General features: G+C 40.2%; 224 protein-coding genes, 2 pseudogenes, 1 riboswitch and 1 other annotated feature (2 of these 228 cut by a window edge). Of the genes and pseudogenes, 74 read left to right on the top strand and 152 right to left on the bottom strand.

Annotated elements, in window-relative coordinates; all coding sequences use genetic code 11:
- The 5 genes from pepF to spxA form a co-directional block, all read right to left on the bottom strand.
- A protein-coding gene (pepF, locus tag ACZ5B7_RS08485; protein ID WP_464493430.1) for an oligoendopeptidase F crosses the window boundary here: on the bottom strand, positions 1 to 255 show its 5' portion. Its footprint begins 1,569 nt before the window's first position; only the first 255 of its 1,824 coding nucleotides appear in the window; its start codon is at positions 253 to 255; its stop codon lies off the left edge, out of view.
- Positions 256 to 381: 126 nt separating this feature from the next.
- A complete protein-coding gene (locus tag ACZ5B7_RS08480; protein ID WP_464493429.1) occupies positions 382 to 1,563 on the bottom strand; it encodes a competence protein CoiA in 1,182 nt (393 codons plus the stop codon).
- 106 nt (positions 1,564 to 1,669) lie between these two features.
- Positions 1,670 to 3,181, bottom strand: a complete 1,512-nt coding sequence (gene cls, locus ACZ5B7_RS08475; RefSeq protein WP_464494457.1) for a cardiolipin synthase — start codon at positions 3,179 to 3,181, stop codon at positions 1,670 to 1,672.
- 80 nt (positions 3,182 to 3,261) lie between these two features.
- Positions 3,262 to 3,933: an adaptor protein MecA gene (gene mecA / locus ACZ5B7_RS08470; protein WP_423801507.1), complete on the bottom strand. Its 672-nt coding sequence runs from the start codon at positions 3,931 to 3,933 to the stop codon at positions 3,262 to 3,264.
- Positions 3,934 to 4,281: 348 nt separating this feature from the next.
- Entirely contained in the window at positions 4,282 to 4,677 is a 396-nt protein-coding gene (gene spxA, locus ACZ5B7_RS08465; protein ID WP_042455300.1) for a transcriptional regulator SpxA, read from the bottom strand.
- Between the two features lie 566 nt (positions 4,678 to 5,243).
- On the opposite strand from spxA, the gene ACZ5B7_RS08460 reads away from it, so the two are divergent.
- A complete protein-coding gene (locus ACZ5B7_RS08460) occupies positions 5,244 to 5,429 on the top strand; it encodes a hypothetical protein (RefSeq protein ID WP_213140998.1) in 186 nt (61 codons plus the stop codon).
- 47 nt (positions 5,430 to 5,476) lie between these two features.
- On the opposite strand, the gene ACZ5B7_RS08455 is transcribed toward ACZ5B7_RS08460, so the two are convergent.
- The 5 genes from ACZ5B7_RS08455 to ACZ5B7_RS08435 all read right to left on the bottom strand — a co-directional run bounded on the left by ACZ5B7_RS08455 (position 5,477) and on the right by ACZ5B7_RS08435 (position 11,235).
- Positions 5,477 to 6,415, bottom strand: a complete 939-nt coding sequence (locus ACZ5B7_RS08455) for an ABC transporter ATP-binding protein (protein WP_464493428.1) — start codon at positions 6,413 to 6,415, stop codon at positions 5,477 to 5,479.
- Positions 6,416 to 7,459, bottom strand: a complete 1,044-nt coding sequence (locus tag ACZ5B7_RS08450) for an ABC transporter ATP-binding protein (RefSeq protein WP_464493427.1) — start codon at positions 7,457 to 7,459, stop codon at positions 6,416 to 6,418.
- A gap of 17 nt (positions 7,460 to 7,476) precedes the next feature.
- Entirely contained in the window at positions 7,477 to 8,505 is a 1,029-nt protein-coding gene (gene opp3C, locus ACZ5B7_RS08445) for an oligopeptide ABC transporter permease (protein ID WP_464493426.1), read from the bottom strand.
- Positions 8,502 to 9,434 (bottom strand): oligopeptide ABC transporter permease, encoded by a 933-nt coding sequence (opp3b, locus tag ACZ5B7_RS08440; RefSeq protein WP_464493425.1) that lies wholly within the window; start codon positions 9,432 to 9,434, stop codon positions 8,502 to 8,504. The genes opp3C and opp3b overlap by 4 nt, the downstream gene beginning before the upstream one ends.
- Positions 9,435 to 9,543: 109 nt before the next feature.
- On the bottom strand, positions 9,544 to 11,235 hold the full coding sequence (locus ACZ5B7_RS08435) for a peptide ABC transporter substrate-binding protein (RefSeq protein WP_464493424.1): 1,692 nt from the start codon (positions 11,233 to 11,235) through the stop codon (positions 9,544 to 9,546).
- A gap of 624 nt (positions 11,236 to 11,859) precedes the next feature.
- Positions 11,860 to 12,078 (top strand) — a binding site (T-box leader).
- A gap of 48 nt (positions 12,079 to 12,126) precedes the next feature.
- Between ACZ5B7_RS08435 and trpS the strand changes: the two genes are divergently transcribed.
- Positions 12,127 to 13,116, top strand: a complete 990-nt coding sequence (gene trpS, locus ACZ5B7_RS08430) for a tryptophan--tRNA ligase (RefSeq protein WP_213141005.1) — start codon at positions 12,127 to 12,129, stop codon at positions 13,114 to 13,116.
- A gap of 54 nt (positions 13,117 to 13,170) precedes the next feature.
- Here the strand turns inward: trpS and ACZ5B7_RS08425 are convergent, their stop codons facing one another.
- The 9 genes from ACZ5B7_RS08425 to ACZ5B7_RS08385 form a co-directional block, all read right to left on the bottom strand.
- On the bottom strand, positions 13,171 to 13,917 hold the full coding sequence (locus tag ACZ5B7_RS08425) for a YjbA family protein (RefSeq protein WP_213141006.1): 747 nt from the start codon (positions 13,915 to 13,917) through the stop codon (positions 13,171 to 13,173).
- 647 nt (positions 13,918 to 14,564) lie between these two features.
- Positions 14,565 to 15,476, bottom strand: coding sequence for an oligopeptide ABC transporter permease (opp4C, locus tag ACZ5B7_RS08420; protein ID WP_464493423.1), 912 nt, complete (start codon positions 15,474 to 15,476; stop codon positions 14,565 to 14,567).
- 13 nt (positions 15,477 to 15,489) lie between these two features.
- Complete coding sequence (opp4B, locus tag ACZ5B7_RS08415) at positions 15,490 to 16,455, bottom strand: oligopeptide ABC transporter permease (protein ID WP_378580880.1); 966 nt, start codon at positions 16,453 to 16,455, stop codon at positions 15,490 to 15,492.
- A 185-nt stretch (positions 16,456 to 16,640) separates the two neighbouring features.
- Positions 16,641 to 18,356 (bottom strand): oligopeptide ABC transporter substrate-binding protein, encoded by a 1,716-nt coding sequence (gene opp4A, locus ACZ5B7_RS08410; protein ID WP_423801501.1) that lies wholly within the window; start codon positions 18,354 to 18,356, stop codon positions 16,641 to 16,643.
- 162 nt (positions 18,357 to 18,518) lie between these two features.
- Positions 18,519 to 19,529 (bottom strand): ABC transporter ATP-binding protein, encoded by a 1,011-nt coding sequence (locus tag ACZ5B7_RS08405; protein WP_464493422.1) that lies wholly within the window; start codon positions 19,527 to 19,529, stop codon positions 18,519 to 18,521.
- A complete protein-coding gene (locus ACZ5B7_RS08400) occupies positions 19,529 to 20,551 on the bottom strand; it encodes an ABC transporter ATP-binding protein (RefSeq protein WP_464493421.1) in 1,023 nt (340 codons plus the stop codon). Before ACZ5B7_RS08400 ends, ACZ5B7_RS08405 begins: the two co-directional genes overlap by 1 nt.
- A gap of 149 nt (positions 20,552 to 20,700) precedes the next feature.
- Positions 20,701 to 21,495, bottom strand: a complete 795-nt coding sequence (locus ACZ5B7_RS08395) for a DUF2268 domain-containing putative Zn-dependent protease (RefSeq protein ID WP_464493420.1) — start codon at positions 21,493 to 21,495, stop codon at positions 20,701 to 20,703.
- Positions 21,496 to 21,625: 130 nt separating this feature from the next.
- The gene (gene fabF, locus ACZ5B7_RS08390; protein WP_464493419.1) at positions 21,626 to 22,864 is read right to left on the bottom strand and encodes a beta-ketoacyl-ACP synthase II; all 1,239 of its coding nucleotides are present in this window, start codon (positions 22,862 to 22,864) and stop codon (positions 21,626 to 21,628) included.
- Between the two features lie 73 nt (positions 22,865 to 22,937).
- Positions 22,938 to 23,870, bottom strand: a complete 933-nt coding sequence (locus ACZ5B7_RS08385; RefSeq protein ID WP_213141014.1) for a beta-ketoacyl-ACP synthase III — start codon at positions 23,868 to 23,870, stop codon at positions 22,938 to 22,940.
- A 191-nt stretch (positions 23,871 to 24,061) separates the two neighbouring features.
- Here ACZ5B7_RS08385 and ACZ5B7_RS08380 point away from each other — a divergent pair, with 191 nt between their 5' ends.
- On the top strand, positions 24,062 to 24,388 hold the full coding sequence (locus tag ACZ5B7_RS08380; protein ID WP_464493418.1) for a hypothetical protein: 327 nt from the start codon (positions 24,062 to 24,064) through the stop codon (positions 24,386 to 24,388).
- A gap of 33 nt (positions 24,389 to 24,421) precedes the next feature.
- On the opposite strand, the gene ACZ5B7_RS08375 is transcribed toward ACZ5B7_RS08380, so the two are convergent.
- The 3 genes from ACZ5B7_RS08375 to ACZ5B7_RS08365 all read right to left on the bottom strand — a co-directional run bounded on the left by ACZ5B7_RS08375 (position 24,422) and on the right by ACZ5B7_RS08365 (position 27,165).
- Positions 24,422 to 25,366, bottom strand: a complete 945-nt coding sequence (locus ACZ5B7_RS08375) for a BMP family ABC transporter substrate-binding protein (protein WP_464493417.1) — start codon at positions 25,364 to 25,366, stop codon at positions 24,422 to 24,424.
- Between the two features lie 141 nt (positions 25,367 to 25,507).
- Positions 25,508 to 26,365, bottom strand: coding sequence for a Rossmann-fold NAD(P)-binding domain-containing protein (locus ACZ5B7_RS08370; RefSeq protein WP_464493416.1), 858 nt, complete (start codon positions 26,363 to 26,365; stop codon positions 25,508 to 25,510).
- Positions 26,366 to 26,442: 77 nt separating this feature from the next.
- On the bottom strand, positions 26,443 to 27,165 hold the full coding sequence (locus tag ACZ5B7_RS08365; RefSeq protein WP_464493415.1) for a serine aminopeptidase domain-containing protein: 723 nt from the start codon (positions 27,163 to 27,165) through the stop codon (positions 26,443 to 26,445).
- A gap of 161 nt (positions 27,166 to 27,326) precedes the next feature.
- Here ACZ5B7_RS08365 and ACZ5B7_RS08360 point away from each other — a divergent pair, with 161 nt between their 5' ends.
- Entirely contained in the window at positions 27,327 to 27,509 is a 183-nt protein-coding gene (locus ACZ5B7_RS08360; protein WP_213141324.1) for a YjzD family protein, read from the top strand.
- A gap of 56 nt (positions 27,510 to 27,565) precedes the next feature.
- On the opposite strand, the gene clpB is transcribed toward ACZ5B7_RS08360, so the two are convergent.
- Together clpB and ACZ5B7_RS08350 are read right to left on the bottom strand one after the other, a co-directional pair.
- Complete coding sequence (gene clpB, locus ACZ5B7_RS08355) at positions 27,566 to 30,163, bottom strand: ATP-dependent chaperone ClpB (protein WP_464493414.1); 2,598 nt, start codon at positions 30,161 to 30,163, stop codon at positions 27,566 to 27,568.
- Positions 30,164 to 30,286: 123 nt separating this feature from the next.
- On the bottom strand, positions 30,287 to 30,466 hold the full coding sequence (locus ACZ5B7_RS08350) for a YjzC family protein (protein ID WP_213116628.1): 180 nt from the start codon (positions 30,464 to 30,466) through the stop codon (positions 30,287 to 30,289).
- Positions 30,467 to 30,725: 259 nt separating this feature from the next.
- On the opposite strand from ACZ5B7_RS08350, the gene ACZ5B7_RS08345 reads away from it, so the two are divergent.
- Entirely contained in the window at positions 30,726 to 31,418 is a 693-nt protein-coding gene (locus ACZ5B7_RS08345) for a Crp/Fnr family transcriptional regulator (RefSeq protein ID WP_464493413.1), read from the top strand.
- A gap of 19 nt (positions 31,419 to 31,437) precedes the next feature.
- On the opposite strand, the gene mobB is transcribed toward ACZ5B7_RS08345, so the two are convergent.
- Positions 31,438 to 31,992 carry a molybdopterin-guanine dinucleotide biosynthesis protein B gene (gene mobB, locus ACZ5B7_RS08340; RefSeq protein WP_464493412.1) on the bottom strand — a complete coding sequence of 185 codons (555 nt, stop codon included), beginning with the start codon at positions 31,990 to 31,992 and terminating at the stop codon, positions 31,438 to 31,440.
- A complete protein-coding gene (locus tag ACZ5B7_RS08335) occupies positions 31,980 to 33,245 on the bottom strand; it encodes a molybdopterin molybdotransferase MoeA (protein ID WP_464493411.1) in 1,266 nt (421 codons plus the stop codon). The genes mobB and ACZ5B7_RS08335 overlap by 13 nt, the downstream gene beginning before the upstream one ends.
- Before the next feature lie 224 nt (positions 33,246 to 33,469).
- On the opposite strand from ACZ5B7_RS08335, the gene ric reads away from it, so the two are divergent.
- Entirely contained in the window at positions 33,470 to 34,165 is a 696-nt protein-coding gene (gene ric, locus ACZ5B7_RS08330) for an iron-sulfur cluster repair di-iron protein (RefSeq protein WP_464494456.1), read from the top strand.
- A 603-nt stretch (positions 34,166 to 34,768) separates the two neighbouring features.
- On the opposite strand, the gene moaA is transcribed toward ric, so the two are convergent.
- Positions 34,769 to 35,785: a GTP 3',8-cyclase MoaA gene (moaA, locus tag ACZ5B7_RS08325; RefSeq protein ID WP_213141022.1), complete on the bottom strand. Its 1,017-nt coding sequence runs from the start codon at positions 35,783 to 35,785 to the stop codon at positions 34,769 to 34,771.
- A 223-nt stretch (positions 35,786 to 36,008) separates the two neighbouring features.
- On the opposite strand from moaA, the gene ACZ5B7_RS08320 reads away from it, so the two are divergent.
- Positions 36,009 to 36,707 (top strand): Crp/Fnr family transcriptional regulator, encoded by a 699-nt coding sequence (locus tag ACZ5B7_RS08320; RefSeq protein ID WP_213141023.1) that lies wholly within the window; start codon positions 36,009 to 36,011, stop codon positions 36,705 to 36,707.
- A gap of 41 nt (positions 36,708 to 36,748) precedes the next feature.
- Here ACZ5B7_RS08320 and ACZ5B7_RS08315 read toward each other — a convergent pair whose 3' ends face one another.
- The 3 genes from ACZ5B7_RS08315 to ACZ5B7_RS08305 form a co-directional block, all read right to left on the bottom strand.
- A complete protein-coding gene (locus tag ACZ5B7_RS08315; RefSeq protein ID WP_464493410.1) occupies positions 36,749 to 37,873 on the bottom strand; it encodes a TIGR04053 family radical SAM/SPASM domain-containing protein in 1,125 nt (374 codons plus the stop codon).
- Positions 37,874 to 38,038: 165 nt separating this feature from the next.
- Positions 38,039 to 38,377, bottom strand: a complete 339-nt coding sequence (locus ACZ5B7_RS08310) for a DsrE family protein (RefSeq protein ID WP_213141025.1) — start codon at positions 38,375 to 38,377, stop codon at positions 38,039 to 38,041.
- A gap of 15 nt (positions 38,378 to 38,392) precedes the next feature.
- Positions 38,393 to 38,701, bottom strand: coding sequence for a metal-sulfur cluster assembly factor (locus tag ACZ5B7_RS08305; RefSeq protein ID WP_213141026.1), 309 nt, complete (start codon positions 38,699 to 38,701; stop codon positions 38,393 to 38,395).
- Between the two features lie 167 nt (positions 38,702 to 38,868).
- Here ACZ5B7_RS08305 and ACZ5B7_RS08300 point away from each other — a divergent pair, with 167 nt between their 5' ends.
- The 3 genes from ACZ5B7_RS08300 (at position 38,869) to ACZ5B7_RS08290 (ending at position 40,135) form a co-directional block, all read left to right on the top strand.
- Positions 38,869 to 39,681 (top strand): Cof-type HAD-IIB family hydrolase, encoded by an 813-nt coding sequence (locus ACZ5B7_RS08300; protein ID WP_464493409.1) that lies wholly within the window; start codon positions 38,869 to 38,871, stop codon positions 39,679 to 39,681.
- A 113-nt stretch (positions 39,682 to 39,794) separates the two neighbouring features.
- Positions 39,795 to 39,947 carry a hypothetical protein gene (locus tag ACZ5B7_RS08295; RefSeq protein WP_213116639.1) on the top strand — a complete coding sequence of 51 codons (153 nt, stop codon included), beginning with the start codon at positions 39,795 to 39,797 and terminating at the stop codon, positions 39,945 to 39,947.
- Between the two features lie 2 nt (positions 39,948 to 39,949).
- On the top strand, positions 39,950 to 40,135 hold the full coding sequence (locus tag ACZ5B7_RS08290; protein WP_464493408.1) for a DUF3813 domain-containing protein: 186 nt from the start codon (positions 39,950 to 39,952) through the stop codon (positions 40,133 to 40,135).
- Between the two features lie 173 nt (positions 40,136 to 40,308).
- Here the strand turns inward: ACZ5B7_RS08290 and ACZ5B7_RS08285 are convergent, their stop codons facing one another.
- The gene (locus ACZ5B7_RS08285; protein WP_464493407.1) at positions 40,309 to 41,073 is read right to left on the bottom strand and encodes a BsuPI-related putative proteinase inhibitor; all 765 of its coding nucleotides are present in this window, start codon (positions 41,071 to 41,073) and stop codon (positions 40,309 to 40,311) included.
- A gap of 18 nt (positions 41,074 to 41,091) precedes the next feature.
- Positions 41,092 to 41,934, bottom strand: a complete 843-nt coding sequence (locus tag ACZ5B7_RS08280) for a YitT family protein (RefSeq protein WP_464493406.1) — start codon at positions 41,932 to 41,934, stop codon at positions 41,092 to 41,094.
- A gap of 111 nt (positions 41,935 to 42,045) precedes the next feature.
- On the opposite strand from ACZ5B7_RS08280, the gene ACZ5B7_RS08275 reads away from it, so the two are divergent.
- On the top strand, positions 42,046 to 42,906 hold the full coding sequence (locus ACZ5B7_RS08275) for a DegV family protein (RefSeq protein ID WP_464493405.1): 861 nt from the start codon (positions 42,046 to 42,048) through the stop codon (positions 42,904 to 42,906).
- An 88-nt stretch (positions 42,907 to 42,994) separates the two neighbouring features.
- Here ACZ5B7_RS08275 and ACZ5B7_RS08270 read toward each other — a convergent pair whose 3' ends face one another.
- Together ACZ5B7_RS08270 and ACZ5B7_RS08265 are read right to left on the bottom strand one after the other, a co-directional pair.
- Positions 42,995 to 43,126 (bottom strand): DUF3941 domain-containing protein, encoded by a 132-nt coding sequence (locus ACZ5B7_RS08270; protein ID WP_213116644.1) that lies wholly within the window; start codon positions 43,124 to 43,126, stop codon positions 42,995 to 42,997.
- Between the two features lie 72 nt (positions 43,127 to 43,198).
- Positions 43,199 to 44,062 carry a CvfB family protein gene (locus tag ACZ5B7_RS08265; protein WP_464493404.1) on the bottom strand — a complete coding sequence of 288 codons (864 nt, stop codon included), beginning with the start codon at positions 44,060 to 44,062 and terminating at the stop codon, positions 43,199 to 43,201.
- 113 nt (positions 44,063 to 44,175) lie between these two features.
- On the opposite strand from ACZ5B7_RS08265, the gene ACZ5B7_RS08260 reads away from it, so the two are divergent.
- On the top strand, positions 44,176 to 44,667 hold the full coding sequence (locus ACZ5B7_RS08260; RefSeq protein ID WP_464493403.1) for a YajQ family cyclic di-GMP-binding protein: 492 nt from the start codon (positions 44,176 to 44,178) through the stop codon (positions 44,665 to 44,667).
- A gap of 39 nt (positions 44,668 to 44,706) precedes the next feature.
- Here ACZ5B7_RS08260 and ACZ5B7_RS08255 read toward each other — a convergent pair whose 3' ends face one another.
- The gene (locus tag ACZ5B7_RS08255; protein WP_464493402.1) at positions 44,707 to 46,080 is read right to left on the bottom strand and encodes an alpha-amylase family glycosyl hydrolase; all 1,374 of its coding nucleotides are present in this window, start codon (positions 46,078 to 46,080) and stop codon (positions 44,707 to 44,709) included.
- Positions 46,081 to 46,161: 81 nt separating this feature from the next.
- Entirely contained in the window at positions 46,162 to 48,009 is a 1,848-nt protein-coding gene (gene asnB / locus ACZ5B7_RS08250; RefSeq protein WP_464493401.1) for an asparagine synthase (glutamine-hydrolyzing), read from the bottom strand.
- Positions 48,010 to 48,232: 223 nt separating this feature from the next.
- On the opposite strand from asnB, the gene ACZ5B7_RS08245 reads away from it, so the two are divergent.
- Positions 48,233 to 48,796, top strand: a complete 564-nt coding sequence (locus tag ACZ5B7_RS08245; RefSeq protein ID WP_423801479.1) for a DUF2777 domain-containing protein — start codon at positions 48,233 to 48,235, stop codon at positions 48,794 to 48,796.
- 31 nt (positions 48,797 to 48,827) lie between these two features.
- On the opposite strand, the gene ACZ5B7_RS08240 is transcribed toward ACZ5B7_RS08245, so the two are convergent.
- The gene (locus tag ACZ5B7_RS08240) at positions 48,828 to 49,856 is read right to left on the bottom strand and encodes a ThiF family adenylyltransferase (protein WP_464493400.1); all 1,029 of its coding nucleotides are present in this window, start codon (positions 49,854 to 49,856) and stop codon (positions 48,828 to 48,830) included.
- A 220-nt stretch (positions 49,857 to 50,076) separates the two neighbouring features.
- On the opposite strand from ACZ5B7_RS08240, the gene ACZ5B7_RS08235 reads away from it, so the two are divergent.
- Positions 50,077 to 51,906: an aldehyde ferredoxin oxidoreductase family protein gene (locus ACZ5B7_RS08235; RefSeq protein WP_464493399.1), complete on the top strand. Its 1,830-nt coding sequence runs from the start codon at positions 50,077 to 50,079 to the stop codon at positions 51,904 to 51,906.
- 47 nt (positions 51,907 to 51,953) lie between these two features.
- Here the strand turns inward: ACZ5B7_RS08235 and ACZ5B7_RS08230 are convergent, their stop codons facing one another.
- The 3 genes from ACZ5B7_RS08230 to ACZ5B7_RS08220 all read right to left on the bottom strand — a co-directional run bounded on the left by ACZ5B7_RS08230 (position 51,954) and on the right by ACZ5B7_RS08220 (position 52,963).
- Complete coding sequence (locus ACZ5B7_RS08230) at positions 51,954 to 52,226, bottom strand: MoaD-like domain-containing protein (protein WP_464493398.1); 273 nt, start codon at positions 52,224 to 52,226, stop codon at positions 51,954 to 51,956.
- A 1-nt stretch (position 52,227) separates the two neighbouring features.
- Positions 52,228 to 52,500, bottom strand: a complete 273-nt coding sequence (locus ACZ5B7_RS08225) for a ubiquitin-like small modifier protein 1 (protein ID WP_213141040.1) — start codon at positions 52,498 to 52,500, stop codon at positions 52,228 to 52,230.
- Between the two features lie 103 nt (positions 52,501 to 52,603).
- Positions 52,604 to 52,963: a YisL family protein gene (locus tag ACZ5B7_RS08220; protein WP_464493397.1), complete on the bottom strand. Its 360-nt coding sequence runs from the start codon at positions 52,961 to 52,963 to the stop codon at positions 52,604 to 52,606.
- 193 nt (positions 52,964 to 53,156) lie between these two features.
- Between ACZ5B7_RS08220 and ACZ5B7_RS08215 the strand changes: the two genes are divergently transcribed.
- From ACZ5B7_RS08215 to ACZ5B7_RS08185, 7 genes are all read left to right on the top strand, one after another.
- Positions 53,157 to 53,378 carry a spore germination protein gene (locus ACZ5B7_RS08215; protein WP_213116655.1) on the top strand — a complete coding sequence of 74 codons (222 nt, stop codon included), beginning with the start codon at positions 53,157 to 53,159 and terminating at the stop codon, positions 53,376 to 53,378.
- Between the two features lie 17 nt (positions 53,379 to 53,395).
- A complete protein-coding gene (locus ACZ5B7_RS08210) occupies positions 53,396 to 53,635 on the top strand; it encodes a spore germination protein GerPB (RefSeq protein WP_423801474.1) in 240 nt (79 codons plus the stop codon).
- Positions 53,636 to 53,754: 119 nt separating this feature from the next.
- Positions 53,755 to 54,366 (top strand): spore germination protein GerPC, encoded by a 612-nt coding sequence (gene gerPC, locus ACZ5B7_RS08205; protein ID WP_464493396.1) that lies wholly within the window; start codon positions 53,755 to 53,757, stop codon positions 54,364 to 54,366.
- Positions 54,363 to 54,557, top strand: coding sequence for a spore gernimation protein GerPD (locus ACZ5B7_RS08200; RefSeq protein ID WP_213116658.1), 195 nt, complete (start codon positions 54,363 to 54,365; stop codon positions 54,555 to 54,557). The genes gerPC and ACZ5B7_RS08200 overlap by 4 nt, the downstream gene beginning before the upstream one ends.
- Positions 54,550 to 54,939: a spore germination protein GerPE gene (locus ACZ5B7_RS08195; protein ID WP_423801472.1), complete on the top strand. Its 390-nt coding sequence runs from the start codon at positions 54,550 to 54,552 to the stop codon at positions 54,937 to 54,939. Before ACZ5B7_RS08200 ends, ACZ5B7_RS08195 begins: the two co-directional genes overlap by 8 nt.
- A 42-nt stretch (positions 54,940 to 54,981) precedes the next feature.
- Positions 54,982 to 55,200, top strand: coding sequence for a spore germination protein (locus ACZ5B7_RS08190; RefSeq protein WP_213141046.1), 219 nt, complete (start codon positions 54,982 to 54,984; stop codon positions 55,198 to 55,200).
- Between the two features lie 73 nt (positions 55,201 to 55,273).
- Positions 55,274 to 55,492, top strand: coding sequence for a spore germination protein (locus tag ACZ5B7_RS08185; protein WP_213141047.1), 219 nt, complete (start codon positions 55,274 to 55,276; stop codon positions 55,490 to 55,492).
- A 47-nt stretch (positions 55,493 to 55,539) separates the two neighbouring features.
- Here ACZ5B7_RS08185 and addA read toward each other — a convergent pair whose 3' ends face one another.
- The gene (gene addA / locus ACZ5B7_RS08180) at positions 55,540 to 59,316 is read right to left on the bottom strand and encodes a helicase-exonuclease AddAB subunit AddA (protein ID WP_464493395.1); all 3,777 of its coding nucleotides are present in this window, start codon (positions 59,314 to 59,316) and stop codon (positions 55,540 to 55,542) included.
- Complete coding sequence (gene addB / locus ACZ5B7_RS08175; RefSeq protein ID WP_464493394.1) at positions 59,309 to 62,806, bottom strand: helicase-exonuclease AddAB subunit AddB; 3,498 nt, start codon at positions 62,804 to 62,806, stop codon at positions 59,309 to 59,311. Before addB ends, addA begins: the two co-directional genes overlap by 8 nt.
- A 419-nt stretch (positions 62,807 to 63,225) precedes the next feature.
- Between addB and ACZ5B7_RS08170 the strand changes: the two genes are divergently transcribed.
- Positions 63,226 to 63,372, top strand: coding sequence for a hypothetical protein (locus tag ACZ5B7_RS08170; protein WP_464493393.1), 147 nt, complete (start codon positions 63,226 to 63,228; stop codon positions 63,370 to 63,372).
- Between the two features lie 272 nt (positions 63,373 to 63,644).
- On the opposite strand, the gene lepB is transcribed toward ACZ5B7_RS08170, so the two are convergent.
- The 3 genes from lepB to ACZ5B7_RS08155 are packed head-to-tail and all read right to left on the bottom strand — an operon-like array spanning position 63,645 to position 65,845.
- Positions 63,645 to 64,199, bottom strand: a complete 555-nt coding sequence (gene lepB, locus ACZ5B7_RS08165) for a signal peptidase I (protein ID WP_378580852.1) — start codon at positions 64,197 to 64,199, stop codon at positions 63,645 to 63,647.
- Position 64,200: 1 nt separating this feature from the next.
- Positions 64,201 to 64,854: a TVP38/TMEM64 family protein gene (locus ACZ5B7_RS08160; protein WP_464493392.1), complete on the bottom strand. Its 654-nt coding sequence runs from the start codon at positions 64,852 to 64,854 to the stop codon at positions 64,201 to 64,203.
- A 49-nt stretch (positions 64,855 to 64,903) separates the two neighbouring features.
- Positions 64,904 to 65,845: an LCP family protein gene (locus ACZ5B7_RS08155; protein WP_464493391.1), complete on the bottom strand. Its 942-nt coding sequence runs from the start codon at positions 65,843 to 65,845 to the stop codon at positions 64,904 to 64,906.
- A 267-nt stretch (positions 65,846 to 66,112) separates the two neighbouring features.
- On the opposite strand from ACZ5B7_RS08155, the gene ACZ5B7_RS08150 reads away from it, so the two are divergent.
- Positions 66,113 to 66,478 carry a hypothetical protein gene (locus ACZ5B7_RS08150; RefSeq protein WP_464493390.1) on the top strand — a complete coding sequence of 122 codons (366 nt, stop codon included), beginning with the start codon at positions 66,113 to 66,115 and terminating at the stop codon, positions 66,476 to 66,478.
- An 18-nt stretch (positions 66,479 to 66,496) separates the two neighbouring features.
- Here ACZ5B7_RS08150 and ACZ5B7_RS08145 read toward each other — a convergent pair whose 3' ends face one another.
- Positions 66,497 to 67,039: a competence protein ComK gene (locus tag ACZ5B7_RS08145; RefSeq protein WP_464493389.1), complete on the bottom strand. Its 543-nt coding sequence runs from the start codon at positions 67,037 to 67,039 to the stop codon at positions 66,497 to 66,499.
- Positions 67,040 to 67,231: 192 nt separating this feature from the next.
- Here ACZ5B7_RS08145 and ACZ5B7_RS08140 point away from each other — a divergent pair, with 192 nt between their 5' ends.
- A complete protein-coding gene (locus tag ACZ5B7_RS08140; protein WP_378580850.1) occupies positions 67,232 to 67,468 on the top strand; it encodes an IDEAL domain-containing protein in 237 nt (78 codons plus the stop codon).
- Between the two features lie 93 nt (positions 67,469 to 67,561).
- On the opposite strand, the gene ACZ5B7_RS08135 is transcribed toward ACZ5B7_RS08140, so the two are convergent.
- From ACZ5B7_RS08135 to hemE, 9 genes are all read right to left on the bottom strand, one after another.
- Positions 67,562 to 68,833 (bottom strand): M48 family metallopeptidase, encoded by a 1,272-nt coding sequence (locus tag ACZ5B7_RS08135; protein ID WP_423801467.1) that lies wholly within the window; start codon positions 68,831 to 68,833, stop codon positions 67,562 to 67,564.
- 137 nt (positions 68,834 to 68,970) lie between these two features.
- The gene (locus ACZ5B7_RS08130) at positions 68,971 to 69,747 is read right to left on the bottom strand and encodes an enoyl-CoA hydratase-related protein (RefSeq protein WP_464493388.1); all 777 of its coding nucleotides are present in this window, start codon (positions 69,745 to 69,747) and stop codon (positions 68,971 to 68,973) included.
- Between the two features lie 74 nt (positions 69,748 to 69,821).
- Positions 69,822 to 71,384 (bottom strand): fatty acid--CoA ligase family protein, encoded by a 1,563-nt coding sequence (locus tag ACZ5B7_RS08125; RefSeq protein WP_464493387.1) that lies wholly within the window; start codon positions 71,382 to 71,384, stop codon positions 69,822 to 69,824.
- 166 nt (positions 71,385 to 71,550) lie between these two features.
- A complete protein-coding gene (locus ACZ5B7_RS08120; RefSeq protein ID WP_464494455.1) occupies positions 71,551 to 72,540 on the bottom strand; it encodes a lipoate--protein ligase in 990 nt (329 codons plus the stop codon).
- 17 nt (positions 72,541 to 72,557) lie between these two features.
- Positions 72,558 to 73,292, bottom strand: a complete 735-nt coding sequence (locus tag ACZ5B7_RS08115; RefSeq protein ID WP_464493386.1) for an MBL fold metallo-hydrolase — start codon at positions 73,290 to 73,292, stop codon at positions 72,558 to 72,560.
- Between the two features lie 116 nt (positions 73,293 to 73,408).
- The gene (locus tag ACZ5B7_RS08110; protein ID WP_464493385.1) at positions 73,409 to 75,643 is read right to left on the bottom strand and encodes a YhgE/Pip family protein; all 2,235 of its coding nucleotides are present in this window, start codon (positions 75,641 to 75,643) and stop codon (positions 73,409 to 73,411) included.
- A gap of 199 nt (positions 75,644 to 75,842) precedes the next feature.
- Positions 75,843 to 77,270 carry a protoporphyrinogen oxidase gene (gene hemY, locus ACZ5B7_RS08105; RefSeq protein ID WP_464493384.1) on the bottom strand — a complete coding sequence of 476 codons (1,428 nt, stop codon included), beginning with the start codon at positions 77,268 to 77,270 and terminating at the stop codon, positions 75,843 to 75,845.
- A gap of 36 nt (positions 77,271 to 77,306) precedes the next feature.
- Complete coding sequence (gene hemH, locus ACZ5B7_RS08100) at positions 77,307 to 78,239, bottom strand: ferrochelatase (RefSeq protein ID WP_464493383.1); 933 nt, start codon at positions 78,237 to 78,239, stop codon at positions 77,307 to 77,309.
- 161 nt (positions 78,240 to 78,400) lie between these two features.
- On the bottom strand, positions 78,401 to 79,447 hold the full coding sequence (hemE, locus tag ACZ5B7_RS08095; RefSeq protein WP_464493382.1) for a uroporphyrinogen decarboxylase: 1,047 nt from the start codon (positions 79,445 to 79,447) through the stop codon (positions 78,401 to 78,403).
- 237 nt (positions 79,448 to 79,684) lie between these two features.
- On the opposite strand from hemE, the gene ACZ5B7_RS08090 reads away from it, so the two are divergent.
- Positions 79,685 to 80,179, top strand: coding sequence for an antibiotic biosynthesis monooxygenase family protein (locus ACZ5B7_RS08090; RefSeq protein ID WP_464493381.1), 495 nt, complete (start codon positions 79,685 to 79,687; stop codon positions 80,177 to 80,179).
- Positions 80,180 to 80,348: 169 nt separating this feature from the next.
- Positions 80,349 to 80,705 (top strand): annotated as a pseudogene (locus ACZ5B7_RS08085) (hypothetical protein); the annotation flags it as partial.
- A 123-nt stretch (positions 80,706 to 80,828) separates the two neighbouring features.
- On the opposite strand, the gene ACZ5B7_RS08080 reads toward ACZ5B7_RS08085, so the two are convergent.
- The 8 genes from ACZ5B7_RS08080 to ACZ5B7_RS08045 form a co-directional block, all read right to left on the bottom strand.
- Positions 80,829 to 82,538, bottom strand: coding sequence for a P-loop NTPase fold protein (locus tag ACZ5B7_RS08080; RefSeq protein ID WP_464493380.1), 1,710 nt, complete (start codon positions 82,536 to 82,538; stop codon positions 80,829 to 80,831).
- A 235-nt stretch (positions 82,539 to 82,773) separates the two neighbouring features.
- A complete protein-coding gene (locus ACZ5B7_RS08075) occupies positions 82,774 to 83,028 on the bottom strand; it encodes a hypothetical protein (RefSeq protein WP_464493379.1) in 255 nt (84 codons plus the stop codon).
- Positions 83,025 to 83,297, bottom strand: a complete 273-nt coding sequence (locus ACZ5B7_RS08070) for a hypothetical protein (RefSeq protein ID WP_464493378.1) — start codon at positions 83,295 to 83,297, stop codon at positions 83,025 to 83,027. Before ACZ5B7_RS08070 ends, ACZ5B7_RS08075 begins: the two co-directional genes overlap by 4 nt.
- Before the next feature lie 3 nt (positions 83,298 to 83,300).
- The gene (locus ACZ5B7_RS08065) at positions 83,301 to 83,549 is read right to left on the bottom strand and encodes a hypothetical protein (protein ID WP_464493377.1); all 249 of its coding nucleotides are present in this window, start codon (positions 83,547 to 83,549) and stop codon (positions 83,301 to 83,303) included.
- A 49-nt stretch (positions 83,550 to 83,598) separates the two neighbouring features.
- A complete protein-coding gene (locus ACZ5B7_RS08060) occupies positions 83,599 to 84,246 on the bottom strand; it encodes a hypothetical protein (RefSeq protein ID WP_464493376.1) in 648 nt (215 codons plus the stop codon).
- Positions 84,247 to 84,248: 2 nt separating this feature from the next.
- A complete protein-coding gene (locus ACZ5B7_RS08055) occupies positions 84,249 to 84,446 on the bottom strand; it encodes a hypothetical protein (protein ID WP_464493375.1) in 198 nt (65 codons plus the stop codon).
- A gap of 710 nt (positions 84,447 to 85,156) precedes the next feature.
- The gene (locus ACZ5B7_RS08050) at positions 85,157 to 85,429 is read right to left on the bottom strand and encodes a helix-turn-helix domain-containing protein (protein ID WP_464493374.1); all 273 of its coding nucleotides are present in this window, start codon (positions 85,427 to 85,429) and stop codon (positions 85,157 to 85,159) included.
- A gap of 16 nt (positions 85,430 to 85,445) precedes the next feature.
- Positions 85,446 to 85,904 carry a replication initiator protein A gene (locus ACZ5B7_RS08045; RefSeq protein WP_464493373.1) on the bottom strand — a complete coding sequence of 153 codons (459 nt, stop codon included), beginning with the start codon at positions 85,902 to 85,904 and terminating at the stop codon, positions 85,446 to 85,448.
- 732 nt (positions 85,905 to 86,636) lie between these two features.
- On the opposite strand from ACZ5B7_RS08045, the gene ACZ5B7_RS08040 reads away from it, so the two are divergent.
- Positions 86,637 to 87,371: a phospholipase D-like domain-containing protein gene (locus tag ACZ5B7_RS08040; RefSeq protein ID WP_464493372.1), complete on the top strand. Its 735-nt coding sequence runs from the start codon at positions 86,637 to 86,639 to the stop codon at positions 87,369 to 87,371.
- Positions 87,372 to 87,439: 68 nt separating this feature from the next.
- Positions 87,440 to 87,841: a hypothetical protein gene (locus ACZ5B7_RS08035; protein WP_464493371.1), complete on the top strand. Its 402-nt coding sequence runs from the start codon at positions 87,440 to 87,442 to the stop codon at positions 87,839 to 87,841.
- Positions 87,842 to 89,111: 1,270 nt separating this feature from the next.
- Here the strand turns inward: ACZ5B7_RS08035 and ACZ5B7_RS08030 are convergent.
- Both ACZ5B7_RS08030 and ACZ5B7_RS08025 read right to left on the bottom strand, forming a co-directional pair.
- Positions 89,112 to 89,333 (bottom strand): hypothetical protein, encoded by a 222-nt coding sequence (locus ACZ5B7_RS08030; protein WP_464493370.1) that lies wholly within the window; start codon positions 89,331 to 89,333, stop codon positions 89,112 to 89,114.
- Positions 89,334 to 89,450: 117 nt separating this feature from the next.
- A complete protein-coding gene (locus ACZ5B7_RS08025; protein ID WP_464493369.1) occupies positions 89,451 to 90,938 on the bottom strand; it encodes a recombinase family protein in 1,488 nt (495 codons plus the stop codon).
- An 85-nt stretch (positions 90,939 to 91,023) separates the two neighbouring features.
- On the opposite strand from ACZ5B7_RS08025, the pseudogene ACZ5B7_RS08020 reads away from it, so the two are divergent.
- Positions 91,024 to 92,064 (top strand): annotated as a pseudogene (locus ACZ5B7_RS08020) (hypothetical protein); the annotation flags it as partial.
- Between the two features lie 197 nt (positions 92,065 to 92,261).
- Positions 92,262 to 93,440 (top strand): amidohydrolase, encoded by a 1,179-nt coding sequence (locus tag ACZ5B7_RS08015; RefSeq protein ID WP_464493368.1) that lies wholly within the window; start codon positions 92,262 to 92,264, stop codon positions 93,438 to 93,440.
- Between the two features lie 18 nt (positions 93,441 to 93,458).
- Here the strand turns inward: ACZ5B7_RS08015 and ACZ5B7_RS08010 are convergent, their stop codons facing one another.
- From ACZ5B7_RS08010 to ACZ5B7_RS08000, 3 genes are all read right to left on the bottom strand, one after another.
- Complete coding sequence (locus ACZ5B7_RS08010; RefSeq protein ID WP_464493367.1) at positions 93,459 to 94,181, bottom strand: EcsC family protein; 723 nt, start codon at positions 94,179 to 94,181, stop codon at positions 93,459 to 93,461.
- A gap of 86 nt (positions 94,182 to 94,267) precedes the next feature.
- Positions 94,268 to 95,494 (bottom strand): ABC transporter permease, encoded by a 1,227-nt coding sequence (locus ACZ5B7_RS08005; RefSeq protein WP_464493366.1) that lies wholly within the window; start codon positions 95,492 to 95,494, stop codon positions 94,268 to 94,270.
- Positions 95,487 to 96,227: an ABC transporter ATP-binding protein gene (locus ACZ5B7_RS08000; RefSeq protein WP_464493365.1), complete on the bottom strand. Its 741-nt coding sequence runs from the start codon at positions 96,225 to 96,227 to the stop codon at positions 95,487 to 95,489. The genes ACZ5B7_RS08005 and ACZ5B7_RS08000 overlap by 8 nt, the downstream gene beginning before the upstream one ends.
- Positions 96,228 to 96,803: 576 nt before the next feature.
- Here ACZ5B7_RS08000 and ACZ5B7_RS07995 point away from each other — a divergent pair.
- Both ACZ5B7_RS07995 and ACZ5B7_RS07990 read left to right on the top strand, forming a co-directional pair.
- Positions 96,804 to 97,223, top strand: coding sequence for an HIT family protein (locus ACZ5B7_RS07995; protein WP_213141068.1), 420 nt, complete (start codon positions 96,804 to 96,806; stop codon positions 97,221 to 97,223).
- A gap of 141 nt (positions 97,224 to 97,364) precedes the next feature.
- Positions 97,365 to 97,892, top strand: a complete 528-nt coding sequence (locus ACZ5B7_RS07990) for a tryptophan transporter (RefSeq protein ID WP_464493364.1) — start codon at positions 97,365 to 97,367, stop codon at positions 97,890 to 97,892.
- A 52-nt stretch (positions 97,893 to 97,944) separates the two neighbouring features.
- On the opposite strand, the gene ACZ5B7_RS07985 is transcribed toward ACZ5B7_RS07990, so the two are convergent.
- Positions 97,945 to 98,136, bottom strand: coding sequence for a hypothetical protein (locus ACZ5B7_RS07985; protein WP_423801453.1), 192 nt, complete (start codon positions 98,134 to 98,136; stop codon positions 97,945 to 97,947).
- A 304-nt stretch (positions 98,137 to 98,440) separates the two neighbouring features.
- On the opposite strand from ACZ5B7_RS07985, the gene ACZ5B7_RS07980 reads away from it, so the two are divergent.
- Entirely contained in the window at positions 98,441 to 99,016 is a 576-nt protein-coding gene (locus tag ACZ5B7_RS07980) for an HTH-type transcriptional regulator Hpr (RefSeq protein WP_213116686.1), read from the top strand.
- A gap of 5 nt (positions 99,017 to 99,021) precedes the next feature.
- Here ACZ5B7_RS07980 and ACZ5B7_RS07975 read toward each other — a convergent pair whose 3' ends face one another.
- Positions 99,022 to 99,360 (bottom strand): DUF1878 family protein, encoded by a 339-nt coding sequence (locus ACZ5B7_RS07975; protein WP_464493363.1) that lies wholly within the window; start codon positions 99,358 to 99,360, stop codon positions 99,022 to 99,024.
- 172 nt (positions 99,361 to 99,532) lie between these two features.
- Between ACZ5B7_RS07975 and ACZ5B7_RS07970 the strand changes: the two genes are divergently transcribed.
- Complete coding sequence (locus ACZ5B7_RS07970) at positions 99,533 to 99,712, top strand: hypothetical protein (RefSeq protein ID WP_213116688.1); 180 nt, start codon at positions 99,533 to 99,535, stop codon at positions 99,710 to 99,712.
- Between the two features lie 58 nt (positions 99,713 to 99,770).
- Here the strand turns inward: ACZ5B7_RS07970 and ACZ5B7_RS07965 are convergent, their stop codons facing one another.
- A complete protein-coding gene (locus ACZ5B7_RS07965; protein WP_423801450.1) occupies positions 99,771 to 99,863 on the bottom strand; it encodes a YjcZ family sporulation protein in 93 nt (30 codons plus the stop codon).
- 213 nt (positions 99,864 to 100,076) lie between these two features.
- On the opposite strand from ACZ5B7_RS07965, the gene ACZ5B7_RS07960 reads away from it, so the two are divergent.
- Positions 100,077 to 100,937 carry a peptidylprolyl isomerase gene (locus ACZ5B7_RS07960; protein WP_464493362.1) on the top strand — a complete coding sequence of 287 codons (861 nt, stop codon included), beginning with the start codon at positions 100,077 to 100,079 and terminating at the stop codon, positions 100,935 to 100,937.
- A gap of 43 nt (positions 100,938 to 100,980) precedes the next feature.
- Here the strand turns inward: ACZ5B7_RS07960 and ACZ5B7_RS07955 are convergent, their stop codons facing one another.
- From ACZ5B7_RS07955 to ACZ5B7_RS07930, 6 genes are all read right to left on the bottom strand, one after another.
- Complete coding sequence (locus tag ACZ5B7_RS07955) at positions 100,981 to 101,175, bottom strand: sporulation YhaL family protein (RefSeq protein WP_378580821.1); 195 nt, start codon at positions 101,173 to 101,175, stop codon at positions 100,981 to 100,983.
- A gap of 102 nt (positions 101,176 to 101,277) precedes the next feature.
- Positions 101,278 to 102,222, bottom strand: a complete 945-nt coding sequence (gene yhaM, locus ACZ5B7_RS07950; RefSeq protein WP_213141073.1) for a 3'-5' exoribonuclease YhaM — start codon at positions 102,220 to 102,222, stop codon at positions 101,278 to 101,280.
- A gap of 52 nt (positions 102,223 to 102,274) precedes the next feature.
- Complete coding sequence (locus ACZ5B7_RS07945) at positions 102,275 to 105,262, bottom strand: ATP-binding protein (RefSeq protein WP_464493361.1); 2,988 nt, start codon at positions 105,260 to 105,262, stop codon at positions 102,275 to 102,277.
- Positions 105,263 to 105,279: 17 nt separating this feature from the next.
- Positions 105,280 to 106,497: a metallophosphoesterase family protein gene (locus ACZ5B7_RS07940; protein ID WP_464493360.1), complete on the bottom strand. Its 1,218-nt coding sequence runs from the start codon at positions 106,495 to 106,497 to the stop codon at positions 105,280 to 105,282.
- A 411-nt stretch (positions 106,498 to 106,908) separates the two neighbouring features.
- Complete coding sequence (locus ACZ5B7_RS07935; RefSeq protein ID WP_464493359.1) at positions 106,909 to 108,162, bottom strand: ABC transporter permease; 1,254 nt, start codon at positions 108,160 to 108,162, stop codon at positions 106,909 to 106,911.
- Complete coding sequence (locus tag ACZ5B7_RS07930; RefSeq protein ID WP_464493358.1) at positions 108,155 to 109,054, bottom strand: ABC transporter ATP-binding protein; 900 nt, start codon at positions 109,052 to 109,054, stop codon at positions 108,155 to 108,157. Before ACZ5B7_RS07930 ends, ACZ5B7_RS07935 begins: the two co-directional genes overlap by 8 nt.
- A gap of 124 nt (positions 109,055 to 109,178) precedes the next feature.
- On the opposite strand from ACZ5B7_RS07930, the gene ACZ5B7_RS07925 reads away from it, so the two are divergent.
- Complete coding sequence (locus ACZ5B7_RS07925; RefSeq protein WP_213141078.1) at positions 109,179 to 109,364, top strand: YhzD family protein; 186 nt, start codon at positions 109,179 to 109,181, stop codon at positions 109,362 to 109,364.
- A gap of 40 nt (positions 109,365 to 109,404) precedes the next feature.
- On the opposite strand, the gene ACZ5B7_RS07920 is transcribed toward ACZ5B7_RS07925, so the two are convergent.
- The 5 genes from ACZ5B7_RS07920 to ACZ5B7_RS07900 all read right to left on the bottom strand — a co-directional run bounded on the left by ACZ5B7_RS07920 (position 109,405) and on the right by ACZ5B7_RS07900 (position 115,561).
- A complete protein-coding gene (locus ACZ5B7_RS07920; RefSeq protein WP_464493357.1) occupies positions 109,405 to 110,196 on the bottom strand; it encodes an enoyl-CoA hydratase in 792 nt (263 codons plus the stop codon).
- Between the two features lie 133 nt (positions 110,197 to 110,329).
- Positions 110,330 to 111,949, bottom strand: a complete 1,620-nt coding sequence (locus tag ACZ5B7_RS07915) for a long-chain fatty acid--CoA ligase (RefSeq protein ID WP_464493356.1) — start codon at positions 111,947 to 111,949, stop codon at positions 110,330 to 110,332.
- A gap of 645 nt (positions 111,950 to 112,594) precedes the next feature.
- Entirely contained in the window at positions 112,595 to 114,106 is a 1,512-nt protein-coding gene (locus ACZ5B7_RS07910) for a coproporphyrinogen III oxidase (protein WP_464493355.1), read from the bottom strand.
- Between the two features lie 127 nt (positions 114,107 to 114,233).
- Positions 114,234 to 115,103 carry a Cof-type HAD-IIB family hydrolase gene (locus ACZ5B7_RS07905; protein WP_213141082.1) on the bottom strand — a complete coding sequence of 290 codons (870 nt, stop codon included), beginning with the start codon at positions 115,101 to 115,103 and terminating at the stop codon, positions 114,234 to 114,236.
- Positions 115,104 to 115,213: 110 nt separating this feature from the next.
- Positions 115,214 to 115,561 (bottom strand): YlbF/YmcA family competence regulator, encoded by a 348-nt coding sequence (locus tag ACZ5B7_RS07900; protein ID WP_213141083.1) that lies wholly within the window; start codon positions 115,559 to 115,561, stop codon positions 115,214 to 115,216.
- Positions 115,562 to 115,712: 151 nt separating this feature from the next.
- Between ACZ5B7_RS07900 and ACZ5B7_RS07895 the strand changes: the two genes are divergently transcribed.
- The 8 genes from ACZ5B7_RS07895 to ACZ5B7_RS07860 all read left to right on the top strand — a co-directional run bounded on the left by ACZ5B7_RS07895 (position 115,713) and on the right by ACZ5B7_RS07860 (position 123,357).
- The gene (locus ACZ5B7_RS07895) at positions 115,713 to 117,086 is read left to right on the top strand and encodes a YheC/YheD family endospore coat-associated protein (RefSeq protein ID WP_464493354.1); all 1,374 of its coding nucleotides are present in this window, start codon (positions 115,713 to 115,715) and stop codon (positions 117,084 to 117,086) included.
- A gap of 5 nt (positions 117,087 to 117,091) precedes the next feature.
- Entirely contained in the window at positions 117,092 to 118,195 is a 1,104-nt protein-coding gene (locus tag ACZ5B7_RS07890) for a YheC/YheD family endospore coat-associated protein (RefSeq protein ID WP_464493353.1), read from the top strand.
- On the top strand, positions 118,173 to 119,537 hold the full coding sequence (locus tag ACZ5B7_RS07885) for a YheC/YheD family endospore coat-associated protein (RefSeq protein ID WP_464493352.1): 1,365 nt from the start codon (positions 118,173 to 118,175) through the stop codon (positions 119,535 to 119,537). Before ACZ5B7_RS07890 ends, ACZ5B7_RS07885 begins: the two co-directional genes overlap by 23 nt.
- Positions 119,534 to 120,580: a YheC/YheD family endospore coat-associated protein gene (locus tag ACZ5B7_RS07880; protein WP_464493351.1), complete on the top strand. Its 1,047-nt coding sequence runs from the start codon at positions 119,534 to 119,536 to the stop codon at positions 120,578 to 120,580. The genes ACZ5B7_RS07885 and ACZ5B7_RS07880 overlap by 4 nt, the downstream gene beginning before the upstream one ends.
- 73 nt (positions 120,581 to 120,653) lie before the next feature.
- Entirely contained in the window at positions 120,654 to 120,863 is a 210-nt protein-coding gene (locus ACZ5B7_RS07875) for a YheE family protein (protein WP_464493350.1), read from the top strand.
- A gap of 75 nt (positions 120,864 to 120,938) precedes the next feature.
- Positions 120,939 to 121,130: a hypothetical protein gene (locus ACZ5B7_RS07870; protein ID WP_464493349.1), complete on the top strand. Its 192-nt coding sequence runs from the start codon at positions 120,939 to 120,941 to the stop codon at positions 121,128 to 121,130.
- Positions 121,131 to 121,231: 101 nt separating this feature from the next.
- The gene (locus ACZ5B7_RS07865; protein ID WP_464493348.1) at positions 121,232 to 122,134 is read left to right on the top strand and encodes a PucR family transcriptional regulator; all 903 of its coding nucleotides are present in this window, start codon (positions 121,232 to 121,234) and stop codon (positions 122,132 to 122,134) included.
- Between the two features lie 110 nt (positions 122,135 to 122,244).
- Positions 122,245 to 123,357, top strand: coding sequence for an ABC transporter ATP-binding protein (locus ACZ5B7_RS07860; RefSeq protein ID WP_213141090.1), 1,113 nt, complete (start codon positions 122,245 to 122,247; stop codon positions 123,355 to 123,357).
- Positions 123,358 to 123,420: 63 nt separating this feature from the next.
- Here the strand turns inward: ACZ5B7_RS07860 and ACZ5B7_RS07855 are convergent, their stop codons facing one another.
- Positions 123,421 to 123,594: a hypothetical protein gene (locus ACZ5B7_RS07855; protein WP_464493347.1), complete on the bottom strand. Its 174-nt coding sequence runs from the start codon at positions 123,592 to 123,594 to the stop codon at positions 123,421 to 123,423.
- Between the two features lie 386 nt (positions 123,595 to 123,980).
- Between ACZ5B7_RS07855 and ACZ5B7_RS07850 the strand changes: the two genes are divergently transcribed.
- Complete coding sequence (locus ACZ5B7_RS07850) at positions 123,981 to 124,184, top strand: alpha/beta-type small acid-soluble spore protein (protein ID WP_213116711.1); 204 nt, start codon at positions 123,981 to 123,983, stop codon at positions 124,182 to 124,184.
- A gap of 73 nt (positions 124,185 to 124,257) precedes the next feature.
- Here the strand turns inward: ACZ5B7_RS07850 and fumC are convergent, their stop codons facing one another.
- The 3 genes from fumC to ACZ5B7_RS07835 form a co-directional block, all read right to left on the bottom strand.
- Positions 124,258 to 125,637, bottom strand: coding sequence for a class II fumarate hydratase (gene fumC, locus ACZ5B7_RS07845; RefSeq protein WP_464494454.1), 1,380 nt, complete (start codon positions 125,635 to 125,637; stop codon positions 124,258 to 124,260).
- 302 nt (positions 125,638 to 125,939) lie between these two features.
- On the bottom strand, positions 125,940 to 127,958 hold the full coding sequence (locus tag ACZ5B7_RS07840; RefSeq protein ID WP_464493346.1) for an ABC transporter ATP-binding protein: 2,019 nt from the start codon (positions 127,956 to 127,958) through the stop codon (positions 125,940 to 125,942).
- Positions 127,955 to 129,712 (bottom strand): ABC transporter ATP-binding protein, encoded by a 1,758-nt coding sequence (locus ACZ5B7_RS07835; RefSeq protein WP_464493345.1) that lies wholly within the window; start codon positions 129,710 to 129,712, stop codon positions 127,955 to 127,957. Before ACZ5B7_RS07835 ends, ACZ5B7_RS07840 begins: the two co-directional genes overlap by 4 nt.
- Positions 129,713 to 130,214: 502 nt before the next feature.
- Between ACZ5B7_RS07835 and ACZ5B7_RS07830 the strand changes: the two genes are divergently transcribed.
- Positions 130,215 to 131,129, top strand: a complete 915-nt coding sequence (locus ACZ5B7_RS07830; RefSeq protein WP_464493344.1) for a nuclease-related domain-containing protein — start codon at positions 130,215 to 130,217, stop codon at positions 131,127 to 131,129.
- A 771-nt stretch (positions 131,130 to 131,900) separates the two neighbouring features.
- On the opposite strand, the gene ACZ5B7_RS07825 is transcribed toward ACZ5B7_RS07830, so the two are convergent.
- The 5 genes from ACZ5B7_RS07825 to thiT form a co-directional block, all read right to left on the bottom strand.
- Positions 131,901 to 132,359, bottom strand: coding sequence for a helix-turn-helix transcriptional regulator (locus tag ACZ5B7_RS07825; protein WP_464493343.1), 459 nt, complete (start codon positions 132,357 to 132,359; stop codon positions 131,901 to 131,903).
- Between the two features lie 118 nt (positions 132,360 to 132,477).
- On the bottom strand, positions 132,478 to 132,636 hold the full coding sequence (locus tag ACZ5B7_RS07820) for a FeoB-associated Cys-rich membrane protein (protein ID WP_213141096.1): 159 nt from the start codon (positions 132,634 to 132,636) through the stop codon (positions 132,478 to 132,480).
- Positions 132,637 to 132,655: 19 nt separating this feature from the next.
- A complete protein-coding gene (feoB, locus tag ACZ5B7_RS07815) occupies positions 132,656 to 134,659 on the bottom strand; it encodes a ferrous iron transport protein B (RefSeq protein ID WP_464493342.1) in 2,004 nt (667 codons plus the stop codon).
- The gene (locus tag ACZ5B7_RS07810) at positions 134,660 to 134,884 is read right to left on the bottom strand and encodes a FeoA family protein (RefSeq protein WP_213116719.1); all 225 of its coding nucleotides are present in this window, start codon (positions 134,882 to 134,884) and stop codon (positions 134,660 to 134,662) included.
- 140 nt (positions 134,885 to 135,024) lie between these two features.
- Positions 135,025 to 135,612 (bottom strand): energy-coupled thiamine transporter ThiT, encoded by a 588-nt coding sequence (thiT, locus tag ACZ5B7_RS07805; protein WP_464493341.1) that lies wholly within the window; start codon positions 135,610 to 135,612, stop codon positions 135,025 to 135,027.
- A 72-nt stretch (positions 135,613 to 135,684) separates the two neighbouring features.
- Positions 135,685 to 135,792, bottom strand: a riboswitch (TPP riboswitch).
- Positions 135,793 to 135,958: 166 nt separating this feature from the next.
- On the opposite strand from thiT, the gene ACZ5B7_RS07800 reads away from it, so the two are divergent.
- The 5 genes from ACZ5B7_RS07800 to ACZ5B7_RS07780 all read left to right on the top strand — a co-directional run bounded on the left by ACZ5B7_RS07800 (position 135,959) and on the right by ACZ5B7_RS07780 (position 140,296).
- Positions 135,959 to 136,513, top strand: coding sequence for a GNAT family N-acetyltransferase (locus ACZ5B7_RS07800; RefSeq protein WP_378585566.1), 555 nt, complete (start codon positions 135,959 to 135,961; stop codon positions 136,511 to 136,513).
- Between the two features lie 171 nt (positions 136,514 to 136,684).
- Positions 136,685 to 137,992 carry a hemolysin family protein gene (locus ACZ5B7_RS07795; RefSeq protein ID WP_464493340.1) on the top strand — a complete coding sequence of 436 codons (1,308 nt, stop codon included), beginning with the start codon at positions 136,685 to 136,687 and terminating at the stop codon, positions 137,990 to 137,992.
- 147 nt (positions 137,993 to 138,139) lie between these two features.
- Positions 138,140 to 138,577 carry a MerR family transcriptional regulator gene (locus tag ACZ5B7_RS07790; protein ID WP_464493339.1) on the top strand — a complete coding sequence of 146 codons (438 nt, stop codon included), beginning with the start codon at positions 138,140 to 138,142 and terminating at the stop codon, positions 138,575 to 138,577.
- Between the two features lie 62 nt (positions 138,578 to 138,639).
- On the top strand, positions 138,640 to 139,995 hold the full coding sequence (locus tag ACZ5B7_RS07785; RefSeq protein WP_464493338.1) for a hemolysin family protein: 1,356 nt from the start codon (positions 138,640 to 138,642) through the stop codon (positions 139,993 to 139,995).
- 115 nt (positions 139,996 to 140,110) lie between these two features.
- Positions 140,111 to 140,296, top strand: coding sequence for a hypothetical protein (locus ACZ5B7_RS07780; protein ID WP_213116725.1), 186 nt, complete (start codon positions 140,111 to 140,113; stop codon positions 140,294 to 140,296).
- Between the two features lie 49 nt (positions 140,297 to 140,345).
- On the opposite strand, the gene ACZ5B7_RS07775 is transcribed toward ACZ5B7_RS07780, so the two are convergent.
- Positions 140,346 to 140,642 (bottom strand): hypothetical protein, encoded by a 297-nt coding sequence (locus tag ACZ5B7_RS07775; protein WP_464493337.1) that lies wholly within the window; start codon positions 140,640 to 140,642, stop codon positions 140,346 to 140,348.
- A gap of 233 nt (positions 140,643 to 140,875) precedes the next feature.
- Here ACZ5B7_RS07775 and ACZ5B7_RS07770 point away from each other — a divergent pair, with 233 nt between their 5' ends.
- The 4 genes from ACZ5B7_RS07770 (at position 140,876) to ACZ5B7_RS07755 (ending at position 143,782) form a co-directional block, all read left to right on the top strand.
- Positions 140,876 to 141,172, top strand: a complete 297-nt coding sequence (locus ACZ5B7_RS07770) for a HesB/YadR/YfhF family protein (protein ID WP_464493336.1) — start codon at positions 140,876 to 140,878, stop codon at positions 141,170 to 141,172.
- Positions 141,173 to 141,320: 148 nt separating this feature from the next.
- On the top strand, positions 141,321 to 141,881 hold the full coding sequence (locus tag ACZ5B7_RS07765; protein ID WP_464493335.1) for a DUF3939 domain-containing protein: 561 nt from the start codon (positions 141,321 to 141,323) through the stop codon (positions 141,879 to 141,881).
- Positions 141,882 to 142,008: 127 nt separating this feature from the next.
- A complete protein-coding gene (locus tag ACZ5B7_RS07760; protein ID WP_464493334.1) occupies positions 142,009 to 143,265 on the top strand; it encodes a DUF445 domain-containing protein in 1,257 nt (418 codons plus the stop codon).
- Positions 143,266 to 143,413: 148 nt separating this feature from the next.
- Positions 143,414 to 143,782 carry a cytochrome-c oxidase gene (locus ACZ5B7_RS07755; protein ID WP_213116729.1) on the top strand — a complete coding sequence of 123 codons (369 nt, stop codon included), beginning with the start codon at positions 143,414 to 143,416 and terminating at the stop codon, positions 143,780 to 143,782.
- Between the two features lie 109 nt (positions 143,783 to 143,891).
- Here the strand turns inward: ACZ5B7_RS07755 and ACZ5B7_RS07750 are convergent, their stop codons facing one another.
- Complete coding sequence (locus ACZ5B7_RS07750) at positions 143,892 to 144,695, bottom strand: 5'-nucleotidase, lipoprotein e(P4) family (RefSeq protein ID WP_464494453.1); 804 nt, start codon at positions 144,693 to 144,695, stop codon at positions 143,892 to 143,894.
- A gap of 215 nt (positions 144,696 to 144,910) precedes the next feature.
- On the opposite strand from ACZ5B7_RS07750, the gene ACZ5B7_RS07745 reads away from it, so the two are divergent.
- Complete coding sequence (locus tag ACZ5B7_RS07745) at positions 144,911 to 146,086, top strand: PucR family transcriptional regulator (protein WP_464494452.1); 1,176 nt, start codon at positions 144,911 to 144,913, stop codon at positions 146,084 to 146,086.
- 131 nt (positions 146,087 to 146,217) lie between these two features.
- Positions 146,218 to 147,351, top strand: coding sequence for an alanine dehydrogenase (ald, locus tag ACZ5B7_RS07740; protein ID WP_464493333.1), 1,134 nt, complete (start codon positions 146,218 to 146,220; stop codon positions 147,349 to 147,351).
- Between the two features lie 33 nt (positions 147,352 to 147,384).
- Here ald and ACZ5B7_RS07735 read toward each other — a convergent pair whose 3' ends face one another.
- The 12 genes from ACZ5B7_RS07735 to ACZ5B7_RS07680 form a co-directional block, all read right to left on the bottom strand.
- On the bottom strand, positions 147,385 to 148,725 hold the full coding sequence (locus ACZ5B7_RS07735; protein WP_464493332.1) for a UDP-glucose dehydrogenase family protein: 1,341 nt from the start codon (positions 148,723 to 148,725) through the stop codon (positions 147,385 to 147,387).
- A 26-nt stretch (positions 148,726 to 148,751) separates the two neighbouring features.
- Positions 148,752 to 150,221, bottom strand: coding sequence for a hypothetical protein (locus ACZ5B7_RS07730; RefSeq protein WP_464493331.1), 1,470 nt, complete (start codon positions 150,219 to 150,221; stop codon positions 148,752 to 148,754).
- 68 nt (positions 150,222 to 150,289) lie between these two features.
- A complete protein-coding gene (locus ACZ5B7_RS07725; protein ID WP_464493330.1) occupies positions 150,290 to 151,213 on the bottom strand; it encodes an FTR1 family iron permease in 924 nt (307 codons plus the stop codon).
- A gap of 39 nt (positions 151,214 to 151,252) precedes the next feature.
- A complete protein-coding gene (locus ACZ5B7_RS07720; RefSeq protein WP_464493329.1) occupies positions 151,253 to 152,008 on the bottom strand; it encodes a hypothetical protein in 756 nt (251 codons plus the stop codon).
- 100 nt (positions 152,009 to 152,108) lie between these two features.
- Positions 152,109 to 152,870, bottom strand: a complete 762-nt coding sequence (locus tag ACZ5B7_RS07715; RefSeq protein ID WP_464493328.1) for a glycosyltransferase family 2 protein — start codon at positions 152,868 to 152,870, stop codon at positions 152,109 to 152,111.
- Positions 152,830 to 154,323: an alkaline phosphatase family protein gene (locus ACZ5B7_RS07710; protein ID WP_464493327.1), complete on the bottom strand. Its 1,494-nt coding sequence runs from the start codon at positions 154,321 to 154,323 to the stop codon at positions 152,830 to 152,832. Before ACZ5B7_RS07710 ends, ACZ5B7_RS07715 begins: the two co-directional genes overlap by 41 nt.
- A gap of 2 nt (positions 154,324 to 154,325) precedes the next feature.
- Entirely contained in the window at positions 154,326 to 155,258 is a 933-nt protein-coding gene (locus ACZ5B7_RS07705) for a lysylphosphatidylglycerol synthase transmembrane domain-containing protein (RefSeq protein ID WP_464493326.1), read from the bottom strand.
- Entirely contained in the window at positions 155,242 to 156,195 is a 954-nt protein-coding gene (locus tag ACZ5B7_RS07700; protein ID WP_464493325.1) for an NAD-dependent epimerase/dehydratase family protein, read from the bottom strand. The genes ACZ5B7_RS07705 and ACZ5B7_RS07700 overlap by 17 nt, the downstream gene beginning before the upstream one ends.
- Positions 156,196 to 156,293: 98 nt before the next feature.
- Complete coding sequence (locus ACZ5B7_RS07695) at positions 156,294 to 157,469, bottom strand: hypothetical protein (RefSeq protein WP_464493324.1); 1,176 nt, start codon at positions 157,467 to 157,469, stop codon at positions 156,294 to 156,296.
- A gap of 190 nt (positions 157,470 to 157,659) precedes the next feature.
- Positions 157,660 to 158,754: a bifunctional diaminohydroxyphosphoribosylaminopyrimidine deaminase/5-amino-6-(5-phosphoribosylamino)uracil reductase RibD gene (gene ribD / locus ACZ5B7_RS07690; protein WP_464493323.1), complete on the bottom strand. Its 1,095-nt coding sequence runs from the start codon at positions 158,752 to 158,754 to the stop codon at positions 157,660 to 157,662.
- Positions 158,747 to 159,502: a GTP cyclohydrolase II gene (locus tag ACZ5B7_RS07685; protein ID WP_213141118.1), complete on the bottom strand. Its 756-nt coding sequence runs from the start codon at positions 159,500 to 159,502 to the stop codon at positions 158,747 to 158,749. Before ACZ5B7_RS07685 ends, ribD begins: the two co-directional genes overlap by 8 nt.
- Positions 159,503 to 159,625: 123 nt before the next feature.
- A complete protein-coding gene (locus ACZ5B7_RS07680; protein ID WP_464493322.1) occupies positions 159,626 to 161,035 on the bottom strand; it encodes a SpoVR family protein in 1,410 nt (469 codons plus the stop codon).
- 198 nt (positions 161,036 to 161,233) lie between these two features.
- Here ACZ5B7_RS07680 and ACZ5B7_RS07675 point away from each other — a divergent pair, with 198 nt between their 5' ends.
- Entirely contained in the window at positions 161,234 to 161,488 is a 255-nt protein-coding gene (locus tag ACZ5B7_RS07675) for a YhdB family protein (RefSeq protein WP_213141120.1), read from the top strand.
- 112 nt (positions 161,489 to 161,600) lie between these two features.
- Here the strand turns inward: ACZ5B7_RS07675 and ACZ5B7_RS07670 are convergent, their stop codons facing one another.
- The gene (locus tag ACZ5B7_RS07670) at positions 161,601 to 163,343 is read right to left on the bottom strand and encodes a phospho-sugar mutase (RefSeq protein ID WP_464493321.1); all 1,743 of its coding nucleotides are present in this window, start codon (positions 163,341 to 163,343) and stop codon (positions 161,601 to 161,603) included.
- 198 nt (positions 163,344 to 163,541) lie between these two features.
- Positions 163,542 to 163,940, bottom strand: coding sequence for a YhcU family protein (locus ACZ5B7_RS07665; protein WP_423801408.1), 399 nt, complete (start codon positions 163,938 to 163,940; stop codon positions 163,542 to 163,544).
- A gap of 127 nt (positions 163,941 to 164,067) precedes the next feature.
- Between ACZ5B7_RS07665 and ACZ5B7_RS07660 the strand changes: the two genes are divergently transcribed.
- Entirely contained in the window at positions 164,068 to 164,991 is a 924-nt protein-coding gene (locus ACZ5B7_RS07660) for an RluA family pseudouridine synthase (protein WP_464493320.1), read from the top strand.
- 37 nt (positions 164,992 to 165,028) lie between these two features.
- Here ACZ5B7_RS07660 and ACZ5B7_RS07655 read toward each other — a convergent pair whose 3' ends face one another.
- The gene (locus ACZ5B7_RS07655) at positions 165,029 to 165,283 is read right to left on the bottom strand and encodes a GlsB/YeaQ/YmgE family stress response membrane protein (RefSeq protein WP_213141333.1); all 255 of its coding nucleotides are present in this window, start codon (positions 165,281 to 165,283) and stop codon (positions 165,029 to 165,031) included.
- 309 nt (positions 165,284 to 165,592) lie between these two features.
- Here ACZ5B7_RS07655 and ACZ5B7_RS07650 point away from each other — a divergent pair, with 309 nt between their 5' ends.
- Together ACZ5B7_RS07650 and ACZ5B7_RS07645 are read left to right on the top strand one after the other, a co-directional pair.
- On the top strand, positions 165,593 to 166,210 hold the full coding sequence (locus tag ACZ5B7_RS07650) for a DUF47 domain-containing protein (RefSeq protein ID WP_213116750.1): 618 nt from the start codon (positions 165,593 to 165,595) through the stop codon (positions 166,208 to 166,210).
- A gap of 11 nt (positions 166,211 to 166,221) precedes the next feature.
- Positions 166,222 to 167,223 carry an anion permease gene (locus tag ACZ5B7_RS07645; protein WP_464493319.1) on the top strand — a complete coding sequence of 334 codons (1,002 nt, stop codon included), beginning with the start codon at positions 166,222 to 166,224 and terminating at the stop codon, positions 167,221 to 167,223.
- 52 nt (positions 167,224 to 167,275) lie between these two features.
- On the opposite strand, the gene deoC is transcribed toward ACZ5B7_RS07645, so the two are convergent.
- The gene (gene deoC, locus ACZ5B7_RS07640) at positions 167,276 to 167,950 is read right to left on the bottom strand and encodes a deoxyribose-phosphate aldolase (RefSeq protein ID WP_464493318.1); all 675 of its coding nucleotides are present in this window, start codon (positions 167,948 to 167,950) and stop codon (positions 167,276 to 167,278) included.
- A 221-nt stretch (positions 167,951 to 168,171) separates the two neighbouring features.
- Between deoC and ACZ5B7_RS07635 the strand changes: the two genes are divergently transcribed.
- Complete coding sequence (locus ACZ5B7_RS07635) at positions 168,172 to 170,346, top strand: MMPL family transporter (RefSeq protein WP_464493317.1); 2,175 nt, start codon at positions 168,172 to 168,174, stop codon at positions 170,344 to 170,346.
- Between the two features lie 18 nt (positions 170,347 to 170,364).
- On the opposite strand, the gene ACZ5B7_RS07630 is transcribed toward ACZ5B7_RS07635, so the two are convergent.
- The gene (locus tag ACZ5B7_RS07630; RefSeq protein WP_213141127.1) at positions 170,365 to 170,706 is read right to left on the bottom strand and encodes a cupin domain-containing protein; all 342 of its coding nucleotides are present in this window, start codon (positions 170,704 to 170,706) and stop codon (positions 170,365 to 170,367) included.
- Between the two features lie 273 nt (positions 170,707 to 170,979).
- On the opposite strand from ACZ5B7_RS07630, the gene ACZ5B7_RS07625 reads away from it, so the two are divergent.
- The 3 genes from ACZ5B7_RS07625 to ACZ5B7_RS07615 are packed head-to-tail and all read left to right on the top strand — an operon-like array spanning position 170,980 to position 173,072.
- Positions 170,980 to 171,861 (top strand): nuclease-related domain-containing protein, encoded by an 882-nt coding sequence (locus tag ACZ5B7_RS07625; RefSeq protein WP_464493316.1) that lies wholly within the window; start codon positions 170,980 to 170,982, stop codon positions 171,859 to 171,861.
- A 30-nt stretch (positions 171,862 to 171,891) separates the two neighbouring features.
- Positions 171,892 to 172,185: a transposase gene (locus ACZ5B7_RS07620; RefSeq protein ID WP_213140605.1), complete on the top strand. Its 294-nt coding sequence runs from the start codon at positions 171,892 to 171,894 to the stop codon at positions 172,183 to 172,185.
- Positions 172,122 to 173,072: an IS3 family transposase gene (locus ACZ5B7_RS07615; RefSeq protein ID WP_464494429.1), complete on the top strand. Its 951-nt coding sequence runs from the start codon at positions 172,122 to 172,124 to the stop codon at positions 173,070 to 173,072. The genes ACZ5B7_RS07620 and ACZ5B7_RS07615 overlap by 64 nt, the downstream gene beginning before the upstream one ends.
- A gap of 987 nt (positions 173,073 to 174,059) precedes the next feature.
- On the opposite strand, the gene ACZ5B7_RS07610 is transcribed toward ACZ5B7_RS07615, so the two are convergent.
- The 6 genes from ACZ5B7_RS07610 to ACZ5B7_RS07585 form a co-directional block, all read right to left on the bottom strand.
- Positions 174,060 to 174,611, bottom strand: coding sequence for a 2-oxoacid:acceptor oxidoreductase family protein (locus tag ACZ5B7_RS07610; protein ID WP_213141129.1), 552 nt, complete (start codon positions 174,609 to 174,611; stop codon positions 174,060 to 174,062).
- Between the two features lie 21 nt (positions 174,612 to 174,632).
- The gene (locus ACZ5B7_RS07605) at positions 174,633 to 175,391 is read right to left on the bottom strand and encodes a thiamine pyrophosphate-dependent enzyme (protein ID WP_464493315.1); all 759 of its coding nucleotides are present in this window, start codon (positions 175,389 to 175,391) and stop codon (positions 174,633 to 174,635) included.
- Positions 175,388 to 176,452: a 3-methyl-2-oxobutanoate dehydrogenase subunit VorB gene (locus ACZ5B7_RS07600; RefSeq protein WP_464493314.1), complete on the bottom strand. Its 1,065-nt coding sequence runs from the start codon at positions 176,450 to 176,452 to the stop codon at positions 175,388 to 175,390. Before ACZ5B7_RS07600 ends, ACZ5B7_RS07605 begins: the two co-directional genes overlap by 4 nt.
- 17 nt (positions 176,453 to 176,469) lie before the next feature.
- Entirely contained in the window at positions 176,470 to 176,700 is a 231-nt protein-coding gene (locus tag ACZ5B7_RS07595; RefSeq protein WP_213141131.1) for a 4Fe-4S binding protein, read from the bottom strand.
- A gap of 5 nt (positions 176,701 to 176,705) precedes the next feature.
- On the bottom strand, positions 176,706 to 177,383 hold the full coding sequence (locus tag ACZ5B7_RS07590) for a hypothetical protein (RefSeq protein WP_464493313.1): 678 nt from the start codon (positions 177,381 to 177,383) through the stop codon (positions 176,706 to 176,708).
- 167 nt (positions 177,384 to 177,550) lie between these two features.
- A complete protein-coding gene (locus ACZ5B7_RS07585; RefSeq protein ID WP_213141133.1) occupies positions 177,551 to 177,871 on the bottom strand; it encodes a hypothetical protein in 321 nt (106 codons plus the stop codon).
- A 212-nt stretch (positions 177,872 to 178,083) separates the two neighbouring features.
- On the opposite strand from ACZ5B7_RS07585, the gene ACZ5B7_RS07580 reads away from it, so the two are divergent.
- The 4 genes from ACZ5B7_RS07580 to ACZ5B7_RS07565 all read left to right on the top strand — a co-directional run bounded on the left by ACZ5B7_RS07580 (position 178,084) and on the right by ACZ5B7_RS07565 (position 183,290).
- Complete coding sequence (locus tag ACZ5B7_RS07580; protein ID WP_464493312.1) at positions 178,084 to 180,219, top strand: YhgE/Pip family protein; 2,136 nt, start codon at positions 178,084 to 178,086, stop codon at positions 180,217 to 180,219.
- 93 nt (positions 180,220 to 180,312) lie between these two features.
- The gene (locus tag ACZ5B7_RS07575) at positions 180,313 to 181,428 is read left to right on the top strand and encodes a metallophosphoesterase (protein WP_464493311.1); all 1,116 of its coding nucleotides are present in this window, start codon (positions 180,313 to 180,315) and stop codon (positions 181,426 to 181,428) included.
- 291 nt (positions 181,429 to 181,719) lie between these two features.
- Positions 181,720 to 183,000 (top strand): ArsB/NhaD family transporter, encoded by a 1,281-nt coding sequence (locus ACZ5B7_RS07570; protein WP_464493310.1) that lies wholly within the window; start codon positions 181,720 to 181,722, stop codon positions 182,998 to 183,000.
- A gap of 11 nt (positions 183,001 to 183,011) precedes the next feature.
- Positions 183,012 to 183,290 carry a hypothetical protein gene (locus tag ACZ5B7_RS07565; protein WP_423801395.1) on the top strand — a complete coding sequence of 93 codons (279 nt, stop codon included), beginning with the start codon at positions 183,012 to 183,014 and terminating at the stop codon, positions 183,288 to 183,290.
- Positions 183,291 to 183,393: 103 nt separating this feature from the next.
- On the opposite strand, the gene ACZ5B7_RS07560 is transcribed toward ACZ5B7_RS07565, so the two are convergent.
- The 10 genes from ACZ5B7_RS07560 to ACZ5B7_RS07515 all read right to left on the bottom strand — a co-directional run bounded on the left by ACZ5B7_RS07560 (position 183,394) and on the right by ACZ5B7_RS07515 (position 196,852).
- Positions 183,394 to 185,592 (bottom strand): glycoside hydrolase family 3 protein, encoded by a 2,199-nt coding sequence (locus tag ACZ5B7_RS07560; RefSeq protein WP_464493309.1) that lies wholly within the window; start codon positions 185,590 to 185,592, stop codon positions 183,394 to 183,396.
- Positions 185,593 to 185,783: 191 nt separating this feature from the next.
- A complete protein-coding gene (locus ACZ5B7_RS07555) occupies positions 185,784 to 186,524 on the bottom strand; it encodes a response regulator transcription factor (protein WP_464493308.1) in 741 nt (246 codons plus the stop codon).
- A gap of 125 nt (positions 186,525 to 186,649) precedes the next feature.
- Positions 186,650 to 187,450 carry an ATP-dependent sacrificial sulfur transferase LarE gene (larE, locus tag ACZ5B7_RS07550; protein WP_464493307.1) on the bottom strand — a complete coding sequence of 267 codons (801 nt, stop codon included), beginning with the start codon at positions 187,448 to 187,450 and terminating at the stop codon, positions 186,650 to 186,652.
- Positions 187,451 to 187,529: 79 nt separating this feature from the next.
- The gene (locus ACZ5B7_RS07545; protein WP_423801391.1) at positions 187,530 to 188,300 is read right to left on the bottom strand and encodes an SDR family oxidoreductase; all 771 of its coding nucleotides are present in this window, start codon (positions 188,298 to 188,300) and stop codon (positions 187,530 to 187,532) included.
- A gap of 20 nt (positions 188,301 to 188,320) precedes the next feature.
- Entirely contained in the window at positions 188,321 to 189,589 is a 1,269-nt protein-coding gene (locus tag ACZ5B7_RS07540; RefSeq protein WP_464493306.1) for a nickel pincer cofactor-dependent isomerase, group 22, read from the bottom strand.
- 556 nt (positions 189,590 to 190,145) lie between these two features.
- The gene (locus ACZ5B7_RS07535; RefSeq protein ID WP_464493305.1) at positions 190,146 to 191,744 is read right to left on the bottom strand and encodes a response regulator transcription factor; all 1,599 of its coding nucleotides are present in this window, start codon (positions 191,742 to 191,744) and stop codon (positions 190,146 to 190,148) included.
- A 5-nt stretch (positions 191,745 to 191,749) separates the two neighbouring features.
- Positions 191,750 to 193,546, bottom strand: coding sequence for a sensor histidine kinase (locus ACZ5B7_RS07530; RefSeq protein ID WP_464493304.1), 1,797 nt, complete (start codon positions 193,544 to 193,546; stop codon positions 191,750 to 191,752).
- Between the two features lie 87 nt (positions 193,547 to 193,633).
- A complete protein-coding gene (locus ACZ5B7_RS07525) occupies positions 193,634 to 194,962 on the bottom strand; it encodes an ABC transporter substrate-binding protein (RefSeq protein WP_464493303.1) in 1,329 nt (442 codons plus the stop codon).
- Positions 194,963 to 195,030: 68 nt separating this feature from the next.
- Positions 195,031 to 195,864: a carbohydrate ABC transporter permease gene (locus ACZ5B7_RS07520; RefSeq protein WP_423801386.1), complete on the bottom strand. Its 834-nt coding sequence runs from the start codon at positions 195,862 to 195,864 to the stop codon at positions 195,031 to 195,033.
- A gap of 19 nt (positions 195,865 to 195,883) precedes the next feature.
- On the bottom strand, positions 195,884 to 196,852 hold the full coding sequence (locus ACZ5B7_RS07515; protein ID WP_464493302.1) for a carbohydrate ABC transporter permease: 969 nt from the start codon (positions 196,850 to 196,852) through the stop codon (positions 195,884 to 195,886).
- Between the two features lie 274 nt (positions 196,853 to 197,126).
- Between ACZ5B7_RS07515 and ACZ5B7_RS07510 the strand changes: the two genes are divergently transcribed.
- Positions 197,127 to 197,762 carry a YesL family protein gene (locus ACZ5B7_RS07510; RefSeq protein WP_464493301.1) on the top strand — a complete coding sequence of 212 codons (636 nt, stop codon included), beginning with the start codon at positions 197,127 to 197,129 and terminating at the stop codon, positions 197,760 to 197,762.
- A gap of 82 nt (positions 197,763 to 197,844) precedes the next feature.
- Here ACZ5B7_RS07510 and ACZ5B7_RS07505 read toward each other — a convergent pair whose 3' ends face one another.
- From ACZ5B7_RS07505 to uxaC (ACZ5B7_RS07475), 7 genes are all read right to left on the bottom strand, one after another.
- A complete protein-coding gene (locus ACZ5B7_RS07505) occupies positions 197,845 to 198,705 on the bottom strand; it encodes a sugar phosphate isomerase/epimerase family protein (protein WP_464493300.1) in 861 nt (286 codons plus the stop codon).
- Between the two features lie 3 nt (positions 198,706 to 198,708).
- The gene (locus ACZ5B7_RS07500) at positions 198,709 to 199,713 is read right to left on the bottom strand and encodes a Gfo/Idh/MocA family protein (protein WP_464493299.1); all 1,005 of its coding nucleotides are present in this window, start codon (positions 199,711 to 199,713) and stop codon (positions 198,709 to 198,711) included.
- 62 nt (positions 199,714 to 199,775) lie between these two features.
- The gene (locus ACZ5B7_RS07495) at positions 199,776 to 200,936 is read right to left on the bottom strand and encodes a Gfo/Idh/MocA family protein (protein WP_464493298.1); all 1,161 of its coding nucleotides are present in this window, start codon (positions 200,934 to 200,936) and stop codon (positions 199,776 to 199,778) included.
- Between the two features lie 2 nt (positions 200,937 to 200,938).
- On the bottom strand, positions 200,939 to 201,826 hold the full coding sequence (locus ACZ5B7_RS07490) for a sugar phosphate isomerase/epimerase family protein (protein WP_464493297.1): 888 nt from the start codon (positions 201,824 to 201,826) through the stop codon (positions 200,939 to 200,941).
- 16 nt (positions 201,827 to 201,842) lie between these two features.
- Positions 201,843 to 202,760, bottom strand: a complete 918-nt coding sequence (locus ACZ5B7_RS07485; protein WP_464493296.1) for an AraC family transcriptional regulator — start codon at positions 202,758 to 202,760, stop codon at positions 201,843 to 201,845.
- 207 nt (positions 202,761 to 202,967) lie between these two features.
- The gene (gene gndA, locus ACZ5B7_RS07480) at positions 202,968 to 204,380 is read right to left on the bottom strand and encodes an NADP-dependent phosphogluconate dehydrogenase (RefSeq protein ID WP_464493295.1); all 1,413 of its coding nucleotides are present in this window, start codon (positions 204,378 to 204,380) and stop codon (positions 202,968 to 202,970) included.
- 103 nt (positions 204,381 to 204,483) lie between these two features.
- Entirely contained in the window at positions 204,484 to 205,887 is a 1,404-nt protein-coding gene (uxaC, locus tag ACZ5B7_RS07475) for a glucuronate isomerase (RefSeq protein ID WP_464493294.1), read from the bottom strand.
- A gap of 235 nt (positions 205,888 to 206,122) precedes the next feature.
- Here uxaC (ACZ5B7_RS07475) and ACZ5B7_RS07470 point away from each other — a divergent pair, with 235 nt between their 5' ends.
- Positions 206,123 to 207,289 (top strand): ROK family protein, encoded by a 1,167-nt coding sequence (locus ACZ5B7_RS07470; protein ID WP_464493293.1) that lies wholly within the window; start codon positions 206,123 to 206,125, stop codon positions 207,287 to 207,289.
- Between the two features lie 99 nt (positions 207,290 to 207,388).
- On the opposite strand, the gene ACZ5B7_RS07465 is transcribed toward ACZ5B7_RS07470, so the two are convergent.
- Complete coding sequence (locus ACZ5B7_RS07465; protein WP_464493292.1) at positions 207,389 to 208,798, bottom strand: MFS transporter; 1,410 nt, start codon at positions 208,796 to 208,798, stop codon at positions 207,389 to 207,391.
- Between the two features lie 326 nt (positions 208,799 to 209,124).
- On the opposite strand from ACZ5B7_RS07465, the gene ACZ5B7_RS07460 reads away from it, so the two are divergent.
- Entirely contained in the window at positions 209,125 to 209,790 is a 666-nt protein-coding gene (locus tag ACZ5B7_RS07460) for an FMN-dependent NADH-azoreductase (protein WP_464493291.1), read from the top strand.
- 177 nt (positions 209,791 to 209,967) lie between these two features.
- Positions 209,968 to 211,119, top strand: coding sequence for a diguanylate cyclase domain-containing protein (locus tag ACZ5B7_RS07455; protein ID WP_464493290.1), 1,152 nt, complete (start codon positions 209,968 to 209,970; stop codon positions 211,117 to 211,119).
- A gap of 41 nt (positions 211,120 to 211,160) precedes the next feature.
- On the opposite strand, the gene ACZ5B7_RS07450 is transcribed toward ACZ5B7_RS07455, so the two are convergent.
- The 13 genes from ACZ5B7_RS07450 to ACZ5B7_RS07390 all read right to left on the bottom strand — a co-directional run bounded on the left by ACZ5B7_RS07450 (position 211,161) and on the right by ACZ5B7_RS07390 (position 225,141).
- Entirely contained in the window at positions 211,161 to 211,454 is a 294-nt protein-coding gene (locus ACZ5B7_RS07450) for a cupin domain-containing protein (RefSeq protein ID WP_464493289.1), read from the bottom strand.
- 54 nt (positions 211,455 to 211,508) lie between these two features.
- Positions 211,509 to 212,492: a sugar kinase gene (locus tag ACZ5B7_RS07445; RefSeq protein ID WP_464493288.1), complete on the bottom strand. Its 984-nt coding sequence runs from the start codon at positions 212,490 to 212,492 to the stop codon at positions 211,509 to 211,511.
- A complete protein-coding gene (locus ACZ5B7_RS07440; RefSeq protein ID WP_464493287.1) occupies positions 212,479 to 213,132 on the bottom strand; it encodes a bifunctional 4-hydroxy-2-oxoglutarate aldolase/2-dehydro-3-deoxy-phosphogluconate aldolase in 654 nt (217 codons plus the stop codon). The genes ACZ5B7_RS07445 and ACZ5B7_RS07440 overlap by 14 nt, the downstream gene beginning before the upstream one ends.
- Positions 213,133 to 213,181: 49 nt before the next feature.
- A complete protein-coding gene (locus ACZ5B7_RS07435) occupies positions 213,182 to 214,669 on the bottom strand; it encodes a UxaA family hydrolase (RefSeq protein ID WP_464493286.1) in 1,488 nt (495 codons plus the stop codon).
- 14 nt (positions 214,670 to 214,683) lie between these two features.
- Positions 214,684 to 216,153, bottom strand: a complete 1,470-nt coding sequence (locus ACZ5B7_RS07430) for a tagaturonate reductase (RefSeq protein ID WP_464493285.1) — start codon at positions 216,151 to 216,153, stop codon at positions 214,684 to 214,686.
- Between the two features lie 86 nt (positions 216,154 to 216,239).
- Positions 216,240 to 217,238, bottom strand: coding sequence for a LacI family DNA-binding transcriptional regulator (locus tag ACZ5B7_RS07425; protein ID WP_464493284.1), 999 nt, complete (start codon positions 217,236 to 217,238; stop codon positions 216,240 to 216,242).
- Positions 217,239 to 217,341: 103 nt separating this feature from the next.
- The gene (gene uxaC / locus ACZ5B7_RS07420; RefSeq protein ID WP_464493283.1) at positions 217,342 to 218,748 is read right to left on the bottom strand and encodes a glucuronate isomerase; all 1,407 of its coding nucleotides are present in this window, start codon (positions 218,746 to 218,748) and stop codon (positions 217,342 to 217,344) included.
- 227 nt (positions 218,749 to 218,975) lie between these two features.
- Complete coding sequence (locus ACZ5B7_RS07415) at positions 218,976 to 219,722, bottom strand: response regulator transcription factor (RefSeq protein WP_464493282.1); 747 nt, start codon at positions 219,720 to 219,722, stop codon at positions 218,976 to 218,978.
- A 60-nt stretch (positions 219,723 to 219,782) separates the two neighbouring features.
- Positions 219,783 to 221,618 (bottom strand): sensor histidine kinase, encoded by a 1,836-nt coding sequence (locus ACZ5B7_RS07410; RefSeq protein ID WP_464493281.1) that lies wholly within the window; start codon positions 221,616 to 221,618, stop codon positions 219,783 to 219,785.
- A gap of 101 nt (positions 221,619 to 221,719) precedes the next feature.
- Positions 221,720 to 222,757, bottom strand: a complete 1,038-nt coding sequence (locus tag ACZ5B7_RS07405) for a TRAP transporter substrate-binding protein (protein ID WP_464493280.1) — start codon at positions 222,755 to 222,757, stop codon at positions 221,720 to 221,722.
- Positions 222,758 to 222,820: 63 nt separating this feature from the next.
- Complete coding sequence (locus tag ACZ5B7_RS07400; protein ID WP_464493279.1) at positions 222,821 to 224,116, bottom strand: TRAP transporter large permease; 1,296 nt, start codon at positions 224,114 to 224,116, stop codon at positions 222,821 to 222,823.
- A gap of 1 nt (position 224,117) precedes the next feature.
- Positions 224,118 to 224,615 carry a TRAP transporter small permease gene (locus ACZ5B7_RS07395; RefSeq protein ID WP_464493278.1) on the bottom strand — a complete coding sequence of 166 codons (498 nt, stop codon included), beginning with the start codon at positions 224,613 to 224,615 and terminating at the stop codon, positions 224,118 to 224,120.
- A gap of 238 nt (positions 224,616 to 224,853) precedes the next feature.
- Positions 224,854 to 225,141, bottom strand: coding sequence for a hypothetical protein (locus ACZ5B7_RS07390; protein ID WP_464493277.1), 288 nt, complete (start codon positions 225,139 to 225,141; stop codon positions 224,854 to 224,856).
- 128 nt (positions 225,142 to 225,269) lie between these two features.
- Between ACZ5B7_RS07390 and ACZ5B7_RS07385 the strand changes: the two genes are divergently transcribed.
- Entirely contained in the window at positions 225,270 to 226,532 is a 1,263-nt protein-coding gene (locus ACZ5B7_RS07385; RefSeq protein ID WP_464493276.1) for an ATP-binding protein, read from the top strand.
- 45 nt (positions 226,533 to 226,577) lie between these two features.
- On the opposite strand, the gene ACZ5B7_RS07380 is transcribed toward ACZ5B7_RS07385, so the two are convergent.
- The 5 genes from ACZ5B7_RS07380 to nagA all read right to left on the bottom strand — a co-directional run.
- Positions 226,578 to 227,594 (bottom strand): CAP domain-containing protein, encoded by a 1,017-nt coding sequence (locus ACZ5B7_RS07380; RefSeq protein WP_464493275.1) that lies wholly within the window; start codon positions 227,592 to 227,594, stop codon positions 226,578 to 226,580.
- Between the two features lie 139 nt (positions 227,595 to 227,733).
- The gene (locus ACZ5B7_RS07375; RefSeq protein ID WP_464493274.1) at positions 227,734 to 228,471 is read right to left on the bottom strand and encodes an SIS domain-containing protein; all 738 of its coding nucleotides are present in this window, start codon (positions 228,469 to 228,471) and stop codon (positions 227,734 to 227,736) included.
- A gap of 19 nt (positions 228,472 to 228,490) precedes the next feature.
- Complete coding sequence (locus ACZ5B7_RS07370) at positions 228,491 to 229,213, bottom strand: GntR family transcriptional regulator (RefSeq protein WP_464493273.1); 723 nt, start codon at positions 229,211 to 229,213, stop codon at positions 228,491 to 228,493.
- A gap of 59 nt (positions 229,214 to 229,272) precedes the next feature.
- Positions 229,273 to 230,010: a glucosamine-6-phosphate deaminase gene (nagB, locus tag ACZ5B7_RS07365; protein ID WP_213141167.1), complete on the bottom strand. Its 738-nt coding sequence runs from the start codon at positions 230,008 to 230,010 to the stop codon at positions 229,273 to 229,275.
- Positions 230,007 to 230,686, bottom strand: the 3' portion of a protein-coding gene (nagA, locus tag ACZ5B7_RS07360; RefSeq protein ID WP_464493272.1) for an N-acetylglucosamine-6-phosphate deacetylase. 520 nt of this gene lie beyond the right edge of the window; the window shows 680 of its 1,200 coding nt (coding positions 521-1,200); the start codon falls outside the window, past its right edge; the stop codon is at positions 230,007 to 230,009. Before nagA ends, nagB begins: the two co-directional genes overlap by 4 nt.

Below are 230,686 nucleotides of genomic sequence, written 5' to 3'. Positions count from 1 at the left end.
CATATGTGAATATGTATAGAGCTTGCCGATTCTTTCAAAAAGCTGGTCCTGAAATTGAAGGGCTTTATAAAGCGTCTCTGGACTTTCTCCCAATTTTCCTTCGAACTGCTTAATTCCCGGAATTTGTGCCTTCACCTCTTGGAATTCTTTTTCCCATTCCTCATCGCTTGCAAAAATATCCTCCAGCTTCCAAGTATCTTCAACTGGAATTTCACTTCTTGCTGGGAGTGACTTTACAGCCGTTTCATTTGTCATGATTGATCCTCCATTTCCATTTGATAATCCAATATCACTTTATTATATTCCATTTTTTCTTTATTTTTCCTCCTTTACGCTTATATGCAGTAAAGCCTCTCCTATATTATGCCCTGTCATCTATTTTCATTTATTATTTTGATAAAATATTGACTTTGCCTCATCCTTTTCTCGGTTTGATTGAGGAATCTTGATGTTTCTGTTTATTTCGCATATCCAATCCCCTTTTCGAATTAAAACGCCCAATTCAATCAGCTTCCGGAAATATTCTATGACCGGTATCATCGGATTAATAGTTTCTAGTAAAGGTAAAGTTCGGATCGTAATATCTTTTTTGGAGATTCTTTTCTGCACCTGGTAATGTATATCCTGATACGAGATCAATGCTCCGGGATTTTTATCAGCTAGACAATCAAGGAATAAGTAGGTTTGCCATACAACTGGAGGGGTTTGAATGTAAACTGCATGAGGAACTGGCAGGCCTATTTCTGCTGGCAATAAAAAGAGATTTAAATTTCGCTGATAAATTTCATGAAGAAAAGGATTTTTCACGGCACCTGCATGAAGAACCCAACTAATTTGATAATTTTCTGCGGCTTCCTTCCACTTTAATAGATTAATCTTCCATTTATCGGGCTTAGGATTGAGCAAATCCTCAAGTCGCAAACGGTCAAGGGAATTGAATGTTTGCTTCGCAAAAGCATTTTTAATGGAATACGGAGTAATAGAACTAATTAATTGGAAGGCTTTCTTTTCAGGAGAATAGCAGGGTATATACAACTGACCTCTGATGCCCGTTCGTAAAAATAAGTAATGAAAATTTGAAAAAGGAATGATGTGGCGGCTTTTTTGATGAATGTGATGGCTGGAGATGATCCATAGAGGTGTATAGTGATGTTCAAGGTAGTTTTTTGTTCTCTTCCAAAATATTTCTTCTGATAGTGTGGAGCACTGAAACTCTAGGGCAAATCTCTGACCATTATGTTCAAACATGATATCGGGACGCTGTTGCATTTTCCGATCATAATATTCGAGGATACAAGGAATTTTTTGCATGCTTAGCCAATGATATAACTGAAGCTTTCCTTCAATATGATTGACGGACTCTGCTTCGTATAGTTCGCAGCAGGTGCTTCCTTTTTTATGGGCAAAATGGAATATTCGCTGCTCACCAAGCTTTAATGAAACATTTTCCCCACAGACAGGACATATGAACTCCTCGGTTTTTCTAAGGCTTAAAAGTGCTTCTTTCGAGTAACCGTTTCCAAGCGAAATTTGTTTACCTGTTTTCGTCTGGGCTGTTAACAATCGGAATCCTCCCCCTTCTTTTCTTCTCCAATTCGACTAAACGTGCCAAAATCCCTTTACAAAAAAAATAAAAACCCGCCGGTATCGACGAGTTTTAACAAAATTTTCACAATAACGGTGAGAGCAGTCTTGCAGTAGATTCTAGCAACCGATACCCCAAATGCCGCTGTTGGAATGTTTTTAAATCTAATTGTATTGCAAATTCCAAATCGTTTAGGTATTCTGCAACAAGCTTTTGGGTACTTTCCGTACGGAAAAGGAACGCATTTACCTCAAAATTCAAATGAAAGCTTCGCATATCCATGTTAGAGGTTCCTATTGAGGCCAATTCCCCATCAACAATGACAATTTTGCTGTGCATAAACCCTCTTTCGTATTCAAACACCTTTACTCCTGCCTCTAAAAGCTCAGGAAAATAGGATCTTGAAGCATGAAAGACAATCCGCTTATCCGGGCGGTTTGGAACTAGAAGCCGTACATCAATTCCACTTAAGGCGGCTACTTTAATGGCGGAGAAAATATCCTCATCTGGTATAAAGTATGGAGAAGCAATCCAGACTGATTTTCTTGCCGATCCAATCATGGAGAAAAATATATTCTTGATAACACTCCATTCGTTATCCGGACCTCCTGCGATTAACTGAACACCACCGTGGCTTTTGTGGTCAATTTGTGGAGATAAGTATTCTGCCGTCAGAAAACTATGATTCGTCATATAATACCAATCCTGGAGAAAAATCAGCTGCAGCGTCCGCACTGCTTCGCCCCGAAGCATCAAATGGGTATCCCGCCAGAATCCGATATCCTTATTTCGTCCCAGATATTCATCGCCAATATTTAATCCACCGACAAACCCAATATTCCCGTCTATGACAATTATTTTTCGGTGGTTGCGGAAATTAAACTTATTATTTAAAAAAGGCAATTTTACCGGCCCAAATGGAACAGTTTCTATTCCGGCATTCTTTAAATCATTGATATAAGTTTTTGAAAGCTGCCAGGACCCAACGGCATCAAACATAAAACGAACCTTTACACCTTGATTCGCTTTTTCAATTAAAATATTCTTTATTTCTTGGCCAATCTGATCATGCCTAATAATATAATATTCTAGATGAATATGGTGCCTCGCCCTTTTTAGCTCTTTCATTATGTGACAAAAGGTTTCCTCACCGTTTGTTAAAACCTTGGTTGCTGTATCAAAGGATATTGGACTATTCCCCAGTTTTTGAGCAAGCATAAATAATTTGCCTTGATGCTCCCCCATTAACTGCAGCTTTTCTTCACTCCTTGGGTCATTTTCGCCCTCAACGGTTAAGAATGCCTGTTTATCAAGAAAATACTTTTTTCTAAACATCCGTTCCTTTCGATAATTCCTGCCAAATAGAAGATAAAAAATAAACCCCACCAGCGGAAAGCTACCAAGAACAACCAACCATGTTATGGTTTGTGTAGGATGTCGGTTTTCCAAAAATATTACAAACCCGATAAAAATGACGGAAAGCGAAATCATTACACTTAGGAACCCTAAAATGCCACTCTCCAACTGATTTTTGAAAGCAAAAAGAAGAATTGAAAGAACCAACAAAAATATAACAACCCGAACCGTATTCTTCAGTGTCCTCACCTGCTTTGAAACACCCATTTTTAAAGTCATATAAAATAATACCGATTTCAACTGTGAAATCGGTACTTTTTTTAGCTAAAATGGTTTCGAATAACTTCAAAAACATTCTCAGCAATTATTTCTTTACCGTACTCCTGAATTCGGTGAATCGTTAACTGTGTTTCATACCCATATTCCAGCAATACGCTTAAAACATCATCAATCTCATCTTCCCCGAAAACATCTTCAGGAAATTCAGTATATAAGTAATACTTACCTTCAAAGTGATATAGCGTTGTGACTAAGTTATCAAGACCCGGTCTTTTTGCCAAACTGATCACATCTTCAAAATCTTTAAAAGCAAGAATAAACTCCAAACTATCTTCTTCAAGAAGGACTTCTTCTTCATCTGAATAATTTGGATTAAAATGCTGATCTAAAAGTTCTTCAATCTTATCATCAACAGGCAAATCCTTAATTTTATCATTAGGAATAGGAAGTTCAAATTTCTGGCCATCTTTGGAAAGCTGCGCTTTGGTCACAAGTACCTCTAACCCTTTATCCAAGGCTTGAACCTGAATCCATAACGGACCTTCAACCACAAACTCTTCCTCTCCATGGACTTCATCCATCATTTCCCAAAAGAGTTCTTCACTTCGTTCACGATTGTACCATATCTCTTCCCGATCAAAGCCTCTTTCTTCTATATCACCATAGGAAATATAAAATTTAACCGTATTTTCGTTAATACGTTCAATCTCCATTTTAACCTCTCCCTTCCATTGTTCATATTGAAGGGACTAAATACCCCCAAGCAGATAACTCCCTTAGCATTCACTCTTAAAAAAAGTTTATTCAATGAAACTTTAAATAAAAAAGCAAATACTCTTGTACTTTCATTTTATGATAAAAGAACAAATAAGGGAAATAAAAAAGCGCAATTTCACAAAATCCATAAATCCGCCTAATATCCAATACGAACAGTAGTCCAATCAACATTCAGAGGGAAAATTTCCAATATAGATATTCCTTTAATAATAACAAAATTCAATAAAAATTTCAAACAATAAAAACGAAAAAAAGACCTTCATAAAAAAGGTCTTTACTCTCAATTAATTTACCATCCGCTGTGCTTCTCGCAATTGATACGTTCTGACCTTTCTAGGCAGAAATCTGCGGATTTCATCTTCATTATATCCAACTTGCAAACGTTTTTCATCAATGATGATTGGGCGGCGAAGCAACCCAGGGTTTTCTTTAATTAATTTGAATAAATCCTGAAGAGGCATTGTATCCAAATTCACATCTAACTTTTGAAAGGTTTTAGATCTCGTTGAAATAATTTCATCCGTTCCATCTTCAGTCATACGTAGAATTTCTTTGATTTCTTCCATAGATAAAGGTTCTGAGAAAATATTTCTTTCCTTATATGGAATCTCATGCTCTTCTAACCATGACTTTGCTTTCCGACATGATGTACAGCTCGGTGAGGTGTATAGTGTTACCATCTGTGTTTCACACTCCTCTAATTATTTGCAAATCTATCATATATCAATCCGGAATTAGGGAAATTAACACAATTCCAATGTATTAACAGTTTATAAAATTAAAATTATTATAAATAAGGAATTTATATCACTCATTATACACTACAATATCGAAAAAAGGTATCCCTTTTTCAAAAATAATCCCTATCAGAATACCCCCTAAATTTAAGATTCCTTATTATATTAGACGAATGATTTCTGAAAAAGTTTCAAAAATTTTTTTATTTTTTTATTTTTTATTACGTTTCATTGTTAATCATACTAAAATGTTCGTATCTTTAATTATGCTTTATGAGGGTAATGCATTGTGAATTAAATCTAGTTTTTAATAACAAATAACCTGCTAGGTTTTTTTCTAAAAAATCCATTCTCAATTAAAATCACAAAATGAAAACGATATCAGTATTTAAATATAGCTTTTCATTAGTTTTTTATTTTTCTCTTTTCTTAAAGGCAAAGTTCACTTACAATAAGTGTAGTGAATAAAATAAAATCAATTCTTTGATTCATCAAATGGAGGGACAATCATGGCTGGATACATAACTGATTTAACAGTTGTTGCACTGTTAGTGATCGGGATTACAGCTTTTATGGGAGTCATCACAAACGGTATTGGTGAAAAGGTATTTGGCGGAAAACGCCGCAGCGAATTTGTCGACCAAAGTGCCAGATTTCAAACTGGCTGGAAAACCGTTGGCGGAAAAAGAAAGTAAAATAATAAAAAAAACGATCTCGATATCTGAGATCGTTTTTTTTATTATTATTTAGATTGTGCTTGATATTGTTTAAATTCTTTTTCCGAACAAAGGACAAAGTGTCCCGGCGTAACTTCACGGAACTCAACCTGCTCATTGTCCTGATAATTATGGCTTGCTGGATCATATGTTTTACGTTTGCGAGCCCGCTCACTGATCGGATCTGGAGCAGGAATCGCTGATAATAGTGATTGCGTATATGGATGAAGTGGATTTCGGTAAAGTTCATCTGACGGTGCAAGCTCAACCATTTTACCAAAATACATAACACCAATACGGTCACTGATGTATTTAACCATTGACAAGTCATGTGCAATGAACAGATATGTTAACCCTTTTTCATGCTGAAGCTTTTTCATTAGATTTACGACCTGCGCTTGAATCGATACGTCTAATGCTGAAATAGGCTCATCCGCAATAATGAACTCCGGTTGAACTGCCAGTGCACGGGCAATCCCAATTCGCTGCCGCTGACCGCCGGAAAATTCATGAGGATAACGATTGGCATGTTCCTTGTTCAATCCAACAGTTTCGAGCAATTCATATACCTTTTCCATTCGCTCCTGTTTTGATTTTGCCAACCCATGAATATCGATTCCCTCGGCAATAACGTCTGCTATTTTTAAGCGGGGATTTAATGATGCATATGGATCTTGGAAAATCATTTGCATCTTACGGTTGAATTGTTTAAGTTCTTTCTTGGATTTTTTCCCATGAACATTAACACCATCATAAAGGACTTCTCCACCTGTGGCATCGTATAGACGGATAATTGTCCGGCCTGTTGTAGATTTACCGCAGCCTGATTCACCCACAAGCCCCATTACTTCTCCTTGATAAATACTAAAGGAGACATTATCAACTGCTTTTACCTCATTAGGTTTGCCTTCATTAAAATATTGTTTTAAATTCTTTATTTCTAATAATTTTTTTCTTTCACTCATTTATTTTCCCACCTTTATACCAGGGAATTGACCTTGACGCCTTTTTACAGCCTCAGGCGGTTCCACCTTAGGAGCATCCGGATGCAATAGCCAAGTGGCTGCATAATGAGTATCAGACACCTTGAAAAATGGCGGCTCCTGTTCTAGGTCGATTTTCATCACATAAGGGTTACGGGGTGCAAATGCATCACCCTTTGGCGGATCTAATAAATCAGGTGGTGTTCCCGGGATTGAGTATAATTCCTCATCATCTGTTTCCATATCCGGCATGGAGCTGATCAATCCCCATGTATATGGGTGCTGCGGATTATAGAAAATTTCATCAGCGGTTCCAACTTCAACGATTTTGCCACCGTACATTACCGCAACACGGTCAGCAACATTCGCCACAACACCGAGGTCATGAGTGATGAAAATAATCGACGTATCGATTTTCTTTTGTAAGTCCTTCATTAACTCAAGAATTTGGGCTTGGATTGTTACATCTAATGCTGTAGTCGGTTCATCGGCAATCAAAACCTTAGGATTACAAGCCAAAGCTATGGCAATAACGACCCTTTGTCTCATGCCGCCAGAAAATTGATGCGGATACTGTTCCACACGAAGTTCAGGCTTAGGAATTCCGACAAGTCTTAACAGTTCAACAGCTCTTTCTTTAGCCGCACTTCTGCTCATATTTTGATGTTTAATAAGCGGCTCCATGATTTGGCTGCCAATTTTCATGGTTGGATTTAAAGAAGTCATTGGATCCTGGAAAATCATTGATATATCTTTTCCCCGAATTTTTTGCATTTCCTTATCCTTTAACTTGGCCAAATCCTTCCCATCGAAAAGAATTTGACCGCCTTTAATTTCTGAGTTGTGCTCAGGAAGTAAGCGCATAATTGATTTGGTTGTTACAGATTTTCCAGATCCTGATTCACCAACAATTGCTAATGTTTCACCTTTATATAAATCAAAGCTTACACCACGAATCGCCTTAACTTCGCCAGAAAATGTATGAAACGAAATATTTAAATCTTTAACTTCTAAAATTTTCTCCATTTACATCCACCTGCCTTCTAATCACGCATTTTTGGATCAAATGCATCACGTAATCCGTCTGCAACAAGGTTGAAGCATACCATGATTAACGCAATCAAAATGGAAGGAATAATCATTTGATACGGAAAAGCGATCATCGATTTAAAACCTGTATTAACCAATGTTCCTAAAGATGCATGAGGTTCTTGTAATCCTAACCCAATAAAGCTTAAAAAAGCTTCAAAGAAAATAGCATTCGGGATGGAAAACATCGTATTAATAATAATAACTCCAAACATATTCGGAATCATATGCTTAAAGATAATAGAAGCATCTGAAGCTCCTAGTGTTTTTGCAGCTAAAACGAATTCTTGACCTTTAAATTTTAATACCTGTGCACGTACAACACGCGCCATACTCGTCCACCCAGTAATGGTCAAGGCAATAATAATTGGGATAATCCCGGGCTTTAATACTAGAATCATTAAGACGACGATAATTAAGTTTGGTATTCCGACTATTACCTCGATGATTCTCTGCATAACGCTGTCAATCCGTCCGCCTAAATAACCGGATATGGCTCCATACGCTACGCCTATAACCATATCAATTAAGGCAGCCATAAAGGCAATAAATAATGATACTTGAGTACCCTTCCAAGCCCGTGCAAATTGGTCACGTCCTAGATTATCTGTACCAAACCAATAATAGGCATCAACCTTTCGCACCTCATATGCGTTGTACTCAGTTCCATCTCTCCTTGTCAAAGTTCCATCAAACGGAAGCCAATGAATATTTTCTAGCCCTTGAATACGCGGTGGCAGGTTATTATGTTTTGTGTTTTGCGTATCGTAAGCATATGGTGTAATCATTGGGCCAACAAAAGCCATTATGATTAAAATAAAAAGAATCACTATACTTACAACAGCACCTTTATTCTTACGGACCCTTAACCACGAATCCTGCCAGAAATTCAGGCTTACTTTGACAATCTTTTCACTTTTTGCTGGGTCAATATAAGCAGGAGCGAACATATCTTTTGAAACGGTTACGTTTTTGTTACTCATTTAGACTTCCCCCCCGATACACGAATACGCGGGTCGATAATTCCATATAGAATATCAACAATTAAGATAACGACAACAAACAGAACAGCAAATAAAATGTTCGTTCCCATAATAACTGGATAATCGTTCATATTTATGGATTTTACAAACTGCTCACCAATTCCTGGTATACCAAATATTTGCTCAATAACAAGCGAACCAGTCATTAAACTAACTGCTAATGGGCCTAAAACTGTAACAACTGGAATTAATGCATTTCTTAAGGCATGCTTAAAGCTAATCTGCCAGCGGCTAGCCCCTTTAGCTCTTGCCAAAGTAATATAATCAGACCCTAACACCTCAACCATTTCGGTACGCATAAAGCGTGCTGCTATCGAAATAGGAAACATTGCTAATGCAATAGTGGGAAGGATTGTATATTCAGGTCCTTTCCATAACATTACTGGAAGCCAGCCTAATTTAACTGAAATATAATACTGAAGCAATCCAGCAAAAATAAATGAAGGTATAGATTTACCCACAACTGCTACAAAAGTTGATGTATAGTCTATCCATGTATTTTGCTTTAGAGCAGCAAGTACTCCTAATAAAATACCAAAAATTGAACCAACTATCATAGCTTGCAAACCTAACTGAGCAGATGGTCCAAGACGATTTGCAATAAGTTCTGTTACAGGGGTATTATCAAATTGGAAGGAAACTCCTAAATCACCTTTCACCAAATTAATCATATAGTTAAAATATTGGACAGGCACGGGATCGTTTAAGCCATATTTATCCAGAAGGATATTACGCTGAACTTCAGTAAGCTTCTCGAAGTTATTAAAAGGACTTCCAGGAATTAGCTTCATGAGGAAAAAAGTAAGCGATGTTACGATAAATAGGGTAATTATCATATAGCCAACACGTTTTAATATATATTTAGCCATGCCTACACCTCCTAATTAGTTGAATTTTCGACATTTTACGACAATTAACATACAGGTAAAAAGAGAGTATATTGAAAAATATACTCTCTTTTTATTTGATTTGTTATAGTTACTTATCTAAGATTTTAATCCACTGGTAACTATAGTCAGGACCAAATGCATGGTGTGCGAAACCTTTAACTTTTGGATTGATCAAGATGTTTACAGAACGTTGATAAAGTGGTGCAATAGCTGCATCGTCCTCTAACAAGATCTTTTCAGCAGATTGAAGTGCTTTCCAACGCTCTTGTGGTTTAGCAACAAGGTCTTCGTTAGCTGCTTTGATTAGCTTATCAAATTCAGGATTACTATAACTCATATGGTTTTGTCCGCCGCCAGTTACCCAAAGATCCATGTATGTCATTGGGTCAGCATAGTCAGGTCCCCAACCGCCCATTAACAAATCATAATCTTCGGCATCTTCACGAGCAATTCGAATTTTAAATGGAACTGATTCAATTGTAATCTTTAATCCAGGTAGATTTTTCTCCAATTGGTCCTTAATGAAAGCATCAGTAACTTTTGATGATTCAGTATCTTGGCCAACATAAGTAAAGCTTACATCTTTAAGACCAGTTTCTGCAAGTCCTTTTTCCCAAAGCTTTTTAGCTTCTGCTTTATTAGATTTTAGGTAGGTTCCAGCAGTTTCGCGGAAATCTTTCCCATCTAAAAATGAGAAGCCTTTTGGTACAAGGTAATCAGCTGCAACTGAGCCGTTTGCTAATACATCTTCAACTAAAGCTTTTTTGTCTACAGATAGAGCAATTGCTTTACGGATATTAACATTTTTCAAAGCTGGGTTCTTTTCATTCATTTTCAACCACCAGATGGATGGCTCTTGGTAACGAAGTAAATCTTTTGCTCCTTCAAATTGTGAAAGGATTGCTGCTTGTGCAAGTTTTGGTGTAATATCAGCTTCGCCAGCAGTGTATGCATTTGCAGAAGCCTGTGGATCTTTAGATACGTTGAAATTAATCTTTTCTAACGTAACTTCTTTTGCATTCCAATAGTCTGCATTTTTTTCTAATACCCATTCAGTTCCTGTTGGGCCAGCCCACTTAGTCAATTTAAATGGACCATTGAAAAGTAAATGCGCAGCATCTTTTGCATAATCAGCACCTTGTTCTGTAACAAACTTTTCGTTTTGTGGGCTGAAAAGCGGGAATGTTAAGTATGATTCAATATATGGAAGAGCTCTTACTAGAGTAATTTCTAGAGTATTGTCGTCTAATGCTTTGATACCTAAATCTTCAAGCTTAGCTTTTCCCGCAACAATTTCAGAGGCATTTTTGATTTTACCTTCCATGAAATATGGACCATATGGAGAAGCTTGTTCTGGATTGATTGCACGTCTCCATGCAAATACAAAGTCATTTGCGGTAACAGGGTCACCGTTTGACCATTTTACATCTTTTTTCAATTTGATAGTGAGAACAGTTTTGTCATCATTATAAGTTGGCATGCCATCAGCGACACCAGGAATAACTTTTTGATCTGGATCTAAACGATATAGGCCTTCGTTTGTAGCATTAAGTGTTGTAAAAGCCAATACGTCTTGTGCCATAACGCTGTCCATTGTTGGAATTTCAGCAGATTCAAGAACGTTTAGTTCTTGTTTATCAGCTAATTTCTCAGTACCAGCATTATTTTTGCCTTCATTTTTACCAGTTTCTTTCTTATCACCGCCGCCGGAACATGCTGCTAAAAACATGCTAAGCACTAGCGATAACACTAAAAGTAGTGAAAGTTTTGATTTCTTCACTATGTAGACCTCCCTTTTCTATTATTCTGAAAAATTACTACATTCTCTATTATACATATTTTCATTCTCTTGTACATTACTTTTTGAAAATTAATTTACATTTTCAAGACAATCTTACGTATGAATTACAATTTACTATGTTATAATTTATATTTATAAAGGTTTTTTCGGGTTATAAAACCTTACATTACAACGTTTCGGAGGAATAAAAGTGAAATTTTCCCCTAATAAAAGTGTAATATTGGTAGCGTTTACACAGCTTTCCATTTTCATTTTATCCTTTATTTTTTACGGCGAAATTTCTATTGTTAGCTATATCAATATATCTTTTTATATCTCATTTGCTCTTCTCCTTTCTTTTTTTCTCATTTTTACCATTCAAAGTGGTTTTTATGATGCGATTTTCAAGTCCTTCAACTTTGTACTATCGTTTAGGACTAATAAACGGAGATTCGAGGATGTTCCCGGTTTATCAGAACTTGTCACGATTAATAAAAATCCCTTCCTTTTTTATGCAATTATAAATGGCCTTTTTATGGTCATTGCCCTTGTTGTTTATTATGTTTTACTGACTTGAAATGAAATATGTAAATCATTTATAATGGGAAATAATTAAATAACAGTAAAAAAGCATTGAAAAAGAGTAGTACGTATCGTCCTTTGTTTTAGAGAGTTTGTGGGTGGTGGAAACAAACACAAAGAAATACGGAATGGACTTTGGAGCTTCTTTCTGAGCCTTTATAAGAGGAAAAGTAAGAGTAGACGTTCCCCGCGTTAAAGGGTTTTAAAGTGACTCATTTTTTTGAGTAATTAGGGTGGTACCGCGAGCCATTCGTCCCTATCTTTGGGGATGAATGGCTTTTTTTATCTATTTGTTTAGGAGGATTATTTATGAAAACAATATTTTCGGGAATTCAGCCAAGTGGAACAATTACACTTGGTAACTATATTGGTGCACTTAAGCAATTCGTGGAGCTGCAGAATGAATATAATTGCTACTTCTGCATCGTTGACCAGCATGCAATAACTGTCCCGCAAGATCCCGCAACTTTGAGAAAGAACATCCGCAGCTTGGCTGCCTTGTATATTGCAGTAGGAATCGATCCGGAAAAAGCGACATTATTTATCCAATCAGAAGTTCCCGCTCATGCTCAAGCCGGATGGTTAATGCAATGCGTGTCCTATATCGGGGAATTGGAGCGTATGACCCAATTTAAGGATAAATCAGCAGGAAAAGAGGCTGTATCTGCAAGTTTATTAACCTACCCTCCATTAATGGCCGCAGATATTTTATTGTATAATGCTGACCTTGTTCCAGTAGGAGAAGACCAAAAACAACATTTAGAGCTTACACGTGACCTTGCCGAAAGATTCAATAAAAAATATAGAGAAATACTCACGATACCAGAAGTGCGCATTCCGGAGGTCGGTGCCCGTATTATGTCCTTGCAGGACCCGACTAAGAAAATGAGCAAATCCGATCCGAACCAAAAAGCATTCCTTGCATTGCTTGATGACCCAAAACAAATTGAAAAGAAAATTAAAAGTGCTGTGACCGATTCAGAAGGAATTGTTAAGTATGACAAAGAAAATAAACCAGGTATTTCAAACCTTTTATCCATATACACTATCTTAGGAAATAAGACTATTGCTGAACTTGAAGAGATGTACCATGGAAAAGGGTATGGGGACTTTAAGGGTGATTTGGCCAATGTTGTTATTAATGCATTTAAACCAATCCAAGATAAATACTATGAATTAATGGAATCAAATGAATTAGATGAAATATTAGACCTTGGTGCAGAGAAAGCAAATAAAATTGCAAGCCTTACCTTAAAGAAAATGGAAAATGCAATGGGTCTTGGAAGAAAGCGCAAATAGTAAAAAAGCCTGAACCGCAAAAGGAATGAATTATATTCCTTTTGGGCCAGGCTTTTAGTTTACCTTTGGACCGTGTTCCATTTCCCAAAGCTTCTCAAAAAATGGCTGTCCCTTTATTAAATTTTCACAAAAGATTTCGTGTTTTTTAGACCAGCCAAATTTGATTTCTTCATAAAGTTGTTCCCAGGCATCAGCAAAATTCAGTTCTTGGATTGTTTGGTAGCGTTCTGGGCACCACTCAGTAAACCAATAACGAATCTCCGCTTCATTATTCGATGAAAACAACTGATCTAAAGCCATAAACAGAAGCTGCTTTATCTGCCGTTCTTTTCTTGTCAAGCCCAGCATTAACGTAGGCTCTGGAGAAAGAATATGGAAGTCCTTTTTGCTCGACTGATTATAAAATACAAATTCTTTTGGTTCATGATTGCTGATCATTTCGTACACGAGCTGTTCCTGTCTTGGTATTAACCGGCTTTTTCGAATCGGAATATTATAGCCAATCGTATCAACAGCAAGAATTCCTACCCCATCGGTTACCACAAAGCAGTAATCCAATTGGATCCGTTCATGGTTTTTTCTTAAATACGCTTTTTGAAAAATATCATCTAGAAGCTGTTGTGGCAATTCAGATAAATCATTTTCAATATAGTTAAAAAGAATTGGCTCCACTTTTAGCAGCGGTACTTGGTCAAGTAGTTCAACTCCGTCATCCTTGCGCCATTCGTGGAAGTGGCAGACATTATAACCGTTTTCTTCTCCTTCAAACCAATTCACCCATACATCATGAAGATATAACATTGTATAATCCCTCACTTCAAGAAACTGTTTGTCAATCAGTATGGGCAGGCTACAGTTAAATTATTCCTTTATATACATTTTGCTCCTTTGCATTTATATTAATAGTAATTTTGACCTAAAAAATTTTGTTATCACTTTATTGTTTAGAGCAATATATATTAAAAGATATACATATGCTATCAGTCCTGTTGATTTCCGCTCCGGGCACTCGCTTTCCGCGGGGAGGTCCTGGAGCCTCCTCGGCGCTATTGCGCCTGCGGGGTCTCCAGTGACCTCTATATCCCGCAGGAGTCGAGTGCCCTCCGCTCCAATCAACAGGGAGCCAAGTTAACTATCACATTCACTCTTGCTAGACTCTTTTAGCATAAATTTTGATTTCACCGCTTATTTTTATTATTTAATTGTAAGTTGAAGTTCTTGGTTGAATACACTCGTTGATTGGAGCGGAAGGCGCGAAGACTCCTGCGGGAGTACGGGGCAGGGGAGACCCCGCAGGAGCTTTAGCGACGAGGAGGCTCCCCGGCACGCCCGCGGAAAGCGAAGCGCCTGGAGCGCAAATCAACGAACCTGTTGAAAAGCCTACTTATTAATATATCGAAAGTTCTTCGAATGCATAAAAAAATCTACCATGTCTTAATGGTAGATTTTTATCTTCTTGATTTAGGGTTGAAAGCGTCTTTTAGGCCTTCTCCGATAAAGTTGATGGACAGGATGGTCATGGTGATGATGAGTGCTGGTGGCATCCATATCCAGAGCTTAAATTGAAGCACATCAGGTTCATTTGCTGAATTCAGCATATTTCCCCAACTCGGCGTTTCTTGCGGAACACCAAATCCAAGGTAACTCAATGCTGATTCAATAACAATCATTGAGGCAAATGTGATGGTCGCCTGAACAATGATTGTTGACAAAACGTTAGGCAACAGATGTTTAACAATTACCTTTGCCGGTGAGCAGCCGATGGAAACTGCTGCAATGATATATTCGTTTTCTTTTTCGGCAAGAATCTTACTGCGGACAATCCGGGCAATACCTCCCCAATACAGAAGACTGATAACCGCAATTAACACCCATAGTCCACTTACTTTACCAAAGAAAATAGCATTAATAACAATAACAAAAACCAAGAACGGAAAGTTTAAGATAAAATCAGTAAATCTCATTAACAGATTATCAACTGCTCCGCCAAAATAACCTGCCACAGAGCCGACCAATGTCCCAATAAAAATAACAAAAAGCGTACAGCTTAATCCAACCAATAGCGAAATCCTTCCGCCATAAAGCAGTCTTGTAAACACATCCCGGCCTGATTTATCTGTTCCAAGCCAGTGTTTACTTGAAGGCTCTAACGACATTTCTCCAATATTTACCCTCGTTATATCCGCCGTCGTGATATAAGGGGCCAAAAAGGAGATAATCGCAACAATAACTAAAAAAATGAAACTAATCATTGCAAGTTTATTCTGAACGAACTTTTTTCTGGCGATTGCCCAAGGAGATATGCTCTTATTCGGGGGTGGTGCCGATATATTGGTATCCTTTTGTGTAACAATTTGCATCTTTTCTCCCCCTTTAATCTAACCTGATTCTCGGGTCTACAACACCATATAAAACATCAGCAACCAGGTTTCCGATTAGTGTTAAGAATGAGAACAACATGGTCAATGTCATTAAAACTGGATAATCCCTTGTTCCAACTGATTGCAGGAATAGCTGTCCAAGACCCGGATATGTAAATATTGTTTCCGTAATGATGGCACCGCTAATAATCGCAACAAGGTCAAATCCCAAAAAGGTAATCAAAGGAATAATCGAATTCCTTAAAATGTGAACATTATAAATTTTTCTTTCAGGCGTCCCTTTAGCGCGTGCCGTACGAACAAAATCCTTACGACTGTTTTCGATAATATCGTTACGTAAAAATTGTGTATAACTTGCTGTACTTAATAAACCTAGTACAATGGCTGGCAACAATACATGATGGAGGCGGCTTAACCAATATTCCAATGTCCCATCAGTAACCCCGATATCAACTGATCCATTGGAAGGAAACCATCCTAAAGTAAAGGAAAATAAGTATATCGCAAATACACCGGCGATAAACGATGGAATGGATAAACCTAAATAGTTTAATCCTCCTATAAAGTTATCACCAAATGTATACGGTTTTCGACCTGCATATGATCCCATAAAGAAAGCGAGAATATAAGTTATAAGTATGGATGTAATACCTAGCATAAGGGTATTAGGAAGGCGTTCGGATATAACATCTGCCACAGGAATTTTAAAGCGGGTTGACTTGCCAAAATCCCCCTGGACAAAATTTTCGATCCAGCGTAAATATTGCTGAGGCATCGGATCATTATAGCCCAATTTTTCCCTCATCTCAGCGATATATTGAGGATCAGTATTCCGTGGGTCGATTTCTCCACTGATGCCGTCACCCGGCATTAATTTTGCTAAAGTAAAAACGACGATGGAGATGAGGAATAACATTGGAATCATGCCCAAAATTCTTCGAAATGAGTACTTCAGCATGTGCATTCTCCTTGTCTATAACTATGTTAAATACATTGTTGCAATTACCTTTCTATTAACTGGGAAAGTCATCGGACGATTCTCTGGCCGTCTTCTGATGACTCATCCCAGTAGAAATCAAAAGGCTTTCGTTTTTCAAAAGGTTAAGGCATTTAGCATAGTTTAATGCTGTTAATCTGCTGCTATTATTGCTTAATCCACCATTCATTTGGACGGTTCATACCAGATACATCGAATTTAACGCCATTTACACGCTTGCTGACTGCCATTGTTTCTTCAAGTTCAGCAATCGGTAAAACTGGAAGGTCCTTCATGAATAGCTTTTGCCATTGGACATATAGATCTTTACGTTTGTTGTTATCAGTACCAACAACATTAATGTCAAGAGCTTCATCTAATAGCTTATCGCTTTCTGGATTTACCCAGCGAGGATAGTTCCAAAGAGCCTTAGATCCCCAAAGTGGAGTTGGGTCTGGATCGGCACCAGTTGACCAGCCGCCGAAGAATACTTCCATGGACTTATCCGCTTTTTCAAGCTGATCGTAGTAAAGGTTGAAGTCAACCATAGAAACCTTTGTCTTTAAGCCAACTGCTTCCCAATATTGTGCCATTGCTTTCGCACGTGCTTCAAATGTTGGGTTTTGTGTTGCATAGTGAGAGAAGTTCACAACAAATTCCTTACCATTTGGATCTTCACGGAAGCCATCGCCGTTTACATCCTTATATCCTGCTTCATCTAACAATGATTTTGCTTTCTTCGGATCATATTTGTATTGCTCTAATTGATCATTCGGTGCTGCAATCCAGTGGTTAGTTGGAATTGGCCGGTTAACTGGCTTACCTACGCCGAAGAAGAACGCTTTAACCCACTCTTCACGGTTAATTGCGTAGTACATCGCTTCACGAAGCTTCTTTTCTTGGTATTTCGGTTCGTTCATGACGTTCTTTTCGCCATCCCAAGTACCTAAGCGGAAACCAACATAGTAGAAGCTTACACCTGGGTAAGTGATGGTATTTACATTATCAAGCGCTTTTACTTGATCGATAATGCTTGGGTGGAATGAAGTCATGTCAAGTGTACCGTTTTTAAGTTCGCCGACAGATAGAGATGGGTCAATTACTTTTACAACTAACTTTTCAATATGCGGTTTGCCGCCAAAGTAATCATCGAAGCGTTCCATTTCAACGGACTCACCTGGAACGATTTTTGTTACTTTAAATGGTCCAAGACCTACTGGCTTAGTGCGGACTGTTTCAGCGCTCATCATATCTTTAACAGCTACACCTTTAAAAGCAGTACGGTTCATTGGGTATGTCCAAAGATTATCCAGGTTGTTTACGCGTGCTTTGTCAAAAGTGATTTGGATATGATAATCGTCAGTAACTTTAATACCTTCGATTTTGTCAGTTTTTCCATCATGGAAATCCTGGGCGCCTACGATGTTTCTTACGTTATCGAAACGAGGGCCTTCATAATCTTTGTCAGCGATCGTGTATAGTGCGAATTCCCAGTCCTTCACTGAAAGTTCGTCACCATTATGCCATTTAACACCTTTTTTGATTTCAAAATCAAATACTTTGTTATCGGAAGTTTTCCAGGAAGCAATATGGGGCTGTGCTTTTAATTGCGCATCATAGTCAATTAAATTTTCGTCAAAAAGATCGATTACTTGAGCATCAACTGCATCGCCATAGAAGGAATAGTTAAATACTCCTTTTGGAGAAGAATCAAGCGCATATACTAATGTACCGCCATCTTGAGGTTTATCTGCAGTTTCACCAGATTTCCCTCCGTTTTCTTCTTTCTTAGTACCGGCTTTTTCGCCGCCGGAGCATGCTGCTAAAAATGCTGATAATACGAGCATTAAAGCTGCAAGCCAGAGCATACTTCTCTTCTTCATTTGTTTCCCCCCTAAATAAGTTTTACTGCTTTGGTAGATGTCCAGCTTCAGCGCCTAGGGGCTCGGGGTCATAAGCCAATCCATCAAGAATGCTAAAAAGCAGCATTCTCGCCGGCTCGTCTTATGCCTGTCGCCCCTGGTCAAGGCGCTTCCGCTTTTCTACTAATAAAGGTGGCAAGCTACTCGGTGAGAAGGCTTCACCTCCTTTAAAACAGGTTTGCTTTTAGAACATTCCTCCATTGCCATTGGGCAGCGAGGATGGAATGGACAGCCTGCAGGAGGATTGATTGGGCTTGGCACATCTCCGGTTAAAATGATCCGCTCCTTCTTATGCCGTGGATCCGGATTTGGTATCGCGGAAATTAATGCCTGGGTATAAGGGTGCAAGGGTTCGGCATAAAGGCTATTTTTATCGGAAATTTCTACCATATTCCCTAAATACATAACCCCAATGCGATCACTCATATGTTTGACAACACTTAAATCGTGAGCAATAAAAAGAAAAGTCAGGTCAAATTCTTCCTGTAAATCCTTTAATAGATTTAATACTTGAGATTGCACGGATACGTCTAAAGCAGACACCGGTTCATCCGCTATTATCAATTTCGGGCGCAGCGCAAGGGCTCGGGCAATTCCAATCCGCTGGCGCTGCCCGCCAGAAAATTCATGCGCATATTTATAATAGGCATCTGGCGGCAAGCCTACCTTTTCTAAGAAATCCATTACTTCATTTTTTAATTCAGATTTGCTTTTTTTGTGAAAGTTATAGATTGGTTCGGCAATAATATCCCCAACCATTTGCATCGGGTTCAAAGAAGCATAGGGATCCTGGAATACCATCTGCATATCTTGACGGATTTCCCGTAAATGTTTTCCGGAAATTTTCGTAATGTCTTTTCCGTCAAACAGAATACTGCCTTCCGTTGGTTTTAGCAGTCTTAAAATGGTCCTGCCCGCCGTGGATTTTCCGCAGCCGGATTCCCCTACAAGCCCTAGCGTTTCCCCCTTTTTAATCTCAAAGGATATATTATCAACCGCTTTGACATGGCCGACAGTCCGCTTAAAAAAGCCACCTTTAACAGGATAATAGGTTTTTAGATTTTGAATTTGTAATAGTGTTTCAGATTGAGAGGAAATTGCTTCTTGGTTGTTATGTACAGAAGTAGTTCTCATTACCTCACCCCTTCTCTGGGTTTACTTGTTTCATAGAGCAGGCAGGCAACTTCGTGGCCAAAATAGGTTTCAGCGAGAATTGGGGTTGTTTTCAGACATTCTGGCATCGCCTTTGGACAGCGGTTCGCAAACCGGCAGCCGACCTTAGGCATATTCGTTAAAGAAGGTACGATTCCTTGAATGGAGCTAAGTCTTTCTTCCTCTTGTTCCATTTTTGGAACCGCTCCCAAAAGTAAAGTCGTATAAGGATGCTTCGGATGATAGAACAATGTTTCAACATCAGTTCGTTCAACGATTTTGCCGGCATACATAACGATGACTTCGTCACACATCTCGGCAACCACACCCAAATCGTGGGTAATTAAAATGACGGACATATCATTTACTTCCTGAATGCTTTTCAATAATTCGAGAATTTGTGCCTGAACCGTCACATCAAGGGCTGTAGTCGGCTCATCAGCAATTAACAATTTTGGCTGACAAGCAATCGCGATTGCAATCATAACCCGTTGTCTCATACCGCCTGAAAGCTGATGCGGATACTCATCAACGATTTTTTCTGGGCGGGAGATTCCTACGCTTTTCAACAGAGCAATAGATTTCTGCCTAGCTTCTTTTTTTGATATTTTCGTATGGTTAAAAAGAACCTCTTCAAGCTGATATCCTATTGTAAAAACAGGGTTTAGAGAGGTCATTGGTTCTTGGAAGATCATTGAAATATCTTTTCCGCGAATTTTATTGATTTGTGCTTCAGTCATTTTTTCAAGATTTATGCCATCAAAAACGATTTCACCGGCATTGATTTTCCCTATCCCTTTAGGAAGCAGCTGCATGACCGACAAACTCATGACAGATTTACCGCAGCCTGATTCACCGACAACTCCGACAATTTGCCTCGGTTTAACCTTAAATGAAACATTATCGACAGCATTATAGAAAGTCCCGTCAATATCAAAGGCTGTTTCTAAATTTTTTACTTCTAGCAATGGTGCCTCTTTGAGTAATGATTTATTTGCGCTCATGCTACACCTTCTTACTTTTTTGTATTATTCTGTTAATTAGTTATATTTAAATAGAATTTTATTACAGAATTATTGCAATTGCAAGACTTTTTTGTTTAATTGGTCAATTCTGAATTAACTGAAATAGAAAGAGCCTGAAAAATCAGGCTCTACCTGGAAAAATCAATGTTTTCTTTTAAATATTTTGAAGCAGGCTGCGTAAAACTTAGTTTTGTAGAATAATTTTGTTTCTCGTAGAATTTTCGGATAATATTATATCCTGCAGCATATCCGAGCAGCAGCGGAAATCTTCCCCCGCCATATAGAAGTTCATCATGAAGTTTTTGATTTTTACTAATATCTAGCTGTTTTTTTATATAACGATCCCAAAAATAAGAGATTTCCCTATCTGTATACATACGGCACCAGTTTGCTAAATATTCCTTGCCACAATGTTTATAGACAGCATATTCCGCAAGGCCCTCTATGATAAGGGAGTCCAAAAGGGTGTATTCTTTAAAATCTTTATTAAGTGCACGAAGCCTGCAGACATGATGATATTCATGTACAAATAAAGCTTCTACTTCTTTTAAATCTTCGTAGCCGGAAAGAAACAGGAACATCTTATCAGGGAAAGATACCCCTGCCTTCCGCCTCTCATCTCTCCTAATAAATAACCCTCCTCTCTCATTTAACGGGAAAAGGAAAATGGGTATATTCGGTCCTGACCATTTCTTTACATAGATATTGAACAATTCTTCCACCCTGTCCCAGGCGTTGTATTCCTTCATTTCACTTAAATTATTTCGGGATTTCCAGGATGGCCGGTACATTCCAAAGTTTTGCAGCTGGTTATATATTTCATTGGCTTTTTGCCCCTTAAAATATGGGAGCAGCCGTTCACAGATTTTTATTGGACGATCAAAATCTTTTTCAAGCCATTGATCGGTTCTGATGATCCCCATTATTGCACCCCATTTAAGTGTTCATTCTAATTTATAGTTTATGATGGCTTTTTAGGGGTGGTTCTCGGTTGTCAAGGCGCTGTAACATAAAAAGAAAAGAGACCAAGATATTCTCGGTCCCCATTTCGTATTATTGATATTTTTTAAAGACAATGGTTGCGTTGTGACCGCCAAATCCTAATGAGTTGCTCATGGCAGCGTTGATTTCTTTTGGTCGTGCTGCATTGACAACATAATCCAAGTCACATTCCGGATCTGGTGTCTCATAATTCATTGTTGGCGGAAGAATGCTCTCCTGAATAGCCCTAACGGTAATAATGGCTTCTACCGCCCCTGCAGCGCCAAGTAAATGTCCCGTCATCGATTTTGTTGAACTCATGGCTACCTTATAGGCATGTTCTCCAAAAACATCTTTAACAGCCATTGTTTCAAATTTATCGTTATATTCAGTACTTGTTCCGTGAGCGTTGATATAGTCGATATCCTCCGGTCTCAACCCGGCATCTTCGATTGCCATTTTCATTGCCCGGGCACCGCCTTCTCCTCCTGGCGCCGGTGCAGTGATATGATAGGCATCTCCGGTTGCTCCGTAACCGACAATCTCTGCATATATTTTTGCTCCGCGGGAGAGCGCATGCTCTAACTCTTCCAGAATAACGATTCCGGCACCCTCACCAATAACGAAGCCATCACGGTTTTTATCAAATGGACGGCTGGCCGTTTTTGGATCCGGGTTTGTCGATAAAGCTGTATTCGCACAGAAGCCTGCTACCGCCATTCTCGTAATCGGAGCCTCTGCACCGCCTGTTACCATGACATCGGCATCCCCGCGTTGAATGACTTTAAATGCATCCCCAATGGAATTTGTCCCTGTCGCACAAGCGGTAACGGTACACGAATTAAAACCTCTGGCGCCAAGTGTGATGGAGACCTGGCCTGTGGCCATGTCAGGAATCATCATCGGCACAAAGAACGGGCTGACCCGCTTGTAGCCTCTTTTTTGGAACATCTCAAATTGATTTTCAAAAGTTTCCATGCCGCCGATACCGGAACCAATCCAGACGCCGACACGGTGAGAGTTTTCTTCATTTATTGTTAAGTTTGCATCCTTTACAGCCATTAATGCACTGGCTACTGCATAATGCGTAAAACGATCCATTTTTCTTGCATCTTTTTTGTCAATAAAAGTTTCCGCATTAAAATCCTTGACCTCTGCCGCTACCTTTGCCGGATATTCATCAGCATTTAAGCGGGTCAGCGGCCCGACCCCTGATTTGCCTTCAATTATGCCTTTCCAAGTTGTTTCAGCATCATTCCCGAGTGGTGTTACCGCTCCAATGCCTGTCACAACTACCCTGCGTCTATTCATTTTTACAGCTCCTTTTTTAGGATTTCATTTTCCCTATAAATAAACCTTCTTCTATTATTAGCTAAACTTACGATTATTTGCCCCAGCGGATGGCAATGGCTCCCCATGTTAGGCCGCCGCCAAATCCAACCATCACGATTAGATCATCGTCTTTTAATTTTCCTGCTTCCAACTCTTCAACTATCGAAATTGGAATCGAAGCCGCTGAAGTATTACCGTATTTATGAACCGTTTTGGACATTTTTTCAACAGGCAGCTCCAATCTTTGTCTTGAGGCCTCCATAATCCTGATGTTCGCTTGGTGTGGAATCAGAAAATCTACGTCTTCTTTGCTTAAACCTGCTTTTTCAAGGACATTTATACAGCTTTCTCCCATTTGCCTTACCGCAAATTTAAATACTTCACGGCCATTCATAATGATATATTCGTCCTGGTACAAGTGCTTCGCTCCTGTACCATCTGCTCCAAGCTCAAAAGAAAGGATTCCCCTGTTTTCTGATACTGGTCCAATGATTGCAGCACCGGCCCCATCTCCAAAAAGAACTGCCGTATTACGGTCATTCCAGTCGGTAATTTTTGAAAGCTTTTCGACTCCTACAACAAGGACATTTTTATAAACTTCAGACTCAATAAATTGTTTGGCTGTCACAATTCCATACATAAAACCTGCACATGCAGCGCTGACATCCATTGCAGCGGCTTTATGAGCACCTAATCTTTCTTGGATTTTACATGCGACTGACGGGAAAGGTGTATCCGGAGTTACTGTTGCTACTAAAATTAAATCTAGATCCTCCGCACGTATTCCTGCATCACTAATTGCTTTTTCAGCTGCAAAAAAGGCCATATCAGACGTATTTACATCATCTGCTGCGATTCTCCGCTCTTCAATACCTGTTCTTGTGCGAATCCATTCATCAGAGGTATCCATCATTTTCTCTAAATCAAAGTTGGTAACCACTTTTTCCGGTAAATATCTTCCAATACCAACAATGCCTGCTCGCATAATTCCATCTCCTTTGGATTATCCAAATACATTTAATATCAATTATTATGACTTGGTACTAATTTTATCAAATTAGAGCTTTGTTTAGCAATAGTTTCTTCCGGGATCTCTCCGCTAATGTACATTCCATTTATTGGCTTATTCATAAGGTAATACTAAACGAATTATTTTTGAAGGGAGTCAAATATGCTGTGGACGATCGGGAACTTAATGAACTGAGGGATTTTGGTAATGAAGAGGCGGAAGACTTTGACGGTTTAGCCAACCATGATGGAACAGAGGAGAAGTGGGAGGAGGATCCATTCACGGCATTAATGTTCGGACATGGACGGGGGCGTCAGGGCCAGGGGACGGTCCAACATGATCCTCTTTTCCAGCACCAGCAATATCAGCCGCCGAATATTGATTACACGGAGATTATGGGGCATGTTGATACTTTAATGGAATCTGCCCGGGGATTAAAGCCCCTGTTTCAGAAAATTTATCCGTTTGTCGAACAGCTTTGGAAAAAAAAATAAAGCTGCCTTCCAAAAGGGCAGCTTTATCCATAATTAAGGCAGATTGCCGGAATTTTTATAGGTCTCGATATAACTATCCATTTTATGGATAAAGCCCTTGTCTACTAAAGGACTGTATTTGCCTAGTGAAATGACATCATCTTGAAAATCAAAGGAAAGATTCCCCGACTTTAGTTTCTGGTTATTAAACTGGTCGGCCACCTTAACGTACAATTTATCGACCTGTTGAATCGTGCTGGTTAAGACCGTTGATTCTCCAAAATCCGATTGTTCAGAAACATAACCAATCACATATTGCCCTCGGTCTTTTACTCTTTCTATCACGGGTACGTTAAATCCATCCCCGGCAGGATAAACGACATCCACACCGGTATCAAGCATTCGATCAACTAATTGGATGGCTTTATTATCATCATCCCAATTGCCGACATACTCAATACTTACATGGGTATTTTTATCCTCCGCCATAGCTCCTTGGTAAAACCCTTCGATTTCCGGCTGCCATTCATAGGCGGCCAGGACACCTACTTTATGCTGCTTTGACATATGGGCTGCAACCATCCCCCCAAAAAAGCCCATCGCATGCCCCTTGAAGTTCAGGCTGGTGGAGTTGGGTGTTTTGGCATCACCATTAAAACTGACAAAGTGAATATTAGGATAATCCTTTGAAATTTCATTAAAATATTGAGCGTATTCCGACCCGTGCCCGAAAATAAGATTGACACCTTTTTGATCAAACTCTTTTACGGCCTTTTCCACTTTGTCCTCAGAATTCATGCCCTCTTTATAAAATACATCGATATTAAATTTGGATTGAATTTTTAACAGTCCATTAAATCCTTTCGTGGCCCACACTTGATCATTTACGGTATCGGGCACTAATAAGCCAGCCTTTTGCAGGTGGCCTTGTGCTTTTGTTTCCCCGCAAGCACTTAGTAAAAAAAGGCATAAAAAAATGATGCCGAAGCGGCTAAGCATTGAATGCAACTCCTTCATACGGCGGCCTAGCTCTCAAACCTAAACTAAACTAACCTTTTAGTAAATCTTGTTAATTATTATTCTACCTGTTCAATAAATAATTGAAAAGTAAATTTCTTCTCTTCCCCCGTACAAAGGAGCCTATCGGCCATCATTTTCAAAATAATCGAGATACAGCATCCGAGTATGCTGCTTTTGTCTGTTCAGTGATTCAGTTAAATCAGTTATCTTTTTAACCGGCACTCTTACCGCATTATGGTCAGAGAGATGCGGCACTATCCGACTTTTGAGCTGTTCCCACTGTTCCGTAATATTTAAATATGTGACACATTTATCCCAATAATTCTCCTGACCGCTTTCCACAATAAATGACCCTGATTCCTCTCCTTCAATCAGTTCAAGTATAGATTCAGCAGCATCTTCAACATATACTGCATCTTCAGTCCATTCCCTATCATTAATTGAAATGGCTATATCTGTAATGGCCGCAACAATGGCTTGTTGTATAAAAAAAGCGTTTGGCTGCCAAGGTCCGTAAGCGGAAGGCAGGTATATAATTTTGAAGTCTTCCACCAGGTTTTTTATCTGCCTTTGAAAATCTAAAACAGCAGTTTCCTCGTTCGTTTCCAACATTTGCATAGGCAAAATAAAAAGTACCTCTATATTCCCATTATATTTTTTAAGATAATCCAATATTGTTTCTCTAACTTGCACATTTAATAAGAGATGTTCTTGACGGAGCATGTAAAGATCATAAATAGAAAAAATAAACAGTTGGTTTTCAGCTGATCGGTTCTGTATTTTTTTTCTCCATTGTGAGAAGGAGTACTCGGCAAAATTAGCATTTCTTCCCACTTCAAGCCTTTTTTCATCTAAATAAGGGATTTTGCTTGTATCCTCTAAATGGATACCGTCAACCTCAATGCCTTTATTTAATAACGTTTTACAGACGTGAAAATTGACAAAGTCCAAAACGCCCCAAATGACAGCCTTGTCCATTTCATCACCCTCCCCAAACTACCCTTACTGAATCCTATGCTCTTCAATAAGGAATTATTTCACTTGAGGAGGGATGGTCACAAGACCGATTCGTGGCTGCTTAGAAATTTAACACATATTTTACCTAGCTGTTGCTTTTTTTCAAGAAGAATAAACATTGGATTTATATTTGAGGGTCCGAGGATCTGTTGATATTGTTTCGATTGGTTATAGGATCTGCCGCCTGCCAAAATGTGGATGATTTGAATAGGGCAGTCGTAATTAAGATTTACCGTATCGTCCATTTTAGAAATGGCGCTTTCAAGTTCCTGCTGATTTGTTTGATAGGCTGCAACTAATTCCCTGATTAACTTTTTATAAAAAAATTTATGTTCCTTTTCTTGCTGGAGATGATGTTTTAACGAAAGCACAGGATTTAGGAGGATAACCGATCTGATGTTGTCTTTCATTTTCTCCATTAATTTTAGAGCAACTAGCGCGCCCATGCCCTCTGCCAAAATATGAATTTTTTGATTAAGAATTTCACTTCGAATGACATGCTGATACAAGCTTTGCGCAAGCTCAACCGCATGATCACTGCCCCAGTTCCGCCCATAAAGATTCGAGGAAAAAATGGTGTACCCTTTTTCTTTTAAATCGTTGATTATGATTTGCTTTCCTTCATTTTGAGTCCAAAAGCTTTTACTCTCGTCCACAAAATGCCGTTCATCTCCGATTACTAAGACCCCAAACCCGGTTGGCTTTTCAGGATAATAAATAATATTCCATTGGGAATCCATTTGAAAACACCGACATTCCATAGATAAAACTCCTTTTTCCATATTTCCTCATGATAATGTATGTCATTTCACAAAAGATGAATGGGGCATTGCCTATTTTTTATTTGTAAAAGAAACCCTTTCATTAATTTCATATCATGTGGTAATATAAGATAGGATGTAAAATAGGCAGGTGAAAAAATATGCGTTTCTTTTGGACTTTTTTCTGGGCTTTTCTTTTAACAGAAATGCTTACATATGTAGTCAGCTCGATGTCCGGTGCGGCATTTGATTTCAAGCTTGGTGCCATTTTATCTGTAGGAATTACCATTTTAATTTTCGTTATTTCGACAGTTATTCCAAATGAGCCTGTTGAAAAACACTAAGACTTTTTAAAAAAGGTCCTCCCCCAATTGGAGGACCTTTTTTAATTCGATGGCTTTTATGAAAATATTTTTAAATCCACTGCCCCGTCTTCAACTGTAATCTCGACGTTTGTCCCATCATGAATTTTTCCTGCAATAATGTCACGAGCAAGCTTTGTTTCAAGATTTCGCTGAATATAACGTTTCAGCGGTCTTGCCCCGTATACAGGATCAAAGCCATGTGCGGCGATGAATTCCTTCGCTTGTTCATCAATCGTAATATCGATTTGTTTCTCTTTTAACCTTGCCTTAAGCTCTTTTAAAAGCTTGACGACAATATTCTTAATATCGGCCATAGACAACGGCTTAAAGAGAATCGTTTCGTCTATACGATTTAAAAATTCCGGCCGGAAGTGTGCTCTCAGAAGATTCAACACTTTTTCTCTCGTTCCTTCTGAGATTTCTTGTTCATTTTCATTTCGTTCGAGTAAAATGTGTGACCCTATATTAGATGTCATAATAATGACTGTATTTTTAAAGTCAACAACCCGGCCTTGGGAATCTGTAATTCGTCCATCATCAAGTGCCTGCAGGAGGATATTGAATACTTCAGGATGCGCCTTTTCAATTTCATCCATCAATATTACCGAATACGGTTTTCGACGGACTGCTTCCGTTAATTGGCCGCCTTCCTCGTAACCTACGTAGCCGGGAGGTGCACCAATAAGACGTGAAACAGCATGCTTCTCCATATACTCCGACATATCAATCCGGATCATATGCTCTTCACTGTCGAATAAGCTTTCTGCCAGCGCCTTCGCAAGTTCTGTTTTACCAACTCCTGTCGGGCCTAAAAACAAAAATGAACCAATTGGTCTGTTCGGGTCTTTAATCCCCGCGCGTGCCCTTAAAACAGCGTCAGCAGTTAAACCTACTGCTTCATCCTGTCCGATGACCCTTTCGTGCAGGATTGATTCCAGTCTTAAAAGCTTTTCCCGCTCACCTTCGACAAGCTTGGAAAGCGGAATCCCTGTCCATCTTGAAACAATATTGGAAATCTCTTCTGCAGTTACTTCTTCACGTAGAAGCCGGTCGTCACTTTCAGCTTTTTCTTCAAGTGCCAATAGCTCTTTCTCCGCAGCTGGGATGAGACCGTGACGAAGCTCTGCTGCCTTGTTTAAATCATATTTATCTTCTGCCTGCTCCAGTTCGCGGCGAAGTTTTTCAATTTGCTCCCGTTTTTCCTGTAATTTATTAATGGTTTGTTTTTCCTCAAGCCACTTCGCCTTCATAGCATTTGTCTGTTCCTTCAAATCTGCCAACTCTTTTTGCAAGGCGCGGAGTCTTTGTTTACTAACCTCATCCTGCTCTTTTGTTAACGCCGCTTCTTCTATTTCCAATTGCATTACCCGGCGGGTCACTTCATCCAGCTCAGTTGGCATGGAGTCAATTTCGGTCCGAATCATAGCACACGCTTCATCGACAAGGTCGATTGCTTTATCCGGCAAAAAGCGATCCGTAATATAGCGGTCAGAAAGGACAGTAGCAGCGACCAAGGCCTGGTCGTGAATTTTGACCCCATGATGGACTTCAAACCGTTCCTTTAATCCCCGTAAGATAGAGATTGTGTCTTCGACATCCGGTTCTTGAACAAGGACCTGCTGAAATCTCCGTTCAAGTGCAGGGTCTTTTTCAATATATTTACGGTGCTCATCAAGTGTGGTTGCCCCGATACAATGCAGCTCACCCCGGGCCAGCATTGGTTTTAACATATTTCCGGCATCCATCGCTCCATCAGTTCTTCCCGCACCTACAATCGTGTGGATTTCATCGATAAATAGCAATATTTGCCCTTCACTTTTTTTAATTTCATTCAAAACTGCCTTTAATCTTTCTTCAAATTCACCTCTAAATTTCGCACCAGCAATCAGTGAACTCATATCCAAGGCAAAAATAGTCTTATCCTTCAAGCCTTCTGGTACATCTTTTCTAACAATCCTTTGGGCCAATCCTTCAACAATGGCGGTTTTCCCTACACCAGGCTCACCAATTAGAACGGGATTATTTTTGGTTTTCCTTGAAAGAATGCGGATAACATTTCTTATTTCTGTATCTCTGCCAATGACAGGGTCCATTTTCCCAGCTCTTACTTCTGTTACAAGATCCCGCCCGTATTTTTTTAAAGCATCATATCCCGCTTCAGGATGTTGTGTTGTCACCCTTTGATTCCCCCTTATTTCTTTTATAACCTTTAAAAGATCTTCCGAGGTGCGGCCAAATGAATGAATAATTGTTTTCAATTCCGTATCGTTCGCGTTTGCTGCAGCAAGCAGAATATGCTCGATGGATAGATATTCATCAGCGAATTTTGCCGCGTATTCTTCAGCACTTACCAATAATTTTTGCAGTTTGGCTGTGATATAAAGCTTTCCCTGTTCAATTCCACTTCCGGTTACCTGCGGTTTCTTGGCAAGAGCCTTAATCAAACTGTCTTCAGTTTTTTTAGCGGAAATCCCGGCCCTTTCCAAAACGGATGCAGCAAGACTGTCATCTTGGTTTAAAAGCGCTAATAACAAATGGGGCTCTTCTATTTCTTGGTGGCTATATTTAATGGCGATACTTTGAGCATCCATTAAACCATTCTGCATCCGCTCCGTCATTCGGTTTAAATCCATGAGTTTTCACACCCTTTGACCTTTTTTGACCTATTACTTATATTATAATTCATCCTTCATTTAAAAGTAAAATTTGAAAGAGCCATCCGGTTCCGGACAGCTCTTTCAACAAATTTATATTAATCATGGCTTTCTCTGGTAAGTCCATACACGGTCATCATTTGAGTTCTCCGGAAATCTGTCGCCGGCTTTTAACTTTATTTTTTTCGGATTGACTACGTTATCGCCTGTATCCCCAACTTCAATATAAACACCATTATTCGGTGCTTTTTTTCCCGGCCCGAATTGACGGCTTTGTCCCATGTTTTTCCCTCCTTATCTATTTCGATTTTATTATTCCCTTTAAGCCTTGGTTCATTAAAGGAAGTTCCTTCAATTTTACAAGGTTCGACAATATTTCCTAAGAAATATTGCTTTGTACCCAAATTTTGACGATTATATGAACTTATCCATCCATTTATTGCGATTGATTCATTATAAACAATATAATTACAGTAATATCTAGTAAATTTTTACTGAGCGATTCATCGCTTTTAAGTTCCCATTAAAAGGGGGTATCGGCATGCAGTCCATTAAAGAAATGCCTGTCACATTGTCGCGTCTTTTCGAAACAGTACAACATACAAAGAAAATGGAGAAAGGCTCCTTTCTGTTTCAAGAGGGAATGCCAGCAAATGAGCTATATATTGTTAAAAGCGGGATTCTTCATGTTAGTAAAATTATTCCTGATGGTAGAGAGCTTACCTTAAGGATGTGTTCAAGCGGAGATTTTGTGGGGGAATTACATTTATTCTCCCCTCAGCCAAAATATCTGTTAAGCGGACGAATTATTGAAAGCGGTGAAGCGGCGGTAATAAAGAGAGAGTTTCTGGAGGAAAAATTATCGCAAAATCTTCCTCTTTCATTTGAATTCATTCAATGGATGAGCCTTCAATACCGAAAAACTCAAACAAAATTTCGCGACTTGGTTTTACACGGAAAAAAAGGCGCCTTATATTCAACCTTAATTCGAATCAGCAATAGTTTTGGTGTCAAAACGAACAAGGGCATCCTGATTGAATTGCCTTTAACCAATCAGGAACTGGCTAATTTCTGTGGAACCTCCAGGGAGGTTGTCAATCGACTATTGGCTGACTTAAGGAAGACAGGGGTTATTTCCATAAATAAAGGCACAATCACCATTCATGACATTGATTATTTAAAAAATGAAATTGATTGCGAAGATTGCCCTGAGGATATTTGCAGGGTAGATTGAAATCAAATTAGCGGCTGACTCAGTTTTTCGAGTCAGCCGTTTCCTTATCATGCATCTGTTTTAATAATCGAACAATCTGTTGCTCAGCTTTTGCATCACCAATATGAAAGCATGGAACTTCCAAAACCTCACTTATTGCCCCCTCCAGCTCTTCCTCCCAATAAACAACCGCTGCAATATTTTTTAGCTTTCTTATTAGCGAAAGGTCACGCTTATCCCGCAGGAGGATCATCTTTGGAAAACTTTCTTGTTTATGGCCTTCAACCAAGATAATATCCAAATTAAATAAACCAAGCAGGTTTATTTGTTTATCCAATTTGAACTCTAACTGTTCGGTTTGCAGGAGTAGCCTTCCCTCTCCTTCGACAATCGAAGCAATCGCACCCGCTGCAAGATGTCTGGTTGAGTCCTTTTTAGGCAAAACATCTGGTTTACCGCCATGACCATGGTGTTTAATAACAGCCGTCATTAATCCCTCTGCCTTCAATCCATGAAGAAGCTTTTCAATAAATGTTGTTTTCCCGCTATCCTGGTAACCGGTAACTTGAAATATGACCGGTCTTACCAAGGCCATTCACTGCCAAACTGATCTTCAAGCAAAAGAACATCTACCTCAGTTCCGGCAGCGAACCCACGTGTGCCACCCGGGAGGATGGTTAATGAGTTTGCACCGGCAAGACTCATGATAATGTTGGATTTATCCAGACCGCTTGGCGTCACCTTTAACCGGCCGTTCTCGATAAAAACAGAGCTGCGCACAAATCTTGTAAATGGATTAGCTTTTAGAAAATCCACCTCAAGGATTGCTTGCTCCTTCCTTAAATGAGGTTTTTCAGAAAAAAGCATTCTGCGTAAAATTGGCCTTGCAAACAATTCAAATCCAACATAGCAAGCAGACGGATTACCGGATAAACCAAAAAGGAGCTTTCCGTTATGGCTGGCCACTGTTGTAACACTTCCAGGCCGCATTGCCACTTTATTAAATAAAACCTCGGCACCAAGCTTTTCGTAAATCTCTGGCAGGTAATCAAAATCACCAACTGAAACCCCGCCAGTCGTAATCAACAAATCAACCTTGTTTACGGCATTTTTCACAGCCTCGAAGCAGGTATCAAATTCATCTGGAAGCTTTCCAAAATAGTGAACGATACCACCAACCCTCTCAATCTGGGCGGCAATCATATGAGAATTGCTATTGCGGATTTTGCCAGGAACTAAAGGGTCGCCAACATCCAATAATTCCGTACCAGTTGCAAACAGGCCAACAATCGGTTTTTTGGCTGCGGGAACATCCTTATAGCCAAAAGTGGCAAGCATGGCTTGAATTCCAGGGTTAATTAGTGTACCTTTTTTAACTAATACCTCGCCCTCTTTCGCATCCTCCCCACGAAAGGAAACGTTATCCCCCTTTTTAAAACTGCGCTTAATGGCCATAAACGGCTTCCCATCTTTTTCGTAGGTTTTCGCTACTTCGAACATAACAACAGCATCAGTTCCTTCAGGCATAATCGCACCAGTCATAATTCTGACTGCCTGATTTTCTGTTACGGTCATGTTGGAAACCATCCCCGCACCAATATGGTCAATTACCTCAAATTCCACCGGATTAGCTTGGGATGCATCTTGTGTATCTATTGCTTTAACAGCAAAACCATCATAGGGTGCCCTGTCAAAGTGAGGGACATCGCAGGTGGCAACTAAATCCTTAGATAAAAATCGGCCAAAGCTTTCTTCAATGTTGATATATTCCGTCTCACCGGACAATTGGTATTGCATTATTTTTTGAACTGCTTCTCCGATTGGAATGGGTTGTCGTCTTTCAAACAAAATTCATCGGCTCCTATCATTTTTGAACGTTATGTATTTTAACTGTATCCATTATAAGCTTACAAAAAACTAATAGACATATCAAAAGTCACAAATTCGAAACTTTCTCACGGAAGAATATAAAAATTCACGCTTGCAGTGTGATTTTAGTCACCTAGTTAAATTTGATTTTCCATTATGCTTAGTTTAGAAACCAAACCTTTTATCAAGGAGGAAGATTCATGTTGACATTCTCATTTTCCGCAAATTCTTTAGTTAAAGATATTGTAAATGAATTACCAAAAACAAGTGATGTATTTAAATCTTATCGAATCGATTTCTGCTGCGGCGGTAACATCCCGCTTTCCGAAGCTGCAACCCAAGGCAATCTTAATATCGATGCTATTTTAGAGGATTTAAAAGCGGTTTATGAAAAAAATGAGTCCAAAGAGACCGATTTAGAAGTTTGGACTAACTCTGATTCCAACACCATCATTGACCATGTGATCGCTAACTATCACCGGGCAACGGAAGAAGAATTTAAAATGCTTAGTCCTTATGTGACAAAGGTGTCCCGCGTCCATGGGGATAATCATCCGGAATTGCTAAAGGTTTATGAGCTTTACCATGAATTTAAAAAGGAATTGTTAGAACATATGGCAAAGGAAGAAGAAATTGTCTTCCCAATCATTAGAAAACTAGCGGACGGGACAATTGAAAACCGCGACGAAGCGATTAACATGATTGTGGAACTCGAAAAAGAACATGACCATGCCGGTGCCATATTGAAAGAGCTTCGGGAGATTACCGGCGACTTTACACCGCCGCTTGATGCCTGCGGTACGTACCGGCTAGTCTATAGCCGTTTAGAAGAACTCGAAGGACTAACCTTTATGCATGTTCATTTGGAAAATAACATTCTATTCCCTAGATATATCTAAGAAGAACAAAACAGCCTTCACTGCAGGCTGTTAGGCTGTCGGAATAACTTTCGATAGCCTTTTATTTTTCTTAAAGCTTTCAACAGGTCTGTTGATTAGCGCTCCAGGTGCTTCGCTTTCCGCGGGCGTGCCGGGAAGCCTCCTCGTCGCTAAAGCTCCTGTGGGGTCTCCCCTGCCCCGTACTCCCGCAGGAGTCTTCGCACCTTCCGCGCCAATCAACAGGTGTAGCCAAATAGAAACCTCAACTTACAAGATGAAGGATAAAATCGATGGAATCCAGGCGTGAAATGTCCCTCATAAAAGCAATTGAAATTAAAATTTTCAAAATATCGAAAAATAAACACGCTTTAGCAAGCGTTAGAATAAGTGTGTTGCAATATATGAGGTTGATTTGTCTCCCTGTTGATTGGAGCGGAGGGCACTCGACTCCTGCGGGATATAGAGGTCACTGGAGACCCCGCAGGCGCTTTCGGCGCCGAGGAGGCTCCAGGACCTCCCCGCGGAAAGCGAGTACCCGGAGCGGAAATCAACAGGCCCGTTAGCAGGGATAATCATAAGAAAACAGCCTACAATGCAGGCTGTTTTCTTTCGTTTGCGGTTTGTTTACCCGCCGATATAAGACATTTCGATTTTTTTACGATTTTTGTTTGTTTCGGCCGTTCTTTCATCCGAATATCTATCATTACGACCGTTCCAAATCTCCGCAATTCTTCCAAAAAGTTGTTCATCAGATGCGCCGTTTCTCATGAAATTACGAAGATCATGGCCATTACCGTTAAATAAGCAAGTAAAAATCTGGCCATTCGCTGAAAGACGGGCCCGGGTACAGCTGGAACAGAACGATTCCGAGACGGAGGTAATAAAACCAACATTGACATCGGTACCTTTATAGCGATAATGCTTAGCAACCTCACCAAAGTAAGCAGGGTCAACTGGTTCCAATTCAAATTCCGCCTTGAGCATTTCGTAAATTTCCTTTTTCGTCACAACATCATCCATTTTCCAGCCATTGGTGGAGCCAACATCCATATATTCAATATACCGGAGCTCCAGCCCTTTTTCTTTACAGAATTTAGCCATTGGAATAATGTCTTGGTCGTTTAAACCCTTTTTGACAACCATATTTAATTTAACGCCTAATCCTGCATCTTTAGCGGCTTGAATACCTTCTAGAACAGGACCGGTCCCAATTCCCCTGCCATTGATTTTGCCAAATAATTCATCATCTAGACTATCCAGACTGATATTCACTCGCTTCAAGCCTGCTTCCTTCAATTTCGCAGCCAATTTAGGAAGAAGAACGCCATTTGTTGTTAAGCCAATATCACTAAGGCCTTCAATGGCGGCTAGCTTTTCAATGAGAATCGGTAAATCCCTTCTTAACAGCGGCTCACCGCCTGTCAAGCGGATTTTTTTCACGCCTAACTGCACGAAGATTTTTCCTAACCGTTCAATTTCCTCATAGGTCAGGAGGGCACTCCTTGGCAGAAATTCAAAATCCGGCCCAAATTGATCTGCTGGCATACAGTATTGACAACGAAAATTACATCTATCAATAACGGAAATTCTTAAATCCCTTAATGGTCTATTAAATTTATCTGTAATGATTGTTTTTTCCATTTAATCAACTCCAATAAATAAAGAAGCTCATTTTATACCATTGTAACAGATGAATTTAAAAAATACTGTTACTTTCTTCACTATCCATATTTCCCTAAAAAAAATTGTCCAGTTTTCACTATATTGTCATTGTTTACTACTTCTACGTGGCTAATCTTGATATAAAATGTTACTAACGAATCCAAGTTATTTATATAGAAATATAGTACAGGGGTGGAGAAAAATGATTACGACGATGAAACCAACTCATTCAATTGAAATAAAAGAACTGCTTAAATTTGCTGATCGGAAGTTTAAAAGCGAACGGGGAAGATTTCTATTTCAGGAAGGGATGCTCGCTGATGAATTATATGTCATTATTTCCGGTAAAATTCAAATCAGCAAAATTACAGCAGACGGGCGGGAGCTGTCACTAAGAATTTGCGGAGAAAACGATATTTGCGGAGAATTAACCCTTTTCACTGATAGTCCAAAATATTTATTAAGTGCCAAGGTTCTTGAAGAAGGTGAAATCGCGGCAATAAAAAAAGAAGTACTTGAAAGTGAAATTTTCCAAAACAGTAAGCTAGCCTTTGAATTTATGAAGTGGATGAGCGATCACTTCCGCAAAACGCAGACAAAATTCCGCGACCTTGTCCTAAACGGAAAGCGCGGCGCCTTATTTTCAACTTTAATCCGGATGACCAATAGCTATGGAGTACCAAAAAGTGATGGAATATTAATCGACCTGCCGTTGACCAATCAAGAGCTGGCAAATTTCTGCGGCACTTCACGGGAAAGTACAAACCGTATCTTAAGTGAACTGAAGCGTGATAACATCATTTCCATTAAACGAGGTAAAATTACCGTCCTGGATTTGCAATACTTAAAAGATGAAATTGGCTGTGAAAATTGTTCCACTGTTTATTGCAGCATTGAATAGTTATTGAGAGAGGCAATCGAAAATCGATTGCCTCTATAAATTTATTGTGTCTGTTTTTCTCTTAAAGCCTTAGGAATATAAACGCAGAATGGTTCACTTTCTAAATAATCCCCAGTCATGGCGTATGCCCTTGATCTTGAGCCGCCGCAAACATGTCGGAATTCGCAGACACCGCATTTCCCTTTAAATCCATCTGGGTTTCTAAGTGCCTTAAAGATTGGCGACTCGCGGTAAATTTCCGCCAGAGGGGTTTCCCTAATATTTCCGGCCTTAACCGGAAGCAGGCCGCTCGGATAGACATCCCCAATATGGGATATAAACACAAATCCATTGCCGTCATTTACACCCTTTGGTGCACGGCCCAGACCATCAATTGAGCCCGTTAAGCCTTTTTCTGTCAACGCAGATAAATAGCTGATTTCCTCTGTCTTTTCTTTGGCTTCACGCATTTTTTGCTGGATTACCACACGGCGGTAATGCATCGCCTCCGTGGTTTTAATATCAAAAGGAACCCGCTTGCTTAGATCATAGAGCCATCTTAGCACCTTTTCATGCTCCACAGGCGATATCATATCAGATACCTGTCCCCTTCCGGTCGGAACAAGGAAAAAGACACTCCACAGAACACATTTTAATTCCTCAACCAATTTCGCCATTTCATCAAGATGTTCGTAATTATATCTGGATACTACGGTATTAATCTGAATCGGCATTTCCAGTTCATGTAAATATTTAATTCGTTCCATTGTTAAGTCAAAAGAGCCCGCTGTCCCGCGAAAATGGTCATGAATCTCAGCAGTAGGACCATCAAGGCTGAACGCCCAACGCGAAAGTCCGACTTCTTTAGCCTTACGCATCGCATCAATTGTTACGTTAGGAGTAGCGCTTGGTGTCATCGAAACACGTACCCCTTTTGAGACTGCGTATTTGGTAATTTCAAAAATATCCTCTCTCATAAGCGGATCTCCGCCGGTAAATACAAGAAGCGGATTATTCATTTCATATATCTGATCAATCAAATGCTTGCCTTCTTCAAGCGTAAGTTCTCGAGGGTCCCTCGTATACTGGGCATCTGCGCGGCAGTGCAAACATTTTAATTGACAAGCTCGAGTTAGTTCCCATATCACAATAAACGGATCTTTATTAAAGTCTCGGCTAAAATCCATCTTGAAACGCCTCCTATAAAACGGCTAGTTCAAACTAAATAGCCCTATTACTTCGTATTATAAAGATGTTTATGTTTGAAAAAAGTGAACTTCCTCACAATCCTTTTTCATTATATGGACGATTTGTGAATGAAAAAAAACAGTAGAGCGAAAAGCTCTGCTGTTTTATGAGATCGTTAAAACTTCGTATTTGGAGGCAAGCTCAACAAAGTCAGCCATTCCGCTTATTTTGCCAACTGTCAATTTTTCACTAACACCATAGTGGTCGGCACAGGTTTTACACGCAAAAATGTTAACACCCTTATCCTCCAACTCTTTTAAATGAACGGATACAAAGGAATCCTCAGTCAACGTGAATACCCCACTGTTCATGCAAAAAACAGCTGCTGGGAGTTCCTCTCTTTGTTTTAAAACAGTAAAGAAAGTCTCTAAAACATTCTCTCCTAAAACCTGGTCGCCTTTGCCCAACTGATTTGAACTAACTAAAATGACTTTATTTTTCATGCTGCGGATGGTCCCTTAACGAATTCCCAGTGCAATTTTTGCATAACGGGACATCATGTCCTTATTCCAAGGAGGATTCCAGACGATATTGACATCGACATCCTTGACTTCCGGAATATCAGACAATGCTCTTTTCACCTGATCAACAATTGTTCCGGCAAGTGGGCAACCCATTGCTGTTAATGTCATTGTAACCGTCAGTTTTCCCTCGTCGTCCATTTCAGTATTATATATTAAACCTAAATTGACGATATCGACGCCAAGCTCAGGGTCAATAACAAGCTCAAGGGCACCCATTATATTTTCTTTTAAATCTTCATTCATTTTATCTTCACTCCTGTTCAGTTTTATTGTAACCATTATAACAAAAGGTATTTCGAAAACCAGTATAGCGCGTTTCAGAAACATTTGAAGTGAATTTTTTTACAGTTTAAATATAAATTGATAACATATTGATAATAGAAACAAATACTTCCAAAGAGAGGTTTCAAATGACAGAAAGACATTTAATCGCATTGGACTTAGACGGAACTTTATTAAAAGATGATAAAACGATTTCGGAAAAAACGAAGAAAGTTTTAAAAAAAGCAAGAGAAGCTGGCCATATCGTGATGATCGCCACTGGGAGGCCATATCGTTCCAGCGAAATGTATTATCGAGAGTTGGATTTAGATACCCCGATCGTTAATTTCAATGGGGCTTTCATGCATCATCCCCGGAACCCGAAATGGGGCTTTTTCCATGAGCCGCTTGATATCCATGTTGCAAAAGATATTGTCGAGGCCTGCCGCAGCTTTCATTTTCATAATATCATCGCTGAAGTAATGGATGATGTCTATTTTCATTATCATGACCAAAAGCTGATTGAGATTTTTAATTTTGGCCATCCCAATATTACTACGGGCGATTTAAGTAATTATTTGAAGGATTCACCAACTAGCCTGCTCATCCATACAGAGGAAGACCAATTAAAGAAGATCCGCGACCATCTATCTGATGCACATGCCGAAGTCATCGATCACCGCAGCTGGGCTGCCCCATGGCATGTTATCGAAATCATTAAGTCCGGCTTAAATAAGGCAGTAGGGTTAAAGAAAGCGGCGGATTATTATGGTATCTCCAAGCAAAGAGTGATTGCCTTTGGCGATGAAGATAATGACTTGGAAATGCTTGAATACGCCGGTTATGGAATTGCGATGGGAAATGGCATTGACCAAGTAAAAAATATTGCCAATGATGTTACTCTTACCAATGAAGAAGATGGAGTCGCAGAATATTTGACGGATTTGTTACGGTTAAAATAATTACACCTATTCACCATTGTTTACCTATATGAACCCCTCAATGTTGGAGCATACTATGGATGAAGCAGCTAAGCTGTTTCAATCCGAGCTTTTAGCATATTGGAGGGATTCGAATGGGTAGATCAAACAAATCAAAACGCTTTGTCCAGCAAGGAAAGGATTCGGTCAACAAGCATTCAGAACGGATTCCTTATCACATGACCTACGCTGAAGCAGAAGCTCAGAAAATGGCCAATGTGCAAGAATCCTCGCTTGGAGGAATTTAACGATGGGTAACCGTTTATTCCAGGAAGCACGTAGATTTGTTGAATCGGCAAAAACTGCCGGCCCAGGTGAACGCGACACGGCAGTGGCCAAAGCCAAGAATGCCTTAAGTTCTGCTTATGCCAACTCGACGGTCGCTGAGCAAAGACAGCTCCAAGAAATGCAACAAGAGCTTGACCAGATCCAATGATAAGAAAAGCGGAAGTGCCTTGAACAGGGGCGACAGGCATAAGACGAGCCGGCTAGAAGGCTGCCTTTTAGCCTTCTTGACGGATTGGCTGTAGACCTGCGAGCCCCTAGGCGCTGAAGCTGGACAGTAAATGAGGAAAGCGGAAGTACCTTGGGAGGCGACTTCCGCTTTTTTCATTCAAATCTTTCTAATAATGCAGGGTAAGGATTACTCCTCCCGCCCTCAGCATTTTTTTCGTAAAAATTCAGAAAGACACCGCCATGGTTTGGAAGCTTTTCAGCTGGAATCTGAATATCTACTTTAAAAGGTCTCCACTGGTCACCTTTTCCAGTAACATCAAGCTTTTGCTCCCTCAGGAATTCTCTATGCCCATCCTCCACCGAATAATAAACCACCCTGCTTGGTGACTTTACTTCTCCGCTGACTCGGTAGTTTCCTTTTGCTCCTGATACCCTTATATTTCGGAAAACAGCATTTTCCTCAGGTACATATATTTTATGCGTTATGGTCAGTTTCGAGCGGTCAGTTATCGGTTTGCCGTTTAAGCTTGCTGCCCTTAAAACGGCTTGGATAGTATATTCCCCCGCTGGAACTCTTTCTCCCATAAAATGATAGTCCCACGTCTCAAGCCACTTCTTGCTGCCATGGGCTTTAAGATTGATGGTTTGAAACGCCTGAAGGAAAAACCGTCCTTTTGAGTAGTCATATACTTCACGGGCTGCAGTATCGAAAATTTTAATTTCATAAAATTGTGAAGTGGGAAATTCAAAATGGAGCGGGAAATCCTCCTCATTTTTTAAAAACATTTCGATCGTTAATTGCTCAGGCATGCTTGTTGGGATTACATAAAATTTGTATGCCAATTGGTCCACCCCATTTGCATCTGCTTTTATTACCATCGGAAAGAAAAGTAACATGATACAACATAATATACGCATATTGAGCTCCTTTTTCCTTTAGTCTCTGCGAAAAAAACCGTAAACTCCGGTTGTTTGAATTATATTTGTAAACGCATGGGGGTCCACTTCTTTAATTACTCTCTCTAAATCAAATAATTCATAGCGCGTAATGACGATCATTAACATTTCTTTTGTTTCGTTAGAAAAAGCACCTTTCGCCGGAAGCATGGTGATTCCTCTGACCAGTTTCTTATGAATCGCTTTCTTAAGCTCATCCGCATTTTTCGTAATAATAAACGCGGTAAGCTTAGCGTGCCTCGTATGAATCGCATCGATCACCCTTGTTGAAGTGTATAAAAAAACAAGCGTGTACAAAGCTTTTTCCCAGCCATACAGGAAACCTGCTGTAATAATAATAATGCCATTTAAGAGAAGCATATATGGACCAATCGGTTTATCCTTCATTCTTGAAAGCACCATCGCAATAATATCAAGCCCTCCGGTAGAGGCGCCCCATTTTAAGGTGATCCCGACGCCCGCCGCAATAATGACGCCGCCAAAGACAGCATTAAGCAAAATATCATGAGACATCCGATGGATTGGAATAAGCTCCAGAAATAATGATGAAAGAACAACACTAAGAAAACTATAAATGGTAAAGGACTTCCCTACCTTCTTCCATCCCAGAAACGCAACTGGAATATTTAATAACAACAGCAAGACCCCCATTGAAATATTCAACGGAGTATATTCGGTCAATACTTTAGAAAGCAACTGAGCAATTCCTGTAAAACCGCTTGAATAGACATTTGCGGGAATAAGAAATAAATTCATTCCAAGAGCAGTCAAAAAAGCACCCACAATGACGATGACGATTTTTTTTGTTTCCTGCCAAACCATTGATAAATCCCCCTTTATTTTTACTTCAACCTTAACAATTTAATTGTTTTTTCCATATGAAACCTATACACTTAAAACGAGTATGATATGATTTTGAATGAGGTGAGCTTCATGCAGGTAAAAATACTAGCTGACAGCGCATGCGATTTACCTAAAAGTTTTTATGAAGAAAACAACGTCACATTACTTCCCTTAAAGGTCCTCATTAACGGTGAAGAATATGAAGATGTCAAAAGCATTGACCCGAAAGCGGTTTATAATTCTATCCGGAATGGATCAGTACCGAAAACTTCTCAGGTTTCACCACTTCTGTTTGAGGAAGTATTCACAAAAATGGCGGAAAATAATGAAGACGGAATATACATAGCCTTTTCATCCGAACTATCCGGAACATATTCAACCGCTGTTATGATTCTTGACCAAGTCAAGGAAAAATATCCAAATTTCAATTTAACCATTGTCGATACCAAATGTGCCTCTCTCGGCCAAGGCATAATTGTGATGGAAGCAGCGAAACTTGCAGCACAAAATGCAGCAAAGGATGAAATCTTAAGGGATGTTCAGTATAGAGCAAACCATATGGAGCATCTTTTTACGGTTGAAGATTTGGATTATTTAGCTAAAGGCGGCCGTGTCTCAAAAGCTTCGGCATTTCTTGGGGGCTTATTAAATATTAAGCCGGTTTTAAATGTGGAAGACGGCAAACTGGTTCCAATTGAAAAGATTCGCGGTAAGAAAAAGGTGCTCCGGCGCCTAATTGAACTGGCATATGAACGTGGCGAGAACCTGTCAAACCAGATTATTGGCATCAGCCATGCGGATAATGAAGAGACGGCACTAGAAGTAAAAGCAATGCTTGAGGAGGAATTCCAGCCAAAAGAAGTTTATATTTCCTCCATCGGCTCAGCAATTGGGGCCCATACTGGAGCAGGGACCATCTCCATTTTCTTCTTAAATAAAATTCCTTCATAAATAAAAAACAGAGCTCTGGGCTCTGTTTTTTATTTTGCTAATTGCATAAATTCAACTACGCCTCATGAACCGTCCTATCGGCAAGTTTTCATTTATGATCTGTTTTCTTCGAGTACTGATTTTTGCCTGCTTGACGATTTTTTTCTCGCATCATATTTTTTTCATGGTGCAGTGCATTATTGTCTTGTGCCTTTTTATCATTATCGGATGTGTGTGGCATGTCCTTACCCCTTTCCATCTGCTTTCGCTTAATAGTGTCTGTCAATTTGGAAAAGAGTATGTACGCCAAAATCTACTCCTTCTTGACGTAGGTCCAAAAGTCTTCCTGGTATACCTTTCCTTCTTTGATGAGCTTACCCAGAGCTCGTTTAAAGGCGGCTTTGCTTAAGCCAAAACGCTCTTGAATGTCTTCTGGCATGCTTTTGTCACTGTACGGCATGGCACCATTTCTGCTTATCAGATATTCATATAGTTTGGCTGCATCAGAATCCTGGGACTCCTGTTTTCTTGCAAGTAAGGAAACGTTTATCGTTCCGTCCTCCTTAATATCAATGACTCGCCCCTCAACCTTCTCACCCAGGCGCGGCTCAATCCGACGCTGCGACTCATGAATGAACCCTTTGAAGCCTTCAATAGTGTAAAGCCAACTGCCGACTTTGGCCGTTCGGTAAATATACCCTTGCACATTTTTATTAAATTCTTGTCTCGATGCTTTCACCGCAATAGATTGGATAACCTGGTCACTGGCAAGCTTGGCGTATAAAAGATTATTCCGGTTGACCCTTAGGGTTATATAAACCATATCCCCTTCCTTGGGCCAAACCGATTTATGCACTGGTAAATCTTCGGCACCAAGGAGAATGTCTTTCTTTAACCCGATATTTAAAAAGACACCGATCTCCTCTTTTACATCTATCACCTTTATCCAGGCGTAGCGGCCGACGGCCACTTCAGGTATCGTCGTGGAGGCCGCAGGACGTCCCTGAGAATCCACATAGATAAACACTTTTATCTCGTCGCCTTCCGCAACCTCTCGATTCACTTCATTATTATGAAGCAATACATCTTCTTCGCCATCTGTTAAAAAATAGCCGAATTCAGCTTGACGGGCTACCGTTAAAGTTGTTGTTTGTCCTATAAGTTCTTTTATTGCCATTATCTTATACTCCCCTTTTCCATCTTGGAGTTTTCCTTTAGGTTGTTTGAACTGCTATATTTTACTATAATGTAGACATAAAGGGAAACTTTAGCAAATTCGGAGGTTTTGTCATGTCAAAAGATAGCTCATTTGATATTGTATCCAAAGTTGAATTTACAGAAGTCACTAATGCCATAACACAAACGATGAAGGAAATTAGTACACGCTACGATTTTAAAGGAAGTAAAAGTGAAGTTTCATTAGATAAAGAAGAATTGGTACTTATTTCTGACGATGAATATAAAATGGACCAGCTTAAAGATGTTTTGCTCAGCAAATTAATTAAACGGGGCGTCCCGATTAAAAATCTTGATTATAGTAAAATCGAAAAGGCCTCAGGCGGTACGGTCCGTCAAAGAGCCAAACTTGTTCAGGGCATTGATAAGGAAAATGCAAAAAAAATTAACACTATTATTAAAAATAGCGGGCTGAAGGTCAAAAGCCAAGTCCAGGATGACCAAGTCCGGGTCAGTGGCAAAAATCGAGATGATTTGCAAAAAATCATTTCCCTTGTTCGTGAAGCAGATCTCACCATTGATGTTCAATTTATTAATTATCGGTAATGTTAAAAGAGGCTGCCTTTGGGCCGCCTCTTTATCTCTTTATTCTACTGTTTTCGTTTTGCTCCGTCTAAAAATTAACAGAAGAAACCATATCGCTAGAATTATCGGTACTATTGCCGCGGCGATAAATTTTAGGTTTAGGCCTGTTTTTTCTGCAAGGACATATATTTCAGAATTGTCCCTGTCAACGATCAGAATATATTGATTATCACTGCTGCGGACAAGGTCACCGCCAAGGAGGCCGCGGAGCTCTTTACCTCCTTCTATTTGGTCGCCCTTTAAGGTAACTTTTTGCGATTTGTTTGTATTATTGACTGCAACAATCGCTGTTTCCCCTTTATAAACACGCTTATAAACAGCCATCCCGGATTTTTCATAGAGCGTTTCCATTGTTCCTCTGGTTAAGGAAGGCAGCTGATTTCTCAATTCACCGAGCTTTGTCATATAGTCGATTAGATCTTTTTCTGCCCGGAAATTCATCAATCTTCGATTATCCGGGATATCTCCGCCCGTCAAGGCAATTTCCGTCCCATAATAGACAACGGGAATCCCTGGTGTCGTATAAAGATAGGTCAAGGCAGTCTTCCATCTGGCTCCAGGGAATTGTCTTTCATCCACTATATCTCTGGTAAATCTTTTGGTATATTCATTATCAAAAAAATGAGCATCTAAATTTTGTTTGTCCGCTGCTGGATGAATTAATTGAAAGGAGCGGTCTGTAGTGGCAAACACCTGTCGCATTTGTTCACTCTCGTTATAATCAAATAAGCTATCAATTCCTGCTTCCCGATAAACTCCCACGTCATCAGCTGTGTTTCCGTTTGTGACTCCCATCAATAAAAAGTCTTTTTTCTCCTTTTTTACAGCAACTGAAAACTCGCGCCAAAAGCTGATTGGAACTTTATCGATTTCCGGGAGGCTGTAACCATCAATCTTCGTTTTCTTGATCCACCATGTAGCGGCATCAATTAAATTTTCGCCCTTTACCTCTGTATTTGCAGGAAAATCAATTATTACCCGCAATTTCCTTTTATGTGCTTCGTTGACAAGCTTCTCGAAATCTTTCATTGTTCCAAAATGCTCGTCCACTTTATAGTAATCCTTCACCCAATAACCGTGATAACCATTTTCCCTGTTATCAAAAATTGGAGTCAAGCGAATTGCCGTGAATTCCATGTCTTTTATGTAATCAAGCTTATCAATAATTCCTTGAAAATCCCCGCCATTGTACTTTTCGAGATTCTTTGTATCCACATCAAAATCATTTTGGGTATTCCCGTTATTAAACCGGTCAATCATGATAGAATAAATAGTTTCATCCTGCCACTGTCGATTTTCTTTTGTTACATTTGCATAGGCCGGTGACGAAACCCCAAGTATAATGGCGATTAAAATGAGTATAATCCTTTTCATCTAGCTTCCTCCTCATAAAAAGAGAAGAGGATTCCCTCTTCCCTACATCCATTTTAATCTAATTAAGTTTTTATTCCAAATTTAATTTACGATATTGATATTGTAATCCTTGAACCATGTATGAAGCTGAACAAAGTAGGCTAATAACTGCGGTCCTGTCATCAACTGGCCAAACCAAGGCTCTTTGAACGAGTTTCCTCCAGATTGAGTCAGTTTTTCCAATTGCTCTTTGTCAAAAAATTCATGAATAGCTGAAGACTTATCTTGTAAAATAGCCAGCATCTGATTTTGAACGGCCTTCGTATATTCAGGATTATGTGTTTTTGGATAAGGGCTTTTTTTACGGTACAATACTTCCTCAGGCAAAATGCCTTCGAAGGCCTTCCGCAGAAGCCCTTTTTCCCTGCCGCGGTACATTTTCATCTCCCACGGGATATTCCAAACGTATTCTACTACACGGTGGTCTGCAAATGGGACTCTGACCTCGAGGCTTGCCCCCATGCTCATTCGGTCTTTCCGATCCAACAAAGTGGTCATAAACCATATCATATTGATATAGAATAACTCTCTTCGCTTTGATTCCTCCAAGCTTTCTCCTTCTAATTTAGGCGTTTCGGAAATGGCCTGACGGTATTGTTCCAAGCTATATTCACGTAAATTTAACCGGTCCTTCCAAAACGGCTTTAATAAATTTTCCCTTGACTCAACTGAACGCATCCACGGAAAGCCTGGGCGCTCTAAATCTTCCTTGCGATGAAACCATGGGTAGCCGCCAAAAATTTCATCCGCACATTCACCTGACAGACTAACAACAAAATCCTTTTTTATTTGTCTACAAAACCATAGTAAGGAAGAGTCTATATCGGCCATACCTGGTAAATCCCGAACGTGAACGGCTTCCACTAATGCATCAACTAATTGCTGCTGTGAAATAATTTCACTATGGTGTTTCGTTTGAAACGTATCTGTCATGAGATTAATATATTTTTCGTCGGAATCCGGCTGAAATTCATTCGCAGTAAAGTATTGCTGATTTCCCTCATAATCAATCGAATACGTTTGAAGCTGCCCTTTCCCTTGCTCTTCTAAGCCTTTCGCGGCAATGGCTGTAATGATACTCGAATCCAGACCTCCTGACAATAAGGTACATAAGGGTACATCCGAAACAAGCTGTCTTGTGATGGCATCGCTGACTAAGAAACGTACTTTTTCCGCTGTTTCCTCCACATTATCCTTATGCTCCTCGCTTTTTACATTCCAATAACGCCAAATTTTCAAGCCGTTTTTGGAAAAGGTGAGGGCATGTGCCGGCCTTAATTCGTTAATCCCTTTAAAAACACCAGATCCTGGCGACCTCGATGGCCCAACACCCAAAACCTCTGCCAGACCCTCATGAGTAATCTCTGTTTTCACCTCTGGGTGGGCAAGGATAGCTTTTAACTCTGATGCAAACAATACCCCATCCTGATGTTCTTTGTAAAATAACGGTTTTACCCCCAATCGGTCGCGTCCGATAAAGAGCTGCTCTTTTTTGCTATCCCAAACCGCAAAGGCATAGATCCCATTTAAATAGTTCACACACTCTTCCGCCCATTCTATATAGGCAGTTAACAGTACTTCTGTATCAGAATGACCATTAAAAGAATATCCTTTAGTAAGGAGAATTTTGCGCAAATCTTCGGTGTTGTATAATTCTCCATTGTAGCAAATTGTATATGTTGAGCCATCCTTTTGTTTGGACATGGGCTGACGTCCCCCAGCAGGGTCAACGACGATCAGCCGCTTATGACCGAAACCTACATGTGTATCTGTCCATAGATTTGTTTCATCAGGACCTCTTTTTGCCAATGTTTGCGTCATCTTTTCAATTGCATGTTGTTCTTTCCCAACCCATTTTTTAAAATCAATCCATCCTGATATACCACACATGTAATTTTGTACTCCTCTCTGTTATTGCAGTTAATTCACTGCTTAGATGGTGATTATTCTATTCAGCCCAAATGAATTGGTTAATTGTCCATAACAGAAATGGTATCGATCAGTTTGTCTATATACTTACGTTAAATAGATTTTTTTTAAAATAGTTGAGGTTATAAAATCCCTTTAAGATGTCAAAAAAGGAAAATGAAAGCATCTGGCATGGAGGTTAACAATGAATCGACAACAACGAATCCATCTATACGATATTCAGGAGCGGTCTTATACAGAAGGGACCGTTGAACAAATAAATGGTCAATGGATATTTTTTGATGAGGAAACAGAGGAAGCTTCTATGTTGGAGGAATTTCTTCACCAGGAAATCGAAATTCTTCGGATGAACCGCTGGAAAAAGGGAATATTGTATGAACCAGGCAACATCCGAATTGGTAACGAAGTAACGATGCTGCGGGATCATGATACTGTAAGAATTAGGAAGCATTTAATCTACTCTCTCGAACGACTTTTAGATGGAATTAATGATGATGCCTTTTTCCAATTTGTAACGACCTTGAATTCTTTAGATTTTTCCATTTATGACTGTATTTACTGTTATAATCATTTGTCCTTTCTTTCGGATGAGAATCGTAAAGATGGGGTCAATTTTATGGTTTTTGATAATCAAGAGCTCATTTGCAATGTGCAGCATCATTTTTGTTATTATGAAAAGGTCAACGACCGGTTTGAGTTTACAATTAACACTGGCAAGCGATTAATCATTGAAAAAATGATTTCATAAAATAAAAGAGGCTAAAGTGAGCCTCTTTTATTTATTCTCCAATGTATTTTGCATAAAGTGATTTTGCTTTGACAATGTCATTGGTTCCATGGATCAGGACCCTGGCATCTTTGAATATGACAATGGAGATCCCTTCTTCGGGAGAAAACCGGACGAGAAAGTCATTTCCCGCTGCTTGAGTGCTGTTTACAAGCCTTGCACGAACTTTATTTAAATCTAGCTCCCGTTTCCTTCTGGGATTGACCTGCACTGTGTTCCGCCCGCATAGGGATGTATAGGATGCCTGATGCTCCGAGGAGCGGTCCAGAAAGTCAAATCTCCTTTCCACGCAGGCCGAACAATTAGGATTTCGCCCCTGTGAAATATCCATTTGCATCGTCGTCATATCCCAGATATCGATTTGTTCAAGATTAGGAGTCGTCTTTGCATCAACTAGATATTTGATGGTTTCCATTGCCTGAAAGGAACCGATAATATCTGTTAAAGGAGAAAGAACGCCAACTGTATCACAGGTTTCCCCCAATCCTTCCGGAACATCTGGAAATAGACAGCGGTAGCATGGAGTAATCCCTGGTTTGATGACGGCAAACATTCCTCTTGAACTGACAGCGGCCCCATGAACCCAAGGAATGCCATACTTAATGGCCACATCATTGATCAAGAAACGGGTCATAAAATTGTCCGTTCCATCCACAATTATATCCATCCCACTTATCAGCTCTTCAGCATTATCCAAATTAACATCGGCAATAACCGCATCAACCTTGACGGATGAATTAATTTTATTCAGCCTTTTTTGCGCGGCAATCGATTTTGGAAGATTTAATTCCGCATCCTCTTCATCAAATAGCGTCTGCCGCTGGAGATTGGACAGCTCCACCACATCCCGGTCAATCAGCCTAAGATAACCGACACCTGAGCGGACTAGATGATTCGCAATAACCGTCCCAAGCGCACCTGCTCCGATCACAACCACTCGGGCTTCCAGCAATTTCTTTTGTCCCTCTTCCCCAATGGCCCGAAACAGAATTTGTCTCGAATACCGCTCCAAGTTACTCATCCAACCGCCCCATTTCTACAAATTAATGAATCGCAATTATTTCTATTTTATCAAATTAATAATCTCCTACTATCCCATTAATTTTAATTTTAAAAACATTGTAAAAATGATACAATAAATATTGGATTTAAAGATAATTTTTGGGAGAAATCTCTTATTAAAAAAATATATAAAAATAAGAGATGTTGCTATACATTTTAATAGGAAGAGGGGAATTAGCTTGAATTTAGGTGGTTTTAAAAACAAAGAAGTAGTCGTCGATTTATCATCTCGTACCATTGATTACAGAACTATCAACGAAGCAGATGCAAAAAAGTATATTGGCGGACGGGGGCTTGGCGTCAAATATGTTTTAGATAACGGCCCCGATGTGGAACCGCTCTCATCTGAGAACCTGCTTTGCATCATGACTGGTCCTGTTACAGGTTCACGCTCCTCGATGAGCGGACGCCTTTGTGTTGTCACAAAATCCCCGCTTACAGGAACCGTAACAGATTCTCACATGGGGGGATGGACAGCAGCACGCCTTAAATGGGCAGGTGTCGATAATATTCTCATCAAAGGGAAAAGTGACCAGCCTGTTTACCTCTACATCGAAGAAGGCAAAGCCGAGCTTCGCGACGCCTCAAGCCTGTGGGGAACAAGCGCCAGAGAATTTGTTAAAGCGATGAAGGACCAATATGGGGAGAAGGACCTGAGTGTCATGACCATTGGCCAGGCCGGTGAAAATACCGTCCGCTTCTCATGCTTCATCAACGAGCATGACCGGGCTGCAGGACGCGGCGGAACAGGAGCGGTTGCTGGTTATAAAAAATTAAAAGCGATTGTCATTAAAGCTGTCCAAAAAGGCAATATGCCGGCGCCAAAGCTTGAAAACGAATATAAAGAAGCCAACAAAAAGGCGGTTAAAGCGATCTTAGATGGCGGGTTGACCGCTCCAAATAAAGGCGGTTTATCCGTATACGGAACGAACGTATTAACCAATATCATCAATGAGGTTGGCGCGCTTCCAACAAAGAACTCCCAATTCACTCACTGGGAGGAAGCCGAAAAGCATAGCGGTGAGTATGTAAACACACACCTTCGTGTTGCCAACAACACCTGCCACGCCTGCCCAGTCGGTTGTAAAATTGAAGTCGAAGTAAAGGATGGCAAGTATAAGACGCGGGTCGAAAGCATCGAGTTTGAATCTGCTTGGTCACTTGGCTCCAACTGTTTGTTAAGTGATGCAGAAGCTATTTCCTATATGATTGACCAATGCAATGAATACGGTCTGGATACCATTGAGCTTGGCCATGCGTTTTCAGTGACTATGGAGGCATACGAGAAAGGGATTATTAGTGAAAAGCTTAACTGGGGCGATGCAGACGCGATGATTGAGTTGACTAGAAAGATTGCTCTGCGTGAAGGTTTAGGAGGCATTCTTGCCGAAGGACCTGCCCGCGCTGCTGCCCATTTTGGAGCACCTGAATTATCCATGTCCGTTAAAGGACAGTCCATCCCTGCCTATGACCCTCGCGGTATTCAAGGTATTGGTCTTGGATATGCAACAAGTAATCGCGGTGCCTGCCACCTGCGCGGTTATACCGTGGCAAGTGAAATTGCCGGAATTCCGGAACCAACCGACCGCTTAAAGCCAGAAGGCAAGGGCGAATTATTAAAGGTATTCCAGGATATGCTAGCCTTCGGTGATTCAATGAATATTTGTAAGTTCTCCTCCTTCTCTGAAAATGCTGAGCATTATGCCGAGCAATATAGTGCGATGACTGGTATTTCGCTAACAGCTGAAGATGTCATGAAGGCAGGAGAAAGAATTTACAATCTTGAACGCTATTATAATAACCTTGCCGGTTTTAACAAGCGAGAAGACGATTTCCTTCCAAAACGCTTTACGGAGGAACCAGCATCAGGTAATAGTGCCGGGTTTGTCAGCCGCATGGATATTATGCTTGAAGAATACTACCAAGTACGTGGATGGAAAGACGGAGTTGTAACCGAAGAAAAACTTCGTGAATTAGGGATTATTGACCATCAAGGACAATTAGTTTAATAGTTAATTTGAAAGAGGCTGACTCCTAGATGAGACAGCCTCTTTTCTTAGCCTCCAACCCTGGAGGTTTTATATCGATATTTTTTTATTAGTTCTTCAAGGTCGCTCTCACTTTCTGCACAAAAACGAACAAAGACAGCATTCACCTTAAAAGTTGATGTAATAGTTATGATTTCCTCTGATAGGATCTGACCTGACCAGTATTCTGCCGAATATGTATATGGGAAGGAATCCGTCACCTTTTCTGCGCCAAGTTCCTCGAAATACATTCCAAGATGTTCTTTACGGATGCCGCGAAACTCTAACTCTTTTACCAGCATATTATCCACCAGCAACGGGCGGAAATAAGGCGAACTGGTCGGTATCCACTACTTTTGTCTCCAGGTCGTCAAGATGGATGATATTTCTGCCGTTGATGAACACATGGACAAATTGCCGCAATTTTTTTTCCTCTGTAAAAATTTCCTCCCTTAGTGCAGGAAACATTTCCACCAATTTATCAAGAACGTCAATAACCCGATCTCCCTCAGGCAATACATTTACAGATACACCCCCGCAAATTTCTCTTAGGTTAGCAAATACCTTCACAATCACCGGCGCCACTCCTCTCTATTTATTAAAATATTAAAAGAAAAACACCTGGTTGTCATCCTATTATCTAAAAAAGCCATCGGAACGATCCGACAGCTTAAAAATTTTAAGGGTTTAGAATGGACATTGGCAGTTTGACAAAGCCCAAATATAAAACAAGGGCCCATGCAATCACAAACTGAATCCAAAATACTGAAGTTTTTCGCTTAGCTGCTGCGCGGCTGAGAATCATTTCAAAAAGGCCGATAATCCAAAGTCCGACAACTGCTTTTAAAATATACAACACGCTGATATTTGACAGCATGAATAGTAGACCAACACCAGTTGCGATGATAACAAGATAAAGCACCCTTAAAATCATTTGCACAATTTTTGCCCCTTTTGCCTTCCCGCTCGAATGCAAGGAAAGGGCCACAAAAAACAAAATGAGAGCTAACGCCCAAGCGGTAACGTGACCGTGAATCATATAATAACTGCCTCCTATGTATTGTTATCTTGTCTATCATACCATAGGGAAATGAAAAAAACGAAGAAAAGGAATGGTAAGAGCCTTATTTGAATAAAAATCACGATAATAAGATTATTTGGGCTTTTTTATCACATTATATGAGCCCAAACATAAAATGGTAAAGACCAAATAAAACATAAGGGTGTTGTTTATGCCAGCCATCGTTGGAGTTGCGCAAGTCATTACACTGGGTAACAGCTCTGTTTTTCACATTGGCGATGTTTATAAGATTATGCCATTCGCAGCTGCGAAAACATTCTCTGGGGCTGGATCCTTTAATACCGGTGAAAGATTGGATGTTAATAACAGAATGAGTTCCACAAATACGTACGATCCAGAGCTGATTGATCAAGCAAATGCCTTTAATATGTAATGAATGGGTGGGGTATAATGAATTTTTTTATTCAACAATCCATTCACATCAATTTTATCAAAATTGGCGGAATCACCAATTCCTCAATCCTGCAAATTGGCAGTGCCGGAATCATTAAATCAGCAGCCTATTTAAGCAATACCGGCGGATTTACGCAGCCGGCGCCAACCGCGATTAAACCAGGTGAAGTCGTGAGCCCGACTATATCCCCACTATCACTGGCCCCTGCTGTTCCGCTGCAAGCTCCAGTCCAGTAGCAGAAAATGACTGAAATTCTTTAAAGATAAGCATTCTTGTAAAATAACAACCAGATTAGCATTGCTGCTGCATATATTTACTTAACAGGGAAAAGTAATTTTCTAGTGAGGTGAGATATATGTATCAGGATATGAACCAATATATTCAATGGCTGGTTCGGAGTGTTCAGGAGCAGGAAAATCGAATTGCTTCATTAGAAAGGGCTATTCAACAAATGAAGGATGAAATCAAAAAGTTAAATGAAAAGCCGCCTATCAATGTGGAGAGAATTGAATACAAATTTGACCAGTTAAAGGTGGAAACACTTGAAGGAACATTGACGATAGGGTTAAATCCAAATGATCTTTCCGGGATTGAGGATTTTGCGGTTCAAAATCAATCTCCTAAGGCTCCAATTACGCCCCAGGATCTCATGCAAAGAACGATGAAAATAGAAGAGGCTATTTATCAATATTTAGAAACAGATTTGCCGCAAATTATTGAAAATGCCCAAAATCAGCTGGCTATCCCGCTGAATGAATCCTATCTTAGCTTCATTCGGGATGATATTATAAAACAGCTTCCGAACAGGATTGATTTTCATTTTAAGGCATTTAGCCAAGACCGGACAATTGATGTAAATACAATTGAGGAACAAATTATAGAACTTATAAAAAAGGAAATTCAAAATGGCGTATTCGTTTTTCTGCAAAATATACCTGAGAATATGAAAGGGATGAACAAGGAATGATTTTTGAAGTCTATAACCGGGATATTTGTGTAGGGAATATTAAAATCACCGGGGTTGCAAGCTCTTCATTGGTCATGGTGGGCGATACTCAAACCATCCAGCTGGCAAGTGCTTTTGATACTCCTCCGGAATCCTTAATCATCGGACCCTTCGTTCCGCTGGCACCGGATGTGACTCCAGGTTATGCTTGAACGAATATCTAAAGTCGATTTTTTAGGTGCAAAGGTTGTCTCTTTCTCCTCCATTATTCAGGTGGGTGATTCCTGCATTTTAGATGCATTCTCTCGGGCTCTTGCCGTTCAAAGAGAAGCGGAAATCTTTTATGGCCAAGAAGGGAATACTCCTTCATTTCCGGTAACGACAAAACCGATTCCGTTTCTGCCGATTAATGAAAACATATCCATCAGGTCGCATCATTCCAATCCTGTTATAAAGGTTCAGAAAATAGATATCATAGGAATTTCCAATGCCTCCGTACTGAATGTCGGTAATACGAGGAATGTTTCAATGGAAGCACGCGTAAAACATATCCGGCAGCTCCTTCCGCATGGACATGAAGAGGAACTGCCGTAAGAGATACGCGCTCAACAAGTTTTATTGCAAAGGATGTTATAAATGCCTGCAATTATAGGACCAGTTCAGATTGTTAATGTTTCCGGCGGTATCGTGCAATTTGGAGATACCGTATATATTTCGCCAAAATCCGGCTCGAAAACTGCTGCAGGTTCTGGCGGGTTTAATACTGGTGGAGTTGTGATTGCCAATAATGGCCTTAGCGGGACCAATGTGGTTGACACAAAGCTGCTTGACCAGCCAATTGTTGGGAACAATTAAAAATGACAGATTTGCGTTAAAACCTTATGCTGACTTTAAGTCAATTTAGTCAATTTACAAAGGATGTTTTAAGATGCCGGCAATTATAGGACCAGTTAGTATTATAAATGTTAGCGACGGAATCGTGCAATTTGGAGATACCGTATATATTTCGCCAAAAGCTGTCTCAAAAACAGCCGCGGGTTCTGGCGGGTTTAATACTGGTGGAATTGTGATAGCCAATAATGGCCTTAGCGGGACCAATGTGGTTGATACAAAGCTGCTTGACCAGCCGATTGTCGGGAACAACTAAAAATGACATAAACCTTCAAATTAGGTTTATGTCATTTTTTATTTTTATTAAAGCCTTAAAATATGGGCACCATCAAAGAAAAATAAATATCTCTCGCTTACATTTCTTTTCCAAATTTGTTCGATTGCTTTTGTATATAAATTAATTTGCACTTTGTATCTTTCTTCAAGAATTGGTTTTGCCTGTTCAAACCCGCCTTTAAACCTATCGGTAATTCCATCTGATTTATAATCGATTAGCACAAGACCCCTTTCATCCTCGAGAATGCAGTCGATGATTCCTTGGACAAAGACGGATTCTTCTTCATTCTTCCAATCAGGGTAAACCTCCCCTGCCGGCAAGGCAAGCGTAAAGGGAACTTCTCGATGGATCGCAGCTGCTTGAAAATATCTTCTTCCCAATTCCGTTTGAAAGAATTGAACAATTAACTCAACTGGAATTACTTCTGCCTGTTCAAGTGTTAATAATTCATTATTAACCATCCAGTAAATCTTTTCAGTAATGTTTTCCGCTTGAACAGGTTTAGTCAAATCAAGATGCTGCATGACCATGTGCATGGCTGTCCCGCGTTCCGCAGGTGTAATCGATTTTTCCTGCATAAACCTCGGCCGCTTCAGAATCGGTTTCTTCATTCGGCGGACAAGGTCTGTACCGCTTTGCTCATCCTTTAGTTCCGAGAAGCGTTTAATCTCCGAAACCGATTGCTTTGAGCGATGAACAGAAGCTTCTGGATACGGATATACCCATGAAAGTCTGGCTGCTATCTCATCAGAGAGTGCAGAGGACTGGGGAACTTTTTTTCCTGACATGACTAAATCTAAATAGTGGTTTTCTTCTTTCTCCTGAGCGATTACTTGGTTTTGAATTTCATCTGCATGCACAATGGCTATTTTCCAGGAGGAAGGATGCTGGGTAATTTCCTCAGGAACCAGGTCATTTGCCGCACCTACAGCCTTTAATACTCCACTGTCCTGGTGACGGACTATAGCCGGCCCGATCCAGTCTATATAGCTTGAGGCAGAAGCCCGTTCAAAGTCCTTCAGCAGCCAATCCAGATGATTAACGGAGTCGTTCCACTGATCGATTTTCTTGCTGGCATCTTTTAGTGTGGCTGTCAAATACAGCTTTTCCTTTGCCCTTGTCATGGCCACATATAATACACGCATTTCTTCAGCCAGCATCTCCATTTTCTTTTTACGCTTAAAGGCAATTTGCGGCAGAGACGGATAGGAGATTCGCTTTTCCGGATTAACATATTTAGATGCAAACCCATATTCTTTATCAAGTAAATATGGATTGCGTATATCCGCCATGTTAAAGCTTCGGGCCATTCCCGCCATGAAAACTACTGGAAATTCCAGCCCTTTACTGCTGTGGATGGTCATGACCCTGACAACATCCTCCTGCTCCCCAAGTGCTCTTGCAGCCCCAAGATCATCGCCTCGCTCCATCATGCGCTCAATAAAGCGTAAAAAGCGGAATAGACCGCGAAAGGATGTTTTTTCATAGGCCCGCGCCCTGTCATATAAAGCTCTAAGGTTAGCCTGACGCTGCTTTCCTCCCGGCAGGCCGCCGACAAAGTCATAAAAATGGGTATCGCGGTATAGCTGCCAAATAAGCTCTGAAAGCGAGCCCTGCCGCGCCACAGGGCGCCATTCCTTCAATAAATCATAGAAGTGCCGAACTTTTTCATAAAAGGATTCAGAGTGTTCAGCGGGTTTACTCATACAAAAAGAATGAACAGCCTCCCAAAATGATCCGGTTTTCCTGCATAATCGGATTTGCGCCAGCTCTTCCTCGTTCAAGCCCACAATCGGCGACCGCAACACTGACGCTAATGGAATATCTTGAAACGGGTTATCAATGATTCGCAGCAGTGACATCATAATGGCCACTTCTGAAGCCTCGAAATAACCAGTTGACAGGTTAGCATAAATTGGTATCCCTTGTTGCTTGAATTCCTCCATTATCTGTGGAGCCCATGTCATGGAACGAAGAAGAATGACGATATCCCGATACATAACCGGCCGGCCTGACTTCGTTTTTGGATTATACACTTGAGCCCTATTTTCCACTAATTCCTTTATTTTGGCCGCGATCGTCCGGGCTTCCAGCTGTGATTGTTCAAGATCGCTCTGATCGAATTCAGCAGGTTGAGCATCATCATCAATCCCCCCTGCCGATTCTGGTCCATCAGTTTCGCGATTTTGGTCAATCAGAATCAGCTCAGCAGGAAATGGCTCTGCCTCAGGATAGGGAGCTCCTTTTTTCAATTCAGCAGCTTCATCGTATTCAATTTCCCCAACTTTTACACCCATGATTTGTTTGAAAATATAGTTTGTCGCATCAAGGACTTCCTTACGGCTGCGGAAATTGCGGGCTAAATCAATTCTTAATCCCGAAGCTTCCCCATCGAGCCGAAATCGATTATATTTTGAAAGAAACAGGTTGGGTTCTGCTAACCGAAAGCGATAGATGGATTGCTTTACATCCCCGACCATAAATAAATTGCCTTCGGCCTCGTCCTCTTTAGCGATAAGCTTTAAAATCGTTTCTTGAACCATGTTGGTGTCTTGATACTCATCCACATACACCTCTTTAAAATGACGCCGGCAGGCAAGTCCTGCCTCTGAAGGATGAAAAACCCCTTCTACTGTAATTTCACCTGTCAATATATCAAGGCAATAGTGCTCCAAATCCGCATAATCAACAAGCCCTTTATCCTTTTTTACACTTTCAAAGCGAACAGAAAATTCTTTTACAAGACTGACGATCGTTTGTATAAGCGGCTTCATTTCATCCATATCCCGTAAAAAGCTATCAGGCTTTCGCGAAAAAAGTTCATCCTTCAAATCTTGAAGCTTTTTCTTCGCTTTATCCCGAAGCTTTTGAGCCTTTTCCGTCAATTCTTTATCAAAAGAGTCCCCTTTGACTTGTTTCGCTCTTGAAAATGACCATGCTTGCATAGCGTCATAGAGAACAGTCCAGGATTCCTGTTTTGCCAGCATCAAAGAGTCAATTAGCTGCAGGTCCTCGAGAAAATTTTCCGCTCTGGGAGCCGGACCACCCGGCAGCTTGGCAATCTCTAAAGCTTTTAAAATCATATCCCTGGCAGCCTCTAATTGAAGCTCAATATCAAAGAGAAGTAACTCCACGAAGGGCAGCTCCTCGATATTTTTTACAGCAGAAACGTCATACATATCCACAAGCGACTGCAAATAACCTTGCGGTGAAGGATTTGCCCGGGCAAAATCGTAAATGGACAGCACAATTTCCATTAAGGCGGCATCACTACGGTCGCTCGTAAAGGAGTCTACTAATCTAAAAAATGCCTCATTATTCTCTTTCCCATATTCCTCTTCAAACAATTCATCCAACACTTCATCCCGGAGCAGCTGAGCTTCTGTGACATCCGCAATTCGGAAACCAGGGTCGACATCGATCAGATAATAATATTTGCGGATGACCTCCATACAAAAAGAATGCAGTGTTGATATGGATGCTTTATTCAACAGACTGAGCTGCTTTCTTAAATGCCTTGAAGCCGGGTCATTGTCAATTGCTTTTTCCAATGCCTCTCCGATTCGATGACGCATTTCCGCCGCGGAGGCATTCGTAAATGTAACCACGAGTAATTCATCAACATTGATGGGGGCTTCTTCAGCTAGGATTTTTTGGATCATTCTTTCAACCAGCACTGCCGTCTTACCCGAACCCGCTGCAGCCGCAACAAGAATGTCCTTATCACGCGCCTGAATGGCTTTCCATTGGTCATCCGTCCAGGTTACGCCTTCAGGCTTTTTAGGAATAACGATTTTACTCATTCTCATGCAGCTCCTTCCTGATTAACTCGAGTACCTCATCCTTGGCACGCGGGAAAAGAATACGATAATGATTATTTTCAATCGATTCATCAAAATGACAGACAGATTTAAAGGCGCAGAAAGTACATGGTGTTTTGTCCTTTAACTTATATGGCGCAATATCGGTACGGCCTTCCATTATGTCATTTCCTGTTTTCTGATATAAATTGCGAACATAAACCTTTAGATCCTCAAAATCTTGTAAACTTGCAACCTTTGATTTTTTTGATAATTGTCCATCCTTCTTGATTCCGGCAGCGATAATCTGCGAGTCACCTGATTCAAGCGTTTGATCCATGAGCTGGATGACCTGCTGATCGCCAAGCATTAATCCATTCATTTTAAACTTTTTCATGATTTCCTTTTCAATCTCGTCAATGGTCAGCATTTTCGTCGACTGGACAAACGGGTTATGCACGTGGAAATAGAGCACACCTGCTGGGCTTGCCTTCATCTCGACTAATTCATTTGAATGGGTCATAACAATATCAAGATAGGTTAGCATCTGAAGGGCAAGTCCATAATAGACTTCAGTTAAATTGACATCCTTTTCGCTCGACTTATAATCAATGACCCGCAAAAAGATGCTGTTGTCTTCGGCTTTAGCCTGATCAACCCGATCAATTCTTCCTGCAAGCTCCATCCGTTTGCCATTTTTTAATGTGAACGATAAAGGAGGAAGCTTCTCATTCCGGCCAAAGCCGAGTTCCAAGCCAATTGGCGAAAAGCCGCTTACCTTCGCATGCTCGCTCAAAACCACGGAAGCCCGGGTAATAATCTGCTCCAGCTTTCGTTTAATATAATGATGGCGCTCCGAGCTTAATAAGATTTGGTTTTGCAGCTTAGGTGCCAGGCTTTTAACCGCATCTTTCGAAAGCTCCTCACATTGTTTTCTCGATAAGCTTGCCCATGATAAATTTTGTTCAGTAACTGTGTCTGCAATTTGCTTTAAGGCCGCATGAAACAGCTCCCCAATATCCGGGGCTTCAAGGCGGAAAATTTGCCGTTCCTTTAGCTTCAGCCCATGTTGAGCAAAATGGGAAAAGGCGCACGAGTTGTAAAGCTCCATTCTTGAAACGCTGGCCTGAATCGTTTCCCCATACAGGTTATCAGCTGTTTCACTAGCTAATTTTACAGTTTGATTGGCATAAAAAAGACTGGAAAATACCTTTTGCGCCCTGTCTTTCCACTGGCCATCCATATAAAAGTTGTAAACATCCCACCAAAGGTCGGGAATCCCATAATGCCGCTTTTTCAATTGAAGCTGGGCATTAAGGTATGAAAGAGTAGCACCAGTATTAGACACAAAGTTCAGCTGCTCTTCTTCTGAAACCTGTGAAGGGTCAACAAGCAGCAGCCGTTCAATAACCTCCGGAAACATATCTTTTATTCTCTTAATATACGAAGAAGGAATTAGCGCTTTTCCTTCATCATTTGCAAGCGGATAACTGATATAAAGCATATCTGTTGGGGCGGTAAAGGCTTTATAGGCAATAAAGTTTTCATCCAGCAAGCGTATTCTGCTGCTTGGCGCAACTGTTATGCCGCCGGCTGCAAGCAGCTCCCGATCCTCGTCTGAAAGAATCCCCTCGTCAGCGATTTTCGCCGGCAGAACACCTTCATTCACGCCAACAACAAAGACAATTTTGACATCATTCAGCCGCGATTTCTCCAAATCACCGACTAAAACCTGGTCAAGGGCCGGCGGAATTAGGGAGAAATGCATGGATTCAAAACCTGCCTCCAAAATAGCTGCAAATGATTTTAAGGAAACAGGCTCCTCACCCAAAATTTCCACATACTGGTCAATGAGATCGATGACGGCATTCCAAACCTGCTCATGCTCCCGTGCCTTTACCAGATTCCCCTTTTCTTCCGCAGCTATCTTCCATTTCTCAAGCTTAGCCGGAACATCTAATTCTTCTAAAAACAAATAAATAGCCTCACAAAACTTTTTGCCTGAATCTGACTTTTTCAATCTTCTCGACAGTCTAAGAATAGGAGCTGTTATCATAAGCTTCAGCTCATTCAGTTCTTGTTCCATCTTTCTTTCAGCATCTGTTTGAACATTTCGCTCTACATCTAGTCCTTGGTAACGTCGATAAGTCCAGCGATTCTTTTTCGTCCAGCTGCTTCCATTTATTCCGTAAGCTAAACAATAGTTTTCCAGCCGATCCATTCGTTCACGCATTTTCACGGGGTTTTCCTGAAGCGGATAGATTAGCTCTGTTTTTATTACCCTAAAGACCGGATCATAGCGCCAATAAGAATTGATGACTTCAAGCGTAGAACGAATCAATTCAACAAGCGGATGGCTTTGCATCGTCCGTTTTTGATCAATAAAAAAGGGAATTTGATGGTCGATAAACACGGGTTCCACTAGTTCATGATATTCCCCGCCGTTTCGAACCAATAGAGCAATATCACGCCAGCGATATCCTTTTAATCGGACTAAATCACGAATCTCACGGGCAATTCCTTCAATTTCAGCCCTTCTGTTAGCCGCTTGGAATAGGTTTAAATTTGCTTTTTCATGATATGGCTCAGCAGGCCTGGCATCGAAATGTTCCTCCAGGTAACTTAAGACGCTCCCAGACCATTTTTTTGATCCTTTAAGAATAACAGGCTGCTCGATTGTTATCCCTTCGATTTTTGCTATCTCATTGATTGTAAAACAAGCCGCGCTCGAAGCACGAAACAGGTCTAGTTCATCCGGTCCGGAATCAACCTTAATGGAATCAGTTGTCAATGCAACCGAAACTCTCCTGCATCGCTTCATTAACTCCGCTATCACTTGATATTCCTGGGGAGAAAAGCTGTAAAAACCATCAATATAAATTTCCGCATCTCTTAAATAGTGGGAGGAGGAAATTTTCTCGGAAAGCAGCCGAAAATAATCCTCAGAATCCAAATATTTACCGAAGATTTCATCCTCAACCCTTTGATAAATCAGTTCCACATCACTCAATTTATCCTGCAGGGATTTTGAAGCCGAAGAACCTTCCGCTTCCATCCGGAATGAACTTAGGGCAAGGTCCTGAGGGCTGACACAATACCGCCTAAGCTCCGTAATCATTTGCTCTACCTGCTGAATAAAACCGTTTTTATCTGCTGCCCGATTGAACAGTTTCAGCTGTTCCTTCTTTTCATCGATGATTTTACGGATTAGCATACTCATGCCGACAGTGCTTAAATGCATCCGGCTGATTCCGCCTGTTTCCTGCAGGATTCTCCATGCCAAGCGCGGAAAACTATATACCTGGGCCCGAATCATCCCGCCAATATTAGAGTCTGTTGCTAAACGGTATTCAGACATGAAGGTCATTTGCTCAGGAACAATATATATAATCGGCTTTCCTTCAGGGTTCTCCGAAAGGCTGTTGGTAATTTCATTAAAAAACATGGCCGTTTTGCCGGTTCCTGACCGCCCGATTACCATTCTTAATGACATGTACTCCCCTCCATCCTCTCCAACTTTACGTATCCTCCATTTTATCATAAAAGAAGCACAAACGTTTGCAATAGCCAGTGATAGATTAAAGCCAAAAATGGTAAAACTAAGCTTTAAAAGGCAAAAAATACGATAGTTTACTAGTGTTAGGCTGTCGAAGGGGTCTGTTGATTGGCGCTCCACAAGGAAAGCTTCGGAAGCATAGGCATCGCACGACTGAAATGTTAGCTTTTAGGAGGAGGCACTTCGCTTTCCGCGGGCGTGCCGGGGAGCCTCCTCAGCGCCTCTGGCGCCTGCGGGGTCTCCCCTGCCCCGTACTCCCGCAGGAGTCTTCGTGCCTTCCGCACCAATCAACAGGTGTATTAAATTAAAACTTCAACTTTACAAGATGAAACAAGTATTTTCTTGCCAGAAGACCAATGAAGGACAAAATTGATGGAATCTACGAGGAAATGTCCTTCATAAAGTCGATGAAGGACAAAAGCGATGGAATCATTGAGGAAAATGTCCTCATAAAGTTGATGAAGGACAAAAGCGAAGGAATCCAAGAGAAACGTCTTTCATAAAGGGGAAACACTTTGCAAGGTTCGACAAAGTGTGTGCAATACTTTAGTTGATTTGCCTCCCTGTTGATTGGAGCGGAGGGCACTCGACTCCTGCGGGATATAGAATAGAGGTCACTGGAGACCCCGCAGGCGCTTTTAGCGCCGAGGAGGCTCCAGGACCTCCCCGCGGAAAGCGAGTGCCCGGAGCGGAAATCAACAGGCCCATTAGCATAGATAAGAAAATTGCCGAGAAAATACCCTTTCTCGACAATCTGACTAGAAGTTTATTATTTTTAAAAATGAACGCCCACTTCATCCAACGGCCAGTACCGCAGGTCAACTTTACCAACCACTTGGCTTTCTGAAATGAATCCAAAGTGTCTGCTGTCCCAGCTTCCCAAACGATTATCGCCAAGGACAAATAATTTCCCCTCAGGGACCTTATCTTCACCGGTAATCTCTTTTAAACTGAAATCACCAGTCAATTTCATACCAAGTGCTTCTTGTTTATACTTCTTTAAAAAAGGTTCTTCATATTTATGGCCATTAATAAATAATTGGTCATCCCGATATTCAATTTTGTCCCCGGGAAGGCCGATAATCCGTTTGACAAAATCCTCTTTTTCATTAGCATGAAAAACAATAACATCGAATCTTTCCAGTTCGCCTGTTTGAAAGCCCAGCTTGTTAACAACAAGTTTATTCCCATCCTGGAGCGTGGGCATCATCGATTCACCTTCAACTACGTAATTCGAGAAAAAAAATGTTCGAATAAAAACGAAAATAATAATACCGATTGCAAATGCCTTAACCCATTCGATTCCTTCCTGTCTCCATTCACTCCTCACTTTATCCCCTCCGTTTTTTTAGTCCCTTCCCCTGATGCTTCTCCTCCACATGTCCATTTTTTTCATGTTTGTTTAGTCTTGCTTCAATTCTTCTTCCAGCGAACCAAAGAATAAAAATGATAATAAAAACAATAATCGTCCGAAACGGCTGAGTAACCAAGGAGCGAATATCATATCCAATGAAACTAATGGTAAAAATCATCACCATTTTTCCAATGCATACCGCAAGCATATACTGGGCAAAGCTTAGCTTCGAAAGCCCAGCCACAATATTAACCACTGCAGATGGTGTAAAGGGAAAACAAAGCAGCAAAAACAACGGGCCAAACCCATGCCGTTCCACCCAGTCCATCAGCTTTCGGACTTTCTGGTGCCTCGGCAAAAAGGCAAGCAATCGTTTTTGCCCATATTTTCTGATGAACGAAAAGACTAGCAGCGCTCCAATGCAGGCACCCAGCCAGGAATACAGAAATCCCAGCCAGAGCCCAAAAGCACTAGCATTGGCCATCACAAATAAAAATAATGGGAGAAACGGCAGGAAGGCTTCAAGTATCGTCAACAAAATTCCAGGCAAAGGCCCAAGGGCTTTATAGTCCTGAATAAGGTTCATGATATTTTCGAGTGTAAACCAAGCTTTAAATGTTTCAAAATCCATCCGTGTTCTCCTACCCGCTTCTAATTCTATTTTATATCCTAGACAAGTATTATTTTGTAATAAATTGGTGAAGCGCCTCTTTATTTTTTGCAAGATTTATATCCAGAATGGCGCCCTCCCCTTTAACCCGCGTCTCTTCAAAACTGTTATCAACAGGGATCCGTAATGTTTCGACACTTCCCCTTTTATCGGCGAAGAAGTCTTTCCCCATAAAGAGGATATCCGATGTTTTCATATTTGTATTAACGTAAGGAGCCACCACACCTATTAGCTTTGGCAGCTTTGGAAGGGTTTGAATCGCACTTAATTGGTCACCAATGGCCTGTACTGCCTTCTGCTGCCGCTCGACCCGCCCAAAATCACCAATGGCATCATGACGGAAGCGGACATAACTTAACATCTGCTGGCCATTCAACTTTTGCAGCCCGGGCTGCAGCGGTGGATCAACATATGCCGACATTTTCTTCTCCACATCGATTTCTATCCCATGTGGAAACGCTTCATCAATCAGTTGGACAAACCCTTGGAAATCAACAATCGCATAATACTGCAAATCAATATCAAAATTCTGCTTAATCGTTTGCCTTATTAACTCCGGACCGCCAATGGCGAAAGCAGAATTTATTTTATGCTTGCCATGCCCAGGGATGGCCACATAGCTGTCGCGCATAATCGAGGTAAGTTTAAAAGTCCCTTTGTCCTCGTTGTAATGGGCAATCATGATGGTATCTGAGCGAGCTTTTTCTTCCCCGCGCGAATCGCTTCCGAGCATCAGAACATTTGTGTCGCCATACTGATCCTTCTGTCCATCAAATTTATACACTACCTTTTGCTCTTTCGTTTCATTATCAATTTTTTTTAATGATTGATTGACACCCTGTTTATATTGAAAATAGGAGTAAGCCGCTCCGGCCCCAATTAAAAGTAATAACACCAATAATACGGATTTCCATCTTCTCCTTTTCTTATTTCGATGTTTATCAGCTCGCATGTTTATCACCTTAATCTATGTATTTTTGGGTTCACCACTATATATGACTGTTTTTTTCTATCCTTCGTTTCTTCTTTAATTCATTTTCCCCTATCAGATATCCTTCTATTAATAAAAACTTTCTCATGAATTTGTCGAATATTTCAATTAAAAAGCTCACCTAAAGCAAAGCTAGAAGCGTGGCAGCAGTATTGCATTTCTGTTTTCTTTTTTGTAAAATAAAAACAAGAACGTAGGTTCGTATAAAATGAAGGGTGAGATCTTATTATGACGCGAATTCCGGAGAATGACCGTGATATTATGGAAAAAGCCATTTATTTACCAATGGTTTTAACGATCTTAAATAGGGATTTGAATGTGGTGGAGAAGAGTCCATTTAAATTGAAAAAGCCATATTTGGAGTTAATCGAAGTAACGATGAAGACTATTCAGGGGGAATTAGCCGAGGTAAAGCAATATATGAAAAAGAATAAGCTTCAGGTTAGTGAAACCAAACGGGACGATGCCTTTACCATGTACATGTTTATCTATAAAGGTTATGAAGAGCATCATAATTATTTTAATCCGCGCATCCGCAATAAGGTCCAAGAATTAATGGAAACCTACTTATTAAAAAAACACCTGTCCCGTTAATCTGCCACAAAGTCATTTTTATTTATAATCATGTGAATGTTCAGAGGCTTTAATAGGCTTTGGAGCATTAAATAGGTAAGTCATTTTTTTATTACCTTCGATTCTTTGAAGGAGCTTTGTTTTTAATAAGGCCGTTCTTAACATTTGCCCTTCAATAGTCCCAAATGAAACTGAAAAAAGATGCGTTTGTTTGTTTTGGAAAGTAACTTGAGTTTGATGAGGCCCTAGACGACGGTAATTCTCAACGTGCTCATGTGAAATCCAAATACATTCGGGGCGGCTCGGTGATGTGGTTGGAAAAAAGAATATATGGTTTGCAGGCTCAATGGCAATAGGAATCTTGCGGGAATATCCAATTAGTTGTCTAGTCCCCTTCTTTCTGCTTTCATAATCGACGCCAAAATAGTCGCAGCTTTTTTTGATGATGTCTAATGGTTTAAAAGGTGAAATAAATTCATCATCCAACTCAATAATCTTTGTGTATACTTTACTTCCGTATTCCATTGGTGCCAAAAACATGGTACATGAATTAATCTCATACTCTTCTATTTGTTTTTTCAAACTCGTCAACTCCTATTCATATGACTTCCACCATATCTTAACACTTTTATTTCCCAAAGCATTTACTTTTCTGAATTGTTACTAAATTATTCACAAATCCTGTCAAGGAAAAAGTTTTACGAAAATTATAAATACTATTGATAATATTCTAAAAACTCCATATAATAAAAAAAAGCATCAGAGGTGATTTTCTTGAATGAAAAATCCTACACGGACTTAATGAAAGTTGCTGCCATGAAACGGAACCAAAGGAAAGAGAATTTCGTCCAGGACCTCTACATCGACATGCTTTTATCGGAAATCCAGCTTACGGTTGAAAAGGAAAAATTGCTGCGGAAAATTGACTCGGCTATTGATCGGCGGGACAAAAAGTTGTTCATCCAGTTATCGGGCCAGCTTAGGGAAATCAATAAGAAGTTTGGAACTTGAATATTTTCGCATTAAACCGTCATTGACGGTTTTTCTTTTTGGCAAGCGAAAAAAGCTGAAGATCAATGATCCTCAGCTTTTTTTAATAAAATTTTATTCTGTTCGATGCTTGACCTCATATTCTTCCAGTTTGGAAATTCGGTCCAGCATTGGCGGGTGGGTGTAGCGGAAAATTTTCACCAGCATTGGCGGATTGACTTGACTTAAGCCGTTGCGTGTCAACTCTTGAAATGATGTGATGGCGGCATCCGGATTTTTCGTCATCTCAATTGCATAGGTGTCAGCCCTTGTTTCCTGATAGCGGGAGACGAGATTTGACAGCGGGCTTGACGCAAATAGCAGCATTGAGATAATCATGTAAAATAACGGGAGCGACCGTATATCCTTTGTGTCGGAAATTTTTAGTTCTTTTCCAAAGCGGGCAACCGCCCAATTCATCATCCGGTAGGTTACATACAACCCGAGAAGCGATAGCAGCAGGTAGCCAGCAATTCCCCAATATATATGCTTCTCCACATAATGCCCCATCTCGTGAGCCATGATAAATAAAATTTGCTCATCTGAGAGTTTATTTAAGGTAGTATCCCAGAGGACAATTCGGGCATTGGAGCCAATCCCAGCGACGTAGGCATTCATGGCATTTGTTTTTTCCGCCATATTCACCTCAAAGACATGCTCCGCAGGGATATGGGCCTTATCAGCCAATGTCAGGATTTTGGTTTCTAATGCTTTGTCTTTTAAAGGGTAAAAGTCATTATATAACGGATCGATAATGACAGGCTGAATAAACATCATAAATAGAGTGAACGGAACCGATAACAGCCAGCCGTAAAGCCACCATCGTTTTTGGCTTTTTCTCATAAGCCAGTATAAAACAGGAACAATAATGAGCCATGTTGCATAATTAAGCCAAAAATCAATCAGTTCGTCCTTCATCCAAGAAGGAAAGGATTGCGTTGAAATATGATACGTTTTTGATAAGGAAAAGCTGATATAGCTTAATGGCAGTACCGCAATAAAGGCAAACAAGGATAACCAGAATAGGTAGACTGGGGTGTGCAGGAGTTTATGTTTCACCGAGTCCTCAGCCCAGCGTTTGAATGCCTTCGACAAGCCAAATAATAAAATCAGAAAGTAAATCAGCCATTCCAGCGGAGTAGATAGGAAAAACAGTAGATTTCTAATTTTCGAATATTCCTCACTCAAGCTAAGTTCTCTTCCATTTAAAAAAGTAGCCGGATCCGCCTTTGTTCCTTCATATTCAAACGGAAGCTTCGGGTCGGCAAACTGGAATAAGTACCAGTAAAAAAATAAGCCATATAAAACAAAGGCCAAAACTGCATAGACCCCCATTTTTCTCGCCATGATTTGTCCCCCTTTGTGTACAACCCTCTATATTTAGTTTAGTTTAAAATGCGGGAAATAGAACTTCGTGTTTTTTTTCTTCTAAAATAGTTTCGGTCACGCAGAAACATCTACGTGACCGAATTTGAAAAACTAGCTTATTTCCCCTTAAAAATCGGTTTTCTTTTCTCTCCAAATGCCTGAAGTGCCTCAATTCTGTCTTCTGTCGGGAGTGTCACCTCATATGCCTTGCGCTCAATTTGCAGCCCGGTGTTCAAATCAGTATTCATCCCTTGTTTAATCGCAAATTTCGCCTGCTGTAAGGCCACTGGACCATTAGCAAGGATTTGTGAGCAGAATGCACGACTTTCATCCAATAGCCCATTACCTTCTACCACTCTTGTTAAAATGCCATAGCTAAAGGCTTCATCTGCTGTTAGCCTTCTAGCAGTTAAAATAAGCTCCAATGCCTTCGCCTGCCCAATCAAGCGCGGCAGCCGCTGTGTTCCCCCTGCCCCCGGAATGATGGCAAGACTAGTTTCTGTCAGCCCCATCAAGGCACCGCTTGCGGCAAACCGAAAATCGCAAGCCAAAGCAAGCTCCATCCCTCCGCCAAAGGCAAATCCATTGATCGCTGCAATCGTCGGCTGCGGCAGCTGGTCAATCGCATTAAAACATTCGTTGATTTTAAACAGATTACGCTTCACCTGTTCATCCGTCAGGCTTTTGCGCTCTTTTAAATCGGCACCGACACTGAATGCCTTCTCCCCTGCACCAGTAAAAATAACAGCCCGTATATCCGGATTGACGCGTATTTCCTCAACCGTATTCTGCAATTCCATTAAAGTTTCATGGTTAAAGGCATTCAGCGCATCAGTGCGATTGATCGTAACAACCGCTATGTGGCTGGCAACCTCAAGTAAAATGGCCTTCATTTATCCTGCACCCCTTTCGCCTTTATAAATTCGAAAAAGGCAAGCTAAAAGCCTGCCTTTTTCATTAAAAAATTTTAGTTCCCAACAGTCTGCGCTACCTGTGTCTTTAAAGCGCGTCTTAAGATTTTACCAGTCGTATTCTTTGGAAGTTCCTCTAGAAAGACAACTGAAGAAGGAACTTTATACTTGGCAAGATGCTCCTTGCAGTAGCTAATCATCTCTTCTTCCGTAAGATCTGCCCTTTTACTTACGACATATGCCTGTACCGCTTCTCCTTGGTTCAGGTCTGGAACACCAAGCACCGCAACTTCAACAACATCAGAATGATTATAGATGACTTCTTCTACCTCACGTGGGTATACATTGTAGCCGCCAACGATAATCATATCCTTTTTGCGGTCAACAATATAAAAATAGCCCTCTTCATCCATTCTTGCCATATCTCCCGTATGAAGCCAGTCGTCCTTAATACTCGCTGCCGTTTCCTCCGGCATTTTATAATAGCCCTTCATTACGTTTGGACCACGGACAATCAGTTCGCCAACCTCGCCGACAGGAACCTCTTCGTCAAGTTCATTCACGACTTTGTTTTCCACATTAACGATGGAAGGTCCGATCGAACCTGCCTTGCGTGGACGATCAAGCGGATTAAAGCAGGTAACCGGAGAGGCCTCCGAAAGACCATAGCCTTCAGAAATGAGCACATCAAATTTCTTTTCGAAGTTTTCTAATAGGGCAACAGGCATCGCGGCACCGCCGGAAATGCAAAGACGTAATGAACTTAAGTCCTCAGGGCTTCCTTCCGGATATTGAAATAGAAAATTATACATGGTTGGTACACCTGCAAAAACCGTCGCCTGATATTCTTTCGCAAGATGAAAAATATCCTTCGGGCTAAATTTCGGGGCAATCAATAGAGTTGCTCCTTTTAACAGCGGTGCATTCAAAGCAACCGTTAAGCAAAAGACGTGGAACATTGGCAAGGTTGTAATCACACGGTCGGCATCATTCATTTTCAAATAGGTGCCGACATCACTGGCATTGCTATACAGATTTTTATGTGTCAGCATCGCGCCTTTTGGCTTACCCGTTGTACCTGAAGTATAAAGGATAATGGCGGTATCATCGTCATGAAGTTCAGGACCCTGGAAACTTAATTCACCGGATGCCACCACACCTGTAAACGATTTCATTTTAGGATACACGGAAAATCCCTCAACACCAGGCTGTGCCAATCCCTTTTGCTCTGTTTCGCAAATAATATAGTGGCTCACTTTCGGAAGCATGGTATGAACTTTTTCTGCTAATGGAATCATCAGATCAAGGCCGACAACCACTTTTACATCGCCATTATTCAGGATATAACCGATTTCATCAGCGGTATAAATCGGATTGACCGGTATAACTGTTGCTCCTAGGCGGAGTGCCCCATACAACCCAATGACAAAATGCGGGGAATTCCCCAGCAATAGTGCTATATGGTCCCCTTGTTTTACCCCCAATTTTTCAAGGCCTGAAGCAAACTTGGTAATCGCCCCATCCAGTTCGGCATATGTACTGGATTTGCCCATAAAGTGGTAAGCAATTTTCGTGGCTGAAGCCTTGGCAGTTTCATGAAGCTGTGTCGATAGATTCATATTCTCTCTCCCCTCAAATGAATGAATGCTCATTCATAAATTCGTAACAATTTTCTAAATATATTATATTGCTAGAAATTTATCTATACAAGTATAATACTTAAAAATTTCAGAAAAAAATAAAAATAGGAAGCGTTTTAATTCGAACGCTTCCTACATCTAAAAATTAGTATATTAAGTTAATAAAATCTTCTTTGGAAACATTTCCAAAATAATACGTTGTATCCACATCTTCCAGCGCACTTTCCATTTCGCTTTTTTCATAACGAATCCCACTAAGCCGCTGTTCTATTTCACTGACATCGCCTACACCAAAAAAGTCACCATAAATTTTGCAATTCTCGATGATTCCTTTATTCACTTCAAGCCGGACATCAATGGAACCAACCGGGAACCTGTGCGAGTGCTGTAAATTGAATTTTGGAGACTTTCCGTAATTCCAATCCCAGTTTTGATATCTTTCTTTGGAAAGCTGATTGATGTTTTGCCAATCTTCTTCCGTTAACACGTACTCAGGAACATCTTCCTGTCCTTCAAAAATATATTTAAGGAGCAGGGAGCGGAATTCCTCAATGCTTATTTTTTTCGATAAAAATTCAGAAATGTTAGCAACCCGGCCGCGGACCGATTTGATTCCCTTTGATTCAATCTTATCTTTCTTCACCTTTAAGGCAGACGCAACGTTTTCCATTTCCGAATTCAAAAGCAGCGTTCCATGGCTGAACATTCTCCCCTTAGTGGAAAATTGTGCATTCCCAGAGATCTTCCGTCCTTCTACTTCAATATCATTACGGCCGCTTAGCTCGGCATTTACTCCTAACTTTCTTAAGGCCTCAATCACCGGTTCAGTAAATTTACGGAAATTATGAAAACTTTCACCGTCATCCTTCGTGATGAAACTAAAGTTTAAATTCCCCAAATCATGATAAACCGCCCCGCCGCCTGATAATCGGCGGACCACATGGATGCCGTTCTTCTCCACATATTCAGTATTAATTTCTTCAATCGTATTTTGATTTTTTCCAATGATGATGGATGGCTCATTTATGTAAAATAATAAATACGTCTCATTAATATCAAGATTCTTTAATGCATACTCTTCAATCGCCAGGTTAATGCGCGGATCAGTAATCCCTTTATTATCAATAAACAGCATACTCACCAAATCCCCCTTTAAAGTTGAATAGTCTGAAATTCTTCTGCAAGTTTTATTATACCAGTAAATTCACCTGATGCCTCATGAACTAAATCACTTACATTCCCGTAATGCGGCAGGTGAGTGAGAATTAATTGCTTTACGCCTGCCTCACGGGCAAACCGGCCAGCCTCTACACTGTTCATATGTCCCGCTGATTTGCCGTTTTGATGCCCGTAAAAGTTGCACTCGCATAACAACAAATCTGCATTGCTGCTAAACTGAATAAACTCCTCTTTAAACGCGCTATCCCCTGTATAAACCAATGACATGCCGCCCGCCTCAAACCTCATCGCATAGCAAGGCACAGGATGGTCTGTTTTTAAAAAGCTTACTTGAAACGGCCCGATAGACAGGGGCTGATTTGGTTCATAGGCAATCCCTTTCGTAATCGTTTTATAGTTTAATTTAGCAAATTCATGCTGATTAAAATGGTGCCCATAAATCAGCAGGGTCGGAAATTGTTTTCCCAAAAAGCCTTGGATTAGACGTGCATGCTGCAGGACACCGATATCGGCAATATGATCAGGATGGTAATGGGAAAGAATAACCGCATCAAGCTCCTCAGGCTCAACGATATTTGGCAGTTTCGCAAGAACTCCGCTGCCGCAATCGACTAGCAGCCGAAACCCATCATGTTCAAGTAAATAGCCTGAGCTTGCTGCATCCTTTTTCGGATAGCCGCCCCAAAACCCGATGACCGTCAATTTCATGATAAATCCCTCCAAAATTCCAGTTCATTTTTAATATGTACATTATCAGCAGCTCTTTACTATATTCATACACGAAAAGACCAGCCGTATCAATGTTGAAGGCTGGTCTTTCAAGTTTATTCATGTGCTGCTTTAAATTGATGCTTCATCCTCATCGCATAGTTGGCAATTGACAATACGCTGAAGCCAACAATAAAGCCAAATAAAATGAGGGCATTTTCCCACATAAAGCTGAAATCACCGCTTGAAATAACCGCTTTAAAGCCCTGCACCGAATAGGTCATCGGCAGGAAGGCATTAAAATGCTGCAAGAAATTAGGAATCAATTCAAGCGGGAATGTTCCTGCACTTGTTGTTAATTGGAAAATCAAAATGATAATCGCAATAAACCGCCCGGCATCTGCAAGTACTGATACAAGCAATTGGATTAACGCAATAAAAGTTAAGCTTGTAATTATGGAAAACAAAATAAACTTTGGCATGCTTTGAACTTCAAGGTTTAATCCAAACAGAAGGATTGCATCAGCAATCAATGCCTGGATTATTCCGATGCCTGCCATAATGGCAAATTTGCTGGCAAACCAATTAAAACCGTTTGCCGGTCGGATGGCAGCATCTCTAATCGGGAAGACAATCGATAATAATAGGGCACCAACAAATAATCCTAATGATAGGAAGTATGGCGCAAACCCTGTTCCATAGTTTGGTACAGTGTTTAAACTTTCCTTATCCAGTTTGACCGGTTTTGCCATCATATCATAGGTTTTGTTGTCTGTGTGAACCTTTGCCGCCTCATCGGAACCCTCTTTCAATTTATCCGCCAATTCTTTGGCACCATCAGAAAGTTTTCCTGCTCCATCTTTTAATTGCTCCGAGCCATCTGCCAGCTGTCCGGCACCAATAGTGATGGCATCGGCACCTGCGGTTAATTGCTTCATCCCAGTTGAGAGACTGCCCGCACCGCCGTTTAATTCATTAGAGCCTAAATATAATTGATGGACCCCTGCCTGTAAGGCCTGCTGCCCTTGGTTAATCGTTCCGATACCTGATAACAATTGATCAAAGTATGGGTTTGTCTGGCTGGCGATTTTTTCTTCAAGGCCTGACGTTGCTCCTGAAAGCTTACCAGTCAACTCTGTTTTAAACGTATCAAACCCTGTACCCAAATTGGAGGTCAGCTTGGCAGATACAATCGGCTTTACTATAGCCTTGATTTGTTCCTTTGATTCCGCTTGAATAATCTGCTGTGCATACTGTTCTGGGATACCGCTGGCAACAAGCGCCTTTGTTTGATTTTCAATGATTGGCCCCATCATGCTTTGCACTTCAGCCGGAGTAAATTTCCCACTTGAGAGTAGGCTTTGAGCTATTTGATTCATGGCTTGCTTTTGTTGATAAATTTGTCCAGCAGTCTGGTCAGCCATTTGTTCAATTAATGACGTGGATAACTGGAATTCAAAATTGTTTATCCCATTATTTAATTCCACAACACTGCCGCTCAATTGGTTATTGATTTCTTTCGCAATTCCAGCAGGGAGCTCCTGTTTCAATTGCGCAGCACCCGCATAGGCCTCCTTTGTTCCGGCAACAAGCTTTGGAAGATTGGAATCCACCTCAGACAAACCGGCGCTAAGCTTAGATGAGCCATCTGCAAGCTTATCCGATCCTGCATCTGCCGTTTTCATACCGTTATCAAATTCAATCGATTTTTCAGCAAGCGTTGCCAGCCCAGCGTAAAGGTCTTTCGAGCCTTGAGTTAATTCTTCAGAACCGTCACTCAACTGGCCCGCACCATTACTTGCTTTTTCAACTCCATCAGCAAGATCGGTTATTTTAGAAAAAATAGTCTCAGCATACGTTTCTGTTACCTTTTCAGAAACTGCGGTTTTTATTTTTTCCGCGGCCGTTCCGCCAATTTGGGCTGATAAGAAGTTATAGCCTTCGTTTGGGACATAGGTTAATGTTAGTTTTTTCGGTTGGTCGTCCATTAATGTGGTCGCATTTTCCGAAAAATCGTTCGGAATTTCAATCAGCATATAATATTTTTGTTCCTTGAGCTTTTTATAACCCTCACTTTTGCCAACCGATTCAAAGCCAAACTCCTTGCTTTTCTCTAGTTTTCGCACTAGGTCATTGCCAAGCTTCAGCTTTTCTCCGTCAAGTGTTGCCCCTTTATCTTCATTAACTATGGCAACAGGCAAATGGTCCAGTTTGGCGTATGGATCCCAAAATGCCCAAAGGAACATGCCAGCATATAACACCGGGACCAGCATGACCGCAATGATCGGGATTAAGATTTTTCTATTTTTTAGAATAGTTGATAGTTCAGCCTTTAATAGGTTTGGTTTCAACCTTATCCTCCTCTCTATTATTGACTAATTTGTTCATTTGGTCATTTACATCCTAAAAAGAAGGACTATCCAGCAGACAATCCTAAATAAATCACTCATAAAATGACCATATGAACATTTCAGTCATTAATTACTTAATGAGTATACTCCCATTTTAATATGTTGACAAGAAAAATTAAAAAAGAAGCTGGTTTTAAGTTCAGCTTCCTTTGTTGTTTAAATATTCTAGTACATTTTTAACGGCTGCTTCTCCTTGGTCGATACAATCCGGGACGCCGACACCACCGTAGGATGCTCCAGCTAAAAATACGCCCGGCAGTTCTTGTTTCATAGCCTCCAGAATGGAAGTGAGCCGCTGTTTATGCCCGACCGTATATTGAGGCATCGAGTTTTTCCAGCGGGAAATGACGGCAAAATCAGGACTCATATTAATTTGCATGATTTTGTTTAAGTCATCAAGTACGATTTTAACAATTTGGTCATCGGATAAGTCAACGACCGTTTCATCACCGGCCCTGCCTACATAACAGCGGAGCAAAACTTTTCCCTCCGGCGTAGAATGCTCCCATTTTTTATGTGTCCAGGTACAGGCCGTTATGGTATAATCACTGTTTCTAGAAACGACAAAACCAGTCCCATCTATGTCCTCATTTATGGCCTCTTCCGGGAAGGCCAAGGCAACCGTGGCAACGGAAGTCGAGGGAACATATTTCAAAGGTTCAATAAAACGATAATCCGAAAACATCGCCTGCGTTATTTTGTGAGGGGTAGCAGCAATAATACTATCGGCTGTCAGGCATTCCCCATTGTTCAGATAAACCTCATATTTATTATTTACCCGAGCGATGTTCTCCACCCGATGCCCTTTTAAAACCGAGCTGGCATCTAATTTTGCTTCAATCGCTTCAGCAAACGATTGCAAGCCTGTTCTAAAGGTGAGGAATCCGCCTTTTTTTGATTTCCCTTTATCACCCTGCTGTTTTGGCTGTGCCGGAGTTGATTTTTTCATCCCCAATATCAGGCTGCGGTGCTTCTGTTCCACCTCAAAAAATTGCGGAAAGGTGGCCATCAAACTCATTTGATCGATATCGCCTGCGTAAATTCCTGAAAGCAGCGGTTCAATTAAGTTCTCGACCACTTCATCGCCCAACCGCCTTCTAAAAAAATGACCTAATGCTTGGTCTTTTCCACTTTCAGAGCGGGGCAATATTAAATCGGCCGCTGCTCTCAGCTTCCCTGGAATGGAAAATAAGCCCGTTGTCATAAATGGCCCCACTTCGGTCGGGATTCCCATGATCGATCCGCCCGGCATGGAATGGAGCTTTTCATTCACCAAAACATAGGATTTCCCCGTTGAGTTTGGTACTAATTGATCGTCCATCCCAACTTCCTTCGCCAGCCGGATGATACTCGTTTTTCTGGCCAAGAAGGAATCCGGACCTCTTTCAATGGTGAAACCGTCTCTTACAACAGTCTGCATTTTTCCGCCGAGTCGGTGCGAGGCTTCAATAAGTTGGATCTCGAGCGGGAGATTGTTCTCCTTTACTTCTTTTTGAAGATAATAGGCTGCGGTCAAACCGGCAGCTCCCCCACCAATAATAATTACCTTCTGTTTTTCTTCTGCCACCTGACGTCACCTTCTTCAAATTGAATTTTCAAGTTCCTAATCCGCTAACTTCTTTAAGATGACGGATGACAATGTATCAATGAATTCTTCCTTTGCATTAGGCATTTCCGGTCGATAGTAGCTCACGCCCAATTCACGGGTAACAGCCTTACATTCATAATCATTATCATATAGAACCTCAAGATGGTCCGAAACAAATCCAACTGGTGCATAGACGAATGCCTTATAGTGATGGTTATGATATAAATCTCTCGTTAAATCTTGAACATCAGGTCCTAACCATGGCTCCGGCGTATTTCCTGCACTTTGCCAGCCAATCACATAATTCTTTACTCCCGCTTCAGCAGCAATTAAATCCGCAGTTTCTTGCAGCTGTTTTGGATATGGATCCCCAAACTGAAGAATTTTTTCCGGCAGACTGTGAGCCGAAACGATCAGCACCGCATGATCCTTTTCTTCTTCAGGCATTTGTTCAAAAGTTTGTTTGAGCTTATCCGCCCAGTAAGAAATAAACTTTGGTTCCTGATACCAGCTTTCAATTGTTTTTATCGTAAGTCCGCCTAATTTTTCTGCCTCTTCAACCGCTCTGCCATTATAGGATTTTACGCTGAAAGTTGAAAAATGCGGGGCAAGGACGATACTTACTGCCTCTTTTATGCCGTCCTCATGCATCTGTTTAACGGCATCTTCAATAAACGGCTCAATATGCTTTAAGCCAAGATACATTTTAAATTCGACTTCATCTTGAATTTTATTTAAATATGCTTCTAGCTTTTCACCTTGTTCAAGGGTGATTTTTGCCAAAGGAGAAATCCCGCCAATCGCTTCATAGCGATTACGTAGGTCCTCAATCATTTCCGGAGTTGGTTTTCTCCCATGCCGGATATGGGTATAGTATCTTTCCAGGTCGTCTGCATTGTAGGGGGTACCGTATGCCATCACCAGCAAGCCCATTTTCTTTTTCGTCATCGTTTGCACCTCTTATGTAATTTTCCGTATTCCTTTAATTAGGGATAGGGCCACAAGGCTTGTGCGGTCTCAACCTGACATCCCTTATGGCCCTTTTTAATAGCTCTTTTATTTTGCCAAAAATCTGCTCTTAATACCAATAAAAAGCTTAATTCAACAGGTTATCTGCCGTTGTTCGCTGCTGAATATTCATGAATAAAAGCCGTAAGTTTTTTTAGGTTTTCCGGATTAACAGACGGAAATACCCCATGGCCTAAATTAAAGATATATCCGCCTTGCTCCATTCCCTGATCTAAAATGGCTTTTGCCCTCTCTTCAATTACTTCCCATGGAGCCAAAAGGATTGCTGGGTCAAGATTTCCCTGGACTGTTTTCTGAATCCCCATTTCCCGTGCTTGGCGGATTGGCAGACGCCAATCAAGACCGACAACATCCAGCGGCAGGTCATTCCATTCCAATGCCAGGTGGCTTGCGCCGACACCGAACATGATTAATGGAACATTCTCTTCTCTTAATGAAGAAAAAATCCGGTTCATGACTGGTTTAATAAAATAACGGTAATCCTCCACATTTACAGCGCCAACCCATGAATCAAAAATTTGAATCGCGCGTGCTCCGGCTTTGATTTGCGCTTTTACGTATGTAATGACCATATCGCCTAGTTTATCCATCAACGCGAACCAAGCCTTCGGCTCAGCGTACATAAACGCTTTTGTCTTATTATAATTTTTCGAAGGGCCGCCCTCAATCATATAACTGGCCAGCGTAAATGGGGCACCGGAAAATCCGATTAACGGCACGGATAATTGTTCCTCTGTCAATAATTTAATCGTATCGATGACATAAGGAATATCTTCTTCAGGATTCAATTCCCCTAGTTTTTCCACATCCGCAAGCGAACGAATTGGATTGTCAATGACCGGACCGATGCCGCCTTTGATTTCCACATTCATCCCGATGGCCGGAAGTGGTGTCATGATATCCTTGTACAAAATCGCGGCATCAACATTATATTGGTCAACAGGCAGACGGGTGACATATGCACACAATTCCGGCTGATGAGTGATTTCAAATAGAGAGTATTTTTCTTTAATTTCCCGGTATTCCGGTTGTGAACGTCCTGCCTGGCGCATGTACCAAACTGGAACATAATCCGTCTTCTCTCCCCGAGCTGCTTTTAAAAATGTTTCATTAATAGGCTTTGCCATAAAAATAAGTCCACCTTTCAAGACATTCTGTTTACCATTTTAATATATAGAACAAGATTTTAAAAACTTTCTTTCATACACAGTTGTCTTCACTATATCGATAATTTCCTCCTCTGCATAGCAAACGATTACTTTTGTCAAAAAAAAGTCGATTTTTACGTTTGAAAATGAGTTTAAATAAGAAAATAGTTTTTGCATAAGCTATTACTTAAGATTAGCTTAAGGGGGATTTGAAAAATGACCGTATATATTACCAGCGGAACGCTCGATTTTTTAAAAACGATTAAAGCGAAATATCCCGCTGAAAAAATTATGATGATGAGCAGTGCAAATGGAGCATTATTATTCCATGAAACTGCCGGAAAAACCATTTTTAATGAACCAAGGAAATATGAAGTCTTTGAATCAATCGGGGAAATGAATGGCGAAGGGTTTGTTGTGATGAAAAATATTCCCGTTACACCTGAAGGACACCCCATATTTGAACATCACCTAAAAAATCAGAGCAGGAAACTGGAAGGCACACCTGGTTTTATCGCCCTTCGCGGGCTCCGCCCCTTGGCTTCAAATACATATATAATTATGATTGTGTGGACCGATGAAAAATCTTTTGAAGATTGGCATGTCACGAATTCATTTCTTGAAGGGGATAAAAACAATCCTGAGAATGACGATCTTCCAAACATATTCGAAAGTGCACCCTATATCAGCAGCTACACAATTGAAGATTAATTTTTCAAAAGGAATGGAGAATCTAGCCATTCCTTTTTCCTTTCCAGGGTTAAAAATTTTGTTTTTCCTCCCGCTCACCTCTTTTAAGCAAATTCATATTCTGTATTACATCCAGCCGGGCAGATACCTAATACAAAAGTCCATGGATGAAAGAAAGGAGGTTAATTTTATGCTCGTGGAGCTTACTGCTCTTCATTGGATATATGTCGTCTTTATTGCACTGATTATTGGTTTTATGGTCATGAGACGAGACACGACAATTGTCTGCATTGCCGGTATTTTCTTAATTGGTCTTATCGCCACAGGCAGTTTAAGCCATGCGATAAGCAGCATTTTTAATAGTTTTGCATATGCGATAACAGAATTATTGTCCACGATCCTTGTCATCTCCATCATTGTGGCGATGAGCCATACGTTAACCACAACAGGGATCAATGATGTGATGATTTCGCCTTTCCGGAAGCTGATTCGCAACCCGGCATTAGCATACTGGACAATCGGAATTTTAATGATGGTCATCTCCTGGATTAAATGCATTTACATACACCAATACAAAAAAGCCTTGGGAATACTGCCCTTGGCTTCTCCTTGGTAATTTATTCTATTCCGAAGAAATATCAACTTTCCCCATAACCTTTCTATCCTACCTTTATTTTTTCTCGAAAAGATGTCTTAATCTATGTTGAAGTATTTTGTCTTGTTTAGTAATTTCTAAGCCATCAAGATATGACTTAAAATCTTCATAATAATTTTCTATTCCCCAATGTTCTTCAATATCTTTTATCAATACATTAATTCTACGACACCAGTACCATTGTTCTTCGGTAATACTCCCTGAAGGGATAGGAAAAAAGAAATGGTTATCACTCATGCTTTTTACTACAAAATCTCTAATCGGGGTATCTTTGATTGAAATTATTGAGTCTTGGAGTTGTCTTAAATATAAATATTCGTTGTATGATTGTTGAATAAAACAATCTCTTATTTGTTTTACCAATAGATTATAATATTCAACCTTTAAAGCTTCGTTAATAGACTTGACTACTTTTCTTGCTTCCTCACTTTCAATATGATAATCCCATAAATCAATACCATTTTGATAACTACTCTTTGTTAAGTCGATTTTATTAGGTATATTTCTTTCTACCAATCCTACTATTTCTTCTATGCTAATTCCAAAGTCAACGGATAACACTTCACACCATGAAAATGCAGTGTTTAATCTGGATATAATATCATCCAGTGGTTCGGACCCGTTTAAATTTCTCAAATATTCTCTAGTATTTTCTATAATTCGAAGTATGTCCTCTTCAGATGAATAAAAGCTTTTTGGCTTCTCTTCATAGCTATTGATTGATTCAATTAAATTAACTATCATTTCTTTAGAATACGAACCCGTTTCATACCATTTTCTTATATGGTGAAAAACACTCTTACACATAACATTATCCAAGGAGTTCTTTAGAATGTAATTATATAAATATTCGATTACCCCACTTTTATCGTTTAAATAAAAAGCGTTCCTTATCTCACTATTAGGTTGTTCAGTATCTAATAATATCATCTTGTCTTTATGTTCAATTTTAAAGAAAACAGTTGCAAAACACATTCGGTAAACATCATCTCTTGTAAATCTATCAGTAAAAATTTCTTCTCCAAGAATATCTATAACCTCTTTAATAAAGAGACTTGTTTTTTCAAATGTTCTCAAGTTATTAAATTCAAATTCTTCAGCGATAATACCTATGACTTTCCATATCTCTTCACCCAGGATTTTTAAGGGTGCTTCATCTGCGTATTCCTCGATTGTATAAGTCCTATCAATGGCTTTTTCCTTATAATTATTAAAGGTTTCTTCCGCTTCTCCAAGCTGGTCAGTAGCTGCTATTAGAACCGTTTTAATATTGTCTATTTTAGCAAGACTGTCAATTAACCCTAATATTTCCTTTATATCAAGGTCATGATGTTTTCTTTCTAAATCATCAAATATAATTATATATGTACCTTTCTTATCCAACTCTTTATACAAGGTTGAATGTAATTTTTCTATAAGTGGAACTGAAATAGTCAAGCCATGAAATTCAATGTTGACATTATTAAATATTTCTCTTACCTTCCTAGAGTATTTTTTAAATTTACCGTTAGGTACACTATCAATAATCTGAAAATATATTTCTTGAATTATACTTTCGGTATCTTTTTTACCAAATAAGGAGACATAACATGCATCAGAATGTGCCTTCTTAAAATCTAAAACATATTTTGTCTTCCCAATTCCCCAAGTACCGTCTATAAATACCCTTTGATAACTTGAATCTTTAAAATGATTTAATACTGAAACTATTTCATTTGCTTTCATAAACAGCCTCCAAATTAAAAGTCACTATGGACACTAATAAAACCACTAAATATGGAAAGTAATTCCACCCTTAATGATATCATAATTTTTGTGTGTCTGTAGGGATGAACTTTACCCTTAGATACTATTCCCACTTCCTATAATAGAGATTTTTAGGTTGGATCGACTTCGTCGATTCGACTGCTATAAGTTTATAACAAAAAAGGAGAATCCCCGTTAAGGAATCCTCCCTATATTAATCTTCCCCCACTGGATAGAATAAGTACGGATATACTTCCCCTTCTGGGTTCTCCAAATAGACTTTTATACAGTCATTGTCCGTTAAAATGTTAGTACCGATTCCAGTGTAATGATTCACCTTGTACGGTATGCCCTCTATAACCATTTCAGGCTTTGTACCCAGTTTCTTAAAAACTGCTTTAATTCTATCCTTGGGTACTTTAGAAAAAGAATAATCCCCATCAGGGAAAACGGTAAACACTTCAATCATTCTGCTTCCCCCTCTGTAAGATATGAAATCTCCGCTTCAATTATCTTCCGCTTCCTGCCCTCTTCCAGTTCTTCTCCACCGATAACAAAGACGGTTTTATTTTGGTCAATCGTATGTCTGATATTAAAGTCACCGTCAATCTTACTCATTAACTCAATGGCTTTAATTTTGTCACTAGCATTAACTGGGGCTTTAATGATTTCACCAGTCTTAAAGTTTGGATAGTAATTGTAGTCTTCACCCTTGGCTATGTTAGTTAGAAGTTCCATTTTCTAAGTGGTCTGAATAACTAACGGTTTAATGTGTATATCCTGAATCTGCTGTATCTTGGCTTGCACCAGTGGATTGTTTAAATACTTGTATCCAGTGGTTCTACTCTTAATACCCACCTCTTCCAGTGCCTTCTGTAAGTTCTGACCATGTGCTATATATGCATAACAAAATGCTTCCTGCTGTTCTGATAGATAATCAGGTTTACTTTTACCGTTTCGTGTATCATGTTTCCTTAGCTGCTTTTCCATTTAACCAAAACCTTTCCTATTATGATTAGAAAAAAAAGAAGCAGGGATGTTATTCCCCACTTCCTCCAACCTCTGAATCTATTTCCTTAATCTTCCCTTGAAGTTCACTGATACGGTTTTGTCTTTCGATTCGACCCTCTACCGAATTATCTTGACGGTATGCCTTGAGTTCCTTTGTTAGCCCTTGCTTATAGTCCTCAAATGAATCATAAGCGGAGGATACTTCTAAGTTCTGATGATACTCAAACTCATTAGATACCGTTGGACGGTTAAGATATAATTCCAGTTCCTTGTAGTCGGTGTTATTGGCTACTACTGCACCCTCAAAGAACTCCTTTGATAAGTCCTGTTTGAATGAACCGTATTCAATTGCCATGTACTCAGCAGGATATTTTTCCTTAAACCTCATTTGGTCTAACTTATCCATTGATTGGAAAGTATCCATTGTTAGCGGTTTTAAGTCTTTAACCGTTCCAGTATCACCTACCGAATAAAAGCTTAGTACACCTTCCATCTTGATAAAACGAGTTTCCCCTCTATTTTGTGCTATTTTTGTTCTTGTTCCACCTTTGGCTAGTAACTGGCTTAACTCTTCTTGGTAACCCTGTCTTTCTGTCTTGCGTTCTGCTACATGCTTTTCTGCCATTGCCTTCATTTGTCTTCCTACTGCTGTATTTAAGAATGCTTGAATATCCATGTTTAAATTCTCCCCTTGTCATATCGTTGTATTATTCCGGTTAACCGTTTGTACTCTGTTTCCAATTTCTCATTCTCTTCCAGTGCTTCTTTTAGCTGTTTGTTTAACTCATTATCCTTAGTAGCAAAGAAGTATTTTCTCTTTAGCTTCTCATTCTCCTTAGATAAGACGGTTATTGTATCTTCTTGTAACTGGTTCATATCACTTCCTAACCTCCTAATAGTGTTGTCGATTATAAAAACATTTCCCCCACCCTCATAAGAGAATAGGGGTTAGCCATTACAATCATGTTGTAACGGGTAAAGTGCAATAGAGGGAATGTCTGTGTCTCGGTTTCTTGTTCCCTCTACTTTTTGGTATGAGTTTTACGTCAGTTCCCTACCTCTAAAGAAAAGACAACTCAAGATAAATTGTACTGACCTCAACCCTTCCACAAGAAAAGGAACAGTAGCAGAAAGAAAAAACATTGACTCGATAAGTAGTCACTTTAGAAATGGCGGGATACTTTCAAGGCTTTTTCTTCTTAACCATCAGGCTAGTATTTCTTCCCCTGATTTTTCCCTGTTATTATTCGTGGAGATGGGATCTCCACAAAAAGGTTGGTAAAGACTACCCTACACACAAGATAGCCCTCACCTGGTTAATAAAGAGATTCGTAAAATCCACTAAACGAATATGTCAACGTTTTACAGATAGGCTGACAACCTACCCAACCTGATACGGAACAGAATATTAAGCTGTCTAGCTGGCTTGCTTATAGTCATTTTATTTGCTGATACATAGCTTATTGAATCTACTAAAGGTGGAGGTAAGATACCTTTAATAGACCCTAAAACTAAATATCGAAAGAGGTGAAGCAGGGCTATCATCTTTAAGCTTTTATTAAAAGCCGACAGTCCAAGAAACTAAACTATTCTTTAAAGCTATCTTCCCAAGCCATTCTTAGCTTTTCGGATAAGGTATAGGCATTTGGTGCATTCCTACCGTTATCTAGCTTCATTTGGTACTTAATCAGGACACCTTTTTCTACAAGGTCACTAACCTGCTTCCTAACGTTCCTGACGTTATATCCAGTGATTACGGATAACTCTTTATAAGAAGGACACACATTTCCCTGACGTTGCAAAGCCATAATAGTTGAAAGTGTTTTAGCTTGTCCTTTACTGATGTTAATAACGTTCATACCGTATCAACTCCTATTAAAATATTTCTGTATAATCTATTTCTTTACCGTTAACGGTGACCATATCAGTCTTGTCTACTGGCTTCGGTTCATTTCTAGGCTTGACATTATATCTAAGCTTTTTCTTAGGTTCTTGGCTGTGTATCAGTTCCCTAATGAAAATTATGGTAGGCTTATTAGCCCCTTGGTGAATCATTTCCCATAGTCCATATTTTTCTAGTTCTTTTCGTAGTCTGATAGCCTTAGGTTTACTACAGTTCATATCTTCCATGATTTTTTCAATCGAATAGAGAATGTAGTATTCTTGTTTTTCATGGTCGAACCAGTCATTTTGTTTCGATATTTGCAGAGTATCCAGTCCGTATGAATAAAGAATGATACTGGAATCACTTAACCCCTTATAGACGGTATGACCCTTGAATATTTTAGGCAGTTTTACAAACTGTTGTTGCGAGATGGATAGCTTATTATCCATTTGACACACATCCTTTTCTAAGTTGAGTTATAAGGATTGATTAAATCCTCATATTTATATAACAAGTGATACAGTCAGATATGTACCCATTGTTAGTGAAGTTTTTAGGTCTTTTTAAACCCTCTACTTATATAACGAGGTGAATAACAAGATATGCACCCCTATCAGGTTAATTTTATTTAGGGTTTTTTAAATCCTTATACTTATAAATAAAGTGAAGTAGTCAGATATGCACCCCTCTAACTAAAAGTTTTTTAGAAAATTTCTCAATGAAAAAAGCCCCTACCGCAATGGCAAGGACTTCCCTTTAATACTAATATTCTTTTATAGTTGATTACCGTTCCCTATCTCTTCATTTACAATATAACGGTGTATTCTTTATAAGTGATTATCCATTAATAAGTAACATAGTCCGTTAGGACAGTCTTTTAATATATTAAGTATTATTCTATTAAGTCTTATTATATTAAGTCTTATTCGGGTAACAAAATGATACTACAAGGGTAACAAAATATTACCCTAAGGGTAACAAAACGTTACTGTAGATTAGGGAGATTATCGCCCACAAATAGGGATACACTTTCCCCTTTGAATCGTTATATAAGTAAGAGGAATAAACGGTTAGCCTTTATATTTTCTGTACACTTTTTGTCCACCGACTACACCGCTGCTTTATACATATTTGTGGTATATTATGGTTATCAATATTGGAAGGTTTAGGGGGATATATAAATGAACGAAGAACAATTTTTGAGAACAATGGTCGAAACGGTAAAGTGGGGAAAGTATGCAAACAAAAATCAATTACTTACTCTTTTAAGAAATTCAGAAATTGACTTTGATAAAACTGGAGTTTTCGCAAATAAACCTTACCATAATCAGGAATTTATTGATTTAAGAGTTCCAGTGCCTATGATGGAAGAGGCCGAATTTTTAAGAGATGATTTAGAAAAATTGGCATCATTAGTATACAGGTCACCAGGAAAATATGAATACTGGGGATTAAATATCAAGCCCAAACCAGTAGAACTTGATAACATTCCTCCACAAGTCGAACATAATGTTGTTTTTGATGATATAAAAGAAGAAATAATTCAAGGTATTCGAGGTGCTAAATATACTATATGGGTAGCGGTAGCTTGGTTTACCGATATAGACATATATAGAGAATTGATACTAAGAAAAATTGACGGTTTAAATGTCCGAATAATCACCTCAGATGAACCAACAAATCAAACTTTATTAGCAGATTTTGAACGTAATTTTGAAGTTGTAAAAATACCTAAAAAAGGGTATAACAGACTTCACAATAAATTCTGCATAATAGATTTAGAGTATGTAATGCATGGTTCTTATAATTGGAGTAAAACTGCACCAAACAATAATGAGACTTGGGCAACTGCACTTGACCGAGATTTTGTTAGGAAGTTTGCAGATGAATTTATGGAGTTATTCGTTAATAATTAAAATACTTATCCTATATGTATAATTGTGGTAGAATAATAGAAAAATGTGGTAATAAGGAGAGTTGAAGTATGACAGAAAATCCAAATCCAAAATTCCCAACCGTTACTCGCCCTAGATGGGAACCAAATCAGGATGTAAACAATATTCAAGGGTTGATTGATTTTGTAAGGGATGAATACGGTAATTATTACACACCCTACGAAAGAACTAACAGAGGTAACAAATTAGAAAAGGTTACTTTAGTGCATGTATTGTATGATGAAGCATTTAGTACAATATTCATGGATGAAACTCAACAAGAATATAAATACAGTCATCTAGGGGAACTATTATTAGACCGAATGAACGGTCATATTAAAGAGTTAGAAATTGAAGGTAGAAAAATATTTACCGTTCAAGATTTAATTAACAATGGTACAGAGGTTAAATTCTGGGATATAACTCAATATAAGACTCAGAATAAAAGATAAATATAAACACCAAGGATTCTAGCCTAAACGGTTAGGGTCTTTTTTGTCCACTTCTTGTCCACTCTTTACACTAGTACTTTTTATCTTTTGATTCCACAAATCTTTTTGTATTAAGGTTTATCACAAGGAAGAGGGTTAAATTATGTCCAACCTAATGAACATTCCGCTAGAGGTATGTCAATAGTAATTACTGGTAAAAACACTGGATGTCATAATCTTAATTTATTACCTATTAAAACCAATAAATAAACGGTGGAAATAATCCCCTTTCTGTTAAGTCAATTGGTAATACACACCACCCTTACCATATTATGATTGTCTCTATAAGTGCATTTAATGTAGCAAATGAATAATGAATAACACTGTATTGTATATACGTTGCATACTTTATAGCGAATAATTATTATATCACTGTTTATCATACGTTTTTATACAAGTTTATGTATACTTATACTAATATCCTTCCATCTATAACCATACACATAGAGATACTATTGTACTATTCATGTCAATGTTAATGATTGCCAATAGAGATAAAGCGGTAAAATGTAACGATACTGGAAAATGGTGGTAGGGGTGCTTTAAGTAATGGAAATATTTGGGGTGGGCATTAGTATCTAATACATTTTGAAAATTAACTTGGGGCATCTATTTTTATTTTTTTCAAAAACAAATTTGGGTGGACTGTCCGTATTGAACAATCGCACCCGTTAGCTTAATAACTCGAACTAGTTATTATTACTTTTTGTTCTTTAAAATCAACATTTCAAAGACGAAAGCAATTAGGCATAATCCCATTACTGAATCAATTATATTTTGAACCAACATTGAATCAATTTTAAAAATACGAGTGATAATTTCAGTAAATAGAATAAGAAAGAAAAACAACCGCAATATTTTTTGGTTTTTTGAAAGATTAGAAACAGGTTCAAAAAAAGTATTTATTAACTTCATAAAAATTCTCCAATTTACCGTTTATTTATTAATTTCATTATAACTAAATTATGGTGATAATCTGTCTCTATATTTGACCAATTATTGGTATTTTTTCTTCAACTATCCTGCCCCGTTAGCAGAATAAGAAAAGCCATTGCAATCCATATTCTTTTATAACCCCTTTTTAGGTTGGATCGACTTCGTCGATTCGACTGATAATTAATTTTAAAGGAATAATCCCATTAAAAAAAACCGCCTTTAGACGGTCCTTATTGAAAGTAAAGCCTTCTTTAATTTCATAAGAAATTACTTCTTAGCTGCGGACCAAAAATGTTTATTCTGCTTCAAATTCAATGTCTAAATCTGGTCTTTTAAGTTTTAATTTAAACTTTCTATCTTTTAACAAATAAAGTCCCCCTAAAACCCCTCCTATACCTAAAGCTTTTACAGGATGTTCCCTTATCGCATCCCCCATCGCTTTACCTACTTCAACTAAGGCTTCCCCTACTTCTTTCGCCGTACCAGCATTAGGAATAAGATTGTTTTTTTCTAACATGTTATATCACCCCTCCTTAATAATATAGATATATCTAATATATCTAATATATCATTTTAAAGAGTTTTAATAGTAAATAATTTACTTTCTTACCTCCAAAAAAACCCTTAAGTATAATTACTTAGGGGCAATGGTTAATTTTATAACTTCTTCTTCATTTCCAAAGGCATCCGCTTCAATCCCTCTGAAATAATAAATCTTATCTATCAGTAATTTTAACAGACGGTTAGCTTCTTCCTTGTTGGTACATTCTTCAATCTTGGTATAGTTAAGCTGTCCTTTACCCTCAGGTAAATTTAATTCCTGCTTAATCATTCCGATAAGCTTTAATTTCTCCTGATAGCCTTGTGATAACTTGGCGGTGTCCAGTGATGATAATTCCTCATTTAGTTCAGCTATCTTACTGGAAAGGGCAATAAGTTCATTCTCTGATTCTGATTTGATTTCTTCAAATTCTTGTTTACTTAGTTCACCATCTAAACGCATTTCTCTAGCATTCTTTAACCGTTTATTAAGCTTCTCTTGCTTCTTTGTTAGTTCGGTAAGCTGTCCTTCAATGATTCCCTTTTTGTCCTCTAACGGTGTATCCAGTGCCTTCTGCCATTGTTCTCTGAAATGTAATTCAACCCAATAGAACTGTGCGTAAAACTCAGCTAACAATGTTTCCTCTTTAGTCCCTGACATTCCACATTCACACTTTTTAGTAACCATTGCATCTTCATAGACTTCCCTTCTCTTTAACTGGAAGCTAATCTTTCTACCGCAATTATCACAGTAAACTAAATCCTTTAGAATGGTTCTCACCTTACCTTTTGTTCTTACTCTTTGTTCCCTATCTCCTGCAAATCTTTCCCTCATGGCATTGTTAGCCTTCTTAAAAGTATCTTTATCCACGATTGCAGGAAAGGCATCTTCTACCCTTATATCTTTGTAAATCATTGTTCCAGTATAGGCTTCATTGCGTATAATATTTTGAACTGATTTATAAGCCTTACCAGTCATATCAGAAATTGTTTTTCCGCCGTAACCATTTATAGCAAGGTTAAATATCTTCCTGACGGTTTCTGCTTCTTCATTCTGTATAAAGGTACGCTTTTTATCCTTGGTAAGAATAGAATCATAACCGTATGGAGGTCTGCTTGCTACGATTTCACCTCTAAGGGCTTTATCTCGCTTGCCTTGTAGCATCCTCTTTCTAATTTGCTTATACTCCCCATGTGCCAAGGTTGATTCAATAGCGTATAAGGTAAAGTCTTGTTCGGTGTAAATCCTTTCAGGTGTAATAACTGGAATCCCTGCTTTTTCTAATCGCTTAAATATGTGGATACTGTATTCTAAATCACGACTTAAACGGTCAATAGCTGTAACCACAACCGCATCATATTTCTCTAAATCATCCAGTAAACTATTAAGGGCTTCCCTTGCTTCCATTCTAGCCTGACCTGAAACGATTTCCTCATATATGCTGTAAGTGTATCCCCTATCCTCACATAGCCTTACAAGACGTTCTCTGTGGTTCTGTAGGGTGTCCACGTTCTCCCCTTTATCCCTTGAAATACGAAGGTACACTGCTACGTTCTTTATGATGTTGTTGTTTGTTACCACTTCGGTGTCAACTCCTTGATGTTAGTATTATTCCCTAAAACCAATGATACCAACATTTTAAAGTGGTGTCTATAAGTGCTTTTAATGGTTCTTTTGGCCTTCACCCGCGGTAGCTTTGCTCGGTGCCGTCCTTCTTCCTGTTGCCATTAGGGCTGGGCTCCCTGCTTTGGGCGTTGCCATGGCCATGAACCTATTCGGGCACGGAATTGCTTTATCGGGTGATTTTGTCATTCAGGCTGCACCGAAACTGACATCTGATGCCGCCGGGATACCCATCCAAGATGTCATTGATGCCAGCATTCCTTTAGTATTTATCATGGGTATTGTGACAACGATTGCGGCCTTTTACTTCCTGCGCCGTGACATGAAGCGGGGAATTCTGAAGGCCGATACATCGATTATCTCCGCTTCTGAAGCTGAAACCACACAGCAGGGGCTGCTTTCTCTCTCCCAGAAACGATTCTTTGCCATAATAGTTCCTTTATTATTTGCCGCTGACGTTGCTGCAATGACAATCCTTGATTTAACCGGTGGAGATGCAACAGCCTTGATTGGCGGAACCTCGATTTTAATTCTTCTGTTAATCTCATTGACAAGTTTCAAAAATGAAGGTCTTGAAAAAACAACAAGTTACTTGATTGAAGGCTTCCAATTTGGATTTAAAGTCTTTGGTCCAGTCATTCCAATTGCCGCTTTCTTCTACTTGGGAGATGCCGGCTTTACGAAAATCATCGGAGAATATCTGCCGAAAGCATCTCAAGGAATTGTCAACGACCTAGGTCTGGCACTTGCTAACATCGTTCCGTTAAGCAAGGCGGTTGGAGCCGTTACTCTGACTGCTGTTGGTGCCATTACTGGACTTGACGGCTCAGGATTTTCCGGTATCTCACTGGCAGGTTCAGTGGCTGCTCTTTTTGCCGTCGCGATTGGAAAAGGGGCGGCTACCCTGACAGCGCTAGGTCAAATCGCCGCCATCTGGGTTGGCGGTGGAACCCTTGTCCCTTGGGCCCTCATCCCGGCGGCAGCAATTTGTAATGTTGACCCCTTCGAACTTGCACGGCGAAATCTCGTTCCGGTCGTGATCGGCCTTGTGGTGACCACGATAGCGGCAATGTTTCTAATCTAACTATCTAAATGGGGCTGAAAATCTTCAGCCTCTTCTATTTGTTCCATATCTTATATAAATGTTAAAATAGTATGAAAAAGAGGCTATTTATTTCTAAAGAAAACTCGCCGATTGGCGAGCCCTAAGGGCGGTTCATGAGGCGTAGTTGCACTTATGCTTTCTGATTAGCTAGTAAAGACTAAGAGGGGGATTTACATATGTTAGATGAATTGTTTGCTAAATTAGAAAATTCCTATGAGGAAATGGTCTCCATCCGCCGACATCTTCACCAGCATCCGGAACTATCCTATCAAGAATACGAAACGGCCAAATTTATTGTTTCCTTTTATGAAAAACTTGGAATTGAAGTGAACAGCAATGTCGGCGGGAACGGTGTAATGGCAAAGGTTTATGGTAAAAAGCCGGGTAAAACCGTGGCATTACGAGCCGATTTTGATGCCCTGCCGATTCAGGATGAAAAGAATGATGTCCCATATAAATCAACAGTGCCAGGAGTTATGCACGCTTGCGGACATGACGGGCACACCGCCACCCTCCTGCTCCTTGCCAAAGCATTGAATGAACTTAAGGACAATCTCGAAGGAACCTATGTGTTTATTCACCAGCATGCCGAAGAATATGCCCCAGGTGGTGCCATTTCGATGATTGAGGATGGCTGCTTAGAAGGTGTGGATGTGATCTTTGGCACCCACTTATGGGCAAGCGTGCCAACTGGTACGATTCAATATCGAACTGGCCCTTTCATGGCGGCGCCAGACCGATTTGAAATCAAAATCCAAGGAAAAGGCGGTCATGGCGCACAGCCGCATACAACAAAAGATGCAATCGTGATAGCCTCACAGTTGGTTTTAAATCTGCAGCAAATCGTCAGTCGCAAGGTCAATCCGATTGATTCGGCCGTTGTTACCATCGGTTCCTTTACCGCGCAAAATGCCTTTAACGTCATTGCCGATAAAGCACATCTAGTCGGAACGGTCCGTACTTTCAAAGAAGAGCTTAGAAGCTTTATTGAGGAAGAAATTGAACGAATCATTCACGGCACATGCTATATGTCAGGCAGCACTTACGACTATAAATATTATCGAGGTTATCCTCCAGTAGTGAATCATGAAAAGGAAACCGCGTTTTTGGCTGAATGTGCCAAGGATGTTGCCGAGGTAAAATTCATTGAAGAGACCGAACCGGATATGGGAGGAGAAGATTTTGCCTATTATTTGCAAAAGGTTCCTGGGACCTTCTTCTTTACTGGTGCGAAACCGGAAAGCGATGACGATGCCTACCCGCATCACCATCCACGATTTGATATCGATGAAAAAGCAATGCTGATTGCTGCCAAGACATTGGGAACAGCAGCAATCACCGTTCACAGAGACTAAAGCGAAACCCCTGAACTTTTAAAGCTCAGGGGCTTTTTGCAAAATTCTTAACCGATAAGCGTTCATCGCCGTTTCGCCTAATGTTTTCATTAGGTTGTTATTGGCGTATGCCCCAATAAAGGCGCCGATCCCCGGAACAAGCTGAAGCATTTTGACAAAATCAATATAATCCCGGTATTCCTGCTGGAACTTCCGCCAGTCCATTTCCACAAGTACCTGCTTTCGCTCCTCCCAGTTTTCAATTTCAGATAACGTGTTTCTGCGGATTTCATCGCTTGAAAAAGCAAGCTGAAAGACATGAAGAATAAATAACCTTTCCTCATATTCCTTCGTATTGAAGCCGTAAACGGAGGCTGCATCAAATAAGAACTTCATCTTGATGGTTAACAGCAAAGGGAAGTCTGCCAGCCCCAGCAAAATCCCACCCGCACCAGTGCCGGCCCCTTCCACCATCGCCGTTTTTTGGTAGGTGGAAATTTTTTTGCGGACTAATTCATCTCTTTCTTCAAGAGTTAACCCTTCTGCAGCATTTCTGTTGGTGGTCATTTGCGAACCAAATAAAGTAGCCTTTACCATTGTTTTAATGCTGTCCGTCATGACTTCATGAACTTTTTCGGGGATGATTTCATTGATTTTCCCTTGCGCCTTTTTCGAGATCCTATTCATCATTCCCGACCGTCTTATCAATTTTCGTTTCCAGTCTTGAACTTCATCATATACCTTTAATTCATAATCGTTCATCAAACCTCACCTCGCCATACTAATTTTATGCGTAAATACGTAAGAATCAGCCGTTTGGTTTCAAAAAAAACCCCCTTTGCCTAAACTCAAAGGGGGGTCATTTTATCCTTCATTCTATTTTTACTGTAAAAATAAACAAATAAGAAGTTAAACAATAGGCCTGCGGCAAGTTCCAATAATGCCAGGGATATTTCTCCCTTCAGAAAAATAAACAGGGCAAAAACAATGTTTTCGATTGTTAAAATGACCATCAGCAATAAATGAAAATCATCATGCTTGTGTTTTTCAGCAACCGGATAAAGGTCAACCCACAGCTTGTTTTGGTGGTGATGGATAAGCGGAAGCAGTTGAAATCCAGTTAAATATAAAAACAAAATACTGATGAGAATTTGTCCCAATCCAAACGAAATAAAATAAATCCCTAGTATACCAATAACCGTTAAGCGGACAAACAGTCCGAGATAATCCGATGACCGCAAAAAAGTCCGTGCATACAAATAGAGATACGTTTTTTCTTGTAAAAAGCGAATCCCCCCCAAGAGGAAATCCAGCCATTTTCTTCTTTTTACCGTATCCTTTAGTTTCGGCACATCTGTAAACATATTTGCAAGCCGATAAAAGGAAGCCATTCTTTTTTCTTCCTCGTCAATTAATAAATCCCATTTTAACCCTAGGGCTTTTGTTCTGTTATGGAAAAAGAAATAATACAAGACCATTATCAAAGCAATGACCAAAAGGACTACAAAATTTGCCTGTTTAAACAGCAAATAGGTTAGCGAGAGATTAATGAAATATCTGACGGTCAGATCCCATCTATGTACTGATGTCTGAACAAAATAAGAAATCCGCCAGCTGACTAATAGATTCCATCCCTTGATGACAAAAAGAACAATGAGAAACGGGAAAAATAAGCGAAAGCCAGTGCTGCTTATATGGGCATACATTGGCATAAGAACAGCAAAAATGAGTAAGAGTATGTAACCTTGAAAAATAAAGCTTACGAATCCGGAACGAAGAAAATACCCCTTTAATTTATCTTCTAACGGAAGCAAAAATACCTTATCCGCTTCCAATAAAAAATTATAAACTGGGCTGTATGTTAAGAGAAAACTGATAAACAGGGCTAGAATAATTTCCGCCGGAAAATCAGTTGATAAAGTTTTAATCCACTCCTGATAATAATAAGCACCGCTGCCAATCAGAAACAATAAAACAATGACAAGATGGCCATTGAAAATATAGCGAAGATACGTGCTCAAATCCTTAACACGCCGGCCTGCCCGTTCCTTCCAAAGTTTCACCGCATTAAACATAATTTTCTTCCTTTGTTAACTGAATATAGATGTCATCTAATGACCCGGCCGGCATCGAAAATTGCTCCCTAAGCTCTGTAAGTGTCCCTTTTGCCCGAATTTTCCCTTCATGCAAAATAACAAACCGGTCGCAATATTTTTCCGCAGTAGCTAGAATATGGGTCGACATTAAGATTCCCGCCCCATTTTCTTTCATTTTCTTCATTAAATCGAGCAATGATTGGATACCGAGCGGGTCGAGGCCGACAAACGGCTCGTCTACGATGTAGAGAGATGGCTGCACAAGGAATGCGCACATGATCATCACCTTTTGCTTCATCCCTTTAGAAAAATGAGCTGGAAACCACTTTAGGCGCTTCTCCATCCGAAATTCAGTGAGCAATGGAGAAACGCGGGCTTTATAGTCCGTTTCAGAAAGTCCATAAGCCATCGCCGTTAAGCGTAAATGTTCCTCCAATGTTAATTCTTCATATAAAATTGGTGTTTCCGGAACAAACGTAAACATTTTACGATATGCCTCTTTATGATCTGTGATGGTTTGTCCATTTATTTTTATGACACCTTGATGTGGTTCCATTAATCCAATGATATGCTTAATGGTTGTGCTCTTTCCTGCGCCATTCAAGCCAATTAGGCCAACCATTTCTTTTTCGTTCACCTCAAAAGAAACGTCTTTTAAGACCGGATTTCTTGTGTAACCGCCAACTAGATTTTCAATCGTTAATAAAGACATTTTTTTAAGTCCTTCCCTTAATGATTTCCTTTATTTTATCAAATCGTTTTCAATAAAAATAGAAATTCAATTTTATTTGTATATTTCCTTTTTAATCGGACATCATAATATTCGAAGGGGAGTTCAATTGATGAAGTGATTCATCAACCACTTGAAATGAGGTGTCTACAAAAGACAATATCCGTTTCAAACCCAGAAGCTTCTAAAAACGTTTCAAAACAAGGGGATGGTTGTATTGTACAATGTGCATGGTAACCATTTTGAGTTCAAATAACACCAGGTTTTTGGATAAAAAACTGAAAATGAGGTGTTTGTCGCAGACATCGTCCGTTTTTAAAGGTAAGAAAAACCGATAAAAACAAATAGGGGATGGTCAGCTTGAACAATGATGTTTCTTTATAACAACACTCTACTGTAAAATGAGGTGTTTATCAAAGAACACTCCTATTGAACGTCAAATTTGAAGCAATTTCCCCTTCGAGAGGGCGGGATTCTAAGCGAATCCTGCTCTTTTCTTTTTTGCGAAAGAATTCTATGGTAAAATATACAAAATATAATGAAAGGCTGGTCCCAAAAATGAACGATTGTATTTTCTGTAAAATTGTTAATGGTGAAATTCCTTCCGCAAAAGTATTTGAAAACGAACATGTCCTAGCCTTTATGGACATCAGTCAGGTGACAAAAGGGCATACACTGGTCATCCCAAAGATACATAAAGAAAATGTCTTTGAACTGACGCCCGAAATCGCCAGAAACCTATTCGAAGTGGTCCCTGCCATTGCCAACGCTTTAAAACAGGAATTTGAACCGGCCGGTTTAAATACCATTAACAATAATGGCGAGTTAGCTGGACAAACTGTTTTCCATTACCACATGCATTTAATTCCTCGTTATGGCAAAGGCGATGGCCTTGGTGTAGTCTGGAAAAATAATCAAAGTGACTATACACCACAACTGCTCCAGGAAATGGCAGCCAATATTGCCAAGAAATTATAAGCTCGCACAGTAAGTTATCTGAAAATTATTTCTTTATTATTATTATCGTAATATGCTATAATGTGTATAAATTCTTCGCTGCAGGCAATGAGTGCACTGCAGGAGGAAAAAAGCTTTAGAAGAGCAGAGGAGAGATGAGAAATGAAAACAAAAAACCTTGTCATTTTAGCACTTTTAGCGGCGATTGGATTTGTGCTGCACGCGGTAATGCCGGCATTCCTGACGATTAAACCAGATATGATGCTGGCGATGATGTTCTTAGGAATTATTCTTATTCCGGAAATCAAAAGCGTTATGCTTTTGGCGATTGTAACAGGAGTATTATCTGCGATCACCACTCAGTTCCCTGGGGGGCAGTTTCCAAATATCATTGATAAACCCGTCACTGCATTAGTTTTCTTCGGATTATTTTTAGCATTAAAAAAATACCGCAGCTCTATTGTAAGTGTTGGTGTTTTGACAGCGATAGGGACAATCGTGTCCGGAACAGTCTTTTTAACATCTGCCTATTTCTTGGTTGGTCTGCCTGGCCCATTTGCTGCACTGTTTGGCGTAGCTGTTTTACCTGCTGCTGCCATCAATACTGTCACAATGGTTGTCTTGTACCCAATCGCGCAATCGATTGCTAAAAGAACTAAATCATCAACTGTTTCCGTCATTGAAAAGTAATGACAGGTACGTTAAGAAAAGAACCCTTAAGGGTTCTTTTCTTAAATTCACTTTAGAAAAAATAGGTAAACAATAAGGCTAACAATAAAAAGATTCCCCCGCCGCTAGCGCAGACAGCTGCCCTTTTCTTTATTATTTGTTTAGGCGGATATACACCTGGTCTCGTTAAATCAATGACAAACTTACCAGTACCCATGAAAAAAATGGCACTTAGAACAAAAAACATGATAGCTGCACTTTTCATAGCAAGATCCCCCTGCAGGATTCCAATTTTCAATTGATGTTGTAACTATTTATATGTTTTTCTGTCCATACCTATGAAAAATTTAGTAACACTATATAAGTAAATTAAATTTTTAACAAAAATATTCAAAAAGTTTCCATTTTTCTTATAAATCAATTATAATAAAATAGAAATCTTTTAAACAATTTTAATTTCAATATAAAATTATCGTAATTTCTAAAAATTTTGTGAATTTTTTCTTTATTAATTTTTATTTTATTGGCATAATGAAAATAGAGTAATAATAAAGTAGGTGAAAATGGAGATGACGGAGAAACAATATTCGGCCAAGGAAGCAATGATTTTTAGTCAAAGAATTGCGCAATTAAGCAAGGCGTTATGGAAATCGATTGAAAAAGACTGGCAGCAATGGATAAAACCGTATGATTTAAATATCAATGAACACCACATTCTTTGGATTGCCTACCATTTGAACGGTGCATCTATTTCCGATGTAGCCAAATTTGGTGTCATGCATGTCTCAACAGCTTTTAACTTTTCAAAAAAATTAGAAGAACGAGGCTTGCTGAAATTTTCTAAAAAGGAAAATGACAAACGGAATACGTATATTCAATTGACACCAGAGGGTGAAAACATTCTCCTGCAGTTAATGGAAACCTATGATCCAAATGCCTACTCAGCATTTACCGGCGCACTGCCTTTAAGGGAATTATACGGGAAATTTCCGGACATCATTGAAATGATGGCGATTATCCGGAATATTTATGGACAGGACTTCATGGAGATTTTTGAACGTTCCTTCCATAATCTTGAAAGTAAGTTTGTGGAAGAAGACGGAAAGCTAAAAAAATCAGAGGAAAAAGAACAAGAACTTGCCTAACCAGGCTAAATAAATTTTTCAAATTCCTGAAAAAGTGATTTGTATAGATTCTGTGATAGACATGCTTTGATGGTTTGTCTGATATCCAGTTTGTCGGGCATTGAGATGGAAAGCTCATCAAAAAGCGGATGAAAGTATACGTACCCTTCCGCTTTTTGTTCTTCCAATTTTTTGCTCAGTTTATCACATATGGAATAAAAATGATTCACTTCTGATTCCGTAAGACCGGATTGAATGATCAGTCGAGTGAACTTCTTGGACGGATGATCCACTACCTCTAACAATAGCCTTTGATGAAATTCAAGCATATTTATTTTTTCTGCAAGCATTTCATATTTATCCATGAAAAGCCCCCCTTTTCCATATTATTCACCTTTTTGGGACTTGGATAAACGTATTTCAGTATTTACTTATTTGGCATGAAAAATCTGAAAACCTTCCATTCTTTTTGACTATCTTTTTAATAAATTATTTGGTAAGGTAAAATGGAACAGTATCTGGGGGGAGGGATTTCTTATGATCTCCATTTTTATCGTATTTGCCATTTTTATTTTGTTTTATGTAAATAAAATGACCAGTTCATTATGTATTCAAAAAGAAATTCCGGAAGAACGTCAGCACAAGGTGTTTCGTACGATTAATGTTCTTGTTACCATTTTATTAATTTCTTCCTATTTGGAAATTTTGTATACATAGTGTATAAGTAAAAAAACAAGCGATGAGGTGTCTCTCATCGCTTTTTACTTATGCTGCATTACCAAACCCAAGCAGCACCAACGATAATCAATAAAATGAAAAGAACAACGATTAACGCAAAGCCTGCACCGTAACCTGCTCCACCAGACATATTTTTGCCTCCTTTCCGTTTCTACGATATACTATTCAACCTCCCTCCAATTCGACTAGGCTCTTATCTTATTTTTGTGGAAAAGACATGAATGGGCTTGTAAATTTTTGAAATGATAATCCTTTTAATTTTTTGCAGGAGTTGCCATTTATGTTATAGTTAAGGATGTGGACAAAAACCCATAAGAATTTAACTATTTAGGAGAGATTCATCATGAAAAAATGGATAATGGCCCTAACGCTTGCAAGCTCAATCCTTGCCTTAAGTGCATGTAATCAAAATGGTTCGGAAACGGTTGCAGAAAGCAAAGCTGGGGATGTAACACAAGAGGATCTTTACAAGGCAATGAAGGATAAATTCGGCAATCAGGCATTACAGCAGCTTGTCTATGAAAAGGTTCTTTCTAAAAAGTACAAAGTAACCGACAAAGAATTAGATGACAAAATTAAACAAATCAAAGAGGACCTTGGCTCAAACTTTGAAATGACCTTAGCCCAATATGGCTATAAAAGTGAAGCCGACCTAAAGAAAACAATGAAGCTTGGTATGCTGCAGGAAAAAGCGGCTATGAAAGATATAAAAGTAACCGATAAAGAATTAAAGGATTACTATGATAATTATCAGCCTGAAATTAAAGCACGTCATATTCTCGTTGCCGATGAAGCAACTGCTAACACTGTAAAACAAAAGCTTGATGGCGGAGCAAAATTCGAAGATGTGGCAAAAGAATACTCAACAGATAAAGCTTCTGCCCAAAATGGCGGCGACTTAGGCTGGTTTGGTACTGGAAAGATGGACCCTGATTTTGAAAAGGCTGCCTATGCCCTAAAGGTTAATGAAATCAGCGCTCCAGTAAAAACACAATTCGGTTACCATATTATTCAGGTTACTGATAAAAAAGAGAAAAAATCCTATGATGAAATGAAAAAAGATATTGAATATCAAGTAAAATCTCAAAAGTTAACTACTGATGTGATTAATAAAGCCATGGATCGTGAATTAAAAGACGCTAATGTAAAGATTAATGACAAAGACTTAAAAGACGCCCTAACACCACAGACTGCAGCCCAATAAAAATCGAAAAAACGGAAGCGCCTCATTTTGCGCTTCCGTTTTTTTATTCGCTTGTGGCATGTTCACCTTTTCGGGCTTCCTTTTCTTTTTCAAGGCGCATCATATAGATTTCGCCCTCACGTTCTATATCCTCTTGTTCAAGCTGGCGCTCTTCCCGCCCTGTTTTAATTGCCATTAACGCGCTAATGATAATCCCAACCACAACAGCATAAACCCAAATAGGTATAGTCAACTTCACTTGCCCCCTTCAAAATGGTTGTCCAATTTTCTAATAAATAATATTCATGGATTAAAAAATTATGCATAAAAAAAAGATAACCTCCTAGAGAGGCTACCCTTCCTATTTATGAAATGCAGGCTTGTAAAATGATCGATTATCCAGCGCAAAAACCCGTTCAGTAAACTCCCCTGGCTTAACTCTTTCCAAAGCCCGGTCAAGCATGTTCATTTTTGCATCGAGATTATCAATGTAATGAAGGATTTCTGCTTCTTTCACTAACGGAGGTTTTGGGCTTCCCCACTCCGCTTTTCCGTGATGGCTTAGAACGAGGTGCTGGAGGATTAACACTTCCTCCCCGTTAATACCAAGTTCTTCAGCTGCTTTGCCAATTTCATTGATCATAATCGTAATATGCCCAAGTAGGTTTCCTTCGAGCGTATAAACAGTTGAAATTGGCCCGGATAATTCCATGACTTTGCCCATATCATGCAGGATGATGCCTGCATACAGCAGGTCCCTGTCAAGACTTGGGTATAGGCCGGAGATTGCTTTGGCGAGGTCAAGCATGCTGACCACATGATAGGCAAGCCCGGAAACAAATTCATGATGATTTTTTGTCGCCGCCGGATACTCCAAAAATGCCTTCTGGTGCTTCTTTATTAAATGGCGGGTAATCCTCTGGATATTTGGGTTTTTCATATCAAAAATATACTGGGTCAGTTTACTCACCATTTCATCCTGACTTAACGGTGCGGTTTCAAGGAAGTCTTCCAATTTCACCGCATCCGCTGGTCCGGTTCTTCGAATCTGGCGGATTTTCAACTGGCTTTTGCCCCGGTAATTTTGCACGTCCCCATGAATTTTGACAATCGTTTGGGCGGCATACATTTTTTCATCCTCTTCATTGGCATCCCAAAGCTTGGCTTCAATATCGCCGCTTTGGTCTTGCAGGATTAACGTTAAAAACGGCTTTCCGTTGCTCGCAATTCCTTTTGTGGACGTTTTAATTAATAAATATAACTCAATCTGTTCCCCAACATCATAATGTAAAATACCTTTCGCCAACATAGACACGCTCCCTTCCGATAGTAAAAGTATAACATATCCTTCTTTCACTCTATGAAATTATCTGAACAGCACCTTTTTCCAAGAAAAGAACATTTTCCTTTGGAAAGAACTGCAGTAAATGCTGATGACAAGTAAAAAATAAGATTTGATTTTGTTCCAACGTTTTTAAAAGCGCGATGACCCTTTCCGTTCTGCCGATATCAAAGTTTACGAAGCTGTCATCAATGATAATCGGGAACCGGTATTTTTCATAAAGGGTTGTAGCCAGTGCCAGTCTGATTGAAACATATAGCTGTTCTGTGGTGGCTTGGCTTAATTCGTTTGCTTCAAATAGGGTCCGGTCCTCCCGTTCTACTAGGAAACCAGTCCCCAATGGGTGCAGGTGTATTCGGTGGTATCTGCCATTTGTAAGAAAAGACAGAAACTCCTCCGCCCTTTCCAGCATTCTGGGCAAATGTTCATTTTTGTATTTCTCGATTGTTGCCGTCAAAATATTTTGTGCAAGAGAATATACAGCCCACTCTTTTGCTGTCTCCTCGAGTTCAGATTTTTTCTGCTTATAATGATGGAGAATATCAGAATAAACGCCGCCTTCTTCGAGAACCTGTAATTCGTACTTGACCTTGGCTTGCTCCTCCTGCAGTTCTTTTAATCTAGCATGCAATCGCTTAGATTCATCAAGGCCGGCAGTTATTAATTCATCCCAATTAAGGATGGTTAGGAAGCTTTCCCTCTCTTCCTCAGACAGGCTTGAATAGTTAAGCTGACTGCGGATATTGTCCAAAGCAGCCAGCAGTTCGGATCTTTTTTCCGCCTTTTTTCCAAGTTCATAGAATTGCTGTTCCGTATCCGTATTAGCAGACTGAAGCAGCAAAGCATACTCCGCTTCAAGCTGCTCTAGTTCATGTGATTTGCCTTGCCAATCTGCTTCCATGCCAGCAAGCTTATTTTTTCTTTCCTGGTTTTTGATACTCTTTTCAAGCTCTTCCTTAAGTTTTGTCCTCAATAAAAATGCGGTCTTATGTAAATCGAGATCCTTTTCCGGCAAAAAGCGTTTGCCATATTCCAGAATTCCTTCGGCGATCTGGCTTTGCTGCTGATTAGCTTTGTCCACTTTTGCAATTAGCTTATCCCGTTCCCATAAAATCTCTTTAAATTTTTCTATTTGTTTAAATGCTTCCTCCAAAAAGGCGGCGGCAAGATTATCAGGTATTTTTAATTCCCTGCTAATTGTAAGCAGCGTCTTCTTATGCTGACTAGAGGCAATCTCCCATTCCTCAAATTTCGAAATCACTTTTTCAAATTGGCTCTGCTGCTGCTTAAGCCTTAATTTTAACAGCTGCAGTTGTTCACGCCGCTGATTGTCTATCTTCAACTCTTCAGCAGCCTTGCTCAGATCCAGGTATTCGGCAGATTGCAGCTTTTCACTTACCTGTTTTTCTTTTTCCCGCAGCTCGCCAAGCTGTTGAACAAGCTGCTTTTCTTTAGCCTGCTTTAAGGATTGCAGCATGTATACGGCAAAAGCCAAACTGCCCCCTAACCCCAAGATCATCAGTACCCATTGTTTTGTCAGAAGTCCATAAAGGATTAGTCCGAGGAGGATCAGCTCTATCGTGATAAATTGAAGCTTAAGCCTTGATTTAGCGGCCTGCTCCTGGTCAAGCGATCTTTGCTGGAAATGGATTTTTTCCTCGATTCCCTTTAATTCCTCTTCTAAGCCCCTTTTATCATTTCCGTGAACCTGTTTTTCAAGGAGCAGTCTGTCTTGGTCCGGTAAACATAAGCCCTCGGTCAAGAGAACCTCCTTTTCAATCATCTCTAAGGCATTTTTTTCTTCCTCATACCGTACATCCAGTTCCTCTTTTGCTATCATCAGTTTTCTGCTTTGTTTTGCGGTTGTTTCAACCTGGTTTTTCATATACATATTTGTATTTATGGCTTGAAAATCTTGATCCTGCAATGGCAGATGGAGCTTCGCTTTTATAATGGAAAGTTCTGCCTCACAGTCAGCCAGCCTCTGTTCATATTGGCCCAGTTCCAATTTGAACTGATCAAAAATGGGCATCTGATCTAGTAACATTAATATCGCCGGCTCGTTCTCGAGGAGCTCTTCATTTGGCTCCAAATCCGCGATTTCCAGCTTTACCTTTTCAATTCGTTCCGCAAGACTGTTCAGCTCTGCTTTGTAGGGAAGAATAAGTTGGTTTAATTTTTCGAGTCTTTCCATTCCTCGTACAGGGAACTGTACTTCTTCAAGTTCAGCAAGCTCGTTCTCAATCCACTTTTCTTGTTTAACAGAAGATTCTATCCTTTTCCACTCCGAAAGCTTTGCTGTATTTACCTGAAGGGTGGTAAGCTGTTCATTAAGATTAGCCATTTCCTGCAGCAGGCTTTCTTTTTTCGCTGCCAAGGTCTCATATTCCTTATTTTTCGCAGCGGCTTTTTTTAGCTCTTGATTGACCTCATGAAGTTCCTGAAGTTTTTCATTTAGCTCAGGCTTTTTTCCCCCTGGCTTAAAGCGGGTATCCAGCTCCTTTTGGAGGGCAGCCTCTGCCTTTGCCAATTGTTCTGTGCCTAGTGTTCCTGCGGAAAATAGGTATTTACCCAGCTCTTCACCCTTCATCTGGTGGATGTTTTGCAGCCCGTGTATATTGAAAGAAAAAATGGCCTGAAATAGATTTTTATCAAAGCTTTCTAGTAATTCCTTTAAAAGTTCCTCACCGCCAATGATTCCGTTATCCATGACTACCTTGACATCACCGGCGGCTTTTCCTTTTACCCGTTCAATTACTGCAAAGCCTTGCCCTTCAAGATAAATTCGGATATTCCCGCCGTACTTTGTACCATGTTTCGGTTCGTAGCGCAGCTCTGAATGCTGCTTAGTTGGAAAACCAAATAAAATACTATGTATAAAGGCCATAATCGTAGATTTTCCAGCCTCATTTTCCCCAAAGAAAACCTGAAATTCATTCAAATTTTCGATGATGACATTTTCCAGTTGCCCAAAACCGTAAATATTCATTGCCGTGATTTTCAATTTGGATTCACTCCTTTCTATTTATAAAGTAATTCAATTAGCAGTTTCTCCGCCCTATTAATTAGTTCATGCTGCTCACCTGATGATAGGGGCGACAAATATTTTTTACCCAAGCGGTGCTCGTACAAAACGGCCAAGGCTTCATCTACATGATCGAATTGTTCAATTGCAGCAAAAAGCTCACCATAAAAATTGGCTTCTTTTTTTAATTGTTCCTTGTTCACCTGCTGCCTTTCGGACAAAGATAGCTCCACAATCCAAACAAATGCTTCCTCCTCCTGTTCATCTTCTAACAAAAGATCAAGCAGATCCGTTTGCAAACTTCTTCTTTCCATGTCGTCTTCCAGGAGAATGTTTTTGATGGCTAGGGACAAGAATGTGCCTTTTTTATCCTTTCTCCAGGTATTTAGGCTTGACTGACATAATTGAAGAATATCATGAAAATTCTTCGCTGATGCTGCATCAATTTCAGCCTCTTCCCAGACAATATCTGCTGCTTCTACAAAGTCCAGTCTTGCCTTAAGTTCCGTAAGCGTGATATGATAAAATCCTTTTGCGTCTTTTTCCTTCTTATTTCTCCCCTGAATATTACCGGGATAGATAATCGGAGGATTTTCAGACAATACAGCACGTTTATGGATATGGCCCAATGCCCAATAATCAAAGTCTTTATCAAGTAAATCCTTAACAGTAAACGGGGCATAGTTATCATGGTCGGCGGAAGAGCTTTCATTTCCATGAAGGATGCCAATGTGGAAATCTGAACCCACTGACTTTACATACTCATCTATTTTTCTCTCAAACACATGCCGGGTTGGATAGCTGAATCCATAGAAGGATACTGTTTCACCTGACTTTGTCTGCAGTTCCATCCGTTCGACCTTGCTGCCAAACACATGGACATTGTCCGGCATGTCAAGGTGAACCCAGGAACCATTTAAATGGTCATGATTGCCGTGGATCACATAGACAGGAATTTCATGTTCTGCAAGCCTCTGCATTTCCGCTCTGAATCGAGATTGGGCCCGGAGACTGCGGTCCTCTCCGTCAAATAAATCACCTGCTATGATGACAAAATCAACCTGTCTATCAATTGCTGTTTCAGTTAGAATTTTTAAGGATGTAAAGGTGCTCTCTTTAACTCTTGAAAAAATAGCAGCGGGCAAATGCTTCAAACCGACCATTGGGCTGTCCATATGTAAATCGGCAGCATGAAGAAATGATAATTTTTTCATAAAATTTCCTCTCAAACGTTCTTTTCTTTTATTTTATCACGGCTAATATACGAATGCACGTTCTGTGTCATGATTAATAAAAAGCTTTACCATAAATGGTAAAGCTCAGACTGTCAAAAAACTATCGATAGATTTTTATCTTATTCACGATCTTTCACAACTTGTTAATTATTTAAATATTAAAATATATAGATCTTTCAACAAGTCTGTTGATTGGCGCTCCAGGCACTTCGCTTTCCGCGGGCGTGCCGGGAAGCCTCCCCGCGGAAAGCGAGTGCCCGGAGCGGAAATCAACAGGACCATTAGCAGGGACATTCAAAAATTATCGGTGTTAGAACATAAAAAATTGCCGAGAAAAATACCCTTTCTCAACAGTCTGAGCTTTACCTTAAATGGTAAAGTGCAGACTGACTATTCGTTTTTTGTTAATTGCAGAGCTTTTTTAATATCTTTAAAGGAATTGGATTTGCCATACATCAAAACACCGCCGCGATAGACTCGTGCGCCAAAAATAGCTAATACGGCAATCGTTGCCACAAGGATGGCAATCCCCAAAACAGCCTCCCAAACCGGAATGGTCAGCATTCCAACACGGAGGAACATAATCATTGGCGTAAAGAACGGGATATAGGACGTGATGGTAATAAACGCAGCATCCGGCTTGCCAAGGCCAAACATGGCAATCATAAAACCGCCAACAACCAATAACGTCATCGGGGTAATCATCTGCTGGACATCCTCAATCCTGCTGACCAGTGAGCCTAAAAAGGCTGCCAGAGTGGCATAAAGAAAATAGCCAAGGATAAAGAAAATCACTGCATAGACGATGGTTGCCGCCGGGATATCGCCAAACCCATACACTCCGAAGAATCCGTCTTTGAGGGACTCCATATTTTTTGTAAGAGAAAAATATCCGACAATCAAAAATACCGCCAATTGTGTCAGGCTCAACAGTCCAATCCCAAGAATCTTGGCAAACATCTGCTTGATTGGCGAAACACTTGAAATCAGGATTTCCATTACCCTGGATGATTTTTCCGTTGCCACCTCCATGGCAATCATATTGGCATACATGATGACAGCAAAATAGATGATAAATAAGAGGACATAGACAAGTCCGCGTGCTTGATTGAGTTCCTCTTCTGTTTTCGCATTTTTCTCAAGCGCTGTTTTTTCAAACGAAACCGGCTCATAAAGCTTTTGCAGCTGATCAGGTGCCAAATTAATTTTCGAAGCGGCGAGCATCGTTTTAACCTGCTGCAAGCCTGTCTGAAGATCCGTATACAACGCAGAATCAGCAATGCTCATTGCCTTAAAGCCCGCTTCCGGAAGCCCTTCTTTGTTAAAATGCAATTCAAGCAATCCAGTAAACTTACCATTTTCGACTGCTTTTTCCGCTTCTTTTTCAGTGCCTTTATAGGATGTTAAGTTTATATCCTTATTGATTGTTTTCAATTGCTGCTTGAAAGGCTTGTAAAGCTTGCCTGTCTCATCCAGGACAGCAACATTCTCTTTACCGCCGTTTTTATCAAAAATCTCGATGATATTTTGAAAGTTTGTTAACCCCAGGACAATTACGATTGTCAAAAAGGTTGTGACAATAAAGGATTTGCTTTTTAATTTATTCAGGTAGGTATGTACTAAAATAATCCAAAAATTATTCATAAGCATTACCTACTTTCTCGATAAAAATATCATTCAATGACGGCTCTTCAAGGGCAAATTTTCGCAGCAAGCCTTTCCCGGCAATTTCCTTGAGGATTCCTTCCGCGACCTGTTCCCCTTCAATCTGTAGTTCCAGCCCCTCCATTGTCGGTTTCGTCTTTACCACACCAGGAAAGTCTTTGATCGACTCCAAGGAAAAATCCGCATGGATAATGAGGTTCTTTTTCCCATAGGCGCGCTTGATTTCCTTTAAGGAACCATGAACCACTGGACTTCCTTTTTGCAGAATACAGAGATGCTCGCACATTTCCTCGACATGATGCATTTGATGGCTGGAAAAGACAATGGTTGTTCCGTTTTCCTTTAGCCCTAAAACTGCCTCTTTTAATTGCTCGACATTGACAGGGTCCAGTCCGCTAAACGGTTCATCCAATATTAACAGCCTTGGTTTATGAATCACAGCAGCAATGAATTGAATTTTCTGCTGATTTCCCTTGGATAGCTCATCGACCCTTTTATTTTCATATTCGGGTATTTTAAATTTCTCGAGCCAGCTTCTTAGCTCCCTTAAAGCCTCATTTTTAGGCATTCCTCTTAATCTAGCTAAATAAACAATCTGGTCCCGGACCTTTAGTTTTGGATACAGCCCTCTCTCTTCAGGGAGATAGCCCACCAAATGGCTGGTAGAATAATTGAGTGGTTGATCGTCCCAGGTTATTTTACCGGAACTTGCATCGAGTAAACCTAAAATCATTCGAAACGTTGTTGTTTTCCCAGCGCCATTTGCCCCCAAAAAACCAAACATTTCTTTTTCCGGAATCATCAGAGATAAATCGCTGACAGCAGTAAATTCTCCGAAACGTTTGGTAACCCGTTCCAGTTTAAGTACCATTTTACCTACTCCTTTCCTCTTACAATACAAATATACCATATTGTGGGTTTAATTTTCTCTTTGCACAATTTATAGAATTATGCAAAAATAATAGTAAGAACTTTTTTAAAAAGGGGTATGTGGAATGAAAACTTATAAATTAACGGCGTTTGAGGCAAATGGAGAAAAGATTTTAGACGAAGCCTTCCAAGCAGAAAACGATGATGCTGCAAAAGCGCAGGGGGAAAAACTATTATCAGAGAAAAATTTACTAGATAAAACGCACCGCTGCACATCTCCTGCAGGCAAACTGCTACTTTTCCATGCTTAAAAATCAGCAATAAGAGGCTGTCTTATGACAGCCTCTTGTTTTATTTTCCGATAAAATTTGGCTTTCTTTTTTCAATAAACGCCTTGATTCCCTCTTTATGGTCTTCGGTTTCGCGCATTTTCTGCTGGCCGTATTTCTCTAGCTCCAGTATTTTTAAGAGCTGCGGGCGATTCTTTTCAGCCAATATCTTTTTCGTTTTGATCATCGCTTGAACAGGTCTTTGCAGCCAATCTGCCACTCTAGTATGTACAGCATCCTGCAGATCGCCTTCAGCTACTTCCTGAATAAGACCGATTGAATGCGCTTCCTCCGCACTCATCATTTTACCCTCCCAGATAACATGCTTGGCCTTGGTTTCTCCTAATCTTTTTTCCATGAAGAAATGGGCACCACCATCTGGGATCAGCCCTATGCCGATAAAATTCATTGCCAGTTTGCTAGATTTTTCAGCGATTATATGATCGGTTGCTAACGCTAAACTAAACCCTAAGCCCGCTGCCGCACCGGTAATCGCGCTGATTGTTAATTTTGGCATGCTATATAAGGTGACCACCAGCTCACTGATACAGTCCATGAGCGGAAAAAATCCATTCTCGTCCATATCAGATAGCATTGTTTTTATATCTCCCCCGGCTGAAAACGCTTTTCCTTTTCCAGTTAAAATCAGGATATCCACATCATCCGATTCGCTGATTTCTTTCAGTTTGCTGACAAGGCCTTTTATCATATCCACGTCCATTGCGTTAAGCGCTTCCGGCCGATTCATTTCCAATGTGGCTACCCGGCCCTCTACTTGTAAGTTCACCTTTTCTGTGACAAAATTTAAAGCCATTTCCAATCCCCCCAATAAACTTGTTCATCTTCATTATATAGAGAAATGAACAGAATAAAAACAAACTTTCGTAATAGATTGAATTTTCCACGGGCAAAAAGGACAAAGGGCTGGCCCCCCTTGCCCTCGTCTATTAACCTTTTTGACTTACTTCCTTTTGCACCTGGTCACGAAGAGCCATTTTCAAAAATTTCCCTACAGAGGTTTTTGGAACTTCTTCGATGAATAAAATATCGTCCGGAATCCACCATTTTGCAAATTGAGGCTGAAGAAATTCAAAGAGCTCTTCTTTAGTTGTTTTTCCTTTATAGGCATCCTTCAGCACAACGCATGCGATTGGGCGTTCCTGCCACCTTTCATGGGGAACCGCCACAACGGCCGCTTCAAACACTGCTTCATGGGCCATTAAGGCATTTTCCAAATCAACAGATGAGATCCATTCCCCGCCGCTCTTGATCAGGTCCTTCGTTCTGTCGACTATTTTAACAAACCCTTCTTCGTCAATAGTAGCGACGTCCCCGGTGTGCAGCCAGCCATCGTGGAAAGCATCCTTCGTCCGTTCATCCTGATAATATTCGGAAGCAATCCATGGTCCTCTTAAGCATAATTCGCCCATTTCCGTGCCGTTCCATGCGACTTCACCGTTCTGGCCCAGTATTTTCATCTCGAGTCCAGGGACAAGAACTCCTTGTTTAGCTCTTAATTCCAATCTTTCCTCGTAATCGAGGTCCTGTTGATAGCTTTTGAATGAGGAGAATACAGCAAGCGGGCTTGTTTCAGTCATCCCATAGCCGTGCATAAAGGGAATATTGTATTTTTGTTCAAATGTTTTAATCATTCCTTTAGGCGCTGCAGAACCGCCGCACAGGATTCCTCTTAGGCTGCTTAGATCATAGCTGCCTTCTTCAAGTTCTTTCAGCAGTCCCATCCAAATCGTTGGAACCCCTGCCGTGATGGTCACTTTTTCCTGCTGAATGAATTCAGCTAACAGCTTAGGTGTAAAATTTGGTCCCGGCAGGACCAACGTTGTGCCAAACCAAACGCCGGCAAATGGCATTCCCCAAGCATTTGCATGGAACATTGGGACAACTGCAAGGGCAACATCCTTTTCACTAAGTGCTAAAGTGTCAGCTAACCCGATCGCCATGCTATGCAGAAAAATCCCCCGGTGAGAGTAGACTACTCCTTTTGGATTTCCAGTAGTCGCGGATGTATAGCACATGCCGGCTGGGTCATTTTCGTCAATTGGAGTGGTATATTGAAATTCCGGGTTTGCTTCAGCTAATAGCTTTTCGTAATGATAGACAGGCGCGAGTGATGTTTGCGGGAGTTCTTTTTCGTCGGTCATGATAATATAAGCTTTGACAGTTTTAAGATCATTTGAGCATTTTTCAAGAAGTGGAAGGATGTCTGCATCAACAAGGAGGATTTTGTCTTCGGCGTGATTAATGATATAGCTGATGTGCTGTGGTGAAAGACGGATGTTGATGGTGTGAGCTACTGCACCAATGCAAGGAATGCCGAAGTATGCTTCGAGATGGCGGTGATGGTTCCAGGCCAATGTCCCCACCTTGTCGCCTTTTTCAACGCCAAGCTTGGTCAAGGCATCGGAAAGCTTTCTGGTTCTTTGGCCAATTTCTTTGTAAGTTAGCCTTTGAATGCCGCTGGCGGTTCTTGAGACAACCTGCTTCTTTGGAAAATACTTTTCCGCCCTTTCGAGCATTTGCGTCATTGTTAAAGGTGTCTGCATCATAGCTTATTCCCCCTATTAGTAAATGCGTTTTAACCCCATAGTATCCTATGTGGCGGTTCCTCTTAAATATTCGACATTGGGGAAAATAATCCTTTATTAAGAACAAATTCGATTGGATATCAGGAGTAATTTCTGTTTGCTGGACCTCTTTTTTTACTAGTTGCCCCTTCTCCTACCCTTTACTGGTAAAATAGATGGCCTATTTTTACCGATTGACCCTTCTACTCAGTCTAACGGGTAAAATACAGGCTCTATTTTTACCGCTTCACCCCTCACTGATGCTTTACGGGCAAAATAGAGGGGCCTATTTTTACCGATTGACCCTTCTACTCAGTTTAACGGGTAAAATACAGGCTCTATTTTTACCGTTTGACCACTTACCTACCCTTTACGGGCAAAATAGAGGGGCCTATTTTTACCGAGTGATGCTTCTACTCAGTCTAACGGGTAAAATACAGGCTCTATTTTTACCGCTTCACCCCTCACCTACCCTTTACGGGCAAAATAGAGGGCTTATTTTTACCGATCGGCCCTTTGATACTGGGTATCGTGTAAAATACAAGCTCTATTTTTACCGTTTGACCACTTTACCGATCCATTACGGTAAGTACCCGCCACCAAAAATAAAAAATCCCCCGCTTAAAATCAGGCAGGAGATCCTTTTTCCGAAAATAACTCATCTAATATTTTTATCTTCTCTTCGGTATAGGCTTCAAATCCATCATTATAGGATTTCGGGTCTTTCGGATTAGCAAAGTGCGTGATTTTTCCAGTAAGCGGGTCAATGAATTTGCTCGATGCTCCGCAGCCAAGTCCGATAATGGTCTGCTGCTCTTCCATAATCATGATATTATAGATACTTTCTTGATTTGGCAGGGAGTAGCCGACATTTTCCAGGTTGCCCAGGATGTTTTTCTGGCGGTATAAATAGTAAGGGACATAGCCATGGTCAGCGGTCCAGTCCTCGGCCAGATTCATCATTTTTTCAACCTCAGTCCGGTCTGCCACCTTATATTTTTCCTTATTCTTCGTCATTTCAGACGCGCGCTTGAAGGATAAAGTATGAACCGTCAGTGATTCTGGCATCAGTTTTTCGGTTTCCGCCAAGGAATGGGTAAATTCTGTCAGACCCTCACCGGGAAGGCCGATGATAAGGTCCATATTGATATTATTCATCCCCATTTCCCGCGCCAAGTGATATTTTTCAATCGTTTCCGTTACCGTATGATGACGTCCAATTGCCTTCAATGTTTCCTGCGTATACGATTGTGGATTGATGCTGATCCGGTCAATCTTCCACTTTTTCAAAACGTCAAGCTTCTCCGGGGTAATCGTATCTGGACGTCCCGCCTCCACAGTAATTTCCCGAATTTTAGTGACATCAGGAAACGAGTTGTACATCTCCTCGTAGAGCATGTCCATCTCTTCAGCGGTAATGCTTGTTGGTGTGCCGCCGCCATAGTAAACGGTTGTAATCCGCACCCCTTTTTCCTTCAGCCACTCGCCGATTTTCCTCATTTCATAATGAAGGCCGCCTAAGAAGGAATCAACAGATCCCTGCCGCCCGTTAATAGCATAAGCCGGGAACGTGCAATAGGCGCATTTGGTCGGGCAGAACGGAATGCCAATATAAATGCTCACTTCCCGCTCGAGCGAGTAAAGGTCTGGAACAACCGTCAACTGCCGGTCGACGATGTGCTGCATCAGTGCAATTTTTTCATCAGTAATTAAATACTCATCCTTTAATTGCCGATGGGCCACTTCAGGTGGAATGCCTTCCTGCAGTTTTTTGTGAAGCAGCTTAGTCGGTCTCACACCCGTTAAAATTCCCCATTTTTGCGTAATGCCGGTCAAGTCTTGGAGAACCGTTAAGTAAACGTGGGAAACGGCATTTTTAATCTGCTTAAACCGTTCTTTTTCAGAATCGGCTTCCTTAAAATCCCGCTGATATTTAGCAGATAGGACTTTTCCGTTCCCATCCGTTAATTCAGCAGAAACAACGATTTTCTCCTCAACCTGTAAATGAAATAAAATCTGTATATCAGCATCATCCGTCTGAGATGTCAAAATCTGTGACTCTTCAAAAAATAAATTCGCAATAAGCGTCAATGGCCGATTGAATCTTTCATCCTCTAAGCCTAGTATCGAAATTCGCAAGCTTTATCACCTTTCAAAAATAAACTTCTTTAAGTGTACAAAATCACAAAAATAAGGTCAATATAGTGGAAATCATTGGAGCATATAAAAAGATATCAGAGACCGGCCCTGATATCTTTTTTCAAGATTAATTTTTGATAATCTTCATTTTCCTTAAAAATTCGATTGGCTGCTGCTTTCTGAAGTGTTCCTTCACCATATAAGCAACGCCATGTTCGTTTTCCGACCTTGTTACCCAGTCCGATGCTTTCTTCACCTCAAAAGGAGCATTCCACATCGAAACACCTAGACCAGCCGCTTCAATTAACGGGATGTCATCAAGGCTGTCACCGATATAGACCATCTCTTTTAACTGGAAACCGAGCTGGCTGCCAAGAAACGCTAACCCATTAAGTTTGGAAACTCCTGCCGGAACAAGATCCAGCCGCAATGAATCAAGTTTAATCGGAGTGATTTCCGTAAACATTTTTTCAATGGCGGTTTTGGCATCCTCTAAATCGCGTTTATTTTCGAAATAGACTTCAATCTTCGTAGGAGTTGCCGGCTGATCATGCAAATATTCGCTGAGGGATTCGACAAATTGCTGTGAATAAACAAAAGGGTCGCCTGTGGTGAAAACCGTTTTTGCTAATAATTGCTGATGCAGTTTATATTTATTGGCAATCGAGAAATTCTCGTGAACCAAACGGATTTGACACGGCAGCGCCTCGAGCAGACGAATAGTATCATAGGTAATTTCCTCATTAATCCGCTTCACGTATACCGGCTTATTTTCCTCCCGCGCAATGAATGCCCCCTGATGGGTGACGAGCGGTGACGATATCTTTAAGGCTTTCGCTGCCTTCTTGGCTGAGTGAAAGCTCCGTGATGTAACGAGTGTGACATAAATCCCCTTTTGCTGAACATATTCTACGGCTTCCTTTGTCGATTTATGGATTTTTCCATTGCTTTGTAAGAGTGTGCCATCAATATTTAACGCAAGTAAGCGATAAATCATTATGCTGCCCCCTGTTCTTGGTGAAATTCCCTTTATATCACTTTTATGATTTTTCACCAATTTATAGAACAGTGCTTGTAAAAGTGTAGGCTAGGCAGCTTCTTAAAAAATTAAATTTGTCCGTATAAATCAGCCAATGGCTTTAGGACGATCTGGTTTAACTCCCCGATTACATTATTCATTCGCTGTTCCACCTGCATAAGATGGGCGATTTTCGGATTTTGCTGAACAACTCCGACAGTTGCTTGGGCCTGCTGAATTTCCTGCTCGGAAATGTTTTGTCCCATCATTTGTTTTTGCTGCAAATTCATTTGGATGTGGCGAAATTGATCAAACAGCTGCTTCGCTGCCGGGTCGGCATTTACCTCTTGATACGCTTGCTGTAGTTGTTTAAATTCATCACTTTGACGGATCGCATTTTCTAAAGCATAGGCGGAATCATATAAATTTACTGCCATTTGCGGGCTCACTCCTTTTTGGTTAACAATACTTCCCAACTATATCAAACTATTCAAGGGAATGCGAGAATGTTCAAATCACCATCCCTATTGGTTTTACATAGGATACTACATCAGCGGATGCCTATTTAATAAAGAATGAGGAGTGATTATGTCCCGTTCATTAACGAGCGTAACAATTTTACCAGAGAAATCCGAAGCAACGAATTCTCATTTGATTAAAATGTCCCGCAGGCTGTATCACTACCTGCAAATGGAGAAACACCGCGAATTACAAATCATGGTCGGCACAAAAACAATTCGTGCCAATATCCAAATCATCGATACCCTTCCCCGGGAACTGCATGTGCCGGAGGAAGTCTTTACCTATTTTTGCTTGCCTGTCCGAAAGGTTAACCTACAAGCAAAATATTTTTCTGAGACCAACACTCTTAAGCTTGGTCCGGTCATCGGATTGCTGACAGATTTTTCACCGAAGGATGGTGAAGAACCTAATTTCCGTTCCATTCATAAGTTTTGTGAGGACCTCCATCAGGTGGTGTCAGAAAATGGCGGTTTTCTTTATGTGTTTTCTTTTAAACATTTTTTACAGCACGGCTATTATTTTGAAAACGGAAGCTGGTTAGGAACAAGCCCACCTGCCCCTGATGTTATTTACAATCGGATCCATTCTCGAAAACTGGAAAACAAACAAGAATTTGTTGAATTTCGAAAGATTCTTGAACAACTTGCCATTCCCATCTTCAATGATCGCTTTCTGTCAAAATGGGAAGTATACGACCAGTTGAAAAATGAACATCATTTGTCATCCTATATTCCCGAGACAGCCTTGCTCTCAAGGGATACTTTACATTCCTTCCTGCAAACCTATGAAACCATTTTTATAAAACCGATTCATGGCAGCCAGGGAAAAAATATTATTAAACTGGAAAAAATTGCGGAAGACCAATTTACCCTCCAAACTTCAGGCCAATCCCAAGCAGATGCTTTACAAGCCCTAGCAGCACATGAAATCTATCAAGAAATAAAATTACTGCTGCAAAACCAAATTTGTATTGTTCAGGAGGGTATTTCTTTTATTGACTATCAATCATCTGCCATGGACTTCAGGGTATTGGTCCATCGAAATTATGAAAAAAAGTGGGAAATTACTTCGGTTGTGGCAAGAATCGGGGCTGAACAGGAAATTGTCTCCAATGTTGCCAGGGGCGGCCATACGATAAAACCGGTAACTGCCTTACGCTCCAAAATGTCCCCAAAAACCGCTATACAAACATTGAAGCTAATAAAAGAGCTATCGTTGGAAACCGCCGAAAAGGTCAGTGCGCTGTCTGCCGGAATTACCGGCGAACTGGGGATTGATGTCGGCGTTGATGAAAAGGGGAAACCCTGGCTGATTGAAGTAAACTCAAAACCCTCGAAAGTATTTGAAGATGATTCAGGGAAAATCAGACCGTCTGCAAAGGCAATCATTCGCTTTTGCACAAGCCTGGCCTTTGAAACCCTGAATGAAAAGGAGGTTTAATTCACTTGATTACATTTGGCATTATGTCCTTAAACCTAGAAACAGAGGCCCCCTATATAACGGAAATGGCCGAACATGCAAAAGACTTAGGTATCGAAGCTTTTCGCTTCGTTCCAACCAATATCAATCCAAATACACTTCAGGTTCAAGGGAAAAAATTTGACGCTGAAAAAAAGGATTGGGTCAATGCCGAATTCCCAATCCCCCGCATCCTCTATGACCGTTGCTTCTATGGGGAGGATGAACAATCGAAACAATGCCTTCCGATTGTATCGTGGCTAAAAAGCAGGAAGGATATTACCTTTTTAGGATATGGTCTGCCTAATAAACTAGACCTCTATCAGGCGCTGAAAGACACGAAGCTATCTGCCTATCTGCCGCCGACAAAGCAGGTAATCGATACGGCTGGAATTTTAAAAGAATTAAACAGCGAAAAAAAGATTGTCATAAAACCCATTAACGGTTCACAGGGTTATGGCATTTATTCCTTAAAGAAAAATGACAAATCGATTCATGTTAAAACGGAAAAACAAAAACAGATTATATCAAGGATTTTTCCAAACGAAGGAAAATTTTCGCAGTGGTTTAGAAGCTTGCTCGCGCGGCATCAATATCTTATGCAGCCTTATCTTGAATTAACCAACAGTGAATTGCAACCCTTTGACATCCGGATTCTCCTGCAAAAAAATGAGCATGGCAATTGGGGAGAAATTGGGCGCGGAGTGCGAATCGGTACCAGCGGCGGGATTTTATCGAATTTAAGTGCAGGCGGGATGGCAACAGCCTTCTCAGAATGGTCAGCTTCCCTGCCTGCACCGAGAAGGGAATTTATTCAGCAGGAATTAACCAGCATTCTTACAGAATTACCACACCTTCTTGAAAGAAGCTTCCTGCCGCTCTTTGAAATCGGTGTCGATATTGGTATCGCCAAAAACGGCTCGATCTGGATTTTAGATATGAATTCAAAGCCCGGAAGGAAGGTTATTTTGCAAACCCGCCCCAATCTTAAGGAAAAGCTGTACTGTGCACCGCTGCTTTACGCAAAATACCTGTCGGAATCGAAAGACCAGGAAAGGAAGAACATCTATGAGAAAACGTTATCTCATTGAGGTCGTCCAAAATGATCAATTGATTGTTTTTTGCCCTCCTTCCCTCCTTCAAGAAAATGGGCCTAAGCGAATTGCTTTTGGTTCAAATTCAATGGCAGTGGAATTTCTGCCCCATCCTGACCGAAAAGATCGGATTGTGATGAGCAGGGTGATACAAAAAGAACTCCAATTTCCGGAATTTAAGCTGCCGCTCCATGTCTTTTTAGATAATCAAACTCTGTACATCGGTCCTCTTGTTGGCATTTTTACGGCTGGATTTACACTGCTTCCTGATCAGCTCCTAGGCGAGAGAACACAGTTTTTTTCAAAGCTTTTATCCGTAAATAAAAACGTCGGAGCCCTCGCTTTTGTGTTCGGAGAGCAGCATATTGATTGGGAACAGGGCACGATTGAGGGTTATTTTTTCCACGATGGAGATTGGGAACAGCGGGAGATCCCTTTCCCTAACGTCATTTATGATCGTCTGCCAAACCGAAGGAGTGAAGGAATTCCCAAATTAGTTAAAGTAAAAAAACGGCTTCAACAGGAATATTTAATCCCTTGGTATAATCCCGGCTTTTTCAACAAGTTAGATATTTACGAACGGCTTCTCCAAGATCATTCGGTTGATAAATACCTTCCTGAGACCCATCCATTTACCTCTTTTTCCTTAATCGAGAGGATGCTTTCAAAATACGGGCATGTGTATATAAAGCCGAAAAATGGCAGTCTTGGCTTTGGCATTCATCAAATTATTTTTGATAAAAACACAAACGACTATTACTGCCGTTATCAAGATGACGACGGGGCAAACAGGTTACAAAAATTCCACAGCCTGGAGAAATTGTTTGAGCGGGTATTCGCGAAGCAATCGCTGGAAAAAATGGTTGTCCAACAGGGGATTCATTTAGTTCGCAACGAGCAGCGGCCCGTTGATTTTCGCATCCATACGAACAAGGACGAAACAGGCAGCTGGCATGTTTCCGCGCTTGCAGCAAAAATAGCCGGGCCGGGAAGCCCGACCACTCATAAGAGAAGCGGCGGAGAAATTAAAACGATCAGCGAAATCTTTCCTGCTGAAGATGCCGGCATGTTCGAAGAGAAGCTTTCCAATGCTGCCCTTTCCTTAAGTCATGCATTAGACCGAAATGTCGAAGGAATTATCGGCGAAATTGGCTTTGATTTGGGCATTGACCGGAACGGCGATGTCTGGCTGTTCGAGGCAAATTCCAAACCCGGCCGTTCGATTTTCAGCCATCCGGAATTAAAAGAATTTGATTTATTGACACGCAAATTGTCCCTCGCCTTCGCCGTTTTTCTAACCGAGCAAGCCTTACTGCATCCCGAGGAACTTTATCAATGATCGACAAACAAGCAGGGCCGGTGATTGGCATCATGACCGCGCTTAAATCCGATGGAACAGTTGCTGGAAACGGGGAACTTTTTATCAAACTGCAAAAAAAGCTTATTTCACTTAATGGAATAAGCTTTATTTTTACCCTTGAAGGGGCCGGAGCGGAATATATTGAAGGATTCAGCTATTCACCCGATGAAAATCGCTGGATAAAGAACTCTTTCCCCTACCCAGATTTGGTGTATAACCGAATTCCCTTCAGAAAAACAGAACAGACCGAAGAATGTAAAAGCTTCTTTCAGCATTTAAAGGATAAAGGAATTCCCTATTTCAACCCAGGTTTTATAGATAAATACGAGCTTTATCAACTAATGGAAAACCATCCTGTCCTCCAAGATTACGTACCGAAGACGATCCTCCTTCAAGAAAAAAAAGACCTTGGATTATTATTGAAAGCAAATTCTAGTGTTTATCTAAAGCCAGCAGCCTCATCAAAGGGAAAGGGCGTTTTTCGCGTCAGGCATTTATCCTCGCCATACATCCAATTTGAGTCAAGAAAAAGAAGCATTTGCTACCCAACTTTCGAAGATTTTTGGCAGGATTGGAGCGAATTGCTCTTATCGAAAACCTATTTGGCACAAATTGATATCAATTCTGCTGAATATGAAGGGTTTCGCTATGATTTTCGGATTATTGCCCACGCCGAAAAAGGGGATTATTCACTAACCGGCGTCGGCATCCGGCAATCCCAGGAACAAGGAGTCACCACCCATATTCCATCGGGGGGAAGACTTCTTCCCTACTCTTTATTACAAACGAACGAACATGATCAATTTTTTCAAATGATTATCCCGCACATTGGGAAAGCTTTATCGGAACAGCTTGGCTTTTTCGGTGAATTTTCCATTGATGCCGGAATGAGCAAAAGTGGAAAATATTATATTTACGAGGTGAATTCAAAACCAATGCGGTTTGATGAATCTCAAATTGAAGAGAAAAAAATTGACCAGCTATGCCGTATTTTCCTCCACTTAACAAACTCTTGCACATAAAAAATTTTATTTGCATAATATTCAAAACAAGGTAAGCTATAAGTAATACTAGGTGTTAGAGGAGGACAATAAGGTGATCATGCATTTTCAATATAAGCCGCTTTTTGAAAATACCAATATTCCCGGGTGGAATATTTCCTTCTATTTTAAAAAACAGAGATATACAGGAGTTTATCACCAAACAGGAAACCTTGAATGGACCTCAATTCCTCCTGCCGAAGAAGATTTGAAGGCATTGACGAGCCAGATTCACGAGCTAATGCTTTACCATGTATATGAATAATCGACTATTCCCTGCATGAAACTCCATCCTTTCTGTACAAACTAAAAACGAATTAGAAGGAAAGGATGGTTGAACGTGACTAAAAAAAATGAACTGCCTATCACTGAAGGGTCTGCATATGAGGGCAGAGACATGGCTTACATGGATATTGACAGAATGATTAATGAAGGAATGTCCGGAGGGTCTGTCCACGCCCGTTATGATTCAACAAATATTGAAGAAGCGCGCGATCTAATAGAAGAATCACCGCCAAATGAAAATACATGATAACATTTGCCGAGCCAGTTTAGAGGGTTCGGCAATTTTTCTGTGGAAACAAATTGAAACTGGTATAATAGGCTCTAAGAAATCTAATGGGGAAATGAACGATGCTTAGAAAATTACTTACTGTATATGAAAATTCACTGCTGTTTTCCGAAAGGCCAGATGTGCCATCTGAACAGCTTTATCTTTTTTACGACCAGTCCACCGATGAATGGCTGGGTATTCCCAAAAAGGAAATTAGTGATAAAGAGCTCCACCTTCTAAAGACTTTGTATGAACTGGTGGAATGGCAGTCTTCAGCCGTGACGTCCAGAGTAAACACCTGGTATGAGTTTTTATTTTTAAATGGGGTTCTCCCTTCAGAAAAGCAGGACACGTCATTTCGCTTTATCCATTTTCATTTAAATGGCGATGATACAGATCAAAAGGAAATGGAAACTGCGTTAAAAGGCTTCTTTTCGGATGAAGCTGTGTTTCTTTGGGAAAGTCACTCCAAAGGTGTGGTTATAGAGGAACAAAAACAAATTTCTCTTTCCGAAGAAGAATTGCTGGCCATTTCAGAAACATTGGAAAGCGATTTTTATGAAAGTGTCACTTTTTTCATCGGAAAAGTTCATCCTTTTTCTGATAAGTTAAAGGACTTCTTCCAAGAGGAAAGAGAATTATTCCAGTTTGCTCTAGTGAAAGTGCACAATTCAAAGATTTTTTCTTTTGAAAGAATTTTTCCGGCTTACCTTTCTGCCCGCTTGCCTGCTGAAATAAAAAATATGGTTCCCGAAGCGGTTTTTGCGCTTTTTGGTGATGATCCGGAAATGTTTGCAACGATAAAAGTATTTCTTGAAACCAATTTAAATGCCAGTCTTACAGCTAAAAAGTTATATATTCACCGAAACACACTGCAATATCGGATTGATAAATTCGTGGATAAAACAGGAATAGTATTAAAGGATTTTAACGGTGCGTTTATCGTGTTTTTAGCATGCCTGCTATTTGAACAAGAGGGATAATGTCAATCTGCCCAAAAAAGCGTTTTCAATATTTGTGCAGCCTGACCATATCGATTAAAGCGCTTTCCTTGTAAACTTAAAGTACAAACAACCACAAGGAGGCTGTGAACATGGCTGAATTAAAATTAGACCATATTTATAAAATTTACGACAACAAGGTAACGGCAGTTAAAGATTTCAATTTACACATTGATGATAAGGAATTTATCGTATTTGTCGGCCCATCCGGATGCGGAAAATCAACAACACTTAGAATGATTGCCGGTCTTGAAGAAATCTCAAAAGGGGATTTTCTCATTGATGGCAAACGCGTAAACGACGTAGCACCAAAAGACCGCGATATTGCAATGGTATTCCAAAACTATGCGCTTTATCCGCATATGACCGTTTATGATAATATGGCATTTGGTTTAAAGCTTCGTAAGTTTCCTAAGGATGAAATCGACCGCCGCGTGAAAGAAGCTGCTAAAATCCTTGGCCTTGAAGCTTATTTAACACGTAAGCCGAAGGCGTTATCAGGCGGTCAGCGCCAGCGTGTTGCATTAGGCCGTGCGATCGTTCGTGATGCAAAGGTATTCCTAATGGACGAGCCATTATCAAACCTTGATGCCAAGCTTCGTGTGCAAATGCGCGCTGAAATTGCCAAGCTTCACCGCCGCTTAAATACAACAACTATTTATGTAACGCACGACCAAACTGAGGCCATGACAATGGCAACCCGATTAGTCGTTATGAAGGATGGCATCATCCAGCAGGTTGGTTCACCAAAAGAAGTTTATGAAAAGCCTGAAAATGTCTTTGTTGGCGGCTTTATCGGATCACCAGCGATGAACTTCTTCAACGGAAAATTAGAAGACGGCAAATTTATCATTGGTAAAACCTCCATTGCTGTTCCGGAAGGAAAAATGAAATTCCTTCGCGAACAAGGCTATGTTGGCAAATCGCTAATCCTTGGTGTCCGCCCTGAAGATATTCATGATGAGCCATTGTTTATTGAAGCTTCCACAGGTACAAAGATTGCTGCCCATATTGATGTTGCCGAATTAACTGGTGCAGAATTAATGATTTACTCCAGCATCGAAGGCCAAGATTATGTGGCCCGCCTTGATTCTCGCAGCGATGTAAGACCTGGCGATAAATTAGAATTGGCATTTGATTTAAACAAGGCCCACTTCTTCGATACGGAAACAGAGCTACGTATCCGCCCACAAAGCGAAAAATAAAATATGATTCTTTAGGGTCCTGACTACTCTGCAATACCGCAGAATGAGGTCAGGACCTTTTGATTATTCTTTAATAAAAATAACATCATCTTTATGGCAGGCAGGGCAGCGATACAGATGCGGGCATTTATGCTCAGAATGGGTATCCGCAAATCCATCCTCCATTTTCATTAAATCAATTTCCATATAGGGACTGTAATCGTCGTAGTAATCTTGAAGTCTGCCGCTTTCTAACATTGGCTCCCCACAATCCCTACATAATAAATATACTTCTCTCAAGCCATTACATACTGGGCACACGGTCATCTCATTCACCCTTTAATTTGTTTTCTTTAGTTTGCGTTACTTTGTAACCTCTATAATAGGGAATAAATTTCCACTTAAAATTTTCGAATAAGCTTTTTAGATTTAGTCATAATAAGATTACAAGCAGCACCCCACCAAGAAAAACAAATATCACTTACAACGATGGATGAAGCCAGACAGGGTTACAACCGGTGCAACTCCGGTTCATCCAACCAAAACAATTATCATGGGTTAGGCCTAGGAGGCTATGGTAATAATCCCATTATGGTTCAACTCCATACTAACCCCAAAACTAAAAAGAGGAGTGTTAACTAACTATGGCTAACAACAACAACTCTAACCAACTTTTAGTACCAGGAGTACAACAAGCACTTGATTCAATGAAGTATGAAATTGCTCAAGAATTTGGCGTAAATCTTGGAGCAGACACAACTTCTCGCGCTAACGGATCTGTTGGAGGAGAAATCACTAAGCGTCTTGTCGCTATGGCTGAATCTCAACTTGGCGGTTTCCAACGCTAATTAAGTAAACCTTATTGATAAAAGTTCATAATATGGCTAAGAGCCCCCTCCTTTGGAGGGGGCTTTCCTTTGTTTACACCATTTTTTCTGGCTTAATCCACTCATCGAATTGCTCAGCGGTTAGATACCCCGTTTTGATTGCCGCTTCCTTCAGGGTGCTATTTTCTTTAAAGGCAAGTTTGGCGATTGCAGCTGCTTTTTCATAGCCGATATAAGGGTTTAAGGCGGTAACCAGCATTAACGAACGTCCCACATGCTCTTTAATAGCTTCTTCATTTGCTTCAATGCCAACTGCACAGTTGACATTAAAGGAACGAATGCTGTCGGTTAAAAGCCTGATTGATTGGATTAAATTATAAATAATCACCGGTTTAAATACATTTAATTCGAAATTGCCCTGGCTTGCGGCAAAGCCAATGCATGCATCATTCCCAAAGATTTGGCAGGCAACCATCGTCAATGCTTCACTTTGTGTTGGATTCACTTTCCCTGGCATAATTGAGCTGCCAGGCTCATTGGCCGGTATCGTCAGTTCGCCGATGCCGCTGCGCGGGCCGCTTGCAAGCCATCTGACATCATTGGCAATTTTCATTAAATCGGCCGCCAATGCTTTTAAAGCCCCATGGACATAAACGATTTCATCATGGCTTGTCAGAGCGTGAAATTTATTTTCTGATGTTTGAAACGGGAAACCAGTCAGCTTGTGGAGCTCTTCAGCGACTTTTGCGCCAAACTCTGGACTAGCGTTGATTCCCGTACCGACTGCAGTTCCGCCAATCGCTAATTGAAGCAGGTGCTGGCATGCCTCTGTAATCATTCGCTCATTATTCTCGAGCATATACCTCCAGCCGCTGATTTCCTGCCCCAAAGTAAGCGGTGTTGCATCCTGCAGATGGGTTCTGCCGATTTTTACGATATTTACGAAGGCTTTTTCCTTTTCTATCAGGGTATTTTTTAATTCCTGTATTGCCGGAATAAGATTTTCGGCAATTTTTATAAAGGCAGCAATATGCATTGCCGTCGGAAAAGTATCGTTTGAGCTTTGCGACATATTAACATCATCATTTGGATGAATCTTTTCGGTGCTATTTTGACTTTTTAACCATTCATTTGCGCGATTGGCAATGACTTCATTGACGTTCATATTGGACTGTGTACCGCTTCCTGTTTGCCAAACAGCCAATGGAAAATGTTCATCATGTTGTCCGGCTAAAATGTCTTCAGACACCTTTTTGATGGCGTTCATTTTATCCTCACTCAATTTACCGAGCTGATGATTAACAATAGCAGCCGCCTGCTTAATGTAAACCAAACCATAAACGAGCTCGAGCGGCATTTTTTCCATCCCGATTTTAAAATTTTCTTTACTCCGCTGCGTCTGTGCTCCCCAAAATTTATCCTCAGGAACACGGACTTCACCCAGGGTATCGTGTTCAATTCTGAATCTTTCCATCATTTTTCCACCTCACTATTTATCATCCTTTCATATGTATTCCCAAACTAATTTGTTTTATAAATAAAAAAAACTGCGGAACATTGTCCGCAGCCTTAATGTCTGCTAATAAGAGTATAGCCAATGTAATACGTAAGAACTAAAAAACTGCCAATGGTTAGAACAACTGTGTAGTCTGACATTGATTTGCCACCCCATTTTTAATTTGAATTAAAACTACAATATCATGGGGTGAAAGGAAGACAAGTGATTAAAATTACACTTTCTTGGCGAAGGTGTGAATTTTTTATGAACTTTTTCATTTAACCTGCCATATCTTTGCTTCCAAGCTGAAGCTCATACATTTGATAATATTTTCCCTTAAGCGCCATTAATTCATCATGGGTCCCGCGTTCAACGATGGTGCCGCGGTCTAGGACGAGAATTTGATCCGCATTTCGAATTGTCGACAGGCGGTGGGCGATGATAAAGGTTGTTCTCCCTTTTTTCAAGACATCCATCGCCTCTTGAATCAGCGCTTCGGTTTCCGTATCAATGCTGGAGGTGGCTTCATCCAAAATGAGAATAGCCGGATTAAAAGCAAGGGCGCGGGCAAAGGAAATTAACTGACGCTGTCCGCTTGATAATGTGCTGCCTTTTTCAATAACCGATTCATCATAACCGTTTTCAAGGTTTTTAAATACTTTCTCCGCACCAACATCTCGTAATGCTTTTTCGACTTTTTCGCTTGTAATGGACGGATCATTTAGACTCACATTGGAGGAGATTGTTCCTGTAAATAAATACGGGTCCTGCAGAACAATCCCCATATGCTGACGGATCGTTTGCCGCGGGAGGCATTCGATATCTTTTCCGTCAATCAAGATTTGTCCTCTCTGGCAGTCGTAATATCGGAAAAGCAGATTCATGATGGAGCTTTTCCCTGAACCGGTATGGCCAACGAGGGCTACCGTTTCCCCAGGCTTTGCCTCAAATTGAATATTCTTTAAAACATATTCACCGTCTTTGTAACCAAAAGAAACATTTTCGAATGTGACATTGCCTTTTATCCGTGAAATTCGTTCCTGACTGACATTTTCCCCCGGCTCATCCATCAGCGTAAATACCCTCTCCCCAGCGACAAGCGCTGTCTCCAGATTGGCCAATTGGTTGACAATGCCTTGGACGGGCTGAAACAGCCGATTGATGTAATCCACAAAAGCGTACAGCATTCCTAAAGAAATGACAGCTGAAGGTGCAAGCGCCTGACCGCCAAAATACCAAATAAATGCCACAAACACGAGATTTCTTAGGATCCCAACCAGATTGTGACCAGTTAAGGCATTAAGGTTTAACAGTTTATTTTGGTAGGTAAAATGGCCATGATTCAGATTGTCAAAATCCTTCATAGTTTCCTTTTCCCTGTTGAAGGCCTGGATTATGTTCATCCCCTGAATCGACTCATTAACCATCGCATTGATTTCACTGTTCCGCGAACGAATTACCCGATTATATTTGGAAGCATACTTCCGGTAAATCAAAATCCAAATATACAAAATGGGCAAGAGCAGCAAACAAATTGCCGCGAGCTTTGCATTTAAAATAAACAAAGCTGAGTAAATGCCTGTAATATAAATAGCGCTTGTAAAAAAGGCTGCCAAGACAGTTACATAAAGCTCGCGAATCGCCTCGGTGTCATTTGTGATTCTGGCAACGACCTTGCCTGCCGGAAGGTTGTCAAAATAGCGGACTGGAAGTCTTTGAATATGATGAAACACATCCTCACGCATTTTTTGAATAATCCGGTTGGCTGATTTTTTCAAAAGGAAGTGCTCACCATATTGAAATACTGCAGATACCACCAAGAGTCCAAAATAAACTGCCAGCAGTTTTAAAATCCCCGGTATTTCTGGCTGATAAAACGCTAAAAGTTCTGGCCCTTTGATAATTTTTGCAGGATATTCTGCTTGCTTTTTCCCTTTTGTGACCATTAGTTTGCTGCCTTTGAGACTTCTCTTCCCATCAAATTCAAGGTCATTTTCGATAAACACAAACTTTGTTCCTACCTGAAGGATCCGGACTTTTTCTCCCTTTTCCTCGCCGTTTGTAAAATACTTTTCCCGTTTATAAAACGTTCCGTTATAGCTAACGGCTTTATCACCTTTTGCTCCTGTTTCATACCAAACCGACTCAATCCCTAAAATATGCTGATCGATGATGTTCTTCGCGATAAATGGTCCGGCCAAATCCGTAACGACCGAGATGGTCAGCATGAACAAGGCCGCGATAATGATTTTTTTATAAATTAAAGCGTAATTAATTAAGCGTCTGCCAACCTTCATGCTGACTCCTCCTCTTCGATTTTGGCTTCCACCTGCTGGCGCAAGAATTGCTCTTTATACCAGCCGTCCCGCTCCAGCAGCTGTTCATGAGTTCCTTCCTCAATAATGGCCCCTTCATCAAGGACAATGATATGGTCGGCATGCTGGACTGCAGACATTCTGTGCGTAGTGATAATCGTTGTTTTCCCGTTTCTTACTTTACGGATATTGTCGATGATTTTCTTCTCTGTTTTCGCATCTACCGCAGATAAGGAATCGTCGAGAATTAGTATTTCAGGATTTTTAATGAGTGCACGGGCAATCGAAATCCGCTGCTTTTGCCCTCCTGATAACGCTACTCCCTTTTCCCCAACTAATGTCTCGAGACCTTCCGGTAACATTTGCAAATCCTTGCGAAAAGCCGCGAGATCTATAGCCGTCTGCAGGTCGTCCTCAGATGCAACCTTACAGCCGAACAAAATATTTTCCTTTACGCTTCTCGAAAAAAGAACATGATCCTGCGGAACGTAGCCAATCCATTGGCGCACTTGTTCTAGTGTTTGGTCCTCAATGGAGGCCCCGCCGATTGAAAGCCCGCCTACTCCAAGTGGATATTGCCTCAACAATTGCTTGATAAAAGTGGTTTTTCCGCTCCCCGTCTTGCCGACAACCCCAAGGGTCTGGCCTTGAAGCAGTTTGACAGTGACATTTTGCAGATTATCCGTTTTCGAAGATGGATAACGGAACGTTACTTTTTCGAAAAGGATTGGGTTGGGGCTTGCTACCTTTATTGGCTGGGATGGGTTTTGAACCTCTTCCCGATAGCTGATTGTTTCATGGACCCGGTCGAGCGAGGCATTCCCCCGCTGCATCACGTTAATCAGTTCGCCGACCGCAAACATCGGCCAAATCATCATCCCCAGGTACACATTAAAGGAAACGAGGTCTCCCAAGGTGATAGCCTGATGAAAAACGAGCGTAGCGCCGTAACCAATCCCAATTAAATAGCTGAGGCCGACCAGTATTTTTATGGTCGGATCAAATAACGAATCGATTCTGGCGACGTTTATATTTTTCTGATAAACATCTTCGGTCAATTCGTGAAACCGTTCGCGGTCCGCATTTTCCTGGACATAGGCACGGATGACTCTTACTCCTGCGATCGATTCAAGAACGCGGTCATTTAATTCGCCGAAGGCATCCTGTGCTTCGGTAAAGCGAGTGTGGATCTTTTTGCCGTACATTTGCATCAGGATGGCCATGATTGGCAGCGGCAGAATCGCCGCCAAGGTCAGCTTCCAGCTGATGAAAACGCCCATTGTAAACAGAATCGTCAGCATCCAGACACTCGAATCGACAAGCGTTAAAATCCCGAATCCGGCTGTAATGGAAATAGCTTTTAAATCGTTTGTGGCCCGAGCCATTAAATCCCCGGTACGATTCTTTTCAAAAAAGGCCGGCGTCATTTTTAAAAGATGGCCCATAAATCTTGAGCGCAGCTTTCTTTCGATTAAAAAAGCACCGCCGAACAATTGATATTGCCATATATAAGTGATGGCGTAGGATGAAACCATAATGATGGTGAGATAGACAAGATACATGAAGATATTCTGATTTGTCATCGCCCCAGAATGAATATCGTCAATCGCCAAACCGATTAATTTGGGCGGTATGACATCCAACAAACCAACGAATATAAGTAAAGTGACCGCTACTAGGTAGCGCTTCCAATTTTCTTTAAAAAACCAGCTTAATTTATTCAATACGGAAAACATGCTGTTTTTCCCCCTATTTCTGTTTTAATCTATCCGCTTTCTAGATCTCCTATTTTGTGTGCGAGCCTTACATTGAGTCTTTTCAGCATGCTAATTCCTCCTTTTTTTATAAAAAAAGAGACATACTGCCGCAACTGTGCAGTATGCCTCTTATTTAAAAATAAAAAACACACGCCGCGCATCACAAAGTAACGCAGCCTGTGTTTGAAAATACATAAGTGAAGTGTAGATTACAAGGAAATCCCTTTAGGGGTGGCTGCGTTAACATATTCAGTTGATTGATTAGTTAAGTGGTTTAAAATAATCATTTTGCAGCCCTCCATTTCCTTTTTTTTCTTACTTTGTAAGATTAACACCATATTTTTTAATTGTCAATTCCCATTTTTCGGAATTATCTTATCGGCTGCTGTTAACAAAAGATTCATACATTTTGAAACTGCCTGTCTGTAAATTGGAGTAAAATGGGGGATGGATATTTAATAAATTTGAAAGGATATGGACTATGCCTACACCAAAAAAATCACGCCATGAACCAAAGGAGTTACTTGAATTACGGGCCTTAAACCCGCGGATGAACCTTTCTGACAAAGACGGTAGAAAGTACTACGCTCTTGAAAAAGGCTATCAAGGAGAAGTGATGTTTGATGCAATTACCCAAGAATTGAAGAATAACTGCATTGTATTAAATGGCTTACTCTTTAAATTGAAAGAAAAGCATTTTCAAATCGATACGGTGATTATTTTTCAAAAAACGATTTACCTGATTGACGTTAAAAATTTTGAAGGAGACTATATTTATAAGTCTGATCCTGACCGTTTTTGTAAAAATGATACCGAAATTGACGACCCTATCCTTCAATTGTTGAAGGCCGAGTCCAAGCTGCGGCAGCTTCTCGAAGAGTACAGATTTAATCTGCCGGTTGAATCCTACGTGGTTCATATTAGCCCCACATTTACCCTATACAATGCTCCTCAAAATATTCATGTTATTCTCCCAACACAAATCAATCGCTTCATAAGAAAATTAGAAAATATCCCATCAAACCTGAATGGCGGCCATGAGAGGCTTGCAGACCTATTAATTTCTCTGGATCAAGGTGATTATCCAAATCCTCCAAAGCCCGCTTATAGTTATGAGGAACTGAGAAAGGGTCCTTATTGTTCGAAGTGCAACTCATTTTCGGTGTCTGTTGAGGAGAGGAAAATGGTTTGTAATACTTGTGGGTGTGAGGAACGGATGGAGTCTGCGGTGCTGCGGTGTGTGAGGGAGTTGGTATTGCTTTTTCCGGAGATGCGGATTACGGTGAATTTGGTTTATGAGTGGTGTGGGGATAGAGTGTCGAAAAAGCTGATTCATCGAGTTCTTGTTGAGAATTATAAAGCTTGTGGAAAGAAAAAGTATACCTATTATGTTTGAAGTGTTTTTATCGGAGTAGTTCCAATGTGGTTTCGGTGTTAGCCACTCACGCTTGGGCGATATAAAGCTTTCATAACTACCGAAGTACCTTTTCCATTCTCGCCCGGGCGTTATAAAGACTTCATAACTACCGAAGCTTTCCTTTCCATCCTCGCCCGGGCGTTATAAAGGCTTTCATAACTACCAAAGTACCCTTTCCCTTCCTCGCTCGGGCGTTATAAAGCTTTCATAACTACCGTACTTCCCTTTTCCTTCCTCGCCCGGGCGTTATAAAGGCTTTCATAACTACCAAAGTACCCTTTCCCTTCCTCGCCCGGGCGTTTTAAAGGCTCCATAACTACCGAACTACCCTTTTCCTTCCTCGCCCGGGCGTTATAAAGCTTTCATAACTACCGTACTTCCCTTTTCCTTCCTCGTCCAGGTGTTATAAAGCTTTCATAACTACCGTACTTCCCTTTTCCTTCCCCGCCCGGGCGTTATAAAGCTTTCATAACTACCGAACTACCCTTTTCCTTCCTCGCCCGGGCGTTATAAAGCTTTCATAACTACCGTACTTCCCTTTTCCTTCCTCGCCCGGGCGTTATAAAGCTTTCATAACTACCGTACTTCCCTTTTCCATTCTCGCCCAGGCGTTATAAAACTTTCATAACTACCGAACTAATTCTTTTCCCTCACGTCCGGCGTTATGAAGCCTTTCATAACCACCAAAGCAACCATTCCATAAAAAGAAAAAAGACAGCCCCCACCCACGGCCATCCCATCTTCATGTATCTAGTCTTCACTTTTAGACAATTCCCTGAACCGCTGCTTAGAAAGCTTTTCGTCAAAGCTGCTGAAAATACGGTAATTTCCCCCATCCAAGATCCGAAAATGCTTGCTTAGAATATTCTGCTGGAGGACGAATCCGTTCTTCTTTACAACGACCCGCCACCAGACCCGGCCGCCAAGTGTTTTGGCTTTCCGGTAATCAATGCCTTCTCTTGCTACCGTTTCAAGTACTTCAAGGGGCTCGTTTCCAAATAAAAATTGGACCGTTTCTGTTTCACGAAATAAGGCACAAACAGAAACTACCGTTGACCAGTTGGCAAGAACTCTTCCTTTTTCAATCTGTACAAGGGTTTTCTTAGAAACACCAATAATATCTGCCATTTTATCCTGAGTGTAGCCTGCTTCAGTCCGGATTAGCCGCAATTTCTCTGAAACAATCTGAATAATTTCATCTCTGGTCATACAAAGCCCTTCCTTCAATAACTTCTAGTGTAATTTTACACAAGTTTTCCTGATTTTAAAAGTAATAAGGGTATTCACATAAAAAAAACTGCTATCCCATAAGATAGCAGTTCATTCATTACTTACTGATTTCTGGCGGTACACTACATCCGCCTGAGCAAGATTTGTTCAATTCGCATGCAGCACATTTTCCTTGTTTCGAGCGATTAATAAATCGTACAAGTGCCCAAGCGGCATATCCAAAAATAGCAACTCCAATAACAATGCTAGCAATCATAGAATTTCACTCCTTTTGTTTATACCAGACCAAACAGCTTGCCGCCCTGATAAATAATCAGCGATAAAACATAGGCAATGACTAATGCATAGCCGATCGCGAAGGCTGTCCATTTTTTTGAGCCAGTTTCTTTATAAATGGTTGCGGTAGTGGCCAAGCATGGAATGTACAATAAAATAAACACCATAAAGCTGTACGCAGCAAGCGGTGTATAGTAATTGGCCAGCAGCCCCTGCAGACTCGAATCATTCGGCACAAAATAAATAATGTTCATCGTCGAAATGATTGCTTCTTTGGCAAGGAAGCCGGTAATTAAGGATGCTGCTGCCTGCCATGTGCCAAAGCCAATTGGGGCAAAAATCGGGGCAATGACACCACCGATTGCCGCAAGGAAACTGTCATCCATTTCCACCTTCAAGCCGCCCGGCCCTGCATAGGATAAAATCCAAATAAAAACGGAACCGGCAAATATAAACGTACCTGCTTTCCGTACAAATCCCTTGCCTTTATCCCAGGTGCTTCTCCATAAGGATTGAAACTGCGGCAGCCGATATGGCGGCAATTCAATGACAAATAAGGAAGTCTGCGATTTTAACATGGTCGATGAAAAGATTTTTGCTAAGATTAACGCGATTACAATCCCTAATACATATAAGCTTAAGACAATAAAAGCTTTATGGGCTGCAAAAAATGCCCCGACAAATAAGGCATACACAGGCAGACGTGCTGAGCAAGACATTAACGGAGTCAGCAAGATTGTTAACAGCCGTTCGCGCGGTGTTTCGATCGTTCTTGCCGCCATGATGCCCGGAACATTACAGCCAAACCCAATCATCATTGGGATAAACGCTTTCCCGTTCAACCCAACCGATTCCATAATTCTGTCCATAACCAACGCAACACGGGCCATATAGCCGGAATCCTCTAATAACGATATGAAAAAGAACAAAATAAAAATCTGCGGTACAAAAACAAGAACACCGCCAACCCCGGCAACTAATCCTTCAATAATCAGCGCATGAATAAAGGCAGACGCATGAACAGCCGTCAGGGCTTTTTCAATACCAGCCGCGACCGGTCCAGTCAATAACCCATCAAGTGCATCCGACATCGGCGTCCCCAGCCAATCAAATGTCAGCATAAACATTAAATACATAAGCAATAAGAAGATTGGCATACCAAGATATTTATTGGTGACAATACTGTCAATTTTTTCAGATAATGGCACGACACCATCACGTTTACTCGTTGTTTCAGCAATAATTTTTTCAATCGCTGCTTTTCTTTTCATATAAATAAAGTTTGGTAATGTTTTAACGTCATACGATTTCTTGATGGACTCTTCCAATTTAGCTGAAAGAGCTTCAAGTTTTTCGCCATCCACAATTCGCGTTACGTAATTTTTTACGTATTCATTTCCTTCAAAATACTGAATCGCCAAAAAGCGTTTTGAATTCTCCGTTTTCCCAGCCAGCTCCTGAGATAGGTCGGCTATTGCTTTTTCCACTTCCACACCATAGTTTACAAGGTTCTTTTTCACCGGCGTAAACGATTTTGTGGAAATAGTATCAACTAATTGATCACAGCCCTTACCGCTTCTGGCGACGACGGGTACAACCGGGACACCCAGTTTTTCCGAAAGTTTCTTGGCATCAATCATAATCCCGCGCTGACTAGCGACATCAATCATATTTAAACCAATTAAAAGCGGCTTTTCAAACTCCAGCAGCTGCATGGTTAAATGTAGATTCCGTTCTAATTGAGATGCATCCAATATATTCAATAGCCGATCGACGGAATCGTTTAGAAAAAAGGAAGTGACGACTCCCTCATCTCTTGAAAGCGGGTTTAGTGTGTAGACACCCGGCAAATCTATTAATCTGCCAATATTATTTTTGAAAACGCCAACTTTCTTTTCAACCGTTACTCCGCTCCAGTTGCCCACATACTCATAGGAACCTGTGAGGTTATTAAACAATGATGTTTTTCCAGTATTCGGGTTTCCAATAAGAGCAATTTCCATTTATATTCTCTCCACTTCAATCTGGACGGCTTCCTTGCGGCGAATTCCGACGCATTGGCCGCAGGACTCAATCATAATCGGGCCGCCAAAAGGCATAACGCATTTCACACATATTTCCGATCCTTCGGTAATTCCTAAATCAAGCAGACGTCTTTTCACAAGGTTACCGACATGGGAAATATCAACAATTTTCCCCTTTTCCCCTGCTTTCAAAGATGTAAACATATATTATCACCCAATCCGTTGTAATTGAGAATGATTATCTTTCTATATTGTCATTTTACACCTAAATTTTTAAAAAAAATATAAAAATTTGTGACAAAAAAAGAAAAAAAGAAAAGCACCTGGCTTTTCTTCATTAAATGTTATTGATATTTAACAACCATTCTTTTCGGCATAGCCGCAAGGACTAAAACAACGATTATGGCACTGATGATAAAGTTTGGCAGCATATAGGTCCCATTATAAATCAAGGAATAAACGGCTACCGGCTGGCCTTTAGGAGCATACTCCCCAAAGAAAGCAATTCCGGAATAAACATGACAGATATACCGAAGCAGGCTTCCCAGGAACGTTCCTATCACGGAATAAACCATCCAGCTTCCTTTATTCCCCTCTTCAAGAGCGTTCTTAACCTGGCGTGCAAAAATTCCGGCAAAACCGAGAACCGTAAACGCAATAAAATAATCGATAATTCCCTGAATAATCGTGTAGATTTGCGCAAAACCAAGAATGAATTGCAATAATCCCAACAAGAAGCCAGTTAATAAGCCGCCCTTAATTCCCCAGCGATACGCCATAATAAAAACCGGAACCATCGCAATGGAGATTGATCCTCCTTGCGGCCAAATTTTTAAGGACAAAATACTTGCAGCTAAGTCTAATAAATAAGCAAGTGCCGAAAAGACGGCAACCTCTGCGATAAAACGTGTACTGCTTCCTTTTTGATTCACACCATTTTCCCCCTTATTTATAAAAAATAAAAAAGCAATGCAAGACGTAAGGATTGTCTGCATTGCTTTCTAATATCGGCAAAACCACATCCCTACGCTAGCGTTAACTAACAGGTTCATAGGGTCAGAACTCGAACGTTCACTCTCAGCCGCTTATGCGCAGCTCCCCCTGTGGACTATTTACTTGTTTACATAACGAATGATACTACTGTTTAAAAGGTTTGACAAGGAAAATATTACAAACGTGTTGCAAATCCGGACCTGTTTTTTCCCCAAAAAAAACAGCATCACAGCCCAAACCCAATTTGCATAGTATATAGTAAAAAAATTCCAGGAGTTATGACCTATGTTTACTTTAAAGGCTGACCATGAAATTGAGCTTCTTGTCTTTCAACGCCAGCATGCCTTACAGCTTTATCAGCTTGTCGAGGATAACCGTGACCACTTGCGAACATGGCTTCCCTGGGTCGATAGCATGACCACTCCCTATCAATTCGAAACTGTGATCCCCCATTGGCTGAATCAATTGGCCGAGGGCACCGCCTGCAACCTTGGCATCCTCTACAAAGGAAGGCTTGTTGGATCAATCGGACTTCATCAAATTGACTGGTACAATAAAATGGCCAGCATCGGTTATTATTTAGCAAAGGATGCAGAAGGTCATGGGATTATGATCCGCTCTGTTCATGCCGTGCTTAATTATGCATTTTTAGATTTAGGCCTAAACCGGATTGAAATCCGCTGTGGAGTAAAGAACATCAGAAGCCGAGCTATTCCCGAAAAACTAAGATTTCGAAAAGAAGGTTTATTAAGGGACGGAGAACATTTAAATGGTTATTTCCATGATATTATCGTGTACAGTATGCTCGCCCGCGAATGGCAGCAGCCCCTCTCATATTAAACCCCTTTCACCAGCTGCCAGATGGCAGCTTTTTTATTGGTTTGTTCATTAATTTGCTCAAGAAGCATTTTTTTGAAATAATAAAACTATACTCAAATACGGCAAGGCCGTAAGAAAAATAAGATTATTTTGTAAGTGAGGTGGCATACCTTACGAATCGTAAGGTCCCCAATGATTTGGATAAATATCTTGATAATAGCTCTGCTCATACTGTTTACTGCATTTTTTGTCGCATCAGAATTTGCGATCGTTAGAGTACGGACAACCAGAATCGACCAATTGGTTGCCGAGGGCAATAAAAAAGCCGAAGCCGCCAAGAAAGTCATTTCCAATTTGGATGGATATTTATCGGCTACTCAGGTCGGAATTACGATTATTTCCTTAATCTTGGGGTGGCTTGGCGAACCAACAATTCGAATGCTGTTAAAACCTATCTTGGATTGGCTGCAAATTCCGGCTTCACTAGGGCACATAATTTCCGTTATTTTTTCGTTTATTGTCATTACCTTTGTCCATGTGGTCATTGGTGAATTATCGCCAAAAACGTTTGCAATACAAAAATCGGAGGAAATTATCCTGCATGTTGCCAAGCCGATGATTTTGTTCTATAAGCTGATGTACCCGTTCATATGGGCGTTAAACCACTCAGCCCGTTTTGTTACGGGCCTGTTTGGAATTAGGCCTGCCTCGGAAAATGATATCGTCCTTTCCGAAGAAGAATTACGGCTAATTTTATCACAGAGCTATAAGAGCGGTGAAATTAACCAGTCGGAATATAGCTACATGAATCGAATCTTTGAATTTGATGATCGCATCGCCAAGGAAATTATGGTGCCTCGGACAGAGGTCATCACCTTTTCCAAAGATGCCTCTCTTAATGAAATTATTGAAACTGTCCAGGAAGAAGGATACACCCGTTATCCCGTCATTGATGGGGATAAGGATAACATTTTAGGTGTCGTCAATATCAAGGAGGTGCTGACCGACTGCATCCAGCAGAAATGCAGCGGCGAAGAACCGCTTACTACTTACATAAAGCCTGTTATACATGTAATTGAAACTATCCCGATTCAGGAGCTTTTAGTAAAACTGCAAAAAAACCGCTCTCATATGGCGGTTCTATCCGATGAATATGGCGGTACAGCCGGGGTTGTCACGGTCGAGGATATCTTAGAGGAAATCGTCGGGGAAATCAGGGATGAATTTGATTTGGATGAAGTACCCCTTATTCAGAAAAAGGGGGAGAATCATTTTATTTTGGATGGTAAAGTCCTCATCAGTGAGGTCAACGATATTTTAGGCACGACCCTTGAGGACGATGATGTTGATACCATCGGCGGATGGTTTTTGACCCAAAAATTTGATGTCCAAAAAGATGATACACTCGAAAGAGATGGTTTCACCTTTCAAATCAAAGAAATCGACGGCCACCATATCGGCTATATAGAAGTAAAAAAATCACCTGCGTCTCCTGAATAAGGGGACGTTTTTTTATTTTTTAAATATTTTGACATTAATATTCATATTACCTATAATTCTCCATAAAATATAGTTAACAATGCCTATAATAACCGAAACGTTTGACTGTACGGTTTAAATTCTCTATAATATTGTTAATTTATATATATGTCGAGGTGGTATGATGGGGCTGTTTATCGAATTGGCGAATTAGCGGAAAGAGCAATGGTTTCCAAGAGAACAATTGATTACTATACGTCTATTGGATTGCTCAAAGCAGATCGATCTGAGTCCAATTACCGCATCTATACGGACGAATCATTACATGATTTAAAATTTATTGAAGAATGCAAAAGTCTGCATTATCCATTAGACGAGATTAAGAGAAAACTAGAAATGCGCAAAGCAGCAGGCAGCATTCAGGCTTCAGAAGTGGAGAAACATGTGTGTACGCTGACCCAGCAAATGCTCAAGCTTCACAATGATTTATTTGACATCATCCCCTTTCTTGAAGAATTGGATGCGAAGCAAAAAGAGAAGCTTTCCAATAACCTGAGTCTGCTTAGAACTGCATTATTGAAATCGCTTTTAAAGGTTTCAAGTTAATCTTTGAAAATACCAGGAGGTGACTACCTTACTCGTCTAAACAACGAGTTAAGGGAACTTATTTGGACATATTTAATTTGGTTTTAATAGCCATTTTAATAGCATTAACTGCTTTTTTTGTAACTTCAGAGTTTGCGATTGTGAAGATTAGAAGTTCAAGAATCGATCAGTTAATCGAAGAAGGAAGTTCGAAGGCCGTTTCAGCCAAAAGAGTGATTTCAAATTTAGATGAATATCTTTCTGCCTGTCAGCTTGGAATTACCATCACGGCTCTTGGGTTAGGTTGGATTGGGGAATCAACGATTGAACATTTGCTTGGTCCTCTCTTCATTTCATTGAATCTTCCCGACAATGCTGTAAAAATATTATCCATTTCGATTGCATTTGGAACAATTACCTTTTTGCACGTCGTAGTCGGAGAACTTGCGCCTAAAACATTGGCCATTCAAAAAGCAGAATGGATAACACTTAAGGTAGCTCGCCCGCTCATTCTCTTCTATAAAATAATGTACCCGTTTATTTGGGTATTGAACGGATCCGCTCGAATTATTTCGAGAATCTTTGGGCTTAAACCTGTTTCCGAAAATGAAATCGCTCATACGGAGGAAGAGCTTCGAATTATCTTATCGGAAAGCTATAAAAGTGGCGAAATTAACCAATCAGAGTTCAAGTATGTAAATAAAATATTTGATTTTGATAATCGAATCGCTAAAGAAATTATGGTACCGCGGACCGAAATCGTCTCATTGTCTAAGGACGACTCTCTCGATGCCTTTTTATCAACGATCCGGGAAGAAAAATTCACCAGATATCCTGTAATCGATGGGGATAAGGACCATATCGTTGGGATTGTCAATGCCAAGGAAGTCATGACTGATTTTATCGGAAACGAACAGCTTTCGGCACAAACTCTCGAAGGGTATATCCGTCCAATCATCCGTGTAATTGAAACGATTCCTATTCATGATTTGCTTGTAAAAATGCAAAAAGAGCGAATGCATATGGCGGTTTTAATGGATGAATACGGCGGAACTTCAGGTTTGGTAACGGTAGAAGATATTCTTGAAGAAATTGTCGGGGAAATTCGCGATGAATTTGATATGGATGAGATTCCTGAAATTCGCAAGATCAAGGAAAATCATTATATTATTGATTCAAAGGTTTTAGTGAGCGAAGTCAATGATTTATTGGGCGTCGAAATTAATGACGAAGATGTTGATACCATCGGCGGCTGGATTTTAACCGAGAATTACGATGCCAAAGAAGGCGACATTATTGCACATGAACCGTACACCTTTAAAATTATTGAAATGGAAGACCATCATATTAAATATATAGAAGTCATGAAAAGTATAAGCAACGGAGAACCAACAAACGTCAAGCAGGTGTCTTTATCCAATTCGGAGGTTCTTTACTAACATAATTTAAACAAACCTGTAAAAGGTTTGTTTTTTTTGTCCTTTAAATCAGGACAATTGACTCATTCCAACATTTGTCTTGCCTGCATATCCTGCTATCAAGGAGGGGATGAAATTGAACCAAACTGCTATTCTTTTCTTGGCCTGTATTTTGGCTGGCTTCGCCTTAGTTAAAATGCCGACCATTTCATTTTTAGCTAGCCTGTCATCATTATTTCATGTTATCGGTGCACTTGCCATTCTCATTTTCGCACTTGCAACACTTTACCTTGGTGCTAAAGCTTTCTTCAAAAAGCTGTAAGCGCATTCGCCTCTGGATAGAAAAAGACCAGTGTTGAACTGGTCTTTTTTTATTTTGACTTTAAAATCAAAGTTTCTTCTTCTACTTTTGCAATTTTAATAAGGTGGGAATCAAGGCGGCGATTGATATGCTGGATATCATGGTTTTGCGTTTCCTCGATCCGTTCTAACACTTCTTTAATATCGGATAAGTCGATTTGATTAACAGCGACGCGATGTTCTATACTATCCATTTTCTCTAATCTTGAAAGTCTTTGTTCAATGTTCTCTAAAGTTTTGTTAAATGTATTTATTAGTGACTTCATGTCGTTTACGTTCTCATTTAATTTCTCAAACTGCTTTTCCATCAACAACATCCCCTTTCATGTGGCTATCATATCACCATTTTCACCATAAAGATGTTACAAAAACAGTAACTCTATAATCAAATTGTTAAAAATGAACTTTTTATTACAATTAACCCCAAAAATAGCTTCATGTGAATATTATCATAGGCAATTTCCAAGAAAAAACGTAATCTTTTAGTAATAAGGATAATTCTTTAGAATTGTCACCTCATAGAAAAGGTTGGTGTTTGAATATGTTAATTTCTATTGATGAAAAAGCAGTAACATGGTTTGCAGGAGAATTCGAATACACAAGGCCCTTTAGCGTTCGTCTGTTCCCGCAATATGCCGGCTTTGGCGAAAAGCACAAAGGCTATAGTCTTGCATTTTCAATTGAAACACCATCAAACTCTGGGTTCTCGAAAGAAGTAAATGGAATGAATTTCTATATAGAAGAAAATGATTTATGGTTTTTTGAGGATACAGAAACCCATTTATCAGTTGATGATTTCCTTAAAGAGTTACAGGTGACATACAAGGATGTAAATTAATCTTCGAGAAGCATATTAAAAGGTATCCAGCCAGATGGATACCTTTTTGTTTTATCCAAAAACCCTCGACATTATCTCCAAGAAATGGCAGAATTTTATGAGATGGATATAATAATTTTATAATACAACCATATAAAATAAGGGGGGCATGAACATTTTAATTTGGACTATCTTAGGGATTGTAATAGGCGGAGCTGCCATTTATTTATTCTTAAAACTTACTGGCCACAAAAAGGAACATAAGGTTCCAGTCAAAGGTACAACGGAGGAAATACAACATCCGATTATTGATGCAACGTTAGAAGAAATAAAAAATACCGTTCGTGATTTTTCAAACAGATTACCTAAAGGGGTTTACAGAACCATACTTGTCAAGGAGGATCACTCCATCGATTTTAAACAGCTTGCCCATCTTCTTGGCGGGATACCTGAAAGAAAATACTATATGTCGAAGGAAACCTATGACATATTTGAAGAACACGAAAAGCATATTCCGGGGGAAATGGACCTTGTCCAAAAAGCAGTCGACCTATATGTCAAGGAGCACAATGAATATCCGATGCTGCCGTTTGACCCGGAGCGCAGAGTAAATTATTATCAGCTAATCCAGGACAAATATTTAAAATCAGCTCCAGAAATACAATTCTATATTACTGATTTAGACGGGCTGATTACCCACAAAAAGCCCGCGAAAAAAACCTCCTCTTAACCCAACGAGAAGGTTTTTTTCTTTCTCAACAAGAATAGGATTTTTTAGATAGGTTTTTTTTTGCTTTTTTTTCTACAATATTGAGATAATAGCAATATGACTTTATGAAAAAATGAGGGGTACAATAATGGTTAATAAGAAAACAAATACACGACATCTGGCTACTATTTCCTTAATTATTATGGCAGCCGGATTTCTTGCTACAATTCCCATGCCGCCATCCATTTGGAGAATAGTTCTCCAAGGCGGTTTTGAAGCAGGGCTGGTAGGTGGCCTTGCCGACTGGTTTGCCGTGACGGCCCTTTTTCGGCATCCGCTAGGGCTGCCAATCCCGCATACTGCGCTTTTGCCGAAAAATCGCAGTAAAATTATCGCAAAAATCATCTCGATGCTGGAAAATGATTGGCTGACGAAAGAAAGTATCCAGCAGAAAATAAACAATTTCCAGTTCACGGAGAAAATTTTTTCACTCATCAATGAGGAAATACACGGAGACAATCTAAAAAAGAATAGCATAAAGGTTATTAAACATTTAATTAAGATGGTAAACCTGCAAAAAATTGCCCCGGTCATTGAAAAGGAGCTTAAATCTCAGCTGAATAGCTTAGATACAAAGCATTATCTCCCTCTCCTGATTGACCAGGTTACAGTCAGAAAATATGATGAAAAAGCACTTGATTTGGTACTGAAGGAAATTGATGTTTGGGCCAAAAAGGATAGCACTAAATATCGTCTCGGCGGAATTGCTGTGGAGATGATTGAAAATATTCCAGCCGACGGGATTATGCAGTTTGCAATCCGATCATTTAGCAATCTCGTGAATGAGGAAAAGTTGGGTAATATCATCCAGAATCTAATCATTAAGGGTGTCGATAGCTTCCGTGACCCCTTTAACCAAAACAGGCAAACCCTATTGGTTCACATTCACCAGAAACTTGAGAGCCTGAAAAGTGACGAAAAAATGTATGAAGAATTGGAACGCTTTAAATCCCAATTGATAGCAAAATGGGAACCTGAAGAAAAAATCAACGAATTCCTGGCGAATGCTCAAGCTAAAGCACTGGATTTTGTGGAAGACCCTATTTTCTACGATGAATATCTTCTTCCTTTCATAAAGGACGGACTAAGTGAATTCGGTTCAAATCAGGAAAAGATGGGACAGCTTGAAGCTTGGATTAAAATGCAAATTGCCGGGTTTGTTGATAAAAACCATTCCAAAGTCGGCAAACTGGTCGAAGAAAATCTTGAAAAGCTGGATAATAAAACGCTCATCCACATGATTGAAACCAATGTAGGAAAAGACCTGCAATGGATTCGGGTCAATGGAGCATTGTGTGGTTTTCTCATCGGGCTGGCACTAGTTGGAATAAAAGCATTGTTTTAAATATAAAGCACCTTTCGAGGTGCTTTATTTTTATTACTTTAGTATCAGAGTAAATCCGTTCTCGTCCTCGAAAATGATAGTTCTACAATGAAATAGTCCTACATATTTACTACTATAGTCATTATTTTTAAGGGAGGTAGGTAGGAAAATGGGTGTTAAGTTTATTAAAGTTTCTGTTTGCTACTTTGTCATTGGAGTATGCCTCGGAATGTACATGTCGATGACGGAAAACTTTAATTTTACTCCAGTTCATGTCCATATTAATTTATTAGGATGGACAGCGATGACGCTTGCCGGTCTTATTTATGTTGCCTTTCCTCAAGCCGCAGAAACCACATTGGCAAAAGTTCACTTCTGGCTTCATAATATTGCCCTTCCTGTCATGATGATTTCACTGGCACTGCTAGTTTCAGGGAATGAGTCTGCCGGTCCAGGTGTTGCTACTGGCGGAACATTAATGGTCCTCGGTATCATCCTTTTTGCCATCAATATCCTTAAGAATGTAAAAGCAAATTAATATTTTGGCTAAACATAATAAATTTCCTGCATTTATTCTGATAGTCCTTCTAAAATTTCAATAAAGAGCGCTGCGGGCTTTTTTTTCCGCAGCGCTTTTTAAATGAAAATTATGGTTCAAAGCTTTGAAGGTTGTCTTTTCTTATTTTCATATAGTCTGCAGGAGCCTTCTTCAAATCATAATTGTAAATGGCCCCTTCCCAATCCCCATACATTGGATTTGGAAAGACGATAAACTTACTGCCGAACTCAGCATTTATTCTGTCAACTGACTTCATCCTATCTGCAGCGGATAATTGATCAAATCCTTTAAAATCCCCGAGATTATCCCCAAATAGCAGGACAATATCGTAATCTTTTGCCACCTGTTCCCGCCGTATTTCCTTGCCGATTTCTTTTTCCTGCTGTAATAAAACATGCTCCTTATCCGCTTTCGGAGCGCCAACCATTTGTAAATTTTTGATGGTCGCTTCCTTGTGTGCTTCCTTGCGGTTAGAAATATAGAAGATCTCCACTCCCCTTGATTCGGCATACTTCAGGAAATCCAGCGCACCTGGCAGCGGCTTTGCTTCCGCCCTGTTAAACCAATCACTCCAATCAATGGGGTCTCCTTTTCCGGTTTGAACCATCCAGGCATGATATGGACTGTTATCCAGTACCGTTTCGTCAATATCAAGCACGATCGCTGGTTTTAACCCGTTCCTTTTAGGATTTTTGGAAAGAATTTCATCCAGTCTTAGTTTGCCAAGGTAGTACCCTTGATAATATAATGCCCTTGCCTCACCAGACTTTTGAAACCATAAGACTGACATGGTATTCTGCTCATACAGGCTTTCAAGCGGAATTTTTTCAGTCTGTGCTAAGCCAAGTGAATTTGGGAAAATCAATAAATACAAAGCAGCAGCAAATAACATGGTCAGTTTCCTCAATGTACATACCTCCTTTACACATATAATTTTAGTATGCGAAAAAATTAAGCATTCAACCTTATCTTGTAATTTTGTAAAATAAAACAAAGAGCATTATATAACAGAAAAGTTTTCCTACATAAATGGAGGTCAACAAATTGGAAGGTAATCGATATGACCCTTTTAAGACTGCTTTTGATAGTTTAGATGAATTTGCCGACATGATCAGCCAGGTGCTTAAATGCCCGATTACGATTGAAGATGCGAACCATCGTCTGCTTGCCTATAGCACCCATGACGAGCGAACGGATCCGGCTCGAATTTCCACCATTATTGGCCGCCGAGTACCTGAAAAGGTTATTAATCAATTATGGAAAGAAGGAACCATTCCTGCCCTGCTTAAAACCAATGAACCACTTCGGGTAAAAAACATGGAGGATATCGGTCTTGGTCATCGGGTCGCGATTTCAATCTGGAAGCAGGATGAGGTATTAGGATTCATTTGGGCCCTTGAAATCGATCGGTCATTAACAAACGAGGATTTTACCTTATTAAAAAATGCTGCGGACGCAGTCAAAAACAAACTACTGCAGCTTCAGACAAGAAAAAATAAAAAGGAAGAACGTACCCAGGAATTCTTTTGGAAACTGTTAACCCGGCATTTGAACTCATCTAGGGAAATTATGGAGCACTTCCATTCTCTACAAATAACTCCCGCTAAATTCTTTGCCGTGCAGGTTTACAAACTGCCGCACAACATTACAACCAAAGAAGAACAGGCTATTTCCTATTTATTAAAGACAACTCAGCGGGTCAAAATTTTGCTTTATGCCATTGATTGCAACCAGCTTATCTTACTGGCCGCAGCTGATTATTTTGAAAACCCGATCCCAGAACTAGATCAATTTGCTAAAATGTTTGCCGCCAAATTGGATGACCGATTCGGAATTAAAGAGATTACCCCCGCCTGCAGCGGCATTTATGAGGATTATTCAAAAATCAGTAAAGCTTACGACGAGGCAAATGCTGTATTAACGGTAAAAGACAAATTCCCTAAGGAAACAAAAAACATCATTAACTATCAAAAGCTGGGCATTTATCAGTTATTTGATTTGCTTTTAGAAAAAAGAAGAAATGAAGAATACGAGAACTATTCCTTAAAAAAGCTTCACGAATATGATCAAAAACATAACAGCAATCTTCTTGAAACATTGGAGAGTTTCTTAAACTTTGATGACAATATAAACGATGCAGCGAAGGATTTGAATGTCCATGCCAACACTTTGGCCTATCGCCTAAAGCGAATCTCCGAAATTGGCGACATTAATTTTAAAGACCCTAATCAAAAAATGATGCTCTACCTTGATTTAAAGCTTAATAAATACAAGGGGATTTAAACAAAACTTTTTGTGAAAATCCCCAAAAAGTTAAAACATTATTTTTCTTTCCTGACAAAGAAATTCTTCCCTAAACCTTTTATACTTTATCCATAGGATTTTTGATTGAAGATTAGGGAGGAATTAACAAGATGATTATCGGGGTACCTAAAGAAATAAAGAATAATGAGAATCGAGTAGCACTTACTCCAGCAGGTGTTATTTCATTTATTAATGCGGGCCACACGGTTTTAATCGAAAAGGACGCCGGAATTGGAAGCGGTTTCAATAATGAATCGTACGAAAAAGCCGGGGCCGAAATTATTAATAGCGCCGAACAGGTCTGGACAAAAGCGGATATGGTTATGAAAGTCAAAGAGCCGCTCGCTAGTGAATATCAATACTTCAGGCAAGGGCTGATTTTATTTACCTATCTACACCTTGCTGCTGAGCCTGCTTTGGCACAGGCACTTAAAGATAAGGGCGTCAGTGCGATTGCCTATGAAACCGTATCGGTAAACAATACACTTCCATTGCTAACGCCGATGAGTGAAGTGGCTGGCCGAATGGCTGCCCAAATCGGAGCCGCATTCCTGCAAAAAAATAACGGCGGCCAAGGGATTCTGCTTGCCGGTGTACCAGGAGTAAACCGCGGAAAAGTAACCATCATTGGCGGCGGTGTTGTCGGAACAAATGCAGCTAAAATGGCCATCGGCTTAGGTGCTGACGTAACGATTATTGACCTAAGTGCGGACCGCCTGCGCCAGCTTGATGATATTTTCGGAAATCAAATTAAAACATTAATGTCCAATCCATATAATATTGGGGAAGCGGTTGCGGAAGCTGATCTGTTAATTGGGGCAGTGTTAATTCCAGGTGCAAAAGCGCCTAGGCTTGTCAAAGAAGAAATGGTGAAAGCAATGAAGCCGGGGTCAGTTATTGTTGATGTGGCAATTGACCAAGGCGGCATCGTCGAAACAATTGATCATGTGACCACCCATGATAACCCAACCTATGAGAAGCATGGAGTTATACACTACTCTGTTGCCAATATGCCAGGTGCGGTTCCTAGGACCTCTACTATTGCCTTAACGAATGTTACGGTTCCTTATGCCCTTCAAATTGCGGGTAAAGGTGTTTGTAAAGCGATTTCGGAGAACCCAGCATTGAAACTTGGCGTAAACGTGGCAAACGGAGAAATCACTTACGAGGCAGTTGCCCACGATTTGGGATATGCTTATGTACCTGTTGAAATCGCATTGGAAAAGGAACTTACCTCAAAATAATCATACGCCTGCTTACAAAAAGGAAATCCCCTTTTAACTTACGGGATTTCCTTTTTTCATTTTTCCATATACACTGGGTCTGCCAATGGAGTGATATTCGATTGGATATTTTTCAACGATTTCAAGCCGAAAACAATTTCTTCCATCAAAAACAACCGGCTGTTTCATGAGTTCAGAAAAGGTGTTTAGGTCAATCGTCTTAATTTCCTCCCAATCCGTCACGATCATCGCCAAATCAGCCCCCTTAAGTGCCTCAGGTAGTGAATTTGTATAGGAGATGAGCTCCCCTAATTCCAATTTGGCATTCTCTATTGACACAGGATCAAAGCCAATGATCGAGGCCTCCTCCTTCACCAGCTGCATTGCCAGCTTGATTGCAGCACTCTCACGGACATCATCTGTATCAGGTTTATAGGCAAGTCCCAATATCGCTACTCTCTTCCCTTTTATATTAGAAAATCTGGTTTGTGCCTTTTGAAATAGTCGTAATTCCTGCCTTCGATTAATCTGTAATGCTTCCTCCAGCAGTTTGTTTGGCTCTCCTGCCTTTTGTGCCATATTAACAAGTGCCTCGGTATCTTTCGGAAGACATGAGCCGCCAAAACCTATGCCGGCATTTAAGAACGACAGCCCAATCCGATTGTCCATCCCCATTCCCATTGCTACATCTTCAATATTTCCTCCGATTTGTTCGCAGTAATTGGACAGGGCGTTCACATAACTAATTTTCAAGGCCAAAAATGCATTTGCAGCAACCTTAATTAGTTCTGCACTGCTTGTATCTGTTTTCATAATTGGTATGCCAAATGGCTTATATAAATCCTCTAAGCAATTTAAGGCATACTCACTCTCCGAACCGATAATAATCCTGTCCCCATGAAACATATCATGAATAGCTGAACCTTGACGAAGAAACTCCGGATTTGCCGCAATGTGGAAATTGAGCTTTTGGGGACTATTTAACTTAATCCATTCCTTAATCTTTTCACTAGTTCCGGCTGGTACGGTACTTTTCGTTACAATAATGACATCTGGACGAACAATGGATTGGCCGATTTCGATTGAGACTTGGTTAATATAGTGCAAATCTAACAATCCATCTTTTGTTTTTGGAGTTCCCACAGTAATGATGATGATTTCCGCATCTTTATAGCCCTCAGAAGAACTAGCTGTAAATGAAATCCTGCCCGCCTCTAAATTTCTCTTTAGCATCTCTTCCAAGCCAGGTTCATAAATCGTTGATTTTCCTTTTTTGAGGATTTCAACTTTAGTCGATTCTTTATCAACACAAATGACCGAATGACCAATCTCCGCTAAACAAACCCCTGTGACTAGTCCAGCATATCCTGTTCCCGCGATCGCAATTTTTTTCAATGCCTAAGTCCTTTCTATTACAATCATTAATGGTCGATCCATTTATATAAGGTTATTTCATTATAAACTGGGTCATAAAGCTCTCGTGACTTGAAGCTCTTCAGCTTTTTTATCTTCCCCTTAACGGCCCCCCCCTGTGAAACAAACCCTTTTACTACTTTGTCCGTCAGCAGCACCGTTCTTCCTTGATAATATTTTGCTTCCATTTGAAATAATTGGTACGTGTTAATCCTTTTGTGGGTGTACGGTGCATGTAAATATTGCAATACCCGTGTTTCCTCCCATGTGTAAAGAATAACCGGTTCATTCATTTTTTCAATATACGCATTCATTTGATAAACGGCAGGCTGTTCAGCCGCTTCCGCTTTTAGTAACTCCACACTTTTTACAGTTTGAAATCCAAGCAAAATAACGGCCATGACGGTGATGAACCAGGGAATCCTTTTTGCGAAAAGCTGAAAACAAAGATAGAAAATAAGCAGAACCGCAAGCGGGAGGATATGCCTTGGTTTCTCAATATTTTGTGCCAGCAGAGCCCATAAAAAATAACTGAAAAACAACAGATAAATTAAATTCACAAAAGGCTTTCTTGCTTCATACTCTATTTTGGGTCTCCTGCTAACTACTATCCTTATAAACAAGCAAAGATAAATAACAGCAATTATGTACTCTTTTGCGGCAATACCTGTCCAAAGAATATTATCCCATAAAAATATCGAACATCTCTTCAAAAAACTAATCTCAGATGTTTCGACTGCTCCGCCCCAATCTGTGAAATGGCCACTTGTAAAGGCTAAAGAAAGCTTAATAAAACCTGTCAGACTTCCTTCAGAGATGATCAGAGCGACAACCCAGCAGGCCTGAAAGACAAACCCAAAGAGAGCATAATAACCGGCCTCTTTTAATGTTAGAAGCCCATTTTTCCATTTCCAATAAAACAAAAACAAGATGCCCAATGCAAACGGCAGATAGGAAAGACGGATACCTAGCATGATACTTAAAATGCCTAATGGCAATAAAATAAAGGAGGAATTGTGTCTTTCCATAGCTAATGCAAGACTCCAAACATACCACCAAAGGACTGCGAGCGCCGCCCCTTCTGACATCGGCTGATTGACCATGATCACAATATAGGTTTGCGAAAAAATGATGGCCGTTGCCAGCCATGAAAAGTGGACAGGCAGTAATTTTCGAAAGAGCCGATAAATCGGAAATAGCGAGCTTGCATAAGCCAGAATATTAAACATGGTCAGGGCCTCTGCTGGATTTTCTAAAAAAGGATAAAGGATTTTTCCACCCAATATAAAGAAGGGATATCCAGGAAAATGGGGCTGCATAGCCATTAAATCAAAACGAATCACCGCCAGGGAAAAATCCACCTGATCCCATGTTGAGGCGAATGGATTTAAAAAATAAAGCTGGGAGGCACTCACAGTTATGATTGTTACCATGCTTAATGCCATTAGAAGTCCACGCTTGAATCCTGCTAATTTCATATAATCACCTGCTTTTGGTAAGAGAAAAAGTACAAGGCGTCCGCCTTGTACTTTTAAGTTTCGTTGAACTATTTTGCCTGTGGTTTAAGCAGTTTGGCTGATTGGGCCGCTTCTTCCTTTTTTGCTTTTACCGGAGCATTTTTTGAGGAAGTAAGCAATAAAATAACGACAAAATAACCAATATAGGCAAGTACCTCTTCAATCGAAGGCATCGATGAATAGCCAAATAAGGCCTTTAAAAAGATACCAATATCCCCTGAAATGAGCGGCGCAGTACCATGATCACGAAGATAATGGCTATAGTCAATCGGATGCTCAGGTAAAAACCAGGTAAGGTCATATACATGTGGAATGACACTACCGATAATGTTTAAATCCTGCATCATCGAAATCGCCTGTACCAATAACCCTGCGGAAATTAAAATAATAAAAGCACCAGTCAGTTTAAAGAAAGTGCTTAATGGAATTCTCATTGTTCCTTTAAAGAAGAAATACGAGACGACAGCGGCGACGATCACCCCGGTTATTGCACCCCAGCCCTGCATTGCAGCGCCAATGTTACCGCCGGTAATTGCAGCAAAGAAAAATACCGTTTCAATTCCTTCTCGAAGCACGACCAGAAAGGAATGAATGACCATGCCAACAACGTTGCCGGTCGTAATAAACTTACTCATTTTCCCTTCCATGTTTCCTTTTAAATCGCGGGCATGACTGGCCATCCAAAACACCATTTGCGTGAGGAGGACGGTTGAAACAAGCATAATCCCTATTTTCAGATACATCTCGCTTCCCATTGCCGCAAATCCAGTAAACACGACCTGGAATAACAGGGCCGCCCCAAAGCTCGCCAGGACGGCAAGGCCTGCACCCAACCAGACATATTTCGTGTATTGCTTTTGGTTCACTCTTTTTAAATAGGTCGTAATAATCCCGACAATGAGCAATGCCTCTAAAACTTCCCGAAATGTTATCAGCAGCGCTTGAATTTCCACAGCCGCCTCTCCTCTCTCCAAAGGTGTCTTTTCGTTTTATTATTTCCTTCTTCTTCGTACAACAAATATGACAACTGCAATAATCACGGCAGCAATTAAGATCAGCGGAATCCAATTTCTAATATTCGAAACATCTGTCCAATCCTTTTTTCCGCCGGCATTAGATTCTGTCGCACTCTCAGAAAAATGTCCTACATCAAGGCTTTTTATTTTAAATTCTGATTTTAAAGTATCCAAAATCTCATCTTTATTTTGCTTAAAAGAATCTAGACTAGCTTCCTTTTTCCCTACGCCAAACAAACCTGGGTTCCCCAATGCTTGAAGTGCCTCATCAAAATCCGCTCTGATTTTCTTATCGTTTTCCGGATGCTCCGCTTCAACCTTTGGTGACAATGCTTCATATGTAGCAAATCCTTTAGCAAGGAGTCTTTTCGTAGTCTCATATTCTGAAAAATTATTTTCAATACTATCAAGGCGTCTCGCGATATTTAAGACAAGAAGCTTTTCCATATTATCGGTTAGCGCCTGTTTATCTTCATCAGCCAAGTTTTTCAGAATAAGCTTTGAGGGCTCAGGCCCCATGTGCATATCAATTTCTTCTTGAACAGATTCATAAGACTTTTTTGCAGCTGTATAATTTGGAGGATTCTCATCAAGCTTTACGAGCATTTCTTTGTAAACTTCAGCAACCTTCTCTTCGTTGGGGTCACCATAGGAATAGGCCTCTACCCCGTGAATGGAAAGGGCATTTATGATTAAAAAAGTAATGAAAAACAATACTGAAAATTTCTTCATTAAAAAATTTCCTCCTCCACTGATAATGATAATGATTATCATCTTCGCTGTCAATCCACCAAATTAGAAATTCACATAAATAACATATTTATAATACTTATTAATCCTTCTTATTATTCATTAACGGAAAAACGCTGCCTTGTTCAAGATAAACCCTTCTTTTTCTAACTGGCCTTGTCATTTCTTTGATAATGGCCGGCAGGACTGAGGTCATATAGGCCCTAAACTTAATAAATGATTCTCCAGATTTTCGGACCTGATAATGAATAGGGATTTCTTTCATTCGGAACCCTTTTCTTATTAGATTTAATGTAAGCACTTGGGCATAGTTATAATCATGAATGATTTCTGCCTCCATCATTGCCTGTCTAGAAAAAGCCCGCATGCCGGATTGGCCATCATAGATCCATTTCCGCAGTAAGAGTGCTTGAAGCAGCGTAAAACAATAATTTCCGAGTCTCCGGTTCCACTTCATCCCTTTAATTGTTCCCATAAACCGTGACCCCATAACATAGTCACTGGTTCCAGTTAGAATGGGTTCAATTAATTCAGGAATCTGCTCAGCAGGATACTCATTATCCGCATCAATCATGACACCAATATCAGCCTTTTTCTCTACACAAAGCTCCAATCCTTTTCGAACAGCTGCCCCTAATCCTTGATTCTTTTCAAATGTATAGATATGATCCGCTCCAGCCATTAGGGATTGTTCAACCGTTCGATCACTGGAGCCGTCATTGACAACTAAAACTTCTACTTGCACACGTGGATTAAAATCTCTAGGTATCTTTTTAATAACCTCCGCGATTGACTCTTCCTCATTATGAGCTGGAAGAAATACGATCACCTTTTGCTGCATCATTTATTAATACTTCCTTCCTAATTGCTTCGTTTAATACTGGCCCACGGGCTTTATCTGGAAACGGCGCCCCTAATAAATAGGAAATGGTTGAAGCAAGGGAAACCAGGCTATGCTTTTCTTCGACCACTTTGCCGCTCTCTATGGCAGTTCCGTACATGAAAAATGGTACGAACCGTTCACCTTCATCAAGGTGACCGTGACCGCCAATGCCATCCGCCTGGCCATGGTCCGCACAGACGATGAACGTGTAATTTTCCAGCATTCCTTTTTCCTTCAGCCAATCATAATACTCCTTGACTAGCGTATCGGCTTCCTCAATCTTTTGAATATATTCGTCATATAAGACTCCTCTGCTGTGGCCGGTTTGATCGGTACTGATCAACTGGACGATTTGCAAATCGGGATTTTTTTCGTCCATAATCAACTTTGCCCTCTCAATAATTTTTCGATCGACAACATCGTTATGCATGACCGCCGTGAACGTATCAACATCACTGCCAAACGAATCCACCAGATGGGCCACTGCCAAAAGCGACCCCTTTTTACTAACCTTTCTTAAACTATCAAAGACGCTTTCGACCTTAATTCCCAGCTTCCACACCATATTGGATTTAATCCCATGTTCAAATGGATAGGTTCCGGTAAACATAGACGAAAAACAAACAACAGTCCGAGCAGGGTAGACCGTTTCCATCCGGGCATACTCAGTACCATTTTTTCTTAAGAAATCAAGAAACGGCGTATTCGCTTCCTCAAACCTTTCCTTTCTCATCCCGTCAATGACCATCACAATCACTTTTTGATTGATTTCCCTTGAGGTTGCCACAACATTAGAGGTGTAGGTTGGAATAACCTTTGGCTTCCAATCGAAGAGATTTTTGTGAAGAATCCATGAAAATAGAAAGACTCCTACATAAAACAGGATAAGCTGTCCGATTTCAGCCCCTGACCATGTATGTTCTGAAAGCGAAAAATTCCATAGTGATAATAATAAAAGAAACTTTGGCAGCTGTTCCTGGGCATTACCACTGGTCGAATCGCTGTTTTTCAAGACAAGCTTCCAAAAACGGGTAAAATTAAGCCATGAGGTACCAATTCGTAAATGATAATAAAAGGTGCCCCAAAAAAAGACGGTAAAAAAGAAATATAATCCTACTGCCGTAAACAGTAATCCTAGATTCACGTTGTTCCAAATAATAAGATAGGCAACTAGCGGAATCCATAAATAATTTCTTAAAAATAACGGGAAATCAAATACGTAATAGATCACAAGCAATGGCAAAATGGCTAACAAGCCTAGCAAAAAATCGGCTAGGAAGCCGGACTTTCCGAAGTTTGCAACCGAGTAAATCACCATTGTCCCAACTGTAAAAATTGGTGTAAAGGGCTTCCCTTCATTCAAAAGATTCCAGCATCTTGCTGCTGCTTTTTCAAAAGATGATGCTTTTTTCATTCTTATAATCCTCTCCTTACTAGGATTTCTTTAATTTGTTTGATTTTCAAGACAGGGGAATGGAGGAGCAGCAACATTCCAGCCAAATAAGAAAAGACAAATTTATAGCTGTGACTGACAATGGCCGCCATATAGCCGTCTTTGATAGAAAAATGAAAAGTCGTTAATGCAGCCGTCATGACAGATTCATATGTAGAGATGCCACCAGGTGTAATTTGAAAAATTTGTCCGCCAACGGTAATCGAGTTAACCCAAATAGCCTTATATATCGAAAGGCCACTGCCCATGGAAGCAGTAACGCCCCATATTACCGCGCCTTCTAATGCCCAGCTTACGGCAATCATAAGAAAAATAAGCAAAGCTTTCCTTCCTGATAGGTTGGTTTTAACTAATTGGATTTGCCTGTGAACAAACCTGGGAAGAAACCTCCACAACATGATGCCTCCTACTAGACAAGCAATGGCTAAAATAACAATGAACAGGATTGAATACCGGAAAACAAACGCCTTTGCAAAAACAATCAAGCCAATAAAAGAAAATAACAAGAGCATAGCCATATCGATAGAGCGAAGAACAACCACGGATTGGAGGGATTCCCCCGGGCTCACTTGTTTTTCTCTTAAAGAGAAAACGCCTATCCTGACAGCATCGCCAAGCTTGATTGGAGTAATATGGTTTATGAATAGGCTTAAGAGCACCCCCTCCAGGCAGCTATAAAATCTGACTCTATCCCCAAAATACAACTTCCAAGCTTCGGCCCTGAGTATAAACGATAAACTATAGCAAATCGTCACCCCAGCAATCAGATAGGGGCTCTCCCAAAAGAACCGTTTCGTTTCTTCTAAAAATTCTCCAACATGAAAATACCGTATGGACAAATAAATAAAGATTCCAAAAAGAATGACCCCTGCTATGTATTTAAATCTCTTTTGCATGCGCCTTTGCCCATTCAATTGTTCTGCTCAGTCCATCAGTAAATGACATAGACGGGTGAAAGCCAAGCTCGCCCTTAGCCTTCGAAATATCTGCCCATGTTGATTGGACATCGCCCTGACGAAAGTCATCATGTTTGACCCTCATTCCGGGAAAAAAAACACGCAGCTGCTCGATTAACTCTTCAATCAGGATTGGACTGCCTGAACCGATATTAAAAATTGCGTATTGATCCTTTTGCTGAAACGCACTAATGATTCCTGAAACGCAATCATCAATATATGTATAGTCCCTGGCTGTTCTGCTGCCAAATATGACGATTTCCTGGTCAGCCATCAACTGTTTAATAAATTTCGTGATCGCCATATCCGGACGTCCCCATGGGCCATAAACCGTAAAAAAGCGGAGAATCGATACCTGATAATCATAAATGGTCGAGTAGGCATGACAAAACGCTTCTGCGCCATACTTAGCCGCCGCATACGGGGAAACGACCGTTCCACTAGCCATGCCTTCTTTTAACGGGATGTTTTGCTGGTCACCGTAGACGGACGATGACGAAGCGAAAATAAACTGCCTGGCACCTGCTTCACCAGCCAATCTTAATGCGTTAATAGTTGCCTTGATGTCATAATCCACATACTCATTCGGAACCAAAATCGAGTTGGGGACTCCTGGAATGGCAGCTAGATGAATGACCGTATCAGGCTTAAATAAATGAAAAAGGTCTCTTACTTCTTCTTCATGATGAATCAGGCTCTTCTGATAAAAGGAAAATTCCCCGGCATGTTTGATCATTTCAAGCTGCCGCTTTTTCCTTTCAACGGAGTAATACGGATGTAATTCATCAATAATGAGCACTTGGTGCCCTTCTTTTATCAACCTGCTTGATAGGTGAGAACCAATAAACCCTGCTCCACCAGTGACGATTATTTTCAAGTAAAAACACCTCTACAACAGAGTAATATTCCCATTTTCTCATAACCGGAAACAAAAGGAAAAACCTTGCGTCTTTAACCAAGGTTTCTCCTTCAAGATTATTTCGCTTTGTCTATAATGCTGTTAAGAGAAGCAATAAGTTCGTCAACCTGTGTTTCCCCGGCAGCTTTATCTTTCGCTTTTGCCGTTTCCACATATTTTTGCGCTTTTTCCGTTAAAGACTTATACTCAGCTTCGCCAATTAGACCTTTGATATCATCACCGATGACATCTATAAATAGAGCTCCCTCTAAGCCAGTGATAACTCCTTTATCTTCACCAATCGCTTCTTTACTTTCTTTGTATTCATCAATGGCAATTTTCGCAAAGCCACGAACAAATGCTTTATTAACAGCGGCTGGATCAATTGTTTTGGCATCTGTTTCAAGATTAAATTGCTTTTCAATTAATAAAGTTTCATCAGCAGCATGCTTGTTTAAGTAAGTATAAATGGATTGGAAGAAAGCCCATCCTTCAGCCTGTTCAACCTTTGCAAGAGCAGCATCCTTCTGTGCTTCAGCTGCTGCTTTTGTTGCGTAGCCGTTTGGAAGCGCACCGGTTGCAAGATAGAAGGTCTTCATTAACGTCTTATCAATTACTTGCTTACCTAAGTTTACTGCCAGTTGGTCATTATTCTTAATACCATTTTCTACTTCGCTAAAACCGCCCTCAATGGCGCTTACCATGTTTGTTCCATAGGCAGCATCACGCTTTTCAACAGTCGATTTGATAATGGCATAGAATTCTTTTGCTTCTTCAACCTCTTTATTCACTTCTTCTGTTTTACCCCAGTTTTCACCAATTTCCGTGAATTCATGTTTGATTGTGGTATAGAATACCTTTTGCATTAATTTATCAAAAATTTGCCTTACTACCACTTTGTCCATGGATCCGTCTTTACCTGCTGCTAAAGAGGCTGTAATTTTTTCATCCAGAGTATCTTGGAATTCCGCATCACGCTGTTTAACTAATTCTTGTAAATTAGCTTTATACAATTCTGTTACTTTATTAAAATCGACTTCTTTGCCTTCTTTGGCTTTATCAAGCTCAGCAATAGCCTCTTTGTAGGCATCTGCATAGTTTGCTTCTTCTTTTTCTGCAGCTTCTTTCTTTTCAGCCTGCTTTTCTGTATTTTCAACCTTTGGCTTGTTTTCTGTCTCTTCCGCTTTTCCACATGCACCAAGAATAAGTGAGATGGCTGCAAGTGATGTAATAAGTTTCAATTTTAGTGACATGTTGTAACTCCCCCGATTAATTTGATTATGTAAACCATTTATTTGATAATGATTATCATTCACACTTTTGATTATAGAGAGAATGATTCTCAATGTCAACGTTCATTTTTTAGTTTTCACAAAATATACACTTTTTATTAGGTTTATAAAAAAGACTGCCCTAATCTAACTATTAAGGCAGTCAACTTTTTTAAAAGTTATATTTTGGATAACCAATGAACTTAAAATCTTTTCCGATTGGTGTAAAGGAACAGTCTGTTAATTCAACTGCATCACGCATTTTCTCAATGCCTGTTCCCTCAAGAAATGTCGGGGCATTATGGCCTCCGATTAACTTCGGAGCAAAATACAATACCACTTTATCAATCAGTTTTTTTTCAAGGAAAGAAGCATGAACCGCCCCTCCCCCTTCAATAAACACCGAGGAAATGAGATTTTCTCCCAAAATACGTACAACTTCTTCTGGACAGACACGGTTTGACCCATTTATTTGAAAAACTTTGATTCCCAAGTCCTCTAATTTTTCGCGCTTCTCCTGATCAAATTGTTCACTGGTAAAAATCCAGGTTGGTGCAAGGTTGTCCGTAACCACTTTAGCATCCAGCGGAATTTTTAAGGTGGAGTCTAAAATAACCCGGAGCGGATTCCGTCCATTCGGAATGCGTGCCGTTAATTCCGGATCATCTTTTATGACAGTATTGATTCCCACAAGAATCGCCATATGTTCATTTCGCAGTTGATGGACATCGAGTCTTGCTTCCTCGGAGGTAATCCACTTGCTGTCAGAGGTGTGTGTGGCAATTTTCCCGTCCAGGGTGGATCCAGCCTTCATTGTCACAAACGGCGTTTTTTGAACGATAAACTTATTAAAAACCTCATTCATTCGGTTCGATTCCGCTTCCCGAACGCCGATTATAACCTCAATTCCGGCATCTTTAAGAATTTTAACGCCATTGCCCGCTACCACCGGGTTCGGGTCGAGGGTTGCGATGACCACCTTTTTAATCCCTGCTTCCACTAATGCAACAGCACAAGGGCCTGTCCTTCCGTAGTGGGAACATGGTTCAAGGGTTACATAAATGGTCCCGCCTTTTGCTTTCTCACCGGCCATCCTTAAGGCATGGATCTCGGCATGCGGTTCACCGGCCTTTAAGTGGGCGCCGATTCCGACCACCCGGTTATCATTAACAATCACCGCTCCCACTAATGGATTGGGGTCTGTCTGTCCCTTCATGGCCCCAGCATTTTTTAATGCTAAATCCATATAAAACTCGTGATTAGTCATTTGGACAAGTCCCCTCGTCCTTTAAATGACCGGAACGGTTTATCTTTGTTTGCAGGTATTTTTCGTTATACTCGGATACATCTCCCCATAACGGCTTCCTTCCGGAAACAGGCAGACCAGCGTTTTTCAATGCATCTAATTTTTTTGGATTGTTAGTAATTAAGGTTACCGGTTTAGTGCGCAATGCTTTCAGGACCTGAATGGCATCGCTATAATTTCTGGCATCATCCACAAAGCCCAGCGCATGATTCGCCTCGACGGTGTCATAATTATTTTCTTGAAGGATATAGGCCATTGCCTTGCTAAATAAGCCAATTCCACGCCCTTCATGATTGGCCAAATAAAACAAGGCGCCTGTCCCATGTTCGACAATCATTTTCATGGACCGTTTCAATTGAAAGCCGCAGTCGCATCTTTTGCTGCCAAAAATATCGCCTGTGTGGCAAATCGAATGCATTCGCATGATGGCATCCTCACCATATGTGAAATCGCCATATACAAGAACACTGGATTGTTGAAGCTCCGCTAAATTAACCGAAGACAATTTATCAATAATCCGTTCAAAATCCTCTGTTACCTCATTACAATTCAGCCAACAATACCACTGAAATACAACGGTTTCACCGTATAAATTTACTGGAAGGCGAATCGGCCCAACTAAATAAATGGCACCCTTTTCTGTTTTAATTAATTGAATTTTATCTTGAAGCACATCAAGTACTTTAGAATCCAATTTGGTATCTTTCATTATTCAATCCCCCTTAAGATTAGTTTGGATTAAGGTATGTATTTTCATTTATGACACAAATAAAAAAGAGACTGAACTTTTTCAGCCTCTAACATGATATCACGTTTGTCACTACGTGCATATTTATAAGTACTTACGGTGAACTCCTTTACCATCATAGGAAAATAACATGGCCCGGTCTTCAATGGTTGTTTCCATATGAACCGGTCTGCCCCAAAGCTGATGAACATATGGCAGAACCTTCTCAAGATATTTAACATCAAGCTCTACACCCTCAAACCAATGCTTCAAATAGAGCTCGCCATTTTTCATATAGTCGCCATCATTTACCGTGATATACGGGAATCCGCCATTTACCCGCATATTCACTAATTGGTCGCGGACATGCTCCCATTCTTTGTCAACAATCTTATAATCTCGGCCTTGCTTTTGGAAAAGATACATATCTTCCCTATACACTAAATCCTTCGTTAAATAATTCCGCAGGAAGGAAATATCCGATTCGATTTCCCGAACCTCAAATATTTTTTCCCGTCCAGAATTTGGCTCAACACCTCGTCTTTTCATTTCATCAGACGGATTATTATACCTTTCCTCGATGTCTTCGAAGATTTTCAAGCCAAGATAATAAGGGTTAATTCCCGTTTTTGACGGCTGAACGACCCCAGCATTTAATTTGGCAAACTCAATGGATTCTCCGCTTGTCAGATTCATTTCCCGCAGTATCCTTTGATGCCAGAAAGAGGCCCAGCCTTCGTTCATGATTTTTGTTTCTAACTGCGGCCAGAAATACAGCATTTCTTCCCGCATCATCGTAAGAATATCACGCTGCCAATCCTCCAGTTCGCGGCTATATGTTTCAATGAAGAGTAATATATCTTTCTCTGGTCTTGGCGGGAATTTCTTTCGACGTGGCGGCTTTGAATCCTTTTCGTCTTTTTTATCCAAGCCCCAAAGGTCATCATACGGTGAAACTGCCCGCTGTTCTTCCTCGTCCTCATCGTCCTCCAAGGACCATGCCAATTTTGGACGCATCAAGGAAGGGTCAATATGCTCATCAATAGACAATATTGCATCAAGGAAACTTTCCACTTCTTTTTTTCCATATTGAATTTCGTACTGATGAATTCTTTCCGCCGTAGCCGCCATGCTTTCAACCATATCCCGTTTTGTATTTTGGAACCGGACATTGTTTTTAAAGAAATCACAATGGGCCAAAACGTGGGCAACAATCAGTTTATTTTGGATTAACGAATTGGAATCCAGCAAAAATGCGTAACATGGGTCCGAATTAATGACGAGTTCATAAATTTTACTTAGACCTAAATCATAATGAAGCTTCATTTTGTGAAATTGCTTCCCGAAACTCCAGTGTGAAAATCGGGTCGGCATCCCATAAGCTCCAAATGTATAAATGATTTCGGCAGGGCAAATTTCATAACGCATCGGATAAAAATCTAAGCCAAAACCGCTGGCGATTTCCGTTATTTCATCGATCGCATATTCGAGTGCTTTCTTATCTCCCTCATTCATCAGCCATTCCCCCTTTTCCTCTTACCACAATGTATGAAGAAAGAGAAGGATTGATGAAACAAGATAATAACAATTACAAAATATACAGGTAAATGTTGAAAACGTTGTGAGGACAAGGTGTCCAAATTTTTGCGTGAAAGTTCAGCGCAAAACTTCATAAAATAATCTCAACTCCTAGTAAGGAGGAGAGAAAATTAAATGAATAAATTGGATTATGACCGAGCGCTGTTTTATACACACCGGTCTGAATGGGATAATTTATTGATATTAATGGTAAGAACCACAGACCAGTTCTTATCTAAGAAGATTGAACATTTCCTGCACGCCTACAATTTTGAACGCGACTATTCCGTTATCGAGACCAAATTATACAGCCTGCTTCGCTACATCGACCATGCCAACGAAACATTTGAACAATCGCCAACTGAGATACCGATGTATAGTCTTTCCTGAAACATCAAGTGGATACTGATTTTATTAAAGAACCTTTTTCCAAACCAATGAATTCCACCAAAAAAAACACGGCTTCCAAAACGTTTTGGAAGCCGTGCTTTCATGAATAATACTATACGTTTTGAACTCGCTTAACTTTTTGATCAACCAAATCCATGAAGTCCTTTTCAATGGTTTGCAATTTGCTTTTGCTGTCTGCAAGCGCCCCACTATTTACACCAAAGTAAAATTTAACCTTTGGCTCAGTTCCCGATGGGCGTAAGCATACCCATGATCCATCCTCAAAAATATACTTCAGCACGTTGGATTTCGGAAGATCAATTTTCTCTTCCCGGTTATCAATCGTTCTATTTCCTGTTAAATAGTCTTCTGTTACAGCCGTTTTTAAGGAACCCAGCCCCGTTAACGGTTCGCTGCGGAAGGAAGCCAAAATACGCTGAATCAATTCTGCTCCTTCTTTTCCCTTTAATGTTAAAGAGCGAAGTCCTTCTTGGTAATATCCGTATTTTTCAAAAACCTGCATCATTCCTTCATATAAGGTCAATCCCTGTTTCTTATAATACGCGCAAACCTCTGTTGCCAAAAGGGCTGCTTGAACGGCATCCTTATCACGGGCAAAGTCGCCGATTAAATAGCCGTAAGATTCTTCATAGCCAAATAAATACGTATGTTCACCTGTTTCTTCATACTGCTTAATCTTTTCGGCAATGAATTTGAAACCTGTTAAAACATCGACCGTTTCTAAATCATAGGCTGATGCTATTTTACGTCCTAATTCAGAGGTGACAATGGTTTTTAACACGACACCGTTTTGCGGCAAAGTCCCTTTTTGCTGTTTCTGAGAAAGTAAGTAATCAAGCAATAATGCTCCGGTTTGGTTGCCGGTTAAGACTACGTATTCACCCTCTGGATTTTGCACAGCTATGCCCAAGCGGTCAGCATCGGGGTCTGTTGCAATTAACAGGTCGGCCCCCACTGCTTTGCCATCACGAATAGCTAATTCAAAAGCGGCATGTTCTTCTGGGTTAGGGCTTTTCACGGTTGTAAACTCGGGATCAGGCAGCTCCTGCTCCTTTACCACCGTTACATTTTTATAACCTAATGCCTTAAGCCCAGCCCGAACAGGTTTATTGGCCGTCCCATGCAATGGTGTGAAGACAATTTGAAGATCTGTTTCTTCGGCAAGCTGCGGATTTTCGGAAATCGTCTTTAGCCTTTCGATATAGGCTTGATCAATTTCTTCACCAATCGTTTTAATTAATCCGGCTGTTCTTAAAGTTTCTTCCTTATCGACCTTGATAACCAATTCATTGTCAATTTCATTTACTTTCGCAATAACCTGATCAGCAGCCTCCGGCGGCAGCTGGCCGCCATCTGATCCGTATACTTTATAGCCGTTATATTCCGGTGGATTATGACTGGCAGTAATGACAATCCCCGAAAATGCGTTTAAATAACGTAAGGCGAAGGAAAGCTCCGGAGTAGGGCGAAGCTCATCAAACACATAGGTTTGAATTCCGCGCGTTGCCAAGGTTTTAGCAGCCTCCAGCGCGAATTCCGGTGATTTATGGCGAGAGTCAAACGCAATGACAACACCGCGTTGTTTTGCTTCTTCCCCTTGCTCTTCTATGTATGCAGCCAGGCCAGCTGATGCTTTGCGGACCGTATATATATTCATTCTATTTGTCCCGACACCAAGTTCTCCACGCATTCCGCCTGTTCCAAACTCTAAATTTTTATAAAAAGCCTCTTCAAGCAGTTTTTCGTCCTGCTCAAGCGTTGCTAATTGGCTCTTTAATTCGGAATCCAATTCATTAAATTCTAACCAGCTCTTAGCTGCAGTTTTCCAATCCATTTTAGGTTCCCTCCAGTATGTTATCTATACCTAATATTGGTTCTAAGCAGGTGTTTGATACTCCTTTAAAACGCAGCGTCAAAATCCCGACAATTTTCGCAGACACAATATTTTCGGCAATCCAATATTTATATTACCTTAAAATGAGCGGTTTTTTTATAAAAAAAAGAAAAAGCCGCAAAACGGCTTTTTCCTCTATTAAATAAGCAGTTGGTTATCTGCCTTGGTGTATATGCTGAGAACAGTATTTTTCATGCTTTTTGCTTCGGCAAACTGTTCAAACTCAAACGGAAAAAACAAGCCGAATTCATGAAGGTTTGCTGCATTTTTATTAAAAATAGCTTCGTATTGGTCGTCAAGCTGAGGTGACTCCAATATCGATATTAATGTTTGAATACTGGCCATCACTTGAAACGCATCCTTTAACGTGCTGAATTCTTCAAAATGTTGTTTAGAGGTATGCAATATTTTTAATTTTTCAAAGCGGTTTATTTCTTCGTCCGTAAAATATAGCGGAAATATATTGGAATAAATATATCCCACGAGCTCACAAATTTTTTCTTCCTGACTTGGAGTCGAGGCAAAAACGATCTTCACTCCATAACCCACCTTTGCTCACGCGCTTATTTCTGTCGTATTATATATGATAAGAATAACATATCTTAGTTTGTATTTAGGGTGGTAATTACTGTTAGCTGCCCTGCTGGAATAAGAAGGAGATATTATGCTGAAAACAATGCGGCTCGGGGAATGGTTTCAGATTATCGTTCCTAAAAAATGGGCAGGAAAGACAATCGAAGAAATCTTCCGTCATGAATGGGAAGCCCCTAAAAAGTTAACACATGCGTTTCGAATGGAGAAAAAGGTTCAGGTTGATGGCAAGGAATGCTCCTGGACGGCTCCGCTCTCAGAGGGCTCGAAACTGCAAATTCAATTATTTACCGAAGAGGAACCGCATGCGATCCCCAACTATCTGGATATCGATGTCCTCTTTGAGGATGACCATTTATTGATTATGAATAAACCGCCGTTTATGAACACTCATCCAAATGACCCTGAAAAAGATACCGAAACTTTAATCAATGCAGCGACCTTTTATTTGCAGGCCAAAGGGGAAATCAGGGATGTCCGTCAGATTCACCGTTTGGACCGTGATACCTCCGGTGCCATCCTGCTGGCTAAACACGCACTTGCTGGAGCACTTCTGGACGGAAAGCTTGCAAAAAGAGAAATCAAAAGAACATACCTTGCCTTGGTCCATGGATTATTGAGGCAAAAAAAAGGGACGATCAATGCCCCGATTGGCCGAGATCGGCATCACCCCACCAAAAGAAGGGTATCCCCCTCTGGGCAAGCCGCGATTACGCATTATCAAGTGGTGAAGGAAGACAGAAAGCGTAATTTATCCTACGTAAAATGCTGGCTTGATACGGGGCGAACGCACCAAATTCGCGTGCATTTAAGCCATCTAGGCCACCCTTTAGTTGGGGATGTTGTTTACGGTGGGAAACCGCTCGTCAACAGACAAGCCCTCCATGCCGGAAAACTGGCGTTAACCCATCCTTTAACAGAGGAAAAAATCGTTGTATATGGACCATTTACGGATGACCCGATTATTTTTAAAGAATTTGATATTTACTCACTATAAAAAGCCTCCCAAATTCGGGAGGCTTTCCTCATAATGATTAATCAGCTTTCCTGAAGGACCTCATGATAAAGCTTAATAAAAGCACTAGGACTGCTGCACCAATGATCGCCGGTATGATGGCGAAATCAGCCACATGCGGGCCCCAGTTTCCCAATACCAGAGTCCCCAGCCATGCACCAACAAAACCAGCAATGATATTACCAATAATTCCCCCAGGTACATCTCTTCCTACAATAAGGCCGGCTAACCAACCGATTATACCGCCAACAATTAATGCCCAAATAAAGCTCACATAGAACACTCCTTTTTTAGTATTCATTCGATTTTTTCTTGAGCCTGCCAAGCAAATCATCTAAGGATGTCTGCCTGTTACCTTATAAATTACCCTGTTTTGTTTTTTTTACTCATGGCTATGAAATAATTCATACATAAATTTTGGCATCATGGCAAAAGTAAAATAGGACATCCGCAAAATAATTGTCTGAAAATTCTTTTGTTAAGTTTTTGTAAATTTATTTTTAAATTATTTATTTTTTAGACAATCTTCATATAAAATTATTCCGTTGATGAACAACACGTACAATAATGGAGGGTATCTCTAATGGCATTTAAAAAAAATGACAAATTCTCAGTTTTGCTAAGCAATATTTCTTCCAACCTTAAAGAAGGGGCAAATTTTTTTACAGAATATAAACTGAAAAACGTTAGTGATTTAAAAATTTTCTCTGAAAAAATGAAGGAAATCGAAACGAAGGGAGATTCCTTTGTTCACGAAGTTATTAAAGAATTAAATGATGCTTTTATCACACCAATCGAACGGGAAGACATCCTTCACCTTGCGATGGTAATGGACGATGTATTAGATGGTCTTGAAGCAACTTCCGCATTATTTGAAATGTACTCCATCACTCAGGCAGATGATTTCATGCTTCAGTTTGTGGACGCTATTCGAGGCAGTGTTATTGAAATTGATAAAGCCGTGGAGCTTCTTTCCAATAAAAAGCTTCCGCAAATAAGAGAACATGCAATTAAAATCAAGGATTTTGAATCCAAGTGCGATAATATTTTACGTCAATCTATCAAAAATCTGTTTAATGTGGAGAAGGATCCAATCCGTATTATTCAATATAAAGAGATTTATGAGAACCTTGAGGACGTTGCCGACAGCTGCCAGACCGTTGCCAATATTCTTGAAACCATTATCATGAAAAATGCGTAAGGAGTCATAATATGAGTGCTGTCTTAATACTTACAATCTTAATCGTCATCGGGGCTCTCGCATTTGACTTTATTAACGGTTTCCATGATACGGCGAATGCGATCGCAACCTCAGTTTCAACAAAAGCCTTGAAACCACGCCAGGCAATCATGCTTGCCGCTGTCATGAATTTCGTCGGTGCCCTTACGTTTACAGGCGTTGCCAAAACAATTTCAAAAGATATCGTTGACCCTTTTAATTTAGCGCACGGTTCAATTGTTATCTTAGCTGCACTGCTTGCGGCAATTGCTTGGAATTTAATTACCTGGTATTACGGAATCCCGAGCAGTTCTTCCCATGCGCTAATTGGTTCCATTGCTGGTGCCGCTGTTGCAGCAGAGGGACTAAATGTATTAAATTACACAGGATTTATAAAAATTCTGGAAGCTCTTATCATTTCACCGATTTTAGCTTTCGTTGTTGGTTTCATAATTTATAGTATTTTTAAAGTTGTTTTTAAAAATTTCAATTTAACAAAAACAAATCGAAATTTCCGTTATATTCAAATTGCAACTGCAGCATTGCAATCTTATTCACATGGAACAAACGATGCCCAAAAATCGATGGGGATTATCACCATGGCGCTGATTGCGAATCAATATCTTCCACATAATGCCGAGGTACCTTTTTGGGTGCAATTATCCTGTGCGTTGGCGATGGGACTTGGAACCTCTATCGGAGGATGGAAAATTATTAAAACCGTTGGCGGTAAAATCATGAAAATCCGTCCTATTAACGGGGTCGCCGCTGATTTAACTGGCGCTGCCATTATTTTTGGCGCTACTTATATCCATTTGCCAGTCAGCACGACACATGTCATCTCTTCCGGAATTTTAGGTGTTGGCGCTTCTCACAGACTTAAAGGAGTAAAATGGGATACAGCCCGGCGGATGCTCGTCACCTGGGTAATTACCTTGCCAATTACCGCACTGTTAGCTGGAATTTTTTATTACGTTCTACATCTTTTCTTTTAGTCACGAAAGAGGCTGTCCTTTACAAAGGGCAGCCTCTTTTTTCATATTAGTATTAGTAATTGCTGGAGGAAACTTCTCCTTTACAGATGGCCACACCTGAGCTTGCGCCAATCCGTGTTGCCCCAGCTTCAACCATTGCAAGGGCATCTTCCCGGCTTCTTACGCCCCCGGATGCTTTAACACCGATATCCGGGCCGACTGTTTCGCGCATTAAGCGGATGTCTTCTACCGTAGCCCCGCCGGTTGAAAATCCTGTTGAGGTTTTAACAAAATCAGCACCAGCCTTGACCGAAAGCTCACATGCCCGTTTCTTTTCTTCATCCGTCAACAGTGAAGTCTCAATAATGACCTTTACTAAGGCTTTCCCCTTCGCTGCCTCCACAACACTGTGGATGTCCGATTCAACTAAATCATCCTGCTTAGCTTTAAGTGCACCGATGTTGATGACCATGTCAACTTCATCCGCACCATTTTCAATCGCATTCTTTGTTTCAAATGCTTTCGTCTCTGAGGTCGTTGCCCCAAGCGGAAAGCCGATGACCGTACAAACTTTAACATCCGGTGAATCTTTAAGTATTTCAGCAGCTGTTTTTACCCAGGCAGGGTTTACACAAACGGAAGCAAATGAATATTCTTTTGCCTCTTCCGCTAATTTCACGATTTGCTCTTTTGTTGCTTCTGGTTTTAATAATGTATGGTCAATCAGTCTGGCTATGTTTTGGCTCATTGCTAATTCCCCCTATTTTTAACTCGTTATGTATCTTAGTTTGTCCAGAATTACTATAACAAAGCGGTGGAACATTTGTAAACATGTACATTTTCAACTGGTAAGAAGGGAAATCTTTATAAAAGGTTTTCTTTTTAAAAAGTCATAAAAAAGTCAAACGTTTATCCCTGTAATATTTTGTATACTTAATTTGATTGTTATTTTTTATTGGGGGTGATGGGGTGGAAAAGCTCGGTGGATTCATTTATCGGAATCGAAAAGGGGTGATGCTGGTTTGGGTTTTAGCCATTATCCTGTTTGGCTTTTTCGCTTTGAAACTGCCTGCTGTGTTAAGCGGAAACGGTTTTGAATATAAGGGGGAATATAATGAAACAAGGCGGATTTTGGAAAAAGACTTTGGACAAGCCAAGTCCTCGATCATCCTTGTTTTTCAAAAAGAAAAAGGCATCAGCGATGAAAAGTTTCGGGATTTTATGGAGGATACCTTTGTAAGGCTAAAGGACTTTGACCATGCAGAGGACATCATTCCCCCCTTTGCCCGGGACGGTATGATAAAAGGGAATTACGCTTATGGCCTGCTTACCTTTAATAAAAAAGCGGAAAGCCTTGGGGCAGAAATAAGCGATTTAAAAAAGCTGCTGAGAAACAAAAATGGGTTAAAGGTAACGATGACGGGGGAACCAATCATTGTTAAAGATTTAAATACAGCCAGCCAAGAGGATTTGGCGAAAGCGGAGATGATTGGCCTGCCGATCGCCCTGCTCGTTCTCATCCTCGCATTCGGCAGTCTTGTCGCGTCAGCCCTTCCGCTAATTATTGGTGTGGTATCCATTTTAACCACCATGGGGACAGTTTATTTTTTCAGTTACAGCATCGACCTAACCATTTTTATCTTGAATATTGTACCGATGATCGGCCTTGCCTTGAGTATCGATTTTGCGCTGTTATTTATTAACCGTTATAAGGAAGAGCTAACCAGGAAATCTGTTGGTGAGGCCATCGCGATTACCGTTGCCACAGCTGGCAGGTCCATTATTTTTTCCGGCCTCTGCGTCTTTATCGGGTTATCAGGGCTTTGGTTTATCCAAATTGATATTTTTCAAAATGTCGCACTCGGCGGAATGACGGTCGTCCTTGTTTCTGCACTCTGTTCTTTAACGTTTCTGCCGGCGTTCTTGGCACTATTGGGACACAGAATCAATAAATTTAGCATTTTACGGATTTCGGACGATCGGGTAAGCGGCTGGTATTTATTTGCCAAGTTTGTCATGCGGCGGCCCGTTCTGATGGCAGTCTGCGCTCTTGCCATTTTGCTGGTCGGACTGATTCCCGTGAAGCAAATGGTTCTGACGATTCCGGGCACCGATTCCCTGCCGCCTAATTATCCGTCGCGTGTCGCTTTAGAAAAATTTAAAGAGCATTTTTTTGAAAAAGAAAAACGCGATGAAAAGAAGGTATCAATTATTCTGGAGACCAGCGGCGGTGTGCTGACGAGGGATAATCTCGAAAAGGTAAGTCTAGTGATCAATAAATTAGAGAAGGACCCACTGGTTTATACGGTCGATTCGCCATTTTCTGCTTTTGGCATTAAGAATGCAGCGCAATTCCAACAGCTGCTGCTTTATGGTGAAATGAGCAAGCTCACCCCAGTTTTCGATCACTTCGTCCGTGAAAATAAAATGCTTGTTGAAGTCTACTTAAAGACCGGCGAGCATTCAGCTAAAGCCCGGCAATGGGTTAAGGATTGGTCCGCCAAAGATTTAGGTGTGAAGGCTTCGGTTGGCGGTCCCATTAAGTTCGAGCAGGAAATCTTTGATGAAATTATCAAGAAGGCTCCGTATGGTTTGCTATTGATTATGATTTCAACTTTGGTAATTTTAATGGCTGCTTTTCAGTCGATTCTTATTCCGCTTAAAGCCATCTTGATGAATGCCTTGAGCCTTGGCTGCACATTTGGGATTGTCGTATGGGTTTTCCAAGAAGGACATCTCGGGGTTTCTCCCGTTAACATCGGATTGATTCTGCCCGTTTTCGTGTTTACGCTTGTATTTGGATTGTCCATGGATTACGAGGTATTTCTTATCTCCCGAATTCAGGAGTTTTATCTGAAAACGGGCGATAATACTGAAGCGACCATTTCCGGTTTAACGTACACGAGTAAAATTATTACCTCCGCTGCAGCGATTATGATTGTCGTGACAGGTGCTTTTGCTTTTACAGGCGTTATGCCAATCAAGCAATTGGGAGTCGGCATTGCGGTCGCCATCTTTATTGACGCTACCATTGTCCGCATGGTCCTTGTTCCTTCTTTAATGAAGCTGTTGGGTGATTGGAATTGGTGGTTCTTTGGGTTCAAGAATAAACGTGATGTATCGCATCGTAAAAAGCCAGCCTGATTGGGCTGGCTTTTGCTGTTAAATATTTTTAGCATATAGCTCGCTTGGAATTTTACTTAATACTACATATAAACTTACAGGTTCGCTGCCCGTATTTTTGAAGGCCATTTCCTCTTCGCTTTGAACATGGATGAGGTCTGCCTCAGATACTGCTGTCTCTGTTCCATCTATGATGATTGTGCCGCTGCCGGTTAGAACATACAGATAAACCTCTGTTCCCGGGTGTTTATGAGTTGGGAGGGTTTGATTTGGCAGAAAGTTTAAAACGAATGCTGTCGTTTCACCCTTCTTATAGATAATCCTTTTTGTGAACTTCTCTTCACTGTATTCCATATATGCTTTAACTGAATTTTTTTCCATTGTTGATGCCTCCTTTATGGCTTTATTATAGTTGATAATCATTTTCAGTTAAGTGAGTTGGGTCACTTCTATTTAATATATCTCTTTAATATATCTCTTTAATATATCTCTTTAAATATTCGATATCCGCGCCGAGAAGAAAATGTTAACAAACATTTCATAGTTCGTGCCTCTGTGAAAGTTATTTTTTTAGTAAAATAAATCTGAGATTTTTAATAAAGGATGGTGACTATGCTTAAGAAACCGCGCACATTAAGAAAGGAATTAAGGAAAATGAGGTCATTGAATGCCCGCATGCTGTTGTCAGAAGATGACAAATGGAATTATCTGAATGCGGAAAAGGGTTTTGCCGGTGAATTGGAGTTTGACAAGTTGACTGAAAAGCTTCAGTGTCAGTGTCTAGTTATTAACGATTTGCAGCTCAAGCTCAACAAATCTTATTTTCAAATTGATACAGTGATTATCTATCAAAGAGAAATTTATCTGATTGATGTGAAAAATTTTGAAGGAGATTTTTATTACGATGCTGACGGGCATTTAAAGAAAGGCAATCGAGAGATAAAAAACCCTCTTAATCAGTTGGAGCGATGTGAAAACCTATTTAGGCAATTGCTTCAAAACTATGGATACAAATATCATGTTGAATCTTACCTAGTCCACATAAACCCCGAGTTTACCTTATACCAAGCGCCTCAAAATGATCATGTTATTTTCCCGACACAAATCAAGAAATTTATGAGGAAATTGGATAAACCATTTTCAAGACTGAATGAGGGTCATGAGAAACTGGCAGAGCTGCTCATTTCGCTTGATCAAGAAGAATTTCCCTTTGCTGAATTTCCTTCATATGAATATACTCACTTGCAAAAAGGGATCCTTTCTACTTCCTGCCATACACTTTCAACGTCTTTAGAGGGTAATAAAATTGTGTGCGAATTATGCGGGCATGAGGAGTACGTTGATTCTGCGGTTTTGCGGAGTGTACGGGAGTTGGTTATGCTGTTTCCGGGAATTAAGATTACTACCAATTTGGTTTTTGAGTGGTGTAATGAAATGGTATCAAAAAAGACAATTAGAAGAATTTTACTACAAAATTATATAGCTAATGAGGTTAGTCTAAAAAGTGGACACGTAAAAATGAGATTTAGATTATAATACAATCATCATTTAAAAGGACGTGTTCACATGGGTAAACATCATTCTCAAGAGTATAAAGAATATGTTGCAAAGTTAATCGTTGAGGAGGGGAAAAAAGCCTCCCAGGTAGCTTTTGAACTCGAGATCTCCCCTAAAACTGTTAGTCGATGGGTGGCAGCTTACAGGACTAAAACAAGTGCTGGGAAAGCTGGAGAAAACTATCTTACACCCACAGAACTTGAAAAACTGAAAAAGCAACACGAGAAAGAGATACAAAAATTGAAAGAGGAAAACGAAATTCTAAAAAAGGCCATGCACATCTTCACGAAAAACCAAGCGTAATTTATACGTTCATTCAAGCCCACTCTGATGAGCACGCTGTGGCGAAGATGTGCAAAGTTCTTAAAGTATCATCAAGTGGCTATTATAAATGGCTAAGGATCCAGAATAAACCTCAATCTGAGAAAGATGCCTACCGTAAAGAAATCAAGCAAAAAATAAGTAAATCATTTCACGAGAGCTATGGTACGTATGGGAGCCCCAGGGTCCATGCCGACTTGGTGGAGTGGGGTTATACCATTTCTCAAAAGACGGTTGCACGTATGATGAAAGAGATGGGTTTAACAGCCACACCAAAAGAAAAGTTTGTCATTACTACTAATTCAAATCATGATTTACACATTTATCCTAACCTGCTTAATCGCCAATTTAATGTTGAAAAGCCCAACCGAGCATGGGTAACTGACATTACGTACATTTGGACGCTTGAAGGCTGGGTTTATTTATCATCCGTTATGGATCTATTCTCAAGAAAAATCGTAGGCTGGAGTATGGCTTCACATATGAAAAAGGAGCTATCCATACAAGCATTAAATATGGCGATTGTTACAAGGCAGCCTAGTGAAGGGTTAATCCATCATTCGGACCGTGGGTCCCAGTATTGTTCAAATGATTATATCGACATCCTGAAAGGGAAAAACATGCATATCAGTATGAGCAGAAAGGGCGATCCTTACGACAATGCATGTATTGAGTCTTTTCATGCCACAATCAAGAAAGACTTGATCTACAGAAGACGCTTTAAGACCAGGGCTGAAGCCGTAAAAGCCATTAATCATTATTTAAATAGTTTTTATAATGAAAAACGAAAACACTCTACTTTAGGGCACAATTCACCGAATCAATTCGAGAGAAACCACCGGCAAGATGAAGTTGCATATACCTCATAATATAGCCATTTGGTGTTAGGAAATGAGCAGTCATGCTTTTCGACTGATCATTTCTAATACCGTACCAAACGAAGTGCGGTAGTGGTTTGGTTTCTAAAAGTCTTAAATTTTACTGTCCACTTTCTTGACAGAAGACCACTAAAGGGAATACATTAGGGCGTTATTTTGAATAAAAGGGGAAAAAAGCCCCTATTTTTACCGCTGCTTGTTTTTTTTGGTATTCCTGTGCAATATAGCTGCCTTATTTTTACCGTTAGCTTATTTTTCTGGTGCTCCTGGGCAATATAGCCACCCTATTTTTACCGTTAGCTTGTTTTTCTGGGGCTCACGGGCAATATAGCTGCCTTATTTTTACCGTTAGCTTATTTTTCTGGTGCTCCTGGGCAATATAGCTTCCTTATTTTTACCGTGGGCCCTTTTTTCGTTGGGCCACGGGCAATATAGCCGTCCTATTTTTACCGTTAGCTTATTTTTCTGGGGCTCACGGGCAATATAGATGCCTTATTTTTACCACCGGCCCTTTTTTCGTTGGGCCACGGGCAATATAGCCGTCCTATTTTGACCGTTAGCTTATTTTTCTGGGGCTCACGGGCAATATAGATGACTTATTTTTACCGTGGGCCCTTTTTTCGTTGGGCCACGGGCAATATAGCCCTCCTATTTTTACCGTAGCTTGTTTTTCTGGGGTTCCTGGGCAATATAGATGCCTTATTTTTACCGTTGGCCCTTTTTTCGTTGGGCCACGGGCAATATAGCCGTCGTATTTTTACCGTTAGCTTATTTTTCTGGGGCTCCCGGGCAATATAGCTGCCTTATTTTTACCGTTAGCTTATTTTTCTGGTGCTCCTGGGCAATATAGCCGCCTTATTTTTACCACCTGCCATTTTTTCTTTGGTCCTTGAGCAATATAGCGCCTTTTCCTCGAAGATTATATTATTAATGAGAGGTACGAGAAAAGCCAGCCGGATCCACGGCTGGCCCTCCCCATCAAACAACCATTCTCTCCCCAACAAAAGACGCTCCCTTTTGCAATGCCAATTTATTGACCTTAATCAAGTGCTGTTTTTCTTCGCCAAGAACCTTCTTCAACGATTCAATGACGGCCCCTTCTGAAACTACTTGCGCATAATACAGGAACGCCCCCAATAAAATCATATTGGCCACACGCGAATTGCCAAGATCATTGGCCATGTCGGTTGCTGGTATTTCAATCAGTTTAATATCTTCCCGCACAGAAGCCTTGGTCACCAGCGACGAATTAACGATGAGCAGCCCGCCCGGACGAATACGAGGTTCAAACTTGTCAAAGGAAGGGTTATTTAAAATAATCGCCGTTGACGGCCGAGTTACGACTGGAGAGCCGACTGGTTCATCACTGACCACTACCGCACAGTTCGCTGTCCCGCCGCGCTGTTCCGGGCCGTACGAAGGAAGCCAGGAGACACCTTTCCCTTCCAGCATACCGGCATAGGCAATCAGCTGTCCCATCGACATCACTCCCTGGCCGCCAAAGCCGGCAATAATCATTTCCTCAAGCATAATTCCGCCCACCCCCTCTTTTTATTTAATCCCTTCTATAGATAAATTTTTATAAACCCCTAAAGGGTAAACTGGTACCATATTGTCCTTTACCCATTCAAGTGACTCCGCAGGGTCCAGCCCCCAGTTTGTCGGGCATGTCGATAAAATCTCAACCATTGAAAAGCCGCCGCCCCTTTTTTGTGTTTCAAAGGCTCGGCGAATGGCCTTCTTGGCTTTCTGAATATGAGGAACATCATGGGTTGATACCCGCTCAATATATGCGGCGCCATCCAGCACGGAAATCATTTCACAAACTTTAATCGGTGAACCGTGGACCGAGACGTCCCGGCCAAAAGGGGTCGTCGCTGTCTTTTGCCCAATCAAACTAGTAGGCGCCATCTGTCCGCCAGTCATCCCATAAATGGCGTTATTTACAAAAATAACGGTAATATTCTCACCACGAGCAGCCGCATGGATGACCTCATTAATACCAATTGAAGCAAGATCCCCGTCACCTTGATAGGTAAACACCATCCTGTCCGGCAGAACCCGTTTCACTCCGGTTGCTACCGCTGGCGCGCGGCCATGGGCAGCCTGCGTCATATCACAGTTAAAATATTCATAAGACAAAACCGAACAGCCGACTGAAGCCACGCCAACCGTATCTTCCAAAACACCCATTTCCTCCAAAACCTCGGCCACAAGGCGATGAATGACGCCATGAGTGCAGCCCGGACAATAGTGCGTAGGCTTGTCAGTTAATCCGCTCGTTTTTTGAAAGACTGTCTTCATTGTCATACCGTCACACCCCTGGCAGCCATCATGATTTTTTCAAAAATTTCTTCCTGAGTTGGCACAATGCCGCCTGTTCGTCCGAAGAAGTCCACCGGAGCATGTCCCTCTACAACCAGCCTGACATCCTCGATCATTTGTCCGGCGCTCATTTCTACTGAAATATAGCCTTTTACCCGGTCACGTGTTTCAAGGAAAGGCTTCTCTGGGAATGGCCATAATGAAATCGGCCTGATCAATCCAACACGGACGCCTACTTCTCTTGCCTTATTAACAGCATTCATGGTAATCCGTGCTACCGTCCCAAAAGCCACCATAATATAATCGGCATCTTCCGTCAGATACGTTTCAAAGCGCACCTCATTCTCCAAAATAGCAGCAAACTTCCGCTGCAGTTCCCAGTTACGTTTTTCCAAACTTTCGGCATCAAGGTCTAAAGATGTGATTGTCCTAGGAGGGCCGTCCCCACGTGTCCCGGTTGTCGCCCACGGCTTATCAAATTTACGAATTTCTGTACCCTCTGTGAATTCCACCGGTTCCATCATTTGCCCAAGCATTCCGTCCCCCAGCAAAATAACCGGTGTCCGGTAACAGTCGGCAATATCAAATGCATCCTTGGTCAATTCAACAATTTCCTGCAGGCTGGCTGGAGCCAAAACAGGAGTATGATAATCGCCGTGCCCGCCCCCTTTCGTTACCTGAAAATAATCCGATTGGGCAGGCTGGATATTGCCGAGCCCCGGGCCGCCTCTGGCAATATTGACGATCACGGCCGGCAGCTGTGCTCCCGCTAGATAAGAAATCCCTTCTTGCTTTAAGCTAAAGCCTGGGCTTGATGAGGATGTCATCACCCGGACTCCTGCCGAAGCGGCACCGTACACCATATTAATGGCGGCAACCTCACTTTCCGCCTGCAAAAACAAACCGCCCACTTCCGGCAGCCGTCTAGCCATGTAGGCAACCAGCTCACTTTGCGGCGTAATCGGGTAACCGAAAAAATATTTACAGCCAGCATGGACTGCCGCCTCTGCAATCACTTCATTACCCTTCATTAATACTTTCCCCATACAACTACCGCCCCCTATCACACTGTTTGTAATACCTTGACTGGCCTATATACTGAGATGACCGTATCTGGACAAACCTGGGCGCACTTGGCACAGCTGATACAGTTCTCCTGGTCAACAACTTTAGCAGGCCGGTATCCATTTCCGTTTAAATAGTCTGCTAGAAAAATAACATTGGTGGGACAAACCTGCACACAAAGGCTGCACGATTTACAACTGGCTTCATTAAAAACAACTCGTTTTTCCATAGAACTCACCCTTCCCAAGGTAACTTCATATACCGCTCAATAAAAAACGCTTCATATCGGCAAGCAAAATCGCAAGCATCTTTTTTCAGATGATTGGCTATCGTTGTATATAAAAATGGGATATCCAGCTTTTCTGACAATCGACAACTTAACTCATGGCCCCGCCAAACATCTTCTATGGTGGATTCAAGACCGATGTTGGTATTATTAATAATTCCGGTCACCTTCAAGCGGGATGCCTTTTCAATCTGGCCAATCGTGTATGCCGCCCCCTCTACTGTACTGACATAAGGCCTGTTAGCATTCAAGACAAACCATAATTCCGGCTGCAACTCTTTCCATTCATGATAATATTGCCCAAGCGCTGTTGCCCCGTCCTTGTCCCCTCCGGCATCCACGATTAACCGATAGCGGGGGTCATGGAGCACCCGGTAAATCTCTCCTGATACAATTGGCAAATCCGCTGAAGCCAAGCGGCTTTGTGGGGCGATTAATTCTACATCATGCTCCCTGAAAACTGAGGCAGCATCACGGGAACGATAATAAGGGTTGATAATATCCAAATCATTGATGGCAACTTTATCGTGTTTCGTCCGTTCTGATAAAGCCAAATTGATGGAAATCTCGGTTTTTCCGCTGCCAAAATGCCCTGATAAAATGGTAATCCTGCCATTCGCACTCAAATTAACAACCGCCCCCTACTATTTGTAAGCGTTTACAAACAAGTTCTCCAAACCAATCTTCAAAGTTTGCCAATTCCATTATCATGCACATAGAAGTCTGCCGACTTTGACATATGTCTCACTTACGTACAACTCAGAATGGAAAAAAGAAGCTCCTAGGAACTTCTTTATGACACAAATGATAGAATAACTTTTTGCGGAATGTCGGCCATATTATCAGCTTTGCTTTTTAATCTCTCACAGGATGGCAGTTCAAAGGAAAACTCCTCCACATTTGCCGGAATAACTCCATCTTCCTGTAATTTAGCAAACACTCTCTCCATTGCTTCTTCCGTTGAAATCCGATCTTCGGACTCTTCCTCTTGGAAACATTCCACACAGGTCTCGATGATATTTTCCTCAATTTGTTCCTGGGCGAACACTAATTTTGCACCGGCAATCGCTTCAACTTCTTGGTTCTCTAATTCAATAATAGTAGTTATATTCATGTCAAATTACCTCCCTGATTTAACTACCATCATTATAAAAAATTTATCTTCTTATTTATTATGAAGATAGTATTATTCACTATTTGTTCATATGTTTTTGACAAATTTCTGACCAGCATCCTTAGCATTTGCTTTTTAAATCTTGGGTATCAACAGGTAAATATGACAAATACTATTAATTATTAAACATCATTGTTAGGTGATTAGCTGATATGAAGATTTTAAGAATTTATCAAGATGATATAAAAAGTGTCACGACGAATTGGGCTGCAGCCCTCGTTATTATCGCACTGATGTTTCTGCCGTCTCTTTATGCCTGGTTTAATATAAAAGCGTCATGGGATCCCTACGGCCATACGGGTGGAATTCCAATTGCCGTTGTCAATGAGGATAACGGCACCGTCCTAAGAGGAAAAAAGATCAACATCGGCAAAGAGGTTGTGAACTCTCTTAAACAAAATAAATCGCTTGGCTGGGATTTTGTTGATGCTAAAAAAGCGGACCAAGGCGTGAAACACGGAGACTATTTCGCGAGTATTACGATTCCGAATGATTTCTCCGAAAAAATTGGCACTGTCCTCAGCGATAACCCGCAAAAGCCGGTACTTATCTATGTTGTAAATGAAAAAATTAATGCTATTGCCCCCAAAATCACTGCAAAAGGAGCCACAGGCATTAAAGAGCAAATCAGCAAAAACTTTGTGAAGACAGCCAATGGCGTTATTTTTGATATCTTTAATCGTCTTGGTATTGAATTGCAAAAGAATCTGCCAGATATAGAGAAACTAAAAACCATGATTTTTTGGTTAAACGATCATTTGGCAGAGGCCGAAAATATCATCAATACCGCGAATCAAGACACAGACCAGGCAGAAAAAATCGTGGCGGATTTACAAGTAAAACTCAATGAAGTAGACTCCATCATGGGCCGTGCCCAGCAGCTGTCCGGACAACTGACAACATTTTTTGACAGTAATCAAGAAACCTTCGAAAATCTCGCGCCCGCCGTTAAACAAAATCTCATCTATATGGAGCAAACAGCAGCGGATGTGGAACAGGTTACGGGAATTTTATTATCGAATACCGCCAGTTCAGAGGAAAGGCAAAGCGCACTAAACGATGGAATAACCCGCCTTACCGCATTAATCAGGGCAGAAACTCTTTTAATCAACCTATTAAATCAAATAAATGATTTGGGGACGGCTCCACTTTTTGCTAATGAAATAACACAACTAAACAAGCAAAAAGACTCCGCCGAAAGCCTATTAAGTAATTTAAAAACGATTCAAAGCCTTGGGACACCCTCACAGGACCTGTTAGTGCGGACTAACCGAATTGCTTCAGACCTGTCATCAGGTTTAACTCAGCTTGTGAATCAATATGACAGCAAAATCGCACCAAATTTTGCGCAAATCAGTGCTGCCGCCAAACAAGTTCCCGTCAAGGCAAACGAATTTTTTGCAACCGCTGACCAAACGCTTTCACAAATTAAAAAAATCCTTCAGGATGCCGCAGCCGGAATTGCCATTGGGAAACGGGATATAGCTCTTATAAAAATGGATTTCCCTGCTGTAAAGCAAAAAATCACAAATCTGGCCAATCAAATCCGTGAATTTGAAAAAACAGAGGATATCCGTGACATTATTGATTTGCTGCGTAACGATGTCAAAAAGGAAAGTGACTTTTTTGCCGAGCCTGTTCTATTAAAGGAAAAAAGGCTATTTCCGATTCCAAATTACGGATCGGCGATGTCGCCTTTTTTTACCACACTTGCTTTATGGGTCGGAGCAACTCTTCTTATTTCATTAATCCCAGTTGAGATAAGTGGTTTACCTGGCACCTATCATCCGAATCATGTCTATTTAGGCCGTTTTTTAACCTTTTTGACAATCGCGCTATGCCAATCTCTCATCGTAACCGCGGGTGATATTCTGCTATTAAAGACCTATGTCGTTGATAAGCCCTGGTTTATCTTATTTGGATTATTGATTAGCGCTATCTTTATGCTGATTACTTATACACTGGTGTCCATTTTCGGAAATGTTGGAAAGGGGTTGGCCATTGTTTTTCTTGTCCTGCAAATTTCCGGTGCTGGCGGCACCTTTCCTGTTCAGGTAATGCCGTCATTCTTTCAAAAGCTTCATCCCTTTTTGCCCTTCACCTATGCCATCAGCCTGATGCGGGAAGCCGTCGGAGGAATCGAGTGGGATGTTGCCAAACATGACCTTGCCATTCTTTCGGTTATGACCGCGATCACTTTAATATTTGGTTTAGTTTTAAAAGGACCGATTGAAAAATACGGCGGCACCCTGCAAAAAAAAGCAAAAGAAAGCAGACTCATACATTAAAAGGAATGTCGGCCTAATTTTAATTAATAATTGTTTTAAAAAAACAAATACTATTGGGACCTATACTTTTTAAAAACAAAGGAGGTCCCTCTATTGTTTAAAAAAACTTCCTTTCTATTATTGGTTACCCTTCTATTCATTTTGCAGCCTTCCGCGACGCATCCGGTTGCAAAAGCAGCAATACAGAAAAGCACGACGATTGGCTTAAGATTGCTGGAAACGACCGATTTGCATGCGGATTTAATCAACTATGATTACTATCTTTCAAGGGAAAATAATCGAATCGGCCTGGTTCAAACGGCTTCCCTCATTCGCCAGGCCCGAAACGAAGTGAAGAATTCACTGTTATTTGATGGCGGCGACCACTTAAAGGGGAATCCCCTTGGCGAATATCTGGCCAGAATTAAAGGAATCAACAAAGGCAAGGTCCACCCCGTTTACCGGGCTTTCAATCATTTAAAGTATGATGCTATCGCCATCGGCAATCACGAATTTAATTATGGGTTAAAATTTTTAAATGCTGCTTTAAAAGGGGCTGAAATGCCTGCCATTAACGCCAATGTTATTTCTGTAAAAACGAACACCCCATATTTTAAACCCTACGTCATTTTAAAACGAAGTTTAGAGGACCAAGATGGGAAGAAACATGACCTGAGAATTGGAGTGATAAGCTTCATGCCAACTCAGATTATGAAGTGGGATAAGTCAAACCTTGAAGGCAGAGTTTTCCCACGGCCGATTGTAGAAACCGCAAAGGAATATGTCCCCATCATGAAGGCTGAAGGTGCAGATGTTGTAATAGCTTTAGCCCATACGGGAATCACCGACGAACCATATCATCCCGATACAGAGGATGCTGTTTACTATTTAACAAAAATCCCCGGGATTGATGCGATCCTTTCTGGGCATTCTCACAGCGTGTTTCCCGGGCCATCCTATCAAAAGGTTGCCAACACCGATATGAAAACCGGACGAATAAATGGAAAACCGGTCGTAATGGCAGGAGCGTTCGGAAGTCATCTGGGGATTATTGATTTAAATATTAAAAAAGTAGCCGGCAAATGGATGGTCGTAAATGGCATATCCGAGGTCAGACCGATTGCGGACGAAAACGGCAAACCGCTTGTCCAAACAGATGCCGAGCTGTTTAAATTATTAAAACCTGAACATAAGGAAACGGTTAATACGATCAATAAATTAGGCCACTGAGTCTAAAAAATTTATTTTTTTATTCATAAATTATCCATTGTTTTGCTGAGCGATGTGATTACAATAATAATTGTTGTCCGGCTTTCTTGCTCTGGCTGTTCATTTCTAACGGAGGAATGGGCGGCTACAGACGTAGGCTTGGACAACATCTATTTGTTTAGACACTTTACAACCTATGCAGACTTTTATAAAATTAAATAAGAAAATATTCGGTGAATTGGAGTCTGTGATATTTTGGGCTCCTTTTTGTATTCACTTGTTAAGCAGAAATTAGGGAGAAGAGGTCGAAACATGTCAACACAAGCACTCATAGCATTAGGCGTTTTTCTCGTCATCTATGCCTTTATCGTAACAGAAAAGATTCACCGAACCATCATCGCCATGATCGGTGGAATTTTAATGGTGGTACTGGGAATTGTCGGTCAAGAAGAAGCACTTCATCATATTGATTTTAATACCATTGGATTATTAACCGGTATGATGATTATCGTTACCATTACAGCCGAAACGGGTTTGTTCAAATATCTGGCTATATGGTCCGCCAAAAAGGCAGGAGCTGATCCTTTAAAAACGCTAATCATGTTCGGGATCATAACGGCAGTAGTTTCAGCTTTCTTGGACAATGTTACCACCGTCCTTTTGATGGTCCCTGTTACCTTCAGTATTACTCGTCAACTACAGGTGAATCCAATACCCTTTTTAATAACGCAAATCCTTGCGTCAAATATTGGCGGAACCGCTACTCTGATTGGTGATCCTCCGAATATCATGCTTGGAAGCGCTGTTAAAGAACTAACCTTTATGGAATTCATTTATAACCTTTCAGCTATTTCAATTCTTATCCTTTTAGTGAATATTGCCATTTTGGCTCTCATATATCGAAAACAACTCAAAACATCGCCTGAACTAAAAGCAAATGTAATGGATTTGGATGAAAAAGAGGAAATAACCGATAAAGTGTTATTAACAAAATCGTTAACTGTCATCGGATTAACGATATTAGGATTCTTCCTGCATCAATTATTACATATTGAATCAGCCACTGTTGCTTTAGCCGGAGCTTTCCTGCTGCTTTTATTAACAGGCGAAAAGTATTTGGATAAGGCTTTAGAAAAAGTAGAATGGACAACCATTTTCTTCTTTATCGGACTGTTTGTGCTTGTATCCGGATTGGTTGAGACGGGCGTCATTTCCTTATTGGCAGACAAAGCTGTTCATCTTACTGGTGGAAACGTTACCTCCACTTCGCTTTTAATTCTGTGGGTAAGTGCGATTGCATCTGCATTTATAGACAATATCCCGTTTGTTGCCACGATGATTCCAATGATTAAAGATATGGGCGAACTTGGTATTCAAAACCTTGAACCACTTTGGTGGAGCCTGGCACTAGGAGCATGTCTTGGCGGGAACGGGACCTTGATTGGCGCGAGTGCCAATGTCATTGTGGCTGGGTTGGCAGCTAAGGAAGGACACCATATTTCATTCGGTAAATTCTTACTCATCGCCTTTCCATTAATGATTCTTTCAATTTTGATTTGTACGGTTTATATCTATTTGCGATATTTAATTTAGGAGGGGATTAGATGAAGGTTGAGTATAAATTGAACGAGAAACTGATTGAATTAACGGAAAAGAAAAATGGAGATGATTTTGAATTCTCCATCACCCTTCTATCAAAGGAACAGAAAAAAGGGATTGAAAAGGTCCGACAATATTTCGACGATAATAAGGTGCTGACAGACATTCATTTTTACATTCATGCCAACAACCGCTATCAAGTGATCGTCAGAAACGACTTTTATAATGATTTTTTAATCCAGCTATTTAAGGAACAATTTTTGCTAGAAGTAAAATGGGTATAAAAATGACGGCTGCCATTCAAATGGCAGCCGTTATTTTTTCCATTTTAAACAATTTGCTGAAAAGGGCAAAAAGAGCTGCCCCCATGGGGACAGCTCTTACCTTTTATTGCTGAGCATGAGCAGGTGTGCCAATTTCACCCGCATGGTCTGGTTTTCCAACAGCTTTTCCTTGATTATAGGAAAGACCAAATCCGTACTCATATTTGTTACCAGCTTTATTTACATAAGAATAATTAGGGGTTTCTTCAGGTGCAAAGCTAGGGACATCGCCAACTTCATTTTCAACTGCTTCAGCACTAGCAGGGATGGCCATCGGCAGCTTTCCAATCGGGTTAAATTCGCCGCGAATGACATCTATTACTGCTTCAGGCTTCGTTCCGAATGTGGCTAGTACAGCAGCCGCATTTGGTTCAATTTGATTAATTAACCATGGGCTGATAAAGTTGATTGCCGTAATGGTTGGAACGGTTTTTTGGATTTCAACAATTCGATTCACATTCGCGATGCCTGTTTCAGGACCTACTGTGATTCGCGGATTGTTATCCCAGTTGGATTGCGCCGGTTTCACCCAAACAAACGCATGTGTTGCTTCCGAAAGATTATCTACGATCGTGATAGAGGCATCGTGATTTTTAATATTCTGTTTTAAATTGGCTGTTGCTGCGGCTGCATCTCCACCAGTGAACATTTCAACATAAAGCTTCACTTTTTGCAGTTTAGCATCTTTTAACGGCAGGATATTTTTATCGTTGCGTAATAAAACAACCGACTTAAGGTGTGCTTCATCTGCTAACGCTTGAGCTTTAGGATCTGCGACAACTTCCAAAGCTTGCTGCGGATTTACATATGGGTCTTCAAATAGACCTAAATTCATCATTTCTGTTAGCAATAGGGTCACAGATTCGTTAACTTCTGATTCTGGTAGTAAACCTGAATCAACTGCATCAATAATTAGCTGCGGGTCGGATGAACCCGAAATAATGTCGGTCCCCGCCTTTATGGCCTTCGCTACTTTTCCTACCGGCGATAAATCTTCGGCACCCCAAGCGTTGTTTCCAACAGCACCAGTATCAGAGTTTACATATCCTCTGAATCCGAGGTCGTTGCGCAAGAAATCTAAAATTCCTTTGTTCAGTGCAAAGCCAACTTCTTCAAATTGCTGAGTCGAACTATATTTAGGCAATCCTTGATCGGCACTGTACTCGTTACTTGGATACGCGTAATATGGCATAACAGACGTTACATTTGCCTTGATTGCTGCCTTGAAAGGAGGAATGTGATAGTTTAATAAGCTTCCAGCAGTTGGATATGGATTAAATTTACCTTCTACAAAGTGTGGATCCAAACCGTTATCACGCGCCCCGCCGCCAGGGAAGTGCTTGACTGTAATCGAAACGCTGTCGCTGCCAAGTTTTTCGCCCTGGAAGCCGGTTATCACGTTATAGACCATGTCTGAAGCTAGAGCAGGGTCCTCACCAAAGGTGTCTTCGATTCTTGCCCATAATGGGTCTGTGGAAACATCTGCTGTATAACCATAAACCTTGCGAATGCCAGCCGCTCTCCACTCCTTGGCAGCAATTTGCCCGAATTCCTTAACTGCTTCTGCGTCTCGTGCTGCTGCAAATCCGAGCGGACCAGGCCAGAAGGTGTGCATGCCAGCACCGTCACTATTATTGGTGTAATCTGTGGATGCATGGTTACGCGGATTGGAAGTGACAACAACCGGGATGCCCAATCTCGATTCCTCTGCTAATTCCTGAAGCTGATTCGTATACTTTGCAATCACATCGACAGTCGGAGTTTGCCGGAAGATGACATGGCGCATATTTTTCTTAACAATCATATCGTCATCAGCTTTTACATATTTTCCATCAGCCGGGTTGGCAATCGGAGTGTGCGTGTTAATTAACATCATGCCTGCCTTTTCAGCCAAAGTCATCTTTGACACCAGATCGGCTACCCGCTCGTTAACAGGTTTTCTCCAGTCCTCATAAGGATCTAAACTCCTGTCACTATCTAAATCTCTGAATTGCTTTCCATCCGCCGTTAGGACACCTTTCTTTGCTGCCTCGATTTCTGGTTGTCCAGTAACTGAGTTGGCTGCAATACGATATGTAACCGTATCTGCCCCGCCGTTTCCGGCATTTTGTGAAGCTGGGTCAACATATCCCAAGTCTTCATTACTATTTGCACTAACCTGTGGGACCATGACTGGAGCTAACAGAGATAAAGCAAGTGAACCCGTAAGAAGTGTTTTTCTCAGTCTTGACGTTTTTCTTATTTGTTTTGATACTGACGCCATTTTTCTTCCCCCTATTAATCGGTTTTAGTAAACGCTTTCAACTATAATTTTAAGAGGATATTGAATGATAGTAGTATAGGATTTTTTTTGCTATATTTGTGTTTTTTTAATATTTAGAAAAATAAGTCTATTTACCTATTTCTAAATTCCTATTTTTTAAAGCAAAAAAATGAGTCAGTTAATAGACTCCGTTAGTCGCTTGATTTTCTAAATTCAGAGGGAGAACTACCCGTAATTCTTTTAAAATTATTACTAAAATAAGCTAAATCTGAATAACCAACCCGTTCCGCAATCTCTGACATGCGTAATGATGTATTCTGTAGCAATCTTTTACTCTCTTGTATTCGCAGCTCCGTGATATAGCCAACAAATTTTTTATTGAACTGCTGTTTGAATAATTGACTTAAATAGCTTGGATTAATATGGACATGGTCTGCGGCAGCCTTTAGAGTTATTTGATCTAAAGGGGTTTTCTCTATATATTGTAATACCCTTTCAATGGTAGAGGATGGAATTGTTTCATCCAGTACTTGAGCAATTTTTCTGCTTGTCTCTTCTTTATTTCGTTTAAATAACCATTTTTCCAGGCATTCCTTTAATTCTTTTTCGTCAATCGGTTTAATAAGGTAATCCGTCACACCGCTCCTCAACGCCTGATGCGCTAATTGGAACTCATGATGAACACTAATGATAAAACAATCCAGTTTCTTGTTTAACTTCGATAGCTCATTCGCCAACGAAAGCCCGTCCATTATCGGCATTTGGATATCTGTAATGACAAGGTCAACGTCATTTTGCTTGATCCAGTCCAGTGCCTCTAAACCATTCCCGCATTCATGGATAATATCTAGAGGAAGTGCCAACTTTTTGATTGTCCACTTAAGGGCTGTCCGAACCCACCTCTCATCATCAACCAGTACAATTTTTTTCATTGTGCACACCTCAACCTACTTTTAATTACCGTTAGTCTATCAATCTAAAAAAAGGCTTTGGAAAAATCCAAAAGCCTTTTTTATAGTTGAATTTTCTATGGAGGCAAAACAAATGAAAAAAGCTTTTAGGAAAGAACCTTATTCATACTTCCGCTTTGATAGCCAATTAAATCAAGTGTTATATATTTATAGCCAAACTCTTGTAAATTGCGCACAATCGTATCATGATTTTCAAGAATGACCGCCATATCCTTAGGCTCTACCTCAATTCTGGCGATATCCTGGTGAGTTCTCACACGAACCTGGCGGATTTGCAAGGATTTTAAATAGTATTCTGCTTTTTCCACCTTTGTCAGCTTTTCTTTCGTAATGTACTCACCATAGGCAATCCTTGAAGAAAGACAGGCGAACGATGGTTTATCCCACGTCGGCAAATCAAACTCGCGGGAAAGCTCGCGGATTTCTTCCTTATAAAGGTCTGCTTCCTGAAGCGGGCCGCGAATTCCCTTCTCTTTGGCTGCCTGCATGCCTGGACGGAATTCATTCATATCATCGGCAATAACACCATAAATGACATTTTTAAAACCCTTTTCTTCCATGACAGGGATTAAATGATCAAACAAGCTGCTTTTGCAAAAATAGCAGCGGTTTTTACTGTTTTCTGCATAACCGGGAATCGCTAACTCGGAAGTTTCAATTACCTGATGCTTCACGCTGATTTTTTCCGCTAGTCTAATCGCCTCTTGAAGCTCGCTGGATGGATAGGTTTCTGAATCGGCTGTAACCGCCAGGACCTTCTCAGGCCCTAATGTCTCGACGGCAGCCTTCAACAGAAACGTACTATCCACACCGCCTGAAAAGGCAACGACAACGGAATCCATTTCTCGGAGAATAGACTGTAATTTACTGTATTTCTCGGTAAGCATTGTCCCCTCTCCCCTCGGGTAAATCAATCTATTTATACTTCATCATTGTTATCTTATTAGGGAATTGACGTCATTATGTTTAAATGGTCATTGCTCCGAAACCGCCATCCACACGGATCATTGCGCCTGTCACAAAGCTTGAGGCTTTCTCAGACGCAAGCCATACAGTTGCCCCTTGAAGCTCTTCAGCTTCACCAAAGCGGTTCATTGGCGTATGACGCATAATGGATTCAATCCGCTCCTTGTCCAAAATTTTGCGATTTTGTTCAGCCGGGAAGAACCCAGGGATGATCGCATTGACGCGGATTCCATTTTGCGCAAATTCACGTGCTAAAAATTGAGTCACGCTATTAAGGCCGGCTTTTGATACAGAATACGTAAAGACGCGGGACAGCGGAGTTGTTGATGAAACAGACGAAATATTAATAATGCTGCCCTTTCTGTCCTGTTCAATCATTCGCTTCGCAAAAATTTGGCAGGTCATCACAATACCTTTTAAGTTTATATCCATGATTTTGTCATACTCATCCATGTCAAGATCAAAGAATGGAGTCGCACTGTTGGTTCCTGGTGCATTCAAGAGAATGTCCCAGCCGCCAGCCCATTGTTCGATTTCAGTTGCTGCCTGCTGCAAGGAATCCTTTGAACTAACATCTGCTTGGAAAGCCTTCGCTTCCCCGCCAGCTTCGACGATTTCCTTTACAACCTTTTCAGCGGTTTCGAGATTGCGGCCGACAATGGCAACCTTTGCCCCATGCTCTGCTAATCCTTTTGCCATAGCTGAGCCTAATACGCCATTTCCACCTACGGCTACAGCCGTTTTTCCGGTTAGGTCAAATAAGTTTGTCATATTGTTTTCCCCCAATTTTTCTAAAATAAATTTCCATTTTCATCAAAGTTAATTTCATATAAATCTGAAACCTGCTCCATATTTGGGTGATTGGCTATATAATCGAGCAAAGCTTCAGAAACTTCTATTTCACTGATCTTCAGTGTATTTTTAATGCGCACCATTTTCACTTTGGTAAAATCTAAAATATTACACGTCTTAACAGCAGCCTGAATCGCCTGTTTATCATTAGGCAGTGTGGTGGCTATTTTTGTAGGCGACACAACCGTTGAAGTTAAGCCGTTGGCATAAGTTCCTTCTAAATCCATATTGTCCACTAGGCGCTGAGTTGTAAAATCAGCGGTACCTACCCCATTGGCATTTCCTTCGGATTCAGGAGTAACAGATAGCACGACCATTTTGTTAACATCAGGTCCACCAGAGGCGTACGGAGTAGGATAACGTCCGGTAATATTCGGGTCCATTCCATCACCGCTGATATTTTTACCAATTTCATCAATCACAAGAACATCCAATTGATCAAAGAAAAGCTTTGGCAATAGCTCTTTTGCTTTTTTCTGCAGGTCAGCTTCCTTTTCGATAATTTCTGCAGGCGTAAGAACGTCCACTGCTGCCACTTTATCAAAAGCATTTTCAACGGATGCCACACCAAAAAGAACAGGCTTTTTCGCCATGATAACCTTGGCCATTGCCGGAACATTTTCCGCCATATACTTAAAGCCTAATTGGTGGCAGGCCTCTGCGCCTCTTTGCTTACCTAAACCAATGCTAATCATTTTCATAATGCCGCTTTCAACAGGGCCCCTAAAAGCAGTATGTGGTTTCACCCGGTTGATAACGACAATACCATCAGCTTCTGAAGCATATTTATCAATATAAATTGGCAAGCCGTTTGGCAGTTCGTCAATTTTAACCACTTCCATCGAGGAGCGGATTTCACAGCCAACACTTTCTTCTGTGACGCCAAGATGCGCTAACACTTCACGCTGTCCTTCAGCAGTTGCACCGCCATGGCTTCCCATGCTTGGAACAATAAATGGCTTCGCACCAAGTTCCTTTAAGAATCGCACCGTCACTTCCGTTAGTTCAACAAGCCGGTCAAGTCCCCTGCTGCCAACTGCCAAGGCAATTTCCATTCCAGGCTTAACTGTTTTTCTTATATGTTCTTGCTGTAATTTTTCCATTAACGCATGTTCAAGATTATCAATTTTCTCGTCGCTAAAATTCACTTTCACTTTTGCCATCTTCGGCACTGGTATATCTTTTAGTAAGTCTTGAATAACACCCACAATTCTTCACTCCTTCTCTATATCTTTAGTGTTTCCTTATGAAAAATTTACATGTACGGCCATTTTAAGATCTGTTATCATGTAATCCCTTTCAAATTCTTCCAAACAAGGGATGTGTAAATAAAAAATTAATTTGTTTATCAAACTAACAAATTCATTATTATCATATCATTATGATTATTTTACGTCAATGAATTGCATATCGATCTGATTACAAATCGTTCTTGGCAAAATTAAAGAAAAATCAAGAAAAACGACGAAAAACTGAGAAAAAGGCAGATGACGAACGCTTTCAGCAAGATTGTTTTCGTTTTCAGCATAATTGTTGCCGTTTTCAACCGCTTTGTAAAAATTCCTCACATCCCTGATAATAAGAATATCAAATCAAGAGGAGAAATAAAACATGAAAAAGTTAATCAAAACAGTTGTTGAGTTGATCGAAAAACACGGAGAATACGTCCCATTCGATTCATCCGAACCAGTAATCGCCAATCCACAAAAATAAAAATAGTGGATTGGTTTTTTTATGCAAAAAAACCTGCACTTATATAAATACTTAATCCTTATACTTATAGGACTTTGGAGAAAAGCCATAATTCTTTTTAAATGTTTTTAAAAAATAACTTTTACTTTCAAAGCCTAACTCAAATGCAATCTGTTCTACTGACTTTACCGAATGATCCAGCAATTCTATTGCTTTATCCATTTTCATTCTTGTCACATATTCAATAAAACCTTCTCCCATTTCCTTCTTGAACATTCTACTGAAATAACTAGCATTTAAATGTAAATGGTCAGCTACTACTTTTAGAGAAATTTTTTCACTAAGGTGGGTTTGTACATATTTTTGTGCTTTTAAAACATCTTTATTTCTTGTTGTCAAATTAATGGACTTTACTTGTTCAAGGAACTGACCACAGAGTTCTTCTAATACACATTCTAAATGTTCAAATGTTTCGACATCCTGAATAAAATGGTCCGTCGAGGTATTTGATTGGGTTTCAAAATGTTCTAAAGCGCTTAGGCATAATTTAATATCAAATATTAATTTAATTGCCCAATCTTTTATGACTGCCGGAGAATATTTCTTCTCTTTTATATTATTTAATTGATGGTACAAACTCTCTACTATTTGATCTTTTTTATCTTTTAAGATCAACTCTTTTAGTTTCTGCGAAATCTGTACATAATCATGAAAAATAGAATCGCTTGTATAGGAAATTGGGCGATAATATTGAATACTGCCATGTTGATAATAAAAACGTTGATCTTTATTTTTAAGTAAAAGTTGGATATTTTCGATTAATTGCTGGTGCTTCACATTTTGTTCTCCGATAAAAGAAGTAATACTAATGTTTAAAATGGAACCGATTTTTCTATGCATTTCTTTTATCATGAGTTCGATAAACTGATTTGTATCCATCGTTTTGTTTCTGTTCAATGGAATAAGAATAAGAAATGTATCCTTTAAATAAAAAATCTGCACCTTTTGACGAACTTTTGTCAGTACTTCATCTATTAGGTTGTTTACACGATATTGAAGCAAGGTTTCATTTTCAAACTCAGTGATCGCTTTTTGATAATGATCAATAAAGCATAGCACCGGTGTATAATGCTCGTGTGAAAGATCCATTCCCAAAAGGTGCTCTTGCTCTTTCCACCAATCCGCTTTTTCCATATTCTGTTCTTTCATTAGCTTTTCAATAACCTTTGATTTGATATTATTTTTCTCTAAAAATGTGGTGATATTTAAGTGCTGATTACTTGTATAACGTTCTTGATCGAACTTTTGCTTTAATCTCTCAAGTAAAGCAATAATATCAATCTCTTCCATAGTCTCTTTTAAAATATAATCATAGACACCTATTTTTATAGCCTTTTGTGCGAAGTGAAACTCATCATGACAAGAGAGGATGATAATATACGAGTTGCTGTTTGATTTTTTCAGCTGCTCTATTAATTCGATTCCAGTCATTTTGGGCATCCCTATATCGGTTATCAATACATCATAGGAATTCTCTTGCAGATATTCATAAGCCAAACTACTATCTTGAAAATGCGCGGCTATCTCGAAACCATAGTCCTGCCACGGAATCATTTTCTTTAAAAATTGAATAACGAAAACATCATCATCAACCAAAACTACTTTGTACATCCCATTCACCCCTTATGCACTGGTATTTTAAATGTTAATGTCGTTCCTTCCCCTTGCATACTGTCGATCCCCATTTGAAATTCTTCTCCATAAATCAATTTCATCCTTTGGTAGACGTTTTGCACTCCTATTCCATTAAACGATTGATGACTTTTAACATAGTCATGACGATATGGTTGAAAAACTTTCTCCCTTAATCGCTCTAATGTGAGCTTGTCCATACCTTTCCCATTGTCTGTAATGATGATTTCCAAGTACGTATGACTTTGTTCAATTGCGCTTATATTTATCGTTTCTTTTCTATTATTAAACCCATGAATAATAGCGTTTTCGATGACCGGCTGTAAGAAAAATCTTGGTACTTGGAAACGAGAAGCTGCTTCGTTCACGTTGATCTCCAATTCTACATCATGCTGGTGGCGAAAATTCATTAAATCTACATAATGCCTTACAATCTTTAACTCTTCTTCAAAAGGAATAAATGCGTTATTACGATTGATCGTCATTCTTAGGAGTGCGGATAAAGAATAAATGAGTGAAGCACTGCCAGTATCTCCCTCCATTTTTATTTTTAAACGAATCGCATTTAGGACATTAAATAAAAAATGCGGGTTGATTTGTGCTTGAAGCATGTCTAATTCAGCATTTCGTTTCGCTTCTTCCTGTATTTTAATCTGTTCAATCATTTCCTCGATGGTATCAAGCATATGATTAAAGCTGTGGCCTAATTGAGCGACGTCATTATTTCCAGGAAGATGGATCCTGGCTGAAAGGTCACCCTGTTTAATTGCTTTTGTCACAAGATGTAATCTTGTGATTGGTTTCGTAAATTCACGCACAAGCAAGATCAATCCAATTAAAAATAGAACTAAAAAACCACCTTGAATCAAAATCGTTGTTCTCGTCACCGTATTGATTGAGCCAATCGTGTCCTCGTATGGGACAAGGCTGACCAATCTCCAATTTGAATAGGATACTGGATAAGAAACCATTAAATGCTTCTCTTTTTCATAGTCAACAATTTGATAATTAACGTTCGTCACATCATAGGGTAATTTCGTTCCTACCTCATCTGTATCCAAACTCGAATAAATTTCTCCTGTCTTATTGGTCAAATAAAATTTTGCCCTCTTTTCACTTTGAAACTGACTAAAAAGCTTTTTAATCTCATTTTCTTTTAAACTGATAATGATATAGGAATTTAAGGAATCAGAACTTTGAATCCTTCTTCCGATAGTAATAAGATACGGGTAAGTTTCTCTATCAGATTTAATGTAGGTTGGATGTGCACCCAGCCAATAGGTCTGGTAAAAACTTAAGTGGTCTAATTTTTCAAACCATGGTTTTTCTTTGAATTGTAAAGGATTAAAATCGATTCTTGAATAATTGGTGTAATATAAGTCATTTTTAAATAAGATGGTAATATACATAGGCATTAATAAATCAGTAATTCCAGACAATTCATTTGAGATTCTTATATAATTAAGAGCTATTTCTTGTTTTACACTAGGTGAATCTGCATCAATCAGCTTATGTGATTTTAGTAACTGATTCATGTTTGAATCAAATTGAATATAATTAGATGTATAGATCATATCGTCAAACATATTCTTTATTCCTAATTCAAGCATTCGTAAATCATCTTCTGATTGTTTGGCTGCACGTTGTTCTAATACGTCTTTCGTAAAATAGTTTGAAACGATGTAGGTACTAACCCACGGAAAAAAAATGCAGAGAATGACGGATATAATTAATCTTGCTCGAAGCGACATTTGCTTTATTTTTTTCCAAAATAACTTCACTGATGATCACCGCTTCCAATAGTTCAAACAATAAAAATAGAGAGAAAACGTGATTGTTTTCTCTCTATTATAGCATGAATATTCTAATTATTTATTAGCATCTACTACGGCTTGTACTTTTTCCTTGATGTTTTTCATGGTTTTATCAAGATTCTGCTCTCCAAGGAGATATAATTCCACCTCAGCACCAAATTCATTATAGGCTTCCGTAATATATGGAGGTGGAGCAATGACTTTACTTGCCTTAACAGAGGTAAGTGCATGCTTCAATGATTCCATATCAATGGCATCAGGTTTTTTGGCTCCATTTACCACTGTTTCTAACGCTTTGTCCATATCTGCTTTCTTCCATGACGGTGTCCAGATTCCTTGTTCCACAATTCCTTCTGTTGTCAACCAACGCATAAATTCATATGCCTCTTGCTTGTGTTTTGAGCTTTTGGCGATTGAAATTAAATCCCCGCCCATCTGTGCTACAGGTTTATCACTTGCCTTATCTTTTGGCCATGGTGCCCAAGCAATTTCAAATTCTGGTGTAAATTGACCCCATTCTGTAATCATAAAACTTCCGGAAGGAACCATTGATGCGGATTGACTAAAGAATTGCTGACGGTAGTCCATTTTTTGCGATAAAATTTCTTCAAATGGAACAGATGATTTATCGACATTTTCTAACTGATTTCGTAGTTCCAGTGATGCGCGCAACATCGGATCAGCTGCGTTCGATGTGCCATCCTCGTGCAAGATCAAATTATCATCTGGTTTACTCATTAGTTTTAAAACAGAATGGAAGTTATGCCATGTGTGCAAATATGAACCATAATGACCATCCGTTGTCAGCTTTTTAGCATATTCGGCATAATCATCCCATGTCCAATCAGTCGGAACTTTTAAGCCTGCTTTATCAAGATGTGCCTTATTCATCATAACGAGCATCGTGACATTTTTCATTGGCAAGCCATAATACTCGCCTTTAAAAGCTGGATAGCTATAATTGTATTCTTTAGTAACATCAATGCCTTCTGCTTTAGTAAATTTAGTGATTGGTTCAACAAGTCCTGCGTCAATTCGTTTTGCTAAATCTTGAGAATTGTTAAACATAATCAAATCCATATCATCGCCCGCAGAGGCCATCAAATCTAACTGTTTGAAATAATCCACAGAGCTCATATTTTCTACAAGCGGGATGGATTCCACTTTTACTCCTGGATGCTCTGCTTCATATTTTGCAATGACACCTTTCCATTTTCCAACATCCTCATTAATCCAGTGAACAAATTTTAACGTTACTTCTTTTTTAGATGAATCGGATTTACCTTCATCTGTTGCAGCCTTATCGTTACCAGAACATGCAACTAACATAAACATTGCAAGAATTCCAACCAGTAACAGCGAACCCCACCGTTTAATCACCATATTTTCCCCCTTTATATTTAGTTTGTATAGCAACTCTCTCTAAATCAATAGAGGCAGCAAATACCACTTTAACCTTTCACTCCGCCAAGCTGTATGCCTTCAATAACGTTTTTCTGTCCGATAATGAAAATAATCAGTAATGGCAAAATGGCGGAAACAGATGCAGCCATCATTAATGAGTAAACGCTGCCATGTTGATCTGAAAAACTGTTTACACCTAGTTGAATGGTGTATAATTCTTTTGTTCTTAGGAAAATTAATGGATTTTGGAAGTCATTCCAAGTCCAAATAAAACGTAATATTGCATAAGTTGCGATCGCAGGTCTTACTAATGGTAAGGCAATCGATCTAAAAATTCTAAAATGCCCAGCACCATCCATTCGCGCTGATTCTATGATTTCATTACTAATTCCGAGATAGAATTGGCGCAGCATAAAAGTTCCAAATACACTAAAACTATTTAATAGAATAAGACCAGTGTGTGTATCATAAAGACCAAGCCATCTATATAACAGAAATTGTGTTACTAACAATGTTTGCGGTGGAATCATGAAGGTTGCCAAAACGATTAAAAAGATGAAATCTCTTCCTTTAAAATTAATTTTGGCAAACCCATATGCCGCTAAGCATGAGAATGTACATGAAACTAATGTTGTTAAAACTGTTACCTTGATTGAATTCCAGTATAATAGCAGGAACGGCAATGACCCCGTCCAAACTTCTTTATAATTTTCAACCGCATTCCAATGCTTAGGAATCCATTGAATCGGAAAAGTTAATACATCCTCTTCCACTTTCAAAGAAGCAGATATCATCCAAAAGAATGGCATTAGAAAAGCTATTCCAATGAAAACCATAATGATGGTCATAATCAATTTTCTTATATCTAATCTTTGTACCATCTAAACTGCTCCTTTCTTTTTAATAATTCACCCATTTTTTCTGACCAAGAAATTGAATATAAGTAATGATCAAAATAATCACGAACATGACTATAGAAATAGCGGAGGCATAGCCTGTTTTTAATTCAATAAATGCCTGTTGATACAAATAAACAACTGGTGTTATGGTCGAATTTGCTGGTCCGCCATTCGTTAAAACGATGATTAAATCAAATACTTTAAAACTAGAAATTACACCTGTAACAAACAATAAGAAGGTTGTAGGTGACACCAAGGGGATTGTAATCTTAGTAAATTGAGCCCAAGCACTAGCCCCATCCATTTGTGCTGCTTCGTAAAGTTCTTTTGGTATATTCTGCAAACCGGCCAAGTAAATGATTAAATTAAACCCAATTCCTGTCCAAATCATAATTAACATTACAGAGGGCAAGGCAAAGGTAACGTCTGCGATCCAACCAGGCGGATTCTCAATCCCAAGCGACATCAGTAAATGGTTAATAGGACCTTTCGTTGGATGAAATAGCACTTGAAAAACCACTGCAACGGCTACAACGCTCGAAATAAACGGCATAAAATAGATCACCTTGAACAGATCTTTAAAATAAACATGTTTGTTAATGATTACAGCTAAACCAAGTGATAAAATTAATGTAATCGGCACCGCTAAAATTAAGATAATATTATTGATTAAGCCTTTAATAAATAGTGGATTGGAGAGTAATTTCGAGAAGTTTTCAAATCCTACAAATTTAGCATTTTCATAACCCGATACAAAATTCCAATCGGTAAAACTTAACACAAAAGAAGCGAGAATTGGAAATACTACCAAGATGGAGGTCCCAATAAACATCGGTGCAATAAATATGTAACCTGATAAATTCTCCTTCCACCCGCTAAAAGCGGCACTTTTTCTTCTTTTTGCCTGCTTGTTTACCTTATTTTTAGTTATTGGTGTAACTTTTGTTTCGGCCTTTACTTCGCTGCCCACGATTTTCACCTCTTTTTCTTTGTAGAAGATTTAGTTATCTTTATTGTAGGTTAAGTATAGTTTTTGATAACGCTTTCAACAATGTGGAATTTTTACATTATTGAGAAAATTTTTACTAGTTTTATCACCTCTCCAATTTCAGATGTAAAATCTCTAGATACTCTATTTAGTTCATGCTTTATTTTTACTTTTCTGGGAAAATTTTTACTTCCTATCGAAAAAGGAAAACTAGTCTTTCTGTGCATGATATATTTATAGAAAAGGAGGGAGCAGCATGCAATTAGGTTCATTTTCAAATGGTATTTATATGGTTTGTAATTGGATAGCAAGACTAGCTTATTTAAATTTATTATGGATCCTCTTTACTTTAAGCGGATTCGTGATATTTGGTTTTTTTCCAGCGACTATAGCGATGTTAGCTACATTAAGACAGTATCTTTTGAAAAATCATCCACCAGTATTCCAAACTTTTTGGCAATATTATAAAAAGGAGTTCCATAACAGTAATAAATTAGGGTTAATATTCGTTGCGTTCGGCTTTATCTTGTATGTAAATATCACCTTTTTACAATCTGCATCTAATGAAACAGCTGCTTTTCTTTTATATTCCAGTATTATCATGAGTTGTATTTATTTTCTCCTCATTTGCTATACGTTGGCTTCTTATGTTGAATTTGATCAACCATTAAGAACACATATCAAAAATGCACTTCTCATTACCATCTACAGTCCGATCCCAAGTCTATTTATGATTTTTGGAACTGCCGCCATATACTTTGCAGTTGCCGCTATATCGGGATTAGGATTCTTTTTCAGTGTAAGCCTATTAGGTCTTGTGATTCTCTCTTCAGCAAGTCTAGCCTTTAATAGAATAACAAGAAAACAAGAAGAAATGAGTAATGAAACATAAATCTAATTTTTATATTTCACTTTACGCACACAAAAAGAGGCTGCCACTTATTAACAGCCTCTTGTTTTATTTGCTAATATTTTTAAAACCAGTCAGAATAACCTAGTTTTCTTAAGTGATTAGCAGAAATCTCCAAGCAATCAAATGGGTCACGGCCATAGGTATCATCTTGTTCTACCAAGAAATACTGTGCCCCGCTCTCAAGGCCTGCTTCCATAATACCTTTAATATCGAGGTTTCCTTCGCCAAGTTCTGCAAATTCAATTGTATTGGTGAATAGGTCAAAGAATTTCCCCATATCCTTGAAGTCAATTTGACTTGTATCAATTTGTCCAATACGATAATCCTTCAAGTGCAGGAGTGAGATACGGCCTGTATATTCTTTAACAAATTCCACAGGATTTACGCCCGCTCTTTGAATCCAGTGAACATCTAATTCAAACCCAAGCTTAGTGGTGTTATTCTTAATAATATCCAACAAATACTGACCATCATATTTTTGGAATTCTATGTGGTGTGTGTGGTAATACAATTCAATTCCGTGTTCAGCCAATCGGTGGGCCATTTCTTCTGCTTTCCTAATAAATTCCATGATTTTATCTTTATGACCGATAGCTGTTAATGGCAGCATACCTATACGTAAGAAGTTACAATCCAGGGTCTTGCAGTCGTTTACGATTTTTTCAAAGTCACTTGTCAATGTCTCACCAGGCATTCCAGGAAGCATTGGCTCTACCGCAGCAGAAAGAGCCGCAATCTTAATATCAAAATCTTGACTTGCCCTTTTTATCTCCGCTACGTTCTCTGGAGTCATAGGAATTTGAGAAACTTCAACTGCGTGATAGCCAAGCTCACTTAATTTTCTCATTGTTTCATAGGCACCTAGCTCTTCCACTTTGCCTTTTAGCATCATCATTTGAACGCCGATTTTACCCTTTTTCATTTATTATCCCTCCATTTTAACTACTTGTTTTATCTCTGAAGATTTACGTATAGCATCAATCATTGCAATAGAAACGAATGCATCCTTCGCATGAACATAATCATGTGAATTTTGGAGAATACATTGATAGAATTGGTTAATGGTTTTGAAATGGCTTGCCCCGTAATAGAATTTTGAACCTGGCAGTTTGGCGTCTTCCACCAATTCTTCCTTTTTACCTTCATCTGTTACTCTCACCAAGATGCTATCTTTGATGTTGAATTTTCCTTTTTCTAACAATACCTCAAGCTCCACGCTTGAATTTTCTGCATTTGCATTAGTAGCAAAGAATAAGCCCTTCGCTCCATGTTTAAAATGGATATGGGCCGATGCCGTATCTTCCACTTCAATTCCATAGTCCAATAATTGATTTATAGATCCTTTAATGGAGTCGATTTCACCGCCAATAAGCTGCATTAAATCGATGGTATGCAATGCTTGGTTAATCATCACACCGCCGCCGGCCAATTCCATTTTTCCGCGCCATGGTTTGGCATCATAATACGCCTTCGGTCTAAACCAAGCTACCAGACCTTTTACCCCTGTAACCTTGCCATATTCACCGCTCTTAACGATCTCTAGAAGTGTCTCAAACGTTTCATTGTATCGGTTTTGTAAACACACACCAATTTTAATATCACTATGTTCGTTCTCAAGTTTTACCAGCGCCTGTCCCTCTTCCGTGTTTAAGCCCAACGGCTTCTCTTGAAAAACATGAACACCTTTTTCTACACAAGCTTTTGTTACAGGGTAGTGCAGATAATGAGGCAGACAGTTATGGACACAATCAAGCGCTTCCTTTTCTAGCATCTCGTGATAATCTGTATAAAAGTTTACGCCAGGTACGGTATCTTTTAAGGATTCATTTATGTCACAAACTGCCACTAGCTCAGCGTCTGGATTCGCTTGTATAGCTGGTATATGAATTTTAGAAATATCTCCAAGTCCTATTACTGCTGCTTTAAGCATATGCTTCTCCCCTTTTTTAAACGAACTCAAAGCTGCATTAGCATTGAGTTCGTTTAAGGTGATTACTTTCTAACCGGATATTTACCTTCTTCTGCAATCCGTTTATTTAGTTCTTCTAAGAATAAATCTTCATCAAATGGTAATTCCACTTCCTTGCCTAACCAGCTTGACAGATGCATCGCATTTGCAAGTCTTACACCATTAATACCGTCGCTACCTGGTGCTAATAATGGTGTACCTTCAACGATCGCTGAAGCAAAGTCTTCTAATACAGCAATGTGCTGACCGCCCCAAACGCTTTCAAATTCAAGGACTTCCTCAGTGAAAATATCACCTTGACCGCCGCCCATGAAAATACTCATAACATCTTGCATACTCATGGTTGCGCTCATTTCATTTTCAGGCTTATTTAGGCGCTTGATAGTGATTTTTTTACTATCATCTACCACGATTTTTCCTTTATCGCCTAAGATTTCTAAACGGTCTGTCCCCACTACATCATGCGTACAAGTTACAAATACACCAGTAGCACCATTTCCATAATCAAAAACGGCAGTTACATCGTCTTCAACAACAATATCTCTTTGATAGCCAAAGTTTGCTTTTGAATAAACCTTTTTAGGCATACCGCAAATCCACTGAAGTAAGTCAATTTGGTGTGGTGCTTGGTTTACAAGAACACCGCCGCCTTCTCCGCCCCATGTTGCTCTCCATTCACTTTGATCGTAGTAACCCTGCGGTCTCCACCAAGTAGTGATAATCCAATTGGTACGGCGAATGCTTCCAATCTCGCCATTATCAATAAGTTCTTTTACTTTTTTATAAAGCGGGTTTGTACGCTGGTTAAAGAAGATTGCAAACTTAACTTCAGGCTTTGTCGCTGCAAAGTCGTTTAGCTCTTTCACTTGTTTTGTATATACTCCAGCCGGTTTTTCCACTAATGCATGGATGTTTCGTTTTAGTGCTTCAATTCCCATTTCAGGATGGAGGTAATGCGGAACAGTTGTAACGACTGCATTAACGTGACCGCTTTCAAGCATATCGATATAATTATCATAAAAAGGCACATCTGGATAAGTTTCTTGCGCTACTTGCTTTTTAGCAGGATCATTATCACATATTGCACCAATTACCATGTTCTTTACTTTGCCTTCTGAAATGAATTTAGCGTACATACCGCCTTCTGCGCCTAAACCAATAATTCCTAATTTCACTTGTTCCATTTTTACCGTTCCTCGCTTTCAATTTTTTTTAGAATTTCTAAAAGTGCTTCATATTGAAGTTTATAGCCGCCTGCACCATCAAGCCCTTTGTTGTCCTTAATGATCTTGGCCGCATCTTCAAGCTCTAAATCCTTTAATGAATCAAAGAGAACCAAATGAGGCTCTAGTGTTAAAAAGCCTTTATAGCCTGCTTTAATAAATTGGGAGAGGAGTTCAGGAATTTTTCCTTCTCCTGTACCGCAGACAACATTTTGATTATCTGTAGTAACCGCATCTTTGATGTGAATATAAACCACTTCATCCTTTAATAATTCATAACATACCTCGGTATCTTCACCGCATTGAACGAAGTTGGCAAAATCAAAAATCGCCTTAAAGTACGGGGAATTAACCTCTTTTAATATCTCATGACAGCGTCGTGCGATATCACCGTATATATCCTTTTCATTTTCATGCAATAAAATGACATTGTATTTCTTCGCAATCGCGGCATATTCCTTTATTTTGCGAATAACATCATCGCGGTAAATATCAGGGTTGTCCCCCTTTGGAATATAAAAACTAAAAATACGAATATATTTGCAGTCCAACAGATTACTAATCTGGCATAGGGTTTCAAGCATTTCTTTTTGTTTTGCAAAGCCTTCTTCATCATTGATGAAGACCTTGCCAATAGGAGATCCAATCGATGATACAGCTATTCCCGCTTTTTCAAGACGCGGAAGGACATTTTCTTTAATCTCAGCAACGGTAAAGTCACCGATGTTTTTCCCATCAATGCCCCGCAAAGATAAATAACGCATGCCTAGATTTGAAACAACCTCAAGCTGTGTATCAAAATCTGATGAAATTTCATCTGAAAATCCTGAGATCAATAAATCTTGATTCATTTATAGTGACTCCTCCTTATTGCTGTGTTGCTGGTTGTAGTTTATTTTTTCGATAGCGTGACGGTGTTATGCCCACCTTTTCTTTAAAAAAGCGGCTAAAATGTGCAAGACTTTCAAACCCCGATGCACTAGATACTTCAGCTAAGGAAAGATCTGGTTCCATTTCTAATAAGAACTTCACTTGGTTAAGCCTGCAGCCCATTACATATTCCATCACAGTAAAACCTGTGACTTCTTTAAAAACGTGCGATACATAATATTTGCTTAAACTAAGCTCGGACGAAATACGGTCCAAACTAATTTTCTCTGTATAGTGGTCTCTTATCCAAGAAGCAATTTCCTCTACATGTACTTCCTTTTCTGTCTTCCTGCTGTTTATTTGCGCTAGCTCCTTCTTACTCATTTTATAGATAGCAAGCAGCAACTGAGTCAGCTCAAGCTTCACTTCAGCTTCTAATAGTTCACTCTTTTTCCCCGTACGCTGAAGCTCTTCATCGATTTCGGTTAGAAGCCCCGATATTTTTTTCATCTGCCCGTCCACATATTGGCCATTTTCATCATAACGTGTACGTAGAAGCGGGTTGTTCAATTTTTTAAACGGCATTAACAAATTCGGTATTCCGAGTGTGGAAATCAAATCAGACAGCCATGTTGGAGAAAAATGAAGCACACTTCTCGTATAGATGCTCTCACCCCCAGGGTTGGCTTTATGCAGGGTCATGCCATCCAAAAGAATAATATCACCGGGTACCAGCTCATAGATCCGATTATTAATTAAATACTTACAATCACCGCCGCAGAAGAAATAAATCTCATACTCGTGATGTGAGTGAAACTGAAAAGTATAGGATTCCACTCCCTGCATTCGATAAGATGCATAAATCCACTCATCTAATACTTTTCTTTTATATGGCAGGGTAAATAAATCTTCCACAGCTCTCACGCCTTCCCTAGTAGTAAGCGATATCAAAGCTTACTTATATTTTACGCCTTAAGCTTGAGAAAAACATTCTCTGAAACTGCTTTCATTTCGATTAAATTTGACTGATATTGCTTTTTATATTTTAGTTTAAGTAAAAAAAAAGACAAAACCGTCCATTTGTTTGGAGGTTTTGTCTCTTATCAGGTAAAGAAAGGTAGCTTATTCCATCCAATTTGTATGGAAAGTACCTTCTTTGTCAATACGCTGGTACGTGTGGGCACCAAAGTAATCACGTTGCGCCTGTAATAGGTTGGCTGGAAGTGTTTCGGTACGGTAGCTGTCATAGTAAGCAATCGCACTTGCAAACGATGGCACCGGAATACCGCGTTCAATTGCCAAGGATAGCACTTGACGTAGTGATTGCTGATAGCCTTCCACAATTTCCTTAAAGTATGGATCTAATAACAGGTTCTTCAATTCTGGGTCGCGATTGTAAGCATCTTTAATTTTTTGCAGGAATTGAGCACGAATGATACAGCCGCCGCGGAAAATCATTGCGATATCCCCATAGCGAAGATTCCAATCGTACTCTTCAGATGCTGAGCGCATTTGTGCAAAGCCTTGTGCGTAAGAGCAAATTTTACTCATGTATAATGCCTTACGAACCGCTTCAATCAACTCTTCTTTATTGCCTTCAAATGGTTTTGCCTCAGGCCCATTCAATACTTTGCTTGCCTTTACACGTTCCTCTTTCATCGCTGAAATAAAGCGCGCAAATACAGATTCAGTAATAAGCGGCAGCGGTACACCTAAATCTAAAGCGTTTTGGCTTGTCCATTTACCAGTACCTTTTTGGCCGGCAGTATCCATGATGACATCAACCATTGGCTTTCCAGTTTCTTCATCCACTTTTGTAAAAATGTCAGCGGTAATTTCAATTAAATAACTGTCTAGTTCGCCTTTATTCCACTCAGCAAATACTTGATGAAGCTCCTCTGCATTTAAACCAAGGACATTCTTAAGAATAAAGTATGCTTCACAAATTAGCTGCATATCGCCATACTCGATGCCATTATGAACCATTTTCACATAGTGTCCTGCCCCATTCGGACCGATATACGTACAGCATGGGTCACCTTCGACTTTTGCAGAGATAGCTTCTAAAATCGGTTTGACAAGCTCATAAGCTTCCTGTTTACCGCCAGGCATAATCGAAGGTCCTTTTAATGCGCCTTCTTCCCCGCCGGATACGCCAGTTCCGATAAAATGGTATCCTGCTGACGCTAGTTCCTTATTCCTTCTGATGGTGTCCTGGAAGAATGTATTTCCGCCATCGATCAGAATATCGCCTTCCTCAAGAAATGGCTTTAAAGAGTCGATTGTGGCATCGGTAGCAGTACCTGCTTTAACCATTAATAAAATTTTGCGAGGCTTTTCTAAAGAGTTAACAAATTCCTCGACAGTGCGGGCACCAACAAAGTTTTTTCCCTCTGCTTCATTTTTCAAAAATTCCTCTGTTTTTTCGTAAGAGCGGTTAAAGACTGCAACGGAATACCCTCTGCTTTCAATATTTAAAGCAAGATTTTTCCCCATTACAGCTAATCCAACTACACCAATTTGTTGCTTTGACATATGACAATCTCCCTCCGTTTATCGGTTTGGGCTCGCGGGCACCATTAATATACCATCCATAATAGCGTTTTAAGCAAAGAACATCAAGAAAGGCATTTCTAAATTATCGCTGTAAGAAATACTTCTCTGCATTGTGATAGCCAATATTTCTAACCATTTGCTCCATGTACTCCTGATTATTTGGCGCTAAGCCTCTTTCCACCCATTCTCCAAGAATGTTGCAGAGGATTCGACGGAAATAATCATGCCTTGCGTAAGATAGGAAACTGCGGGAATCTGTCAGCATACCAATAAAGTGGCTTAATAACCCAACGTTTGCAAGATCCTTCATTTGTTTTTCCATTCCATCGATATGATCGAGGAACCACCAGCCTGAACCAAATTGAACCTTACCCGGAATACCCTCTTCATAAAAATTACCCATCATGCCAGCAAGAACAACATTATCCTTCTGGTTTAAGTTAAACAATACCGTTCTTGGCAATGCATTCTGTACGTCAAGAGCATCAAGAAAGCGGGAGATGCCTTCAGCAAAATTGGTTTCGCCAACAGAATCAAAACCTGTATCAGGACCAAGCAGATTTTTCATTTTCGTATTATTGCTGCGCATGGCTCCCATATGAAGCTGCATGACCCATTGTTTTTCCGCATACATTTTTCCAAGCTCCGTCAATAGGAACGCTCTATATAGAGTGATTTCTTCTTCATCAAGCTCTTCACCATTGAACTTCTTATCAAAAATTGGTGAAATCTCTTCTTTAGTCGTTTGTACATATTCCATTTTTTGAATATCATGGTCAGATGCTCGGCCGCCATTTTCATGGAAGTAATCAACCCGCTGTTTTAATGCTTGTAAAAACGAATCTAAAGAGTCCACCTTAATCCCGGATACTTCCGATAATGTTTCAAGCCATGTTTTAAAGGTTGGCCGCTCAATGAAAAGGGCACCGTCAGGACGGAAGGTTGGCGCAATGATGGCCTTAAACGTTTCATCCTTCTTCAACAATTGGTGGTATTCAAGAGTTGAAACTGGGTCATCTGTAGTACCGATAAATTTTACATTAGATCGTTCGATGAAGGCTCTTGGCCTGAATTCCGGCTTCTCGAGTTTTTCATTGCACTCGTCAAAAATTTCACGGGCGGTTTCCGGATTAAGAACCTTCTCGATTCCAAAAAACATTTTTAATTCCATATGTGTCCAATGATAAAGCGGGTTGCCAATTAAATGAGGCACTGTTTCCGCCCAGGCAGCAAACTTCTCCCAGTCATCAGCGTCGCCGGTAATGAACCTTTCGCCAATACCATGCATACGCATGGCTCTCCATTTATAATGGTCGCCGCCAAGCCACACTTCCGTAATGCTTCGATATGGTTTGTTTTCCCAAACCTCTTGGGGATTTAAATGGCAGTGAAAGTCAAAGATTGGCAATCCCTGCGCGGCATTTTCATAAAGTCCCTTAGCTGTCTCGGTATTTAATAAGAAATGATTATCTAAAAAAGCTTTCATTCTATTCCCTCCCAATAGTAAAGCTTTAGCTGTAAACCCTTTCAATTGCGCTAAAAAAATTTAAAAAATACATATAGTTTAATTTAATTTGTTTATTAAACTAATTAATTACAAATATAAATTATCATGTTTATCTTAATTCGTCAATGAAGGAAATCAATAATATGTTTTTCCGCCATTTAATAATTTGATATAATAGAAATACTTATAAAAGTGTATAAAATGGAGGAACTCAATGATTACCGGTGATGCGGCATATATAAAAAAAATAAATCGTTCCTTAATCATTAAGGAAATTGTAAAAGCAGGAATGATTTCCCGCGCAGATATATCCAAGGTGACTGACCTGACGAGAGCTACCATTTCTGCCCAGGTTTCTGACCTTTTGGATGAAGGACTGATTATTGAGACACAGCTTGAGCATTTTTCTGTCGGAAGAAAGCCGATTATGCTTTCATTAAACAGCCATGCAGGCTATGCCCTTGGAATCGACCTTGATTATGGTCAAATATCCTTTACGTTATCAGACCTGCTGGGTCATCCTGTTACATCTACTATTATTAAAATAAACACAACAGACTATGCAGAGATTCTTCATATATTAGTTGAGCAAATTAAAAAATATAAAGCGGAATACACTGATAGCCACTACGGAATTGTCGGAATTGTCATTGCCATCCATGGCCTTGTTGGGAAGGACGAAGTTGTTCATTTTGTACCACGACTTGGATGGGAGGATATTCATTTAAAAACCGATCTTGAAAATGAAATTGATATCGATGTTTATCTTGAAAACAATGCCAACCTAAGCTCTTTTGCAGAACGGGTATTTTTCCACCATGAAACAGATAACCTGCTTTGTGCCACTCTCTATTCTGGAATCGGAATGGGAATGATGATGAAAAATGACTTCTTCCGCGGGCATGATGGCTTTGCTGGTGAGATTGGCCATATGATTGTTGTCCCTGAAGGCAGGCCATGCAACTGCGGCAATAAAGGATGCTGGGAGAAGTACGCCTCAGAATCAAGTATATTCGAGTATCTATCCGAAAAAAGACAAATGAAAAACCTTTCCTATGAGGATATTCAAAAATGGCTTGATGAAGGTGACAAAGAAGTACACGAGCAGCTGGAACAGTTACTCTACTATCTCTCCGTCGGCTTAAATAATATGATTAATATTTACAATCCTGATGTCCTTGTGCTCGACAGTGAACTTCTAAGGATGTATCCGGATGCTCTTGATAAAATTAAGAGAAATTTACATTCGTCCATTAGTCATTACCGTGAGTTATCCATTTCTTCAATTGGGAAAAAGTCTTGCGTACTAGGTGCATGTGCCCTTGCGATTAAACATTTCCTTGGTGTTCCGATGCTGAATTTACCATTTGAACAGCAGTAGAATGAAACCGTTTCCTAAAAAACCCCCTTTAAAAAGGGGATTTTTTTTGCATAAAAAAGAAGATAGCTAAGTTCCCTTAACTATCTTCCATCATTCATATTAAGAAGCTTTTCTCTTTTCAGCCAAATCAATAGCAAGCTGTTGTGTTTTTTTCTTATTTAATGGGTATAGGAATACAAGAATTAAGAAAATTACGAGTAGAGTAACTGCCGGAACCAATGTGGCGAGTGTATGAATTCCATTCAATGTGTCCTGTGTTTGCGCCTTAAGAGTTGCATTATAACCAACTGATGCAATCGCAAAACCACCCACACCACCAGCAATCGCTTGTCCTACTTTACGGGCAAAGGAATAGATTGAATAGACAGTTCCATCTTCACGTAAACCAGTAAGGTATTCATGATAATCGATAACGTCAGTTACAAATGCCCAAACGACTAAGTTAAATAATCCGTAGCCAAACATGGCAATCGCTAAAATTCCAATAAATTGGTTTGCATTAAGGTTTGGAAGCAGATATAAAACGCCATATACAACTGCAGCAAGTAACAACCCTGCAGCAGCAACTTCTTTTTTCCCGAATTTAGCTACTAATGGCTTAACCAATGGCATTCCCACAAATACTGCTACAGATTGAATAAGACCAACCATACTTAAAGCTTTGGCATTGCCAAAATAATCTTTAAACAAGTAAACGTTTACTGCACCGATTAACATAAAAGTCACCATGAAAGCCAATGATGCAATCAAAATCCACAGTAAAGGTTTGTTTTTTGCAAGGCCCTTTAATGTTTGACTTAAATTCACTTTTTCCTTTTTTGTATCAGTGATTGTAATACGTTCTACTGACATTTTGTAGCAAGCCATATAACAAGCAATGGCAAGTACTCCAAAAATGATGGCCCCTAATAAAAAGTGATTGGCATCAGCCTTATTATTGACAAACAGAATCATTGGACCAACTACGTTAATGATTAAACCAGCTAGGTTTCCTCCTAATGTTCTCCAACTTGATAGTGAAGTACGTTCAACTGGATCACCTGTAATTACAGAAGCCATTGATCCATACGGAATATTAACCGTACTATATAATGTTCCCCATAAAATATATGTTACAAATGCATATGCTTCATAAAATCCTGTAGACATTCCCGGAATGTGTACAAACATTAACACCCCAGTGATGACAAGCGGAAATGACATTCTAAAAATCCATGGTCTGAACTTACCGTTTTTCCCTGTTTTTCTTGTGTCAATAAAACGTCCCCAAGAAACATCGGCTACGGCATCCCATAGGCGGGCAACTAAGAAAAGGGTTCCTACGAATGCAGGATTAAGACCATAAACATCTGTGTAATAGACCATTAAGAATGATGCTACTAAAATAAAGAAGAAATCGTTTCCAAAATCACCAAACAAATAACCTAATTTATCTTTCATTCCAAACGGACGAACTGCTGCTTTTTCTACATTAAAATCTGGTGCCTGTACTCTTGCACTTTGTGCCATGGTTACCCCTCCGTTATAATTTTTATTTGTAATCCTTTTCAAAAAACAGTTAAAAATAATTTGTACATCTCGAGATTGGTTTATACTTCCATTAATTTGTTTAATAAACTAACAAATCAACTTCGTATATGTAGAATATCACCATCGACTTTTTTCGTCAATAACTTTATGTAAGCGCTAATATAAAAAAATTTACCAATTCATATGTTGAAAACTATAATGGTCACCTAATGTTCAAGAACTTCACCCATTGTTCAAAATTGAGCAAAGTAAATTTCTTATAATAGAAGTAATGAAATCATTTAAAACAGATGGGTAGTGTGTTGATGGAGAAATTACTTTATATTACCGCAAATCCAAAGGGTCTTGAAAAATCAAAAGGGTTGCAAATTGGAGAGGCTTTTCTCGAATCCTTTATAAATGAAAGGCCGGATGTAGAAATTAAGAGAATGGATTTATTCCAATTAGATTTTGTCCAAATGGATGCCGATTTAGTATTTGCACGCGGAAAATTAGCAGGATACGGCTATACATTAGACCAGCTTTCAGAAACCGAAAGAGAAAAAATCCTTAAAATGCACGCTCTTGCAGATGAATTTATTGGATTTGACTACTATGTCTTTGTTTCACCATTATGGAATTTAAATTCACCGGCGGTCTTGAAAGCATTCCTCGATAATCTATTTATTGCAGGAAAAACCTTCACCCATACTCCTAACGGACCAAAGGGATTATTATCAGGGAAAAAGGCGATTCACATTCAAACCCGCGGGGGCCAATATACAGGTTCCCCTATCCAGGAATTAGAGTCTGGAGACCGTTATTTAAAAATTGCCCTTAATTTCCTAGGAATTGACGTCATGAATAGTATCATTGCTGAGGGCTTGGACCTTTATCCGCAAAAGGTCCCGGAAATTGTTGCCGCTGCCAAAGAAAAAGCACGTTTAGCCGCGAAGGAACTTGCGGGCATTTCTCAGCCTGTCCTCCTATAATATGAATAGCTTCCCTTCTATTGGGAAGCTATTTTTGTATAAAAATTTCCCGGAAAATGTCGAAGCTCAACAGACTTATTCCTTTATTTTTTGTCGGAATTTCCCTTCTTATAGTATAATCGGATTATAGGAACGAACCACTCCTGACCAAAAGAACATAGTAGCGGAGATCATTGAATGTTAAAAGATTTTGTTTCAAATACTGCCCTATTAATATCAGCTTTTTTTGTCTTAGGGCAATTATTCAAAAATAGACCATTAAAGGCTTCTTCACCATTGTCCACTAAACTATATTGGGGACTTTTCTACGGTATCCTTGGAAACATACTCATGATTTTTAGTATTAAAATTTCTACCACAACAATTGCCGACCTCCGCCATTTAGCAATCGTTCTTGCAGCTGCTTTCGGGGGATTCATTCCCGCGATGCTCGCTTCTGCCCTTATTGTAATAGGGAGATTTCTGCTTTTCAGTTATAGTGATGCAGCTCTTTATGCTTCTATCGGAATGCTGTTTATAGCGATCATAAGCAGCGGCTTAGCAAGATTGAATTATAATTTTACAATGAAAGCTTTTTTCATGAACCTGATCGGATTATTTATCCTAACAATCGTTTTTACCATCAATATTGAAGATCCAATTGTATTAAAAAAATTGTTAATCATGCATTATATTTTTTCGTTAACAGGCGGATTTATCGCCTATCATTTTTCTGTGTTTATCGCCCATTCAAATGAAAACCAAAGAAAATTAAAGAATAGCCTTATCGAACTGAAAGAAACACAGCATAAATTAGAAAAATCCAATGAACGATTAAACCAACTCTCTTATGTAGACGGATTAACCGGTGTGGGAAATCGCAGATATTTTGATACGAAACTGGCAAAGGCGTGGCTTCGCGCTCAATCGGATCAAGTCCCAATTTCATTACTAATGTTCGACATTGATTTCTTTAAAAAATATAATGATACCTATGGCCATCTTACTGGTGATTATTGCTTGCAAACCATTGCCCAAGCTATTAACAATCTCGTAACGGAAGATTCAAGCTATAAACTCTGCCGTTATGGCGGTGAGGAATTCAGCCTCATCATGCCTGCAGCAAACCGGGAAAATGCCGAACAATTTGCCGCACTAATCAAGAAAACTGTTAAGGAACTAAATATTCCCCATATTAAATCAGAAATAGCAGAAATCGTCACCCTAAGCATCGGGATCGCCTCATTCATCCCTGGTCCGGCAGCCAAACCGGAGGATTTGATTCAGTTGGCAGACGAGGCCCTTTATACTTCAAAAACAAAAGGCAGGGACACGATTTCCGTTTTGTAACAAAATAAGACCGGGCAGAAGCCCGGTCTTTTTGAGTTAAATCATAGAAAATCTTCCCGCTGAGGTGTAAAAACATCCAGTATGATCGAGTCATCTTCAAGCGCTTTAACCCCATGCAAAGTATTTGAAGGAATGTAGATGCTGTCCCCTTTCACCACTTGCTGGACGTTTCCATCCAAATTGAACTCAAAACTTCCTTGAACAATATAACTTACCTGTTCGTGCGGGTGGGAGTGGATTGCACCAATGGCATCCTTTTGGAAACTTACTTCTGTCATCATCAGGCTTCCGCCCCTTCCCAAAAGCTTCCTTTTGGCACCTTCTCCTGCTTCCACAGAATTTTCCTTATTTCCAAAGCAAAACAAGTCAATCACCTCAACTTTACATATTTATCTTGTAGCTTCTACCCTGCCTGAGATAATGGAATTGATCTCCTCAAGAGATGGATTCCCTTCCCAATCACCCTTAAATTGAGTTGCCAACGCGCCTAAAATATTGGCCCTGGTTAAAGCCATTTCTAGGGATACATGAGTCAAAGCAGCCTCGTTATCTAAATACACAGAGAGGAACCCTGCTGCAAACGCATCACCAGCCCCGACCGTATCAATGACCTGTGTGACTACATGTGGGGCTGCTTTAACAGAATCGCCGTTGATAAAGCCCATCGATCCCTCGGCACCGAGCTTTAAGATAACTACTTTCGGCCCCATTTGCAGGAATCTCTCTCCATATTCTTCAATGGATTGTTGACCTAATAGGAACTCTGCTTCCTCCACGCCTGGCAGAAACACATCACATAGCGGGATAAGCGAAAGTAAAACACTCCGCGCCCTCTCCTCACTCCAGAGCTTTCTCCGTAAATTTGGGTCAAAGGAAATGGTCAGTCCCATATCCTTGGCCATTTCCATTGCTTTTCGGATAGCTTCGGCAGCATTTTCACTTAAGGCCGGTGTTATTCCTGTGACATGCAAATGCTTGACACCAGCAAACCACTCTTTTTGCACATCTTCTGGCAGAAGATTGCTAGCGGCTGAGTTTTTCCGATAATAATAAACGGTTGGATCACCATAGCTTTTACTTTCTTTAAAATAAACCGCCGTAGGTTTTTCCGCATCACGGAGGGCATAGGATACATCTACTCCCTCTCCGCCAAGTGTTGACAAAATAAAGTCACCAAACGGATCTTTTCCTAGTTTACTGACCCATCTAACCTTCTTGCCTAAACGTGTCAGGGTGATGGCAACATTTGATTCGGCACCTGCCAGGGACTTAGTAAAGAGCGGCTCATACTTAATCCCTTTTTTCCCGATTGTTTGAAAAAGAACCATGCTTTCCCCAATTGTCAGTACATCCGTACGGTTATTTGGCTGCATGTACCTGCACCTCTTTAGCTAGTCTAGTATACGCCGCAGCTAATTGCGTAATTTGCTCAAAATCACCTTTTTTAATTAACTCATTGTTTACTAGATTTCCACCGAGCCCTACTGCAATGGCTCCGTAGCCCAAAACCTCTTTGATATTGTCCAGATTCACTCCGCCTGTTACCATCATGGGAATATGGTTAAGCGGTCCTCTAATATCTTTAATATATTTCACTCCCATTGAGCCGACTGGGAAAACCTTAACAGCGCTTGCCCCGAGGCGATACGCCCGGACAATCTCAGTAGGAGTCAGCGTTCCAGGCCAAACTTCCACACCTTGTTCAAGTCCGTATGCCAATACCTCTTCATCCAGGTTTGGCGACACAATATATTCAGCACCTGCATGAACCGCTTCCTTTGCCATCTCAAGGTCCAAAACGGTTCCCGCACCAATTCGTAATTGACTGCCAAATTTCCCTTTCAGATCATCAATCATATTAAGGGCTCCATCGGTGTTTAATGTCACTTCTAAAAATGAAACTCCGCCTGCTGCAAGGGCTTTGGCTGTGTCTTCACCACTGCCGTTTGGAATGCCGCGAATAATTGCCACAATTTTTTCTTGTTTTAATAAAGAAACTAAGTTTTGCTCCATTGAAACTGCCTCCATTACTGAGTTCTTTTTCGCATAAGAGTTTAAATACCTATAATGTTACACCCGTTTTAAAAATAGCAATCTCTCTAAAGTCATTTTTCTCATTGTTTACAAACTCACCACTGGCCACTTTAATCACATAGTCAATAAATTGTCTCAAGACGACATCAGCTGATTGCTCCAGCAATACTCCGGCGTCAAAGTCAATCCAATGAGGCTTCGCTTCAAATAGCGGGGTATTGGTCGAAATCTTCATGGTTGGAACATAAGTGCCAAACGGTGTTCCCCGTCCGGTTGTAAAGAGAACCATTTGACAGCCGGCAGAAGCCAGCGCAGATGCGGCAACAAGGTCATTTCCTGGGGCGCTCAACAGGTTTAGTCCTTTTTTCTTTAATCTTTCGCCATATTTTAACACATCCGTCACAGTGGAAGTGCCTGCTTTTTGTGTACAACCGAGCGATTTATCCTCAAGGGTAGTGATCCCGCCCGCTTTATTCCCTGGTGATGGGTTTTCATACACAGGCTGATTATTGGCGATAAAGTACTGTTTAAAGTCATTGATTAATTCAACCGTTTTATCAAAAACCTCTTTATTTTCTGCCCGTTCCATGAGAATCGTTTCCGCTCCGAACATTTCAGGCACCTCAGTTAACACCGTGGTTCCACCCTGGGCAGCAAGAAAATCCGAAAGTCTTCCAAGCAATGGATTGGCCGTGATTCCTGAGAGGCCATCTGAACCCCCACATTTCAATCCAAGTTTTAGTTCGGATAATGGGACCTCTTCGCGCTTATCGCTTTTGGCATTTTCATAGATTTTTTTTAAAAGCTTAACGCCTTCCTCAATCTCGTTGCCAACCTCTTGGGAAGCGAGGAATTTCACACGGCCTTCATCAAATTCGCCAAGGCTTTCCTTAAATTCATAGAGATTATTATTCTCGCAGCCAAGCGCTAACACGAGGACGCCGCCAGCATTAGGATGAAGGGCTGCATCCTGCAAAATGGTCCTTGTGTTGTGATGGTCGTCGCCAAGCTGGGAGCAGCCATAATTGTGTTTTAATACAAGGATATTTTCAAACGGGCTGATATCGCCCACTTCCTTTTGGAAACGTTTGATAATCGTTTCTGCGACACCGTTGACGCAGCCAACAGTCGGTACGATCCACAATTCATTGCGGATTCCGACGGTACCGTTTTTCCGCCTGAAGCCTTTAAAGGTCAGGTTCTCATTTTTATAAGGATTTTCGGCTAGCTTCTGGCTAAATTGATAGTCTTTTATTCCATCAAGATTGGTTTTCGTATTTTGTGTATGAACATGCTCACCGGCAGATATTACTTTTGTAGCATGCCCGATCGGATAGCCATATTTCACGATAAATTCATTTTCTTGAATATCCTTAACAGCGATCTTATGTCCACGTGTCAGGTCATCTTTGAGCTCAACCTCACGCCCATTGACCGAAATGGATTGGCCTTTTTGTAAATCCTGCAATGCAACAACAACATTATCATTTTCATTAATCTGGATATATTCCAACATTGCTTAAATCCCCCTTATCTTGCCGTTTTCTCCTTTAAGACTGCTTGGGCGGCCTGCTTCATTCCCTTTGTTTCGATTTCGTACAAATAATGGGTAACAGCATCCGTTAGCCCCGTAACAGAATTTAAGTCCATTCCCCAATTTTTCTCGTATCCTAAAACTACACGAACAATTTCTTTTAGACTTTCACTGGTTCCGTCAAAGCTGTCCCATTGCGCTTTGAACAACTCAAGAATGTCTTGGTCATCACTAAGATTAATATCTTCCGCACCTCTTTTTCCCTTATAAAAAGCAAACAATGCAGCTAGAGAGAATACTAGTTTTTCAGGCAATTCCTTTTTACGGTTGATATATTCTAATAGAGATGGCAGGTCTCTAGTTGTATATTTAGAGATGGAATTCAATGAAATACTCATCAGAAAATGCTTGATATATGGGTTTCTAAATCGGTCCAGAACATCATTCGCAAAAGAAGCTAATTCTTCGGCCGGAAGATCTAATGTCGGAATAATTTCGTCAAAAATAAGCTCTTTAATAAAGCTGCCCATCACCGGATGCTCGACCGCTTCGGCAACTGTTTCTAAACCGTAAAGGTAGGAAACTGGTGTCATCGCGGTATGAGCGCCGTTTAAAATCCGCACCTTTCTTGTCCGATACGGTGTTAGGTCATCAACAAACATGGTGTCTAATCCAGCCAAATGGGTTGGAAATTCTTCTTTTATCCACTGAGGCCCTTCAATGACGAAGTTGTAGAATTGTTCACTGGCAACGACAAAATCATCCTGGTAGCCAAGCTCTTCCGTCATTTCTGTGATCGTATCGACAGGAAAGCCTGGAACAATCCGGTCAACGAGGCTATTGCAAAATGTATTGGCATCATTGATCCATTGAACAAATTCCGCACCAAGGCTCCAAGCAGCGGCATATTGGAGAATCATTTCTTTTAGTTTCTCGCCATTTTTTTCAATAAGTTCACAAGGAATGATGATTAACCCTTTGCTGTTATCCCCGTTAAAAGCCTGGAAACGGTGGTAGAGAAATGCCGTCAGCTTTCCAGGAAAGCTCTTTTGCGGGCGGTCCTCCAAGCGGTCCGTTTCCTGATAGGCGATCCCAGCTTCTGTTGTATTGGAAAAAACAAAGCGCAGTTCTGGACTTTGGGCGAGTTCAAGATATTTTTCATATTCCGTATAAAGGTTTAAGCCTCTATTGATGGATTGGATTAAGGTATGCTCCTTGACCGGCTTACCATCCTTCATCCCTTGCAAATAAAGCGTATATAAGCCATCCTGGGCGTTTAACTTTTCTACCTTTTCATACCCGCGTGGCTGAACAACCACAATACTTCCGTTAAAAAGGTTAGCTTTATTCATAACATCGATTTGCCAATCAACAAAAGCCCGTAAAAAGTTTCCTTCGCCAAATTGCAGGACCTTTTCCGGATAGGATTCAATGCCTTGGATGGTCTTTCGATTAAGTTTCTGCAAAGTTATCTCTCCTTTTATGCACACGTGAACATTTTCCCATTTTATAAAACCGTTTAAAAGCTTCCCGCCCTTTAAACGGTATAAGTTTACTTCACTAAGGATACAGACTTTCTGATCACTAATTCCGTTTCAACAAAAATCTTATCACCTTTGTTTTCATTATTTTCAATCACTTCAAACAGTTTTTCAGCGCCTAGTTTACAGATTTTTTCAACTGGTTTCTTGACAGTTGTCAAAGGCGGGTTTGTATACTGTGCCGAGGCTATATCATCAAAGCCTGTGATCGAAATATCCTCCGGAACATGTAACCCTTTGGCAAATGCTGCATGGAGAGCACCGACTGCCATATCATCATTTGAGCAAAAGACGGCGGTAGGCGGATTGTCTAAGGCGAGCAGATTTTCCATTGCTTCATATCCGCTTTGCAAGTCATAATTTCCTTTTACCATATACTCCTTGCGGATTGGGATATCATTTTCCATCAATGCCTGCAGGTAGCCTTCCCTGCGTTCCAGTGTGGATTGGAAGCCTGTAATCCCTTCAATAATCGCAATATTGGAATGGCCATTTTCAATCAAATAATTTACAGCATGGCAGGAGCCCTCATGATCATTTGATAGAATGTTAATGATTGACTGATCGTTGATTTCCCGATTCATCACCACAAGCGGAATTTTTTGATTTAACACATGATATATAAAGGAATTATCAGCGTCACTTTGGCTCATTAAAATAATGCCGTCGAACCTTTTGCTATGAATCGTGGAAAAGTCTTCATAATCGTCAATTCCTCTGACGAATAAATTGTAATCCTCATTGATGACGGCATTTACGCCAGTTACCGCATCAGCAAAGAAACTGGAAGATGTTCCATTGGATATGCTCGTAAAGAAAAGGCCGATGGTATAAGACTTTTGAGTGACAAGGCTTTTGGCATTAAAATTTGGTGTATAGTTAAGCTGAGCGGCTATGTCAAGGATCTTTTTCTTCGTATTTGGCTTGATTAGCGGACTGTCATTCAAGGCTCTGGATACAGTCGTATGGGATACATTTGCTAATTTCGCGATATCTTTAATTGTAACCATTTTGTTTCACCCTTTATTTACCTTCCGCTTTTCATTTTACTTGGAATAACGCTTTTTGAAAAGACGAGAGACTAAATTTGCGCTCTCGTCTTTTACATGAAAATTATAATTCAAAGCCAAAGTATTCGTTTGCGTTTTGATAGCTGATTCCTTGAACAATTTTACCTAAAAATTCGATGTTATTAGGCACTTCGCCATTTTCTACCCATTCAGCAATGAGGGCGCAGACAATTCTTCTGAAATATTCATGTCTTGTATAGGATAAGAAGCTTCTTGAGTCAGTCAGCATGCCAATGAAGCGGCTGAATAGGCCCATATTGGACAGTGATTTCATTTGCTCAATCATGCCAGCTTTATTGTCATTAAACCACCAGGCTGTTCCGAATTGAATTTTCCCTGGGACTCCACCGCCTTGGAAATTGCCAATCATGGCGGCAATGATATTGTTATCGTTTGGATTTAATGAATAGATAATCGTCTTCGGAAGTCCGCTTTCCTGTTCGATCAAATCCAGCAGTTTAGCTAATGGCTTGGCAATGTTCTCATCATTAATCGAATCCCAGCCCGTATCCGGCCCCAATACCTTAAACATTTTTGAATTCGTATTACGTAATGCATTAATGTGAAGCTGCATAGCCCAGCCTAATTCCGCATAATGTTTACCTAAAAACTTAAAGGTATAGGTTTTGAATTTCTTTTCATCTTCTAGGGAAACTTTATTCCCCTTCAAGGCTTCGCTGAAAATCACTGCTGCTTCTTCTTTCGTAGTGTCAGCATACAACATTTGATCAATGGCGTGGTCAGAAACCAAGCAGCCAACAGAATGAAAGAACATGATTCTTGACTCAAGTGCTGTTAAATAGTCGTCATAAGAGTTAATAGACACTCCTGAAACCTCTTGCAGCTTTTCAACCCATGGGAGGAATGTATCACGGTTAATTTCCAATCCTTTATCAGGTCTGAAGCTTGGTAAAACCTTGACAGCAAAACTTGAATCTTCTTTAAGCTTAAGGTGATATTCCAGGCTGTCCACAGGATCATCTGTTGTGCAAACTACTTTTACATTTGATTTTGTAATGAAATCCCGAGCGCCAAAGCCCTCACTATTCAATTGTGCATTTACTTTCTCCCAAATTTCTGGTGCACTTTCCTCATCAAGTAAATCATAAATCCCGAAAAACCTTTGTAATTCTAAATGAGTCCAATTATAAAGCGGGTTTCCAATTGTCATTGGAACGGTTTTCGCCCACGCCATGAATTTGTCATAGTCATTTGCGCTGCCGGTAATGAATTCCTCTTGAACCCCATTTGCCCGCATTAAGCGCCATTTATAATGGTCACCATATAACCAAGCTTCGGTAATATTTTTAAATGTTTTATTTTCATAAATTTCCTTTGGACTTAAATGGCAATGATAATCGATTATTGGCATTTGCTTTGCATAATCATGATATAAACGGACAGCAGTTTCATTTTTCAAAAGAAAATTTTCATCCATAAAGTTTTGCATATGTCCACCATCTTCCTAGTAAGTAAATTATTGTTAACGTTAACAAATTGATTAAAAAAATTTGTAGTTAGTAGCAACATTTTTCGATAGTTCAGGACAATGTTAACGTTAACATTCATAATTTTATTTTACCTTAGAACAGAATAGATTGCAATCGGTTTCAAAGAAATGCCAAGTAAAACCTGGATAGAAAAAAATCTACACAGGTTTTACGCTGGAGGAAATGTTTAGCTTGTCCGGACCCGCTTCCGATATTCAGATGGAGTCACTCCTGTTTTACGCTTAAATAAGTTACTAAAATACGTAATATCTGAATAACCAAGTCGATCAGCTATTTCAGAAATCCTTAAGGAGGTTCTCTCAAGCAGTTTTTTTGCTTCATTCATCCGGATTTCAAGAACAAAGTCAACAAAGTTCTGTTCTGTTTTATCTTTAAAAAGCTTACTTAAATAACTTGGATTCAAATGCACGTAGTTGGCCACTTCAGATAATGTGACCTCTCCTGGAACTTTGCTTTTGACGTATTGAATGACCTTCTCAACGGTGGATAATTCTGATGGATCGGCTTCTTTTTGTGGGGCAGCTGCCATTTCTTCACTTTCCTGGCGATGCTTTACCCATTTGTCCAGACATTCTTTCAATTCTTCAAGCTCTACCGGCTTAAGCAGGTAGTCAAATACCCCTGACCTTAGGGCATGCTGTACATACTTAAAATCATCGTAACCGCTGATCATAATACAGTCAGTACGAGACTCGCCATTTGCCAATGCCGTAACGAAGGCTAACCCGTCCATCACGCCCATCCTTACGTCTGTCATAACGAGATCAGCCGGCTTTTCCTTTAAAAAATCCAGAGCCTCCAAGCCATTTGTGCATTCCCCGATTACCTCAAAGGGCAGCTCTGCCTTGGCGATTGTATGCCGCAGTGCTGTACGAACCCATTTCTCATCATCAACCAAGAGTATTGTGTACATGCCATCACTTCCCAATAAAGCAAAAAAATTTATGTTCTTGACTCCTGATCCTTCAATCAGCTACCCGATAAGCCTGTTCATCGGCAAGCGAATGCTTATGACTGCTCCACTGCCTTCGCTGCTTTCAACGCTGATGCCATACTCGTCGCCAAAAAGGTGCACAATTCTTCGATGTACATTCACCATACCGATTCCGGGCCCGCCTTCCATGACATCTTTTTGTCTTAGATTCTGGCGGATTTCTTCCAGCCTCAGCGGAGAAATCCCCACTCCATTGTCCTGAATTCTAATGATATAGGCATCCTCTGATTCCTCAAGCGCCGTGACGCTGATTTTTGAGATACCACCGGACGGTTCAAGCCCATGCTTAAAGGAATTTTCAACGATCGGCTGAATCGAAAATTTGGCAATGGTCTGTTTTTTCGCCCAGTCAGGAATCGAGAATTCATACTCGAATTTATCAGCAAAACGGTGCTTCTGTATTCGAAGGTATACCTTTGTGTGGAGAATTTCTTCGTCCAGCTTCACGATTTGCGAATTATTATTTATATTATAACGCAATAATTTGGCCAATGCCGCGGAAATATCCGATATTTCCTCCATCCCATTTTCCAAGGCCATTCCGCGAATGGTTTCTAGAGAGTTAAACAAAAAATGAGGGTTAATTTGCGCCTGAAGTGCTTTCAGTTCAATTTCTTTTTGACGCAGCAGCATTTCCGTTTCCCTGATTTTAGAAAGATATACTTCATCTACAAGCTCATTTAATCGGATGAGCATTTTATTAAACCCTTGCGTTAGGTCGCCAATCTCATCTTTTGATAAAACCTCGACCTGGCCGCTAAAATCTCCTTTTTCCACTCGCCTCATCATTTTTTGCAATCCGATTATCGGCTTTATGATATTTTCTGCCAAACCCGCACCGAGGATGATCGCAATCAGCATGGTGATGACCGCCATAATAAAAATGGTATTTCGGATATTGACAGAACTCTTGATTAGTTCTTTATAGGGAATGGATGTGATGACAGTCCAACCAAGAAACCCGGAATGGTTATAGGTGAGTAATTTCTTCTGTTCCCCGCTTGTAACAAAGGAACCGCTCTCCCCTTGGAGAATTTTTTGCATATTTTGCAGTGACGCCTTCTTCCCTAGTTGAGAAAAGTCTGGATTATAGACGTAGTTTCCCTGTGAATCTACAATATACATAAACCCGGAATGACCAATATTGACTTGGCTGGCAATTTCCTTAAACCTCTTAAAATTAACATCTACCACTATAAAACCGACTGGTTTCAGGGTTTTTGGGCTAAACAATCTTCTGGCAATGGATATAACATGCTCTTTGTTCTCGTTATCTTCAAGTGTACGTGTAAAAATAACTGGTTCAGCTGTTTCGGGCAGGATTCTATCAAAAAACTTCGGTTGAAACGCCTCCATTGGATGAAACCGATTGTAGCGGACATCGATTGCATCGACTGTAGCTACATTATTCAAGGAAATCGTAATGTTAGCGATGTCCGATCTTGAATAGGCAGCATTTTGCAACACCTTTTTGATATTAGCTGTCCCGCCACTCGAGTTTAATTCCTCTTCGGTCGTCATTTGGAGAAACCGATTCACCGCTTGGTTATTCAAAATTTTTAATATTTCAATCTCAAAATCACCCACATAATACTCAATATGGGTATTTACCTGCCTGATGATTTGCCAGCTGTATGAACGTGCTTCACTCTCAAGTACTTCCACTGATTTCTGGTAGGAAAAAAAGCCGATAAAACTAATCGGCACAATCACAAAAAGTGCAGAAAAAACAAACAGCTTACGAACCAGGGACTGATCTTTCATGAGCAGTGCGTGCGCTAACCGCTCCAACATATTTCTTCTTAAACGCTGCATAACTCACCTTATTTCTAGGGTACATGAAAAAAGAAAGACTATGCAAAATGAATTCATTTTAAGCATAGTCTCTCCAGTTATTTTTTCCTTACATTCAAAAATTATTTTCTAGCTGCATCGATTGCATCAAGAACATCGCTATAGTCAGCACGGTACTTATCAATTACAGGTTTAACTTTATTCTGCCAAGGCTTAACATCTTTTACCTCAACAATCTTTACACCAGACTCTTCAATTTTCTTCTGAGAGTCTTTCTCCATTTTATCCCATTCTGCGCGTTCTGTTTCCACAGATTCTTTAGCAGCTTCCTGGATAATCTTTTTATCTGCATCACTTAATTTATCCCAAACAGTTTTGCTGGCTAAAAGAATTTCAGGTACACGCTGGTGGCCGTCAAGAATTAAATTCTTCGCTACTTGATAATGGTTAGCAGAAACATAGCTTGGTGTATTGTTTTCAGCTCCATCGATTACGCCTGTTTGAAGTGAGCTAAATACTTCTCCGTAAGGCATTGGAGTGGCACTGCCGCCTAGTGCTGCAATTAAGTCAATATTAATCTGGTTTTGTTGTACACGGATTTTTTGGCCTTTCAGATCATCAACGCTCTTGATCGGCTTAGTAGAATAGAAGCTACGTGCACCTGAATCATAGTAGGCAAGACCTTCCATTTTAGACGCTTCTAAGCTCTTTAACATTTCCTGGCCTTTTTCACTGTTTAAGAATTTCCATTCATGTTCGGAACTGTCAAAGATATATGGAAGACTGAATACACCTAGAGGCTTACTGAATTCAGCCAATGGTCCGGCACTTACACGTGTGAATTCAACCGCTCCCAATTGAACTTGTTCAATGACAGATTTCTCATCGCCAAGCGAGCCATTCGGGAATACGCTAATTTTAATGCGGCCATCTGATTTTTTGTTCACAAGCTCAGCAAACTTCTTATCTCCCAATACAGTTGGATAGTTATCAGGATGAGTATCAGCCAAACGGAAAGAATATGTTTTTCCTTCTGATTTTGCGCCTTTATCTCCATCAGTTTTTGCTTTATCTCCCGCGCCGCCACAAGCGGAAAGAACTAAACTTGCTCCAAGGACTGCGCTTAGCGCAACGGATGTACGTTTTGTTGACTTATTCATATTAAATCCCCTTTCCAAATTGTAAATTCGATTTTTTTATATAGATGAATTTTGAAACCGATTTTAATGACCTAACACTTTTGGCAACCATAATGAAATCTCTGGTATATAGGTTAACAGCATCAATGCTGCCACAAGTACCAATCCAAACGGTGCCATTGCCTTGGCCGCTTTCATGATCGGGACTTCGCCGATGGCGGAGCCTATGAAAAGAACCGTTCCAACCGGAGGTGTCAAAAGACCAATCCCTAAGTTCAACATTAGAATGATACCGAAATGAACCGGATCCATACCCATTGCTGTAACAACAGGAAGCAAGATTGGTGTCATAATCAGAATAAGCGGTGCCATATCCATGCCACATCCGAGGATTAGGAGCAAAACGTTGATGATCAATAGGATAATAACCGGATTATCAGAGATACTTAATAAGCCATCTGTTACCATATTAGGAATTTGTAAGAATGCTAGTACATAACCTAAAGCATTGGATGCTGCAATCAGGAACAATACCATGGAAACCGTCCTAAAGGTACGAATTAGAATGTCCCACATCCGGCTGAACGGAATTTCCTTAAAGACGAAGAAGGTTACAATAATCGCGTACAATACGGCAATAGCTCCTGATTCAGAAGCAGTGAACCAGCCCGAGAATATTCCACCTAGGATGATCACGATAGGCATGATCGAAATAATTCCATCTTTGATTACTTTCGGTCTATCTTTTTTGTCAATGACAGTTGTTTGCGTGAAGCCTTGGCGGATAGCCAAAATGCGGGCTACAAACATAAGTGTTACACAAAGCAGGATTCCTGGTACTACACCAGCCATGAATAGAGTTGCTATGGATACACCGCCGGAAGCAAGTGAGTACAAAATTAAGTTATGGCTTGGCGGAACAACTACGCCCTGAATCGCAGCAGCAGAAGTTAAGCCAGTTGCAAATTCTTTACTGTATCCTTTTTTCTTCATCATCGGAATCATAACTGAACCAATTGACGATACGTCGGCAGCAGCAGAACCCGAGATATTTCCGAACAATAGACAAGCAAGAACGTTTACCATCGCCAAACCGCCACGGACACGGCCGACTACGAGCATCGCAAAGTTAATTAAGCGAGCGGCTAAGCCCCCTTCATTCATTAACTGTCCAGCCAGAATGAAGAACGGGATGGTTAATAACGCAAATGAATTGACACCTTGTATCATCCGTTGTCCAATAACCTCAAGCGGCATATTCAAATAGATCATTGTGAGTACAGTTGAACCTGCCAATGTCAGTGCCACCGGGAAACGCAACAGCAACATGATAACAAAGCTTGAAAGTAGAATGATTATCGCAATAGTTGTTTGATCCATGTTAGTGGCCACCACCTTCAACATTGTGTCTTTTCGTGTTAATACCAATCAATTGCAAGAAAGCGTATATGATCATCATAAAGCCTGTAATTGGCATGACAGCATATTCCCATGCGTTCGATAATTTAGTTGCCGGTAAAGTGGAATCACTCATTAAAACGGTAAAATCCCAGCCGTATTTCAGCAAATAATACCCGAATGCCATGGTAGCAAGCGATACCACCTTATCGATGACCTTAATCACTGCCGGAGGCAGTTTTGCGGTAAAGGATTCAATGGCTAGATGCAGTTTTTCGCGAACGCCAATGGCAATTCCCATAAACGAAAACCAGCATAATAACAGAAGAGTAACTTCCTCTGACCAAAACAATACGAAATTAAACAATTTCCGAGTAAAAACTTGGAGCGTTACGATGATAATCATGACGATCAGTGAACCTATCGCGACTTTTTCAAACAGGCTATCTATAAATAGGCAAAATCGTTTTAGCGCTTTCACTACCAAATCCTCCTCCTTTTTTCGACTTTTTTTAATCTTTTTGATTTTGTAAGTGCTTTCTAAAATTATTGTAAATGTTTTCATTCCTGTCGTTAACCCTGCTAATTTTAGATTTTTTTATACTTTTTTTAGGTTATCTTAAAAGTTCGACAAAAAATGGACTAAATTCTAAAAAAAAGAAGAACGGGGCATCGCAGACTTTAGCCCCGTTCTCAATTATTTTTATTTTTCTTTAGCACTACGCTTCTGCTTCATTCATTTCGCAAGCGTGAATTTCACAATTTATGATGGCTTCATCAAACGTTGTTGCTGTACCAGTGATTCTTGCAGAGCCGTAAAATTTTCGTCCCAATTCAATCGCACTTAATTTTAATTTCTCATTCTCCGGGTCCTTTTCCAATTCTGTCAATACCTCATAATACTTGGATTTATTCTCCAAAATGGTTGATGATTTAAATAAAAAGATGGGGCCGAAAACGATAAAAGCGGCTAAGATAGGTGTAGCATAATAGAGTAAATGAACCATTTAAATCCCTCCGATATACTTTTTCCACATATTTGTCGTAATTTTGAGAAAAAAAAGGTAAAATTTGTTGAAACCTGCTGAATTTACCTGTAAAATTTTCCTAACAGGTCATTTGGATGGTGAAGTTAATGGAAGTAACAAAACATCTTTTCTTAAATCTATCCATTTTAATCATCTTTCTCTTTTTCAGTTTTATTTTAGTCGACAAAAGTAAAAAGATTACCCTTTCTAAGTCCTCGTATATCGTATTTTTTATTGTGATGCTGTGGATTTGCATCCAATTTTCCTATAATCCTATTTCTTCCGCTAGATTCGATTTAAGAATCATCCCACTCGTCATTGGCGGATTATATATAGGTATTGGTCCGATTTTGGTAGCGGCTGCCATTATTATGAGAAGCTTTTTTGGAATTAATTCTGGCTTGTTCTTAACGACCCTGCTTTTTATTCCCTATGCCATTGTTGTTTGGCGGATTTTCCCATGGTTTTGGAAGCAAGGTCCTGGAAGACGCATTTTCATATCTATTTGCTTCGGAATGACTTTGAGTGCTTTGACAGTAATGGGCATGGTATTATCGGATACCCATGCTTATTGGCTCGATGTTTGGATCGCTTATTTAATAATCCCCGCACTTGGAATTGGAATTATCTCCTATGCTATTGAATTCATTAAAAAAAATATTGAAATGAGACAGCAATTAGTAAAGGCGGAAAAGTTAAAAGCGGTGGAACAAATGGGTGCGGCCATTTCACATGAAATCAGAAATCCCTTGACGGCGGCAAGCGGATTTGTACAGCTTTTGGAGGATGACCATCTCCCAAGGCAAAAGAGAAAAGAATACTTATCCATCGTCAAGGAAGAACTAAATTCTGCAGAAAAAGTCATCCAAGATTATTTGACTTTTGCCAAGCCTTCCATCGAAACATACGAGGAGCTTAATCTTAAAAGTGAACTCAAGCAAATCATCAATATTGTCCAGCCTTTAGCTAAACAGAATTCTGTTGAGATTATTACCGACTTTTCAGTTATTGGAATGATTAAAGGAGATCGGCAAAAATTTCGCCAATGCTTTGTGAATGTTTTAAAAAATGCCATTGAAGCAATGCCAAATGGAGGATATTTGAGTGTATCAACTGAATTTAATCAAACCTATGTAACGATCTGTGTCAATGATACAGGCATGGGCATGACAGACAAACAAATCGAACGGCTTGGAGAGCCGTTTTACTCGACAAAAGGGAAAAATGGCACAGGCCTTGGTATGATGGTTGTCTACAGTATTGTCCGGGCCATGGGTGGAACCATTTCGGTAGAAAGCAAAGAAGGCGTAGGGACAACCTTTTTATTCAAATTTCCCACTCTTACATCCATTTTTAAAAATCAAATATGATGAAAACCGACGGTACATTCGTGCCGTCGGTTTTTTGCTGTTTTCTTACTTACCGATAAACATTTGCGACCAATGCTTTCCTGTTTCTTCAAACCCTACACCAATATGAGTAAAGTTAGGGCTGAGAATGTTTTTGCGGTGGCCTTCACTGTTCATCCAGGCATTCACTACCTCTTGTGGGGTCCGCTGTCCTTGCGCAATATTTTCTCCTGCTGATTTATAAGTGACACCAAAGTCCCTCATCATGTCAAATGGTGAGCCATACGTTGGGCTTGTATGAGAGAAATAGTGGTTTTGCTGCATATCTAGGGCCTTCTTTTGAGCGACACTGCTTAACTGTGTATCCGCCTTTAAGGCTGGAAGCCCATTTTTGCTACGCTGGGCATTCGTTAAATCAATCACCTGCTGCGCATATTGACCGACTGTGCCAGTAGCCGGTGCAGTACTTTTGGCTGGTGCCTTAGGCTGCGGCGCCGGTGTCGTCTGCTTCGGTGCAGGAGCAGGTGCCGGTGCTGGTGCAGGAGCCGGTTGAGTCTGCTTTGGTGCTGGTGCCGGGGCCGGTGCAGGAGCCGGCTGAGTCTGCTTCGGTGCTGGTGCTGGCGTCGGCACGTTTACATTTGGTCCCTGTAGGAACGGCTGTGCCTGCTCGATCACGCCCGTTTGGAACCAATTGCCTTGACTAGGGTCAAGACGGACAAATTGATATTTGGCATCCTTGATTAAAACAGCTCTCGTGTGTGGATATTGATTGCTGTCCAAATTCGTGAAATAAGCCGAAACCATATCATCATTAGTTCGTCTTATTTTTCGATTATCATTAAACAGATTTGCATCGAAATCCGGGTCGTTGTTGTCATTATTTGTATAATCTTCCGTCAGTGGACCATTATGGTCAATCCCATCATCTCTGCCATTACGAACATCGAAAATGCCATTGTTTCGGTTGTTCGTATCCAGAGCCACCCTGTCGCGATCGTTAATGTCATTTCTGTCATTGTTACAAGCGGCCAATCCCATTGTAAGCATGGCAGTTAAAGCTAAGCTAGCTGATTTTTTTATCAATTGTAATACCCCCTTTTGAAAAATTTTTCGCTTGCTTACTTATTTTCTAAATTTCTTAAGGAAAGTATTAATGGAAATTAACGCCTTAAAACACAAAAAAAGCCCGCGATTTCGCAAGCTTTTTGAGTAATGAAATGCTTTATTTATCCAGCATAGGAATTCTGTTTTTATATTTATTGATTAACTCACGATTATGTTCAGCCGCACCATCAGCATTGCCGCTTTTAAAGATCGGCGGAGTAAACTGATGTTCCACCATCACATTTACCGCCTCAACCACAATTCCATTGGCAATCGCTGTACCCACAACAGTGGATCCCGACCCAAACGAGACTTCCAAATTTGGCAGCTCCATCATGGCATCCCCTAAAGGAATGTGGTTATCGATGACAAGGTTCGCAGCTTGAAATAGAAAATGTCCGTCTTTATGTCGGGACGAAACATTTTTTGGATAAGCAAGTGAAGTAATGGCAATAACAAAAGCCTCCTGTTTCCTGGCATATTTCGCCACATCAATAGGGACCGGATTTCTTCCCGATGTAGAAACAACCATAACGACATCATTTGGCGCTATACTGATGACCCCCATAAATGAATCGGCGAAATCATTTTGCTGTTCCAGTTGAGACGAACGTACCGCTCCTTTATGAAGCATAAGGTCTTCAATCAAGATGGGATTAATCGGAACCAATCCGCCAGCACGGTAAAAAAGCTCCTCCCCAATCATGTGAGAGTGGCCGCAGCCAAATACATGAACAATTCCATCATTTTCAATACATTTGGCAATCTCGTTTGCTGCCGCTTTTATCCTTTTTTCTTCCACCTCTTCAACGGTGGTCAATAGCTCTTTTAGTTTTTCAAAGTATTGATTGAACATAGCAAATTCTCCATCATTTTTATCTCTTCATCTGAATCATGAATTTGTAGCGGTCTGCGCGATAAACTGACTTTACTAACTCAACAGGAGTCCCGTCCTTTAAGTAAGTGTTTCGCTGTATGAGCATGACAGGTGCGCCTTTGCTGATTTTAAGCAGTTTTGCTTCATTTTGATTCGCAATCGAAGACTCGATCATCTGGGAGGCGCTGTCGATTTTTAAATGCAACTGCCCTTCAATATAGGCATATAACGATTGATTGACAATCTGTTCTGTAAGTCCTTTAATAAGATTGGCTGAAATGTAGTTCGTTTCATACGCCATGGGAACACCATCTGCCAAACGAATCCTTTTGATTTCATATACTGGAGCAAACTCTGAAATCGAAAGCTGACCGGCAACTTGTTTAGATGCCGGAATTACTTCAAAATGAATTAACTGACTCCCCGGAATCATTCCTCGTGTCTTCATATCCTCGGTAAAACTGGTTAATCCTTGCAGGGGCTGCTCGATTTTCCGCTCCGCAACAAAGGTTCCCTTTCCTTGCAAGCGATATAAATAGCCATCATTGACGAGCTGCGTAAAGGCCTGCCTCACCGTCATTCGGCTGATTTTATACTTTTCAGCGTATTCCCGTTCTGGAGGAAGGGCATCTCCCGGCAGTAGTTCCCCTTTTTCAATTAACTCTTTAATATGCTCTTCCAATTGATAATAAATGGGAATGGGGGAGTTCTTATTAATCATTTTGCCATTAACACCTTTCTCTCTTTACTCGGGACATTTGGATGTCCTAATGCCTTCCTTTAACAAGGAAGCTTTAAACCCGCAACAGCCGCTTTATCTGCAATTATTGTAACATAAGGATGTTTTTTCAGAGCAGAGGCTGGAAAACTTTCTGTTAATTCCCCATTCAACAGCTTAAACATGGCATCATTCTTGGATTCTCCAGAAACTAAAAGTAAAATTTCCTTGCTTCTTAATATGGAAGCAATCCCCATGGTAATGGCTTTGGTTGGTACTTCCTCTATATTGTTAAAAAATCTGGCGTTAGCTTGAATGGTTGACGGCGCTAACTGAACGACATGCGTGTTGGAACGAAATGAGGTTCCTGGTTCATTAAAGCCGATATGACCGTTTTGGCCAATTCCCAACAGTTGTAAATCAATCCCGCCATGTTTTTCGATTAAATCGTCATAATAAAGACATTCAGCTTGCATATCTTTAACAATCCCGCGCGGAATAAAGGTTTTACTATCATGGATATTGATATGGTTGAACAATTGCTCATTCATGAAATAACGATAGCTGTTTTTATTGTCGCCGGATAGCCCTATATATTCATCCAAATTAAACGTTGTAACATGTTGATAGGAAGTTCCGTTCTTCCGATGATCAGCAATTAAATTTTTGTAGGTTCCAACAGGAGTACCGCCTGTAGCTAGACCAAGCTTTATTTTTGGATTATTTATAACTTTTTCGATGATATATTCTGCCGCTTTCAGACTCATTTCGTTATAATCTTTGACTTCAATAATTTTCATTTTGTTTCTGCCTCCTTTTTAAAAGCAACTGCTCCCCGGCAAAGAGTCATGAAGACTTCCATATTGTTATCAAGAATGACGATGTCGGCATCTTTTCCTGCCGCAATGCTGCCTTTCTTGTCATATATATTTAGCTGTTTTGCCGGATTCACGGAAGCCATTTGAACAGCCTCTTCAAGGGTACAGCCTGTAAATGAAAGGACATTTTTTACTGCATGTCCCAATTTCAAAATACTGCCGGCCAGAGTGCCATCCGCAAGTGTAGCTTTGCCATCTTTCACGGTCACCTCTTGGCCGCCAAGGTCATAATGGCCATTTTTTAAGCATTTAGCCCGCATCGAGTCAGTAATTAAAATAATTCCTTCACTCTGTTTTTGTTTAAAGGCAAGTTTGACCATTTCCGGATGAACATGCACCCCATCAACAATCATCTCTGCCTTTAACTCATCATGCAGAAATGTTGCACCCACTATGCCAGGTTCACGATGATGTAGGCCTCTCATTTGATTGAATAAATGTGTTACATGATTGACACCGGCTTTTACTGCTTCCCCTACCTCTTCAAAGGTGGCATCCGAATGTCCGATGGAAGCAATAATACCGTTTTCCCTTAAATAACGAACCATCTCTAAACCGCCTGGCCGCTCGGGAGCTAAGGTGACAAGTTTTATCATTC

Source organism: Neobacillus sp. S1115 (assembly GCF_055385565.1).
This window is presented reverse-complemented; position numbering and strand designations above follow the sequence as displayed.

Coding starts and splice junctions, on each gene's coding strand:
- ACZ5B7_RS07915 (WP_464493356.1), bottom strand. CDS start 111,949: ATGATGCAGACACCTTTAACAATGACGCAAATGCTCGAAAGGGCGGAA.
- hemE (WP_464493382.1), bottom strand. CDS start 79,447: ATGGCAAAGCCTATTAATGAAACATTTTTAAAAGCAGCTCGGGGAGAG.
- ACZ5B7_RS08040 (WP_464493372.1), top strand. CDS start 86,637: ATGAACGAAGAACAATTTTTGAGAACAATGGTCGAAACGGTAAAGTGG.
- ACZ5B7_RS08050 (WP_464493374.1), bottom strand. CDS start 85,429: ATGAACGTTATTAACATCAGTAAAGGACAAGCTAAAACACTTTCAACT.
- ACZ5B7_RS07670 (WP_464493321.1), bottom strand. CDS start 163,343: ATGGATTGGAAAACTGCAGCTAAGAGCTGGTTAGAATTTAATGAATTG.
- ACZ5B7_RS08275 (WP_464493405.1), top strand. CDS start 42,046: ATGCAGGTAAAAATACTAGCTGACAGCGCATGCGATTTACCTAAAAGT.
- asnB (WP_464493401.1), bottom strand. CDS start 48,009: ATGTGTGGTATATCAGGATGGATTGATTTTAAAAAATGGGTTGGGAAA.
- ACZ5B7_RS08245 (WP_423801479.1), top strand. CDS start 48,233: ATGAATCGACAACAACGAATCCATCTATACGATATTCAGGAGCGGTCT.
- ACZ5B7_RS08220 (WP_464493397.1), bottom strand. CDS start 52,963: ATGATTCACGGTCACGTTACCGCTTGGGCGTTAGCTCTCATTTTGTTT.
- ACZ5B7_RS08260 (WP_464493403.1), top strand. CDS start 44,176: ATGTCAAAAGATAGCTCATTTGATATTGTATCCAAAGTTGAATTTACA.
- ACZ5B7_RS07595 (WP_213141131.1), bottom strand. CDS start 176,700: ATGGAAAAACGAGTTGTTTTTAATGAAGCCAGTTGTAAATCGTGCAGC.
- ACZ5B7_RS08400 (WP_464493421.1), bottom strand. CDS start 20,551: ATGAGCGCAAATAAATCATTACTCAAAGAGGCACCATTGCTAGAAGTA.
- ACZ5B7_RS08055 (WP_464493375.1), bottom strand. CDS start 84,446: ATGAACCAGTTACAAGAAGATACAATAACCGTCTTATCTAAGGAGAAT.
- ACZ5B7_RS08315 (WP_464493410.1), bottom strand. CDS start 37,873: ATGGATTTTAGCCGAGACTTTAATAAAGATCCGTTTATTGTGATATGG.
- ACZ5B7_RS07965 (WP_423801450.1), bottom strand. CDS start 99,863: ATGTCTGGTGGAGCAGGTTACGGTGCAGGCTTTGCGTTAATCGTTGTT.
- hemH (WP_464493383.1), bottom strand. CDS start 78,239: ATGACGAAAAAGAAAATGGGCTTGCTGGTGATGGCATACGGTACCCCC.
- ACZ5B7_RS08280 (WP_464493406.1), bottom strand. CDS start 41,934: ATGGTTTGGCAGGAAACAAAAAAAATCGTCATCGTCATTGTGGGTGCT.
- ACZ5B7_RS07375 (WP_464493274.1), bottom strand. CDS start 228,471: ATGTTCAATCAATACTTTGAAAAACTAAAAGAGCTATTGACCACCGTT.
- ACZ5B7_RS08405 (WP_464493422.1), bottom strand. CDS start 19,529: ATGAGAACTACTTCTGTACATAACAACCAAGAAGCAATTTCCTCTCAA.
- opp4A (WP_423801501.1), bottom strand. CDS start 18,356: ATGAAGAAGAGAAGTATGCTCTGGCTTGCAGCTTTAATGCTCGTATTA.
- ACZ5B7_RS08375 (WP_464493417.1), bottom strand. CDS start 25,366: ATGCTTAGCCGCTTCGGCATCATTTTTTTATGCCTTTTTTTACTAAGT.
- ACZ5B7_RS08310 (WP_213141025.1), bottom strand. CDS start 38,377: ATGAAAAATAAAGTCATTTTAGTTAGTTCAAATCAGTTGGGCAAAGGC.
- ACZ5B7_RS08290 (WP_464493408.1), top strand. CDS start 39,950: ATGGGTAACCGTTTATTCCAGGAAGCACGTAGATTTGTTGAATCGGCA.
- ACZ5B7_RS07620 (WP_213140605.1), top strand. CDS start 171,892: ATGGGTAAACATCATTCTCAAGAGTATAAAGAATATGTTGCAAAGTTA.
- ACZ5B7_RS07715 (WP_464493328.1), bottom strand. CDS start 152,870: ATGATGCAGCAAAAGGTGATCGTATTTCTTCCAGCTCATAATGAGGAA.
- ACZ5B7_RS07535 (WP_464493305.1), bottom strand. CDS start 191,744: ATGTACAAAGTAGTTTTGGTTGATGATGATGTTTTCGTTATTCAATTT.
- ACZ5B7_RS07505 (WP_464493300.1), bottom strand. CDS start 198,705: ATGAAAAAGGGTAAAATCGGCGTTCAAATGATGATGCTAAAAGGCAAA.
- ACZ5B7_RS07745 (WP_464494452.1), top strand. CDS start 144,911: ATGATCAGCCAGGTGCTTAAATGCCCGATTACGATTGAAGATGCGAAC.
- ACZ5B7_RS07500 (WP_464493299.1), bottom strand. CDS start 199,713: ATGCTTAAAGCAGCAGTAATAGGACTTGGAGATATTTCTAAAATTCAT.
- ACZ5B7_RS07865 (WP_464493348.1), top strand. CDS start 121,232: ATGCTTAGAAAATTACTTACTGTATATGAAAATTCACTGCTGTTTTCC.
- ACZ5B7_RS08035 (WP_464493371.1), top strand. CDS start 87,440: ATGACAGAAAATCCAAATCCAAAATTCCCAACCGTTACTCGCCCTAGA.
- uxaC (WP_464493283.1), bottom strand. CDS start 218,748: ATGCAAAACTTTATGGATGAAAATTTTCTTTTGAAAAATGAAACTGCT.
- ACZ5B7_RS07685 (WP_213141118.1), bottom strand. CDS start 159,502: ATGAAAGATACCAAATTGGATTCTAAAGTACTTGATGTGCTTCAAGAT.
- fabF (WP_464493419.1), bottom strand. CDS start 22,864: ATGAATAGACGCAGGGTAGTTGTGACAGGCATTGGAGCGGTAACACCA.
- ACZ5B7_RS07975 (WP_464493363.1), bottom strand. CDS start 99,360: ATGGATAAATATGAAATGCTTGCAGAAAAAATAAATATGCTTGAATTT.
- ACZ5B7_RS07555 (WP_464493308.1), bottom strand. CDS start 186,524: ATGAAAAAAATTGTACTGGTTGATGATGAGAGGTGGGTTCGGACAGCC.
- addB (WP_464493394.1), bottom strand. CDS start 62,806: ATGTCATTAAGAATGGTAATCGGGCGGTCAGGAACCGGCAAAACGGCC.
- ACZ5B7_RS08350 (WP_213116628.1), bottom strand. CDS start 30,466: ATGGGACAAAGCCGTCAATTCGGGCCGGGAAAAAAAGCACCGAATAAT.
- ACZ5B7_RS07630 (WP_213141127.1), bottom strand. CDS start 170,706: ATGGAAAAAAATTCAGTTAAAGCATATATGGAATACAGTGAAGAGAAG.
- ACZ5B7_RS07775 (WP_464493337.1), bottom strand. CDS start 140,642: ATGGAAAAGCAGTTTGAGAAATTAAATGAGAACGTAAACGACATGAAG.
- ACZ5B7_RS07510 (WP_464493301.1), top strand. CDS start 197,127: ATGCAATTAGGTTCATTTTCAAATGGTATTTATATGGTTTGTAATTGG.
- ACZ5B7_RS07840 (WP_464493346.1), bottom strand. CDS start 127,958: ATGAAGGTTGGCAGACGCTTAATTAATTACGCTTTAATTTATAAAAAA.
- ACZ5B7_RS07895 (WP_464493354.1), top strand. CDS start 115,713: ATGTCCCGTTCATTAACGAGCGTAACAATTTTACCAGAGAAATCCGAA.
- deoC (WP_464493318.1), bottom strand. CDS start 167,950: ATGAGCCAAAACATAGCCAGACTGATTGACCATACATTATTAAAACCA.
- ACZ5B7_RS07405 (WP_464493280.1), bottom strand. CDS start 222,757: ATGAATAAGTCAACAAAACGTACATCCGTTGCGCTAAGCGCAGTCCTT.
- ACZ5B7_RS08230 (WP_464493398.1), bottom strand. CDS start 52,226: ATGCTGGTAAAAGAGTTAGAGTTTCGCGGCATCCGTAAAGAACATCTT.
- ACZ5B7_RS07560 (WP_464493309.1), bottom strand. CDS start 185,592: ATGGCGTCAGTATCAAAACAAATAAGAAAAACGTCAAGACTGAGAAAA.
- ACZ5B7_RS07755 (WP_213116729.1), top strand. CDS start 143,414: ATGGGTGTTAAGTTTATTAAAGTTTCTGTTTGCTACTTTGTCATTGGA.
- fumC (WP_464494454.1), bottom strand. CDS start 125,637: ATGGAAAGATTCAGAATTGAACACGATACCCTGGGTGAAGTCCGTGTT.
- ACZ5B7_RS08395 (WP_464493420.1), bottom strand. CDS start 21,495: ATGGGGATCATCAGAACCGATCAATGGCTTGAAAAAGATTTTGATCGT.
- ACZ5B7_RS07415 (WP_464493282.1), bottom strand. CDS start 219,722: ATGTACACAATACTCTTGGTTGATGATGAGAAATGGGTTCGTACAGCA.
- ACZ5B7_RS07770 (WP_464493336.1), top strand. CDS start 140,876: ATGTTAATTTCTATTGATGAAAAAGCAGTAACATGGTTTGCAGGAGAA.
- ACZ5B7_RS08015 (WP_464493368.1), top strand. CDS start 92,262: ATGTTAGATGAATTGTTTGCTAAATTAGAAAATTCCTATGAGGAAATG.
- ACZ5B7_RS07445 (WP_464493288.1), bottom strand. CDS start 212,492: ATGCAGCCAAATAACCGTACGGATGTACTGACAATTGGGGAAAGCATG.
- ACZ5B7_RS08030 (WP_464493370.1), bottom strand. CDS start 89,333: ATGTTAGAAAAAAACAATCTTATTCCTAATGCTGGTACGGCGAAAGAA.
- ACZ5B7_RS08270 (WP_213116644.1), bottom strand. CDS start 43,126: ATGCCACACACATCCGATAATGATAAAAAGGCACAAGACAATAATGCA.
- addA (WP_464493395.1), bottom strand. CDS start 59,316: ATGAGTAAAATCGTTATTCCTAAAAAGCCTGAAGGCGTAACCTGGACG.
- ACZ5B7_RS07660 (WP_464493320.1), top strand. CDS start 164,068: ATGCTGAAAACAATGCGGCTCGGGGAATGGTTTCAGATTATCGTTCCT.
- ACZ5B7_RS08370 (WP_464493416.1), bottom strand. CDS start 26,365: ATGGACAAGGCTGTCATTTGGGGCGTTTTGGACTTTGTCAATTTTCAC.
- ACZ5B7_RS08185 (WP_213141047.1), top strand. CDS start 55,274: ATGCCGGCAATTATAGGACCAGTTAGTATTATAAATGTTAGCGACGGA.
- ACZ5B7_RS08125 (WP_464493387.1), bottom strand. CDS start 71,384: ATGAATCTATCGACACAGCTTCATGAAACTGCCAAGGCTTCAGCCACG.
- ACZ5B7_RS07985 (WP_423801453.1), bottom strand. CDS start 98,136: ATGAAAAGTGCAGCTATCATGTTTTTTGTTCTAAGTGCCATTTTTTTC.
- feoB (WP_464493342.1), bottom strand. CDS start 134,659: ATGGAAATTGCTCTTATTGGAAACCCGAATACTGGAAAAACATCATTG.
- opp4C (WP_464493423.1), bottom strand. CDS start 15,476: ATGCAAATTGTTACACAAAAGGATACCAATATATCGGCACCACCCCCG.
- ACZ5B7_RS07800 (WP_378585566.1), top strand. CDS start 135,959: ATGTTTACTTTAAAGGCTGACCATGAAATTGAGCTTCTTGTCTTTCAA.
- ACZ5B7_RS07855 (WP_464493347.1), bottom strand. CDS start 123,594: ATGTTAGAAAGCGGCAGACTTCAAGATTACTACGACGATTACAGTCCC.
- ACZ5B7_RS07495 (WP_464493298.1), bottom strand. CDS start 200,936: ATGGAACAAGTGAAATTAGGAATTATTGGTTTAGGCGCAGAAGGCGGT.
- ACZ5B7_RS07960 (WP_464493362.1), top strand. CDS start 100,077: ATGAAAAAATGGATAATGGCCCTAACGCTTGCAAGCTCAATCCTTGCC.
- ACZ5B7_RS07695 (WP_464493324.1), bottom strand. CDS start 157,469: ATGTCACTAAAATTGAAACTTATTACATCACTTGCAGCCATCTCACTT.
- ACZ5B7_RS08455 (WP_464493428.1), bottom strand. CDS start 6,415: ATGAGTGAAAGAAAAAAATTATTAGAAATAAAGAATTTAAAACAATAT.
- spxA (WP_042455300.1), bottom strand. CDS start 4,677: ATGGTAACACTATACACCTCACCGAGCTGTACATCATGTCGGAAAGCA.
- ald (WP_464493333.1), top strand. CDS start 146,218: ATGATTATCGGGGTACCTAAAGAAATAAAGAATAATGAGAATCGAGTA.
- ACZ5B7_RS07570 (WP_464493310.1), top strand. CDS start 181,720: ATGTCAACACAAGCACTCATAGCATTAGGCGTTTTTCTCGTCATCTAT.
- ACZ5B7_RS07400 (WP_464493279.1), bottom strand. CDS start 224,116: ATGGATCAAACAACTATTGCGATAATCATTCTACTTTCAAGCTTTGTT.
- ACZ5B7_RS07990 (WP_464493364.1), top strand. CDS start 97,365: ATGAAAACAAAAAACCTTGTCATTTTAGCACTTTTAGCGGCGATTGGA.
- ACZ5B7_RS07825 (WP_464493343.1), bottom strand. CDS start 132,359: ATGACCAGAGATGAAATTATTCAGATTGTTTCAGAGAAATTGCGGCTA.
- ACZ5B7_RS08295 (WP_213116639.1), top strand. CDS start 39,795: ATGGGTAGATCAAACAAATCAAAACGCTTTGTCCAGCAAGGAAAGGAT.
- ACZ5B7_RS08160 (WP_464493392.1), bottom strand. CDS start 64,854: ATGGATTTTGAAACATTTAAAGCTTGGTTTACACTCGAAAATATCATG.
- ACZ5B7_RS08255 (WP_464493402.1), bottom strand. CDS start 46,080: ATGAAAAGGATTATACTCATTTTAATCGCCATTATACTTGGGGTTTCG.
- moaA (WP_213141022.1), bottom strand. CDS start 35,785: ATGGAAAAAACAATCATTACAGATAAATTTAATAGACCATTAAGGGAT.
- ACZ5B7_RS08005 (WP_464493366.1), bottom strand. CDS start 95,494: ATGTTTAATGCGGTGAAACTTTGGAAGGAACGGGCAGGCCGGCGTGTT.
- gndA (WP_464493295.1), bottom strand. CDS start 204,380: ATGTCAAAGCAACAAATTGGTGTAGTTGGATTAGCTGTAATGGGGAAA.
- ACZ5B7_RS08450 (WP_464493427.1), bottom strand. CDS start 7,459: ATGGAGAAAATTTTAGAAGTTAAAGATTTAAATATTTCGTTTCATACA.
- ACZ5B7_RS07765 (WP_464493335.1), top strand. CDS start 141,321: ATGAACATTTTAATTTGGACTATCTTAGGGATTGTAATAGGCGGAGCT.
- ACZ5B7_RS07935 (WP_464493359.1), bottom strand. CDS start 108,162: ATGAATAATTTTTGGATTATTTTAGTACATACCTACCTGAATAAATTA.
- ACZ5B7_RS08215 (WP_213116655.1), top strand. CDS start 53,157: ATGCCAGCCATCGTTGGAGTTGCGCAAGTCATTACACTGGGTAACAGC.
- ACZ5B7_RS08075 (WP_464493379.1), bottom strand. CDS start 83,028: ATGATTGAAGTGTTTACCGTTTTCCCTGATGGGGATTATTCTTTTTCT.
- ACZ5B7_RS08200 (WP_213116658.1), top strand. CDS start 54,363: ATGATTTTTGAAGTCTATAACCGGGATATTTGTGTAGGGAATATTAAA.
- ACZ5B7_RS08305 (WP_213141026.1), bottom strand. CDS start 38,701: ATGAATGAAGATTTAAAAGAAAATATAATGGGTGCCCTTGAGCTTGTT.
- ACZ5B7_RS07600 (WP_464493314.1), bottom strand. CDS start 176,452: ATGGGGAAAGTATTAATGAAGGGTAATGAAGTGATTGCAGAGGCGGCA.
- ACZ5B7_RS07390 (WP_464493277.1), bottom strand. CDS start 225,141: ATGGTTCATTTACTCTATTATGCTACACCTATCTTAGCCGCTTTTATC.
- ACZ5B7_RS07580 (WP_464493312.1), top strand. CDS start 178,084: ATGAAGATTTTAAGAATTTATCAAGATGATATAAAAAGTGTCACGACG.
- mecA (WP_423801507.1), bottom strand. CDS start 3,933: ATGGAGATTGAACGTATTAACGAAAATACGGTTAAATTTTATATTTCC.
- ACZ5B7_RS07385 (WP_464493276.1), top strand. CDS start 225,270: ATGGAAGTAACAAAACATCTTTTCTTAAATCTATCCATTTTAATCATC.
- ACZ5B7_RS07440 (WP_464493287.1), bottom strand. CDS start 213,132: ATGGAGCAAAACTTAGTTTCTTTATTAAAACAAGAAAAAATTGTGGCA.
- ACZ5B7_RS07730 (WP_464493331.1), bottom strand. CDS start 150,221: ATGAAATTAGCAGGATTCAAGCGTGGACTTCTAATGGCATTAAGCATG.
- larE (WP_464493307.1), bottom strand. CDS start 187,450: ATGCTTACCGAGAAATACAGTAAATTACAGTCTATTCTCCGAGAAATG.
- ACZ5B7_RS07490 (WP_464493297.1), bottom strand. CDS start 201,826: ATGAATCAAGATTTATTGATCTCAGGATTTTCAGATGAAATTTCATCA.
- ACZ5B7_RS07860 (WP_213141090.1), top strand. CDS start 122,245: ATGGCTGAATTAAAATTAGACCATATTTATAAAATTTACGACAACAAG.
- ACZ5B7_RS07880 (WP_464493351.1), top strand. CDS start 119,534: ATGATCGACAAACAAGCAGGGCCGGTGATTGGCATCATGACCGCGCTT.
- ACZ5B7_RS08425 (WP_213141006.1), bottom strand. CDS start 13,917: ATGTTATATCTTCATGATGTATGGGTGAATTGGTTTGAAGGAGAAGAA.
- ACZ5B7_RS08240 (WP_464493400.1), bottom strand. CDS start 49,856: ATGAGTAACTTGGAGCGGTATTCGAGACAAATTCTGTTTCGGGCCATT.
- ACZ5B7_RS07455 (WP_464493290.1), top strand. CDS start 209,968: ATGTTAAAAGATTTTGTTTCAAATACTGCCCTATTAATATCAGCTTTT.
- ACZ5B7_RS07470 (WP_464493293.1), top strand. CDS start 206,123: ATGATTACCGGTGATGCGGCATATATAAAAAAAATAAATCGTTCCTTA.
- ACZ5B7_RS07820 (WP_213141096.1), bottom strand. CDS start 132,636: ATGATTGCTAGCATTGTTATTGGAGTTGCTATTTTTGGATATGCCGCT.
- clpB (WP_464493414.1), bottom strand. CDS start 30,163: ATGGATTTAAACCGAATGACGGAGCGGATGCAGAATGGTTTAATGGAT.
- ACZ5B7_RS08460 (WP_213140998.1), top strand. CDS start 5,244: ATGGCTGGATACATAACTGATTTAACAGTTGTTGCACTGTTAGTGATC.
- ACZ5B7_RS08155 (WP_464493391.1), bottom strand. CDS start 65,845: ATGCGAGCTGATAAACATCGAAATAAGAAAAGGAGAAGATGGAAATCC.
- ACZ5B7_RS07710 (WP_464493327.1), bottom strand. CDS start 154,323: ATGAAAAAAGCATCATCTTTTGAAAAAGCAGCAGCAAGATGCTGGAAT.
- ACZ5B7_RS07850 (WP_213116711.1), top strand. CDS start 123,981: ATGGCTAACAACAACAACTCTAACCAACTTTTAGTACCAGGAGTACAA.
- ACZ5B7_RS07995 (WP_213141068.1), top strand. CDS start 96,804: ATGAACGATTGTATTTTCTGTAAAATTGTTAATGGTGAAATTCCTTCC.
- ACZ5B7_RS07705 (WP_464493326.1), bottom strand. CDS start 155,258: ATGCAAAAGAGATTTAAATACATAGCAGGGGTCATTCTTTTTGGAATC.
- ACZ5B7_RS08210 (WP_423801474.1), top strand. CDS start 53,396: ATGAATTTTTTTATTCAACAATCCATTCACATCAATTTTATCAAAATT.
- ACZ5B7_RS07810 (WP_213116719.1), bottom strand. CDS start 134,884: ATGTTTACATCTTTGAAAGCAGGGGAAAAGGGGAAAATTGTTGATATT.
- ACZ5B7_RS07585 (WP_213141133.1), bottom strand. CDS start 177,871: ATGAATATAACTACTATTATTGAATTAGAGAACCAAGAAGTTGAAGCG.
- ACZ5B7_RS07750 (WP_464494453.1), bottom strand. CDS start 144,695: ATGTTATTTGCTGCTGCTTTGTATTTATTGATTTTCCCAAATTCACTT.
- ACZ5B7_RS08065 (WP_464493377.1), bottom strand. CDS start 83,549: ATGGAAAAGCAGCTAAGGAAACATGATACACGAAACGGTAAAAGTAAA.
- ACZ5B7_RS07790 (WP_464493339.1), top strand. CDS start 138,140: ATGTCGAGGTGGTATGATGGGGCTGTTTATCGAATTGGCGAATTAGCG.
- ACZ5B7_RS07970 (WP_213116688.1), top strand. CDS start 99,533: ATGATCTCCATTTTTATCGTATTTGCCATTTTTATTTTGTTTTATGTA.
- ACZ5B7_RS07545 (WP_423801391.1), bottom strand. CDS start 188,300: ATGACAAACTTATTTGACCTAACCGGAAAAACGGCTGTAGCCGTAGGT.
- ACZ5B7_RS07625 (WP_464493316.1), top strand. CDS start 170,980: ATGAGGTCATTGAATGCCCGCATGCTGTTGTCAGAAGATGACAAATGG.
- ACZ5B7_RS08365 (WP_464493415.1), bottom strand. CDS start 27,165: ATGGAATGTCGGTGTTTTCAAATGGATTCCCAATGGAATATTATTTAT.
- ACZ5B7_RS07900 (WP_213141083.1), bottom strand. CDS start 115,561: ATGGCAGTAAATTTATATGATTCCGCCTATGCTTTAGAAAATGCGATC.
- ACZ5B7_RS08345 (WP_464493413.1), top strand. CDS start 30,726: ATGCAGTCCATTAAAGAAATGCCTGTCACATTGTCGCGTCTTTTCGAA.
- nagB (WP_213141167.1), bottom strand. CDS start 230,010: ATGAAAATTATTGAAGTCAAAGATTATAACGAAATGAGTCTGAAAGCG.
- ACZ5B7_RS07675 (WP_213141120.1), top strand. CDS start 161,234: ATGAATAAATTGGATTATGACCGAGCGCTGTTTTATACACACCGGTCT.
- ACZ5B7_RS08120 (WP_464494455.1), bottom strand. CDS start 72,540: ATGCTGTTTATTGATAATAAAGGGATTACTGATCCGCGCATTAACCTG.
- ACZ5B7_RS08130 (WP_464493388.1), bottom strand. CDS start 69,747: ATGAAGGCCATTTTACTTGAGGTTGCCAGCCACATAGCGGTTGTTACG.
- ACZ5B7_RS08000 (WP_464493365.1), bottom strand. CDS start 96,227: ATGTCTTTATTAACGATTGAAAATCTAGTTGGCGGTTACACAAGAAAT.
- ACZ5B7_RS08265 (WP_464493404.1), bottom strand. CDS start 44,062: ATGGCAATAAAAGAACTTATAGGACAAACAACAACTTTAACGGTAGCC.
- mobB (WP_464493412.1), bottom strand. CDS start 31,992: ATGGCCTTGGTAAGACCGGTCATATTTCAAGTTACCGGTTACCAGGAT.
- ACZ5B7_RS07980 (WP_213116686.1), top strand. CDS start 98,441: ATGACGGAGAAACAATATTCGGCCAAGGAAGCAATGATTTTTAGTCAA.
- ACZ5B7_RS07435 (WP_464493286.1), bottom strand. CDS start 214,669: ATGTTGGAATATATCCAGATTAATGAAAATGATAATGTTGTTGTTGCA.
- ACZ5B7_RS07905 (WP_213141082.1), bottom strand. CDS start 115,103: ATGATTTATCGCTTACTTGCGTTAAATATTGATGGCACACTCTTACAA.
- ACZ5B7_RS07795 (WP_464493340.1), top strand. CDS start 136,685: ATGATTTGGATAAATATCTTGATAATAGCTCTGCTCATACTGTTTACT.
- ACZ5B7_RS08190 (WP_213141046.1), top strand. CDS start 54,982: ATGCCTGCAATTATAGGACCAGTTCAGATTGTTAATGTTTCCGGCGGT.
- ACZ5B7_RS08115 (WP_464493386.1), bottom strand. CDS start 73,292: ATGAAATTGACGGTCATCGGGTTTTGGGGCGGCTATCCGAAAAAGGAT.
- ACZ5B7_RS08170 (WP_464493393.1), top strand. CDS start 63,226: ATGAAGGACAAAATTGATGGAATCTACGAGGAAATGTCCTTCATAAAG.
- opp4B (WP_378580880.1), bottom strand. CDS start 16,455: ATGCTGAAGTACTCATTTCGAAGAATTTTGGGCATGATTCCAATGTTA.
- gerPC (WP_464493396.1), top strand. CDS start 53,755: ATGTATCAGGATATGAACCAATATATTCAATGGCTGGTTCGGAGTGTT.
- ACZ5B7_RS07410 (WP_464493281.1), bottom strand. CDS start 221,618: ATGCAGCGTTTAAGAAGAAATATGTTGGAGCGGTTAGCGCACGCACTG.
- ACZ5B7_RS07835 (WP_464493345.1), bottom strand. CDS start 129,712: ATGTTTTCCGTATTGAATAAATTAAGCTGGTTTTTTAAAGAAAATTGG.
- ACZ5B7_RS08060 (WP_464493376.1), bottom strand. CDS start 84,246: ATGGATATTCAAGCATTCTTAAATACAGCAGTAGGAAGACAAATGAAG.
- ACZ5B7_RS07650 (WP_213116750.1), top strand. CDS start 165,593: ATGGCATTTAAAAAAAATGACAAATTCTCAGTTTTGCTAAGCAATATT.
- ACZ5B7_RS08150 (WP_464493390.1), top strand. CDS start 66,113: ATGACGCGAATTCCGGAGAATGACCGTGATATTATGGAAAAAGCCATT.
- ACZ5B7_RS08195 (WP_423801472.1), top strand. CDS start 54,550: ATGCTTGAACGAATATCTAAAGTCGATTTTTTAGGTGCAAAGGTTGTC.
- opp3b (WP_464493425.1), bottom strand. CDS start 9,434: ATGGCTAAATATATATTAAAACGTGTTGGCTATATGATAATTACCCTA.
- ribD (WP_464493323.1), bottom strand. CDS start 158,754: ATGACTAATCACGAGTTTTATATGGATTTAGCATTAAAAAATGCTGGG.
- ACZ5B7_RS07760 (WP_464493334.1), top strand. CDS start 142,009: ATGGTTAATAAGAAAACAAATACACGACATCTGGCTACTATTTCCTTA.
- ACZ5B7_RS07680 (WP_464493322.1), bottom strand. CDS start 161,035: ATGAATGAGGGAGATAAGAAAGCACTCGAATATGCGATCGATGAAATA.
- ACZ5B7_RS07425 (WP_464493284.1), bottom strand. CDS start 217,238: ATGGTTACAATTAAAGATATCGCGAAATTAGCAAATGTATCCCATACG.
- ACZ5B7_RS07940 (WP_464493360.1), bottom strand. CDS start 106,497: ATGAAAAAATTATCATTTCTTCATGCTGCCGATTTACATATGGACAGC.
- ACZ5B7_RS08045 (WP_464493373.1), bottom strand. CDS start 85,904: ATGGATAATAAGCTATCCATCTCGCAACAACAGTTTGTAAAACTGCCT.
- ACZ5B7_RS08320 (WP_213141023.1), top strand. CDS start 36,009: ATGATTACGACGATGAAACCAACTCATTCAATTGAAATAAAAGAACTG.
- trpS (WP_213141005.1), top strand. CDS start 12,127: ATGAAAACAATATTTTCGGGAATTCAGCCAAGTGGAACAATTACACTT.
- ACZ5B7_RS08300 (WP_464493409.1), top strand. CDS start 38,869: ATGACAGAAAGACATTTAATCGCATTGGACTTAGACGGAACTTTATTA.
- ACZ5B7_RS07520 (WP_423801386.1), bottom strand. CDS start 195,864: ATGGTACAAAGATTAGATATAAGAAAATTGATTATGACCATCATTATG.
- ACZ5B7_RS07720 (WP_464493329.1), bottom strand. CDS start 152,008: ATGAAGAAATTTTCAGTATTGTTTTTCATTACTTTTTTAATCATAAAT.
- ACZ5B7_RS07645 (WP_464493319.1), top strand. CDS start 166,222: ATGAGTGCTGTCTTAATACTTACAATCTTAATCGTCATCGGGGCTCTC.
- ACZ5B7_RS08385 (WP_213141014.1), bottom strand. CDS start 23,870: ATGCGAGCAGGCATTGTTGGTATTGGAAGATATTTACCGGAAAAAGTG.
- ACZ5B7_RS07525 (WP_464493303.1), bottom strand. CDS start 194,962: ATGGTGATTAAACGGTGGGGTTCGCTGTTACTGGTTGGAATTCTTGCA.
- ACZ5B7_RS07565 (WP_423801395.1), top strand. CDS start 183,012: ATGAAGGTTGAGTATAAATTGAACGAGAAACTGATTGAATTAACGGAA.
- ACZ5B7_RS07610 (WP_213141129.1), bottom strand. CDS start 174,611: ATGCTTGAGGAAATGATTATTGCCGGCTTTGGCGGCCAGGGAGTGATG.
- ACZ5B7_RS07925 (WP_213141078.1), top strand. CDS start 109,179: ATGAAAACTTATAAATTAACGGCGTTTGAGGCAAATGGAGAAAAGATT.
- ACZ5B7_RS07605 (WP_464493315.1), bottom strand. CDS start 175,391: ATGACAATGAAGACAGTCTTTCAAAAAACGAGCGGATTAACTGACAAG.
- ACZ5B7_RS07465 (WP_464493292.1), bottom strand. CDS start 208,798: ATGGCACAAAGTGCAAGAGTACAGGCACCAGATTTTAATGTAGAAAAA.
- ACZ5B7_RS07885 (WP_464493352.1), top strand. CDS start 118,173: ATGAGAAAACGTTATCTCATTGAGGTCGTCCAAAATGATCAATTGATT.
- ACZ5B7_RS07370 (WP_464493273.1), bottom strand. CDS start 229,213: ATGATTAATAAGAACTCCCCCATTCCCATTTATTATCAATTGGAAGAG.
- ACZ5B7_RS08360 (WP_213141324.1), top strand. CDS start 27,327: ATGCGTTTCTTTTGGACTTTTTTCTGGGCTTTTCTTTTAACAGAAATG.
- ACZ5B7_RS08080 (WP_464493380.1), bottom strand. CDS start 82,538: ATGAAAGCAAATGAAATAGTTTCAGTATTAAATCATTTTAAAGATTCA.
- ACZ5B7_RS07460 (WP_464493291.1), top strand. CDS start 209,125: ATGGAGAAATTACTTTATATTACCGCAAATCCAAAGGGTCTTGAAAAA.
- ACZ5B7_RS07920 (WP_464493357.1), bottom strand. CDS start 110,196: ATGGCTTTAAATTTTGTCACAGAAAAGGTGAACTTACAAGTAGAGGGC.
- ACZ5B7_RS08010 (WP_464493367.1), bottom strand. CDS start 94,181: ATGAACGATTATGAATTAAAGGTATATGATGAAGTTCAAGACTGGAAA.
- ACZ5B7_RS07930 (WP_464493358.1), bottom strand. CDS start 109,054: ATGGTACTTAAACTGGAACGGGTTACCAAACGTTTCGGAGAATTTACT.
- ACZ5B7_RS08070 (WP_464493378.1), bottom strand. CDS start 83,297: ATGGAACTTCTAACTAACATAGCCAAGGGTGAAGACTACAATTACTAT.
- ACZ5B7_RS07830 (WP_464493344.1), top strand. CDS start 130,215: ATGCCTACACCAAAAAAATCACGCCATGAACCAAAGGAGTTACTTGAA.
- opp3C (WP_464493426.1), bottom strand. CDS start 8,505: ATGAGTAACAAAAACGTAACCGTTTCAAAAGATATGTTCGCTCCTGCT.
- uxaC (WP_464493294.1), bottom strand. CDS start 205,887: ATGAAAGCTTTTTTAGATAATCATTTCTTATTAAATACCGAGACAGCT.
- ACZ5B7_RS08090 (WP_464493381.1), top strand. CDS start 79,685: ATGACCGTATATATTACCAGCGGAACGCTCGATTTTTTAAAAACGATT.
- ACZ5B7_RS08285 (WP_464493407.1), bottom strand. CDS start 41,073: ATGCGTATATTATGTTGTATCATGTTACTTTTCTTTCCGATGGTAATA.
- ACZ5B7_RS08135 (WP_423801467.1), bottom strand. CDS start 68,833: ATGGCGAGAAAAATGGGGGTCTATGCAGTTTTGGCCTTTGTTTTATAT.